Origin of the sequence: Zhongshania aquatica (assembly GCF_027257955.1) — a bacterium.
GTDB classification, from domain to species: Bacteria; Pseudomonadota; Gammaproteobacteria; order Pseudomonadales; family Spongiibacteraceae; genus Spongiibacter; species Spongiibacter aquatica.
In genome coordinates this window covers 57,672-288,357 of sequence record NZ_JANZNQ010000002.1, presented here as the reverse complement: position 1 = coordinate 288,357, position 230,686 = coordinate 57,672, and the positions used below count along the sequence as shown (strand labels likewise).

215 protein-coding genes (2 of these 215 only partly in view) are annotated in these 230,686 nt (G+C 48.4%); 129 read left to right on the top strand and 86 right to left on the bottom strand.

The genetic code is table 11. The annotated features are described in order from the left end of the window. The 3 genes from O9X78_RS03285 to speD all read right to left on the bottom strand — a co-directional run. On the bottom strand, window positions 1-1,532 hold the 5' portion of the coding sequence (locus O9X78_RS03285; RefSeq protein WP_269618185.1) for an Orn/Lys/Arg family decarboxylase. 724 nt of this gene lie to the left of the window's left edge; the window shows 1,532 of its 2,256 coding nt (coding positions 1-1,532); the start codon lies at window positions 1,530-1,532; its stop codon lies off the left edge, out of view. A 284-nt stretch (window positions 1,533-1,816) separates the two neighbouring features. After that, on the bottom strand, window positions 1,817-2,665 hold the full coding sequence (speE, locus tag O9X78_RS03280; RefSeq protein WP_269618184.1) for a polyamine aminopropyltransferase: 849 nt from the start codon (window positions 2,663-2,665) through the stop codon (window positions 1,817-1,819). Continuing rightward, complete coding sequence (speD, locus tag O9X78_RS03275) at window positions 2,658-3,113, bottom strand: adenosylmethionine decarboxylase (RefSeq protein ID WP_269618183.1); 456 nt, start codon at window positions 3,111-3,113, stop codon at window positions 2,658-2,660. The genes speE and speD overlap by 8 nt, the downstream gene beginning before the upstream one ends. A gap of 214 nt (window positions 3,114-3,327) precedes the next feature. On the opposite strand from speD, the gene msrA reads away from it, so the two are divergent. Continuing rightward, window positions 3,328-3,972: a peptide-methionine (S)-S-oxide reductase MsrA gene (gene msrA / locus O9X78_RS03270; RefSeq protein ID WP_269618182.1), complete on the top strand. Its 645-nt coding sequence runs from the start codon at window positions 3,328-3,330 to the stop codon at window positions 3,970-3,972. A 92-nt stretch (window positions 3,973-4,064) separates the two neighbouring features. Here msrA and O9X78_RS03265 read toward each other — a convergent pair whose 3' ends face one another. The 4 genes from O9X78_RS03265 to O9X78_RS03250 form a co-directional block, all read right to left on the bottom strand. Continuing rightward, window positions 4,065-5,651: a carbon-nitrogen hydrolase family protein gene (locus tag O9X78_RS03265; RefSeq protein ID WP_269618181.1), complete on the bottom strand. Its 1,587-nt coding sequence runs from the start codon at window positions 5,649-5,651 to the stop codon at window positions 4,065-4,067. Window positions 5,652-5,684: 33 nt separating this feature from the next. Beyond that, complete coding sequence (locus O9X78_RS03260) at window positions 5,685-6,032, bottom strand: DUF6489 family protein (protein WP_269618180.1); 348 nt, start codon at window positions 6,030-6,032, stop codon at window positions 5,685-5,687. Between the two features lie 152 nt (window positions 6,033-6,184). Further along, on the bottom strand, window positions 6,185-8,824 hold the full coding sequence (gene acnA, locus O9X78_RS03255; RefSeq protein ID WP_269618179.1) for an aconitate hydratase AcnA: 2,640 nt from the start codon (window positions 8,822-8,824) through the stop codon (window positions 6,185-6,187). A gap of 212 nt (window positions 8,825-9,036) precedes the next feature. Next, entirely contained in the window at window positions 9,037-9,903 is an 867-nt protein-coding gene (locus O9X78_RS03250; protein WP_269618178.1) for a TIGR03619 family F420-dependent LLM class oxidoreductase, read from the bottom strand. 257 nt (window positions 9,904-10,160) lie between these two features. Here O9X78_RS03250 and O9X78_RS03245 point away from each other — a divergent pair, with 257 nt between their 5' ends. The 4 genes from O9X78_RS03245 to O9X78_RS03230 all read left to right on the top strand — a co-directional run bounded on the left by O9X78_RS03245 (window position 10,161) and on the right by O9X78_RS03230 (window position 15,375). Beyond that, window positions 10,161-10,907: an SDR family NAD(P)-dependent oxidoreductase gene (locus O9X78_RS03245; RefSeq protein ID WP_332108507.1), complete on the top strand. Its 747-nt coding sequence runs from the start codon at window positions 10,161-10,163 to the stop codon at window positions 10,905-10,907. Between the two features lie 60 nt (window positions 10,908-10,967). Continuing rightward, window positions 10,968-11,729, top strand: a complete 762-nt coding sequence (locus O9X78_RS03240) for an SDR family oxidoreductase (protein WP_269618176.1) — start codon at window positions 10,968-10,970, stop codon at window positions 11,727-11,729. Between the two features lie 9 nt (window positions 11,730-11,738). Further along, window positions 11,739-12,842 (top strand): aromatic ring-hydroxylating dioxygenase subunit alpha, encoded by a 1,104-nt coding sequence (locus O9X78_RS03235; protein ID WP_269618175.1) that lies wholly within the window; start codon window positions 11,739-11,741, stop codon window positions 12,840-12,842. A 175-nt stretch (window positions 12,843-13,017) separates the two neighbouring features. Continuing rightward, on the top strand, window positions 13,018-15,375 hold the full coding sequence (locus O9X78_RS03230) for a TonB-dependent receptor (protein WP_269618174.1): 2,358 nt from the start codon (window positions 13,018-13,020) through the stop codon (window positions 15,373-15,375). A gap of 92 nt (window positions 15,376-15,467) precedes the next feature. On the opposite strand, the gene O9X78_RS03225 is transcribed toward O9X78_RS03230, so the two are convergent. Further along, on the bottom strand, window positions 15,468-16,553 hold the full coding sequence (locus tag O9X78_RS03225) for an AraC family transcriptional regulator (RefSeq protein ID WP_269618173.1): 1,086 nt from the start codon (window positions 16,551-16,553) through the stop codon (window positions 15,468-15,470). A gap of 142 nt (window positions 16,554-16,695) precedes the next feature. Here O9X78_RS03225 and O9X78_RS03220 point away from each other — a divergent pair, with 142 nt between their 5' ends. The 11 genes from O9X78_RS03220 (at window position 16,696) to O9X78_RS03170 (ending at window position 30,333) form a co-directional block, all read left to right on the top strand. Next, window positions 16,696-17,214, top strand: coding sequence for a hypothetical protein (locus tag O9X78_RS03220; protein WP_269618172.1), 519 nt, complete (start codon window positions 16,696-16,698; stop codon window positions 17,212-17,214). Then, window positions 17,211-17,975, top strand: coding sequence for an SDR family NAD(P)-dependent oxidoreductase (locus O9X78_RS03215; protein ID WP_269618171.1), 765 nt, complete (start codon window positions 17,211-17,213; stop codon window positions 17,973-17,975). Before O9X78_RS03220 ends, O9X78_RS03215 begins: the two co-directional genes overlap by 4 nt. Before the next feature lie 2 nt (window positions 17,976-17,977). Further along, window positions 17,978-19,012 (top strand): Rieske 2Fe-2S domain-containing protein, encoded by a 1,035-nt coding sequence (locus O9X78_RS03210; protein WP_269618170.1) that lies wholly within the window; start codon window positions 17,978-17,980, stop codon window positions 19,010-19,012. Next, on the top strand, window positions 19,005-21,143 hold the full coding sequence (locus O9X78_RS03205) for an oxidoreductase (protein WP_269618169.1): 2,139 nt from the start codon (window positions 19,005-19,007) through the stop codon (window positions 21,141-21,143). The genes O9X78_RS03210 and O9X78_RS03205 overlap by 8 nt, the downstream gene beginning before the upstream one ends. A 25-nt stretch (window positions 21,144-21,168) precedes the next feature. After that, the gene (locus O9X78_RS03200) at window positions 21,169-22,920 is read left to right on the top strand and encodes an amidohydrolase (protein ID WP_269618168.1); all 1,752 of its coding nucleotides are present in this window, start codon (window positions 21,169-21,171) and stop codon (window positions 22,918-22,920) included. Between the two features lie 24 nt (window positions 22,921-22,944). After that, a complete protein-coding gene (locus O9X78_RS03195) occupies window positions 22,945-23,724 on the top strand; it encodes an SDR family NAD(P)-dependent oxidoreductase (protein WP_269618167.1) in 780 nt (259 codons plus the stop codon). Window positions 23,725-23,726: 2 nt separating this feature from the next. After that, window positions 23,727-24,347, top strand: coding sequence for a nuclear transport factor 2 family protein (locus O9X78_RS03190; protein WP_269618166.1), 621 nt, complete (start codon window positions 23,727-23,729; stop codon window positions 24,345-24,347). Beyond that, the gene (locus tag O9X78_RS03185) at window positions 24,347-25,405 is read left to right on the top strand and encodes an alkene reductase (RefSeq protein WP_269618165.1); all 1,059 of its coding nucleotides are present in this window, start codon (window positions 24,347-24,349) and stop codon (window positions 25,403-25,405) included. Before O9X78_RS03190 ends, O9X78_RS03185 begins: the two co-directional genes overlap by 1 nt. A gap of 233 nt (window positions 25,406-25,638) precedes the next feature. Next, window positions 25,639-27,420 (top strand): FAD-dependent oxidoreductase, encoded by a 1,782-nt coding sequence (locus O9X78_RS03180; protein WP_269618164.1) that lies wholly within the window; start codon window positions 25,639-25,641, stop codon window positions 27,418-27,420. A gap of 1 nt (window position 27,421) precedes the next feature. Continuing rightward, window positions 27,422-29,281, top strand: coding sequence for a 2-oxoacid:acceptor oxidoreductase subunit alpha (locus O9X78_RS03175; protein ID WP_269618163.1), 1,860 nt, complete (start codon window positions 27,422-27,424; stop codon window positions 29,279-29,281). Next, window positions 29,281-30,333 carry a 2-oxoacid:ferredoxin oxidoreductase subunit beta gene (locus O9X78_RS03170; protein ID WP_269618162.1) on the top strand — a complete coding sequence of 351 codons (1,053 nt, stop codon included), beginning with the start codon at window positions 29,281-29,283 and terminating at the stop codon, window positions 30,331-30,333. Before O9X78_RS03175 ends, O9X78_RS03170 begins: the two co-directional genes overlap by 1 nt. A gap of 26 nt (window positions 30,334-30,359) precedes the next feature. Here the strand turns inward: O9X78_RS03170 and O9X78_RS03165 are convergent, their stop codons facing one another. Together O9X78_RS03165 and O9X78_RS03160 are read right to left on the bottom strand one after the other, a co-directional pair. Beyond that, window positions 30,360-31,241: a lysophospholipid acyltransferase family protein gene (locus O9X78_RS03165; protein ID WP_269618161.1), complete on the bottom strand. Its 882-nt coding sequence runs from the start codon at window positions 31,239-31,241 to the stop codon at window positions 30,360-30,362. 79 nt (window positions 31,242-31,320) lie between these two features. Continuing rightward, the gene (locus O9X78_RS03160; protein ID WP_269618160.1) at window positions 31,321-31,824 is read right to left on the bottom strand and encodes a winged helix-turn-helix transcriptional regulator; all 504 of its coding nucleotides are present in this window, start codon (window positions 31,822-31,824) and stop codon (window positions 31,321-31,323) included. Between the two features lie 98 nt (window positions 31,825-31,922). On the opposite strand from O9X78_RS03160, the gene O9X78_RS03155 reads away from it, so the two are divergent. Both O9X78_RS03155 and O9X78_RS03150 read left to right on the top strand, forming a co-directional pair. Then, window positions 31,923-32,663 (top strand): SDR family oxidoreductase, encoded by a 741-nt coding sequence (locus O9X78_RS03155; protein ID WP_269618159.1) that lies wholly within the window; start codon window positions 31,923-31,925, stop codon window positions 32,661-32,663. A 14-nt stretch (window positions 32,664-32,677) separates the two neighbouring features. Next, window positions 32,678-33,268, top strand: a complete 591-nt coding sequence (locus O9X78_RS03150) for a 2-hydroxychromene-2-carboxylate isomerase (protein WP_269618158.1) — start codon at window positions 32,678-32,680, stop codon at window positions 33,266-33,268. Here O9X78_RS03150 and O9X78_RS03145 read toward each other — a convergent pair. Together O9X78_RS03145 and rimO are read right to left on the bottom strand one after the other, a co-directional pair. Further along, window positions 33,257-33,979 carry a 16S rRNA (uracil(1498)-N(3))-methyltransferase gene (locus tag O9X78_RS03145; RefSeq protein ID WP_269618157.1) on the bottom strand — a complete coding sequence of 241 codons (723 nt, stop codon included), beginning with the start codon at window positions 33,977-33,979 and terminating at the stop codon, window positions 33,257-33,259. The genes O9X78_RS03150 and O9X78_RS03145 overlap by 12 nt on opposite strands. Beyond that, window positions 33,979-35,298, bottom strand: coding sequence for a 30S ribosomal protein S12 methylthiotransferase RimO (gene rimO / locus O9X78_RS03140; protein ID WP_269618217.1), 1,320 nt, complete (start codon window positions 35,296-35,298; stop codon window positions 33,979-33,981). Before rimO ends, O9X78_RS03145 begins: the two co-directional genes overlap by 1 nt. Window positions 35,299-35,621: 323 nt before the next feature. Between rimO and ybaK the strand changes: the two genes are divergently transcribed. The 3 genes from ybaK (at window position 35,622) to O9X78_RS03125 (ending at window position 37,718) form a co-directional block, all read left to right on the top strand. Then, a complete protein-coding gene (ybaK, locus tag O9X78_RS03135) occupies window positions 35,622-36,086 on the top strand; it encodes a Cys-tRNA(Pro) deacylase (protein WP_269618156.1) in 465 nt (154 codons plus the stop codon). A 51-nt stretch (window positions 36,087-36,137) separates the two neighbouring features. Then, window positions 36,138-36,863 (top strand): SIMPL domain-containing protein, encoded by a 726-nt coding sequence (locus O9X78_RS03130; RefSeq protein ID WP_269618155.1) that lies wholly within the window; start codon window positions 36,138-36,140, stop codon window positions 36,861-36,863. A gap of 87 nt (window positions 36,864-36,950) precedes the next feature. Further along, window positions 36,951-37,718: a 2-keto-4-pentenoate hydratase gene (locus O9X78_RS03125; RefSeq protein ID WP_269618154.1), complete on the top strand. Its 768-nt coding sequence runs from the start codon at window positions 36,951-36,953 to the stop codon at window positions 37,716-37,718. Window positions 37,719-37,750: 32 nt separating this feature from the next. On the opposite strand, the gene O9X78_RS03120 is transcribed toward O9X78_RS03125, so the two are convergent. Continuing rightward, window positions 37,751-38,254, bottom strand: a complete 504-nt coding sequence (locus O9X78_RS03120; protein ID WP_269618153.1) for a DUF2244 domain-containing protein — start codon at window positions 38,252-38,254, stop codon at window positions 37,751-37,753. Between the two features lie 69 nt (window positions 38,255-38,323). Next, window positions 38,324-39,334 carry a class I SAM-dependent methyltransferase gene (locus tag O9X78_RS03115; RefSeq protein WP_269618152.1) on the bottom strand — a complete coding sequence of 337 codons (1,011 nt, stop codon included), beginning with the start codon at window positions 39,332-39,334 and terminating at the stop codon, window positions 38,324-38,326. Window positions 39,335-39,394: 60 nt separating this feature from the next. On the opposite strand from O9X78_RS03115, the gene O9X78_RS03110 reads away from it, so the two are divergent. Further along, entirely contained in the window at window positions 39,395-41,881 is a 2,487-nt protein-coding gene (locus O9X78_RS03110; protein ID WP_269618151.1) for an FAD-binding oxidoreductase, read from the top strand. A gap of 330 nt (window positions 41,882-42,211) precedes the next feature. Beyond that, window positions 42,212-42,634: a GreA/GreB family elongation factor gene (locus O9X78_RS03105; protein ID WP_269618150.1), complete on the top strand. Its 423-nt coding sequence runs from the start codon at window positions 42,212-42,214 to the stop codon at window positions 42,632-42,634. A gap of 8 nt (window positions 42,635-42,642) precedes the next feature. Here O9X78_RS03105 and O9X78_RS03100 read toward each other — a convergent pair whose 3' ends face one another. After that, window positions 42,643-43,812 carry an alpha/beta hydrolase gene (locus tag O9X78_RS03100; RefSeq protein ID WP_269618149.1) on the bottom strand — a complete coding sequence of 390 codons (1,170 nt, stop codon included), beginning with the start codon at window positions 43,810-43,812 and terminating at the stop codon, window positions 42,643-42,645. Window positions 43,813-44,034: 222 nt separating this feature from the next. Here O9X78_RS03100 and O9X78_RS03095 point away from each other — a divergent pair, with 222 nt between their 5' ends. Then, the gene (locus O9X78_RS03095; protein WP_269618148.1) at window positions 44,035-44,487 is read left to right on the top strand and encodes a MarR family winged helix-turn-helix transcriptional regulator; all 453 of its coding nucleotides are present in this window, start codon (window positions 44,035-44,037) and stop codon (window positions 44,485-44,487) included. 30 nt (window positions 44,488-44,517) lie between these two features. On the opposite strand, the gene O9X78_RS03090 is transcribed toward O9X78_RS03095, so the two are convergent. Continuing rightward, window positions 44,518-45,081, bottom strand: coding sequence for a VOC family protein (locus O9X78_RS03090; protein WP_269618147.1), 564 nt, complete (start codon window positions 45,079-45,081; stop codon window positions 44,518-44,520). Window positions 45,082-45,235: 154 nt separating this feature from the next. On the opposite strand from O9X78_RS03090, the gene O9X78_RS03085 reads away from it, so the two are divergent. The 3 genes from O9X78_RS03085 to O9X78_RS03075 are packed head-to-tail and all read left to right on the top strand — an operon-like array spanning window position 45,236 to window position 47,872. Continuing rightward, window positions 45,236-46,450, top strand: a complete 1,215-nt coding sequence (locus O9X78_RS03085; RefSeq protein WP_269618146.1) for an acyl-CoA dehydrogenase family protein — start codon at window positions 45,236-45,238, stop codon at window positions 46,448-46,450. Then, complete coding sequence (locus tag O9X78_RS03080) at window positions 46,447-47,466, top strand: phosphotransferase family protein (protein WP_269618145.1); 1,020 nt, start codon at window positions 46,447-46,449, stop codon at window positions 47,464-47,466. The genes O9X78_RS03085 and O9X78_RS03080 overlap by 4 nt, the downstream gene beginning before the upstream one ends. A 1-nt stretch (window position 47,467) precedes the next feature. Beyond that, a complete protein-coding gene (locus O9X78_RS03075) occupies window positions 47,468-47,872 on the top strand; it encodes a DUF6285 domain-containing protein (RefSeq protein WP_269618144.1) in 405 nt (134 codons plus the stop codon). Window positions 47,873-48,471: 599 nt separating this feature from the next. Here the strand turns inward: O9X78_RS03075 and O9X78_RS03070 are convergent. Next, complete coding sequence (locus O9X78_RS03070; protein WP_269618143.1) at window positions 48,472-49,506, bottom strand: AraC family transcriptional regulator; 1,035 nt, start codon at window positions 49,504-49,506, stop codon at window positions 48,472-48,474. 193 nt (window positions 49,507-49,699) lie between these two features. On the opposite strand from O9X78_RS03070, the gene O9X78_RS03065 reads away from it, so the two are divergent. The 7 genes from O9X78_RS03065 to O9X78_RS03035 all read left to right on the top strand — a co-directional run bounded on the left by O9X78_RS03065 (window position 49,700) and on the right by O9X78_RS03035 (window position 59,254). Then, complete coding sequence (locus O9X78_RS03065; RefSeq protein WP_269618142.1) at window positions 49,700-50,908, top strand: acetyl-CoA C-acetyltransferase; 1,209 nt, start codon at window positions 49,700-49,702, stop codon at window positions 50,906-50,908. Between the two features lie 84 nt (window positions 50,909-50,992). After that, on the top strand, window positions 50,993-53,140 hold the full coding sequence (locus O9X78_RS03060) for a 3-hydroxyacyl-CoA dehydrogenase NAD-binding domain-containing protein (protein WP_269618141.1): 2,148 nt from the start codon (window positions 50,993-50,995) through the stop codon (window positions 53,138-53,140). Window positions 53,141-53,271: 131 nt separating this feature from the next. Then, window positions 53,272-54,438 (top strand): acyl-CoA dehydrogenase family protein, encoded by a 1,167-nt coding sequence (locus O9X78_RS03055; RefSeq protein WP_269618140.1) that lies wholly within the window; start codon window positions 53,272-53,274, stop codon window positions 54,436-54,438. Window positions 54,439-54,455: 17 nt separating this feature from the next. Continuing rightward, window positions 54,456-55,229 carry an SDR family NAD(P)-dependent oxidoreductase gene (locus O9X78_RS03050; RefSeq protein ID WP_269618139.1) on the top strand — a complete coding sequence of 258 codons (774 nt, stop codon included), beginning with the start codon at window positions 54,456-54,458 and terminating at the stop codon, window positions 55,227-55,229. A gap of 104 nt (window positions 55,230-55,333) precedes the next feature. Next, window positions 55,334-56,515: an acyl-CoA dehydrogenase family protein gene (locus tag O9X78_RS03045; protein WP_269618138.1), complete on the top strand. Its 1,182-nt coding sequence runs from the start codon at window positions 55,334-55,336 to the stop codon at window positions 56,513-56,515. 11 nt (window positions 56,516-56,526) lie between these two features. Continuing rightward, window positions 56,527-57,660 (top strand): acyl-CoA dehydrogenase family protein, encoded by a 1,134-nt coding sequence (locus O9X78_RS03040; protein WP_269618137.1) that lies wholly within the window; start codon window positions 56,527-56,529, stop codon window positions 57,658-57,660. A 40-nt stretch (window positions 57,661-57,700) separates the two neighbouring features. Next, a complete protein-coding gene (locus O9X78_RS03035) occupies window positions 57,701-59,254 on the top strand; it encodes a long-chain-fatty-acid--CoA ligase (RefSeq protein WP_269618136.1) in 1,554 nt (517 codons plus the stop codon). Window positions 59,255-59,300: 46 nt separating this feature from the next. Here the strand turns inward: O9X78_RS03035 and O9X78_RS03030 are convergent, their stop codons facing one another. Further along, window positions 59,301-60,182: a LysR family transcriptional regulator gene (locus tag O9X78_RS03030; protein WP_269618135.1), complete on the bottom strand. Its 882-nt coding sequence runs from the start codon at window positions 60,180-60,182 to the stop codon at window positions 59,301-59,303. A 234-nt stretch (window positions 60,183-60,416) separates the two neighbouring features. Here O9X78_RS03030 and cysC point away from each other — a divergent pair, with 234 nt between their 5' ends. Beyond that, window positions 60,417-61,028, top strand: coding sequence for an adenylyl-sulfate kinase (cysC, locus tag O9X78_RS03025; protein WP_269618134.1), 612 nt, complete (start codon window positions 60,417-60,419; stop codon window positions 61,026-61,028). Between the two features lie 101 nt (window positions 61,029-61,129). Next, entirely contained in the window at window positions 61,130-62,326 is a 1,197-nt protein-coding gene (gene sat, locus O9X78_RS03020; RefSeq protein ID WP_269618133.1) for a sulfate adenylyltransferase, read from the top strand. A gap of 104 nt (window positions 62,327-62,430) precedes the next feature. Here the strand turns inward: sat and O9X78_RS03015 are convergent, their stop codons facing one another. Continuing rightward, the gene (locus O9X78_RS03015; protein ID WP_269618132.1) at window positions 62,431-63,483 is read right to left on the bottom strand and encodes an AraC family transcriptional regulator ligand-binding domain-containing protein; all 1,053 of its coding nucleotides are present in this window, start codon (window positions 63,481-63,483) and stop codon (window positions 62,431-62,433) included. A 312-nt stretch (window positions 63,484-63,795) separates the two neighbouring features. On the opposite strand from O9X78_RS03015, the gene O9X78_RS03010 reads away from it, so the two are divergent. Further along, complete coding sequence (locus O9X78_RS03010) at window positions 63,796-65,955, top strand: molybdopterin oxidoreductase family protein (RefSeq protein ID WP_269618131.1); 2,160 nt, start codon at window positions 63,796-63,798, stop codon at window positions 65,953-65,955. Between the two features lie 4 nt (window positions 65,956-65,959). Here the strand turns inward: O9X78_RS03010 and O9X78_RS03005 are convergent, their stop codons facing one another. Then, a complete protein-coding gene (locus tag O9X78_RS03005; protein WP_269618130.1) occupies window positions 65,960-66,220 on the bottom strand; it encodes a VF530 family protein in 261 nt (86 codons plus the stop codon). Continuing rightward, a complete protein-coding gene (locus tag O9X78_RS03000) occupies window positions 66,210-66,509 on the bottom strand; it encodes an RNA recognition motif domain-containing protein (protein ID WP_269618129.1) in 300 nt (99 codons plus the stop codon). The genes O9X78_RS03005 and O9X78_RS03000 overlap by 11 nt, the downstream gene beginning before the upstream one ends. A 41-nt stretch (window positions 66,510-66,550) precedes the next feature. Here O9X78_RS03000 and O9X78_RS02995 point away from each other — a divergent pair, with 41 nt between their 5' ends. Beyond that, window positions 66,551-67,420: a class I SAM-dependent methyltransferase gene (locus O9X78_RS02995; RefSeq protein ID WP_269618128.1), complete on the top strand. Its 870-nt coding sequence runs from the start codon at window positions 66,551-66,553 to the stop codon at window positions 67,418-67,420. A gap of 51 nt (window positions 67,421-67,471) precedes the next feature. Here the strand turns inward: O9X78_RS02995 and dapE are convergent, their stop codons facing one another. Further along, window positions 67,472-68,608 carry a succinyl-diaminopimelate desuccinylase gene (dapE, locus tag O9X78_RS02990; protein ID WP_269618127.1) on the bottom strand — a complete coding sequence of 379 codons (1,137 nt, stop codon included), beginning with the start codon at window positions 68,606-68,608 and terminating at the stop codon, window positions 67,472-67,474. 278 nt (window positions 68,609-68,886) lie between these two features. On the opposite strand from dapE, the gene O9X78_RS02985 reads away from it, so the two are divergent. Next, window positions 68,887-70,494: a class I adenylate-forming enzyme family protein gene (locus O9X78_RS02985; RefSeq protein WP_269618126.1), complete on the top strand. Its 1,608-nt coding sequence runs from the start codon at window positions 68,887-68,889 to the stop codon at window positions 70,492-70,494. 55 nt (window positions 70,495-70,549) lie between these two features. On the opposite strand, the gene O9X78_RS02980 is transcribed toward O9X78_RS02985, so the two are convergent. From O9X78_RS02980 to doeB2, 5 genes are all read right to left on the bottom strand, one after another. After that, window positions 70,550-71,128 (bottom strand): outer membrane beta-barrel protein, encoded by a 579-nt coding sequence (locus tag O9X78_RS02980; protein WP_269618125.1) that lies wholly within the window; start codon window positions 71,126-71,128, stop codon window positions 70,550-70,552. Window positions 71,129-71,662: 534 nt separating this feature from the next. Then, window positions 71,663-73,024 carry an NAD-dependent succinate-semialdehyde dehydrogenase gene (locus tag O9X78_RS02975; protein ID WP_269618124.1) on the bottom strand — a complete coding sequence of 454 codons (1,362 nt, stop codon included), beginning with the start codon at window positions 73,022-73,024 and terminating at the stop codon, window positions 71,663-71,665. 79 nt (window positions 73,025-73,103) lie between these two features. After that, window positions 73,104-74,372: an ectoine hydrolase gene (gene doeA, locus O9X78_RS02970; RefSeq protein ID WP_269618123.1), complete on the bottom strand. Its 1,269-nt coding sequence runs from the start codon at window positions 74,370-74,372 to the stop codon at window positions 73,104-73,106. Further along, entirely contained in the window at window positions 74,369-75,607 is a 1,239-nt protein-coding gene (locus O9X78_RS02965) for an aspartate aminotransferase family protein (protein ID WP_269618122.1), read from the bottom strand. Before O9X78_RS02965 ends, doeA begins: the two co-directional genes overlap by 4 nt. Before the next feature lie 51 nt (window positions 75,608-75,658). Next, window positions 75,659-76,852 carry a N(2)-acetyl-L-2,4-diaminobutanoate deacetylase DoeB2 gene (gene doeB2 / locus O9X78_RS02960; protein WP_269618121.1) on the bottom strand — a complete coding sequence of 398 codons (1,194 nt, stop codon included), beginning with the start codon at window positions 76,850-76,852 and terminating at the stop codon, window positions 75,659-75,661. A 398-nt stretch (window positions 76,853-77,250) separates the two neighbouring features. On the opposite strand from doeB2, the gene ggpS reads away from it, so the two are divergent. After that, window positions 77,251-79,527 (top strand): glucosylglycerol-phosphate synthase, encoded by a 2,277-nt coding sequence (gene ggpS, locus O9X78_RS02955; protein ID WP_269618120.1) that lies wholly within the window; start codon window positions 77,251-77,253, stop codon window positions 79,525-79,527. Between the two features lie 605 nt (window positions 79,528-80,132). Here the strand turns inward: ggpS and O9X78_RS02950 are convergent. Then, on the bottom strand, window positions 80,133-80,537 hold the full coding sequence (locus tag O9X78_RS02950; protein ID WP_269618119.1) for a hypothetical protein: 405 nt from the start codon (window positions 80,535-80,537) through the stop codon (window positions 80,133-80,135). 370 nt (window positions 80,538-80,907) lie between these two features. Between O9X78_RS02950 and O9X78_RS02945 the strand changes: the two genes are divergently transcribed. The 5 genes from O9X78_RS02945 to O9X78_RS02925 all read left to right on the top strand — a co-directional run bounded on the left by O9X78_RS02945 (window position 80,908) and on the right by O9X78_RS02925 (window position 86,168). Further along, window positions 80,908-81,897, top strand: a complete 990-nt coding sequence (locus O9X78_RS02945; RefSeq protein WP_269618118.1) for a GlxA family transcriptional regulator — start codon at window positions 80,908-80,910, stop codon at window positions 81,895-81,897. Window positions 81,898-82,092: 195 nt separating this feature from the next. Next, window positions 82,093-83,535 (top strand): sucrose phosphorylase, encoded by a 1,443-nt coding sequence (gene gtfA / locus O9X78_RS02940; protein ID WP_269618117.1) that lies wholly within the window; start codon window positions 82,093-82,095, stop codon window positions 83,533-83,535. A 258-nt stretch (window positions 83,536-83,793) separates the two neighbouring features. Next, a complete protein-coding gene (locus O9X78_RS02935) occupies window positions 83,794-84,000 on the top strand; it encodes a cold-shock protein (protein WP_008251819.1) in 207 nt (68 codons plus the stop codon). A 175-nt stretch (window positions 84,001-84,175) separates the two neighbouring features. Next, complete coding sequence (dbpA, locus tag O9X78_RS02930) at window positions 84,176-85,564, top strand: ATP-dependent RNA helicase DbpA (RefSeq protein ID WP_269618116.1); 1,389 nt, start codon at window positions 84,176-84,178, stop codon at window positions 85,562-85,564. A gap of 85 nt (window positions 85,565-85,649) precedes the next feature. After that, window positions 85,650-86,168 carry a P-loop NTPase family protein gene (locus O9X78_RS02925; protein WP_269618115.1) on the top strand — a complete coding sequence of 173 codons (519 nt, stop codon included), beginning with the start codon at window positions 85,650-85,652 and terminating at the stop codon, window positions 86,166-86,168. Window positions 86,169-86,185: 17 nt separating this feature from the next. On the opposite strand, the gene O9X78_RS02920 is transcribed toward O9X78_RS02925, so the two are convergent. Next, window positions 86,186-86,683, bottom strand: coding sequence for a TIGR00645 family protein (locus tag O9X78_RS02920; RefSeq protein ID WP_269618114.1), 498 nt, complete (start codon window positions 86,681-86,683; stop codon window positions 86,186-86,188). A gap of 188 nt (window positions 86,684-86,871) precedes the next feature. Continuing rightward, entirely contained in the window at window positions 86,872-88,188 is a 1,317-nt protein-coding gene (locus O9X78_RS02915; RefSeq protein WP_269618113.1) for a DEAD/DEAH box helicase, read from the bottom strand. A 298-nt stretch (window positions 88,189-88,486) separates the two neighbouring features. On the opposite strand from O9X78_RS02915, the gene O9X78_RS02910 reads away from it, so the two are divergent. The 4 genes from O9X78_RS02910 to O9X78_RS02895 all read left to right on the top strand — a co-directional run bounded on the left by O9X78_RS02910 (window position 88,487) and on the right by O9X78_RS02895 (window position 92,675). Further along, window positions 88,487-90,073 carry a peptide chain release factor 3 gene (locus tag O9X78_RS02910; RefSeq protein WP_269618112.1) on the top strand — a complete coding sequence of 529 codons (1,587 nt, stop codon included), beginning with the start codon at window positions 88,487-88,489 and terminating at the stop codon, window positions 90,071-90,073. A 157-nt stretch (window positions 90,074-90,230) separates the two neighbouring features. Continuing rightward, on the top strand, window positions 90,231-90,710 hold the full coding sequence (locus O9X78_RS02905) for a hypothetical protein (RefSeq protein WP_269618111.1): 480 nt from the start codon (window positions 90,231-90,233) through the stop codon (window positions 90,708-90,710). A gap of 36 nt (window positions 90,711-90,746) precedes the next feature. Then, window positions 90,747-91,538, top strand: a complete 792-nt coding sequence (locus O9X78_RS02900) for a pseudouridine synthase (protein ID WP_269618110.1) — start codon at window positions 90,747-90,749, stop codon at window positions 91,536-91,538. A 60-nt stretch (window positions 91,539-91,598) separates the two neighbouring features. Further along, complete coding sequence (locus O9X78_RS02895) at window positions 91,599-92,675, top strand: class I SAM-dependent methyltransferase (RefSeq protein WP_269618109.1); 1,077 nt, start codon at window positions 91,599-91,601, stop codon at window positions 92,673-92,675. A 12-nt stretch (window positions 92,676-92,687) separates the two neighbouring features. On the opposite strand, the gene O9X78_RS02890 is transcribed toward O9X78_RS02895, so the two are convergent. Next, window positions 92,688-95,348, bottom strand: coding sequence for an AsmA family protein (locus O9X78_RS02890; protein WP_269618108.1), 2,661 nt, complete (start codon window positions 95,346-95,348; stop codon window positions 92,688-92,690). 242 nt (window positions 95,349-95,590) lie between these two features. Here O9X78_RS02890 and sfsA point away from each other — a divergent pair, with 242 nt between their 5' ends. Next, window positions 95,591-96,316, top strand: coding sequence for a DNA/RNA nuclease SfsA (gene sfsA / locus O9X78_RS02885; protein WP_269618107.1), 726 nt, complete (start codon window positions 95,591-95,593; stop codon window positions 96,314-96,316). A 33-nt stretch (window positions 96,317-96,349) separates the two neighbouring features. On the opposite strand, the gene O9X78_RS02880 is transcribed toward sfsA, so the two are convergent. After that, a complete protein-coding gene (locus tag O9X78_RS02880; RefSeq protein WP_269618106.1) occupies window positions 96,350-96,673 on the bottom strand; it encodes a Rieske (2Fe-2S) protein in 324 nt (107 codons plus the stop codon). A 17-nt stretch (window positions 96,674-96,690) separates the two neighbouring features. Next, window positions 96,691-97,719: a patatin-like phospholipase family protein gene (locus tag O9X78_RS02875; protein ID WP_269618105.1), complete on the bottom strand. Its 1,029-nt coding sequence runs from the start codon at window positions 97,717-97,719 to the stop codon at window positions 96,691-96,693. A 107-nt stretch (window positions 97,720-97,826) separates the two neighbouring features. On the opposite strand from O9X78_RS02875, the gene O9X78_RS02870 reads away from it, so the two are divergent. The 3 genes from O9X78_RS02870 (at window position 97,827) to O9X78_RS02860 (ending at window position 99,930) form a co-directional block, all read left to right on the top strand. Further along, window positions 97,827-98,567, top strand: a complete 741-nt coding sequence (locus O9X78_RS02870) for a M15 family metallopeptidase (RefSeq protein ID WP_269618104.1) — start codon at window positions 97,827-97,829, stop codon at window positions 98,565-98,567. Further along, window positions 98,564-99,355, top strand: a complete 792-nt coding sequence (cysE, locus tag O9X78_RS02865) for a serine O-acetyltransferase (protein WP_269618103.1) — start codon at window positions 98,564-98,566, stop codon at window positions 99,353-99,355. The genes O9X78_RS02870 and cysE overlap by 4 nt, the downstream gene beginning before the upstream one ends. Before the next feature lie 98 nt (window positions 99,356-99,453). Next, window positions 99,454-99,930 carry a hypothetical protein gene (locus O9X78_RS02860; protein ID WP_269618102.1) on the top strand — a complete coding sequence of 159 codons (477 nt, stop codon included), beginning with the start codon at window positions 99,454-99,456 and terminating at the stop codon, window positions 99,928-99,930. 193 nt (window positions 99,931-100,123) lie between these two features. Here O9X78_RS02860 and ppa read toward each other — a convergent pair whose 3' ends face one another. The 7 genes from ppa to O9X78_RS02830 form a co-directional block, all read right to left on the bottom strand. Continuing rightward, window positions 100,124-100,651, bottom strand: a complete 528-nt coding sequence (ppa, locus tag O9X78_RS02855) for an inorganic diphosphatase (RefSeq protein WP_269618101.1) — start codon at window positions 100,649-100,651, stop codon at window positions 100,124-100,126. Window positions 100,652-100,833: 182 nt separating this feature from the next. Beyond that, a complete protein-coding gene (locus O9X78_RS02850) occupies window positions 100,834-101,154 on the bottom strand; it encodes a 2Fe-2S iron-sulfur cluster-binding protein (RefSeq protein ID WP_269618100.1) in 321 nt (106 codons plus the stop codon). 23 nt (window positions 101,155-101,177) lie between these two features. Then, window positions 101,178-102,398, bottom strand: a complete 1,221-nt coding sequence (locus O9X78_RS02845) for an NAD(P)/FAD-dependent oxidoreductase (RefSeq protein WP_269618099.1) — start codon at window positions 102,396-102,398, stop codon at window positions 101,178-101,180. Between the two features lie 89 nt (window positions 102,399-102,487). Beyond that, a complete protein-coding gene (locus O9X78_RS20905; protein ID WP_350339230.1) occupies window positions 102,488-102,895 on the bottom strand; it encodes an enoyl-CoA hydratase-related protein in 408 nt (135 codons plus the stop codon). Beyond that, complete coding sequence (locus O9X78_RS02840; RefSeq protein ID WP_269618098.1) at window positions 102,811-102,999, bottom strand: hypothetical protein; 189 nt, start codon at window positions 102,997-102,999, stop codon at window positions 102,811-102,813. The genes O9X78_RS20905 and O9X78_RS02840 overlap by 85 nt, the downstream gene beginning before the upstream one ends. Before the next feature lies 1 nt (window position 103,000). Beyond that, on the bottom strand, window positions 103,001-103,222 hold the full coding sequence (locus tag O9X78_RS02835) for an enoyl-CoA hydratase-related protein (RefSeq protein ID WP_269618097.1): 222 nt from the start codon (window positions 103,220-103,222) through the stop codon (window positions 103,001-103,003). Window positions 103,223-103,251: 29 nt separating this feature from the next. Then, a complete protein-coding gene (locus tag O9X78_RS02830) occupies window positions 103,252-104,049 on the bottom strand; it encodes an enoyl-CoA hydratase-related protein (protein WP_269618096.1) in 798 nt (265 codons plus the stop codon). 366 nt (window positions 104,050-104,415) lie between these two features. Here O9X78_RS02830 and O9X78_RS02825 point away from each other — a divergent pair, with 366 nt between their 5' ends. Together O9X78_RS02825 and O9X78_RS02820 are read left to right on the top strand one after the other, a co-directional pair. Further along, entirely contained in the window at window positions 104,416-106,839 is a 2,424-nt protein-coding gene (locus tag O9X78_RS02825) for an ATP-dependent helicase (RefSeq protein ID WP_269618095.1), read from the top strand. Window positions 106,840-106,943: 104 nt separating this feature from the next. Beyond that, on the top strand, window positions 106,944-107,336 hold the full coding sequence (locus O9X78_RS02820; RefSeq protein ID WP_269618094.1) for a DUF6491 family protein: 393 nt from the start codon (window positions 106,944-106,946) through the stop codon (window positions 107,334-107,336). A gap of 27 nt (window positions 107,337-107,363) precedes the next feature. Here the strand turns inward: O9X78_RS02820 and mtnC are convergent, their stop codons facing one another. The 4 genes from mtnC to mtnA are packed head-to-tail and all read right to left on the bottom strand — an operon-like array spanning window position 107,364 to window position 110,312. After that, window positions 107,364-108,047, bottom strand: coding sequence for an acireductone synthase (gene mtnC / locus O9X78_RS02815; protein ID WP_269618093.1), 684 nt, complete (start codon window positions 108,045-108,047; stop codon window positions 107,364-107,366). Window positions 108,048-108,068: 21 nt separating this feature from the next. Then, a complete protein-coding gene (locus O9X78_RS02810) occupies window positions 108,069-108,614 on the bottom strand; it encodes a 1,2-dihydroxy-3-keto-5-methylthiopentene dioxygenase (protein WP_269618092.1) in 546 nt (181 codons plus the stop codon). 10 nt (window positions 108,615-108,624) lie between these two features. Further along, window positions 108,625-109,248: a methylthioribulose 1-phosphate dehydratase gene (locus O9X78_RS02805; RefSeq protein ID WP_269618091.1), complete on the bottom strand. Its 624-nt coding sequence runs from the start codon at window positions 109,246-109,248 to the stop codon at window positions 108,625-108,627. A gap of 11 nt (window positions 109,249-109,259) precedes the next feature. Further along, a complete protein-coding gene (mtnA, locus tag O9X78_RS02800) occupies window positions 109,260-110,312 on the bottom strand; it encodes an S-methyl-5-thioribose-1-phosphate isomerase (RefSeq protein WP_269618090.1) in 1,053 nt (350 codons plus the stop codon). 195 nt (window positions 110,313-110,507) lie between these two features. On the opposite strand from mtnA, the gene O9X78_RS02795 reads away from it, so the two are divergent. Next, entirely contained in the window at window positions 110,508-110,960 is a 453-nt protein-coding gene (locus O9X78_RS02795) for a DUF2489 domain-containing protein (RefSeq protein ID WP_269618089.1), read from the top strand. Between the two features lie 80 nt (window positions 110,961-111,040). Here the strand turns inward: O9X78_RS02795 and O9X78_RS02790 are convergent, their stop codons facing one another. The 5 genes from O9X78_RS02790 to O9X78_RS02770 form a co-directional block, all read right to left on the bottom strand. Next, window positions 111,041-111,646 (bottom strand): TetR/AcrR family transcriptional regulator, encoded by a 606-nt coding sequence (locus O9X78_RS02790; RefSeq protein WP_269618088.1) that lies wholly within the window; start codon window positions 111,644-111,646, stop codon window positions 111,041-111,043. 28 nt (window positions 111,647-111,674) lie between these two features. Continuing rightward, window positions 111,675-112,559, bottom strand: coding sequence for a GIDE domain-containing protein (locus O9X78_RS02785; protein ID WP_269618087.1), 885 nt, complete (start codon window positions 112,557-112,559; stop codon window positions 111,675-111,677). Window positions 112,560-112,561: 2 nt separating this feature from the next. Continuing rightward, window positions 112,562-113,134: a LemA family protein gene (locus tag O9X78_RS02780; RefSeq protein WP_269618086.1), complete on the bottom strand. Its 573-nt coding sequence runs from the start codon at window positions 113,132-113,134 to the stop codon at window positions 112,562-112,564. Between the two features lie 74 nt (window positions 113,135-113,208). After that, window positions 113,209-114,447, bottom strand: coding sequence for a cytochrome P450 (locus O9X78_RS02775; RefSeq protein ID WP_269618085.1), 1,239 nt, complete (start codon window positions 114,445-114,447; stop codon window positions 113,209-113,211). 84 nt (window positions 114,448-114,531) lie between these two features. Continuing rightward, a complete protein-coding gene (locus O9X78_RS02770) occupies window positions 114,532-115,542 on the bottom strand; it encodes a cysteine synthase A (protein WP_269618084.1) in 1,011 nt (336 codons plus the stop codon). A gap of 181 nt (window positions 115,543-115,723) precedes the next feature. On the opposite strand from O9X78_RS02770, the gene O9X78_RS02765 reads away from it, so the two are divergent. Genes O9X78_RS02765 through O9X78_RS02755 form a run of 3 tightly spaced genes read left to right on the top strand, consistent with a single transcriptional unit; the run spans window position 115,724 to window position 117,398 of the window. Further along, the gene (locus tag O9X78_RS02765) at window positions 115,724-116,107 is read left to right on the top strand and encodes a DoxX family protein (protein ID WP_269618083.1); all 384 of its coding nucleotides are present in this window, start codon (window positions 115,724-115,726) and stop codon (window positions 116,105-116,107) included. 44 nt (window positions 116,108-116,151) lie between these two features. Next, a complete protein-coding gene (locus tag O9X78_RS02760; protein ID WP_269618082.1) occupies window positions 116,152-116,715 on the top strand; it encodes a sigma-70 family RNA polymerase sigma factor in 564 nt (187 codons plus the stop codon). Then, a complete protein-coding gene (locus O9X78_RS02755; protein ID WP_269618081.1) occupies window positions 116,712-117,398 on the top strand; it encodes a ChrR family anti-sigma-E factor in 687 nt (228 codons plus the stop codon). Before O9X78_RS02760 ends, O9X78_RS02755 begins: the two co-directional genes overlap by 4 nt. 77 nt (window positions 117,399-117,475) lie before the next feature. Here O9X78_RS02755 and O9X78_RS02750 read toward each other — a convergent pair whose 3' ends face one another. From O9X78_RS02750 to O9X78_RS02730, 5 genes are all read right to left on the bottom strand, one after another. Next, window positions 117,476-119,965, bottom strand: a complete 2,490-nt coding sequence (locus tag O9X78_RS02750) for a TonB-dependent receptor (RefSeq protein WP_269618080.1) — start codon at window positions 119,963-119,965, stop codon at window positions 117,476-117,478. A gap of 326 nt (window positions 119,966-120,291) precedes the next feature. Further along, window positions 120,292-121,038, bottom strand: a complete 747-nt coding sequence (locus O9X78_RS02745) for an alpha/beta hydrolase family protein (RefSeq protein WP_269618079.1) — start codon at window positions 121,036-121,038, stop codon at window positions 120,292-120,294. 80 nt (window positions 121,039-121,118) lie between these two features. Next, complete coding sequence (locus O9X78_RS02740; RefSeq protein WP_269618078.1) at window positions 121,119-122,009, bottom strand: diguanylate cyclase; 891 nt, start codon at window positions 122,007-122,009, stop codon at window positions 121,119-121,121. A gap of 7 nt (window positions 122,010-122,016) precedes the next feature. Beyond that, window positions 122,017-122,367: an Hpt domain-containing protein gene (locus tag O9X78_RS02735; RefSeq protein ID WP_269618077.1), complete on the bottom strand. Its 351-nt coding sequence runs from the start codon at window positions 122,365-122,367 to the stop codon at window positions 122,017-122,019. A gap of 230 nt (window positions 122,368-122,597) precedes the next feature. Next, window positions 122,598-122,756, bottom strand: coding sequence for a hypothetical protein (locus tag O9X78_RS02730; RefSeq protein ID WP_269618076.1), 159 nt, complete (start codon window positions 122,754-122,756; stop codon window positions 122,598-122,600). Window positions 122,757-122,964: 208 nt separating this feature from the next. Here O9X78_RS02730 and O9X78_RS02725 point away from each other — a divergent pair, with 208 nt between their 5' ends. From O9X78_RS02725 to cheD, 7 genes are all read left to right on the top strand, one after another. Next, the gene (locus tag O9X78_RS02725) at window positions 122,965-123,747 is read left to right on the top strand and encodes a sulfite exporter TauE/SafE family protein (RefSeq protein ID WP_269618075.1); all 783 of its coding nucleotides are present in this window, start codon (window positions 122,965-122,967) and stop codon (window positions 123,745-123,747) included. A gap of 152 nt (window positions 123,748-123,899) precedes the next feature. Continuing rightward, on the top strand, window positions 123,900-124,274 hold the full coding sequence (locus O9X78_RS02720; RefSeq protein ID WP_269618074.1) for a response regulator: 375 nt from the start codon (window positions 123,900-123,902) through the stop codon (window positions 124,272-124,274). Window position 124,275: 1 nt separating this feature from the next. Next, window positions 124,276-126,324, top strand: a complete 2,049-nt coding sequence (locus O9X78_RS02715) for a chemotaxis protein CheA (RefSeq protein WP_269618073.1) — start codon at window positions 124,276-124,278, stop codon at window positions 126,322-126,324. 21 nt (window positions 126,325-126,345) lie between these two features. Beyond that, entirely contained in the window at window positions 126,346-126,852 is a 507-nt protein-coding gene (locus tag O9X78_RS02710; protein WP_269618072.1) for a chemotaxis protein CheW, read from the top strand. Between the two features lie 36 nt (window positions 126,853-126,888). Further along, entirely contained in the window at window positions 126,889-127,314 is a 426-nt protein-coding gene (locus O9X78_RS02705) for an STAS domain-containing protein (protein WP_269618071.1), read from the top strand. A 10-nt stretch (window positions 127,315-127,324) separates the two neighbouring features. Then, the gene (locus tag O9X78_RS02700; RefSeq protein ID WP_269618070.1) at window positions 127,325-127,762 is read left to right on the top strand and encodes a hypothetical protein; all 438 of its coding nucleotides are present in this window, start codon (window positions 127,325-127,327) and stop codon (window positions 127,760-127,762) included. Window positions 127,763-127,774: 12 nt separating this feature from the next. After that, a complete protein-coding gene (gene cheD, locus O9X78_RS02695; protein WP_269618069.1) occupies window positions 127,775-128,386 on the top strand; it encodes a chemoreceptor glutamine deamidase CheD in 612 nt (203 codons plus the stop codon). Between the two features lie 82 nt (window positions 128,387-128,468). Here the strand turns inward: cheD and O9X78_RS02690 are convergent, their stop codons facing one another. Beyond that, complete coding sequence (locus O9X78_RS02690) at window positions 128,469-129,320, bottom strand: HDOD domain-containing protein (protein ID WP_269618068.1); 852 nt, start codon at window positions 129,318-129,320, stop codon at window positions 128,469-128,471. A 180-nt stretch (window positions 129,321-129,500) separates the two neighbouring features. On the opposite strand from O9X78_RS02690, the gene O9X78_RS02685 reads away from it, so the two are divergent. The 7 genes from O9X78_RS02685 to O9X78_RS02660 all read left to right on the top strand — a co-directional run bounded on the left by O9X78_RS02685 (window position 129,501) and on the right by O9X78_RS02660 (window position 138,238). Then, window positions 129,501-129,860 (top strand): response regulator, encoded by a 360-nt coding sequence (locus O9X78_RS02685; RefSeq protein WP_269618067.1) that lies wholly within the window; start codon window positions 129,501-129,503, stop codon window positions 129,858-129,860. Between the two features lie 15 nt (window positions 129,861-129,875). After that, window positions 129,876-130,343 carry a hypothetical protein gene (locus O9X78_RS02680; RefSeq protein WP_269618066.1) on the top strand — a complete coding sequence of 156 codons (468 nt, stop codon included), beginning with the start codon at window positions 129,876-129,878 and terminating at the stop codon, window positions 130,341-130,343. Between the two features lie 33 nt (window positions 130,344-130,376). Further along, on the top strand, window positions 130,377-130,775 hold the full coding sequence (locus O9X78_RS20900) for a YbaN family protein (protein WP_350339229.1): 399 nt from the start codon (window positions 130,377-130,379) through the stop codon (window positions 130,773-130,775). 64 nt (window positions 130,776-130,839) lie between these two features. After that, the gene (locus O9X78_RS02675; RefSeq protein WP_269618065.1) at window positions 130,840-131,682 is read left to right on the top strand and encodes a CheR family methyltransferase; all 843 of its coding nucleotides are present in this window, start codon (window positions 130,840-130,842) and stop codon (window positions 131,680-131,682) included. Between the two features lie 66 nt (window positions 131,683-131,748). Continuing rightward, window positions 131,749-134,769, top strand: coding sequence for a methyl-accepting chemotaxis protein (locus O9X78_RS02670; RefSeq protein ID WP_269618064.1), 3,021 nt, complete (start codon window positions 131,749-131,751; stop codon window positions 134,767-134,769). Between the two features lie 125 nt (window positions 134,770-134,894). Then, the gene (locus O9X78_RS02665) at window positions 134,895-136,007 is read left to right on the top strand and encodes a protein-glutamate methylesterase/protein-glutamine glutaminase (protein ID WP_269618063.1); all 1,113 of its coding nucleotides are present in this window, start codon (window positions 134,895-134,897) and stop codon (window positions 136,005-136,007) included. A gap of 215 nt (window positions 136,008-136,222) precedes the next feature. Next, entirely contained in the window at window positions 136,223-138,238 is a 2,016-nt protein-coding gene (locus tag O9X78_RS02660; RefSeq protein ID WP_269618062.1) for an ATP-binding protein, read from the top strand. 97 nt (window positions 138,239-138,335) lie between these two features. Here O9X78_RS02660 and O9X78_RS02655 read toward each other — a convergent pair whose 3' ends face one another. Continuing rightward, a complete protein-coding gene (locus O9X78_RS02655) occupies window positions 138,336-138,932 on the bottom strand; it encodes a TetR/AcrR family transcriptional regulator (protein WP_269618061.1) in 597 nt (198 codons plus the stop codon). Window positions 138,933-139,149: 217 nt separating this feature from the next. Between O9X78_RS02655 and O9X78_RS02650 the strand changes: the two genes are divergently transcribed. Together O9X78_RS02650 and O9X78_RS02645 are read left to right on the top strand one after the other, a co-directional pair. Next, window positions 139,150-139,470 carry a 2Fe-2S iron-sulfur cluster-binding protein gene (locus tag O9X78_RS02650; protein ID WP_269618060.1) on the top strand — a complete coding sequence of 107 codons (321 nt, stop codon included), beginning with the start codon at window positions 139,150-139,152 and terminating at the stop codon, window positions 139,468-139,470. A 69-nt stretch (window positions 139,471-139,539) separates the two neighbouring features. After that, a complete protein-coding gene (locus O9X78_RS02645; protein WP_269618059.1) occupies window positions 139,540-140,943 on the top strand; it encodes a cytochrome P450 in 1,404 nt (467 codons plus the stop codon). 535 nt (window positions 140,944-141,478) lie between these two features. On the opposite strand, the gene O9X78_RS02640 is transcribed toward O9X78_RS02645, so the two are convergent. The 7 genes from O9X78_RS02640 to imuA form a co-directional block, all read right to left on the bottom strand. After that, window positions 141,479-143,041: a DHA2 family efflux MFS transporter permease subunit gene (locus O9X78_RS02640; protein WP_269618058.1), complete on the bottom strand. Its 1,563-nt coding sequence runs from the start codon at window positions 143,039-143,041 to the stop codon at window positions 141,479-141,481. A 12-nt stretch (window positions 143,042-143,053) separates the two neighbouring features. Beyond that, window positions 143,054-144,250, bottom strand: coding sequence for an HlyD family secretion protein (locus tag O9X78_RS02635; protein WP_269618057.1), 1,197 nt, complete (start codon window positions 144,248-144,250; stop codon window positions 143,054-143,056). After that, complete coding sequence (locus O9X78_RS02630) at window positions 144,243-145,820, bottom strand: efflux transporter outer membrane subunit (protein WP_269618056.1); 1,578 nt, start codon at window positions 145,818-145,820, stop codon at window positions 144,243-144,245. The genes O9X78_RS02635 and O9X78_RS02630 overlap by 8 nt, the downstream gene beginning before the upstream one ends. Further along, window positions 145,820-146,329, bottom strand: a complete 510-nt coding sequence (locus O9X78_RS02625; RefSeq protein ID WP_269618055.1) for a MarR family winged helix-turn-helix transcriptional regulator — start codon at window positions 146,327-146,329, stop codon at window positions 145,820-145,822. The genes O9X78_RS02630 and O9X78_RS02625 overlap by 1 nt, the downstream gene beginning before the upstream one ends. Window positions 146,330-146,655: 326 nt before the next feature. Continuing rightward, on the bottom strand, window positions 146,656-149,772 hold the full coding sequence (locus O9X78_RS02620) for an error-prone DNA polymerase (protein WP_269618054.1): 3,117 nt from the start codon (window positions 149,770-149,772) through the stop codon (window positions 146,656-146,658). A 4-nt stretch (window positions 149,773-149,776) separates the two neighbouring features. Then, window positions 149,777-151,252: a Y-family DNA polymerase gene (locus O9X78_RS02615; RefSeq protein ID WP_269618053.1), complete on the bottom strand. Its 1,476-nt coding sequence runs from the start codon at window positions 151,250-151,252 to the stop codon at window positions 149,777-149,779. A 26-nt stretch (window positions 151,253-151,278) separates the two neighbouring features. Next, window positions 151,279-152,109 (bottom strand): translesion DNA synthesis-associated protein ImuA, encoded by an 831-nt coding sequence (imuA, locus tag O9X78_RS02610; protein WP_269618052.1) that lies wholly within the window; start codon window positions 152,107-152,109, stop codon window positions 151,279-151,281. A gap of 270 nt (window positions 152,110-152,379) precedes the next feature. Between imuA and O9X78_RS02605 the strand changes: the two genes are divergently transcribed. Then, entirely contained in the window at window positions 152,380-152,568 is a 189-nt protein-coding gene (locus tag O9X78_RS02605; protein WP_269618051.1) for a hypothetical protein, read from the top strand. 58 nt (window positions 152,569-152,626) lie between these two features. On the opposite strand, the gene O9X78_RS02600 is transcribed toward O9X78_RS02605, so the two are convergent. Both O9X78_RS02600 and O9X78_RS02595 read right to left on the bottom strand, forming a co-directional pair. Then, window positions 152,627-153,055, bottom strand: coding sequence for an MAPEG family protein (locus tag O9X78_RS02600; protein WP_269618050.1), 429 nt, complete (start codon window positions 153,053-153,055; stop codon window positions 152,627-152,629). A 104-nt stretch (window positions 153,056-153,159) separates the two neighbouring features. Beyond that, complete coding sequence (locus tag O9X78_RS02595; RefSeq protein ID WP_269618049.1) at window positions 153,160-153,444, bottom strand: hypothetical protein; 285 nt, start codon at window positions 153,442-153,444, stop codon at window positions 153,160-153,162. Between the two features lie 182 nt (window positions 153,445-153,626). Here O9X78_RS02595 and O9X78_RS02590 point away from each other — a divergent pair, with 182 nt between their 5' ends. Then, on the top strand, window positions 153,627-153,926 hold the full coding sequence (locus tag O9X78_RS02590) for a hypothetical protein (RefSeq protein ID WP_269618048.1): 300 nt from the start codon (window positions 153,627-153,629) through the stop codon (window positions 153,924-153,926). Between the two features lie 14 nt (window positions 153,927-153,940). Further along, window positions 153,941-154,303: a VOC family protein gene (locus tag O9X78_RS02585; protein WP_269618047.1), complete on the top strand. Its 363-nt coding sequence runs from the start codon at window positions 153,941-153,943 to the stop codon at window positions 154,301-154,303. A gap of 20 nt (window positions 154,304-154,323) precedes the next feature. On the opposite strand, the gene O9X78_RS02580 is transcribed toward O9X78_RS02585, so the two are convergent. Further along, window positions 154,324-155,220 carry a sterol desaturase family protein gene (locus O9X78_RS02580; RefSeq protein ID WP_269618046.1) on the bottom strand — a complete coding sequence of 299 codons (897 nt, stop codon included), beginning with the start codon at window positions 155,218-155,220 and terminating at the stop codon, window positions 154,324-154,326. 177 nt (window positions 155,221-155,397) lie between these two features. Here O9X78_RS02580 and O9X78_RS02575 point away from each other — a divergent pair, with 177 nt between their 5' ends. Both O9X78_RS02575 and O9X78_RS02570 read left to right on the top strand, forming a co-directional pair. Beyond that, the gene (locus O9X78_RS02575; protein ID WP_269618045.1) at window positions 155,398-156,390 is read left to right on the top strand and encodes an AraC family transcriptional regulator; all 993 of its coding nucleotides are present in this window, start codon (window positions 155,398-155,400) and stop codon (window positions 156,388-156,390) included. Window positions 156,391-156,580: 190 nt separating this feature from the next. Next, window positions 156,581-159,301, top strand: a complete 2,721-nt coding sequence (locus O9X78_RS02570; RefSeq protein ID WP_269618044.1) for a polysaccharide pyruvyl transferase family protein — start codon at window positions 156,581-156,583, stop codon at window positions 159,299-159,301. A 71-nt stretch (window positions 159,302-159,372) separates the two neighbouring features. On the opposite strand, the gene O9X78_RS02565 is transcribed toward O9X78_RS02570, so the two are convergent. From O9X78_RS02565 to O9X78_RS02555, 3 genes are all read right to left on the bottom strand, one after another. Further along, window positions 159,373-159,834: a DUF1499 domain-containing protein gene (locus tag O9X78_RS02565; RefSeq protein WP_269618043.1), complete on the bottom strand. Its 462-nt coding sequence runs from the start codon at window positions 159,832-159,834 to the stop codon at window positions 159,373-159,375. 391 nt (window positions 159,835-160,225) lie between these two features. Continuing rightward, on the bottom strand, window positions 160,226-162,661 hold the full coding sequence (locus O9X78_RS02560) for a glycoside hydrolase family 31 protein (protein ID WP_269618042.1): 2,436 nt from the start codon (window positions 162,659-162,661) through the stop codon (window positions 160,226-160,228). Between the two features lie 23 nt (window positions 162,662-162,684). Then, window positions 162,685-164,145, bottom strand: a complete 1,461-nt coding sequence (locus O9X78_RS02555) for a GDSL-type esterase/lipase family protein (protein ID WP_269618041.1) — start codon at window positions 164,143-164,145, stop codon at window positions 162,685-162,687. 146 nt (window positions 164,146-164,291) lie between these two features. Here O9X78_RS02555 and O9X78_RS02550 point away from each other — a divergent pair, with 146 nt between their 5' ends. The 6 genes from O9X78_RS02550 to O9X78_RS02530 all read left to right on the top strand — a co-directional run bounded on the left by O9X78_RS02550 (window position 164,292) and on the right by O9X78_RS02530 (window position 167,864). Next, entirely contained in the window at window positions 164,292-164,957 is a 666-nt protein-coding gene (locus O9X78_RS02550) for a TetR/AcrR family transcriptional regulator (protein ID WP_269618040.1), read from the top strand. A gap of 44 nt (window positions 164,958-165,001) precedes the next feature. Further along, window positions 165,002-165,841, top strand: coding sequence for a helix-turn-helix domain-containing protein (locus O9X78_RS02545; RefSeq protein WP_269618039.1), 840 nt, complete (start codon window positions 165,002-165,004; stop codon window positions 165,839-165,841). 80 nt (window positions 165,842-165,921) lie between these two features. Next, window positions 165,922-166,368 carry a GNAT family N-acetyltransferase gene (locus O9X78_RS02540; RefSeq protein ID WP_269618038.1) on the top strand — a complete coding sequence of 149 codons (447 nt, stop codon included), beginning with the start codon at window positions 165,922-165,924 and terminating at the stop codon, window positions 166,366-166,368. 106 nt (window positions 166,369-166,474) lie between these two features. Beyond that, on the top strand, window positions 166,475-166,714 hold the full coding sequence (locus O9X78_RS20895; RefSeq protein ID WP_350339232.1) for an SdpI family protein: 240 nt from the start codon (window positions 166,475-166,477) through the stop codon (window positions 166,712-166,714). 108 nt (window positions 166,715-166,822) lie between these two features. Then, complete coding sequence (locus O9X78_RS02535) at window positions 166,823-167,344, top strand: hypothetical protein (RefSeq protein ID WP_269618037.1); 522 nt, start codon at window positions 166,823-166,825, stop codon at window positions 167,342-167,344. A 94-nt stretch (window positions 167,345-167,438) separates the two neighbouring features. Next, the gene (locus O9X78_RS02530; protein WP_269618036.1) at window positions 167,439-167,864 is read left to right on the top strand and encodes a hypothetical protein; all 426 of its coding nucleotides are present in this window, start codon (window positions 167,439-167,441) and stop codon (window positions 167,862-167,864) included. A 21-nt stretch (window positions 167,865-167,885) separates the two neighbouring features. On the opposite strand, the gene O9X78_RS02525 is transcribed toward O9X78_RS02530, so the two are convergent. The 8 genes from O9X78_RS02525 to O9X78_RS02490 all read right to left on the bottom strand — a co-directional run bounded on the left by O9X78_RS02525 (window position 167,886) and on the right by O9X78_RS02490 (window position 173,691). Continuing rightward, complete coding sequence (locus O9X78_RS02525) at window positions 167,886-168,422, bottom strand: YaeQ family protein (protein ID WP_269618035.1); 537 nt, start codon at window positions 168,420-168,422, stop codon at window positions 167,886-167,888. 57 nt (window positions 168,423-168,479) lie between these two features. Beyond that, window positions 168,480-168,905: a YqaA family protein gene (locus O9X78_RS02520; protein ID WP_269618034.1), complete on the bottom strand. Its 426-nt coding sequence runs from the start codon at window positions 168,903-168,905 to the stop codon at window positions 168,480-168,482. Then, window positions 168,902-169,567 carry a gamma-glutamyl-gamma-aminobutyrate hydrolase family protein gene (locus tag O9X78_RS02515; RefSeq protein WP_269618033.1) on the bottom strand — a complete coding sequence of 222 codons (666 nt, stop codon included), beginning with the start codon at window positions 169,565-169,567 and terminating at the stop codon, window positions 168,902-168,904. Before O9X78_RS02515 ends, O9X78_RS02520 begins: the two co-directional genes overlap by 4 nt. Further along, window positions 169,564-170,580: an amidoligase family protein gene (locus O9X78_RS02510; protein WP_269618032.1), complete on the bottom strand. Its 1,017-nt coding sequence runs from the start codon at window positions 170,578-170,580 to the stop codon at window positions 169,564-169,566. Before O9X78_RS02510 ends, O9X78_RS02515 begins: the two co-directional genes overlap by 4 nt. After that, window positions 170,573-171,646 (bottom strand): AI-2E family transporter, encoded by a 1,074-nt coding sequence (locus O9X78_RS02505; protein WP_269618031.1) that lies wholly within the window; start codon window positions 171,644-171,646, stop codon window positions 170,573-170,575. The genes O9X78_RS02510 and O9X78_RS02505 overlap by 8 nt, the downstream gene beginning before the upstream one ends. A 277-nt stretch (window positions 171,647-171,923) precedes the next feature. Then, window positions 171,924-172,109, bottom strand: a complete 186-nt coding sequence (locus O9X78_RS02500; RefSeq protein ID WP_269618030.1) for a PLD nuclease N-terminal domain-containing protein — start codon at window positions 172,107-172,109, stop codon at window positions 171,924-171,926. A 163-nt stretch (window positions 172,110-172,272) separates the two neighbouring features. Next, window positions 172,273-173,310, bottom strand: a complete 1,038-nt coding sequence (gene dapD, locus O9X78_RS02495) for a 2,3,4,5-tetrahydropyridine-2,6-dicarboxylate N-succinyltransferase (protein ID WP_269618029.1) — start codon at window positions 173,308-173,310, stop codon at window positions 172,273-172,275. Between the two features lie 21 nt (window positions 173,311-173,331). Continuing rightward, window positions 173,332-173,691 carry an ArsC family reductase gene (locus tag O9X78_RS02490; RefSeq protein WP_269618028.1) on the bottom strand — a complete coding sequence of 120 codons (360 nt, stop codon included), beginning with the start codon at window positions 173,689-173,691 and terminating at the stop codon, window positions 173,332-173,334. A 180-nt stretch (window positions 173,692-173,871) separates the two neighbouring features. Between O9X78_RS02490 and O9X78_RS02485 the strand changes: the two genes are divergently transcribed. After that, window positions 173,872-175,197: an MFS transporter gene (locus O9X78_RS02485; protein ID WP_269618027.1), complete on the top strand. Its 1,326-nt coding sequence runs from the start codon at window positions 173,872-173,874 to the stop codon at window positions 175,195-175,197. 211 nt (window positions 175,198-175,408) lie between these two features. Here O9X78_RS02485 and nth read toward each other — a convergent pair whose 3' ends face one another. From nth to map, 4 genes are read right to left on the bottom strand one after another with little or no spacing between them, the layout of a single operon-like run. Continuing rightward, window positions 175,409-176,062 carry an endonuclease III gene (gene nth / locus O9X78_RS02480; protein ID WP_269618026.1) on the bottom strand — a complete coding sequence of 218 codons (654 nt, stop codon included), beginning with the start codon at window positions 176,060-176,062 and terminating at the stop codon, window positions 175,409-175,411. Then, window positions 176,056-177,261, bottom strand: coding sequence for a succinyldiaminopimelate transaminase (gene dapC, locus O9X78_RS02475; protein WP_269618025.1), 1,206 nt, complete (start codon window positions 177,259-177,261; stop codon window positions 176,056-176,058). Before dapC ends, nth begins: the two co-directional genes overlap by 7 nt. Beyond that, window positions 177,258-179,912, bottom strand: coding sequence for a [protein-PII] uridylyltransferase (locus O9X78_RS02470; protein ID WP_269618024.1), 2,655 nt, complete (start codon window positions 179,910-179,912; stop codon window positions 177,258-177,260). Before O9X78_RS02470 ends, dapC begins: the two co-directional genes overlap by 4 nt. Continuing rightward, complete coding sequence (gene map, locus O9X78_RS02465; RefSeq protein ID WP_269618023.1) at window positions 179,912-180,706, bottom strand: type I methionyl aminopeptidase; 795 nt, start codon at window positions 180,704-180,706, stop codon at window positions 179,912-179,914. The genes O9X78_RS02470 and map overlap by 1 nt, the downstream gene beginning before the upstream one ends. Before the next feature lie 286 nt (window positions 180,707-180,992). Here map and rpsB point away from each other — a divergent pair, with 286 nt between their 5' ends. The 39 genes from rpsB (at window position 180,993) to O9X78_RS02270 (ending at window position 219,975) form a co-directional block, all read left to right on the top strand. Next, on the top strand, window positions 180,993-181,736 hold the full coding sequence (gene rpsB / locus O9X78_RS02460; protein ID WP_269618022.1) for a 30S ribosomal protein S2: 744 nt from the start codon (window positions 180,993-180,995) through the stop codon (window positions 181,734-181,736). Between the two features lie 132 nt (window positions 181,737-181,868). Beyond that, the gene (tsf, locus tag O9X78_RS02455; RefSeq protein ID WP_269618021.1) at window positions 181,869-182,732 is read left to right on the top strand and encodes a translation elongation factor Ts; all 864 of its coding nucleotides are present in this window, start codon (window positions 181,869-181,871) and stop codon (window positions 182,730-182,732) included. A 92-nt stretch (window positions 182,733-182,824) separates the two neighbouring features. Next, window positions 182,825-183,586: a UMP kinase gene (gene pyrH / locus O9X78_RS02450; protein WP_219044862.1), complete on the top strand. Its 762-nt coding sequence runs from the start codon at window positions 182,825-182,827 to the stop codon at window positions 183,584-183,586. Beyond that, on the top strand, window positions 183,576-184,133 hold the full coding sequence (gene frr, locus O9X78_RS02445; protein ID WP_269618020.1) for a ribosome recycling factor: 558 nt from the start codon (window positions 183,576-183,578) through the stop codon (window positions 184,131-184,133). Before pyrH ends, frr begins: the two co-directional genes overlap by 11 nt. A gap of 21 nt (window positions 184,134-184,154) precedes the next feature. Then, entirely contained in the window at window positions 184,155-184,913 is a 759-nt protein-coding gene (gene uppS / locus O9X78_RS02440; protein WP_269618019.1) for a polyprenyl diphosphate synthase, read from the top strand. 12 nt (window positions 184,914-184,925) lie between these two features. Beyond that, window positions 184,926-185,774, top strand: coding sequence for a phosphatidate cytidylyltransferase (locus O9X78_RS02435; RefSeq protein ID WP_269618018.1), 849 nt, complete (start codon window positions 184,926-184,928; stop codon window positions 185,772-185,774). Next, a complete protein-coding gene (gene ispC, locus O9X78_RS02430) occupies window positions 185,774-186,967 on the top strand; it encodes a 1-deoxy-D-xylulose-5-phosphate reductoisomerase (protein ID WP_269618017.1) in 1,194 nt (397 codons plus the stop codon). The genes O9X78_RS02435 and ispC overlap by 1 nt, the downstream gene beginning before the upstream one ends. 64 nt (window positions 186,968-187,031) lie before the next feature. Further along, window positions 187,032-188,390 (top strand): sigma E protease regulator RseP, encoded by a 1,359-nt coding sequence (gene rseP, locus O9X78_RS02425; protein ID WP_269618016.1) that lies wholly within the window; start codon window positions 187,032-187,034, stop codon window positions 188,388-188,390. 91 nt (window positions 188,391-188,481) lie between these two features. Then, window positions 188,482-191,070, top strand: a complete 2,589-nt coding sequence (gene bamA, locus O9X78_RS02420) for an outer membrane protein assembly factor BamA (RefSeq protein ID WP_269618015.1) — start codon at window positions 188,482-188,484, stop codon at window positions 191,068-191,070. Between the two features lie 54 nt (window positions 191,071-191,124). Further along, window positions 191,125-191,634: an OmpH/Skp family outer membrane protein gene (locus tag O9X78_RS02415; protein ID WP_269618014.1), complete on the top strand. Its 510-nt coding sequence runs from the start codon at window positions 191,125-191,127 to the stop codon at window positions 191,632-191,634. Then, the gene (lpxD, locus tag O9X78_RS02410) at window positions 191,634-192,677 is read left to right on the top strand and encodes a UDP-3-O-(3-hydroxymyristoyl)glucosamine N-acyltransferase (RefSeq protein WP_269618013.1); all 1,044 of its coding nucleotides are present in this window, start codon (window positions 191,634-191,636) and stop codon (window positions 192,675-192,677) included. Before O9X78_RS02415 ends, lpxD begins: the two co-directional genes overlap by 1 nt. Window positions 192,678-192,680: 3 nt before the next feature. After that, the gene (gene fabZ / locus O9X78_RS02405; RefSeq protein WP_269618012.1) at window positions 192,681-193,124 is read left to right on the top strand and encodes a 3-hydroxyacyl-ACP dehydratase FabZ; all 444 of its coding nucleotides are present in this window, start codon (window positions 192,681-192,683) and stop codon (window positions 193,122-193,124) included. Window positions 193,125-193,150: 26 nt separating this feature from the next. Then, window positions 193,151-193,921, top strand: a complete 771-nt coding sequence (gene lpxA, locus O9X78_RS02400) for an acyl-ACP--UDP-N-acetylglucosamine O-acyltransferase (RefSeq protein WP_435056041.1) — start codon at window positions 193,151-193,153, stop codon at window positions 193,919-193,921. A 34-nt stretch (window positions 193,922-193,955) separates the two neighbouring features. Beyond that, window positions 193,956-195,107 carry a lipid-A-disaccharide synthase gene (gene lpxB / locus O9X78_RS02395; RefSeq protein ID WP_269618010.1) on the top strand — a complete coding sequence of 384 codons (1,152 nt, stop codon included), beginning with the start codon at window positions 193,956-193,958 and terminating at the stop codon, window positions 195,105-195,107. Beyond that, entirely contained in the window at window positions 195,100-195,711 is a 612-nt protein-coding gene (gene rnhB, locus O9X78_RS02390) for a ribonuclease HII (protein ID WP_269618009.1), read from the top strand. Before lpxB ends, rnhB begins: the two co-directional genes overlap by 8 nt. Continuing rightward, complete coding sequence (gene dnaE, locus O9X78_RS02385) at window positions 195,708-199,190, top strand: DNA polymerase III subunit alpha (protein WP_269618008.1); 3,483 nt, start codon at window positions 195,708-195,710, stop codon at window positions 199,188-199,190. Before rnhB ends, dnaE begins: the two co-directional genes overlap by 4 nt. Before the next feature lie 87 nt (window positions 199,191-199,277). Beyond that, window positions 199,278-200,228: an acetyl-CoA carboxylase carboxyltransferase subunit alpha gene (locus tag O9X78_RS02380; RefSeq protein WP_269618007.1), complete on the top strand. Its 951-nt coding sequence runs from the start codon at window positions 199,278-199,280 to the stop codon at window positions 200,226-200,228. 37 nt (window positions 200,229-200,265) lie between these two features. Next, a complete protein-coding gene (gene tilS / locus O9X78_RS02375) occupies window positions 200,266-201,603 on the top strand; it encodes a tRNA lysidine(34) synthetase TilS (RefSeq protein ID WP_269618006.1) in 1,338 nt (445 codons plus the stop codon). A gap of 47 nt (window positions 201,604-201,650) precedes the next feature. Beyond that, the gene (gene trmJ, locus O9X78_RS02370) at window positions 201,651-202,448 is read left to right on the top strand and encodes a tRNA (cytosine(32)/uridine(32)-2'-O)-methyltransferase TrmJ (RefSeq protein ID WP_269618005.1); all 798 of its coding nucleotides are present in this window, start codon (window positions 201,651-201,653) and stop codon (window positions 202,446-202,448) included. A 106-nt stretch (window positions 202,449-202,554) separates the two neighbouring features. Further along, window positions 202,555-203,031: an Rrf2 family transcriptional regulator gene (locus O9X78_RS02365; protein ID WP_269618004.1), complete on the top strand. Its 477-nt coding sequence runs from the start codon at window positions 202,555-202,557 to the stop codon at window positions 203,029-203,031. Window positions 203,032-203,072: 41 nt separating this feature from the next. Further along, window positions 203,073-204,287 (top strand): IscS subfamily cysteine desulfurase, encoded by a 1,215-nt coding sequence (locus O9X78_RS02360; RefSeq protein ID WP_269618003.1) that lies wholly within the window; start codon window positions 203,073-203,075, stop codon window positions 204,285-204,287. 26 nt (window positions 204,288-204,313) lie between these two features. After that, window positions 204,314-204,700, top strand: coding sequence for a Fe-S cluster assembly scaffold IscU (gene iscU / locus O9X78_RS02355; RefSeq protein ID WP_269618002.1), 387 nt, complete (start codon window positions 204,314-204,316; stop codon window positions 204,698-204,700). 18 nt (window positions 204,701-204,718) lie between these two features. Beyond that, on the top strand, window positions 204,719-205,042 hold the full coding sequence (gene iscA, locus O9X78_RS02350) for an iron-sulfur cluster assembly protein IscA (protein ID WP_269618001.1): 324 nt from the start codon (window positions 204,719-204,721) through the stop codon (window positions 205,040-205,042). Window positions 205,043-205,068: 26 nt separating this feature from the next. After that, complete coding sequence (gene hscB, locus O9X78_RS02345; RefSeq protein WP_269618000.1) at window positions 205,069-205,608, top strand: Fe-S protein assembly co-chaperone HscB; 540 nt, start codon at window positions 205,069-205,071, stop codon at window positions 205,606-205,608. 44 nt (window positions 205,609-205,652) lie between these two features. Further along, the gene (hscA, locus tag O9X78_RS02340; RefSeq protein WP_332108501.1) at window positions 205,653-207,503 is read left to right on the top strand and encodes a Fe-S protein assembly chaperone HscA; all 1,851 of its coding nucleotides are present in this window, start codon (window positions 205,653-205,655) and stop codon (window positions 207,501-207,503) included. Between the two features lie 10 nt (window positions 207,504-207,513). Further along, window positions 207,514-207,852 carry an ISC system 2Fe-2S type ferredoxin gene (fdx, locus tag O9X78_RS02335; RefSeq protein WP_269617998.1) on the top strand — a complete coding sequence of 113 codons (339 nt, stop codon included), beginning with the start codon at window positions 207,514-207,516 and terminating at the stop codon, window positions 207,850-207,852. Window positions 207,853-207,899: 47 nt separating this feature from the next. Next, window positions 207,900-208,100, top strand: a complete 201-nt coding sequence (gene iscX / locus O9X78_RS02330) for a Fe-S cluster assembly protein IscX (protein ID WP_269617997.1) — start codon at window positions 207,900-207,902, stop codon at window positions 208,098-208,100. Between the two features lie 219 nt (window positions 208,101-208,319). Next, window positions 208,320-208,748, top strand: coding sequence for a nucleoside-diphosphate kinase (gene ndk / locus O9X78_RS02325; protein ID WP_269617996.1), 429 nt, complete (start codon window positions 208,320-208,322; stop codon window positions 208,746-208,748). 30 nt (window positions 208,749-208,778) lie between these two features. Further along, window positions 208,779-209,924 carry a dual-specificity RNA methyltransferase RlmN gene (gene rlmN, locus O9X78_RS02320; RefSeq protein ID WP_269617995.1) on the top strand — a complete coding sequence of 382 codons (1,146 nt, stop codon included), beginning with the start codon at window positions 208,779-208,781 and terminating at the stop codon, window positions 209,922-209,924. Window positions 209,925-209,943: 19 nt separating this feature from the next. Then, a complete protein-coding gene (gene pilW / locus O9X78_RS02315; RefSeq protein WP_269617994.1) occupies window positions 209,944-210,756 on the top strand; it encodes a type IV pilus biogenesis/stability protein PilW in 813 nt (270 codons plus the stop codon). Window positions 210,757-210,765: 9 nt separating this feature from the next. Continuing rightward, window positions 210,766-211,545, top strand: a complete 780-nt coding sequence (locus O9X78_RS02310; protein WP_269617993.1) for a helix-turn-helix domain-containing protein — start codon at window positions 210,766-210,768, stop codon at window positions 211,543-211,545. Next, window positions 211,542-212,654: a flavodoxin-dependent (E)-4-hydroxy-3-methylbut-2-enyl-diphosphate synthase gene (gene ispG / locus O9X78_RS02305; RefSeq protein ID WP_269617992.1), complete on the top strand. Its 1,113-nt coding sequence runs from the start codon at window positions 211,542-211,544 to the stop codon at window positions 212,652-212,654. Before O9X78_RS02310 ends, ispG begins: the two co-directional genes overlap by 4 nt. 49 nt (window positions 212,655-212,703) lie before the next feature. Continuing rightward, on the top strand, window positions 212,704-213,981 hold the full coding sequence (gene hisS, locus O9X78_RS02300) for a histidine--tRNA ligase (RefSeq protein ID WP_269617991.1): 1,278 nt from the start codon (window positions 212,704-212,706) through the stop codon (window positions 213,979-213,981). 31 nt (window positions 213,982-214,012) lie between these two features. Next, window positions 214,013-214,690, top strand: coding sequence for a YfgM family protein (locus tag O9X78_RS02295; RefSeq protein WP_269617990.1), 678 nt, complete (start codon window positions 214,013-214,015; stop codon window positions 214,688-214,690). Continuing rightward, window positions 214,690-215,841, top strand: coding sequence for an outer membrane protein assembly factor BamB (gene bamB / locus O9X78_RS02290; RefSeq protein WP_269617989.1), 1,152 nt, complete (start codon window positions 214,690-214,692; stop codon window positions 215,839-215,841). The genes O9X78_RS02295 and bamB overlap by 1 nt, the downstream gene beginning before the upstream one ends. Before the next feature lie 51 nt (window positions 215,842-215,892). Further along, window positions 215,893-217,302 carry a ribosome biogenesis GTPase Der gene (gene der / locus O9X78_RS02285; RefSeq protein WP_269617988.1) on the top strand — a complete coding sequence of 470 codons (1,410 nt, stop codon included), beginning with the start codon at window positions 215,893-215,895 and terminating at the stop codon, window positions 217,300-217,302. 81 nt (window positions 217,303-217,383) lie between these two features. Further along, window positions 217,384-217,785, top strand: coding sequence for a group III truncated hemoglobin (locus O9X78_RS02280; RefSeq protein ID WP_269617987.1), 402 nt, complete (start codon window positions 217,384-217,386; stop codon window positions 217,783-217,785). Between the two features lie 185 nt (window positions 217,786-217,970). Further along, complete coding sequence (locus tag O9X78_RS02275; RefSeq protein ID WP_269617986.1) at window positions 217,971-218,759, top strand: SDR family oxidoreductase; 789 nt, start codon at window positions 217,971-217,973, stop codon at window positions 218,757-218,759. Window positions 218,760-218,844: 85 nt separating this feature from the next. After that, a complete protein-coding gene (locus tag O9X78_RS02270; RefSeq protein ID WP_269617985.1) occupies window positions 218,845-219,975 on the top strand; it encodes a helix-turn-helix transcriptional regulator in 1,131 nt (376 codons plus the stop codon). Window positions 219,976-220,034: 59 nt separating this feature from the next. On the opposite strand, the gene O9X78_RS02265 is transcribed toward O9X78_RS02270, so the two are convergent. Further along, window positions 220,035-220,592 (bottom strand): hypothetical protein, encoded by a 558-nt coding sequence (locus O9X78_RS02265; RefSeq protein ID WP_269617984.1) that lies wholly within the window; start codon window positions 220,590-220,592, stop codon window positions 220,035-220,037. 124 nt (window positions 220,593-220,716) lie between these two features. Between O9X78_RS02265 and O9X78_RS02260 the strand changes: the two genes are divergently transcribed. After that, complete coding sequence (locus O9X78_RS02260) at window positions 220,717-221,013, top strand: DUF1244 domain-containing protein (protein ID WP_269617983.1); 297 nt, start codon at window positions 220,717-220,719, stop codon at window positions 221,011-221,013. 31 nt (window positions 221,014-221,044) lie between these two features. Here the strand turns inward: O9X78_RS02260 and O9X78_RS02255 are convergent, their stop codons facing one another. Continuing rightward, entirely contained in the window at window positions 221,045-221,446 is a 402-nt protein-coding gene (locus O9X78_RS02255; protein ID WP_269617982.1) for a hypothetical protein, read from the bottom strand. Between the two features lie 130 nt (window positions 221,447-221,576). Between O9X78_RS02255 and dinB the strand changes: the two genes are divergently transcribed. Then, window positions 221,577-222,686, top strand: coding sequence for a DNA polymerase IV (gene dinB, locus O9X78_RS02250; RefSeq protein WP_269617981.1), 1,110 nt, complete (start codon window positions 221,577-221,579; stop codon window positions 222,684-222,686). A gap of 87 nt (window positions 222,687-222,773) precedes the next feature. On the opposite strand, the gene O9X78_RS02245 is transcribed toward dinB, so the two are convergent. The 3 genes from O9X78_RS02245 to gcvP all read right to left on the bottom strand — a co-directional run bounded on the left by O9X78_RS02245 (window position 222,774) and on the right by gcvP (window position 230,036). Next, complete coding sequence (locus tag O9X78_RS02245; protein WP_269617980.1) at window positions 222,774-224,087, bottom strand: OmpA family protein; 1,314 nt, start codon at window positions 224,085-224,087, stop codon at window positions 222,774-222,776. 65 nt (window positions 224,088-224,152) lie between these two features. Beyond that, a complete protein-coding gene (locus tag O9X78_RS02240; protein WP_269617979.1) occupies window positions 224,153-226,921 on the bottom strand; it encodes a hypothetical protein in 2,769 nt (922 codons plus the stop codon). 238 nt (window positions 226,922-227,159) lie between these two features. Next, complete coding sequence (gene gcvP, locus O9X78_RS02235) at window positions 227,160-230,036, bottom strand: aminomethyl-transferring glycine dehydrogenase (protein ID WP_269617978.1); 2,877 nt, start codon at window positions 230,034-230,036, stop codon at window positions 227,160-227,162. Between the two features lie 298 nt (window positions 230,037-230,334). Here gcvP and O9X78_RS02230 point away from each other — a divergent pair, with 298 nt between their 5' ends. Then, a protein-coding gene (locus tag O9X78_RS02230; RefSeq protein WP_269617977.1) for a peptidoglycan-binding domain-containing protein crosses the window boundary here: on the top strand, window positions 230,335-230,686 show its 5' portion. It continues 827 nt past the right edge of the window; 352 of the gene's 1,179 nt are visible here — the first part of the coding sequence; the start codon lies at window positions 230,335-230,337; its stop codon lies beyond the right edge, outside the window.

Here is a 230,686-nt window from a genome sequence, read left to right as displayed (position 1 = left end):
TCGTCTGAGTGAATGACCCAGTCGTCACGATCGCCAATACCTTCTTCTGCCAGTGTTTCTGGTCCCCACACGCGGAACCACCAATCGTCACCATAGTCGGCATCAACTTTGCGCATTGCGCGACGGAAGTCCAAGGCCTCAAGAATAGACTCTTCTACTAGTGCTGTGCCGCCTGGTGGGTCCATCATCGCCGCAGCCACGTCACAGGACGCGATAATCGCGTACTGAGGGCTGGTAGATGAATGCATGAGGTAAGATTCGTTAAACCTGTGGGTATCTAGCTTTCTTTGGGTGCCGTCCTGTACCAGAATTTGCGACGCCTGCGACAACCCAGCTAATAATTTGTGAGTCGATTGCGTTGCGAATACTAGCGTGTCGTCTGAGCGCGGACGACCAGAACCAATTGCGTGCATATTGTGATAGAAGGTATGGAAGGCTGCGTGTGGCAACCACGCTTCATCGAAATGCAGGGTATCGATGGTTGAGTCGAGAATGTCTTTTATCTCTTCGACGTTATACACAATCCCGTCGTAGGTGCTTTGGGTTATGGTTAAAATCCGCGGCTTTTTATCGACTGCATCCCGGGCAAACGGGTGCTCTTCAATCTTTTTGCGAATCGCGGCGGGATCAAATTCGCTCTTTGGAATCGGGCCGATAATGCCGTAGTGGTTACGCGTTGGCATTAAGAACACCGGTATAGCGCCGGTCATAATAATGCTGTGCAGAATCGATTTGTGACAGTTGCGGTCAACGACCACGATATCGCCGGGCGCGACGGTAGAGTGCCACACCACTTTGTTTGATGTTGATGTGCCGTTGGTAACAAAGAACAAATGATCACAGCCAAAGATACGGGCGGCATTGTTTTCGCTGGCACTGACCGGACCTGTGTGATCCAGTAGTTGCCCAAGCTCTTCTACCGCGTTGCACACGTCGGCGCGCAGTAAATTTTCGCCAAAGAACTGATGGAACATCTGCCCAACTGGGCTCTTTAAAAATGCCACGCCGCCGGAGTGGCCGGGGCAGTGCCATGAATAGGAGCTGTCGCTCGCGTAGTTCATCAGAGCTTTGAAAAATGGTGGTGCTAACGACGACAGGTATTTGTTTGCTTCGCGGATGATGTGCCTAGCAACGAACTCCGGGGTGTCTTCAAACATATGAATGAAGCCGTGCAGTTCGCGCAATATTTCATTAGGAATGTGGCGCGAGGTGCGTGTTTCACCATATAGGAATACCGGGATGTCAGTGTTGCGTTGGCGTACCGCGGTCATGAACTCGGCGATGGACTCCAGCGCTTGACCAACGGTTTCGTCACTGCCGTCACCGAACTCTTCATCGTCTATCGACAAAATAAAACAAGATGCTCGGCTAGCCTGTTGGGCGAAAGCAGTTAAATCGCCGTAGCTGGTCAGGCCAACGATTTCCATGCCTTCTTTACTTATGGCATCGGCAAGATCACGAATACCTGAACCTGAAATATTCTCTGAGCGAAAGTCTTCGTCAATGATGACAACGGGGAAACGAAATTTCATTTATACGGCCATTGTTGGTGTTTGGCGATTCCCGATATGTTATCGGGCCCTTAGTTAACGCGTTGGCGATAGTTTACGCTATTTTCGCGAGCGCTGATTTTGAAACCTTTTTATGGTTTAGTCTCGTCATTTTTCTACCCTATCAATAATCTGTGACAGCTGTCAGCCATTGAGGTGCAAAAAGCGCTCTGGGCGACGAATGGATAGTGGGGGATATTGCTGGGTTGCGACACTGTGTTTACAGTTGAATACCAGCAAATTCGGGAGCTTGCTGGTATTCAAGCTTATCCTAAGCTGTCCACAAGGTATTGTGGAAGCGCGAAGGCACCCATGTGAAGGGCTGGATTGTAGTAACGCGTTTTGATGCCACTGGCAAGGTAGCGATTGGTCAGCGTACTTAAATCGAGTTCGCGTGGTGCACTGGTTTCACTGGCCCAAGCAAAGGTCATAATACCACCCACATAGCTTGGCACTGCGGCTGCGTAAAACGCAGTATCGGCAAATAGTGGCGACAGGCGTTTATAGGTAGTACTCACTTCTTCAGGCTGCATAAAGGCAACGCCATTTTGTGCTGCAAATATCCCGCCCGGCTTCAGGCAACGCTGAATACCCTGATAGAACGGCGATGTGAATAAAACTTCACCTGGCCCGATCGGGTCAGTGCTGTCAGACAAAATAACGTCAAACTGGCGATCGCATTGCGAAACAAAATCAATGCCGTCACCGATCACGATTTCCGCACGTGAATTTTCATAAGCACCGGCAGAATGATTGGGCAAATATTGTACGCACATGTCGATCACGGCCTGGTCAATTTCAACCTGTACAACGCTTTCAACTTCGGGGTGTTTCAATACTTCACGCAATAAGCCGCCGTCGCCGCCGCCAATAATAAGGACATTTTTGGCATTGCCGTGGGCAAATAAGGGTGTGTGCGCCAGCATCTCATGGTAGATGAACTCGTCGCGTTCGGTGGTTTGAATAATGCCGTCGAGCGCCATTACTCTGCCGAAGCTGCCGGATTCAAAAATGATTAAATGCTGATGCTCAGTCTTGCTTTCAAACAAGACCTCGCGAACTTTAAAGCCCTGATGGTAGGCGTCGTGGAGTGTTTCGTCGAACCACTCAGACATCGTCCATTCTCCCGCGCAGGTTTTCACCTACCTCGATACGCGAGGGGGAGAAGGCCTTTTGCAGGATTTCCACTGCCAGTTCGGGCTTGGCGTCACCGCACATGAAGACATCAAACGCAGCATAATCGCGTTCTGGCCAGGTGTGGACGCTAATATGAGACTCAGCTAACACCGCAACACCTGAAATACCACCGTTGGGGGTAAAGTGGTGCATATGGATGTGCAGCAACGTTGCACCACATTCTTTGACACAGTCAATGAACGCTTTTTCCATGCGGGGAAGCTCATCGAGATGGGAGGCGCCCCAAAGGTCGATGATAAGGTGTGTGCCTGCGTACGCTACGCCGTCACGAAGAATGAAGTGGTCTAGATTTTCGTCCGATTGTGTAATCGGATTACACGTGGCTGCGCCGGCCTCCAGAGAAGGCATATGATCTAAGCTTTTCATTTAGCATAAATCCCCCGCGTTGGTTAAAGAGCCGGCGATTTAAACGTGTTTCACCCCAAATAGCAATAAAAAATCCCGGAAAAATCCCCCTGCTGGCCGATGCCAAAGTCATTGAGCAATCAGTGTTTTTTCGTGATTAGCGGGGGTGGCGGCATACGGGGTATTCAGGGCATAGTAGCGCTAGGCCACGAACGTTTTCAGAGGAGCCCGAAAAATGAGTATTTTTGATCGCTATCGCAAACCTGCCGTGATTCCGAGTGCTGATCAGGCCTTGCCAGGTCGCGCCGAAAAAATGGCAGTACCCGCCATGCATACGGTGTTAAAAACCTCGCTAACGCCACCCTTCCCAGCGGGTATGGAGCAGGTTGTGTTTGGTTTGGGCTGTTTTTGGGGGGCCGAGCGTAAGTTTTGGCAACAGAAAGGTGTTTACACAACCGCCGTGGGTTACAGCGGCGGGCACACTCCGAATCCGACGTATGAAGAAGTTTGCTCGGGTATGACTGGCCACAACGAAGTGGTGCTGGTGGTATTTGACCCCGGACAAGTCAGTTTTCAAACTCTGCTTAAACTATTTTGGGAAAGCCACAACCCCACCCAGGGAATGCGGCAGGGTAATGATGTCGGCACCCAGTATCGCTCTGGTATTTACTGCTCTACGCCTGAGCAGCAAGAGAAAGCCAAGGCATCTTTAGTCGTGTATCAAGACGCCTTGGCCAAAGGGGGGTTGCCAGAAGTGACAACCGAGATTGTGATGGCCGGTGAGTTCTATTATGCCGAGCCTTACCACCAGCAATATCTCGATAAAAATCCCGGTGGCTACTGCGGTTTGGGCGGCACAGGTGTGAGCTGCGCTTTGTAAAGGAGGGAGATGCTTGACGGGAGACGGAAAATGCAAAGAAACCGGGCTTTCGATTTTGTAGCGTTTCCCGTCTCCCATTCAGCGTTTTGCTATTAATTCCCCCGCCATTTCATTTGATAAAGGTCGTGACGGCGATCACGTAAGTTCTGCACCGTGCCGCTGTTGCGAGCTATCCGTAAAGATTCAGGACGCAAATCAGCAATGGCCACGGTTTCCACATTCGGGGTGGTGTCGGCGGCGATACCATCACGGGCAAAATGGAAGTCACACGGTGTGAGAATGCAACTCTGCGCGTATTGAATATCCATATTGGCCACGTTGGGTAAGTTGCCGACATTGCCAGACATAACCACATAGACCTGATTTTCAACGGCTCTAGCCTGACAGCTATAGCGCACTCGCATATAGCTTTGGCGCTCGTCGGTACAGAAAGGCACAAACAGAATTTCCGCGCCCTGATCTACCAAGTGACGACCAAGCTCTGGGAATTCAGAGTCGTAGCAAATTAACACGCCGATGGGGCCGCAATCGGTATCGATAACTTGTAACTCGTTGCCACCTTCAATATTCCACCAATACACCTCATTTGGCGTGGGGTGAATTTTCGCCTGCTCATCGACGCGTCCGTCGCGATGGAAGACGTAGGAGATATTTTCAACCCTGCCGTTGGCGACGCGAGTAGGGTGCGATCCACCAATGATATTGATGTTGTATCGCACGGCTAAGTCTTGCATCGCTTCAACGTAGCGAGGCGTATATTTGGTCAGTGCTTCGATAGACTGAATCGGTGTTAACTCTTGATCTTCGATAGACAGCAACTGCAGGGTGATGAGCTCCGGGAATACCACAAAGTCGCCTTTGTAGTCGGCAACCACGTCGACAAAGTATTCGATGAAAGACATGAACTCGACGAATGAGGTCACGCGCCGCTGCATATATTGCACCGTGCCCACCCTGACAGTGTCTGGTTGACGACCACCATGACGTTTTGTGTGCGCGACATTCGCGGCAGTTTCAACTTTCGGGTTGTGCCATACCAGATGCACGCCATAACCCATTGAGTCTTTGTCATCGACCAAATAGTTTGGCATGAGGTCGATGACTTCAAAATCATTGCGGAGCTGGAACGACAATACTGGGTCCCGCGTTCTTTGATTTACCACGGCGTCCAGGTAGTTTTCGGCGGTGCCATATTTTTTAATGCGTCGCGCCAAACTTGGTAGGCGACCAACAAAAACAATGCCTTTTAAGCCGAGTTCTTCACACAATTTTTTACGGGCATTGTAGAGCCGCTGACCAATACGGTAGCCGCGAACGCTGCTGTCTACGCACACCTCCATACCGTATAGCCATTCCCCTTCGGGGTCATGTCGGGTGCCGTAGCCATTTGCTGTAATAGACGCCCAGCTGTGTGGTCTTAAGCAGACCTCGCCGCTGACTCGAAAGGTCGCGCAATAGCCGACAATTTCTTCGTCTAGGGTGACTGCGAATTTCCCCTCAGCGAAATTATTAAGTTGGCCGCGTAATTCAGCGCGAGAGTAAGGGTCAATACCAGTGCCGGTGTAGACGCGCTTAGATAGCGCTGCAATTGCCGGTATATCTGCCAGTGTTGCGGTGCGAACCCGCAGGACTTTGCCAGAGGCAGCAATATTTTTGCTGCCCGCGGTTGTATTTGCCATGGTAACGTTCTCTAGTTTGGGCGAGAGTAGCGATTAAGTTTTACTTTTACTGGACGCGCTGCGGCGGGTGGGAGCAGCTTTACTAGCCGCTGGTTTTGGAGCTTTTTCGTCGCTTGTGGTCGATGACTTTGTTTCCGCTGCGGTTTTATCGGCGGCCTTGCGACTAGTTGCAAAGCCACTGAGAGACTTAAGTACCCGCGCCGATAAATCGATGGTTTTCATGCCCTCAGTAAATGCCGTTTTGGCCATTTGCTGAATCATTTCTGAGTCGCCTTCACCGATACGTTTGTATACCGCATCCCAGAGTGGCTGAGCGTCTGGAAGCCCAACCAAACGACGCATTTCTTCTGGGCTTATTTCCACCTCGACATGAATTTTCATACACCATGCTCCGTATTATATTCCGCAGTCAGTATGTCACTGAGTTGCGTATCTTTGCTAGCGAGAATCCAGCGTTGAGCGACTTTCATGGGAATTAATGTAATCACGGCGGCATTTAAAAACTAGAGGAAGCCGCCGTGTTTCCCACAAAACTATTCAGCCAACTCTGCAAGAACATACTGCAAAATGCCACCGTGACGAAAGTAAGACATCTCTTCTCGCGTGTCTATCCGCAGTGTTCCCAATACTTCGTGACGGCTACCGTCGTTTCGTGAGAGCACTATTCTGACCTTTTGCTTTGGCGAAAGTGTAGCTTCACACGCCACAATATCGACGTATTCGTCGCCCTGAAGGTCTAGCATTTCTTGCGGAATTTCTTTGTCGAACTCGACCGGCATTACTCCCATACCGATCAGATTCGAACGATGGATACGCTCAAAGCTTTCTGCAACCACCGCCTTTATACCGAGTAATAATGTGCCTTTTGCCGCCCAGTCACGACTGGAGCCAGTGCCGTATTGCTTACCGGCAACCACCACCAGCGGTGTTTTGCTTTCTAGGTATTTCATTGCGGCTTTATAGATTGGAATCACGCTCTTGCCGTCAGGCGATAGGGTATAGCCGCCCTCGCGATCGACGAGTTTATTGCGAAGCCGCGTATTGGCAAAGGTGCCGCGTACCATCACTTCATGGTTGCCACGGCGCGATCCGTAGGAGTTGAAATCATCCGGTGCGACGCCCAAGCTTTGCAGGTAGTGACTTGCGGGACTGTCTGCCGCAATTTTTCCTGCTGGAGAAATATGATCGGTGGTGATGGTGTCGCCAAATAATCCGAGGATTCTCGCGCCACGCAGGGTAGGGAATTCCTCCCCAGCGAATGAGGGCGATTCAAAAAAGCTAGGTAAGCGAATATAGCTAGAATCTGTCTGCCATTGATAAGTGTCGGTTTTTTCAACTTCTATGGCCTGCCATTCTTCGGTGCCGAGATACACATCATCGTAGGCGTCGCGATACATGCTGCCGCTGACTATTTTGCGAATCTCATGTATTTCTTCATTGCTTGGCCAGAGGTCTTTTAGATACACCGGCATATCGTTGCTGTCGGTACCTAGTGGATCCTCTTGCATATTCAGCAAGGTGCTTCCAGCGAGTGCATAAGCAACAACGAGCGGGGGAGATGCCAACCAGCTCGCCTTAACTTGCGGATGTATGCGTCCGTCGAAATTACGATTGCCAGACAGCAGTGCAGATACCACCATATCTTTGCTGTCGATGGCGGTGGCGACAGGATCCGGCAGCGGACCTGAGTTGCCAATACAGGTAGTGCAACCATAGCCGACAAGATCAAATCCCAGCGAATTTAAATCCTCCTGTAGGCCGCTGTCCGTCAAATATTTGCTGACGACTTTTGAACCTGGTGCTAAAGAAGTCTTCACCCATGGCTTAACACGAAGTCCCCGTTCGCGGGCTTTGCGTGCAAGCAATCCGGCGGCAATCATCACGTCTGGATTAGACGTATTTGTGCAGCTGGTAATGGCTGCTAAAACGACATCGCCGTGATGAAGTTTTAGATTCATATCAGGGATTTTTGCCGTTTCGTTTACATCTCTATCATTTGCTTTTAAGTAGTCACGCATGGCTTGGCCTAAATCACCCAGCGCTACTCGATCTTGTGGCCGACTTGGGCCAGCTAAGCTTGTCTCTACGGTGTTTAAGTCGAGTTTGACGGTGCGGGTAAATGTAGGTTGATCGCCGGCATTTCGCCACATTCCTTGGGCTTTGCAATAGGCTTCGGTGAGCGCGATATTCTCGCTGGCGCGTCCGGTCAGCTTCATATAGGCGAGGGTGGCCTCATCAACAGGGAAGTAGCCGCAGGTTGCGCCGTACTCTGGTGCCATATTGGCGATGGTTGCACGATCAGCAACGCTTAATTCGGCCAAGCCGTCGCCATAAAATTCTACGAATTTTCCGACGACGCCCTCTTGGCGCAGAATTTGTACAACGGTCAATACTAAGTCTGTGGCGGTCACGCCGTCTTTTAATTTACCGTTTAATTCAAAGCCAACTACCTGTGGCAGCATCATTGAATAGGGTTGTCCCAGCAGCGCGGCTTCGGCCTCAATACCGCCGACGCCCCAGCCTAATACACCCAAACCATTTACCATCGGGGTGTGGCTGTCGGTGCCCAGCACCGTATCGGGGTAGACCACGCCTGCGTCATTTTGCCAAACCACCTTAGCCAAGTACTCAAGGTTGACCTGATGGCATATACCGGTGCCTGGCGGCACCACATTGAAATTTTTGAATGCCGACTGGCCCCACTTTAAAAAGCGATAGCGTTCATCGTTGCGCGCCATTTCGTTGGCCACATTTTCGCCAAAGGCTTGGGGTGATCCGAACTGATCAACCGTGACTGAGTGGTCAATGACTAAATGCACAGGAATCTGCGGGTTAATGGCAGATACATCGCCACCGCGCTTGGCCACGGCATCACGCATGGCGGCTAAATCGACAATGGCGGGAACACCGGTAAAATCCTGCATCAGTACCCGTGCTGGTGAAAAGTTTAGGTCTTCTCCGCCATCGGGTTTATCTAACCAGCGTGAGAAAGCGACAATAATATCTGCATTGACTGAGTCGCCGTCAAAATGACGCAGTTGATTTTCCAGCAGTATTTTCAGCGATTTTGGTAGTTGTGATAGGCGGTCATCACCTAATTTGTTGATATCGAAATAGTCGTAGTCTGTGCCGTCAACTGTCAGTGTGGTGCGCAGATGGTCGGTTGATTGCATTGCAAACTCCTTTGGCCAAGGTAGCTAAATACTGTCTACCCTAGCACAGACCATAATAATTGCAGGACTATCCCAAAAATTGTGTGTTTTTTGTACAGGCTGACCTGTCGTTATTCAGAGATGTGCGGGAAAAAACCGCCGACGGAGATCGGCGGAAAGACGTAGCGATAACGCATACTCGCTACGGGACTCAGGGACTCGGTTTGGCTGTTTTAGCGTATAAATTGGTTCGCGAAATCATGTAGTTGGACAATTTTTTGCTCGACGCTTTGTGTGTCTGGTTTGCCAGAGTAGGCATTTCGGAAAGCAATATGACATTCGTCTACGCCTATTTCAGCAAGCGTATCTTGGCCGTTCTGGGTATAGGCATCGATAGAGCTCACGTGGATAGCAAACGGTAGATGATCTCTTTGAGCTTCTTTTCGGTAACTATGGAGTTTATCGATTAAACCGCGGTATTCCTCAGCGCTTGCGCCAGCGCCTATCCAACCGTCGCCCAACATTGCGGCGCGTCGCAGGGCTGCATCAGAATGCCCACCAATCAATATCGGAACCGGTTCTGCTGGGACTGGGCACAATTTTAAGCTCGCGATGGAAAGCTGTTTGCCTTGGTAAGAAAAAAACTCACCGGACAGTAGAGCTCTAATAATATGAATTTGGTCATCAAAGCGCTGCCCGCGCTTTTCCCATGGTATCTGACAGGCCTCGAAATCCTCTGGCCATGGGCTGAGACCGACACCAAAATCGAATCGACCGCCGGTAATGACCGCAAGGGTAGATAGTTGTTTTGCAACAACAACTGGCTGGCGCACGGCCAGTTTATAAACGGCGGTATTAAAACGAATTTTCGACGTGCGTGCGGCAAGATAGGGAATCATCACCAGCGCATCTGCGAAGGGTAAGTCCTTCAAAAATTCACGTGAGCCACTGTCGTTGTAGGGATACTCAGAGGACGAGTGCTCTGGATAGCAAAGGCTGTCAGGAAAGGAAACACTGTGAAAGCCAGCTTCTTCTGCGGCAATGGTTAAAGGCAAATATTGCGAAAATTCGCACATGCTTGGGTTGTAGCTAAATCTCATTATATTCCCCAAAAAATGCCGCTTAGGATGGATTTGCATTCGTACTCGGAGCGATAAGCGGATACAGGCATTCTATTTTCTCTTTGCGGCGGCGCTTAGCACGTTTCAAGTCAATTTCGTAAGCAATATGAGTCAGGCCAACCGCGTTGGCGAAAATGTCTATAAATCCAGTTGGTTTTGTTGTCTTTATCTTTCCGCTGCAGAGCTACCATCATTCTTAAATAAGGATGCTAAAGGTGGTGGTGACATTGCAAAACTTGAAAAATAAAACGGCCATTGTAAGTGGTGCTGGCCAGGGAGTCGGCCGAGGTATCGCGCTTTCGCTGGCAGCCAGCGGGGCGAGTGTCGTCTTATTAGGACGCAGCTTGGAAAAGCTTAACGCGACCTTGGCCGTGATAAGCGAAATGGGGGGTAGCGGATTAGTAATTTCGCTTGATGTTAAGAATAGTGAAGAACTGGCACAGGCGGTAAGCACCGCAGTTGCGGAGTATGGCGGCATCAATATTTTGGTGAATAACGCGCAGGAAGTGCCGCTAGGAAGCTTGCTAGATGTTGACGAAAGTAAGATCGAGGCGGGATGGCAGTCCGGCCCGATGGCAACACTGAGATTAATGAAATTATGTTATCCCCATCTTCGCGGCGACGGCGTGATTATTAATTTGGCGTCCTCTGCAGCAAAGCGCTGGGACATGAGCGGCTATGGCGCGTATGCGGCGGTAAAAGAAGCAACGCGATCATTAAGCCGCGCGGCGGCATGTGAATGGGGCGCCGAGGGGATTCGCTGCAATGTGATTATGCCCCATGCAATGTCTCCGGGCTTAGCGTGCTGGACCGAAAGCAGGCCTGAAGAAGCGGCGGAATTTATCGCAACGATCCCACTGCGCCGCATTGGTGAATGCAAAGAAGACATCGGTGACTTCGTCGCCATGCTGTGCAGTGATGCCTGCCGGTATGTAAATGGCCAGACTATTGGCTTGGATGGCGGACAAGCGTTTTTGGGTTAAATATTCCCTGAATACGGCGTTCAGTTTTGGCGCCGTCATTCAGCGACAGAAGGAAATAGTATGGGGCTGTATATAGTGAGTGGTGCCTCGTCGGGAATAGGCGCAGCAGTCTGCCAACGCTTGATTGACGATGGTGAAACGGTGATTGGTCTGGACAGGATTAGCGCGCAGATAAATGCGGATTTGGTGACCCCATCCGGTCGAGAAAATGCGGTGGCGCAGTGTAGAGCGCTTGCCAAAAGCGGACTTGATGGATTGGTATGTTGTGCTGGCGTGGGAAGTACGTTTAGCGATGTAAGCGCCATTCCACAGGTAAATTACTTTGGTTCAATCGACTTGGTAATAGGGCTTGGCGATTTGTTAGCGATGAAGTCTGGAGCGGTGGTATTGGTGTCGTCTAACTCGGCATCGCAGTCAACTGAAATGGACTACGTCAATGCTTTGCTAGCAGCTGATCGAAATGGCATCGCGGAAAGTCTACTCAAAATCACTGGGCATGGTGCATATAGTGGCGCCAAGCAGGCAATATCAAAATGGATGCGCCGCAATGCGCCGGACTATGCACGCCGCGGTATTCGTTTAAACGCTGTGGCGCCCGGTTATACCCGAACCGCAATGACTGCTGATGCTGAAAATCATCCAGAGTACGGCAAGGCTATTGCGGAGTTTCTATCGACTATTCCGCTTGGGCGTGCTGGTGAGACCCGCGATATAGCGCAGGCTATCGGCTTTTTATTAAGCAATGAGGCGAGCTTTGTAACGGGCTCAATTTTATATGTCGATGGCGGTCATGACGCCATGTTTAGACCCGATAGCTACTAGGAGATCGCAATGGCAACGACACAAGATTACGGTCTGGGACCAGAGCAATTCCCTCGCGGGTGGTTTTTGATTGCAGAAGCAAGTGAGTTGAATCACAAACCGCTAGCCTTGCACTTCTTTGATAAGGATTTAGCTTTATACCGGGGTGAGAGCGGTACCCCGATTTTATTGGATGCACACTGTCCACACATGCAATGCCATATTGCGGCCGGCGATAGCGCTGTGATCGCAAAAGATGGTGCTCAGATCGAAGGTGACTCGATTCGCTGCCCCTATCATGGCTGGCGTTTTGGTGCTGACGGCGTGTGCGACGATATTCCTTATTTCGACGGGCCTAAACCTCGCTCAGCCCGACTTAAGAGCTATCCTGTTCATGAGTCCTTAGGCTGTATATGGATGTGGCATGATCACGCAGGCGCGGGGCCTTCCTATAGAGCGCCACATTTAGCGCAGTGGCAGCAGCCACAATGGATACATTGGGAGCTGGATCATCTCGGTGAATTAGACGTACACCCTCAAGAAATCATCGACAATATGGCTGATGCGCGCCATTTGGGGCCGACACATGGTGCGCCCTGCGAGTACTTTGAGAACGAATTTCGTGATCATATTTATATTCAGCGTCAGGGCGGGTTTCATAAGGAGTATCAAGCTATGTTGCAAACCACTACTTGGTATACCGGGCCGGGAGTGTTGCTGTCTCATCAACGATTTGGTGACATTGAAAGTATCGAGCTAATCGCAAATACGCCCGTTACAGATGGTCGCGTTAAATTGTGGCATGGCTTATTGGTTAATAGTGGGGTTGATCAACCCAGTGATATTGACATTAACGAAGCTCGACAACTCCAAGCTGGCGCCCTTGATTCGTTAGCCGCAGATTTTGGTATTTGGAAAAATAAAAAGCCAGCGCTGCGAGTTTTGCAGTTGAAGAGTGATGGTCCTTTCAATACAGGGAGAATTTGGCACAAGCAGTTTTATCGTGGGAGTGACGATGCTATTGCCATTCAAGAGTCCGTAAATGGAATCCATCACACCGAGGGATTGGCGCTGCCACCCCTTGAGAGTCGTTGCCAAGATAGAGAACTAGGCCTTTTTGGCGGTGGTGGGTGAGTTTCTTAGGGCTATAGCGAGTGAGCAAATTCGATCATATTTATGAATGATTTTGTAGTCTTTATTTATTGCCTAAAGCGTACTCTAGATACTGTAAAAGCATAACAACGCATTATGAATAAACCATGTGGTCTCGGTGTTCTACCTTAAAACACTAATAAGACGGAAGATGAAAATGAATAAAAATACAGTGGCAAGCAGCCTGATATGTATCGGAATGGCGTTACCGGCGGTGCCGGCATTTGCCGCGAACCCCATGATGGAGGAGGTGGTTGTTACTGCGAGGAAGCGCGCTGAAAACTTACAAGAAGTACCGATGGCGGTGAGCGCGTTCAGCAGTGATCAGCTTAAAATTGCACAGGTTAGTGACATTACTGATTTACAAAGAATGACACCCAATGTGGTGTTAAGTGATACCGGCGGCTTGGTTGCCGGTGCGGTACAGGTATTTATTCGTGGTATTGGTAATGATCCAGGCTTTGATCAGGGTGTCGGCATTTATATTGACGATGTCTATTTAAATCGCACCACCGGTTCGCTATTGAAGGCCTATGATATTGAGCGTATTGAGGTATTAAAGGGGCCTCAGGGTAATTTATATGGCCGAAACACCATTGGTGGCGCTATCAAATATGTAACCCGTAAACCCGGTGATGAAGTCATTGGCGATATCGGCGTAACGCTCGGATCGTTTAATGCGCGTGAAGTATCGGGTGGGGTTTCCGGACCGCTCACTGAAAGTGGATTGTATGGCGGTGTAGGTTTTGTAAAAAGCCAGCGCGACGGCATTCAGACAAATGTCAGCAACGGTGATGAATATTGGACGGAAGACGTAGGCGCATTCCGTACTAATCTGCTTTGGCGTATTAGTGATAGTCAGGAGTTGTCGGTCAGTGCGGACATAATGCAAGATCACTCTGATCCGCGAGTTCCTGTGCGTATCGCCATTGATAAAAATGTGTTGTCCGGTATCGATTTTGTCATTACTGGAGCGAATACCTTTCTCGGCGGTACAGGTCTAGAAACAGTGCCAAATGATTCGAGTTTACCTAGCGATAAAGACAATATTAATTCGGAGTTTAAAAGCGGTTTCGATCAGTATCAAATTGAAACATCTACGTTTGCTGTTAACTACGTCGCTGATTTTAACGAGCAGTGGACGATGAAATCTGTTACGTCATTGCGGAAAATGGAAAACAATCAACCCTTCGATTTTGATGGCAGTGATCAGCAGTTTATTACTACAGAACGTCCGGTAGAAAGTAAGGATTTCAGTCAAGAATTGCAGTTTAATTATAGTGCCGAAACCTTGAAAGGCGTAGTGGGTCTCTACTACCTCGACGGTGAGCAAGATTATAAAAACATTACGCGGCAGTATGCACGTTTACGCGCGATTCAAACCCATACTTTGGATACCTTCTATGACAATCAGCAGGTAAAATCTAAGTCAATTTATGGCTCCTTAGACTGGGATTTCATGCCCGAATGGCAGTTGTCGGTAGGTGCGCGCTATACCAAAGACAGCAAGTCGATAGAACAGCATTCAACGTTAACGCAGGGGTTTTACGCGCTGGCTCTATTGCAAGGTTTTCCTGCAAACGCAGTGGTAGCCGTTGCGCCAGGTCAGGAAGCACTGGCAGAAACTCAGCCAATGTTTGCCGGTTGGGCAACGCCGTATACGCGTTACTTTGAAACCACAGGTCCGGTTGATACCGCGGCGTCTGACGATTGGAATGAGCTAACACCCGCGATTAAGCTGTCGCATTTTTATGACGAAGATACACTGTTTTACGGTGGCGTATCGGGTGGTTTCAAAGCTGGAGGATTTCAAACGCAGGGCGGTTTAACAACACCTTTCGATCCAGAAACGGTAATGGCTTACACACTAGGTATGAAATCGACATTGATGTCTGGGCGTCTAAGTTTGAACACCGAATTGTTTTACAACGACTATCAGGATAAACAGTTCACTTATGTATATTTAAGTGGTTCCGATTTACTCCAGTCGGTAGATAATGTGGGTGAAATGACTGGGCAGGGTGGTGAGTTAGAATTACGCTTCTCGGCAACTGATAGTGTGTTACTCGGTTTTAATGTTGGCTATCTAGACAGTACAGTTAAATCCTATAAAACCACTGATTCAACTGGTCAGAGTGTAGATATTGCCCGCTTCACTGAGATAGGGTTTTCACCCAAGTGGACAGCACAGCTGAACGCGCAGTACCAAACGGAGCTAGCTGACTACGGCACTATTACTGCCGCTGGTAATGTGTCGTGGAGAACCTCCTCATATACCAATAGCCCCATCGATACGCGCACCCAGTTTAGTGATGTTCAGCAACAGGAAGAACACTATCTACTAAATGCCTCGATTGCCTTTGAAACCAAAGATCGTCATTGGAACGTGGCTTTGCAGGGTAAGAACTTAGAGGACAAACGAGTGCTTACCAGTAGTTATGTTGTCGGACCTTTTGTGACCGGCGGTTACAATAATCCTAGGACCTTGGCCCTATCTTTAAGTTATAACTTCTGAATTTACGGAGCTCTAGCATTAATGTGGAGAATAAAAATGGCGACTTTGAGTCGCCATTTTTATGTTCGGAATACAGTGTATAAAATCTGAGTTTATTCGTTTTCTTCTAATTGCGTTCGAAACTGCTTGGGCGTTATGCCAGTCCAATTCCGAAAGGAGCGAATAAACGAACTCGCTTCTAGAAAACCAAGCTGTTCGCCGATCTCGTGAATTTTCAGTTTTTCGTTCCTAAGTTGCCGCATTGCAATATCGCAGCGGTATTGATCCTTGAGTTCTTGGTAGCTCGTGCCTTCGCCATGTAATCTGCGGCGCAGGCTTGAGGGTGACATGTGAAGATTTTCAGACATGCTTTCAAAGCTCGGCAGGCTGCCGTAGCCACTCTTTGCGAGTAGCGAACGTATTGCGGCGCCGGTGCTTGCTGGGCGCGAGTCTTGCGCGATGAGCGAATAGACTGCATTTTGCAAAAATGCTTCAAGTGACTCAGGCGTATGGACAGTGCGGTATCGCAGGCATTCCGTGCTAAAAAACAGTGAGGTACTGTCTGCATTAAACTGTGGTTCTACTCCTAAAACCTTACTGAGACTCTCTGTGTAGGCGTCGCTAATACCGGGAGCAGAAATAGTGAGTGAATCGATTTCAATGTCGCGACCGACAAGCCAGCCCATAAATGCGTGCCATACTCGCATACCAGAGGACTTGGCAACTGTGTCGGAATACTCTGTACGGTCCCAGCTATCTGGCGTGAACTGTCTACTTAGTTTGTCGCCATTAAATTCATAGCGCAATTCAGCAAATTCTGGATGCACATGTACGCTGATTTTGTAGCCAGTTATTGGGTATAGCAGTTTTAGGTAGCGCTCTGAGCGCAGTAAGGCTTGCTCCAGATCTTGGCAATTGATGATGCTGTAGCACATGAATCTGAACACATCACTGCCTATGCCTGCGCCCCATGGCACCGACATATCTAATTCTTGTAGCGCCTCTGCTGCATTTTCATATAGTGCTGAATATTTATGCCCGGCAACGACGCTGTCACTTGCTGCAGACATTATTCGATCAAAGTCGATGCCAGAGCGCGTTGCCATTTCGCGGGCATCAATTCCTACTTTTTCAAGGTAATCAAGCAAGCGGCGAAATTTTCCCACTGAAACATTGTGTAGTCTGTTGAACGTAGTCATATATAGACCGTTATATTTATAAAATCTGAATGGTGCGAAATGTCGGCAATTCTGAAAGATTTTGTGCTTTAGAGAATTATTGTGAGGGCTAATATGAAGGCATAGATAATCATAAGTCAATTGTGCAAATGGGGTAGGCGGTATGGGGCTCACCGAACGCTATATTTTGAAAGAGTCTTTAGGGGCAGGTATCAGCAATGGTGCCGCTAACGGTGCGTGTGCGTGGTACTTGAGCGCAGGAAAGTCAAGTATCCCGGTTTGGCAAGTTAATGGCATGATGATTGATTTTCCCGCAACCGGGCTGATTCTTGTCTTTTTATTCAGTGTGATTGCACTGCCCTTACAAGCCAAGAAAACATTGAAGAATGGGATTGTCTTCAGCAGTGTTCCCCAATCAGTGTATCGCGTCCGCCATTTTCTCAAGCCCTACAAAAATAGTCTTAGAGCTACGGTTTTGGCTGTTGTAGCAGCACTTTTGTCAGTGCCAATACTCGCTGCACTCTTCTACCTAACTGGTATATCTGAGCTAGCAAGATTCGATTATACCTTGGCGAAAACGCTTTACACCGCAGCGCTATCAGCCTTGCTTATGCCCCTGTTAATAGTTCTGGCGACATGCCCATATGAACGAAAAGATAATATGAAAGGAGAGTACTTGTGAGCGAAGACCTTGTTAATAAAGTTGCGTTAGTAACCGGCGGTGCGGCCGGAATTGGACGCGCTATTTGCGAACAATTGGCACAACAAGGTGCTTCTGTAGCGGTGGTTGATATAAACACCGAAGCTGGTGAAGAGTGCGTTGCCATATTGCGGGAGCGCGGCACAAAGGCAGAGTTTATCTATTGCGATGTGAGTTCAGAATCCGATGTTGCTGAGATGCTTACTAAAACTATTCGTATTTTTGGGCGTTTAGATATTGCCTGTAACAATGCAGCAGTCAGTCGCGGGAATGGCCCTATTCATGAGTTTACCCGCGATGTTTTTGATCAAACATTGGAGATGTGTTTAACCAATACGTGGCTCTGCATGAAATATGAGATTGAGGCGATGCTCGCTCAGGGCGGCGGTGCGATTGTCAATATATCGTCGAATGCTTCATTGCGCGGTCAAGCGTTTAATACTGCTTATGCCGCAGCGAAAGGTGGCGTCAATATATTAACGAAGAGCTCGGCGGCGGAGTATGCCGCACGTGGCATTCGTATTAACGCGGTATCTCCCGGTGTGATCCGTACTCCGGGGTTAGAAAAATATTTCCAAGAACAGCCTAAAGCTGAAGAGCAAATGAACAAAGTCACACCCATGCGCCGTCTTGGCGAGCCGGCGGAAATTGCTCAGGCTGTTGCATTTCTTTTATCCGAACGTGCGTCATTTATCACCGGTCAGCTATTGTCTGTTGATGGCGGCGGCGCAATAAGGGGTTGATCATGTCTGAATTAAAATCGGTAATTGCATCCACTAAGTCCGGTGCGGTTCGCGTTGATTTGCCAATGCCATTTGGATGGTTTCAAGTTTTGTATTCGGCGGAGTTAGCGGTGGGCGAGTCCCAGCCGCTGTCGTATTTTGGTTCCGATTTAGTGATATTTCGTACTGAATCCGGTCTCGTTAAAGTGCTCGATGCCTACTGCCCACATATGGGTGCGCATCTTGGTTATGGTATCCGCGATCAAGCCGGCGGCGGCTCTCGCGTTGTCGGTGAAAGTATTGTGTGTCCCTTTCATGGATGGGCCTTCAACGGCGACGGTGAATGTACCGATATTCCCTACGCCGACAAAATGCCACCACGGGTTGCACGTTGTGAAAAGGTCACTCTGTCTTGGCCGGTGCGTGAAGCCAATCAATGTGTCTATGTGTGGTATCACCCGCAGGGAGTTCAGCCACTTTACGAGCCACCACTTATTGAAGAAGCATCGCCGGAAAATGATGCCTGGGGCGAACTCAAAATATACGAATGGGATATTGATACTCATCCTCAAGAAATTGGCGAGAACGCGGTTGACGCAGCTCATTTTCGTTTTGTACACGGCACACCTCAGGTACCAGAACCCACGGTAATGCGGTTTGAGGATCACTGTCGTTTTGGTTTGTTAGAATCTGAAATGGATACCCCTAGAGGCAGAGTGAAAGGCCGGATAGAAAATAGCAGTGTGGGCGCCGGTCTTTCTGTAGTGCGCTTTAGCGGTATTTGCGAAACGGTGCTGATGGCGAATTTGACGCCGGTTGAAGACGGATTAACACGCGCGAAATACGCGTTTATTCAGCGCGCCGATGCCGGCGCCAGTGCAAGTCGTGTTGGTCAGGCGATCATTGATGATATTCGTCAGCAAATGGAAGAAGACAGAATTATCTGGGCACGTAAGCGCTATCTGGAAAAACCAATGCTGTGCGATGGCGACGGCCCATTTGCGAAATTTAGACGCTGGTATGGTCAATTCCTGATCTCGGACACTGCTAATGATTAAGTATAAAAATATCGATCCTGCTTATGAACAAATGTTCTCGGCGGGGAGTATTGCTGGTTTATCACTGCGTAATCGTATCGTGATGGCAGCGATGGGATCTGAGTTCGCTGAAGATGACGGTTCATTGAGTGAGCGAGCAATTGCTTACTACGAGGCACGCGCTGCTGGCGGCGTGGGGTTGATTATTTTAGAAACCTCCGCTGTGTCTTGGCCCAAAGGGGCTACTATGCCAAACATGGTTGGTTTTTCGTCGGATCAATATTTGGTCGGATTAAAAGCGCTTACAAGCCGGGTACATGCGCATGGCGCGGCAATTGCCGCGCAATTGAATCACGGCGGTAAAGTGGCGCAAGAAGACACGGCGGAAGGTCGGCCTATGTTAGTGCCGTCTAAACCGGCGAGGCGGCGGGGCGATATGCTAGAAAGTCTGACGGCGTGGGAAATTTCTAACTTTGTGCGCGCTGCCGGGCCAGATGGCAAAGGGCCAAGCTACAAAGAAATGGATCAGCGCGATATCGACTGGGTAATTGCCAGCTTTGTTAGCGCTTCCCGGCGTGCGGTCACCGCTGGTTTTGACGCGATAGAATTACATGCCGGACACGGATATTTAATTGCCTCATTTTTGTCTCCTTATAGTAATCGTCGCGAAGATCGCTATGGTGGTAGCGTAGAAAATCGCGCACGTTTATTAGTAGAAATTATTGCCGCGATTAAGCAAGAAGTTGGAAATGATTTTCCTATTATTTGTCGACTCGATGCCCATGAATACCGTGTTGACGGTGGTGGTCGAATTGAAGACAGTGTCGCTGTTGCACGCCTGCTGCAAGAAGCAGGTTGCCATGCTATTGATGTTAGCGCCTACGCAGATAATTCCAGTGCTATTGGTTTTACAGAGGCGCCACTGGTGCACGAACCCGGTGGTTTTATTCCCTTTGCGAAAGCCATCAAAGCTGTGCTGAGTATTCCTGTTATTGCGGTGGGTCGTATCGAACCAGATGTCGCAGAGCGGCATATTAAAAGTGGTAGTTTTGATTTTTTGGCGATGGGCCGCAAGCTGTTAGCTGACCCCGATCTTCCAAATAAGCTTCGCGATGGTGCCAAAGACAGTATTCGACCCTGTATATATTGCTACGTGTGTGTCAGTCAGATATTTATAAATCAAGCCCTTTGCTGTGCGGTAAATCCTGCAACAGGCCATGAAAGTGACTTGGGACAACTTAGTTTGACGCATCAGCCGCGAGACATTGTCGTCGTCGGCGGTGGACCCGCAGGTATGGAAGCCGCAAGGGTGTTGGCGGCGCGGGGTCACAAGGTTCGTTTGTGGGAGCGCGACGATGTCTTGGGGGGTACGGCAAGAGTTGCAGCACTGGCTTATGAACCTAACGGACGTTTGATTCCCTATTTAAGCAAAGAGCTTGATGCCCTTCCGGTGACGATTGAGTTTGCTAGGAATGCCAGTGCTGATGATTTACTAAGATCAGGCGCTGATACCGTGATACTGGCGACAGGCGCCCGACGTAAGGCACCGGAGATTTTGGGGAAGTCACTTTCTCATGTGTTGGACGGTGAAGAGTTGCGCGACATGTTGTTTGCTGGCGAGGCTAACGGCAAATTGAATTGGCACCAGCGCGTCATGATAAAGCTATCTCATCTATTTGGGTTGAGTCGCAACATCGATACTTTGCGAATGCTGAGTCACTGGTATATGCCTCTTGGTAAGCGAGTTTGTATTCTTGGTGGTGGCTTGGTCGGTCTTGAAGTGGCGGAGTTGTTGGCAGAGCGCGGCCGTAAAGTGACAGTGCTGGAAGAGGGGGCTGACCTCGGTGCGGAACTTAGTATTGTTAGACGTTGGCGTGTTTTGCATCAGTTAAAAAACCACAGCGTTGAACTCCAGCGAAATGTGACGATAAAGAAAATTACTGAGGCAGGGGTCAAATATGTACTTAACGATAATGACGAGTTCGCACCGGCAGATAATGTGATTATTGCGCTGGGTGCAAAACCTGATACTCAGCTAAGTGAATTATTGGCAAGCGGTGGGCTTGAAGTGCATCGTATTGGTGATTGTGCGGAAATAGGCTATATCGAGGGGGCGATGCGAAGTGCACGTGAACTTGCGGTGAGCTTGTGAGAGATCACTTTTGGGGCCTGTTGTTATGAGATCGATCGTTTTACGCCTAATACTTGCCACCTTTTTGTTGATCGTAGGTGTGTTGATTTCGGCTTATTTTTATTTAAAAGGAAACGTGCCTAGCTTGCCTGAAGAGCAGGTTTTTATTCACGGCAATATATTGACGATGAATGGGAATAATTCAATTGTCGAGGCTATGATCTTACGTGGTTCCCAGATTGAATTTCTTGGCAGTACAGAGGAAGTTTTAAAGCTGAAGGGCGCAACAAGTCGCATTTATGATTTACAAGGTAAAACCTTGGTGCCGGGGTTTATTGATGCCCATGGCCATTTTCCGGGCACTGGGTTGCGGGCCGTCGGCATTGATTTAAGTAGTCCGCCGCTTGGCAACGTGACAAGTGTTGCTGATATTCAACAGAAATTGGAAGCCAAGCTTGCCACCCTTGATGATGGCGAGTGGTTATTTGGCTTTGGCTATGACGATAGTTTGTTGAAAGAGCACAGGCATCCGAATCGTCATGATCTAGATGCGGTATCGACAGAGCACCCTATTTTTTTATTGCATAGCTCTGGGCATATGGCATTGGTCAATTCTGCGGGCTTAGTTTTAGCTAATATAAGCCGAGAAACTCCTGATCCAGAAGGGGGAGTTATTGGTCGCAATTCTGACTCGGGTGAGCCTAACGGTTTATTACAGGAACATGCGACCGATTTAGCTGCAAGTTTGGCGATGGATTTTTCGCCATCGGATTTTTTGGCTATGGTTGATGATGCTAGTCAAGCCTATCTCGCAGCCGGTGTCACTACAGTGCAAAGTGGCGGCGTAGATCAGTCCTTATTTTCTGGGCTGAGATGGCTGTCTAAGTTGCAGCGTATTCCGCAGCGCGTTGTGGTGTGGCCGCTGAGTGCAGAAATGTCATCGACTTTATTGAAAGATGATTTCTCTTTGAGTGATATAGAAACTGACAAGTTTTCTGCGACTGCGGTCAAGATTATTGTTGATGGCAGTATTCAGGGATATACAGCATTTCTAAGCGAGCCCTATTTCCGCCAGCCAGAGGAGGAAGCGGCTGATTACCGTGGCTTTGCAAGAGTTAGCCAGCAACAATTGGATGTTGAGGTACAGGGCTATTATTGTCGAGGATATCAAATTGCGCTTCATGGCAATGGTGATGCTGCTATCCAGATGATTTTAGACGCGGTGGAAAAAGCTCGTGGTCAATGCGCTCGCCGTGACACTCGAACGATTTTGGTTCACAGCCAAATGGCGCGAGTTGACCAATTGCGAAGAATGAAGGATTTAGAGATATCCCCAAGTTTTTTTGTTGCTCATACTTACTTTTGGGGTGATCGTCATCGCGATCAGTTCTTGGGGCCGCAGCGCGCTGCGCGAATTAGTCCCCTTCAAGATGCCCTTTCAGATGACTTACGTTTTACCCTGCATTTGGATTCCCCAGTAGTGCCAATGGATGTGGGGCGCCTTATGTGGTCAGCGGTTACCCGGCAAACACGAAGTGGTTCTGCCTTAGGTGGTGATCAACGAATTACGCCACTTCAAGCGCTGCGCGGTGTCACCATTGACGCGGCATGGCAAAGTTTTAAGGAAAAAAACATAGGTTCATTAGAAGTGGGTAAACAGGCAGATTTTGTCTTGTTAGATCGCAATCCACTCGGTAAAAATTCTGATTTATTGAATTTTAAAGTTGAAAAAGTATGGATTGGTGGGCGCTGCTATTTTGAGCTTGGCAGTCGGCATTGTAGCTTCGCTGCAAAGTAATCATAGAATAAGCAGGAGTAAATAATGAGCAAACGATTAAGCGGAAAAGTCGCGATTATAACCGGCGGTGGGCAGGGTATTGGCGCAGCGACTGCAATTCGGTTTGCCGAAGAAGGTGCTGACGTGGTGATCTGTGGTCGTCGTATTGAGCCCTTGCAAAGTGTGGCTAAGCAGATTGAGGAGCTGGGTGGTCGCTGTCTGCCGCTATCGGTAGATGTCAGTAAGGAAGACGCTGTAAAGCAGATGGTTGTCGATTGTATAGCACGTTTTGGCAGACTGGATATTGTGGTGAATAACGCGGTGCTAATGGTGCCAGCCATGTTGGCAAATCATAGTGCAAAACGGTGGCATCAGAATTTTCAGGTTTCTTTAGATGGCGCGATGTATTTAATGCGCGAAGCCTACCCGCAGCTGGAAATGAATAGTGGCACAGTGGTCAATGTATCTTCGGTATGCGGTCTAGCTGGCTCACCGGGCACTGCGGCCTACAGCGCTGCTAAGGCGGCAATGATTGCTTTGAGCCGCAATGCCGCTATCGAGTGGGCACCAAAAATTCGCTGTAATGTCGTGGTTCCCGGTGCATTTTTAACGCCTGCGATGACCTCGGTAAATCCTGATGAGGAAAGCCAAGCTAAGACTGGCCGCACGATTCCCTTAAAGCGTATAGGCGACCCGAGGGAATGCGCCAATGCGATCTTGTTCTTGGCGAGCGAGGAATCATCCTATATCACCGGCGCAGTTCTCCCTGTTGATGGCGGTCGTATGGCGGAACTCAATACTGGCTCGGCGAGCTGGGAGGAGTAATTGTGGCTGAATCATTAGAAGCGAGAATTGATAGGCTTGAGTCCTTGGATGAAATTCGGCAGCTTGTAGCAAAGTATTCGCTGTCTTTGGATATGCGTGATTTAGACGCCCATGTGAATTTGTTCGCTGCGGATATTCGGGTAAGTAAAGAACATAGTGGACGTGCTCATTTAAAAGCGTGGGTCGACGACACCCTGCGTCATCAGTTCACCGGTACCTCCCACCATGTCGGAAATCACATTATCGAGTTTAGTGACCCGGATCATGCAGTGGGTGTGCTGTATTCTAAGAACGAGCACGAATGCGGCGGTGAATGGGTGATTATGCAAATGCTGTATTGGGATGATTACCAGCGCATCGATGGTCGCTGGTACTTTCGTCGTCGTCTGCCATGCTACTGGTATGCCACCGATCTGAATAAGCCACCGATAGGAGATATGAAAATGCGCTGGCCGGGACGAGAACCATATTACGGCGCATTTCATGATCTTTTTCCAAGTTGGCAAGAGTTTTGGCGTGCTGCGCCGTCAGATCTGCCAGAGGTTGCCGCCCCAGCGTCGGTCAATGAATTTTTGAAAACGATGCGGCGGGGCACCGCAGCACCTAAAATTAGGGTGAGATAATGCATTTATTTAGTGAAGTTAAGCTGGGCCAAATTAGCCTAAAAAACCGTTTGGTAATGGCGCCGATGACCCGCTCAAGGGCCGATGCCGATGGCGATATGCCTAATGCCTTAATGACTGAATACTATCGTCAGCGCGCGTCGGCGGGATTGATTATCACCGAGGGCACACATCCCAGTGCAGAGGGTAAAGGCTATTGCCGAACCCCTGGCCTGTATACGGATGCACAGCAGGCTGCGTGGTCTGCAATTTGCGACGCAGTGCATGCCGAGGGCGGCAAAATTGTGTTGCAACTGATGCACTGCGGTCGAGTGGCTCACCCCGATAATAAAGCGACGGGGGCGAGAACTTTGGCGCCATCGGCGATCACCGCCAACGGTAAGATCTATACAGAGCAGGGGATGCAGCAATTTGTTGCGCCCGTCGAAATGACTATTGACGACATTCAGTGCACTATTCTGGATTATGTTGCAGCGACAAAACGCGCCTACTCGGCGGGATTTGACGGTGTTGAATTGCATTGCACCAGTGGCTATTTGCCAGCGCAGTTTTTGTCTACGGGAAGTAATCAGCGCAGCGACGCCTATGGCGGCTCGCTTGTAAACAGATTGCGGTTTGTATTGGAATTATTGTCCGCGCTTGCAGCAGTTGACGGTGCAGATCGGCTTGGAATAAGAATATGCCCCGGCAATCCCTTTAATGACCTGAGCGATGCCGACCACGTTGAGACGTTTTCAGCATTGCTTGCTGAACTCGATAAAATCGGATTGGCGTATTTACATGTCATAAGAATGCCGTCTCTGCAGGATAATCTTGCGCTGGCAAAGGCCCATTTTTCCGGCCCCTTGATCATGAATGACAGCTACCACTGCGAGTCAGCAGAAGCCGCCTTGGCTGACCCACAAATAGCAGCCATATCCTTCGGGCGTGCGTTCATCGCTAATCCTGATTTGCCCCGCCGATTTCAACAGTCGCTACCTTTGGCAAATATCGATCCCTCTACTCTCTACACTGAGGGTGCGCCGGGCTACGTCGATTACGGGCCTTGGGTTGAGTAGCGCGCAAATACCTCATTGGTTTACGTTGTTTTAGCACCGGGAGCTAAAGATAGTCCCATGAAATCCATCGGCACAGGTTCTGTGTAAAAAGATTCAGAACTATGGTGCCATTTTTCTAATGAATTTATGTTTCCGCTGTGGTGTAATCATGGCGTTTTGAGGGGTGTCGGCCCCAGAGAGACCACCGACACCTGCAACCCAACTCGCTGTTAATAATAATTTGAGGGGGCGCATTGAAAGCCACTAACATCCAAGACCCCGAGTATTTTCATAAGGTGGTCGACTGTCAGTATGCCTGCCCGGCACATACGCCGGTGCCAGAATATATTCGTTTAATTGCCGCTCAGCGTTATACCGACGCTTATATGATTAACTGGGAGTCTAATGTATTCCCCGGTGTGCTTGGTCGTACCTGTGATCGGCCCTGTGAGCCAGCTTGCCGACGCGGACGTATCGACGAAGAACCGGTCGCTATTTGTCGGCTTAAACGGGTCGCTGCTGACAATAAGGGCGATATCAGCGATCGTATGCCGATTATCCCCAAGAAGAAAAATGGTAAGCGAATTGCTCTGATTGGTGGTGGTCCAGCGTCATTAACCGTTGCCCGAGATTTGATGCCATTGGGTTATAGCGTTGATCTTTACGATGATCAGCGTGCTGGCGGCGGATTCATGCGCAGCCAGATTCCGGCTTTTCGACTACCGGAAGAGGTCTTGAATGACGAGGTTAACCGCATTCTCGACATGGGCGTGATCACCCATTTCAACCACTATGTAGACAGCCTTAAAACGATTTTAGACAAAAAATACGACGCTGTCTTTATCGGTAGCGGCGCACCCCGTGGTCGCGATTTAGATTTGCCCGGCCGCCAAGCCGCCGACGCCAATGTGCATATCGGTATAGATTGGTTATCGAGTGTGGCCTTTGAACATGTAGAAAGCGTCGGTAGAAAAGTGATTGTGCTCGGCGGTGGTAACACGGCGATGGATTGTTGTCGTACCGCTCGACGTTTGGGTGGCGACGAAGTCAAAGTGATTGTGCGTAGCCCTTTTGCGGAAATGAAGGCCTCGCCTTGGGAAAAAGAAGACGCTGCGCATGAAGGCATTCCCATCATGGATAATCATGTGCCGCAGGAGTTTATTGTTGAGGACGGTCGCTTGGTGGCAATGCGCTTTGACCGCGTTAAGGCTGTTTATGACGAAAGTGGTTCTCGCCGATTAGTCTCTACCGGCGAAGAACCAGTGATTGTGCCCTGTGACGATGTTCTGGTCGCTATTGGTCAGGAGAATTCTTTTCCGTGGATAGAGCGTGACGTTGGTGTTGAATTTGGTAAATGGGATATGCCCATCGTCGATGAAACGACCTTCCAATCAACAAATCCGACAGTGTTTTTTGGTGGCGATTCAGCGTTTGGCCCACAGAATGTCATCACCGCCGTTGCCCATGGACATCAGGCGGCGATCTCTATAGACCTGCACTGCCAGGGCGAGTCGGTTGCCAAGCGACCACCGCCGGGAGTGACCTTGGTTAGTCAGAAAATGGGTATCCACGAGTGGAGCTACGATAGTCAGGTTGAAAATGACGACCGCTATCAGGTTCCCCAAGCAGAGCTGGAGTTCACCCTTAGTAATCGCAAATTAGAAGTGGAACTTGGCTACGACGCTACTACTGCTTTTCAAGAAGCTCAGCGTTGCTTGAATTGCGATGCGCAAACCGTGTTTTCGGAAAAACTCTGTATTGAGTGCGATGCCTGCGTTGATATTTGTCCCACTGATTGTCTGAGTATTGTGGTGAATAGCGCCGACGAGGATCAGGTTCGTCAAACCTTAAAAATGCCTGCCAACAACACCGAGCAAGATATTTATGTGTCGGCAGATTTGCGTACCGGTCGCGCCATGATTAAAGATGAAAACGTCTGTTTACATTGTGGTCTTTGCGCGGAGCGTTGCCCAACAGCGGCGTGGGACATGCAGAAATTTTATTACTCGGTGAGTAAAGCGGGGCAGTGCGGCTGATATGAAACGCATCGAAGCAGTAAACGATTTCGTTATTAAATTTGCCAACGTAAATGGCACCGGCTCGGCCAGTGCTAACAATATGTTTGCAAAGTCCTTATTTCGTATGGGTTTACCGATAAGCCCGAAGAATATTTTCCCGTCAAACATCCAAGGTTTACCAACGTGGTATGAAGTGCGGGTGAATGAAAAGGGCTATCTCGGCCGTCGCGGCGGCGTGGATATGATGGTGTGCATGAACCCACAAAGTATGGCGAAAGACATACAAGAAGTGGAGTCCGGCGGCTATTTCTTTTATGACTCCAGCAAGCCTTTAGACTTGCGAATGATGCGCAGCGATATCCATTTTATTGGCGTGCCATTAAAAGATCTTTGTCAGCGCGAATATACCGATGCACGGCAGCAGCAACTGTTCAAAAATATAATTTATGTCGGCGCGTTGTCGGCATTGCTCGATATCGAATTCGATGTGTTAACAGGCTTGGTGTCGGATCAATTTCGCGGTAAGGAAAAGTTGATAACCCCCAATGTTCGCGCACTGGAAATTGGTTATCACTACGCGATTGAGCATTACAAATGTCCTCTGGGAATTCGGGTTGAGCGTCGTGATGCGGTGGGCGATCAAATTCTTATAGACGGTAATACGGCTGCATCGCTTGGTGCGATATACGGCGGCGCAACAGTTGCGGCCTGGTACCCCATTACGCCATCGACGTCGGTGGTGGACGGCTTTGACAAATACTGTAAACGTCTGCGTATTGACCCCGGCAGTGGCAGTAAAAATTATGCCATTGTGCAGGCTGAAGACGAGTTAGCTGCCATCGGTATGGTGATTGGTGCGAGCTGGAATGGCGCTCGCGCATTTACCGCCACCAGCGGCCCCGGTATTTCCTTGATGAGTGAATTCTTGGGCTTAGCTTATTTTGCAGAAATTCCTACCGTGCTTATCGATGTGCAACGAGCAGGGCCATCAACAGGTATGCCTACTCGCACTCAACAATCTGATGTGCTGGCCTGTGCATACGCTTCCCACGGCGATACTAAACACGTTTTGCTATTTCCCTCGACCCCGCGTGATTGTTTTGAAATGACCGCGCAAGCATTTGATCTGGCGGAAACACTGCAAACTCCCGTGATAATGTTGACGGATCTCGACCTGGGTATGAACGACACTATGTCACCGCCGCTGGTGTGGGATGACACCCGCGAATATGAGCGCGGCAAGGTGTTTAACGAAGCGCAGTTAGAAGCCATGACCGAGCGTTTTGGTCGCTATTTAGACGTTGACGGTGACGGCATTCCCTATCGCACTTATCCGGGTACTCACCCGACCAAGGGTGCATTTTTTACCCGCGGAACCTCGCGGGACGAATATGCGGTGTATACCGAAGATGGTGACGCATACGAAAAAAATATGCAGCGTTTGCTGACCAAGTGGGACACCGCTAAAAACCTCGTTCCCATGCCAGAGCTGATTGAAGCCAGCAAGGGCGGCACGAGCGTTGGTGTCATTCACTTTGGCACCAGTCGCGACGCCACACTGGAAGCGGTAGATAGTTTGGCTGCTGAAGGCATTGCCGTTGACACGCTGCGGATAAAGGGGTTTCCTTTTCATAAATCAGTCGATGCCTTTATCGAACAGCACGATACCGTGTTTGTTGTCGATCAAAACCGCGACGCACAAATGCGAACGCTGTTGGTGAACGAGTGTTTGGTGTCACCGCGGGATTTAATTTCAATCTTAAATTACAACGGCACGCCTATTTCTGCGCGCAAGATTCGCGAGGAAATTATTGCGGTGTTGCGAGGCGACAATGTTCGGCCGCTACATAAAAAGAAAATGGCTAAGGAGTCTGTGTAATGACGTATATTCGTCCCGCATTTCGCCATCCCGATTTACCGCGCAACGATCTTGGCTTTACTCGTAAAGATTACGAAGGCGCTATTTCTACCTTGTGCGCAGGCTGTGGCCACGACTCAATTAGTGCGGCCATAGTCCAAGCTTGTTTTGAACTGTCGATTGCGCCGCATAAAGTCGCCAAACTTTCCGGTATCGGCTGTTCGTCTAAAACCCCAACTTATTTCTTAGGTAACTCCCACGGCTTTAACTCGGTTCACGGGCGCATGCCGTCGGTGGCAACGGGTGCGAATCTTGCCAATCGGGATCTGATTTATGTTGGTGTGTCTGGCGATGGTGATACCGCGTCAATTGGTATGGGGCAGTTTACCCACGCAGTGCGCCGTAATCTGAATATGATGTATGTGGTTGAAAACAACGGCTGCTACGGTTTAACCAAGGGCCAAGATTCAGCGACTGCCGACATAGGGTCTGCTAGTAAAAAAGGCGAACCTAATCATTTTGAGCCGATTGATCTTGCAAGTATTGCCCTACAGCTCGGTGCTACCTTTGTGGCGCGCAGTTTCTCTGGTGATCGCGAGCAATTGGTGCCGCTTATTAAAGCAGCGATTAGTCATCGTGGCTTTGCCTTTATTGACGTGATCTCGCCCTGTGTGACTTTTAACAATAACCCTAAATCAACCAAGGGCTATGAGCACGTTCGTGACCATCTTGCGGCGACGGGCACGGTAGACTTTGTGCCGTTTAAACAAGAAATTTCAACAGAATACGAGGCGGGGCAATCTAAGGAGGTGACACTGCATGACGGTTCAGTGGTCCATCTTCACAAGGCTGACCCAGAACTTGATATACATAGCCGCCGTTCTGCCTTGCGTCTCATAAAGGACTATAAAGCCAAGGATCAAATCCTCACCGGCCTGTTATTTATGGATGAGGACTCACAGGATTTACACGAGATTCTCGGCACCAGCAAAACACCGCTGCGTGACTTGGGTGTTGCAGAGCTTTGTCCAGGGCAGAAGGTTTTGGACAAATTAAACGAAAGTCTGCGTTAGCGTTTCAGATCCTAAACGGCGTCTGCTTAGCGTGTCTTAGTGAGCAGGCGCCGAAGTCGACCACTTCTTGCTTTATCCTTTCCCCGTGCTTTAAGCAGCCCGGTGATCATGCCGTTGATTTCGTCTGCAACCTGCTGGCGCAGCGGAATCATCGTTTTCTGTGCCAGTTGTTTGCCTTTGTATTTACTTAGATCTAGCGGTTCGCCAAACTGGATATAGCATTTTTGTGGTTTTGGAATCAGCGTACCAAATACCCCTATGGGTAGCGGCCCCAAGAGATCACTACGGGTATTCTCATTCAGCACGCCGAATTTGGTTAATGCTCTGCCTACGAGGGTGTTGGGTAAATCTTCACCTTCGAGCAGGTGGTCGTAAAAATCCTCTGGACCAACAATGGCGGTCGGCACAATGGTGTAGCCGTGTTTGGCTGCCAGCTTGATGAATCCGTAACGCTCTTTCCACAGCAGCTGGTATTTTTTGTCGGCGGTTTTGGTGGCTTCATGGGCGCCACCGGGGAACACCATAAGGTCACTGCCGTTTTCCATCAGTGCAGAACAAACATCTGGATGGCCAATAACAACGCCTTGGTTTAACAGCAGATTCTCGTTAATTGGATTCCACAAAAACTTGTCGCTGAGTGCACGTAAAAATCGGCCTTGTTCGACCAGCATGGGAATGCCAAAAATTGGACCATCGATCGCATACATCGCGTGATTCGCGACAAAAAGACAGGGCTTCTCTGGAATCTTGTCGGTATCAATGAGCTGCGTTTGGAAGAAATGCTTGATGAATTTATAACTTATTTTCCGGAACCGTGATTTTGGAGGTGTCACCTTTAGTGCTTTGTCGATATAGCGAACGAGATCGTCCCCGCTATAGGGTACAGCGTCTTTATCGGTAAAAGCCATTGGGTGATCCTAGGTTACAGTCAAGCGGATCGGTATTTTAGCAGAGCAAGAGGGGAATAGAAATTTAGTCGCTCGCCGATTACTTCTTGCCGCTAATGTCAGCCCTGCTCGGCAGAAACTCATCCAGCTTTCCCTGCCATTGCTTACCTACTTCTACCCTTATATCTTTAGCTGTAATCGTTTCGCCACATTCGGAACAATTGGTTGTGGGGTGCATCTGATGGCCGCAGGTTTTGTGGATGTGGATGATCGGCGCGCCGCGGTCGTCGCTCATGTGTTTGTCGCCCCAGCTAACTAAGCTCATTATGACGGGATGTAATTCCAGTCCTTTTTCGCTCAGCCGATATTCCTCTCGCAATGGACGTTCTTGGTAGGGCGATTTATACAGAATGCCATAACTAACCAGTTTCTTAAGCCGATCGGTGAGCACGTGACGAGTAATTCCAAGTCGTCGCTCAAAGGCATCGAATCGCCTCACTCCAAGAAAGCAGTCGCGCAGTATCAATAGTGTCCAGCGGTCACCTACGACGGCAAGTGTGCGTGCGAGTGAGCAGGCTTGTTGATCGAGTTCTTCCCAGCGCATAGAAAAGTCCTGTGGTTAGTGTGCATAGAATAAATTGACAAGTTCTAAAAAGGAACTTACATTTTGTTAGTTCCAAAAAAGAACTTATGGTGTTTTATATGGCTAATATGCAAGACGTACCTCCCGTGGCGGTGGTGATTGGCGCCGGTGATGCGACTGGCAGTGGAGTTGCTCGGCGTTTTGCGCGCGAGGGGTTCACTGTCGTGGCTACACGTCGCAATGCTGATGCTTTGATACCCTTGCGTGAAGCTATTGAGGCCGAAGGCGGTATTGCTCATGCCTTAGCATGTGATGCCCGCAACGAGGACGCCATGGTTGAACTCTTTGAGTTTATAGAGCGAGATATAGGCCCTGTCGAGGTGGTCATTTTCAATATCGGTGCGAACGTAATGTTTTCGATCACTGAGACAAGCGCTAGGGTATATAAAAAGGTGTGGGAAATGGCGGCATTTGCGGGCTTCCTAGCTGGCCGTGAGGCGGCAAAAGTAATGTTGCCGCGCAATAAAGGTACAATTATTTTTACCGGCGCAACCGCTTCGTTGCGAGGTGGGAGCGGGTTTAGCGCCTTTGCCAGTGCTAAATTCGCGCTACGTGCATTGGCGCAAAGTATGGCGCGGGAGCTTGGTTCGCAGGGTATTCATGTTGCGCATTCGATTATTGATGGCGCGATTGATACTGCATTTATCCAAGAAAATTTCCCTGATAAATATGCCACAAAGGCTCAGGCTGGAATTCTTGATCCCGAACACATTGCCGAACAGTATTGGCAAATTCATAGCCAGCCAAAGGATTGTTGGACCCATGAATTTGATCTACGACCTTGGCAGGAAACGTTTTAATAGGAATTAAAATAATGACTAAATCAGTGGAATTCTTTTTTGACGTAGGTAGCCCAGCAAGTTATGTGGCGTGGACACAGTTATCGGCTTTAGCGAATCGCACAGGTGCTGAGCTTGTTTTAAAACCGATGTTATTGGGGGGCGTATTTAAGGCTACTGGGAATCAGTCTCCGGCAATGATCCCGGCTAAGGCAAGTTATATGGTAATGGACTTGCAGCGAGCGGCGGATTTTTACGGGGCGCCGTTCCGGTTTAATCCGTATTTTCCGGTGAACACGTTAATGCTGATGCGTGGCGCTGTCGCTTATTTAGATAGTCCTAAGTTTGACACTTACATAAGTGCCATTTTTACTGCGCTCTGGGTGGATGAAAAGGATATGACAACCGTGGAGGGCGTGAGTGAGGTCTTGTCTACTGCGGGTTTTGATCCCGCTGAGGTACTCGCTCTGTGTGAGAGTGATGAAGTTAAAAGCCGCTTAAAAGACATTACTAATGATGCGATAGAGCGTCGCGTATTTGGCGCGCCGACATTTTTTATTGGTGAAGAAATGTTTTTTGGTCAAGATAGATTGGATTATGTAGAGCGCGCCTTGCTACAAAAATAAACGGCCAATCAAGGTCGACACTGCGGTTTCCGTTTTCAAAATTCGGGGGCCGAGGCTAAAGCTTTGCATGCCCGCTGCTATAAATTTTTCGCATTCGTAGGGAATAAAGCCGCCTTCTGGGCCAATGGCGAGCAGGCATTCTTGCTTTATGGATTGCGGTGGGCCTTGGTCTGCATAGGGGTGAGCTAGCAGCCCTATTTTATTTGCTAATAAGCTTGGCAATTCATCTTCAACAAAGGGCTTAAAACGAATTGCTCGGTGCAGCCTGGGTAATACGGTGTCGCCGGCTTGTTCCAAGCCTTCTAACATGGCTTTGAGTAGTGCTTTGTCATTGAGCAGAGGACTCTGCCAATAGCTTTTTTCTACGCGATAGCTGTTTAGCAAAATGATTTCTGCTGCGCCCAATTCCGTTGCGGCGCGAATAATTCGTTTTGCCATTTTGGGACGTGGAAGCGCGAGCAGGAGTGTCAGCGCTAATTTAGCCGGTGGCGGGGTGTCTAGTGTAAATTCGAGGCTGACATTCGCATCGTTTATCGCAGTGATTTCAGCGCTACCTGTTAGTCCGTTTAATAGACCAACCTTGAGCGTGTCACCGCGGGTGGCGCGTAAAACGTCGCGAATGTGTTTTGCGCGCTCATCATGCAATGTAACGTGATGAGCGTTATCAGGATGTTTGCCTAAGTCATCAGGCTGCAGGAGCAGCAGGTTCATTAGGCAGGTTCTGCCCACAGATCGTAGTCGTCGGAGTCGATAATATTCACGACTAAAGCATCGCCGGGTTTTACGTCGGTGAAGCCATCCAGGTACACCTTGCCGTCGATTTCGGGTGCGTCGGCCACACTGCGGCCAATAGCGCCTTCTTCATCGACGGTGTCGATGAGGATTTCCTGTTGGGTGCCGATTTTGGCGCGTAGGCGCTGTGCTGAGATTTCTTGGGCGACGACCATGAACCGCTGCCAGCGATCATTTTTAACATCCTCTGGCACCTGATCTTCCAGCTCATTGGCAGTGGCACCTTCAACAGGTGAGTACTCAAAGCAACCCACGCGATCAAGCTGCGCCTCTTTCAGCCAGTCTAGCAATATCTGGAAGTCTTCCTCGGTTTCACCGGGGAAGCCGACGATAAAGGTGGAGCGAATGACCAAGTCCGGACAGATCTCGCGCCATTTCTTAATACGTTCCAAGGTTTTTTCTTGGTGTGCTGGGCGCTTCATGGCTTTTAGCACTTTCGGGCTGGCGTGCTGAAACGGAATATCTAGGTAGGGCAGAATTTTACCCTCGGCCATTAACGGGATGACGTTATCGACGTGAGGATAGGGGTAAACGTAATGCAAACGTACCCAAACGCCCATTTCACCTAGTGCCTCGCACAGTTCGAGCATGCGCGTTTTAATGGGGCGGCCGTCCCAAAAATCCAATTTATATTTGGTGTCTAGGCCGTAGGCACTAGTGTCTTGAGAAACGACTAAAATTTCGCGAACGCCTGCGTTAACAAGGCGCTTGGCTTCTTCTAGCACGCTGCCGATGGGGCGGCTGACAAGATCGCCACGCATCGACGGGATAATGCAGAAGCTGCAGCGGTGATTACAGCCTTCGGAAATCTTTAAATACGCGTAGTGACGTGGCGTGAGTTTAACGCCCTGTGGCGGTACTAAATCTATAAAGGGGTCATGTTGTTTATTTGCTGGTGCCCATTCGTGTACCGCACCAACCACTTCTTCGTAGGCGGCGGGGCCACTTACCGCAAGGACATTGGGGTGAACAGCGCGAATTTTTGCGTCATCGCCCATGCAGCCGGTCACAATAACCTTGCCGTTTTCTTTTAAGGCTTCACCGATGGCGTCCAGCGATTCCTGTTTGGCGCTATCGATAAAGCCACAGGTATTCACCACCACCACATCAGCATCGTCGTAATTTGGCACAATATCGTAGCCGTCGATACGCAGTTGGGTGAGAATACGTTCGGAATCGACCAGCGCTTTGGGGCAACCCAAGCTCACAAATCCAACCCGTTTTCTAGCGTCTGTCATACTCATATTGCGTTCTTACCTTGCGGGCTGTAGTGAAAATGGGAAAGGGCGCGATTTTAGCACGACAGATCGCCTAGCCATATACGGAGAGCAAGGGTTTGCTGCTGGGGATAACGTTAATAGTGCTGAATGGGGATGTATTTGAGGTCATAGTGGCGTAATGAGGGCTGGAATTTACGTTCGGCTGGAGTATTTCGGTGCTTAGGAGCATTGGATATTCCCTTGGCCGTACTTAACCGTGTATTTGTAGCTAAGCTCGCCGGGAACTAGAGTGAACTGTGGCGGTCAATTGCAGGGCTCAGCAAGGCCTGTCTGGAGAGGGTATGACGCCAGCGATAAATTTAGTGAAAAAGCAGAAATTAGCTCATGTTGTTCATGAATATGTGCACGATGCTGCCAGTACATCCTATGGTTTAGAGGCGTCAGAGAAACTCGGAGTTGCGCCGCAACAGGTCTTCAAGACCCTAGTTATCAGGCTGGACGCTAAGACCCTAGCCGTCGCGGTATTACCCGTTTCTGAGCAGTTAAGTATGAAGCAGGCCGCAAAGGCGCTGGGCGCAAAAAAAGCGGCCATGGCTTCGCAGGTGGACGTAGAGAGAAGTACTGGCTATGTGCTCGGTGGTGTTAGTCCCTTGGGGCAAAAGAAATTATTAGCGACGGTAATAGATGAGTCGGCACTGCAGTTTTCTACCGTTTATATCAGTGCTGGCCGCCGGGGCTTAGAATTAGAATTAGCGCCCGAGGATTTGCGGTCAATAACACGCGGCGTCTTTTTCAAGGTCGTTTAAATAGGCGGTTTAACGATAGCCGACATAACAGAGTGAATAGGGAGAAGTGATATGACTAGCTCAAAGAACTCAACGGCGAATGCGCTGATTTTGGGTGTGTCTCTGGTGTTAGGGCTTGCTGTACTCGGCCTACTGTTGGGTACCGCGGTGACGCAATATCGGCAGTTTGAACGCAGTGTCACCGTAAAAGGTCTGTCTGAGCGAGAATTTACCGCCGACGTTGCGATTTGGCCTTTACAATTTACGGAAGCGAATAACGACTTACCAAAGCTCTATTTGCTACTGGATGAACGGGTGGCGACGATTAAAACCTTTTTGCGTGACAAGGGCTTTAGCAGCGACGAAATATCAGTTTCTGCGCCTGCAATTACCGATAAATCGGCACAGCAGTACGGAAATAACGGCGGTTCTCCTTTCCGCTATACCGCGGAACAGACCGTGACGGTGTACTCTGAAAATATCGATAAAGTGCGTGAAGTAAGCCGCCAATTGTCTGATCTGGGCAAAAAAGGCATCGCCTTCAACGGTAACAATTATCAGGCCCAGACTGAGTATATTTTTACCAAGCTTAATCAAGTTAAACCGTCGATGATTGAGGAGGCGACTCGCCAAGCGCGCGCCGTTGCCGAAAAGTTCGCTGCCGATTCAGACAGTGTGCTGGGTAAGATTAAACGTGCTTCACAGGGCCAGTTTTCGATTAGTGAGCGGGACAAAAACAATCCTCATATTAAAAAGGTTCGGGTTGTTTCGACGGTGGAATATTACCTTTCTGATTGATGTTAATGCGGTATTGCAACGAGGCGGTGGGTTTTAGTGCGTGTGAATATGCGGTGTGTGAATTTGTCTTCGGGCGTGATGAGGTTCGTGTTAGCACTCAGTTTGCTGGGTGCTACCGCAATAGGTTTTGCGGAAACAGATGAGGTCGAGTCCCCTGAATCGTTGAACGTGTTGCGATGGCAGGGCGCCTACCAATCTCAAAAACTCAATCTGGATAAAAAATTGGCCGGCCGCTTGCCCGACGGGTTCAAGGCGGGACTCACCTCGCTGGCGTCTCAGCAACAATTCCACAGCGATCGGCCGATTATGGGCGTGCTGTTACCCGGTGCGAGTTTAGATTCTACTCAGGCCATCAGTCTGTCTAATTTTAAAAAGGGCATGATTGAAGTGGAGCTTGCCTTCCGCTTGAAGCGAACCATAAAGCATCCTGTGGCGGATGTGGAAAGCCTAAGAGCACTGGTCGATGTTGTTGCGCCCGCAGTTGAATTGCCAGATGTTGGATTTAAAGTTCAGGGCGCGCCTACGGTTTTTGACATCGTCCGCGCTAATGCGGCGGCGCATAGCTTTGTGGTTGGCACGCCAGTGACTGCGGCCAGTATAGATGTCGAGGCCGTCACGGTAGGTTTGCATTTCGATGATATGCCCCTGTTTGCCGCTCAAAGTGATTCATTAATTGGCGGACAGTGGCAAATGTTACTAAATTTGATCAATGAGCGAATTGAGCAAGGCTGGGTTATTTATCCAGACCAATGGCTGTTAACCGGCGCTATTGGGCAAATGCAGCCACTAGCGTCCGGGCGCTATTATGCGTCCTTCGGCGACTTGGGCGAGTTGTCGCTGCTGGTGGAACCGTAAATACCTCGATAACTTTTGATATTTTGCTGGCCTTAAATACTGACAATAACTTCTTCGCTGTAGTGCCGAATAGGTAAATGTTTTCGCAGCGCGTTGAGCAACTGCTGACTGTCATCTTTATTTAAAAAACCGCCAATAATAACCTGCTCGCCACAGTGGCTAAGGCTTATTTTCAGCGGATCCCAAGGATGAGGCAACACTGTGACCAATACGCAACTGGTTTGTCGAGGCCATCGCCAGCGCCGTTCACACTGTTGATGTCCAACATCAATGCTCAGGGTGGTATCGCTAAGACTGACAATTTGTTGAATTTGTAGTGTTTGAAAAACGCGGCTCATAATTAGCCACATCGCCAGTAATTCTAAACCCATAAAGGGTAAAACCATCCATGCACCAACCGCAATAAACCCCGCACTAAAGAGCGCATTAACGCTCATTACTGCAAATATGATGCGACGGTTCTGATCCCAGCTAGCAGAGCAATTTGGACGCAGAATAATTTCTGCATGTTGCTCGTTACCGCGGACATTGATCATGATGCGTAGCTCCTGTCCTAATTTGGGTGTATTGGCATCGGTGTATAGTTGATTTATTGAATGTTCTCTTTACACCTTTTTATACAGCATCAAGGCATTTCGAGTTGGGTCGCCATCTTGATAGAACTTTTCGCCGAAGTTTTGAAAGCCTGAGCTACTTAACCACTCGTCTAAAAAAGCCAAGCTGTAAAAGTGGCGCAGTTCTTTCGCGTTGTACGCCCAGCTTTCGTCGGTGCCCATATTGAACACGTCGTGAGCAAGACCAACCATGGCCTTCATGTCGTCGTTATGGGCGTCGTGATCCCTAACAATCAAGTGAGCGCCTGGCTTCATGGCGTCGCGGATAGAACTAATAAACTGCTCCCGTAGCGGCAATGGGCAATGGTGAAAGCCGATGTACACCGTAACCAAATCTAAAGAGTTTTTTGGAATACTTTGTGACAGTGTTGCTGTGTAATTGGCCAGCGGAATGTAGTTTCCCGCCAGCATTATTTGACCGCGGTCGAGCATGTCGGTCAGCGAATAACTCGGTGGCTGGTCAGCGAGAAAAAAGCGCTCCCCGACTATGTCTAATGATTCTTCGAGGGCGTCTAAGTATCGCCCTGTCGAGCCTATCTCAAGGTAGCCTTCATATCGACGCTGAGTATCTAACAGTTCGCAGGTTTGGCTGAGCATTGTGCGCTTTTGTTTGGCTAATGCCGGTAAGGCAAATGTTAATTCCGATAAAAACGGCTTAATATCGCCAATGTGCATTTGTAGTTGCTTGTAGACATTTTCGTCTGCGCTATAGGATTCGGCAAAACTTTGAATGAGGGCGTGAAATTCGTTTTCAGGATAAAGATGAAAAACGTTAACCAGAAAATTGAAAAACTGGTCTCGCCGCTCATTATTGCGGTAGATGTAAGAAAAATTACCGCCAGCGGTATCATTCACCAATGCGGCGACGGTTGGGAAGGGCGTGACAGCGCTATCAGTATCGGCAATTGAGTCGCCATTTGCGCCAAAAACAGGCGGAGTAAGTAGCGAGATTGGCAGTAATGATAGGTATTTCGCAAACTGTCGTCGTGAAATATTATTCATATATTTGCTCACTGCGTTAACAGGAATTCTGCTGTTATACATTAAAACGGGAGTTTGAGCTTGTCCGATTTTTCTACTTCAAAATGGCGTCGTAGCGTTAGCCTATGTTGGCGATTGATTAAAAGTATAGTCTTGCTCGCGGTGTTTGTCGCAGTGTTGGCTGCGGTGGCGACCACGGTCGTGGTTATCCGATCTGGGGATGACGAGTTTGTGGCACCACGCCTGGTACATGTTGTTAATGATGTGACGCATTTAAACGCGGTGCGGGTAGGTAGGGTGATTGCTCCGCAGAGCGTCGAGGAAATTCAAGATGCGATTCGCAGTACCAGCGGGCGTATTTCAATTGGCGGTGGACGCTATAGTCAGGGCGGCCAGACCGCTTACCCAGACAGTCTTCATATTGATATGCGCCGCTTTAATAAAGTATTGGCGCTAGATACGGTTCAGAAACAAGTCACGGTGCAGTCCGGTATCAGTTGGCGGCAATTGCAGGCTGAAATCGATCCCCATAATTTGTCGATAAAAATCATGCAGACCTACGCCAACTTTACTGTTGGTGGCTCGCTAAGTGTCAATGTTCACGGTCGCTATATTGGCGAGGGGCCATTGGTTGGTTCAGTGTTGAGTCTTAAATTAGTGTTGGCCGACGGATCAATAGTTGATGCCTCTCCCACGGAAAATGCCGATATTTTTTATGGCGCCATCGGTGGGTACGGCGGCCTTGGTGTTATCACTGAGGCGACTTTGCAGCTAGAAGACAATGTCCCAGTAGAGCGCAGAGTTAAGGTAATGCCGATCGAGAAGTACGCGACGTATTTTCGTGATGCTATCCGCGATAATAACGAAGTGGTGTTTCACAACGCCGATATCTATCCCCCCGATTTTACCGAGCTACGGGACGTGAGCTGGTATACCAGCGATAAGGCAGTGACCGAAATTGAGCGGTTGATACCACAAGATAAGGGCTATCGCTTAGAAGTGGCGCTAGAGAAATTTGTGGCCTCGTCCAATTTTGGCAAATGGGCGCGTCAGCATCTGATAGACCCGATAGTGTACTTTCCCACAAAGGTTGTGTGGCGAAATTATGAGGCCAGCTATGACGTTGCTGAGTTAGAGCCGGATGACCGCTCAGAGTTCACCTACGGTCTGCGTGAGTACTTTGTGCCGGTAGAGCGGTTTGACGAATTTGTGCCGCAAATGCGTGACATTTTTCAGCGTAACAAGGCCAATATTATTAACGTTAGTATTCGTCACGCCAAAGCTGATACCAACACGCTCTTGTCCTGGGCGCGGAATGAGGTGTTTGCCTTTGTGGTCTACTATCGTCAAGGAACCGACGCCGCTGCTAAAGAGGCGGTAAGTGTGTGGAGTAGTGAAATGATCGACGCGGTAATCGCGGTGGGCGGCGCCTACTATTTACCGTATCAATTACAGGCCAGTACCGAGCAGTTTAAGGCCGCATACCCAGGCGCAAAGGACTATTTTGGGCTTAAATGGCGACTAGATCCTAATAACCGCTTTGTGAATATGCTTTGGGCCAAGTACTACCCCTTCAATACGGATTTAATGTCTGAAGCTCGTCAAAATGTCACAGATTATTATCGGCCAGTAGAACAAACCTTGTTGACCATTCCTGAGTGGTATTTAGTATTTCAGCCCAAGGAATATGCAGACTACTTGGCTGCAGGTGGTGACCCCAGTCGCTTTCCGTTTATGGCGAGCATTGAGGAATATTGGGCTCTTTACGACCGAGTGGTGGCGATTAGCGCAGAGAACTACCCGGCTAATTCGGAATATCGCACCATGCTGCGGGTTATCGGCATTAGCACAACTCTAGAGTATATGCTGAAGGGTGCGTATGAAGGCAGCGTCGGGCGCTTCAGTCGCTGGCTGGCAGATGGCGAAGACACGCCAGAAGATATATTGGTTCAGCAGGCCCATCGCGCTTACAGTGAATTAATATTTGACGAGCCTTGGTATGAATTTGACTTTGCTAGCTGGCGAGATCGAATTTGGCAGGAAACACCCTGGTGGGGTGAACACGCGTTTCGCAAATGGGAGCGGAAACTGTTTTTTAGTGCGGAGTTTACCGTCAAATCCCTTTATGCCAAATTAATCAAGTACGCTGCGCAATCAAACTACGGAGAGACCGATAAGCGGATTTACCTCACCGCGCAGCGAGTCCAGTCCAATAGCATTCGCCTACCGAAAGAACCTGAGGGCGCAGAAATTATTGCAACAGGTGGTGATGACTACCTGATGTCAGTACCCCGCTGGGGCGGCTTTACCGCGATTATGCCCCAATTTTTGAAAACCGAGTGGACGATCAGTGATATCTCTGGCAATCACCAAATTGCGGTGTCTTTGCTGACAGATACAGGCGCTGATATTTCTAAGTTGCCGGCGCAAGAATTGTTTCGGTCGAGCTTGGTAACTAACACCAGTCAGCAGCGCGTTGTCGCTATGGTCGCGGTATCTGATCTGTCGCAATTTATACTTGATGTGCAAAGCGCGGGGTTCAGTTTAGAACATATATTTGATTATTAGCTGTCGAGGGCGTGTCAGATTTACGCTCCTGACACGCCTTGCATAAAAAACAGTGAATAGCGTCACTTAGCTAGGTCTTGTCTTGTTCATATGCGCTGCTGGGCTCTTGCTAAGTTTTTAAAAGCTGGTAGTCTCACTCCAATGAATTGTTTACTATTTTCTGCAGTTAAAAATTTCAATTTCGGTGCCGTTTGCGCTGGGATTTCTGCCGCCTTCCTCTCCTAAGGCGATTGAGTTTTACTCAGTCGCCCGCAATGCTCTCAATCTAATTTTTTAATTATTAGTAGCCGATATTATTAACTATCGCTGAGTTTTGCTACGGAGAACATCATGCAAGATTTGTCCCATATTCCTATTTTTGTAAAGCAAACCGATTATCAAGTTTTAAGCGAATTTATACGGCGCAATCGCTCAGATGCGGCAAAAGATCTGCAGTCTGAATTGGACCGAGCGGAAATCGTTGAAGATGCTGATTTTTGCAACGATTTTGTCTGTGTAGATTCGCAAGTTACCTTCCTAGACTTGGATTTACTAACTGAAACCAAGGTGACCTTAGTGATGCCTTGGCAGGCAAACGTCACCTTATTAAAAATATCAGTTCTGTCACCGGTGGGTTGTGCGCTTTTGGGCTTGCGTAAGGGTAGTGAAATAGAATGGCCTTTACTCAATGGAAAGGTCCGGCGCATGTCTGTACAGAGTATCGATATTCCGGTCTGTAAAAGCGAGCGCCGTCAAACGGTGAGGGTGGGATAGGGGTTGGTTTATAGCAAATCCTTTCGTGCCAGCCAGTCGCCACAGAGATGAATCGCTTCTTTTAGCTGTGCTTCTTGGCCGAAATAATAATGTGTGGCGCCCTTAATCTCGTGCATTTCCTTGTTGTCGTGGGCGATGGCGTCAAATATCCGCGTGGTGTGGCTCGGCGTGCAGGCGTCATCGGCGCTATTACCAATAACCAAAGCGGGTACGGTAATGGCCTGTGCGCAGCGTAAGCCGTCGGCATTGGAGTCGTCGTAACTCCATTGTGACAGCCAGCTACGCAGCGTGCAAAAGCGAGCAAGTCCGACGGGGCCATTATTGACCACCTCAGGATCGCCTAGGTAACACCAGCGCGGCTTACGGTCATTGGCATCGATGGTGGGGTCCAGCCAGCGAGGATCGGCCATCGTGCCATGTACTACAAAGGCGAATTCATCATTCGGGCGGCAGCTGTCTTTTAAATCTGCAAGCTTGTTTTTAACCCACGCCGTAATTTTGCGATTGCGGGCAATTTGGGCTGCTCGATAGCGTGCTAAAAATGCGGCGGAATAGGGCGGCTGATTGGGGTTTTGCGGATTGTATAGATCGAGTTCAGGATCGCGCTGGCTTGGGTCTTGCTCGTCTAGAACAGAGGCGTCCATCCACTCCGTTAAGGTATGTGTGCGGCTAATGTGGGCGGCCAACATCATAATACCGTCGGCGGGAATTAAACCTTGTATTGTTAGATCCACAGCATCACCAGCGGGTGTTTCGGTGATAGTGGGGTTCTCGGCCTGACTTTGGTAGAACATCGACAGCGAGCCACCGCCACTCCAGCCCGCCAAAATAACCTTGTTGAAGCCGAATTTCTCTTTGGCGTGACGAATGCAGTTGCCAAGGTCAATGACGACCTTCTCCATGATTAAGGCGGTATCGTTGCCGGGGTAGCGGCTCTGGCAGTAAATAACGGGATAGCCAGCTTTAGCCAGCTCGGTAATCATGGGCAGGTATTCGCCGCCGCCCACGGGGTGCATAAACACAATAACATTATTGGTTTTTGGCTCTGCTGGGCGCAGCAGGTGCGACTTAAGTGCGCCAAAGTCCATCGGACCGCCGTAGGTTTCTTTAAACGGGCTTTTGTCCTGATAGAAAATTAAATAGGGTACGCGCTCGTAGGCTTTTTTCTTATTAGTCATGGCGATACTCGCTGTAGATGTTCAATAAAATGATAGTTAGCAGTACACCAATTTCCAGATTAGTTGTCAATTATCTTTACTATTTTGGGTGCGGTTAAGCTAGGTGTTTTGCCCATATACGACATACAATAGAGCCTGCATACAAAACTGTTCATATAAAAAGCTTTTTCTTGGCGAGCGTTTCTAGCATCGTTTTGGCCAAAGTAGAGAATGGAAAATTGAATGAAAAAAATAGCCGAGCATCAGGACTTTTTAATTGGCACCTTAGCCTATGCCCTGTTTTGGATGGATGAGAGTCTGCAGGCGAGTCTTGAGGCCGCGGGCTGGGAGCGGATGAATCGCACCAAGTCGATGATTATGATCAGCGTTACCGTGGGTATTAACCGTCCTGCTTTTTTGGCCCGTAATTTAGGTGTCAGCCGGCAGGCTATTCATCAGCTACTACAGGGCATGAAAGACGACGGATTACTGGAGCTAGTGCCAGACCCCGATGACCGACGGGCTAAAATTGTTCAGTTTAGTAGCGCCGCTGACAGAATTCGTCAAGACGCTGAAAAAGCGATTATTGGTATAGAAGACGAACTCGGTAACCGCATTGGCAAGGCGCAGTTAAAGCAATTGAAGCAGGCGCTCAGTAAAGGCTGGGGACCAATTGTGGTTGTGCCGCCGGTCTAACGTTGTGGGCTTTTCGGTACTGTCCGCTTTTTAGCGGGCGCGTTTATCAATTTTAGCTGCACCAAAGGTTTCTTCTTTGAGTGGACGAGTTTTTTCGGTCCACGCTGCCAAAGAGCTCCTCGCGTCGTCGGTGTGCTGTTGCATTAGTGACGGGTCTTTCGCACGGCAGGTAATTTCGACCTGTATGCCGTTGGGGTCGTACATATAGACCGAGTGAACAAAACCGTGATCCACCGGGCCAAGGCAGGTTTTTCCCGCGTCGTTAATGCGTTTGTGCCAGGCTAACAAGTCGTCCATGCTTTCCGCTTCCAGCGCCAAATGCATATCGAAACTGTCTTTACGGCTAAAATCCGCTTCTTTTGAAATGCCGGGTTCGTCGAAGAAAGCTAAATAGTTGCCGTCTCCCATTTCAAAGAAAATATGCAAAAAATTGCGGTTGCGACCAAGACCTTCGCCAAAGTCGATGTCTTCTTCAAAGGCTGCTGCTAATTTTAGTCCTAGTATGTCTTCGTAAAACCAGCGTGTTTGCTCGGCATCACGACAGCGATAGGCGGCATGATGAATATTGTTTAATGGCTTTAATGATGAAGTCATACTTATCTCGCTACTTTAGGCTAGGCTTTCGTTGTTATTGTTAGTGGGTCTTGGCGATAATATGGTTATCATATATAAAGTCAATTTACTTGACAATAAAAAGGCGTCTTGTTTGTATTGTCGACGGTCATAATCATAAAAATAGGAGTGTGTCGTGAGCGGATCGGCAGCGTGGTTTGGGGTGCGTCAACGAACTAAGGAATTTTTGGAGCAGCGTATATACCCTGCAGAAGCGGTATTGCAGGGAGCAGAGAAAGCTGCCTCCGAGGCAAAGCTGGCGGAATTGATGACCGCCGCCAAAGCCGAGGGACTCTGGGCTTTGGGGCACCCGAAAGACATCGGCGGGCAGGGTATGCCCTTTCTCGATTATGTGTATATCAATGAAGTAATTGGTCGATCTGAGTATGCGCAAAGGGTGTTTGGCACCTATTCACTGCAAGACTCGCTGATGCTCAAACAATACGCATCACCACAGCAGCAAGAGCAGTATTTAAAGCCTTTAGTGGCCGGCGAAATTTGTCCGAGCTTTGCGATGACTGAGCCTGCCCTAGCGAGTTCAGACCCTACTCAATTACAAACCAGCGCGGTGCTTAAAGAGGGCATGTGGCGAATAAATGGCCACAAGTGGTTTACCACGGGGGCGGATATTGCTGCTTACACCACCATTATGTGTCGTACCGAGCCCGATGCGCCGGACCACAAAGCCTTTAGTATGATTCTTGTACCCACCGACAGTGTGGGCTACGAGATAGTGAGAGATACGCCGCTTCTAGGCATGAGTGGCGGTCATTTTGAGGTTAAATATAAGGATATTCGCGTGCCGGAACATCACCTTCTCGGCGGTCGCGGAGAGGGTTTTGTGATTGCCCAACGACGCCTAGGGCCAGGGCGAATTTTTCACTGCATGCGTTGGCTGGGGCAGGCCCAGCGGGCCTTCGATTTAATGTGTGAGCGGCTGCACAACCGCAGTGCCTTTGGTTCTAGTCTCGCGGATAAGCAACTCATGCAGCAGCATGTGTTTGATAGTCTTGCTGAAATTCAAGCGTGTCGGCAGCTCACTTTGCATGCCGCCCGTTGTATAGATAGCGGTGATGCCGCGCGGGTCGAAATTGGCGCTATTAAAGTTGTCGGTGCGCGAATGCTTCATAACGTGGTGGATCGAGCAATTCAGGTATATGGCGCGGCCGGTTTAACCGACGACACGCCATTGAGTCGGATGTATCGTCATGCCCGTGAGGCTCGCATATATGACGGCCCAGATGAAGTGCATATCCAATCGGTGGCAAAGCAGGTGTTAAAACGCTATCGGGATAATGGTCTAGGCTGGGATTTTGGTGAGCGTGACGAAGAGTGGGCGGGTGATTTGTGAGCGCGGCATCAGCAGAGAAGGGGGAAGACCATTCGCCTGAGCATTTAAAAACACCTCTAGAAAGTGTACTCACCAATCTGTGGGATGAGCCCGTTAGTATTCAAGGTTTGCGAAGGTTGACGGGCGGTGCTGCCGCCCAGACTTGGATTTTTACGGCCCTTAGTTCTCGGAGTGAACAGGCGCTCATTCTTCGTCGCGGTCACGACGCCAGCCAGTTCGGTGGTGCACTTAGTAAGTCGGCTGAGGCTAAGGTGATAGGTGCGGCATTTGATGCCGGAGTACCTGCGCCGGAGATAATAACTGAGTTGCAAACTGGGGACGGCTTAGGCGAAGGGTTTTTGATGCGAGCGATTGCAGGGGAGACGTTGCCACAAAAAATAATAAAAGATCCACGCTACGCACAGGCGCGCGAAGAGATGGCGGGGCAGTGCGGTGATATTTTGGCGGCCATTCACGCCGTGCCCTTAGATGCTTTGTCGGGACTACATCACGCCTTGGCAGCAGATCAGATTGAATTCTATCTGAAAGCCTACCGGAGTTATCAGCAAGCCCTACCAGTATTCGAATACGCTTTCCGTTGGCTTGCTGAACATATTCCGTCTTGCACCGAGGAAACCTTGGTACATGGTGACTTTCGCAACGGTAATTTAATGGTGGGCGAAGACGGCATTCGTGCCGTGCTCGACTGGGAGCTGTCTCATATCGGCGACCCGATGGAGGACTTGGGCTGGCTCTGTGTAAATTCATGGCGATTCGGTCGCATCGATAAGCCTGTCGGTGGCTTTGGTGATCGTGCCAGTTTATATAAAGCCTATGAGCGCGCCAGCAGCAGAGAGGTTGATCCTGTGGCGGTTAAATTCTGGGAATTGTTCGGTGTGCTTAAATGGGGAGTCATCTGCCTATACCAATGCGATATGCATTTGAGCGGCCGTGAGCGCTCGCTGGAACGGGTGGCTATCGGCCGCCGTGTTTCAGAATGTGAGCTAGATATTCTCGATCTTTTGAGGGGTGAATAAAATGCCAGTCAATCAGCCCAATGTCAGTCAATTATGCGAAGCACTACAGGAATTTTTAGAGCGCGAAGTCACGCCTGCAGTGGCGAATGACGGATTAAAATACAAATTGAAAATAGCGATGAATGTCTTGGGAATTATCGCGCGTGAGTCTGAGTTGGGCGAGGGTTTTAGGCATTTAGAGCACTTGGTATTAAGTGAGTATCTAGGTTGTGATGTCGAAAGCACTGATCCTAAAAGCTCCGCCTCTGAAAGTACGGATGTAAATCAACGACTGCTAGACCGCATCCGCAGCGATGATATATCGAGAGAAGATGATTTACTTGCGGCTTTAGAACGAATTGCCGTCGCAAAAATGGCGATAGATAATCCGCGTTATGCCAGTTACTTAAAGCACGTTGATGTTTAGATTCTAGGTTTAGGGCGTTCGCTTGCTGCTCGGTTTGAATCCCGCTTTTGAGCTCACCGAGCATCGCAAAAATTCAATGGGATGTTTTTCGCGAGGACTGTCTGAGCCGAAGGCGAGTTCCGCAGCGATCCCATTGAATTGTTGTGAGCGCAGGGTACCCGAAGGGTGAGTGATCGCGGGCGAATTTCTTGCTTACTTCTTTTTTCGTAAAAAGAAGTAAGTCGCCCAGCTAGGGCGAAACGGAAGCTAGCGCAAATCTGTGTAATGATGGACGCTGATAATTTTAAGGTGTGGCAGTTCTGTGGCTGTGGAATCGAAAAGTCGGAGCTGGTAAAAAGCGAGCGGGGAAAACATAGCCGGATGGAAGCTGGTAGGTTTTTCTGCCGGCTCAGCGCGCGTCGCACCCGTTGCTTTGCAGTTTTGGTGAAGCCGTAACTAAGACGCTGTCGTCATGACTGCGTTCGTTAACTACAAAATATATATAACGAGTGCCGGTCAAACGAACGGATATTCCCTATATTCCTGCCTGCATAGCTTTTCTTGATTTTATCGCGTTTTTTATAAATTTTAACGAGTTAAGAAATTCGTTAATGTCTAATTTAAGCTCTAGCACCGCTTTTCGATGAATCAACACCCAGGCTATGATTGTCGCGATATTGGTGCGGGGTCACGCCAGTCCACTTTTTAAATGAGCGGATAAATGCGCTGGGCTCTGAGAAGCCAAGTTGATACGAAATCGTTTTTATCTCCCGATTGTCGTGTAACAAATAGCCAATCGCGGTATCTCTTATTAGTTCATTTTTGATCAATCTGTAATCACAGCCCTCTTGCCGTAGTCGTCGGCGGAGAGTTTGCGGCGTTAGGCCAAGAGATTGGGCCATGTCTTCATAGCTCGGTATTTCCGGTAAAGATTTTCGAATGATACGCCTTATTTGCTCGGTGTAGCTGCTTCCTTGATTTGGAATGTGGAGAAACTCGCTGGGTACTCGAGACAGGTAGTCGTCTAGCTCGGCAGTGGAGCGAATAATGGGCAGGCTGAGGTACTGACGGTGAAACACAATTTCACTGTGGTCTTGTGCAAAGCGGGTATCGCTGAAGAATAGGTAGTGGTATTCGCCGCTGTGACTTGGTGCTGGGTAATTTAAATTCACGCGATGAAGGGGGATTGAGCTACCGGTGAGCCAGCATAAAAAGCGGTGATTTATCATGAGGTGCTGTTCGTAAACCCAGTCCGTCAAGGTCAGGCCAAGATCGGCTTGTAGTCGGTAGCTTATATAATCGCCGCTACGAATTAGTGCCAAGCTAAAGCCAAAATCGAATAAATTATAAAAGCGTACATTGCGCTCTATGGCCTGTTCTAAGTCAGCAGCGGTTTGTTGGTAGTGAGCTAGAGCGTGGAATGTACCGTGTTTTTGGGGCTGCGGATAATGTCCCATGCCCTCATCGCCGGTGGCGTCGGTAATCCACTTGTTCAGTTGAGAAAGTTGGGTTGGGGTGACCCTCGCTCTTTGACTATTGATCGTTTTCGGGTCTATACCGGCGCGTTCCAGTAATTCATCGCAGTAGCGCTTTGCTAGGCCGCAGCCGGATACCATATTGCGTATAAAAGCGATTGAGATGGTTCTGTTTTCCATAAAACACCGAGTGAATTTGGCGAGCTAGTATCCCTGCAGACCAATTATTTGCCGCCGGCGCATACCTTAGAGTATTCGATGTTAACTTGTAACATAATGTCTATCGTATGTCATTGACGGTCATTGCGGAAACGGGCCGAGAGGGCGACTCTCTTGTGCACGTAATAATCATGTCAGTCAGGGACAATTCACTATGGCTAATACAGCTTACATCTACGACGCAGTTCGCACGCCGCGCGGCAAGGGTAAAAAAGACGGTTCGCTACATGAGGTGAAGCCGGTAGATCTTCTTGCCGGTTTACTTAACGGTCTTCGCGACAGGCACAATCTTGATACTAGCAAAGTCGATGACGTCATTATGGGATGTGTTACTCCCATTGGTGAGCAGGGCTCATGTATTGCTAAAACAGCCCTATTGAAAGCGGGCTGGGATGAGCGCGTTGCGGGTTTTCAGTTAGATCGTTTTTGCGCATCGGGATTAGAGGCAGTAAACCTAGCGGCTCAAAAAGTGGCTTCAGGTTGGGAAGATCTGGTTGTTGCTGGTGGTGTTGAGTGTATGTCACGTGTGCCAATGGGTAGCAACGGTGGCGCTTGGGGTGAAGATCCGCAGACTGCTTTTGATAGTGCCTTTGTACCGCAGGGTGTTGGCGCAGACTTGATCGCAACCTTGGCAGATTTTAGCCGCGAAGATGTTGATAAGTTTGCGCTTCGTTCACAGCAGAAGGCGGCTGCAGCAAGAGCAGCAGGTTATTTCGATAAATCGGTAATGCCGGTTAAAGATGGAAATGGCGTGACGATTCTTGAGCGCGATGAGTTCATCAAGCCAGATAGCACGCTAGAAGGCTTGGGTCGTTTAAAGGCGTCGTTTGAGTTTCACGGTTCCTTAGGCTTTGACGATATTGCAATTAGCAAGTATCCCCAAGTTGCCAAAATTCATCATATCCATACCCCAGGTAATTCATCGGGTATTGTTGATGGTGCGTCTGCGGTACTTATTGGTAGCGAGAAAATTGGTAAAGAGCTGGGTTTAACAGCGCGCGGCCGTGTTGTTGCCACAGCAGTTACCAGTACAGAGCCAACGATTATGTTGACTGGGCCTGCTCCCGCTACTTGGAAGGTTCTAGAAAAAGCGGGCATGTCCATTGACGATATCGATTTGTTTGAAGTGAACGAAGCGTTTGCCTCTGTCGTAATGCGTTTCCAAAAAGAAACCGGTGTTCCCGATGAAAAAATTAACGTCAACGGTGGCGCTATTGCGATGGGGCATCCACTTGGTGCGACCGGCGCCATGTTGGTTGGTACTTGCCTAGATGAGCTTGAGCGCCGCAATTTGCGCTTTGGTTTGATCACCTTATGTGTCGGCGGCGGCATGGGTATCGCGACCATTATTGAGCGGGTTTGAGATCAGCTTTTGCTAATACATTTGGCGGCTGATCGCTCGATCTAGCATCAGCATAGACGACAAAATTAAAGAATAGGTAGCGCAATGAGTGGAACATTTAATTACGTAAAAGACAGCAAGAATATCGTTACAGTGACCATGGATATGAGTGGTCCGGTTAACGCCATGAACGATGAATACATCGAGTTAATGAGTTCTACCGTCGAACGTTTAGAGGGCGAGCGTGAGAGCATTGCAGGTGTTATTTTAACCTCTGCGAAAAGCTCGTTTTTTGCTGGTGGTGATATTAAGAATATGCTTAAGGCAGTGCCGGGTGTTGATGAACCCGCCTTGTTTGCGCAAACAGAGTCTATTAAAAGTTTGTTGCGACGCTTAGAAAAATTGGGCAAACCCGTAGTCGCGGCAATTAATGGCGCGGCGTTAGGTGGCGGTTATGAGATTTGTTTAGCCTGTCATTATCGGGTGGCTTTGAACGCGCCTGCGGTTGCAATTGGTTTGCCAGAAGTGAGTTTAGGACTTTTACCTGGTGGCGGGGGTGTTGTCCGTTTAGTTAGCAAAATGGGTGTTGAGAAAGCCATTATGCCTTTACTAGAGGGCACGCGTTTTAATGCAGAGAAGGCTGCCGCGTTCGGTTTGGTTGAAGAGTTGGCCACAGATACAGACGACATGATGGCTAAGGCAACAGCGTGGATTTTAGCAAATCCTGAGGCCGCGAATCCATGGGATATCAAAGGGTTTAAAATTCCTGGCGGTGACTTGCGCAAACCAAACATTGCTCAAATGATTCAGGGCGCAGTGCCAATGCTGGCGCAAAAAACTAAAGGTTTGATGCCCGCGCCGGAAAAAATTCTAGATGTTATCGCGAACACCCTACGGGTCGATTTTGACACTGCGCTGCGGATTGAAAGTCGCGCGTTGACCAGCTTGGTCACCACGCCACAAGCTAAGAATATGATGACGTTCTTTTTGCAGATGAATCAGGTCAATGGCGGTGGCAGTCGCCCGAAAGATATTTCGAAAAGCAAAGTTAAGAAGGTCGGTATTTTGGGTGCCGGTATGATGGGCCAGGGTATTGCCTATGTGTCTGCGCGCGCGGGTATTGATGTGGTGCTTAAGGATATTAGCCAAGATGCCGCAGATAAAGGTAAAGCATACACAGATAAGTTGCTGAGCAAGGCAATCAGTCGCGGCCGTATGAGCGAAGAAAAGAAAGCCGACATTCTTGGCCGCATTACCGCAACCGTGGATGCTAATGACTTGCAGGGCTGCGATTTAATTATTGAAGCGGTGTTTGAAAGTGTTGATCTTAAACACGCGATGACCAAAGAGCTTGAGCCATTGCTGGCCGAGGGTGGCGTTTGGGGGTCAAATACGTCAACGCTTCCCATTACTTTGCTGTCAGAAGCGTCAGCTAAGCCAGAAAATTTCATTGGGATTCATTTCTTCTCTCCGGTAGATAAGATGCCATTGGTTGAAATTATTGTGGGCGATAAAACTTCAGCCGAAACATTGGCTAAGGCCTTTGATTATTCTCAGCAAATTAAGAAAACACCGATTGTTGTAAATGACTCTCGCGGCTTCTTTACTTCGCGGGTATTTGGCACCTTTATCGATGAAGGCGCGATCCTAATTGAAGAGGGTGTTGAGCCAGTACTGATTGAGAATCTAGCTAAATTAGTTGGTATGCCTGTTGGTCCCTTGGCTGTTCACGATGAAGTTAGTCAGCAGTTGACTACAAAAATAGTCGCAACCAACCGAGAGCTTAATGAGCGTCTTGGCGACAATATGAGTGTCGACACCGCAACGGCTCGTATGTCAAAGATATTTGTTGAGGAATACCAGCGTAACGGTAAAGCCTACGAAGGTGGCTACTACGATTACGCGGCTGATGGCAGTAAAACCCTTTGGCCAGCCATTCACGAGCGTTTTGCGAAGACTGATGTTGCTATTCCTAACCAGGACATTAAAGAGCGTATTTTGTTTAGGCAGGTAATTGAATCGGTTCGCTGCTTGGAAGAGGGTGTATTGAAATCAGTTGCCGATGGCAACATCGGTTCAATTATGGGTATTGGCTTTCCTCCCTATACCGGCGGCGTGTTTCAGTACATCAACACCTATGGGCTGCAGAAGTTTGTCGACCGAGCGACAGAATTGAGCGCTAAGTATGGCGAGCGGTTTACACCACCGGCCTTGTTGCTGAAAAAAGCGTCTGATGGCGAATTATTCGCATAAGGTTTAGCAAATAAAAATAGCTGGCGGTGAGTAATTCCACCGCCGAATTAAATGCAAAACAAAGCCTAATTTTTACGACCATATTATGGTGAACTTCGTAAATATAAGTGCTGAACCGGAGTACATTCACTATGTTGCCGCGTAATTTTACTGAAGAACAAAACATGTTTCGCTCCGCCTACCGCAAGTTTTTGGAGCAAGAGATTCAGCCAAATTTAGAGCGTTGGCGCGAACAGGGCATTGTCGATCGCGAGGCATTTACCAAAGCGGGTGAGCAAGGATTTTTGATGATTTGGCCGGAAGAGCAATACGGCGGCATGGGCGAAACGGATTTTCGTTTTGAACAGATAATCATTGAGGAAACCAGCCGGATTCACGGCGGTGATTGGGCGAATACCTTACACAGCCGTTTGGTCGGTCCTTATATTAATCGTTTCGGTAATGACGAGCAGAAGGCGCGTTTTCTCCCCAAGTGCGCAAGCGGTGAAACGATTCTTGCGATTGCTATGACGGAGCCTGATGCTGGCTCGGACTTGGCGGGTATGCGTGCAAATGCCAAAGACATGGGCGATCACTGGTTATTGAATGGCACAAAAACCTATATTACCAATGGTATTAATTCAGACGTGGTGATTGTTGCGGCGAAAACTGATCCTGAAAATAATCCCTATGCAGTGGGTTTGTTTTTGGTTGAGCGTGGCATGGAAGGCTTTGAGCGCGGACGCAATCTTAAGAAAATGGGTATGAAGGCGCAGGATACTGCTGAGCTGTTTTTTAAAGATGTTCGTATTCCAAAAGAGAATGTATTGGGCGATGCCACTAAGGGTTTCATCTATCTGATGGAAGGCTTGGCGGAAGAGCGCTTGATTGGTGCGTGTGGGTTCTTGTCCGGAGCGCATCGCGCTTTTGAAGTGACTCGCGAATTTACTATGGAGCGTAAAGTCTTCGGTAAGCCGCTGTCTAAAATGCAAAACACTGAATTCAAAATGGCAGATTTACGCACCGAAATCGACGTTGCCCAGGCCTATGTTGATCAATGTGTGGTTGCTCATAATGCGGGTTTGCTGACCTCTGAGGACGCTGCCAAGGCCAAACTTTATACCAGTGAGTTACTCTGCAAAATGGTTGATGAAGGTGTTCAGCTTCACGGGGGCGCAGGCTTTATGGATGAATATCCGATTAGCCGTATGTACACCGATGCACGTATTACTCGAATCTTTGCCGGTAGTTCAGAAATCATGAAATTAATTATCGGTCGCGATTTGTACTCGGATAAATTTGTCTCGTTCTTTGAATAATTTATAGGAAATTAGTGATGGATATTAATGGAAAAGTAGCGGTTGTTACTGGTGGCGCGTCAGGCTTAGGTGAAGGCACTGTGCGCGCCTATGTTGCCAAGGGCGGCAAAGTTGCGATTTTTGATATGAATGACGAGCGTGGCAATGCCATCGTTGCGGAGCTGGGTACGGAAAACGTTAGCTTTCACCATGTGAATGTGGCGGACGAAGACTCTGTAGTTAAGGCTATTGCAGAGGTTATGGCGAAGTTCGGCGCCATACATATTTGTAATAACTATGCAGGCATCGGCAATGCGATGAAAACACTGGGCAAGCAAGGTGCTTTCCCATTGGATGCCTACAAAACCGTCATCAATGTTAATTTGATAGGCACATTCAATGTGGCCCGTCTTGTCGCTGAGCAAATGGCCAAAAACGAGCCTTATGATGGTGCTAATGCGCGCGGTGTCATTATTAATACGGCGTCTGTTGCGGCGTATGAAGGTCAAGTTGGTCAGGTTGCTTACAGTGCATCTAAAGGCGGTGTAGTAGGTATGACCTTGCCAATGGCGCGGGATTTAGCGTCTTACGGTATTCGAGTTAATACCATTGTTCCAGGTCTTATCCACACACCGTTATTCGAAACACTGTCTGAAGTGGCTTACAAATCCTTGGAGGCCAGCGTCGTTAATCCTCAGCGCTTAGGTCGTCCGGACGAGATCGCCCACTTGTCAGTAATGATGGCGGAGAATGAGTATTTGAACGGCGAGTGTATTCGGCTTGATGGTGCCATTCGTATGCAGCCTCGTTGATACGCGAGGTATTTTGATTTGGTGTCGGCAGCGAGTTGATTTGACTCGCTGCCGAGTTTTGACGCTTTGATTTGCATTTGATATCACATAAGAAGAGAACCCGTATGCACGCAAAATTCAGCCCTGAGGAATTGGCATTTCAGGAAGAAGTTCGCGGATTTATGCGCGACAACTTCACTCCAGATCTTGCCGCCCGTATTCATCATCCTAAAACTTTTCGCGATGCTAGCGTCGAGTGGCAAAAGCTACTTGATGGCAAAGGTTGGGCTGCCAATGGCTGGCCAGTCGAACATGGTGGTACGGGTTGGAGTGCAACCCAAAAGTATATTTACACCACCGAATTGGCCGCGGCTGGTGCTCCTGATGTGGTGCCGATGGGTATAAAAATGGTGGCGCCAGTTTTGTACAGCTATGGCTCAGAAGAACAAAAGGCGCGTTTTCTTCCTATAACCAAATCTTCAGATATCTGGTGGTGCCAAGGCTATTCCGAACCGGGTGCTGGCTCGGATCTTGCCGCCTTACAAACCCGCGCGGTGCGTGATGGCGATGATTATATTATTGATGGTACAAAAATCTGGACGACGTTTGCGCAATACGCTGATTGGATATTCTGCCTTGTCCGCACTGACAATACCGGCAAGCCGCAGCAGGGAATTTCCTTTTTACTCATCGACATGAAATCGCCGGGTATCACAGTGTCACCGATCATTTCTGTGGATGATGAGCACCATTTAAATGAAGTGAATTTTGAGAATGTGCGGGTGCCTGTGGCAAATCGCATTGGCGATGAAAATGAGGGTTGGACTTACGCCAAAGCCTTACTGACCTACGAGCGCACGGCATTGTCTGGTGTGGGATATTGCAAACGTAAATTGACCCATATTCGCCAATTAGCAAGTCAGGTGTCTGCAAGTGGGTCTCGCTTAATTGATGATAGCGATTTTCGTGGGCGCCTAGCCGACGTGGAAATGGAAGTAATGGCGCTAGAGTTTTTAGAACTTAGAGTATTAAGCGCTATCGATAGCGGCGGTGCGCCGGGTATGGAGTCGTCATTGCTCAAATTAAAGGGCACTGAAATGCAGCAAGCTGTTCAGTCTCTGCAGTGGGATGTTGCCGCAGGATTCGGAGGAATATCGCCTGATGCCGACGATGAATTGTGGGAAAGCGACGGTAATAAAGCGCGACGTGAGTATATGTTTGGCCGGGCCTGCACCATTTTTGGCGGCAGTAACGAAGTACAGCGCAACATCATTGCTAAATTCGCGCTCGGTCTACAAGCGCGCTAGGGGGCTTAAGAATGGATTTTTCATTAACTGAAGAACAAGTCATGCTGAAAGACAGCGTGGCAAAATTTCTGGCAGACAATTATGCGCCGGAGCAAAGAGAAGCCATCGTAAAAAATGAGGCCGGATATAGCGCTGAACACTGGGCGACGTTCTCTGAGTTAGGCTGGTTAACTATTCCTTTTTCCGAGGCTGACGGCGGCTTCGGCGGCAACGTTGCTGATGTATCGGCGGTTATGGAGGAGTTTGGTCAAGTCCTTGTTGTTGAACCCTATTGGTCATCGATTGTGCTGGCGGGCCAACTAATTGCGCGCTCAACAAACGACGACCTTAAAAGCCGCGCAATGCCGACTGTAATATCTGGTGAAGCCCAGTACAGTTTTGCATGGCTAGAGGCGCAAAGCAGTTTTTCATTAAGTCACGTCAGTACTACGGCAAGTAAAAAAGGTGATAGTTATCATCTAAGCGGTGAGAAAAAATTAGTACTCAACGCCAAAGCCAGCCACTTTATTGTGGCGGCACGTAGCTCCGGTGATGTGAATAGTGAGTCTGGTATTAGCTTGTTTGTTGTAGATGCGACTAATCCCGCACTGAAGATAGAAACAGTTCGTTTAATGGATGGACAGCACGCCTGTAATATTCAATTTACCGATCTAGTTATAGACCAAGCTGATATGTTGACCCAAGAGGGAGATGCGTATCCCTTGATCGCCGAAGTAGTTGACGAAGCCCTAGTGGCATTGTGCGCAGAGGCAGTAGGTGCGATGACTTATCTGTATAAAGCAACCGCTGAGTACGCCAATACGCGTAAGCAGTTTGGTGTGACTATTGGTAGCTTTCAAGCGCTACAGCATCGTATGGTCGATATGTTCATGGCCACCGAACAATGTCGTTCTCTGCTCGTTAGAGCACAATGCGCTATATTGGATGGTAGCGAGGAGCGCAGCCAAGACGTCGCCGTACTGAAAGCGATGGTCGGTAAGTACGGCCGAAAAATTGCTGAAGAAGCGGTGCAATTACATGGTGGTATGGGGGTAACGAACGAAATGCCCATCGGTCATTATTTGAAGCGTTTAATGATGATTGATATGTATTTTGGTGGTTCAGATATCCATCGTCGTCGCTTTAGCGACATGCGATATCTTTAACCTTTTCCAGCAAATAATAACGATATAGCAGAGAGAAACGATGAAGCTATTTAATAATTTGAACGATCATACTAAGTTTCATGCGGGTATTCGCGGCCACATAATGATGGCCAGTGACGGTAAAAAATCGCTGACTTATGCTGAGGCTTGGGACTATATCAATGTCATTGCTGCGAACATTCAAAGCAGCGGTATCGCAAAAGGCGATCGAGTGGCGGTATTGGCTAAAAACTCGGTGGATAATTTGTGCCTCTTCCTCGCTTGCGCGCGTATTGGTGCGGTCGTTGTTGGATTGAACTATCGTCTGGTACCTACCGAAGTTGAGTTTATTGCCAGTAATGCGAATGTGCAGATGTTGTTTTTTGACCAAGAGTTTGATGGTCTTCGCGGCGAATATTTGCGTTCAAAAACCTGTGTTTGTATTGATAGCGATAGCAGTGCGCCAAAATTAGATAGCTGGCTGTCTGACACCGCGACCTTGAATGAAGTCGAGATAAGTGGCGACGATACCCTATTTCAGATGTATACCAGCGGTACTACCGGTTTGCCCAAGGGTGTACTTATTAGTCACTACAATGTACTGGCCAATACTTATCAAGCGCCGATGACGACAGGTGTTGGCGCCCGTGTTGGCGAGCGCTCTTTAGTAATAGCGCCCACTTTTCACGCGGTCGGTTTAGTCGGGTCGCTAATGGGCGTCATCTATGGCAGTTCGTTGATTATTCATCGTGATTACGATCCGGTGGGCATGATTGAAACCCTTGCGAAAGAGCACATAAACACCGTGGCGGTTATTCCGGTCATGCTGCAGTTTTCTTTGGCGATGGTTGCCAATATTAAGGACTACGATTTTTCTGAGCTGCATACGATCAACTATGGTGCGTCACCTATCTCAGAATCATTATTACAGCAGTGTATGGACGCGTTTGGCTGTGACTTCGTTCAAGGCTATGGTCAAACAGAGTCGACCATGGGCTTAACCTTTCTCACTGCCGAAGATCATAAAATGGCATTAGCGGGACGTCCTGAGTTATTGCGCTCATGCGGTCGCGCGGTGTTTGGTACTGAGATACGGATTGTTGGTAACGATGGCCATGAGTTGCCCTTGGGGGAAATTGGCGAAATCGTTGCCAAAGGTCCACAGGTGATGCAGGGCTACTGGAAGAATCCAGAAGCGACAGCCAAAACAGTGGTCGATGGTTGGCTGCATACCGGCGATGCTGGGCGTATGGATGAAGAAGGCTACATTTATATTCAAGATCGCGTTAAGGATATGATCATCTCTGGTGGTGAGAATATTTATCCTGCTGAAATTGAGAATTTATTAATGTCTCATGAACAGATTCAAGACGTGTCTGTTATCGGTGTGCCCGATCAAAAGTGGGGAGAGATACCTCTTGCGGTACTTGTGTCTGGTGGTCAGCCAGAGCTTAGCGCGGAAGAGTTGACGAAATTTTGTCGTGGCAAACTTGCGGGTTACAAGATTCCTCGCAAAGTAGAGTACATTGCCGCTCTGCCTCGTAACCCAACTGGCAAGGTTTTGAAGAAGGATATTCGGGTGATGATGGCGGAGAAATATCCGCCTATCGCCTGAGGCATCTCTGCAAACTCTGGTGCATCACTAAGTTGCGCAGAGTTTCTTAAGTCATTTTTCGACAAAGCTCTACCCAAAACTCAACGGCCGCTTTTTTATGTCGTTGCTTGGGTAGGGCAAAGTAGAAGGTTCTTGTCATATCTCGGTTTGCTAGGGTGAGCGGTACTAAATCGCCGTTGCGAAAATCGTTTTGCAGTACAACCTTAGACAAACATCCGATTCCCAGTCCAGATTCCACCGCGCTTTTAATCGCTTCGTTGTGCTTGAATTCTCGGTAAATTTCAATGTCTGGCAATAAGCCCGCAAGTGCCCGGTCGAATGTGAAGCGAGCGCCTGAATCCGGCTCCCTTAAAATCCACCGTGCTTCCTTAATGTCCTTATCCTTGAGGACTCCCTTCTGTGCCAGCGGGTGAGAAGCGCTGCAAAACACCACTAGCTCGTCTTCTTTCCACGGTATCAGCTCTAGCTCGCGGTGCTGGACTTCCCGTTCAATCATGCCAACGTCAACTTCATAATTCAGGACCTTCGCGACGATGTCGGGAGTGTTGGCGGTTTCAAACTGTACGTCGGCGTCGGGGTAGCTTGCTAAATAATCCGCGAGGTAGCGCACCACAAGATGGTTGCCGATGGTAAAGCTTGCACCAACCCGTAAATGGCCGATGTCGGCATGACGTTTTAAGGCGTCGTCGAATTGCTGGCAGTGGGCGAACAAGGTTTCTGCTTCTTTGCGCAGGGTGTGGCCGATCGCATTGAGCTTAATTTTATTGCCTTGGCGGTCAAATAGGTTGACGCCGTAAGCCTTCTCCAGGTTTTGCAATGAGGCGCTGGCCGCAGATTGGGACAGGCATAGTTGGTCTGCCGCCTTGGATACACTTTGGTATTTGGCGACCGCGAGAAAGATTTCCAATTGCCGGATGCTGAAATTCACCGAGTATAACTCCACTTTTTAAGCGCGTACTGAAGTGTAGCTGAATAGGGTGCCAGTATCGATAAAATCGATACTGACTATAATAATATCCCGTTTTACTTGTGATCATAATGCTTTTAGTATGGCCGCCTGAAAAAGCGATGGTCGCCGTTTTTTGTTCGCGATAAATGCAATCAAATTGGTGTGAACGAGCTTTAGCAAGACAATTTAGCACTACTCTGTGGAGATAGAAGAATGACCGAAGTAAAAGCAACGAATGTGTATTGGCATGATGGCGAAGTCAGCCGCGAAGACCGCAATAAGCTACTTAAGCAAAAAGGCGCCACCCTGTGGTTCACCGGTCTGTCTGGCAGTGGCAAGAGCACCGTTGCAGTGGCTTTGGAAAAAGCACTGATGGAAAAAGGCCATCTTTGCTACCGTTTAGACGGTGATAACATCCGTTTGGGCATCAACAAAAACCTTGGTTTTAGCGCTGAAGACCGTACCGAGAATATCCGTCGTATCGGCGAAATCTCTAAACTGTTTGTCGACACTGGCGTTATTGTATTGTCTAGCTTTGTTAGCCCTTACCGCGCTGACCGCGACATCGTTCGTGAATTGCACGATGCCGGTGACATGGATTTCCTCGAAATTTTCGTTGATGTGCCATTAGATGTAGCCGAGCAGCGCGACCCTAAAGGGTTATACAAAAAAGCCCGCGCAGGCGAGATCAAAAACTTTACCGGTATTTCTGATCCATATGAAGCGCCACTGAATGCCGAGCTGGTGTTGAACAGCCATGAGCAGAGCTTGGAAGAAGAAGTGGAAATTCTGCTGGCGATGATGACCGAGCGCGGAATTATTTAAAGCGTGACGGACGTCAGGCGACTGACGCCTGAGTCGCATTTATGTTTTCGTCCGACGTCAGACACTAGACGTCAGACTTTCTAACTAACGGAGTTATAAAAATGATCAAACCACATGGCGCCGACGAGCTTAGCCCATTATTCGTATACGACACTGAAAAACACCACGCATTGAATGCAGAGGCAGAAACCCTGCCTTCGCTATTGGTGAGTTCTGCGGCGGCAGCTAACGCCGTTATGCTGGGTGCGGGTTACTTCACCCCATTAAAAGGCTATATGAACCTAGCCGATTCTTTGGCGGTAGCCAAAGACCTTTGCACGACTGACGGTTTATTCTGGCCCGTGCCTATCGTTAATCTGACTAAAGATGCTCAGGGCATCACTGCTGGTCAGCGTATTGCCCTGCGTGATCCTAATGTCGAAGGCAATCCCGTTCTGGCAATCATGGACGTGGAAGCGGTTGAAAGCGTTAGCGCTGAGCAAATCGATTTTATGGCTGAGAATATTTTCGGCACCTTGGATGACAAGCACCCAGGCGTACAAACTTTTAAAGCGCAGGGCAACACGATGTTGTCTGGCCCAATCCAGGTTCTGAACTTCTCGTACTTCCAAGCCGACTTCCCAGATACTTTCCGCACCGCGGTTGAAATTCGAAACGAAATTGCAGAGCGCGGCTGGGAAAAAGTGGTTGCTTTCCAAACTCGCAACCCAATGCACCGTGCCCACGAAGAACTGTGCCGCATGGCAATGGAAGATCTTGGCACCGACGGTATTTTGATTCACATGCTGTTGGGTCAATTGAAACCAGGCGATATTCCTGCTCACGTACGTGATGCGTCTATTCGTAAAATGGTTGAGGTTTACTTCCCTAAAAACACAGTGATGATCACTGGTTACGGCTTCGACATGCTTTACGCTGGTCCTCGCGAAGCGGTATTGCACGCACTGTTCCGTCAGAACTGTGGCTGTACTCATCTGATTGTTGGTCGTGATCACGCTGGTGTGGGCGATTACTACGGCGGTTTTGATGCGCAAACTATTTTCGACGAAAAAGTTCCAGCAGGCGCAATGGATATCGAAATTTACCGCGCAGACCACACCGCATACTCGAAGAAACTCGACAAAGTTGTGATGATGCGCGACGCGCCAGATCACAGCAAAGAAGACTTCGTATTGCTGTCAGGTACTAAAGTACGTGAAATGTTGGGTGCTGGCATTGCGCCACCGCCGGAGTTTTCACGTCCAGAAGTGGCTAAGATTCTGATGGACTACTACCAGATTGAAGATGCTAAGGCTTAATCGCTAAGGCACTATCGATCGTGTAAATAAAAAAGCCGGAGCTAATTACTCCGGCTTTTTTATTGTCTAAATGGCTGGTTTTAATCGCTTGGCATGGTGGCGGTTTAACCGATAAATGGTTTGCTGATGCCACCTTTTATTATGTCGTCCTGTCTCAAGGTTGGCTCAGTCGGGTCTTTTTCTCGCTCTTTGAGTAAGGCGTATAGCCGTTCTTCATCGTCCGGCATGAGGCAGGACAGAACGATGTCCATTGGGGCATGGCAACGCGTGGCGTAAAACGCGGCCCGAGCGCTGATCTGTTGTTCTATTAAATGTTTAAAACTGGTGTTGGCTTGTTTTAACTCACGCTGTAATTCTGCTGTAGAAATTTTCAGATAGAAGGCCAATTCATCCTCAGAGCAATGGGCAAAACGCAGTCGTTCATCGATGAGCAGGCGACACCTCTCGACAATATCTCTGCCGTGCAGTAATTCCTCTTGTAAGCCCCTTATGTGTACTTCCATGCTTCGCAATAACATCGGGTCACTGCTGCTGATGCTGAATTCCAAATAATCTACAGGGAAAGAGATGCTGTCATTGGGCTGATCGAAAATAAGCTCGCAATCAAAAAAATCGCGGTAGGTTTGTGAAAATTTGGCGCCGGGATCAGAAAAACTAAAGCAGACCTTCTTGGGTTGCCATAAATGACTCGATAGGGTGTTCAACAATAGAAACATCTGCGCGGTGCCAAGTAGGTTCCGCTGTCGGTAATACTTACTGCTAAGGCTGTTGGCAGACTTGACTAAGGTAACTTGCTCGTCGCAGATGTCGTGCCGCCAATATCCGGTGTCTTGGTAGTATGCACTGTAGTGGCTGGCGTGTTCTAAACCGGTTTTGAAATCCGAGCTAAGTGACATTACCGTGGTGGGCAGGCCCAGTTCAGGTGATTGTAGTTTGCTGGCAATATGGAGGGCGAAATCTTGGCAGTGATAGTCTTTGGCAATGGTTTCTAGTAAATAATTGAGTAAATGACTGGGTACAAAATGATTGGGTAATGTCAGTAATTTGGCAGGTAGGCCGGCTTTACTCGCGGCGTCCTTGAGATCGATGCCTAAACTTTTACACGCTTCAAATAATGCATGCAGGACGTCCTCGTCTTCAGTCAGAGTGTGCTTCATATCACCTACTTCTTGTCGTTTTCTTGGTCTTTTCTTCATAGCAAATTTTATGCCGAATATTCTGCAGGGTGTGACATAAATCAGTTTGCCGGAGAGCGTTACGCAATGTGGGGGATTTCTCAGAAAGGCCAAATTGGTATTTACGTCTCAGCTTACCACTTTCTGGTATTTGAAGAGCAGTGTGAAATAGCTGAAATAAGAAGATTTCTTCGAAATTAGCAAATAGGGTGTAATCGCTGATAACATCGAGCTACTTTGTGCGTAGATTCTGCGTACTAAATGATAATAACGATGCGTAAGAGAGGTGGTGCCGTGGGATCTACAAGCAAACATTTCCGTACCTGCAATTTATGTGAAGCGATGTGCGGTATCGAAATCACGGTGGAGAACGACAAGATAACGACCATTAAAGGCGACGAGCAAGACAGCTTTAGCCGTGGTCATATCTGCCCAAAAGCGCTTGCCCTAAAAGACTTATATGAAGATCCAGATCGAATCCGCACACCCATGGAGAAAGTTGATGGTGAGTGGCGGGAGTTGTCTTGGGAAGAAGCATTAGACAAGGTCGCGTCTCGCATCAAAAGCCTGCAGGCTGAACACGGTAATGATTCCCTGGGCGTTTACCTTGGCAACCCCAATGTTCATAACACTGGGTCGCTGTTAATGAGCGGCGGGGTCTTACGAGCCTTAAAGACCAAGAATAAGTTTTCGGCAACCTCGGTAGATCAGCTGCCGCACCATATTGTGTCGTGGAAGCTATTTGGTCATCAATTGCGGATTCCGGTGCCGGATATCGATAATACCGATTACTTTTTAATGTTCGGCGCCAATCCTTTGGCATCGAATGGCAGCATTATGAGCGTTGCTGACGTAAAGCAACGTCTTAAAGATGTTCGCAAGCGCGGCAAAGTTGTTGTGGTTGATCCTCGCCGCACAGCGACGGCGGAGCTGGCCGATGCGCATCACTTTGTACGCCCAGGTACAGACGTACTGGTTTTACTGGCCATGTTAAACGTGCTGTTTGCAGAGGGACTGGTTAATACCGGCAGTTTGGCGAAGCATCTTGATCAGGGGCCCATGAGTTTAGCCGATAAATTCGGCGCCTATAGCCCAGAAATGGTGGCTCCTTTGACGGGCATGTCCGCCGAGGTCATTCGCGGTTTGGTGAGAGAGTTTTGTGCTGCTAAAGCGCCGGTAATGTACGGCCGCTTAGGCGTGTCTGTGCAGGAGTTTGGCACCTTAAGCCAGTATCTCATCATGTTATTTAACATTTTAACCGGGCGTTTGGATAGTGTTGGCGGCTTGATGTTTACTAAACCAGCGGTTGATATTCTTGCCCAAAGTGGCAAGGGAAATATGGGGCGCTTCCATAGCCGCGTGCGGGGCCTGCCAGAATTTAATGGTGAGCTGCCAGTTGCGGTTTTAGCCGAGGAGATTGCGACGCAGGGGGAGGGGCAGATTAAGGGGATGCTGCTAATGGCCGGTAATCCGGTATTGTCGACGCCTAATGGTGAGCAGTTAGATCGCGCATTTAAAGGTTTAGACCTGCTAGTTGCTATCGATTTTTATATTAACGAAAGCAGTCGCCACGCAGATTTTATATTGCCGCCGGTAAGCCCACTTGAGCGTGAGCACTATGACGTTATTTTCAATGTTTTGGCGGTTCGTAATAACGCCCGTTATGCCAAAGCGCTGTTTCCACGACGGGCGGATGCGAGACACGATTGGGAAATTTTACTGAGCTTGCGTGATCGCCTGCAACCAGCACGAGGGCTCAAGGATAAGCTGAGTAGGCAATTACTTCGTCGGGCTGGACCATCTGGCCTGCTCACGTTGCTGTTGCGTCAGGGGCCTTATGGGGGTGGTTTAAACCCCTTCAAAGGATTGTCTATGGCGAAGCTCAAAAAATCACCACACGGTATCGACTTGGGTGCACTCAAGCCCGCTCTGCCGAAGGGTTTGTATCATCGCGACCGAAAAATCCACTTAGAGACAGAATTCTTTCTTAAGGATTTAGCGCGGGTAGACGCTAAATTTTTGAATCCAGACAAGAAGCCAGAACAGTTTTTACTTATTGGTCGCCGGGATGTGCGCAGCAATAATTCGTGGCTTCACAATAGTCACCGCCTGGTGAAGGGCAAGTCGCGCTGTACCGCCTTGATAAATCCGATTGATGCGCAGGCGTTGGCAATTGCAGAAGGGGACATGGTTAGGGTGAGTTCGCGGGTTGGTAGTGTTGAGTTAGCCGCGCAGCTTAGTGATGAAATGATGTCGGGCGTAATTAGTATTCCCCACGGTTGGGGGCATAATCTCGGTGGTACGCAATGGCAAACAGCGGAAGCCCATGCCGGAGTCAGCGTGAACGACCTTACTGATGAAATGCATATTGATGAGCTATCGGGGAATGCCGTGCTGAACGGTGTGCCGGTGACACTGATGGCAGTTCAAGACAGTACTGCCATCAGCGCCTGAGGTTTTATGATTTTCGGCTGGGGCGCTGACTGCGTATATACAGGGCTTCTACTTTTTGTCGCGCCCACGGCGTGCGCCGCAGAAACTTTAGGCTAGATGACACACTAGGGTCGTCGGTAAAGCACTTAATTTTTACCCGGCGTCCCAGTTCTTCCCAACCGAATTGGGCCTCTAGTTTTATAATGACCATCTCTAATGTTAAGCCGTGCAGAGGATCTTTAGAGCCGGGGGACGATGGCCTTGTGTCTTTGTCTTCAGGATTCATCGTGGTTATCGTCGATAGCTTCAATATCATCGCTGTCGGTGTCGACAACACTAGCCTCAGCTTTTTTGACGCGAATTTTAAAACCAGCAATGATTTTGCCATTCAGGTTTTGCATTGCTACTTTGGCTTCGCCAGCCTTGGGCATATTAACAAAACCAAACCCTTTAGATAGTTTAGCCTCTTCGTCTCTGACTAAGTTCAGTGACTGCACGCTACCAAATTCTTCAAACAGATCTAAAAGCTCAGCTTCGGTGGTGGTGCGGTTTAAATTGCGTATCAATAATTTCATTGCTGTACCGTCGTAGTCATATGGCGTGGATTATAGCTGGTATGGATATTATCTTCGCCTGCTATCTTTGCAGGAAAACATTCCTGACGACTGTTCGTGATGCGTTAAATATCCTAACATCGTGGCCCTTATTCATTGCCGACATAATTTTTGTGAGCTTATCTTCATCGCCACTCGTATTAAACACCAGTGCAGCCAGCGCAGAGTTAGCGCTTCGGTTGGGCTTAGCCTTGGTCGACGATTGGAGCGAGCAAGTGAATCAGTTGCACGTATTTTATGAGGCGGATCGCTTAGTTGTTGGTTTGTCGTCGGTGAACCGCGAGCATCCGGTCGCTGTGGATTTTGTATTGGCGCAGCGCAATCGCCATCCGGGTAAGGAGTTATTGATAAAGGCGGTTGGCGGCAGTCGCAATCGCGCTAGTGTGCTGGATGCGACGGCAGGGCTTGGTCGGGATAGCTTTGTGATGGCCAGCAATGGCTGCACCGTCACCATGTGCGAGCGCATGCCGGTGGTAGCGGCACTGCTGGCCGACGGTTTGCGCCGAGCCGAGCGTTCCGAGGAGTGTTATGAGATTGCCAGCCGCATGCGTTTACATGAATTGGCGGCGGCGGATTATTTAACTAGCTTAGCGGCGGAAGACTGTCCTGACGTGGTTTATTTAGATCCGATGTTTCCTGTATCCGGTAAGTCGGCACTGGCGAAAAAAGAAATGCGTTTGTTTCATTCCTTGGTTGGTTTAGATGAGGATAGTGGCGCTTTACTAGATTTAGCCTTGCAGCGTGCAAAGCATCGGGTGGTGGTGAAGCGGCCACCTAAAGCGGCCTATTTGGCAGAGCGAAAACCGCAGTTGTCAGTTGCAGGAAAAGCGGTACGCTTTGATATATATCCCTTAAAGGCCTTTCCGAAGTAAGGCCTCGCCGGACAAAAAGAGCAATTGAAGAACGTGCATTTCAACAGCGCGCTACGGCAGTAGCGCCTTTAACATGCCTTCGTACATCAGCGATAATTTATCTAAATCCTCAGCTTTAACGCATTCGTCTACTTTATGAATGGTGGCATTAACCGGCCCTAGCTCGACAACCTGCGCACCTGTCGGCGCGATAAAACGGCCGTCGGAGGTGCCGCCCGCAGTGGATAAAATTGTGTCGGTGCCTGTTACCGCCTTAATAGCAGTTTGTGCTGCTTCGACCAACGGACCTTCGGCGGTTAAAAAGGGCTGACCGCTTAAATTCCAATCAATGCTGTAATCCAGTTGGAACTGATCGAGTATCCCTTGAGTGCGGGTTTTTAATATATCCGCTGTTAGTTCAGTAGAGAATCGGAAGTTGAAAACAACCTCCAGTTCGCCGGGGATGACATTGGTTGCGCCGGTGCCGCCGTTGATATTCGAAATTTGAAATGAGGTTGCGGGGAAAAAGTCGTTGCCTTCGTCCCATACTTCAGCCGCAAGTGCGGCCAAGGCCGGTGTTGCGAGGTGAATTGGATTTCTTGCCAGATGTGGGTAAGCCACGTGGCCTTGAATGCCGCGCACTTTCATCACCGCGCCCAGCGAGCCGCGGCGGCCATTTTTTATCACGTCGCCGACATTGTCGGTAGAGGATGGCTCGCCCACCAAACACCAGGTGATTTTCTCGTTCTGCTGTTCCAACCACTCAACGACTTTAATGGTGCCGTTAATAGCCGGGCCTTCTTCGTCGCTGGTAATTAAAAATGCGATGCGCCCGCTGTGGTCAGGATTGGTTGCGACAAAATTTTCGCAGGCGGTAATCATTGCTGCCAAGCTGCCCTTCATGTCGGCGGCGCCGCGACCGCGCAACATGCCGTCTTGAATGACTGCCTCAAAGGGCTGGGTTTGCCAATTGGCAGCGGGACCGGTCGGCACTACATCGGTATGGCCAGCAAAGCAAAATATCGGGCCGCTACTGCCGTGTACTGCCCAGAAATTATCGACATCACCAAAACGTAATGACTGACATTCGAAGCCTATTTTTTCTAGGCGCGCCATCATAATGGCCTGGCAGTCGGCGTCAGCTGGTGTTACAGAGGGCCGTTCGATGAGTTCGCAGGCAAGTTGTAAAGTCGGAGAGAGCGATGTCATAGGGCGGTGTCGGCTTCTTTAAAGGGTCAGATATCAAGGCGGCTGCCATTGCGTAAGCGCGGTATTCTAACAGAATCTAACTGTGCATAAAGGCGCTTTAGCCCGAGTGACTAGGACTGACCGAAACACTCATTATCACCTCGAATGAGTGGAAATGTCATAGAGGGTGCTGGGCAGCTTGGCTATTATCAAATGCCTAAATGGTAATGCTGCCCGCAATGCAGATAGCGTAAGGCGGCATGCTTTCAAAAACCATAATGAGAATCAGAGGAAAGGCTATGAGCATGGATTTGGACATCGCGTCGGCTGCCGCCGAATTCGACTTTGCAGATCAGGATATTCCACAGCGACTCCGTCATTGGGCGCGGGTGAAACCCGACCATCCCTTTATGATTTGGGAGCCGCGTTCCGCTGAAGATCAAAGCTGGACCTATAAAGCCTTCGACGAAGAAACCAGCAAAATCGCTGCGGGACTTTACGCTAAAGGTGTTCGCAAGCACGATAAAATCATGATTCACGCGGAAAACTGCCCTGAAATGGTATTGGCATGGTATGCCTGCGCCAAAATCGGCGCCGTGGGTGTGACCACAAATACCCGCAGTGTGGGGGGTGAAATCGAATACTTCGCCCGTCACACCGAAGCGGTGGGTGCCATCACTCAGCCAAAATTCATAGAGGAAGTTCGCAAAAGCGCCACCAGTCTGAAATGGATTGTTAGCACCGATAATAATTCGGGCGAAGTCGCAGAAGAGTCGACTGATGGCGTAGATGCGTTTAGCAGCTTGTATGGCGACGCTGCCGCGCTGCCAGAACGCCCTGCTGAGCCTATGTTACCTGCAGGAATTATGTTTACCTCAGGCACAACCTCATTGCCAAAAGCGGTCGTACACACCCACGCCAACGCCCTGTGGTCTGGCAATATGGGCTCACAGAGCATGGGCATGAATACTGACAGCGTATATTTGGGCTTCTTGCCCTTCTTCCACGTAAACTGCCAAAGCTGGGCGTTTTGGGGCTCTCTCGGTGTCGGCGCGACGGCGGTATTGCTACCTAAGTTTTCAGCCAGCCGATTCTGGGAAATTATCGAGAAGCACCAAGTTAGCCACTGCTCAATGATTCCCTTTGTCTTTAAAGCGATTGGTATGCAAGCGGTGCCCGAAAACCATAGCTTAAAAGTCATGCCGATGGGGATTATTTGGAAAGAAATTGAAGGCTGGCTCAAGGCCAAACCCTTTGCAAGCTGGGGCATGACGGAAACCGTTACCCACGCCACCCGTTCCGATTTCGTGAGTGATTGGCCGCAGGGCTCTATTGGTAAGCCCACACCCGGCTACCACTTGGCGGTGGTGAATCCAGAAACCGGCGCTATGTGCAAAAAAGGTGAAATTGGCGAGTTGTGGGTGCAAGGTACACGCGGTGTAAATATCTTCCTCGAATACTATAAAAACGAAGAAGCCATGGCCAAATCCTTTACCCCCAATGGCTGGTTTAAAACCGGTGATATGGTCAGCGTTGGTGACGAAGGTAACTTCTATTTTACTGACCGAGACAAAGATGCACTTAAAGTTGGCGGCGAGAACGTATCGGCCCGTCAAGTGGAAGAAGTGTGTATGCAAGTGCCGGGCGGCGGCGTAGGTGAAGTGGCGATTGTTGCGAAATCCCACGAGATGTTAGATATGGTGCCGGTGGCCTTTGTGATAAAGGGTTGGGGAGCGCCAGAGGATGAAGCGGCATTTGGTCAGGCAATTATCGATCATTGCAAAGCCAATCTCGCCGACTTTAAAGTGCCTCGTGCCGTGTATTTTGTTGAAGAGTTTCCGCGTGCGACCTTAGAGAAAGTGGCTAAGAACAAGCTGCGTGAAATGGCTGACGAAATGCCGCTATAACTGGTGTGCAGAGATAGCGAGCTACACGAATATGTCGTGTTGCTCGCGCTCGGTTTTAGAATTTTTTGCCTATGGAAATGGCAATATTACTGACTTCGTTGTCGATGTCGTATTTGGTTTCCATATTTGTCATAGTGAACTCAATATTCGAAAAAATAGTTTCATTGATATTGAATTCAATTCCTACACCTGCGTATATATCGTTTCTTTCGTCGGTGGCTGAGAAGATCTCTCCTGAGAAAGCGCTATCTGTTTCGGTGAATTTTATGTCCCACTTTGAGATACCTAGACGGCCTATCAAGTTGAAGTCTTCGCCGATTGGGAGTGACCCTTTTATGCCTACTGACAATGCGTCGGATTCCCATTTATCCTTAATGGTGTCGCCGAAGCTGTCCACGAAGGTGTCTTCTGCTTCACCGTAGTTCTGATACGAAAACTCTATTGCAAAACTAGTATTGAACGCGTAAGTCAGTCTGGCGCCGAAGGAGCGATCATCTCCAGAAATACTTAAATTTGAGTCAGACAACTCTTGTTCTGCAAAGCCGAGCATGAGCTCTCCAGACCATTGTGTATTAGCGTGAGAAAGTGAGGACGTAAGCACTGTTGCTACGAAAAGGGGATGAGCAAGTTTCATTAAAATATTCCTGTGTTTTATTACCACGTGCTCCAAGCATTCGTGGTGCGCATGCAGGCGCAGTGCATTTTTAGCAGAGCTGGAAACTAGAATATATAGGGGTAAGTCGAAATATTAGCGGATGAGTGAGGTTTTCTCCGTCTTATGTGGCATGCTGATTTATCTGTGACAAAGTGGTGGGTATCGGCGGAGCTATGTTGTTAAATTCTTTGGTCTCTTTAATGTGTTAGTAAAATTTTCCAGCATAAATTATTATTTTTGTTGTATGTTGAGTATCTATTCTTTGTTCCAAAATTGCTCACGCAGTGCGGTATTGAACGTAACGATTCGCATATATGTTTTGGTGACTATTGTTTTAATAAGAAATACGGAGCGCTGCCAGTTTTACACAGTCGAATGTGAGAGCTGGAAAGGATGAATTCGTGAAAGAGGGCGGGCTAATTCGTGCTATTTAGTACACTCATAATGTTAACGCCCGCCATCGACGAGTTATACTTGTTGATAGAAATTATTCAAAACTTTGGCTTGGAATTCTTACTTTACCCAAATTTGTTTTGAATTCACAAATTCTCTAATGCCGTGTGGTCCTAGTTCACGGCCGTAGCCCGATCCCTTTATGCCACCGCTTGGTAGACGCGAATCGGTTTTAACGATGCCGTTGATGGCAACTTGTCCCGCTTCTAAACGGTTGGCGATATTGGTGGCTAGTTCTGAATTGCTAGTCCAAACAGCAGCACCTAGGCCGTAGGGTGTTTCATTGGCCAGTTGTACCGCTTCTTCAACGTCTGCGGCACGTATTACCACCATGACCGGCCCGAAGGTTTCCTCTTTAAATGCGCACATACCTTCGGTCACGTCGATAAGCAAGGTCGGCGGGTAGAAGAATCCTGCACCGTCATTTAGCTCGCCACCTAGCAGACATTTGGCGCCGGCCTTAATGGTTTCGGTGACCTGTCTATGTAGATTCTGGCGGAGATCGTCGCGGGCTATCGGGCCTACATCGGTGTCAGCCAGCAGTGGGTCACCGGATTTAAATTTGGCCATACGAGTTTGCAATTTCTCGACGAAGACGTCGTATACCGCGTCTTCGACAATAATGCGTTTTGCGGCGATACAAGATTGGCCTGCGTTGATCATTCTAGACAGGGTGGCAATATCAGCGGCGGTCTCTAGGTCTGCATCGGCGAGAACAATGCATGGGTCGGAGCCACCCAGCTCAAGTACCGTGGGTTTAATTTCCGAACCGGCAACAGCGGCAACAATACGGCCAGCATTCCCTGAGCCGGTAAACGATACAGCCGCGATGCGAGGGTCGCGTATTGCGGTTTCGATAGTGTCATTGCCAATAGGTAGGTTGACGACGATGTTTTCGGGGGCGCCCGCGTCGGCGAATATTTTTGCGATGGCAATAGCGCAGCCGGGTACATTGGGGTCGTGTTTCATTACGCAGGTATTGCCAGCCATCAGCGCCGGAGCCAAGTAGCGAAAAGCCAACCACAGCGGAGCATTCCAAGGCAAAATGCCCAGTAGGGTGCCTAGCGGTTGGTGGCAAACATAGCTATTACTCGCGTCAGAAGGCAATGTTTGAGCTGCTAGGTGTTCAGCAGCGTGGTCGGCGTAATACTCGGCGCAGCCGGCGGCTTTTTCGACTTCAGGGCCACCTTCTTTTATCGGTTTCCCCATTTCAAGGGCCATTAATTCTGCCAGAGTACTTTTTTGCTTACGTAGTTCTGCTGCCACTGCCCTAAGTGTTTGTGCGCGTTCATCAAAGCTCAGGGCCTGCCATTGGTCGGCGGCGCGGTAGGCGTCGCCAATACGCTCGTGGAGTTCGGCATTGTTGAGAGTTGGATATTCGGCAAGAATTTTACCGGTGCATGGGTTTGTCGATGTCAGCATGGCTACCTCGTTGTCATTTTGATCGGGCGTCGAACGCCTGGCGTGGACTCTCTCGGCGTTTTACGCTGGAATAAAATAATTAATCGCCGCTTTTTGCTTTGTTTTTGTCGAGACTACTGGCGTCGGCTTTTTCTCGTTTGTTTTTTCGGGCCTCGTCAAATTCCAGCAGTGCGGGTTCGGGCTGATTGGGTTTTACGGTGAAATCTTTGTCCATGGTAAAAAAGGATTCGCAGCCGTCATCGGTGATGTAAATCGTGTCTGAGATACCGCAGGTTTTGTCACCATCAACGCCCCACATCCATGGAATGATATGGAAGGTCATACCAGGTTGCAGTACGGTGGATTCGCCCTGCTTGAGGCTGACGATATAACCCTCGTCCCAGCTCGGCGGAAACGCGATACCAATAGAGTAACCGGAGCGGGTAATGAGTCGGGCACCGCAATCGTTGTCAGAAATAATATTACGCACCAAATTATCTGCGTCAGACACCGTCATTCCGGGTTGTACTTTTTCGCGCACCGCTTGCAGTGCATGCTTCATTTTCTCCTGCGCGTGATGCATTGAGCTGCTTAGTTCACCGAGTACTACGGTACGCATCATCGCGGTGTGGTAACGGCGATAGCAGCCACCGACTTCTAAAAAGATATGTTCTCCCGGTAGCACGGTTCGGCCTTCCCACGTGGCATGGCCAATCATGGTGCGCGGCCCCGAGGTGACGTAGGGCATAACCGCAGGTGGTTCGCCGCCGGCACAGAACATAGCGGCACTGATGGCGGCGCCTATTTCATTTTCTGTTACACCTGCTTGGCAAGCATCTATACCGGCTCGCATGCCCGCTTCAGTAGCGAACGCGGCTTTGCGCATTAATTGAATTTCTGCCGGAGATTTGCAGATACGGCCCTGCTCCACAATACCAAAGCAGTCGAGTAGCTTTGCTTCTGTGAGCGTGGTGTGAATGCGGTCCTGTTGGTAGGCTGGGAAGAAATAGCTATTTCGTTCGTAGCCGATACGTTTATCAGAAAGTCCAAATTCCCGCAGAGCATCTACCAACATTTGTATTGCATCGCCAGTATCGGGATAGGGGCGTGTCCGCTCTACCCAGGTGCGGGCGATGATGTTTGATTCCTCAAGCGCACGAGTAATCATGAAAGGCTCATCGTCTAACGGTACAACTAAAGCTTGAAAAAACGAGTAACCGGTAGTTTGGTAGTCCGTCAGATACATGATGTTCTCAGGGTCTGAAATCACCACGGCATCTAAGCGTCGGTCAGCAATACGCTGTCGTAAGCCCGATAGTCTGCTCTGATATTCTTCAAACGGAAAAGTCATGTCATCGCGAGCGATCATGCGGTAGCCTCCATAACTTTAGTGGTTTTACGCACCAAAATATCTAAGCCTTGCTCGAGATCATCATCTGGAATAGTCAGCGGTGGAATCAGTTTAACCACACGGCCGCCGGTGCCGCAGCTTGCGATAAGCAGGCCTGCGTCAAAACAGCTGTCTACTATGGCTCTGGCGTTCTCGCCATTACCTACATCTAAGCCGAGTATCATGCCCGTACCGCGAACGGCAACGGCATCGAAATTTTTCTCTAGCGGTGCAAGTGCCCGCGCCATGCGTTCGGCTTTTTCACCGACCTCGGTCATCAGTTGATCATCTTCAAAATAACTTAAGGCTTCTGAACCCGCTATAAAGGACAGAGATTGACCTCTGAACGTGCCTGTGTGTTCGCCGGGAGACCAATGTTTATCAATTTCGGGCTTGACGAGGTTCAGTGCCATCGGAGTGCCCATTCCACCAACGCCCTTGGCGAGGCAGACGATGTCAGGATCGAGATCCATATTGTCGAAACTAAAGTATGAGCCAGTGCGTCCGCAACCGACTTGTATATCATCAATAATTAACAGTGCGCCAACATCTTTCGCGAGTTTCGCTAATGCGTGTAGCCACTCTTTACTAGCTACGTTGACGCCGCCCTCGGCCTGTATAGTCTCGACTAAAAAGGCCGCAGGTGGTGCGATACCACTAGAGGCATCGGCATAAAATGCAGTTAGCTGCTCGAGATATTCAGTGCATCCAAATTTATGATGCGAAACGTGATTGAGTGGTACTCCCGCCGCACCGCGAAAGTAGGCATTGGCAGTACAAGCTAAGGAGCCTAGTGTCATGCCGTGGAAACCATGGGTGAAGGCCGCAATTTCTTGTCTACCTGTTGCACGCCGCGCAATTTTGAGTGCGGCTTCAACCGCATTGGTGCCCGTTGGACCCATAAATTGCATCTTGTGGCTCATGTTGCGGGGTTCAAGGATGGTTTTTACAAACCGTTCCATAAAGGCGCGCTTTGCCGTGGAGTGCATGTCTAGAGTGTGGGTAACACCATCTGATTCTAAGTATTGGATCATGGCTTTTTTCATGCGCGGATTGTTGTGTCCGAAGTTTAAAACGCCGGCACCGGCGAAAAAATCGATATACTGTTTGCCGTCTTCGTCGGTTTGGCGTGCATTGCTGGCTTTGTCAAATACCACAGGATAAACCCGGCAATAGGCGCGGATGTCGGATTCACGTTGTTCAAAAATACTCATAGGAACTCCTTCTTATCAATAAGGTCCGCCACTGACTCGACGGTGCTATTTTCAGATGGTTTGTTGTGCGGGGTTTTCTGGTGTTGTAACGCCACACAGGCGAGAAAATAAATTGCTCACTAAGGGGATTAACTTGTCATTAAAATCGTAGTGCGGACTGTGACAAGGCACTTGATGATGCTCTTCGCCATCGTTCGCACCGATAAGCGCAAATGCGCCGGGAATTTCACGCAAGTAATAACTAAAATCTTCAGATGCCATAATGGGCGTGCGAGTATTGTGTTCAATGGCCTCGGCACCAAAGGATTCTTGCCAAAGCGTGCGAACGTGCTGAGCTTGCGCGGGGTGATTGATGGTTGGATGGTAGCGCGGCGTTATCTCAACATCACATTCAACACCGTAGCTTTGTGCAGTTTGCTGACTTACCTCGGTGATAAGTGTATTGATTTGGTCGCGGGTGGCTTGATCAGGAACTCTAATACTGCCACTTAATACGGCTTGTTGGGGAATAATTGTTGGGCCGCTATCTGCCAGAAACGACGTGACGCTAATTACAGCTGCTTGTTGTGGCGCTATTCTGCGGCTAACAATTTGCTGTAGTGCAAGGGTAATAGCGCTGGCGGCTAACACGGGGTCGCGGCACAGTTCTGGTTGGCTAGCGTGACCGCCTTTGCCATTCACCGTAATGGTGAACGTGCCATTGCCACACATGACAATATCGTTGGGGCAAACAAGTTTCCCGAACGGTATCGATGGCCAATTATGCCATCCGTAAATTTCGTTGATGCCGTCTAATGCGCCTTCATTAATCATTTCACGCGCGCCGTGTCCGCCTTCTTCTGCTGGTTGGAATAATAATGTGACCGGCATCGATAGACTTTGTTCATTATGTTTTAACCACTGCGCGGTAGCTAACAGGGTGGCAGTGTGCCCGTCATGGCCGCATGCGTGCATGCAACCAGGTTTTGTTGATGACCATGTTTTGCCGGTTTGCTCAACAATAGGAAGGGCATCGATATCACCACGCAGGGCAATATGTTTTGCGCCAGGTGAAATTGTCTTCGGCTGCAGAGTGGCTATAGTCCCAGTCCCCGCGCATTTGCGCCAAGGTATGGCTAGCTGAGTGAGGGTATTACGCACCGTTTCAGCAGTGCGAACCTCTTGCCAGCCAGGCTCGGGGTGGGCGTGTAAGTCGCGGCGCAGAGTTTGCGCGGCAGACATTGTGTTCAACCAATAATTAGACATTACGTTTTTACTGTGGCACAGCTTTTGCGTTGTAGCAAATTTACTTTTAATAATTTTTTTAAAAAAATCCTTGAGTGGTAAGATTTGGTGCGATTTACAATTATTCGCTGCATTTGCAGTCAAAAAAATAGGGAAATTATATTTTTTGATAAAATTTCATTTATTTTAAAACTTATTATCGTCCCGTACGGCGGTACTTTTAGCTTTATTTGAAGGTTTTTTTGACCTTTGGACGGCACAATACCTGCATGTTTGACAATATGAAAAGTAAGTGCGGCAAAATATATTCCAATCTTTATGTGATTTTGCTGTGTAGTATGTTGGTGTTATGAATTTTTTATAACAGCACCCGGAGTCTGGTGGGAGCTGGGCTCTGCGTTCAAACGCAGGTATCTATAATGCTTTTAGCAACAGATTTAGACGGTACATTTCTCGCTGGTGACAGTGATCAACGACTAAAGCTCTATCAACTGATAGCGGCGCATCCCGAAATTAAGCTGGCCTTTGTGACCGGTCGCGGTCTTGAGTCCGTGCTGCCACTGCTTTCTGACCCCACTATCCCCGCGCCTGATTACATTATTTGCGATGTCGGTTGCACAGTGGTGGATGGTCATACACAGCAATCTATTCAGCCACTGCAAGGTGAAATAGATCGACGTTGGCCAGGTGAACACGTGGTTGAACAGGCGGTAGCACACATACCCGATTTACAGCGTCAAGATGTTCCACAGGAACGTCGCTGCTCTTTCTTTTGTGGTGCAGAGGCAGTAAGCCTTGATCTGGAGGAGGCTGTACGCGAGCTTGATTGCGACTTGTTGTATTCCGCCGACCTGTATTTAGATATTTTGCCTAAAGGTGTAAATAAGGGCTCGACTCTTCGTGGTCTAGTTGAGCATCTAGCTATTGGCGATGAAAATGTCTTGGTTGCCGGTGATACCTTAAATGATCTGTCGATGTATGAGCATGGTTTTATCGGTGTTTGTGTCGGCGATTCTGAACCCGCTTTGTTGAAAGGGACAGAAAATCGTGCCCGGGTTTATCATGCGGAACATCCGGGCTGCGGTGGTATTTTGCAGGCCTTTGAACATTTTGGTTTTCTTGGTATGGCGGGAATGGAGGCAGAGCAGCGCGATGTAGCGGTGCCGGGAAAGTCTGATCTGGTGATTGTGTATCACCGCCTGCCGTATGAAGAAACTCGTGAGAATGGCGTGACTACCCGTCGTAAGCCGACCTCGCCAAACGGCATTATTCCGACCTTAATGAGCTTTTTTGCCGATGGTCGAGCGGGGTCATGGGTGGCGTGGTCTGTTCATGAGCCTGGTGATGGGAAATTTGAAACCCATACAGAAGTGGACACGGTGCAGTACCCCAATCTTGTCGCGTCCCGTGTGGCGCTCAGTAAAAATGATGTAGATATCTTTTATAAGAAATTCTCTAAAGAGGCGTTTTGGCCTACTTTGCACACGTTTTGGGAGCGGGCTACGTTTAGAGAGGATCATTGGCAAGTGTTTATGGATGTGAATCGACGCTTTGCCGAAGCGGCCGCTGCCGAAGCGGCCGAGGGCGCGACGGTTTGGATACACGATTATAATTTGTGGATGGTGCCCGCGTTTTTACGCGAGATTCGCCCAGACGTGGTCATCGCCTTTTTCCATCACACCTATTTTCCTTCAGCCGACGTGTTTAACGTTATTCCTTGGCGCCGAGATATTATCGGTAGCCTTTTACAGTGTGACTATATTGGCTTTCATATTCCGCGCCAGTCCGAGAATTTTGTTGACGTAGCTAGGGGCGTGACACCGCTGGAAGTCACCGCGAAAATGAATTGTGCGCCGCGCTTTTTCACCTACGGATGCGCTGTCGGGCTTGATGAAATGACCACCGAAATAAAGGTTAATGATCGCCGTATTTGTTTGGGTGCGCATCCTGTTGGCTTGGATTTGAAGCGGGTAGAAAATGCCTTGAGTGATGCAAAAGTTCAGCGACGCATGGAGGAGTTGAGAGAAGAACTACAGGGTACTCGAATGATTTTGTCGGTGGGTAGGCTCGATTACACCAAGGGGATATTAGAGCAGCTTGAGGCCTACGAGCGTCTTTTAAACGAATACCCTGATTTGCACGACAAAGTCACCCTCATGATGGTCTGTGTGCCTGCGGCAAGTGAAATGACCATCTATCGCGATTTACAGCATCAGATCGAGCAGGCGGTGGGTCGCATCAATGGCCGATTTGCTAAAGTAGGCTGGACGCCTTTGCAGTTCTTCTTCCGCAGTCTCCCGTTTGCCGAGTTAGTTGCCTACTACAGCATGGCGGATGTTATGTGGATAACGCCGCTGCGAGACGGACTCAATTTGGTCGCCAAGGAATATATCGCTACTCAAGGTATGACTGACGGATCGGGCGTATTAGTGTTGTCCGAATTCGCTGGTGCGGCTGCCGAATTACGCGGACCAATTTTGGCCAATCCCCATGACCGCAATGAGTTAGTTAAAACTTGTTATTTAGCGCTTACTCTCAACCGTGAAGAGGCGCGCAGTAGAATGCGTGAAGCCTACGAGGTGGTGCGTCACAACGACATAAATGTGTGGGGAGAAGAGTTTATGAGTGCTGTCGACGCTTGCCGCAGCGCCCGAAAAGCATCTCCGTTGAGCGAGGTGCCCTCTAGGGTTGCTTAGCTTGGCTGTTCGCGCCCACTGCGGGCGCTCATTTGCTCGCCAGAGTGTGAGTGGACACTGGCTATGATTCTTGTAATGCAATATACGTTCTAAGTACGCAATCATTGCGACGGCACATTCCCGCTGATACGCAGGGGTGATTTCACCATGCAGAAAATACGATAGGCGAAAGGGGGTCTTGTGCAAGTTGCCATAGTGCTTACTCTCCGGTTGTGTGAATGATGGGGGCTATCTGGATTCGCTATTGTTGGAGGGTATTGCCGCGAATATTACGCCTATCAATATTCCTATCGTGACTGACCAGTAGATTGACGAGTGCAAAATTTATAATTCAACATTTTATAGTCAGGGCAATGGCGGCCATGAGTTCACTCGCGTGCTGACTGAGGTTGAGCGGCGTGCCATTAAAGAGTATTTGAAAGCACTTTAATTGCATTAGAAGTTTTCTTTTGTGGCCAAGAGAGTGGAGCGTTTAGAATTGATTTATCGTTTCGGAAGCTTGTTACGGGCGATATCCGTGATTCAATTTTCAGCGACGCCATGTCTTACCTGCGGCATTTAGAAATGGCATGTTTTAGTTAGGGCTAAATTATGCTCAATAATTATTAACCTAGCGACGCCATCGTTAATGTTAATGTAGCTTCATCGTTAATAATCTCTCGCCATGGATCACCCGCCTCGTAACCGGAGATTCGGAGCCAGCGGTAGTGTGGTAGCAATGTATTTGCTACCACACTGCGTTGGCGCAAGTCTAATATCCAGCCCTGCACTTCAACCACTAGGTGGCCGCTGCGGCCAAGTTCGCAGTAAACTAGTCGGCTTGCTATACCCATATCTCTAAGTAGAACTCTACAAGCTAGACAAAAACCATCGCAGTCGTCGCGTAGCCACTGATGGCCGTTGTATCCTGGTGGTGGCATGTCCCAGCTCTCGCCGATGTCATTTGTTTGTACGAAGTGTTTGCTCACGGTTCTATGGATATATTGCAGCTCACTTTTTAAGTCGCTCATTCTAGCAATCCCCCCGTTTGTCTTTTGCTAACAGCTCCTGGCAACCCTTGGGTGCTTTAACTACCACGCCTATGCTAAATGGTTGCGGTTCTATGCTGCTGCACCCGTTTAGCCCCAAGCTTGCGACGCCAAGTGTTACGCCGAGGCTGATTAAGAAGCGTCTTCTAGTTTGCGTTTTCATGGTGACAATCTCCTGTCGCATTCCTTGGGGCTAGTTTAGGTGGGGATTTATGTCTGCTACAGTGTCTTATATGACATATAAAGTGTTATATACGCCATTTGAGTTTTTCTGCTTGTCGCTAGCTGATTTAAGGGTATATTGGCGTATATGGCACTTATATTGCCAAAATTACAGGTTAGGAGAGGTGTGATGAGTCGGCGAGTGTTCATTCTGGCGGTGGATGGTGCTATGGCTGGTGGCCTAGTTGGTACTCGTGATTTGTTCATGGTCGCGAATATGATTGCTAAAAACACAGCGAAAAGCGCAGCACCATTATTTGATGTGCGTTTTGTGTCTTTAGATGGACGGTCGATAGAGTGCGCTAATGGATGTCGTATGGATGTCGATGGCAGCGTCGAGGAAGTTCGCTCTGGTGACACGCTATTTAGCCCGGGTTTTATGATTCCCAAGGCGGCTAGCGTGTCTGAAAATATATTGCGTTGGGGTGAGCATGTTGATTGGCTGCGAGAGTATGGTCGGGACTTGGAGTTGATTGCCACAAATTGCAGTGGCAGTTTTGCGCTTGCCGAGGCTGGGTTGTTAGAGGGTGGTCGAGCGACGACGGCGTGGTGGTTGCAGAGCGAGATGCAAAGGCGTTATCCCACTATTCAAGTAGATACCGATGCTATATGCGTATACTCCGGCAATGTTTTAAGTGGCGCGGGCTCTAGTTCATTTTTTGATGTTGGTCTTAGTGTAATTGAGAAGTATGCCGGTAAACCTTTTGCGCGATTGCTGGCTAAATATATGATGCTGGATAGCCAGCGTCATACACAGGCGCCCTATGCCATTTTGTCATTATTCGATAGCAGTGATGATCTGGTTAATAAATCTGAGCAATGGATTCGCTCGAATTTGGCGCGCGACTTTAAAATAGAAGATTTAGCGGCGAGTATGGCCGTGAGTCCCCGTACCTTAATACGTCGTTTTCAAAGCGCGATTGGGGAATCTCCGCAGGGTTTAACTCAAAAGCTTAGAATAGAGCGCAGCAAAATTTTATTGGAAACCACACAGTTGCGATTTTCAGAAATAGTGCAACGCTGCGGATATCAAGATGAAAGCGCATTTAGGCGATTGTTCAAACGTTATTGTCAGATGACGCCGCGGGAGTATCGTCAACGCTTTGTTCGTGCCGCCTAAAATTTATATGTTTGGCTGGGTGAGTTTTGACTAAAGCAATATCGGCTTGATTATCATTTAACAGGTTGTTTATACGTCTTATTGTTTGTTAATGACGAGAATATATCGATTTTTGCTCAAGATGTACCGTCCTGATTTGCATGCTTGCCGAGCAATGGTTATGGTTAACTATCACTCACAGACCGGAGCCGTCCTATGGCCTTGCGCAATGCTGTGCAGATGATTTGCTATCCCAATCGTCTTGGTAATAACCTCAAAGATTTACATACCGTCATTGAACGGCACTTTTCAAATGCAATCGGTGGTGTCCATATTCTGCCGTTTTTTCCTTCAAATGCTGACGCGGGATTTTCCCCGCTTACTCATAAAGAAGTCGATCCTGCCTACGGTGACTGGGAAGATATTGAACGTATTTCTTCAAAATACGATCTTTGCTGTGATGTGACTGTTAACCATATTTCTGATGAGTCGGAAGAGTTTAAGGACTTTGTCGCCAAGGGCTACGAATCTGAATACTCAGACTTATTTGTTCACGTCGAAAAGTTCGGTGACATAACCCCAGACGATTTAGCGAAAATTCATATCCGCAAAGAAAAAGAGCCATTCCGTCGGGTAAACTTTGCCGACGGAAGCACTGGTCGAGTGTGGTGTACCTTCACCGAACATCAGATCGACTTAAATTATGAGTCTGAGCTGACCTACCAGCTGATGGAAAACTATATTGGCTTTCTCGCCCAGCGAGGTGTGAAGTTGTTTAGGCTTGATGCCTTTGGGTATACCACCAAGCGTATTGGTACGAGCTGCTTTCTTGTTGAGCCAGATGTTTATCGAAACTTAGATTGGATAAACGGCGTGGCGCAACTACACGGCGCCGAGGTTTTGCCTGAAGTTCATGACCACAGTAGCTATCAGTACGCCATCAGTCGTCGAAATATGCATCCCTATGGCTTTGCGTTGCCGCCGCTTTTATTGTTTTCTTTATTAGACGCCAATAGTGTCTATCTTAAAAATTGGCTGCGCATGTGTCCCCGCAATATGGTCACCGTTTTGGATACCCACGACGGTATTTGTATTCCTGACGTGGAAGGGGTCTTACCCGAGGAAAAAATCCGCGCGCTTATTGATAATATTTCCAGTCGCAGCGCCGACCCGATATTACGGCGCTCGGCTGCCAATATTCACAGTGTTGGCGCAATTTACCAATTAACGTGTACGTTTTATGACGCGTTGATGCGCAATGATGATGCTTATTTAGCCGCGCGCGCTATCCAGTTTTTTACGCCGGGGATTCCGCAGGTGTATTACGTGGGTTTGTTGGCTGGGTGTAACGACAATGAGTTGATGGAGGCCACTGGAGAGTTGCGAGACATCAATCGCCATTTCTACAGTATGGATGAAATCGACGAGGCGGTTGAGCAACCGGTTGTGCAGCGATTGCTGTCATTGATGCGATTTAGAAGCAATTACCCAGCCTTTGATGGTCATTTTGAGCTGGGATATTCCAATGACTCCAGTGTATCAATGGCCTGGCGGCATGGGGAATATTACTGCCATTTGTTTGTTGATCTCAATTTTAATACCGCCACGATCACTTATCTGGACGAGGAGTCTCTAGCTGAATGTCGCCTGCAGTGCTAACGCTCAGGCGCGTTGCTCTGTGTAAGTCCTGCATTTATAAGGGTATTACACAGGGATTTGGTAGCAATAGGGGGTAGACAAGCATGGAAATGTCTATATACTCAGTGCAGCTAGAAAGTTCGACCTATATTTATGTACACCATTTCGAAGTCCTGTCTGTAGTTTTCGTCCTGTACTTCATAAGTAATAGAATCACTTCCAGCCTAACCGATCTTATTTTAGATCAAAATTACCTTTGAATATTTCAGGATTAAAATTATGTCTACTACTACTGGCACAGTAAAATGGTTCAACGAATCTAAAGGCTTTGGCTTCATCGAGCAAGAATCTGGCCCAGACGTTTTCGCTCACTTCAGCGCTATCTCTGGTTCAGGCTTCAAAACTTTGGTTGAAGGCCAGCGCGTACAGTTCACTGTTACTCAAGGACAAAAAGGTCCTCAAGCAGAGAACATCGTAGCACTGTAATTTGCTATGGGCTGGGCCTTCGGGTTCCAGCCAGCTTCAAACCCTTGTGGATTGAATGCTAAAGGGGCAGGACCTACGGGTCTTGCCCTTTTTTCTTTTCAGCAACACTATTTATTTTTGCGTACATTGCGCCACCGCCGCGTATTCATTCTGGCGGTACTACAGGAAAAACACCGTGAGTCAGCTAGAATTCTCCACCCTTCCGTTAAATCCGGCATTATTAGAAAACCTGATCTCCTTAGGTTATACCGAGATGACCCCCATTCAGGCCAAGGCCTTGCCGCACACCTTGCATGGCAAAGATGTGATTGCACAGGGGAAAACCGGCTCAGGTAAAACCGCCGTGTTCGGATTGACCCAATTACAAAAGTTAGACGTTAAACGCTTCTGCGTGCAGTCTTTGGTGCTGTGCCCAACCCGTGAGTTGGCAGACCAAGTGGCCAAGGAGTTACGCAAATTAGCGCGTACCATCCACAACATTAAAATTCTGACCTTATGTGGCGGTATGCCATTTGGGCCGCAAATTGGCTCTTTAGAGCACGGCGCGCATATCGTCGTGGGAACGCCTGGTCGAATAGAAGAACACGTCCGTAAAGGCACCTTAAAACTCGATAATGTGAATACGCTGGTATTAGACGAAGCGGATCGCATGTTAGAAATGGGTTTTCAAGACTCGCTAGATACCATCATTGGGTATATACCCAAAGAACGGCAAAGCCTACTGTTTAGTGCGACTTATCCTGATGAAATTCAGGATGTTGCGATGCGTATCATGCAGCGGCCCTTGCTAGTAAAAGTGGAATCTACCCACGATAACGACAGCATCGCCCAGCATTTTTTTAAAGTGGCTGATAATACCCAACGTATTGTCGCGGTTAAGTTGCTGCTGTTGAGATACCGTCCCGACTCAACGGTCATCTTCTGTAATACTCGCCACGAAACCCAGCAAGTCTGTGACGATTTGCGAGAGGCTGGTTTCAGTGTTCAGGCATTGCACGGCGACCTTGATCAAAAGATGCGTGACCAGACACTAGTGCGCTTTGCTAATAAAAGTGTGTCTGTGTTGGTTGCGACGGATGTCGCTGCGCGGGGCTTGGATATCGACGCCTTAGACGCGGTCATCAATTACCATATCGCTCGCGATGCCGAAGTACATATTCATCGTATTGGTCGTACTGGCCGCGCTGGTGGAAAAGGCATTGCGTGTAGTCTGTATACGGATCGCGAAAGCGCCAAAATTGCTCGTATTGAAGAAATGCGCGGTAATAAAGTGGTTCCTGAAGCCTTACCTGATATCAATCATCTCGATAAGCCGACCTTCAAGCCACCGATGGCTTGTTTGCAAATTGACGGTGGCAAAAAGCAGAAAATTCGCCCTGGCGATATCGTCGGTGCGCTGACCGGAGAAAATGGTATAGCAGGTACCGACGTGGGTAAGATCCATGTTTTTGACAATACCGCCTACGTTGCAGTGCGCAATGATGTTGTAGCCGATGGTCTTCGTAAGCTAAGCGAAGGTAAGTTAAAGGGACGTAATTTCCGCGTGCGCCGTATACGGGGCTAGTCTGTCATTGCGGAATGCCTTCAAACGTCGTGTTGATGGCACTCCGCAGTTTAAAAAGAAAAGCGATACGTTCGAAGGAGGGTGAATGATGTCGTCAAACAAAATCCTTATATTTGGTAACTCCGGTTCAGGAAAGTCAACCTTGGCGTGCGCCTTGGCAGATAGCCGCGGCCTTGCCCATCTCGATTTAGATACGCTCGCTTGGTTACCGACTTCACCACCCCAGCGGGCGCCGCTTGCTGACGCAAATACTCATCTACAGATGTTTATCCGTAGCGACGCGGCGATTGGTGGCTGGGTAATCGAAGGGTGTTACACGGACCTTCTAGGGCTGGTCTCTGAAGACGCCGATCAAATTATATTTATGAATCTGCCGGTGGAAGCGTGTATTGCCAATGCGCAAGCGCGACCCTGGGAGCCGCATAAGTACATTTCAAAAGCGGCCCAGGATGAAAATTTAGATATGCTGCTTGGCTGGATTGCGCAGTATGTTGGCCGCGATGATGAATTTTCGCACGCGGCCCATTTGCGGTTTTATGAGCATTTCGATGGGCCCAAAACTATGTTGACCCAAAATGCCGAACTCGCAGATATTGAGTGGTGAGCGGGTCTAAATTTTGCTCAGTGATTATGTCTAGTTAGTTTGTCTAAGATACCCATTGCAAAGGCGGAAATCACAAAAGTTAAATGAATCAATACATACCACATCAGTTTTTCGTTTTCGATTTTATCTGCATTCATAAATACTTTTAATAAGTGAATAGACGAAATCGCAACGATAGAGGCGGCAACTTTATTTTTAAGGCTGCCGGTATCAAGTTTTCCAAGCCAGTTAAGTTTATGGTCGGTATCGTCTAAATCGATCTGTGAAACGAAGTTTTCGTAGCCCGAAAACATCACCATTACAAGTAGCCCTCCCACTAACGATATATCGATGAGAGAGAGAACTAGCAGCACTAAGTCCATCTCAGATGTTTCGAATATATGGGGGAGAACGTGAAATAGCTCCTGGAAAAATTTGATGGCTAGCGCTAATAACGCAAAGCTTAGACCAAGATAAATGGGCGCGAGTACCCAGCGGGCTGAGTACAAGATACGTTCAAAAACTCTTTCAAGCATGGTGTAAATACCTAAACAGCGAATATGTCGATTTTCCGATAGGCATTTTAGTGGCGTCTGTTGTTGTCTGAAAGGGATTTAATGAAATTTGAATAGAAAGTGCGACAGCTTGCGTGCAGATGTTTCTATAAATAAGGCATGCGTGATTTACCGCTAAGTGATATTTCACGCATGGTATTTTGAAAAGCTTATGACACCTTGGGTGCGCTCCGCGCTCTATTGCCCGCGCTACTGCGGTTACCACTGGGGCGACTATTTCTGTTACTACGATTAGCGGGGTTGCCCGCAGGGCGCTGACCGTCGCGGTGTTCGCTATGGTTCGGTCGAGGCTTGCGTGAAGGACGTTGATTAAGGCGTGACTCCGGTAGCGGGTGGGTCGGTTCGAATCCCGCTACGGTTTCGCGTGGCAACAGCTCTTGAATCAAACGTTCAATATCCGCTAATAATTTGAAGTCGTCTGAGCATACCAGTGATATGGCGCTGCCTGTTGCACCCGCGCGGCCTGTGCGGCCAATACGGTGAACATAGTCCTCTGGCACATTGGGTAGGTCGAAATTGACCACCTGTGGAAGCTGATCGATATCCAAACCGCGTGCGGCAATATCGGTAGCTACCAATGCCCGAACCGCACCGCTTTTAAAATCGGCAAGGGCTTTAGTGCGTGCGCCTTGGCTTTTGTTGCCATGAATCGCAGCAGCGCCGATACCGGCTTTCTCTAAGTGCGCAGCTAATCGGTTAGCGCCATGCTTGGTTTTTGAGAATATAAGCACCTGTTGCCAATCGTTGCTATGTATTAAGTGGGTTAGCAGACCCGGCTTTTGGCTTTTATCTACCGGATAAATACATTGGGTCACGCTTTTCGCGGTCGTGTTTTCAGGACTGACCGAAATCTCTACTGGATTGTTGACTATGCCCTTGGCCAATTCGCGAATATCACCAGAGAAGGTCGCGGAGAACATGAGGTTCTGACGCTGCTTTGGTAATACGGCGAGGATCTTGCGAATGTCATGAATAAAGCCCATGTCCAGCATGCGGTCGGCTTCGTCCAAGACTAAAATTTCTAATTGTTTAAATTTGACGGCGTTTTGATTGTATAAATCCAGTAGGCGGCCGGGGGTGGCAACGAGTACGTCCACGCCACGGCGCAGTTTGATCATTTGCGGGTTAATTTTAACGCCACCAAACACCACAGCTGAACGCAGTGGTAAATGCTTTCCGTAGGTTGCAACACTCTCACCAACCTGCGCCGCTAACTCGCGGGTAGGGGTAAGAATCAATACCCGGGCTTGGTTGGCCTGCGCGCGCTCGCCGCGTGACAATAGTTCCAGAATCGGCAGTGTAAATCCGGCGGTTTTGCCGGTGCCGGTTTGTGCCGCTGCCATAACATCTCGGCCCTCTAAAACGGCGGGAATGGCTTGGGCTTGGATTGGAGATGGTGTGTCGTAACCTTGCTCGGCCACCGCGGCCAAAATCGGGGCAGATAAGCCCAGGGAGGTAAAACTCATAAAATGATCTTCTCAATAGTGTCGCATGTCGCGGCGTGATGGTCGTTGCCATGGTGACAGCGGGCGTGCAGCTTACTGGATAAGGGGCTTTGGCGCCAGACTTGAAGTGTGTGAATAGGGCGCAATACCAGTTACGACGCGGGTTTGGTGTCGATCAATGCGTAGAAAGGATTGGTGGGGTCGTGACTAATTGCAGTGAAAATAAGCGCCAAGTCATTTAAACTCGCGCATCGTGTTTGCTCTGGCAGGAATATCGTCGAGCGTTATTAGAAATCCTCAGGCCAAAAGACCCATACAGATGTTGAATCCACATTTAAAGAAGGAAATCGCTAAGCGCCGAACCTTTGCGATTATCTCCCACCCCGATGCCGGTAAAACGACGATAACTGAAAAGTTGATCCTGCTTGGGCAGTTGATTCAGGTGGCGGGAACGGTTAAAGGAAAGAAAAATGACCGAGCGGCGACTTCTGACTGGATGAGCCTGGAGAAAGAACGGGGTATTTCGGTCACTTCCTCAGTTATGCAGTTTCCGTATAAAGACCGTATTGTTAACTTGTTAGATACACCTGGCCACGAAGACTTCTCGGAAGATACATATCGTACTCTGACGGCGGTTGATTCCGCGTTAATGATTATTGACGGTGCTAAAGGCGTCGAAGATCGTACTATCAAGCTAATGAATGTCTGCCGTTTGCGCGACACGCCGATCCTCAGCTTTATTAATAAAATGGATAGGGATATTCGCGATCCCATTGAATTACTTGACGAGGTCGAGAGTGTTCTAGGTATCGCCGCTGCGCCGATTAACTGGCCGATCGGTATGGGGCGTGATTTTAAAGGTGTATACAATTTGTACACCGATGTTATTCATGTGTTTGAGCCCGGTAAGGGTTCGGTAATCGCGGCGGATATCCAAATCCAGGGTTTGGAAAGTGCTGAGGCTAAAAAGCTGCTCGATGATGAATATGAAAACTATCTTGAAGAAATTGATTTGGTGCGCGGTGCTAGCCACGAATTTAATCTTGAGGATTATTTAATGGGCAAGCTCACGCCGGTCTTTTTTGGTACCGCATTGTCTAATTTTGGTGTTCGGGAAATGTTGGACGGCTTTGTAGATTGGGCGCCAGCGCCCTTGAATCGAGAGACGGATCAGCGCGAAGTTGATGCTAAAGAAGACGCCTTTGCCGGCTTTATCTTTAAAATACAGGCGAATATGGATCCAAAGCACCGTGACCGTATTGCCTTTATGCGGGTTTGCTCTGGTACCTATCGCAAGGGCATGAAAATGCGTCATGTGCGTATTGGTAAGGATATTAAAATTGCCGATGCGGTGAGTTTTCTTGCTGGTGATCGCGAGCTTCTAGACGAGGCGGTTTCTGGCGATATTATTGGTTTACATAATCACGGTACCATCCAGATTGGGGATACGTTTACTGAGGGTGAAGACCTTAAATTTACGGGTATTCCTCACTTTGCACCAGAATTGTTTCGGCGTATTCGTTTGCGTGACCCGTTAAAGTCTAAGCAGTTACAGAAGGGCTTACAGCAGTTATCTGAAGAGGGCTCTACTCAGGTGTTTATGCCCCAGCGCAATAGCGATTTGATTGTGGGGGCCGTGGGTACACTGCAGTTTGATGTTGTCGCCTATCGGTTAAAAGATGAGTACAAGGTTGAAGCCCTGTATGAGCCCATAAATGTGTATACCGCTCGCTGGGTGGATTGTGATGATCCGAAGAAATTCGAAGAATTCAAGCGTAAGTGCGCTGAAAACCTCGCCTTGGATGGCGGGGGACATTTAACTTATTTGGCGCCAACACGGGTTAACTTGGCGCTCACTGAGGAGCGTCATCCGGAAGTGCGCTTTAGAGCAACCCGAGAACACTAGAAGAATAAAAGCTGACTCTAAGCTGAACGTGACCACAATATCTGAAATTAGTTGTGGTGAAAATTACGGGATTCAATACTTGTCACACTGCCGTGCTTCCCTACAATGGGAAGCACATAAAAGCACAACAAAACAAATCAAACGGGGATATAACATCATGAAAATGAAAGACATCGTAATTGCAGCAACATTAGTGGGTTTGAGTAGCAGCGTTATGGCTGCTGAAGGTAGCTTTTTGAGCCGTATTGGTTTCGGTGGCGACAGTTCTAAGTCAGAAGCCAAAGCAGAAGCTAATGTGAGTGTTGATACTAATATCGACGAGAAAGCAGCTGCGGCGAAGGCAAAAGCAGAAGCCAAAGGTGAAGCGATGAAAGCTGACGCTGAACAGAAAAAAGCTGAAGCACAAGCTAAACGCGACGAAATGAAGGCGAAGGCTGAAGCTGAAAAGGCGGAAAGAGAAGCGGCTAAAGCTGAGCGTGACGCCAAGGCCAAAGCCGACGCAGAAGCCCGTGCTCAAGAGCGCGCAGAAGCTAAAGCGAAAGCAGAAGCATCAATGGAAGAGAAGAAAGCAGCTTTGCGTAGCCTGACCAATATCAAAATTAATGCAAATGTTGAAGCGGGTGCCGACGCTCAGTAAAAATGACGTCAACTCGTTTTAGGAAAGGGGCCCATTGTGGCCCTTTTTTATTGCCTGCTTGATGAGATGGAGGAGTTAACTGACAATAGCGCTACTGTTATTGGATATTCCCTATTTGTGAACAACTCAAGCAAAAGTATTCGTCTTGATCGTTATTTGTCGAGCGTGACGGATTACTCCCGCAGTGATGCAAAAAAACTGATTAAGGCCGGTGGTATCTGCGTCGATGAACAAGTAGTCAGGGACGTTAGCTTTCTGGTCTCTACCGAAGCGAATGTCACCTTGCAGGGCGCATCATTACGCCCTGCGTTACCACGTTACATCATGCTGAACAAACCCCAAGGCTATGTGTGCGCTGCCCGTGATCGCCGTCATTCGACGGTTTTAGATCTGCTTGACGAGGATAACCCGGAACGTTTACATGTGGCGGGACGCTTGGATATTGATACGACAGGCCTGGTGTTACTAACCGACGACGGAGCATGGTCTCACGCGGTAACCTCACCCCAACGTCAATGCTGGAAAACCTATTACGTTGAAACAGCAGACCCCATTTTAGAGCGCAGCCAAGTGCATTTTGCCCGTGGTGTATTCTTGAAAGATGACAAGGCGCGAACCCTTCCCGCCGAATTAACATTAGTAGACGAACACACAGCGCGACTTAAAATTTGTGAGGGACGCTATCATCAGGTCAAACGGATGTTCGGCGCCGAAGGTAATTTAGTTACTCGTCTTCACCGGGAGGCTATCGGCGACATCAGTTTGGATTTGGATTTGGCGGAAGGTGAGTACCGTTATTTAACGCCGGAAGAGGTTGCCAGTGTCTAGCTCAAGCTCGAATAAAAAGATTTTATCAGTCATAGCGGGTGTTAAGCGGAAACGGATTATATGAGTAAGCAGTCTAATAGCTCCGGTCAAAAAGGTGCTGCCACCGCGGATACGGCACTAGTTGCGCTTTACCGCCAGTTTGCCAATATGGTCGCGCCTGTGTGGTGGTTTGCCGACGAGCATATCGCTGATCTGCCAATGCCGGCATCCCTGAATGACTGGCAGTGTTTTACCAATCGCTGTGATATTGCCGGTCAATTGCGTGTGGCGGGTTTCATTACTGAGCTTAGTGATTTCGATACTTCAGCGGCGTTGAGTGCGCCGAAAACAGTGTGTTATCGCGTGTCGAAGGAAAAGGCGCTGGTTCACTATCTGATAAATCAAGCGCTGTCTGCTCTGCCGCTCGGGGGGCAATTGGTGTTGGCCGGTCATAAAAATGATGGTCTCCATAATTACGCGAAAAAAGCCGCGGCCTTGGTCGGGGCGAGCGCAGAGATCAAAAAACACGACGGTAGCGCCTATATTGCGACCTTGACGAAGGCCAGCCAGCCGACGGAGAAATTGCCTGATAGTGATTACACCCAGATTCAAGAGATTGCTCAGGCACCGAGTTTGTTTTCCAAGCCGGGTGTTTTTGGCTGGCAGAAACAGGATCGCGGCAGTGCTTTATTAATAGGACAATTGCCGAGATTCTTAGGGGCCTCTAGCAATACGCCGCTTACCGTCGCTGACCTAGGCTGTGGCTATGGTTACATTACGGTCATGGCGGCCCAGCAGCTGCCCAGTGCGACTTGGTTGCTGACAGATAACAATGCAACCGCTTTGTTAGCTGCTCGAAAAAACTGCGATACATACGGTTTAAATGCAGAAGTGGTATTGGCAGACTGCGCTGCGGGTTTAATTGGGCCGGTGGACGTGGTGTTGTGTAATCCGCCATTTCACCAAGGTTTTGCGGTTTCTGGTTCGCTGACGGATCGGTTTCTTGCTGCTGCCCACCGCTTGCTAGCCAATCAGGGCAGGGCATTGTTTGTGGTGAATCAGTTCATTCCTCTTGAGCGCAAAGCCCTCGGCCTATTTAGCACTAGCGAGGTGTTAGTCGAATACGATGGTTTTAAGGTCGTACAACTGCAAAAGTAGTTGTCTTACTATTTATTGAATAGCTGCGGTGGTTGCGGGTTCCGCGCCGTCTATCGGTGGTGCTACCGGATTTAAAATCTCGTCTGGCAACTCTTCTACCGTTGGAATCTCATCGATATCTCCGTCACAGGCGCTGCCAGAGTAGATGGCGCGTTTGATCAAGCCCTGCGCTAGTAATGATAAACCGCCAGTGTATATCGCTGCACCGGTAGATAAACCCGAGGTAAACATACCTGACGGGTCAGCCACAATTTTCGGTTTGCTAAATGTGCCGCCTAGGCGCACGAGCCCGGCAGCTGCGCCAACATTTATTCCTACGCCGGTGCGTGCAATCGGCGAGACACCAAGTAGTAGTTCCTCTTTGCCAATATCAATATTGCCCGTGCCTATTATCTTGGTTTGTTCTGTTTCTAGCGCGATACCGTCGTCGCTGAAAAACTTACCGTTAGTGCCTTTAAAATGCACCGCGATGCACTCGATGTCGGTTCTTGTTTTCTTTTCTGAAAACGGATTGAGTTTGTCGATCGTTTCGCTTAGTACGTCTGAGCCAATTAGATTCAGCGCATTGCCCTGTGCTACGAGGTTGGTGATTTTCATATCTAGGTTGGCATTCATGTTCGAAGCGAGCTGATGGGGTGTGCCGCCTTTGCTGTCGGCATCAAGGCGGATGCGCCCCGCGCCGTTATCGATCCCCGCTGCTTTATTTAGCCCTAGTTTGCCATAATCTTCGGCATCGACACTGAATCTAAGGTCTAGCGTCGGTGTGGTTTGACTGGTGTCTAGCTTGAGCGCAATCTTGGCTTCGCCACCGTCGAAGTTAATCGTTGTGTCTTTTAGTTTGAGTAGACCGTTCTTCAAGGTGGGCTTGAGCTTGGCTTTGCGGATGAGATTGTAGCCAGTGTCTATGTCCTCTAGCTGGATTTGCAGTTCTGCGTTTACGGTTTTGAGTACATCGAGCGCGATGGGATCATTGCTAATCAGTTTTTGCTTAGATGACTTTGGGGTCGGTTTATCTTCTACCGGCTTTTCATCGCTGGCTACTGGGTTAAGAAAAGCAAGGTCAATTTTTCTAAGTGAAATGCTGCCCTTCAGACTGGCGATTTCTGTGGCGCTGGCAGCAGGGTTAAAGTGTAGGTCTACGTCAGTGCTTTGTTCGCCGAGCGCGCTATTTCCTTTAATGGAGTAGCTGTTCGCGGTGGTTTTTATCGCCGCATCTATGGAGAAAGCGCCGGCCTCCTGCCAAGGAAGCTGGGCGACAGTCCAAATGGCTTGGCTGCTTTCTGCTTGAGCATTTAATTGCAGCTCTGTTCCTGCTACACCATTAAGATTGACCTTGCCGGTGGTTTCCGCGGTAATGCCATGCTGGGTGGTTTTCAGTGAAACCTTAACGTCGCTGCCGGTGGTCTTTACTGCTAGTGGCGTTAGGGACAGGTCGGCGGTGAAGTCCTTGATATCTCGCTTCGTTGCTAATTCTGAAATTTGTGTCGCGCTCAACTTAAGCGCAATGGCTTTCTTTATCGCGATAGTTGATTTAATCCCACTTAGTTGCCAGCCCTGAGCACTCAGTTCATCCACGGTGAGTTTGAGTTGCACATCGGTGTCATCTAGCCAGGCCCAATCCATCTCGGCTTCTTTATTGTCCACTGTGACTGCGGGTGGCGTATTGCTTGGCGCGCTTTCCGATGCCTCTGACGATGGAGGTAATAAACTGTCGATATCCACAGCAGCTGAACGCAAATTGCCATTTACCGCCGAGCTTTCAGCATTTATGTTTAGATCACCCTGAATCTTACTGTCGTTGAGCTGTAGGACGATATCGCTGAGTTCATAGTTTGGGGTAATAGCAATCTTCGCCGACAGTTTGGTGATGGGTAGCTTGGGGATGTCGGTATTTGCCAACTTGGCCAGCGCGTCTGCACTGCGAAGGTCGATGTCAACGGAGAGGGTGCTGCCATCCAAATTGGGGCTGAGAACTAATTGCCCTTTGCTTTTTATGTCCAAGTCTTCGTGATGGAATGAAAGGTCGTAGCCCAATATGCCTTTTTGAGGATCAAAAAGCGTAATGGCGCTGCTGAGCTCGACATGCTGTTCTAGGTAGTCGAGACCGATATAGAAATCACCATTGCCTGCTTCGATGCGCTCCGCCCGCACCTCGGGAAGAAATATTCGGGTCTCTTCGCCTTTCTTGTTGCGCCATTGTAGGGCGACTTCTTTTATCTCGATATGATCAAAATTAAAGTCGCCCGGTAGGAGCGGCCCATCACTTATTTCGTCGGGGACATCGTTATTTGGATCAGTCTTCAACTTGCCACTTATCCAATTAAGCTCGCCGTCCTCGTTTTGTTCTACGTTGATACTTAATTTTTTTGCGCTTAATTGCCAAAAGGGTTTGTCGCCAAATGGGCTTTGGATTAATGCAATGGTGATATCGCCAAGCGAGAGTAATTCGGGGCGTGGCCACTCTGGGTTACTTACCTGCAAACCGCTAATTTCGAAGCGTAGCGGATTCATATGCGACTGAATGTCGATAATGTCGACATCGAGACCGGCAAAGCGTTGCGCGCCGCTGCCGATTAGTCCGCGTAGTAAATGGGGTTGTATCACGCTAATACTTAGGGTCACAAGGACTAGCAGTATGAGTAGGCTTAAGCCTAGAAGAATTTTTTTAATCACGTTGAATACTCTTTTACGGTATTAGGCTTCACGATGCTGTCTGGTGTAAATGTCGCCCAATAGTCTTACGATCATCGGCGTGTTGCAGATGGTGTAATGCGGATGATGCTTGTGCTTACATTAACATCGCGGTGACATAGATGGTACCTTTGCCCTAGTGCTTGACAAGTAACTAGGGCTGCCATGTGATCTGTTTAGCGCTGTGTGTAGGGTATTCTTGCGGCGAGAATACCAACAAATTTATGAGAGATATTTACGTGGAATGGCCTGATAAATTAGTTAGTGGCCGTTTGCTAAAACGCTATAAGCGTTTTTTAGCTGATGTGGTGTTGGACAATGGCGAGGAAATAACCGTTCATTGCCCAAATACCGGCGCAATGACGGGCTGCGCGGTTCCCGACAGGAGGGTGTATTTGCTCAATAGTCATAACCCCAAACGCAAGTATGCCTTCACCTGGGAGTTGGTGGAGAGCGAATCAGGCAAATTGATTTGCATACACTCTGCTCGAGCGAATGGTCTGGTTGCCGAGGCTTTGACGAAAGATATCATCGCGCCGCTGTCTGACTATAAGCACATCCAGCGTGAGAAAGCCGTGGCGTCTGGCAGTCGTATCGACTTTCTACTATCGAGTGACTCTCCTGATATTGCCGATTGCTATGTCGAGGTGAAATCGGTCACCTTGCATTGCGGTGATGGTGAAGGTGCGTTTCCCGATACGGTGAGTACTCGCGCGGCGCGCCATATTGAGGAGTTGGTGAGCTTAAAAGGGCAGGGTTTTCGTGTTGTTTTGCTGTTCGCCGTACTGCACGAAGATATTGATAGTGTTAGACCTGCGATCGAGATTGATCCGCACTATGCTCAGTCCTTAAAGTCGGCGGTTGATAAGGGGCTCGAGGTGTTAGCCTACAAGGCGAGTATCAGTGAACGTGGCATCTCGCTGGTCGAATCGCTGCCGGTCAATTTATAGGTGACGTAATATTATGCGCTTGTTAGCAGCCATTTAGAATTCACCGGTTAGAATGATATTGCCGTCTTCGAGTTTGCTGCTGATTTGTTCTAATGCCTTGCCGTGGCATGGGCCTGCGATACATTCTCCAGACTCAATGATAAATAATGCCCCGTGGGTCGAGCATTGAATGAGTGAGTCGTCGAAGTCTAGAAATTGATCTTCTTGCCAATTGAGTTCGATGCCGATATGTGGGCAACGATTGCGATATACATACACTTCGCCGCGCTGGCGCACCGCAAAAATAGATTTTTCCTGAAACTTAAAGCCCTTGGAGCCGGGGTCGGCAATGTCGTCAATACGGCAAAGTGTAAGCATAGATTCGGGATTCTTAACTAAGAGGTTGGTTCAATTATGCGATCGTCACTTTCGCTTTTAAAGGCATGACGGATTGCCGGCAACATGCGGTCGACCGCATCGCGACCTTCTACAATCGCTTCAGCGGCATAGCTAAATTCCAGCAGCCCAATATGACCAAGTCGTGGCCAGAGCATAATGTCGGCGGGTTCACCTGCAAGTCGGCTGCGGGTGATGCGATCTTGCATAATGTTTATGGCGCTCATCATTACGCCCATTGTGCTTGGGGGCTCTGATTTCTTCGGCGTGTCGGTGTTTCGGAAGTTACTGGCCGCTTCTTTAATTGAGGTGGCAAAGCGACCAAAGGCGGCGCCGAAGAAGGGGTCCTCCTCTTCGCCCTCTTGAGGAAGTAATTCTTCCTCTTCCGATTCCTCTTCTTCAATTGTTTCTTCATTTGCCGGTGCTTTGGTGTCCGTCATCACCCGTTGACGGCCAATTAAATCGCTGTTTAGGTCTACACCGATGATGATGTCGGCGCCTAAGGCACGGCACAGCGAAACGGGAACTGGGTTGACTAAGCCGCCATCGACGAGCCATGAATTACCGAAGGCGACGGGGGTTAGCACGCCGGGGATGGCCATCGATGCTCTTACCGCATCCCAGAGTGGGCCGCGCTGCAACCACACTTCTCTACCGCGTAGTAAATCTGTGGCAACCGCAGCAAAGGGCATATTTAGATTTTCAATATCTGGATTGCCGTATTCGCTTTTAAAGAACTCTATCAGTCGGGTGGCTTGGGCAACCCCGCCGGTGGCGGTTAAGCTGACGCTCATGTAATGGAGTACTTGGGTTGTGCTAAGTGACTGTATCCAGTTGGTGAAGTGCTCAAGTTTACCTGTTAAATAGCAGCCGGCTATCACGGAACCTATGGATGTTCCGCAGATGATATCCGGCTGAATTCCCAGCTCACCTAAGCGCTGAATAACACCAATATGGGCCATGCCTCTCGCCGAGCCACTACCCAGAGCAAGGGCAACTTTTTTATTACCAAGGGAGGTATCATCCACGTTCTACGTACTCCGGAATTTCAACACACATCAATTGTCGGTAGTATGATGCTAGGTTTAGGCACAACTCAACCAAACCGATAATTTGTACCTAAAATAGGGTAGTTATGAGTCGCGATAATATCAGCACCGATTTGCTGTTAGGGCAAGATGAGTCTGCAATGTCTTTGCTGGACGGCGTGTATGTTCATCGGGATATTGTTGCTTCGTTAAGCGCGCTTAAATCAGACGCGGCGGCAGCGGGTTTTGACCTGCGTGTGATAAGTGGTTTTCGGGGCTTTGAGCGGCAGCTGGCGATTTGGAACGCCAAGGCGATTGGCGATCGGCCTTTGTTAGATGATAGTGGATGCGTTTTGGATTGGGCCACTTTGTCGCAGCCTGACGTTATGGCTGCCATATTACGTTGGTCTGCATTGCCGGGGGCGTCGCGACATCATTGGGGCAGTGATGTCGACGTGTATGATGCGGCGGCGGTACCAAGTGATTACAACGTGCAATTAACGCCGGAGGAGGTGGCGGATAATGGCGTGTTTGGCTCCATGCATAAATGGTTAGATAGCGAGTTTGCAGCGGGACGTGGCCATGGGTTTTTTAGGCCTTATAATATCGATCGAGGTGGTGTGGCGCCGGAGCGCTGGCATTTAAGTTATGCTCCTTTGGCATCTCAGTGTGATATTGCGATGAGCGCAGAACTACTTCAGAAAGCACTGGTTAAGCGCCCAGATTTGCAGCTTCGGGATCTGGTATTAAGTGAGTTACCGAATATATACCAACGTTATATCGCGGTGCCGGCCAGTTGTTATCCGCCAGTATACGCAGAGATATTACGATCAACGGAGTCGTTATGAGTATTACCGTCAGCGAACTATGGACTGCCATGACTAAGGAGGGACGAGAGTACGGTCGTAACGAGCCAGTCTTGGCAAGTTTTTATCACGCAAGCATCTTAAATCACGCAAATTTCGCCGATGCCCTGAGTTTTCATATCGCGGCTAAGCTAGATTGTGATTCAGTACCGGCAATGTTGATCAGAGACGTGTTTAATGAGGCATTTGCCAATGATGAACGTATTGTAAATTCTGCGGCCATGGATATTTGCGCGCATTTTGAACGCGATCCAGCGTGCGATCATTATGGAATGCCATTTTTATACTTTAAGGGCTTCCAGGCCATACAGGCGTATCGTATTGCGCATTGGTTGTGGGGGCAGGGGCGAGAGTCCCTTGCTTTATTTTTGCAAAATCGCATTGCCAGCGTATTTGATGTGGATATTCATCCCGCAGCTGTGATTGGTAGCGGAGTGATGGTGGATCACGCCACAGGAGTGGTGATAGGTGAAACCGCCGTGATTGGTAATAATGTATCGATGCTGCATTCGGTCACCTTAGGGGGCTGTGGTAGTGGGCCCGGCACGCGCCATCCTCGTATTTGCGACGGGGTGTTGATCAGTGCGGGCGCAAAGGTTCTCGGCAACATCGTGGTTGGTGAAGGCGCGAAAATAGCGGCGGGAAGCGTCGTGTTACATGACGTTGCGCCGCATTCAACCGTGGCAGGAGTGCCAGCTAAACAGGTTGGCAGCTTATCTGCGGAACTACCTGCGCTGAATATGGATCAATACGTAAACGAAGATAGTTGAAAAATTATTTAGCGCAGCTAGGTAGTTGTGTCAGGCTTATTAGATTACATGTGTTATATTTTGAGCAATAGTGGCTTTATAGAAAAAGCGAGGTTCATGTGAGCGTTAAACTACTGGATAACAAAGCATTCTATGGTTATAGAGTGCGCCGTACGGTGGCGGGTAAGTTGTATCAGGAGTATTTCTCGCTGAAGACTGGAGGCGCACGCCTCGAAGGTAAATCGAAAAGCGATGTTGAACAAGAAGCTCTGTCCCGTGATGCGGTGTTAGAGGCTCAGCAACAGCGTTATTTAGAGGAGACCAAAGAGGATCGTTGCTTTAAAAGCGATGGTACGGTGCGTGGTATTAGCTACTTACTCAAAACTGAAAAGAGCGGAAATTTAACGCCTATATTTCAGGTGGGTGTGGCGTCAAAGGTGGAAAATAAAACAGTATGTACCAGCTTTTCACTTAATGCCCACGGCAGCGATGATGCTTGGCAGCGTGCTGTAGAAGCTTACGCGAAGCATAAGTCGATTCGCAAGAATACTAAGTTATATCAACGTTTGATAAAAGCGATGCCAAACGTCTCTTGATATAGCAATTACTTGCCGTAGGGCATGGCTTGCAAACTTTAAACTCGGGGTCTATGTAAATAGGCTCCGTTTTTTTATGTCGGGCTTTTTTACTTCTCAGAGTGGAGTTTAAATTCTGTGGGGTATTAAGCGTCTAAGGCGGCAGTTCTTACGGGGAGTGTGACGGAGCCGGCGGGCGGCTCCGTGCAGGTGCTTAGCCTTTGTAGGCCGCCGCCGCTTTCATGATTTCTGCTTTGGCTTCTTCGCTGCCAGCCCAGCCATCAACTTTAACCCATTTGCCTTTTTCTAGATCTTTGTAGTTTTCAAAGAAATGCTCAATTTGCTTGATCAGCAATTCAGGCAGGTCAGAAGGTTCTTTTACGTCTTTGTATAGCACGGTCAATTTGTCGTGTGGTACCGCCAGCAATTTAGCGTCTTTACCTGCTTCGTCGCTCATGTTCAAAATGCCGATTGGGCGCGCGCGAATTACTGAGCCTGGTACTACTGGGTAAGGCGTTACTACTAAAACGTCCAGTGCATCGCCGTCTTCAGATAGCGTGTTCGGGATGTAACCGTAGTTCGCTGGGTAGAACATCGGGGTTGCCATGAAACGATCGACCATCAGAGCGTCGAATTCTTTTTCGATCTCGTACTTGATCGGGCTGCTATTGGCAGGGATTTCGATAGCGACGTAGATGTCATTTGGTAGGTCTTTACCAGCGGGAATTTGGTTGTAGCTCATTGTGGGCTTCCATTTCAGATTGCGTTGGGGTTGATAAATCTGCGCAGATTATAAACTGTGTGCGGGTGGATTACCAAAGGCGTGGCGGCGGTATATCTGTTAGAGGGACGAAACAGGGGTAGTTTGGCGAGGGTGTGGAGAGCGGAATAGGGCGATTAACACCCTATTCCGAGTACAGTAAATTAGTACTGGGACTCAGGCATGGCAATGACCATGCCGTCCATTTCATCTGTAATAATAATTTGGCAGCTTAGGCGGCTGGTTTCTTGGGGATCTAGCACGCAGTCAAGCATGTCTTTTTCGGTGCTGTCAGGTTCGCCAGCCTTAGCTACCCAGGCCGGGTCAACATAGCAATGGCAGGTCGCGCAGCTGCAACAACCGCCGCATTCACCCAAAATACCGTCGATACCGTTATCAACCGCAGCTTGCATGATACTGGTGCCGACTTCCGCATGAACTTCCTGGGTCGCACCGTCGTGAGATTTGTAAATAATTAATGGCATGGTATGTTTTCTCGTGCTTTTGATTAGTTGAATACGTCTTTGATTTCAATAGACTCGTCGGCAAGTTTTAGCGGATCTGCATTTTGTCCTGCTGCAAGAGCGCGCTTAGTCATCATGAATTCTTTGGGGCGGTTAATTGCATCGACCGCGATAAGTCGGCCTTCGCAGAAATAAAATGCGGCAAAGCTTCTGCCTTGCTCACTGTCTCCACGGATGACAACTTGATCGAATCCCTGAGACAGACCCGCAATTTGCAGCTTTAGATCGTACTGATCTGACCAAAACCAAGGCAGTGCATTATACGCTTCTGGTTTACCACAAATGCTCTTCGCCGCTATCTTCGCTTGATCGGTGGCGTTCTGTACCGACTCTAAGCGCAGTTTGCGATCGTAGATGGGGTTGTAGTGATTAGTACAATCCCCAGCCGCAACGATGTCTGCGTCATTGGTGGTGGCAAATTCATTAACAGCGATGCCATTGTCTATGGTGAGCCCAGCGGCTTCTGCTAGCTCAATGTTGGGAATAACACCGACACCAATAATCACAAGGTCAGCGTTCACTGTTGTGCCGTCTGCAAGACGCACGCCTTCAACGTGTTTGTCACCGACAATGGCATCTACGCCCGCTTCAGTGCGAATATTCACACCTTCCTCGGTGTGAATACGGGTATAAAAAGCTGAAACTTCGGGGGCGGTAACACGCTGTAATACGCGTTCCATGGCTTCTATTACGGTGACGTTCATGCCAATTTTACGCAGTGACGCCGCTGTTTCTAAGCCGATATAGCCGCCGCCAATAATGACGGCAGACTTACCGGGGCCGGTAAATTTATGGGTTTGCTTAACGTCGTTAAGGTCGCGCATATAGAAAACACCAGCAAGTTCACAGCCGGTGAAGGGGATCTTACGTACACGAGCACCGGTGGTGAGGGCCAGCTTGGTGTAAGAAATCTCAGCGCCGTCTTCAAGGGTGATCTTCTTTGCATCGCGGTTGATGTTGGTCACCCGCGAACCTAATAGCAGGTCGACGTTGTTTTTTTCGTAAAAATCTGCGGCGCGAATCAGTAATTCGTCTTCGGTCTTTTCGCCAACAAAAAACGCTTTGGATAAAGGCGGGCGATGGTAGGGCAGATTAGGCTCATCGCCAATTAGCGATATTTTGCCTTCCCAGCCTTCTTGTCGCAGGCTGGAGACTAACTGTGCTGCCGCGTGGCTGGCGCCGATAATAATGCAATGATCAGTCATAATAATTTCCAGGAGGCTCTTGTTCTGTTTCATGTTGTCTTGCGGTCTGCCGTAAGACTCATGGATTATGTGTTTTATAGGTACTTACTTTAAAGATACCTACTTTTATGGTACTTCGGTTCGTCCCACCACGGATAGAAATCTGGCATGTGCGTTGACACCTGATTTGTAAACTCCGAGGGCCGTTTCTCTATGAATGATACAACAACTTCAGTGGCATCGCTGCTTCGTCCTCGGCTGAGTATTACCCTGCTGTCCAAACTATGGGCATCCATTGGGTTATTCATATCCAGTCCGCGCCACAACATTTGCCTGATCAGGGCTACGGAAACTGGAGGAGTATTGTCCGCGATTTCACGTGCAATTGCATAGGCTTCAGGAAGTAATTCTTGCTTAGAACACACTTTTCTGATCAATCCGCCGTCTTTGATCTCGAAAATTGGATAAACACAGCCGCTGCAGCACCGTTTATCGCCACAATAATCGGTTTGATGCATTGATAAAGTCGCAGGGTGACTAGGCCGCCGATGTCTCTTACAGATTCGTCGTTGTAATCGAGAGCGTAGTCCGCACGTACTGCAGATTCACCGTCGCCTTGCACGTTAGGTATCTTTGCCAGACGAGAGGTCGGCGCCGGCACAAAATGGGCGGACCGCGCCAGTAATCACCACGGCTTTAACTTTGTCGTCGGCGTCTATATGGTCTAACACCGCAATAAGGTCGTCGGCCATACCGGGTGTGAACGCATTGAGTTTATCGGGACGGTTGACGGTAATCGTTGTAATGCCGTCTTTAAGCTTATAAAGCAGATATTGGAAGTTCATCAACGTTCTCGTCCCGATAGGCAGTTGATTTATTGGCCAGTGAACTTGGCGGCTCGCTTTTCAACAAAGGACGCAACGCCCTCATCGAAATCCGCGGTTTGACCGGCAATTTTCTGGAGTTCACGCTCGGTTTGTAAGCTTGTTTCCCAGTTTGAATCTACTGCTGTCCATACCGCTTTACGGATTAGGCTCAGCGCTATTGTTGGGCCATGTGCGAGTGCAAGGCCGGTCTTAAACGCCTCGGTTTCTAATTGATCGTCAGCCACTACGCGGTTGATTAGTGCCCAATCGAGTGCTTTTTCAGCGCTTAGGCGGTCGCCTGTCAGCATCAGCTCCATGGTGCGTGCTCGGCCGATAGTTCGGCTTAGCAAATGCGTCGAACCACCATCGGGTACCAAGCCTATCTTTGAAAATATCTGTATAAATGTGGCATTTTCGCTGGCGATGATCATGTCGCCAGCAAGGGCGAGTGAGGCGCCGAAACCCGCCGCGCTGCCCCTTACCGCTGAAATCCAGGGAATTGGCAGATTTTTCAGCTTGATCATGATGGGGTTTAGGTATTTTTCCAAAATTAACCCAATATCGCGTTCGCTGCGATCAGCCGACATCGGCGTTAGCGGGTTATTTGGGTTAAGCGAAGCGCCTGAACAAAATCCTCGTCCAGCGCCAGCGAAGATCATGGCGCGTGCATTTTCAGATAGGTAATCAATGGCATCAGAGAGCTCTTTGACCATGGTTGGTGTAAGCGCGTTTAAGGTTTCTGGTGCATTCAGGGTGAGAATACCGACGGATTCGCGAATCTCAACGGTGATTTCTTGGAATTTCATTTTATATCATCCTATTGTATCGGCATCTAATACGACTGTGCGCATACACAGTATGAGTTTTGTCTTGATACCGAGGAGCTGAGTCGCCCGGTATTTTGCATGTCTTGGCCGCAATGCGCCATGCTCAATGGTCTAAAAGTCGGTTTTGCACTTACCGATACAGCGAATTTATAAGCTGAGACGGGTCCAAAGCTCTTCGATTAACGGGTTTTAATACATGGATTAGTCATACCGAAATGTAAAGGTGTTCGCCCTTTAACTTATCTGCGATACAGAAAATTTCGCCGAACCTTGTTATTCTTTGTCGCCGCCCGTTACAGGAAATAGTACAAAAATGCCTCCTATGTCACCGCTACCTTCTTCTTTATGCTGACCGATGAGCAGCGACTGGTAGCGCACCACAGTAGTGGTCACGCGAGAGTAACGGCGGTTGCGGGTGCTGGAAAAACAAGCACAATGGTGCGCTTTGTACTTGAACAGCTTAAGTCAGGTGTTGATCCGCGCCTAATTCGGGTGGTGATGTTTAATAAAGCTGCACAGGAAGATTTTAGTAGCAAATTACAGCTTTCTGCCGGGCCCAGTGTCACATTGCCGCCGGTGCGAACGTTTCACGCAATGGGGCGCAATTTAGCAATTTCGCTGGCGAGGGAGGGCTACCTTCCGACTTTTGATCCGACGCCACTCAGCGATGCTCAAATTGCGATTGAAATGTTGCGCGCGTTACAGGCCTCGGCAGGGACGTCGGCACAGCGCTCAGCCATCCGTGAAGAGCAGCAGCAATGGCTAGATGCTTTTACCGGTTTTGTTGATTTGGCAAAGTCTAGCTTGCATACCCCGGAAACCTGCTTTTTTACGGCGGGCTATGCTGATCAATATCAACTTTTTATTGAAGCCTTTGCTCGTTTCGAAAAATGGCGCAAGGCTGAGGCGAGAGTTACATTTTCTGACTACCTATACGATCCCTGTTTGGCAATCGCCGCTAAGCCAGAGTTGGCAAATTTTCTCGCCAACCGTGTCGAATTGTTTGTTGTAGATGAGTTTCAAGATATCAACGACATCCAGTTTTTTTTGCTGAAAACCCTTGCCGGTGATCGCGCGCGCATGCAGGTGGTGGGTGACGCTGATCAGTGTATTTATGAATTTCGCGGGGCGCGTCCAGAATATATGCTCAAACATTTTGGTGAGAGCTACCCTCATCGCAGCTATCAAATGTCACGTACCTTTCGCTATGGCCATTGCCTTGCTTTAGCCGCGGCACATCTTATCGCCCACAATCAGCGTCGGGAGCCGGTTTTATGTATCAGTGCAGAGACTGCGCCTGAGACTAAAATTGAATTGTGTTTGCAAACGATGGATGGCTTCTCGCTTGCAGAAGTGTGCTTGGCAGAATACAAAAGTGGCCGGCCGTTTCGAGATATGGTGTTTTTGTGCCGGACTTGGGCGCAGGCGGCACCGGTCGAACTAGTGTTGTTACAGCGTGGCATACCAAATCGCATTGCCGGCGGCAGCCGTGTGCTCGAGCGGCAAGAAACCAAGGTCTTGATGTTTTTGTTGCGGGTGATGGCGGGGCAGTTTTTTGAGCAGGATGCCAGCGATTGTGAACAACAAATATATGATTTTTTGCGTTTTTGTGAGTTAAAAATTAAGCACGAGATTTTGCGCGGCTATGCCCTGAGATCATTGCAGAACGGGGCGGGTTTTAATGCGCTGCGGATGTCCGAAGATAGTCTGTCGGTCTATCAAGAACAGCGTCTGCAGCGTGTTGCAGATGCACTTACACGGATTGAAAAATCAGCGTCGGCTGGCGCGGGCGTGGCGGCATTTTTAACCGAGTTAGATCTACTTAAGTCTATTCGCGACAATGCATTGAATAGGGAGGATGGCGAAAACAGAGCGGCGACGGTGAGTGCCTTTGTTAGCTTTATCGCGATGCAGAAAGATCAAACGCCGTCTGCCATGGTCAGCCTCATTGAGGGTTTAAGGGATACAGGCAGTAAACCAAATGACAGCGCCTTGCTCACCGATGCGGTTACGATTACCACAATGCATCGGAGCAAGGGCTTGGAGTGGCCGGTGGTAATTTTACCTGGTTTGAGTGCGCACTATATGCCGTATCAAGCGGGTAATCGGCGGCGACCGGATGATGAACAAGAGGAGTCTGAGCGACGTCTGATGTATGTGGCGATGACCCGCGCCATCAATGCGCTGTATTTGTTTGCGCCTGGTGTAGATTGCCGCAATGGCTGGGATGGCGGCTTACGGCCAGAGTTAAATCTACTTCCCAGCCCCTTTTTGGGTGAAATGAATATTCCATTGGCAACGGAGCTAGGCGCTAGTATTAGTAAAGGCGATTTTGAAAACAAACTTACAATCCCGCAGACCCCAATTTCCTCGCGATATCTCGAGGCTTTGGCGTTAGCTGATGACTTCTCATCTGATAATCGAGGAGAAGCAAGGCTTGATTTAGGTGATGTGGTTCGTCACCGTCATCATGGCGAGGGACGTGTCGTCGCCATTGATGAACATGGCATGGCAGTGCAGTTCGATACCGGCAAAGTGTATTTCTCGTCAATATTAGTTAACCACGTCTTAGACATCATCGATGGGCCAACTGAGGGAGCCGTGTTAAGTGACAATAGTGGCGCTTTCGCCAGTGGCGATGTTTTAGCGCACAGTAAGTTTGGCCGGGGAGTGGTGTCCTCCGTTGACGAACGTTTCATTTATATTCGTTTTCGCGATGGCGACAGAACATTTCGGCGGGACTTATTTCACGCAACCCGTATTGCCTAGTGCGGCTTTGGTTTTTCTCAATGGCTATCGACGAACCATATCGTGGCGAAAAGGTCTGAGAACTATGCGGCGTATTCGCTGCACTCATTTCCTCGGAGGTGGATATGAACAAGATAATGATAAAATGTAATGTGGTGATTGTATTGAGTTTGGCCCTGCTTGCCTGCGGCGTCGTTAAAGACGATGAGATGGGGCTAGATGAACGATTAGCTGAATACGGTTATCGGCCTGGTGAAAATGTTGATCAAATTCAGTCGTATCGAATCAGTGATTGGACCTACTTAGATAGCCAGCACATCATGTTTAGCAACGGCCTAAGTGAACAATACCTCGTGAGTTTAAAAACCAATTGTCGTGAACTACAAAGCTCTCAAACTCTGTTATTCAAAACGCGTAATAGCGCGCTGTCAAAGTTTGACGAGGTTGTTGTGCCGGAGACTGGCGTTTCTAAACACTGCAGTATTGAGTCTATTTCTAAACTGCATCGCACCGAATAGTTCAGCTTTCGATGCTCGCGTGTTTAGCTAGGATACGTCTATGTCGCTAAAATTATTAACGCACTGGTGTTGAGGGTGCGTTAATAATTTTGCAGGCTCTCGCTGAATCCACACTGTCTGCATGCCGCTAGTTGCCGCGGCATCAACCTCTTCAACGATATCTGACACGAACAAAATATCCTCTGCGGGAAGTCCGATGGCTTCTTGTATTGAACGGTAAGAATTTGCATCGCGTTTGGGGCCGGTGGTCGTGTCGAAATAGTCCTTGAACAAATACCGCAAATCGCCCCCGTCATTAAACCCGAAGAACAATTTTTGCGCGTGTACTGAGCCAGAAGAATACACATAGAGTGTCGTCCCATTTTGGTACCACTCGGCGAGTTTTTTCAGTGCGTCTGGATAAATATGCGCTGTGTAGTCGCCATTGCGGTAGCCGCGACCCCATATAAGACCTTGGATCGTTTTTAGCGCAGTTACTTTTTTATCGTCAGCTATCCACCGTAGCAGCTGGGCGACTAACTTCTCGGTGTCGTCGATATCGATATTTGCGTTTTTGGCCACACTCTCTAAAGCAGACTCTACTTCGCTGACGCCGCGCTGTGTGCGGATAAACTCTGGCAAATTCTTTGCGGCGTAGGGAAATAAGACTTTATGCACAAACTCGATGGAGCTGGTAGTACCTTCAATATCAGTGACTATCGCTTTGATCACGGCGTATTCCTTTTATACAGTTCAGGAGTCGAGTCGCGAATAACGCGTGGCGATATCGTTACCAGTGTAATTGGCTATCCAGCCATCGGGATTGTTGAAGAAACGAATCGCGACCAGATCGGGCTGGGGGCCGAGATCGAACCAGTGTGTTGTGTTCGCGGGTACGCTGAGGAGGTCGCCTTTTTCGCAGGTTACTTCAAAAACCTTATCGCCAATATGCAATGCAAATAAGCCTTGGCCCTGAACAAAGAAGCGTACTTCGTCTTCGCTATGGCTGTGTTCGTCTAAAAACTTTAGTCGCAATGCATCTTTCTGCGGATTGTCCTTGGCAATGCTGATGACGTCCACGCTTTGGTAGCCCTGTTCGGTAATTAGCCTTTTGACGTCACTTTCGTATGCGCTTAACACCGCCTCTTGACTGTCTCCCGCGGCAATATCGTTTCGTGTTTGCCACTGTTCAAAGCGGACGCCGACGTTACTTAATAGCTTGCTAATCTGATCTGCGTCACGTGTGCTGGTCAACGGGTGCTTGTTATCGGTATCTGAGAAAATACTCAATTGGCTCATGATGGGCTTCCTATCGCGCTAGACGCGTCAATGCTAATTCGCAATCTAAAAGAAAATCTAAGGCTTCAAGGTTGCGCATGCAGCTGTTTAAATCCTCGGCCCAGCAATACACACCGTGACCGCGAATAATATAACCGGGGCACTTAGGCTGCGTTGCCAGATAGACGTCAACCTCCGAGGCCAGCGAGCTAATGTCTTGGGTGTTGTCAAAAATTGGGATATCGACGCTGGTATTGTGAGTGTTTATGCCATCAAAGGCTTTTAGTAATTCATAATCGCTGAGAGTAATTGATCGCTGTGCTGCCAGTGCTTTCGACAGAACGGTAGCCTTGGGTGAGTGGCAGTGTAAAACCGCACCGACGTTTGGAAAACGCGCATACAGCTGGGTGTGTAACTCAGTTTCTGCAGAGGGCTTGCCGTCACTAATGGCGTTACCCTTTAGATCTACGGCAATAAAGTCTGTGGGGCTGAGTCGGCCCTTATGTTTGCCTGATGCCGTGACGATGGCAGCGTCGAGACTTAGACGTGCGGAAAAATTACCACTGGTCGCGGGTACCCAGCCGCGCTGATAAAGATCTTCGCCTGCGGCTGCCAAGGCAATTGCTTGTTGATAAAAGTATTTACTATCAATCATTGTTCCACCTATTACTTTATTTTCGCTTCAGCAAGGTGCGCAAGTACTTTACTGCGATCAGGCTGATAGATAATGCCGTGTTCAGTGACAATAGCATCTATCAGTTGCGCGGGTGTGACATCGAAGGCAGGGTTGCTGGTGATCACGTCTTCAGGGGCTATTCGCTTACCGAAACTGTGGGTTATTTCATGGGCGGGGCGCTGCTCTATTGGAATTTGCGCGCCGTCAATGTCGGCGTCGAAGGTGCTTGTTGGAGCGGCAACCATGACCTTGACCCCGTGATGTTTAGCAATAATGGCCAGGTTATAGGTACCAATTTTATTAGCGGCATCACCGTTGGCGGCGACGCGGTCTGCGCCGACGATAATCCAGCTAGGTTTGTGTTCGCGCATTAAATGGGCGGCGGCGCCTTCTATAGCCAATGTCACCGGAATACCGTCTTGCATGAGTTCCCAGCTTGTTAGTCTTGCGCCTTGTAACCAGGGACGGGTTTCTCCGGCAAACACCCCACGTATTTTCCCATCTCGGTGGGCTGAGCGTATGACACCTAAGGCAGTGCCATAGCCGCCTGTGGCAAGTGCGCCGGCATTGCAGTGAGTGTAAACAATGCTGTCGGAGGGAATTAAGCTGGCGCCAAAATCACCAATGCGTTGATTAATCTCTAGGTCTTCTGCATGAATTTGTACTGCAAGTGCGGTGAGGGCTTGCAAAAGCTGGCCACCATTGCCGTATTCTTCAATAACGCGGTCGCAGCGCTCTAAGGCCCAGAATAGATTAACCGCGGTAGGGCGGGAATTTGCCAGAGATTCTCTCGCTGGGCCTAAGGCCAAGCACCATGCAGCAACGCTGGCTGGTGACGTGTTGATTTGTTGCGCAGCGAGCACCATACCGTAGGCTGCGGTAATGCCGATTGCCGGCGCGCCGCGTACCACCATGTCGCGAATGGCATCGGCGACAGCAAAGGGATCTTGGTAGTGGAGGTATTCGCATTGGACAGGCAAAATACGCTGGTCTAGCAGTTGCAGTTGATTGTTGGACCAGATGATAGCGCTTGGAGTAGCCACTGATTGCCTCCACTTTTTTGGGGACGTAATTATAAAGCAGTGTGACGATTGCTCCTAGGATTGTTAAAAAGCAATTGTTGTGTGCGGATGTTGCAACGTTTTTTTGTGCTCACGCATCCTAAAGACAGATTTTAACGTCGTAGAAAGTTAACTGCTGGCTATTACATATTAATGGCATACATAAAGGGGTTTTGAATGTCGAATTACTTGGTGTGGTTAATATTGGCCGCACTTATTATTGTGGTTTTAACAGTTGTCGCCGCGCGGCTGCTTTGGCGACTTCGTCAGCAAACCCAGAAAGAGAAAGCGGCCTTGGAAGTGGCTGAGCGAGAGTCTCTTGTGGAGCAACTTGATGCCCAGAATGGCATCGGTATTTTGGCCCGCTGCTATTTAGGTGGACAATTAGGAGCTAGCGAGTTCGCACTGCGTGTGGCGGTGTTAACGGAAACAGCGGCATTAGATCCAGCCTATTCTAAAGATACCACGGTGTTTACTGAAATGGCCGCGGCGTTGGCACATATTCCGACCCATCAGGCTTGGAAAGGCTTAACAGCCGAACAACGCGCCCATTTTGGCGCGGAAATGGCCTTGTTGGAGGGGAAGTATAGTGACCGGGTGCGCGCCGCAGCGGAGGCTTTGGTGGACTAAGTGGCTTAGGCCGAGCTAAGTGATGTTGAGTACCTAGGTGACTTAGACTTCGTAGTTACATAGGCCACGCTAAGCCAAGCTCACTTTTTGTTGACGGGTTTTTGTACCAAGCCACTTAAGCCGTCAACCATGTCTTGCTGGAATTGCAGCTGAGCTTCGAGTTGTTCGGGTAAAAGTGGATCTACACCAAAGATAGATTTGTGCAACGGCGCGAGCGTCACATAGCCCAAAATCATGCAGTGGAAAGCCATAGCCGTGGGTACGTTGATCCACTCTTTGTCTGGGTTGCTTGCCGGGTCACTAATGGTGGAAAAAAATTTCCGGTACCAGCGATCACTCAGAAGATCCAGCGTTTCGTCTCTGGCGAGGGTGGCGTGTTGAACAATTCTAGCGGTATTTGGTTTGTTGGCCAGTAATGACATAACTTGATGAATTTGCTGACGTGTTTCGGTGAAATCAGCGTCGGCCGTCAAACCGCGGGTTGCGTCGGCGAGGGGTGCGAACAGCCTTTGGCAAACTTGTTCGTAGATATCGAACTTATTGTTAAAGTGCTTATAAATACCGGGGCTGCTGATGCCTACCTGAACGGCGATCTCGCTTACTGATGTGGCGCCAAAACCTTGTTGCGCGAAGAGGTCTTCAGCAATGTCGAGAATACGTTCTTTGGTATTGCGGCGGGTAGCCATGTTCTTGTCCTTGTCTTTCGATCTTTTTTTAATAAGTGTTCTGCGGTTGCAATATTATCCACACCAATGCTGCGGCAGAGCCGATACTGGCGAGGAGGAGTCCGAATGCTTGCCATCGATAGCGCCGACTCAGCGATTCAGGTTCTGAGCTTGCAATAATATAGGGTTGGCGGCGATTGGGCGAATAACTGATAGTGTGCACTGGTTCAAGTGCCACGCCATTACGTTGATTGCGCTCGGCTTTACGCATTGCTTCAGCGCGGACCAGCTCCCATTCCTGAAGATCGATGTTGCCGTCGCTATTGCGATCAAAACGGGCGACTAGTTTATCGTAATCTTGCTTCCAATCGGCAAGTATCTTTGCCATTTCGGCTTCTACGACGGCCGCTGGGCTGGGTGGATGGCTGGTTTCAAAAAGTCCAATAACATATAAAAGGTCATCGGCGCAGAGCATTTCCTCGGTGTAGCGATAGCGCTTACCGAAAAGACTGCTTCCCTTTGTCTCACTAGGGTGGCGTGAATTCCCGTGCCATGTTTTTTTACGGATGGCGCTTACCTCAGCGCGGTTTGGCATTACATAGCAATCACCGCTGCCGTCATTCAATATAAAAGCTTGTGTGCTGGTTTTTTTCTCGATGCTGCGCCAGCTGCTGTTTTTACCTGAGGATTCGTAGCGCTCGATATTATAGCGAAACCAAATGCAGGGGGTGTTGGTTAGTCCGCTAAACAGCGTTTGTTCTAGGCCTGTTTTAGCAAAGCCGATGAGCTCTACATAACCTTGGTGGGCGGAGCGAATTTTGGATGTGGGTGTATCTTCAATGACTCTGGCGGCGAGCAGGCTGCTGATACTGCCGTAGGCAGTAACAAGGGATATGACGCTGAAGATCGCCAGCGTAAGTAAGTCTACTTCCATCGCTAGCTAAACAGTGATTTTACGTTGATGTCGGTGATTTCTTCTTTTTTGAATTGCAGTAATTCAAAGGCTTTGAAATTAAACCAACGGGCAATGATGACGTCGGGGAATTGCTCGATACGGACATTGTTGTTATTTACCGCCTCGTTATACACCTCGCGTCGGTCAGCAATAGCATTTTCGAGGGCGGATATACGGCCTTGTAAATTGGTGAAAGTACTGTCTGCTTTTAGATCTGGGTAGTTTTCGGCTAGGGCAAATAGTTGACCCATTGATGCGCGTAGACCTGTTTCCGCTTGGCCCAGCGCTTTCATGTCTTGGTTCGACTGAGCGTCAGCGACGTTTTGTCTTGCTGCGATAACCTTGGTCAGTGTTTCCTGTTCATGACGCATGTACTGCTTGCAGGTTTCAATAAGCTTGGGTAGTTCATCGTGTCGCTGCTTTAATAGAACGTCGATGTTGGCCAAATGTTTGGCAACATTGTGTTTTAGGTTTACCAAACCGTTATAAAGCATGGCCACATAGGCAATGGCAAAAACCAGAAGACAAAGGCTGATAATAAAACCAATTTCCATGTCGCTATTCCTTTTGTTCACTCATTAGACACTTAAGGTTTTCAGTAGATGAGTATAAGGTGAAATTGATAAAATTAGCGGCTGACATCGAAGCTAATATGCATGTTTTTGATGCCATTCACGAAATATGAGCGAGTATAAGCTATGTCGCTACGTAATTTAGGGTTTCGAAGACGTGGAATTATTTCTTCAAACATCACCTGTAGCTCAAGCCTTGCCAGATGTGAACCAATGCAAAAGTGCTGACCTATGCCAAAGGAGCGTATTTGTTGGCTGAGTTTCGGCATTCGCTCGCTGCGTCGTACATCAAAACTCATGGCGTCATCGCCAAAAACCGCTTCGGAGTGATTGACGGCATGATAGTGCAGTATGATTTTGTCGCCAGCGCTAATCTGCTGGCCGCCGAGCTCGATGTCTTCGGTCGCGGTTCTACGCATTTGAATAAACGCGGTATTAAAACGGAGTATTTCGTCGATGGCGTGGGTGATTTTATCGGGGTTCTGAACGAGATACTCAAGTTGGTCTGGGTGTTCCATTAGTAGCCGCATGCCTTGGGAGATAACTGTGCGCGTCGACTCATTACCACCAACCAAAATAAGGATGAACATCCACGCAAAATCTTCTTCAGAGATTGGTTCGTCGTCTACCGTGCCATTCAGTAATGCCCCAGTAATATTTCTCATGGGGTGCTCACGATGTTGGGCGGCGAGTTTGAGTGAGTAATTAATGCACTCGCCCGCAGCAATTTGACCATCTTCAACGCTAACGGCCATGTCGGGGTCGTCGGCAAACATCATGGTATTCGTCCAGTCAAAAAATTGTTTGCGATCTTCAATGGGTACGCCGAGTAGCTCTAGAATCGCCACAAGGGGGAGCTCCGCAGCTATTTCTTCCACGAATTCGCACTCGCCGCGTGCGACAACCCGATCTAGGATGCGTTTAGCGTGATCTCTAAATGCGGGTTCGTAGGTGTTTACGCGTTTAGGTGTAAAGGCCTCGCGAACAATGCGTCGCACTTTTTGGTGTCTGGGTGGATCCATATTGATGATGGTGTGACAATGGATAAAATCGACCTCGTCCTGAGGGATTTCCATCGGAAAGGCTGTTCGCTTAGCCGACGAAAACAGCGCGGGATTTTTACTGACAAAATCTAACTCTTGCTGGCCAACTACTGCCCAATAGGGTACGCCGGTTAGTGGATCGTCAAGTTTGACTACAGAACCCTGTTGGCGTATCGCTTTAAGCGCCTCGTAGGGCATTCCTTGTGCGTAGGTGTCTGGGCTTAACAGGTTGGCAAAGGGGCATTGCGACATAGTTAGATAAACTCAGTTTGCTAGAATATTCTTGTTGGGCCCAAGTAGGCATTGGCGGCGGAGTGCCGCCTCGGCGCGCCTGTATTAGTTTCGCATCCAGTCGGGCGCGGGTAGCCCCATATTCTCTAGGAACACCGGATTAAATAATTTGCTCTTATAGCGGTCACCGTAGTCGCACAAAATAGTGACAATGGTATGACCGGGGCCAAGTTTGCGAGCAAGTTTGACCGCGCCGGCAATGTTGATGGCAGATGAGCCACCAAGGCACAAACCTTCGTGACGAAGAATATTAAAGATGTACGGCAGAGCTTCGGCGTCGCTGATTTCAAATGCTTCATCGACCATCGCCTGACGTAAATTATCGGTGACTAGACTGATGCCTATACCCTCGGCGATGGATCGACCCTCGCCCCGCAGTTCTCCAGTGGTGAAATAATTATAAAGTGAGGAACCCATTGGGTCGGCAATGCCGATGGTCACGTCGGGCTTGTGGGATTTTAACGCACGACTGACGCCGGCGAGGGTGCCGCCCGTTCCAACAGCGCAAATGAAGCCATCTATATTTCCCCCGGTTTGTTCCCAAATCTCTTGACCGGTGGTCGTCTCGTGAATATCGCAGTTGGCAGTATTATCAAATTGCCGAGCCCACACGGCGCCGTGGGGCTCAGTTTCATTTAAGCTTTCCGCAAGGCGGCGAGCAGTATGAATATAATGATTGGGATCGCTGTAACTTGTTGCCGCGACAAGGCGAAGATCTGCACCGTATAAATCGAGTAGTTCTATTTTTTCGCGACTTTGACTGTGTGGCATAACGACGACACTGCGGTAGCCAAGGGCATTGGCAATTAATGTGAGCCCTATGCCGGTGTTGCCAGCGGTGCCTTCAACAATGGTGCCACCGGGGCGCAAGGTTCCTTTGCTCTCCGCATCGCGGATAATCCCCAGCGCAGTGCGATCTTTTACCGACCCGCCTGGGTTTAAAAATTCTGCTTTCCCGAGGATGGTGCAGCCGGTGAGTTCTGATACCTGCTTAAGGTGAAGCAATGGTGTGTTGCCAATAAGGTCTGGCATCGATTTAGCACTAGGCAAACGCATGTTTTTCTCCGTTTTTTGCAGTCTCAATGGTATAGCTGTGAGACGACAGCGGCAATGCTAATTATTAGGTTGGTATGTGCTAATCTTGTTGTTTTATTACACGGCGTTGCTAGACCGAATATCTGTGTATTTGAAAATAATAGTCTTTAAAAGAAGGGTTAGCAGTTGAATAGGTCTGTGTATGCTTAAAATTGTCATTCGAGTTTTGGTTTGCGCCGTGTTTTTTTTCGGTGGTATTGCCCACTTTGTACTTACCGACGACTTTGCTGGTATTGTGCCACCGTTTTTACCGTGGCCAACGGCGATTGTGCTACTAACCGGCGTAGTGGAGTTCGCGCTGGTTGTAGGTATGTTGCTGCCTAGCACGCGTTCATTTACCGGCCGAGCGGCGGCGGCTTATTGTTTGTTAGTCTTACCCGCGAATATTTACCAAGCAATAAGCGATGTGCCAATATTTGGCGGTTCGATTGCGCCAGAGTTACTTTGGTTGCGTATTCCACTGCAATTTGTACTAATAGCTGGCATTTTATGGTCAACAGGTAATAGTGATCGAAAGCTGATCTAAAAGTCTACAGGCAGCGTAAGAGGCCTGAACTAAGGGGTTTATCTATGGCAGATAATGCCGCCGAACCGGAACGCAATGGGGAATTTTGGGCTGATTGTATGGCCCGCGTTGCTGAAAGTCGCGATAAAAGTAGTTTTATGTTGTTGTTTGATCATTTTTCGCCTCGAGTAAATGCTTATTTACTGGGGCAAGGCGCTGCCTCGTCGATGGCAGAGGATCTTGCGCAAGAGGCTTTGTTGGCATTGTGGAATAAAGCCCATCTTTATCATCGAGACAAGGCTGCGGTAAGCACTTGGTTGTTCCGAGTGGCGAGGAATTTGTGGATAGATAAGCTGCGAAAACAGCGTGGTATTGCCTACGAGTCTGACGAAAACTTAGAGGAGACGACGGATTCTGAGGTTCGATTAAATGCAGATGGAGAACGGCTTAAGGCGGTATTAGACACCTTGCCATTGAATCAGGCCCAAGTTGTGTACAAATCCTATTATGAGGGCAAAAGTCACAGTGAGATTGCCGAAGAAACGGGTATGCCCCTAGGTAGTGTGAAGTCGAGTTTACGACTGGCGATCAAAGCGTTTCGTCAGCATTTTGGAGAAAGTGGCGTATGAGCCGTATAGAACATCATCCCCATGAAGATACATTGCTTAGCTACTCAGCGGGTTCTCTGCCCGCCGCGTTAGCCCTTGTGGTGGGATGTCATTTACAGTCTTGCTCGCGGTGCCGCTCGCAGGTTCGTGCGGGGGAGGAGTTGGGTGGCGAATTGATGTCGGCGTTAACGCCGAAATCCTTGTCTGAGCGAGCAAGAGATAATGTGCTGAAAATGCTCGAGCAGCAGGTACAAGGTAGAAATTCTGCTGATAGTGTAGATTTTATGGCTAGTGGTTCAGTGGAAAAGACACCTCGGGCCACTGCCATGCCGTCCTTGCTCGTAAATTTACTGAATGCCGATGATTTTGACGCTTTGCCATGGAAGAAAACCATTGCGCCGGGATTGAAACAAATTGTTCTAGACTGCGACGAAGGTCAGGCGCGTTTGTTGCGGATTGCGGCCGGTCAAAAAATGCCAGTGCATAGTCACCGTGGTAACGAGCTAACCCTAATCTTGAGAGGGGGGTACAGTGACGCGGTGGGCGAGTTCCACGCAGGGGATGTGGCTGATTTAGATGGCAGTACCGAACACCAACCCGTCGCGTTTGACGACATGGATTGCATTTGCTTAGCGGGAATGGACGCGCCGCTTGCCTTTAAAGGGTGGTTGGCTAAGTTGATTCAACCGTTTGTAGGTATGTAGTGTTATCTTGTTGCAGTGAGCAATATGAAAAGAATTAAAAAAGGCAGCCTAGGCTGCCTTTTTTAATACATGTGATTTTAGTATTGGTATATTAAGTCGATACCGTAGCTTCTCGGGTCACCCCAGATGACGGTGCGGTCACTATGCGGCAGGTTATCTACTGCGGTGATCTCAAACTCCTCGTCGCTCAAGTTTTTACCCCAAAGCCCAACATAGAGCGTGCCGTATTTGCTCACCGGGATTTCGCTGAAGCTAATACGGCCGTTAATTAGACCATACTCGCCAATATAAACGTTTTTAGCATTGTCGGTTCTAACACCGCCGCGACGGTTGTCCATATAGTTGTAGCTTAGGTTTACGGCTAATTGTCCCCAATCGTATTGACCAACAGTGTAGTCGGCTGATGCTGTGTAGGACTGTCCCGGTGCCGAATAGAAACCGAAGCTATCGGTGAGGTCATTGCCAAACTCATCTATCGCCTTGGTTACTTCTGCATCTAAGAAGGCATAGTTCAGCATGAGCATGAGGTTTTCTGTAGCAAGGAAGGTGATGTCAGTTTCTACACCACGCATTTCTGCTTCACCGGCATTGGTCACTTTAGTATCAGCAACGGTGCCGCCAAGAATAAAGTTAAGCTGAATGTCGGTGTATTCGCTGTAGAAAATATTGGCGTTGATACGCAAGCGACGATCCATTAGCTCGCTTTTTATACCGGCTTCTAGAGATGCAACCCGCTCTTCGTCAAAGCCGTCAGCAAAACCGAATCCATATACATTGCCGTCTCCCGCTGCGGTTGCGGTGTCGTCTCCCTTGCCGGGCGTACCACTAGCAACGCCAGTACTGCCGCGCTGCGGGTCGCGTGTGTTAAAGCCGCCGGACTTGTAGGCTTGCACGAACTTACCGTAGATATTGACATCGTCAGTTAAGTCAAATTCACCGATAAAGCTAAAGGAGGCATCGTTGAAATCTTTTTGACCCTTTACGTTGTCGAAGCTGCGGTCGCCGGGTAATAAAAATCCAGCTTGCTCAAGCACGGGTGAGAGCGCGCTAAGATTTTCTGTATCGATGGCGAGATCAAGGCTCCGCACTTCAATATATGTTTTGTCTGTTTGATTTTTAAGTGCTTCGCGTGAATCGTCCGAATAACGAGCGCCAAACGTTAGGTGCATGCGCTTATCGAATAAATCTGGTGTCCAAGTGAACTGACCAAAGATCGCTTTGGCTTCGTTCTTAATGTCGTATCGTTGTGACAGCATATTGACCAGATGCACGTCACCCGCGCCGATCAGCACTCCGCCTAGGATTTCGCCCAGCACGGGAATGGGGATAATGCCGTCGCTTATTTTCGCGCTGAATTGGTGATGCAGCGGTGAGTTGTTCTCAGTGGCTTCTTCTTCAAAATAATAGGCGCCCACTATGTAGTCTACGCTGTCATCAAAAAGAGAGCCGCTAAGCTGGAATTCATGGGAAAACTGTTCTTGGGATATAACCGGAATGACTAGCGGCAAGCAGTCTTCGCCTGTTTGTGCGGTTACCGAAGGGCCGCAATATTCATGGGAATCAACACGGTACTCCTCTGAACCTAGACCGCCGCCCAAGTCGGCGTAGGACGCATCTCTAAGTTCTCGGTAGGCACCGATATACTTAAACTGGAAATTGTCAAAATCCTTGGTCAAAATAAATGAGTGACCTTCGATGTCAGTGGTTGAAGCCTCGAATGGTCTTGCTGTCGCCATACTGCTGAATCGTTTATCACTGTGTTTAGATTCGCTTACTGCAAACTCTCGAATCGGTTCCGCTTGACCTTTGTTCTGTATCGCAGGATTTATCGACTGATACATGTAGTTGTAATATTCAAAGCCAGAATTGTCGTAGGCGTAGTCCAGAGACATGGTGCTACTAATATCCCAGCGCAGATCTATTCGGTAACCGTTGACGTCTTTGTCGCCAAAATCCCCGCCTGGGCCAGTATTTTCTATAAAGCCGTCCGACTGCGTGGTGAGGTAGGCCACTTTGGCTGCTATGGTGTCACTCAGTGGGATATTGGCTGAGGTTTTAGAGGTAAACAGGCCGCGATTACCAACAGTGAACTTTTGTTTAAACTCAAAAGCGTCGGTTGTTGGGCGCTTGGTCACTAAGTTAATAGCACCGCCGGTCGTATTGCGACCGTATAGGGTTCCCTGAGGCCCGCGTAGAACTTCTATACGCTGTAACTCAGCAACGTCTAGGGCAGTACCGGTGGAGCGGGCAATATAAACTCCGTCAACATAGATGCCTACCGGTGGGTCTTGAGTCACCTGTACATCGGCAATACCAATACCGCGTATAAATATCCTTAGTGTGGCGTTGTTGATCGGGAAAGGCTCGATGGTCAAACTAGGCACTTTTGAGCCGATATCACCGAGATTACTGATACCGTCGATTTCTAGACGCTCTTCACCGAACGCAGTCAGTGAAATGGGGGTGTCCTGAAGTGATTCCGCTTTCTTTTGGGCCGTGACAATCACTTCTTCGAGGGCAAAACCGCTCTTTTTAGCCTCGGTTTGAGAGAAAGCTGGATTGCTCATTGAGACTGTGAATGCACACAGTCCAGATACTATAGGCGTTAATCTCTTCACTTAAGCGCTCCCGATCAAATTGTTATTGTTTTAATGCCATGCATTAGTTAAAACATAGTAACCATTAAAATACAGCGTAGGCATAATCCGCTTGAAGTAGTTTCGACCGTCTTATTTGATGCTTGCTTGTTCTATAGGCAGAATGTCATCGTGCGGCTCAGTTAATTATTGTTAATGTATTACTTTGCGTGAAGTGGTATCTATGAACTCCTGCATAGCACCTGTTTTTATTGATATTAGTCGGTTTATGCATAAATGCTTGTAATTTTATTACTTTATCGCTCCCGTGGGTGGCTTGCTAATACTTCAGCGATAATTCGAAATGCCTGATGGTTAACTGCAAAGCCAATATGGCTAGAGGTAACGGCAATATTAGTTGTATTTTCAGCCTTCAGCTTTGCAATTTGAGGAGAGACAATACCATCTACTGGGCTGTAAATAGCAGTTGTTGGGACTATGCGTTCGCCATTACTCGCCTGTGACCATGCATCCGTGTCTTGTGATTCGTCTGTGGTGGTGCCTCGATTAAGGCGTTTTAAGATATTCCACGCTGCGGTGCCCTTTGGATCGCCGTAGGGTGTTCCTAAGGTGATAACCTGTCTAATAAGGTCTGGATGGGTTTGGGCAAGTAAGTTGGCATAGTTACCGCCAAGGCTCCAGCCAACCAAGCTTACCTTCCGACCGCTTTTATCTTTGATTTGTTTAATGCGGTCGATTAAGCGCAATAGGATGCTGGCCTGAAACTCATTCATCTCTTCTAAGCTTGTAATTCTCCTCGGGGGTATATTTCTGCCGAGTCGCCAGCGATGAGAACGGTAGCCACGACTTCTTAGGAAATACCTTAGTGGTGCCATGCAACCGTCTGCGCCAGCATATCCTGGAAGGGTAATAACGGAATGCCCGTCGCCCCGTGGCGTGTTTTGCAAAGCGCTAATGTTGCAGGCGAGTTGACTGGCTTCCAAGCTGGCACGCCAAACTTCATTTATTGAATGCAGTAGCGGGGGAGGAGTAACAGTATCCACTTATAATGGCTTCCGTTTAGGTTTTTATTATTATACGCAGTCGGCTCAATACGGATTATTCGTCGACATTGATGTTTTAATCATTCGGAGCAGATTATACGATTTCTACCCGATTGTTTTGCGGTGTACAGCGCTTTGTCGGCGCGTTCAAAAAAGGCGCTTTGATTTGCGTCACGGCTGCGGTCAAATTGTGCGATCCCGATACTTACCGTTAAATCAATGTGTACATCTTCACTGACAATGGTTGGTTGGAACTGGATGGCCGAGCGAATGCGCTCGGCGACGCCCCATGCCTCATTTCTATCGGTTGCAGGTAGCAGAATGACAAACTCTTCGCCACCGTAACGCCCAACTTGATCATATTCACGCAGATTTGTATTTAATAGGTTTACAACATGTTTCAGTGCGACATCTCCTGCCGCGTGTCCAAAGGTGTCGTTGACTATCTTAAAATGGTCTATATCTAAGACCATGATTGAAAAGTTTGAGCGTTTGCGAGTCGATTCGGCAATGCTATTGGCGAAAAGCTCGTCGATCATGCGTCGATTCCAGCATTGAGTGAGAGCGTCTCGCGAGGCGAGCTGGTTCAATGTTTGTTCTAGCCGAACTATGCGACTGCCAGCGGCAATACGCACTTTAAGCACGCGGTGATCAAAGGGCTTGCTCAGAAAGTCGTCGGCGCCAGCTTCCATCGCCTCGATAATGGCTTCATTACCCTCTTTGCCGGTAAGCATAAGAATGTAGAAAAATTGGCCATCTTCGCGCTTGCGTATTGTTTTACATAAGTCTGGACCGCTCATGCCTGGCATGGACCAATCTATTACGAGCAAATGAGGGGTAGTGTCAGTGGCGAGTTTTTGTAGAGCTTGGTCTGCATTTTCAGCTACGACAGGAATAAAGCCCCACTGCTCCAGCGCGGCGCATAGCGCGAAACGAGTGATCGCGTCATCGTCGACGATTAACACATCCATATAGCGTTTATATTCCTGCCATGTCTTTTAATTCAATCACCATTGTATTGAGCTGTGCTTTAGTGGTGTCCCACTCATTCAGCCAGTCGCTAAGCGGCATAACGGGTGCGTTGTTGCCGAGTGCGAGTAATTCTAGTCTTGAGAATTGCTCATAGAAACTTTTAACCGCAAAATTACCGACCGCACTTTTTAGTCTATGTATGGCGATAGATAGACTTTTACGGTCACTTTGTTCGTAGGCTTTCTCGACGCTTCTGATCATATCAGGAAGTTCTGCTAGAAACAGTTGTGATATAGATGCTATCAGCTTGGTATTGTTCCGAGTTAAATCCTGTACTCGGTCATGGTCAAGTATCATTTCACCCCTGTCTTTCTTGTGCCGTCGTTCGCAAAGAGATTGTTTGGTAGGCGAGGGCTGTTAGCTGCCGCACAATAATACACGGTTTATACATTATGGAAACTAATCAGACCTCAAATCGGAAATAGTCTTCTTTGTAACCTCTGTGTATTGAGCAGCTTGATGCATGGCCAATGCCTACTTATTGTGTCGCTGTGATTGTCGACATTAAGATGGGCTGAAGTTATCGTTTAGGCGCTCAATGCGGTAGCGCTAAGTATTAGTGCAATTAATAGGGCTGCTGCGGGCAATACGCCAATACTCATTTGTGCGGCCGCTCCCGACAGACCGAGCAATACGATGTTGGCGGCGACCGGGATACCAATTGTAACGGCTTTAGAGCTAGTCATAGTGCTCTCCTTTATTTTTTCTGTGTACGTTAAATTCAAGTACGTTAGATCGTGAGTAATAGTATAGTTGGCGGGTGCCTATATTCGATTCGAAGTTATACCTATACATCGGTCAATACTGCTTATAATAGAAACCGGTTGTGCTGTGTTGTTGCGCTTGATGAGCGTATTTGGCTTAAACAGGTCTGTATGTATTTGTGGGGTGTAAATGGTTGATTCAGGAGCGCTATTCCAGCTAAGCCCTTTGTTTGCGATAACACTGGTCGTTGTCGGCATTGTTGCAGGGGTAATTAATACATTAGCGGGTGGTGGCTCAAACCTTACACTTCCGGCGTTAATGATTATGGGATTGCCTGCTGATGTTGCCAATGCTACTAATCGTCTAGGCGTATTGATGCAATCGGTGACAGCGGCGAAGGATTTTGATCGCAATGGACAGTTGGCGCGTCATGACCTTTTTGGAATTTTAAAGCCCACCCTGCTTGGGTCACTGGTTGGCGCAGTTGTGGCGGCATTTGCACCATCTGAGTGGCTGAAACCGGCATTGCTGATTGCGATGACGTCGATGGCGTTAATAATTTTAATACGTCCGAGTGTTGTTGCGCCGCCTTTGGGAACAAAAGCAATGTCTATGGATGAGGCGCCGCATGCGCGACTGACATTGTTCTTGGCGGGCATCTACGGTGGTTTCGTTCAGGCGGGAGTAGGGTTCATATTAATTGCCGCACTTGCTGGTAGTTTGCGCTACGATCTCGTTAAAACGAATGCTATCAAAATGGTGTGTACGGCGGCGTTAACTGTCGCCGCCCTAGCAGTATTTATCTGGCAGGGTTTGGTTGCCTGGGTGCCGGGTTTGATATTAGCTGTAGGTACAGTTATCGGTGCAAAAATAGGCGTCAGAATCGCAATTAAGGCAAGCACTAAAGGTTTGAAATGGTTTTTATTTTTGATGACCGTCTTTGCGAGTTTTGCAGCATTGTTAAAAGGTTAGATATTTCGGTCAGTACAATTACGAATATCTAGTCTCCCTCCGAATTAGTCTACTGCAATCATAATCTTTTCCAGCACTCGATCATTTCTGAATTCGTTTGATCTTGGCGATTGCATTTTAACCCCAAAAGAATAAGAGGGCGAGACTAAGTTATGGCCAGCATACTAGCCGTTGATGATTCACCTTCCATGCGCCAATTGGTGTCTATGACTTTGCGTAAAGCAGGGCATGAAGTCCATTCTGTAGAAGATGGTACGGATGCTTTGTCTTTTGCGAAAGAGAATGGGGTAGACGTTGTTCTTACTGATGTCCATATGCCAAATATGGATGGCATTACTCTAACCTCAGAGTTAAGGCGTTTGCCTTCCTATCGATTTACACCGATTCTAATGTTGACCACCGAGTCAGCTTCTGACATGAAAATGCGCGGCAAAGAGGCTGGTGCGACGGGATGGATAGTCAAGCCATTCGACGCTGAGGCACTGTTGCGGATCCTTGATCGTGTGTTAGAGCCAAAAGGGGAGTGATATGTCGCTTGATCTAGACATGGCAGAAATTCACGCAATTTTCTTTGAGGAAAGCGCGGAAGGTGTTGATGTGATGGAGTCGGGTCTATTAAATCTGACCCCAGAAACCACCGATATTGAAACCATTAACAATATATTCCGGGCCGCGCACTCCATGAAAGGAGGTGCTGCGACATTTGGCTTTTTAGACATTTCTGGTTTTACCCATGGTGTGGAAACTATTCTAGACCAGATGCGCTCTAGCCAGCGAGATGCGACGGAAGAAGTCATTGAAGTTTTGTTGGCTTCTGTCGATTGTATTCGAGATATGCTCAATGCAGCCCAGCAACAAAGTGAGGCTGATAAGGCGAATATAGATTCGGTGCAGCGCAGAATAGATGCGCTTCTCAATAACGAAACTGCGGCCGTTAAAGCGCCCGTTGACGTAAAGAAAGTGACGCAATCTTCATCTGGGGCATTGAAGGCGTGGAAGATTCACTACGCGCCCGACGGTAATATTTTCAAGACCGGGAATGAGCCCAAGCGTCTTCTGCGTGAATTGGCGTCAATGGGTGAAATATCAGTCATTTCGACCTTGTCTAAAGACGCTGACTTCGAAAGCATGGATCCCGAGTCGTGTTATACCTGTTGGGATATAGAGTTGCGAGGTGAGGTAGAAAAAGATGCAATCCTAGAAGTATTCGAGTGGGTCAGTAATCAAAGCGAAGTTAGAATCGAGGCGCTGGAAGTTATGGCGGAGCACATTGTGGTGCCTATTTCTGAATCCGCCAGCGTATCGGAAACTAAGGTAGCTGCGCCGAAGCAGCTTGCAACCCAGTCAGCACCTAAAGATAGCGGATCTATTAGAGTTAGTATTGATAAAATAGATATGCTTTTAAATCTAGTCGGTGAGCTAGTCATTACTCAATCGATGCTTGCGCGCTTTGGTGATCGTGACACCGGAGGTAATGATACACAGGGTTTACGCGACGGACTGCTTGTTCTTGAGAGGCATACGCGAGAGTTGCAAGAAAGCGCGATGCAAATTCGTATGTTGCCTATAGGGGCAAGCTTTAGCCGGTTTAAACGGTTGGTGCGTGACATGAGTACTAAGCTCGGCAAAAAAGTCGAGTTGCAATTGTCGGGTGAGAACACAGAACTAGATAAAACTGTTCTTGAGAAAATGAGTGATCCGCTTGTGCATTTGGTTAGAAATTCGTTGGATCACGGTATAGAAATGCCCGCCGACCGTATTGCGGCTGGGAAGCCGGAAACGGGAATATTGCATCTAAGCGCGTATCACGAAGGTGGAAATATAGTTATCAAGGTTAGCGATGATGGCGCTGGTCTTAATCAGAAGAAGATACTGGAAAAAGCGATAGAGCGAGGTATTGTCGCACCTGGTGAAGTGCTCTCAGATGATCAAATTAATAATCTTATATTTCAACCAGGATTCTCTACCGCAGATAAGGTTAGTGATCTTTCCGGTCGCGGTGTAGGTATGGATGTGGTGCGCCGAAATATCATGGATTTGGGGGGTAGAGTTGATCTCCAGTCAACACTGGGCAAAGGTTCGACGTTAAAAATTCGCCTTCCGCTTACGTTGGCGATACTCGATGGACAGTTGGTTCGCGTTGGCGATCAAGTCTATATCTTCTCGTTGCTATCTATAGTTGAGACCGTGCTTGTATCAAAAGGACAAATTAGTAAGGTCGTTGGCACGGGTAATGTCTATCGCTTACGTGAAGACTATATTCCGGTGATTCGTCTTCGTGAAGCATTTGATATGGCGTCTGAGTCACTGTTTAGTGAGTCAGAGGAGAAAAAAGGCGAGCTTCTAGTTGTGGTTGAAAGTGACGGTAAGAAAATGGGCTTGTTCGTCGATGAGTTGTTGGAGCAACAACAGGTCGTTATAAAAAGTCTTGAGGAAAATTACTTGCCAGTTAAGGGACTTGCGGGAGCAACCATTCTTGGTGATGGGAATGTCGCCTTGATAATCGACGTACCTGGGTTAGTACATAGTATGGATATGCGCCAGTTGGAAAAGACACCGCAGTCAAGTGCGGCTTGATGAATAGAGAGGATAAATCAAATGAGCAATGAGGCCCTACAGTTGTCGCCTTCAGACATGTTGCACGCAGATACAAATCAGTATCTTACGTTTATGCTCAATGGTGAAGAATACGGCGTTGAAATTTTAAGGGTGCAGGGCATCCAAGGTTGGGACACCGTCACGCCGATTCCAAGTTCACCGCGCTATGTCTTGGGTGTAATGAATTTACGTGGCGCGATTGTGCCTATTATAGATTTGCGAAAACGCTTTGATATGGACTCGATCGAATTTGGACCGACAACCGTCATTATCGTTGTTCGGGTTGAAAGCACTGACAAGGGACGTACCATTGGCATGGTCGTAGATGCTGTGTCAGAGGTCTATCGCGTGGACGAACAAACGGTGCAGGCAATGCCAGACTTTGGTGGTTCGGTACGTGCAGACTTCATCAAAGGTTTGTCCACTGTGGACGATAAAATGCTAATTTTACTCGATATAGACAAACTACTGACGATTAAAGAAGTCGCCGCCGTCGCAGCTGCGTGATCGTATTGCATCCTGAAACGTATTTAAAGGGGATATATGGCTGACTCCAGTGAATTTGTGATTTTACTTGATGAACCGACCTCGGCGAATGTGAGTCCGAAAGCGGATGAGTTTGTCTATCTGCTCGATGGTAGCCAAGACGATAGTGGTGGCTCAGATGCTCAAGCCGACAGTATCAGTTTAAAACTTTCGGAGGCATCTACGATTGATACAGTAATGGCCTTGTACCAAGATCTTGCCGAATTAGACGCCAGTGCAGGTAGTCGCATTATACTGGATGCGTCCGCTGTTTCAGATTCCGACACGGCCGTTCTGCAGTTATTGTCATCCTTTGTCCAACATTCAGAGCGTAATGGGCGTGATGTAGATTGGTATCAGCCTTCGTTGTATTTTTGCGACCTAGCAAAGCATTTAGATTATACGAAGTATTTAAAATTAGACTCATTGGTTGAGTCCCTTTAGGGGGAAGACTATGGGCGTGGTTAAAATTAAGAATAATGGACAGTTAGAAAAACCGCTGCTAGGTGTTATTTCGAAGCAAGTTGAGGCTGCGGTTGCTGAAGCTGCCGTGGATATAAGCGGAATGATGTCTTATTTCGTCAAACTTGATGACCAACTGGTCTACCTAACTAAAGCTGGCCTTATTGATGCGTCATCTGCCGAAAAAATGGAGCATGCATTGAATGAAATCGTTGTGCATATGCAATGCTTTGATCTTCTCTCGCAGAAATTAACCCACGTTCAAAGCGCACTTGAGCTCATTGAGAATGAAATTCCTACAGAGCTGAATAATGAGTTGAGCGTGAAGTTATCTGCAAAAATTGCAGATTTATACTCCTCTTCCCAAGAGCTAAACGTTCATCTTGGTTTTGATGACGATACGTCGTGCTCTACATCTGAGCTATTCTAAGGAAATAAATTAGTGCCGCATACTCAGACACAAGTGAATGCGAAGTATCCCGAAATACAGAAACACTGGGATGGTGCGCATGCGGTCTATGCGGCCCGAGTATTGCCTGGGCAATACTATGTCTCTGATCGTGAAGATGAAATGATTACCACGGTACTTGGCTCATGTATCTCCGCGTGCATTCGAGAGCGGGTGCTTAAGTTAGGTGGGATGAATCACTTTATGCTGCCAGAGGGGGATACCAAAATGGATGGTATGGCCGCGCGGTATGGGGCTTATGCGATGGAACATCTCATCAACGACATACTTAAGGTCGGCGGACGGAGGGAAAACTTGGAGGTTAAAATCTTCGGTGGCGGCAGGATGATGAGGGGGCTTAGTGATGTAGGCGGTAAGAATATTTCTTTTGTTCGCAGCTTTCTTGAATTAGAGCGAATAGCAATCGTTGCCGAAGATGTCGGGCTTGAGTTCTCTAGAAAAATAAATTACTTCCCAACGACTGGGCGTGTTCTTGTTAAGAGACTTAGGTCCCTGCACGCGAATATGGTTATTCATGAAGAAGAAGTTTACGAGCGTAAACTACACGACAAGCCAGTAAGCAGCGATATAGAGCTATTTGATTAATTGGCTTTAAAGCTTGAGCTTGCTAAGGGAGAGTTTTTAATTGCAGATGGTTGCGGGTAGGATCGTATCGACGAAACGTTGATTATTTGCTGATAAATATTTTGAGCAAGTCGCCAACCTCGTCTTGCGCGCCGTCTAGAATATCGAAAATTCGACTTTTATCCAATTTTAATTGATCCCATGCACTATCCATTATTGCCGGGCCGTCTTCTAATTTATCGCTTTCAAGCTCAGCGAGTACAGCTAGACTATTTGCTATATGAATGAGCATAACTAAGTCCGGGGTTGGGACTATTTTGTTAGGTTCATGGTGCGCATACAAGCACTCCTGTAGTGACCGAGGTAGCTTCCATTTCATAGCTAGTTCAAGGCCTACGTTGGTGTGGTCGTAGCCGAGAACTTCTTTTTCGCAAAGATACGTCGTGAGACCGTCGAATTCTGAAATGGATTTAGAAAGAAACTCTTCAGATTCTTCCTCAAGACGGCTAAATATAATTAGCTGTCCGATATCATGTAACAGTCCTGCAGTGAAGGCGGCGCCGGCGTCTATGCCTTTACATTGCTTTGCAATCCGTTTAGCGATCGTTGCACAAAGTAGGCTGTGCTTCCAAAAATCCTCAATGCTAATCAGATCATTTGTTAGCGCGTTAAATGAGCGAGCTACCTCAATTCCCATAACGAGTTCGTTGATTTGACGATATCCAAGGCGCGAAACAGCTCGTGAGACAGTGTTTATCTCTACGCCGGTATTTAGGGCGGCACTGTTTGAGATTCGCAATACAGCGGCAGTAAGCGCTGGGTCGCGTTCAATTATGTCGGTAACTTCTTTAGCGGAATTGTCACCCTTGCTCAGCGCATTATTTAAAGCGATGGCTACGTCGGGAAAAGATATTAATGAGGTGGTATCCGCTACCAGTTGCTGCGCATTAGGCATAGTAAAAACACTCGATATTCATATACCTAAGTAGAGGTATATTGACACTTCGGAATATTCGTACAGATTCGGCTTAGTTTAGTCGTTACTCAATAAGTATCATCACTAATAGGGAGATTGCAATTCTTGTGATGAACTGCTCACTAATTATATTACTTCGAATAAAAGGAATAGGAAAATATGAATATTATGGTTGTTGATGACAGCACTGCTATGCGTAACATGATAATACGTACATTACGGCAAGCTGGGTTCGGCGGCAACGATATTTCCCAGGCAGAAGACGGCGTTGTGGCGCTTGAATCGATAAAGAATAAAGTTCCAGATTTAATCTTGGCAGATTGGAATATGCCTAATATGACTGGAATCGAATTGCTTGAAGCGATGAACGAGGAAGGTATTAAAACAAAGTTTGGATTTATTACCACTGAGGCAACAGCAGAAATGCGCGCAAAAGCATCAGCAGGCGGTGCCAAGTTTTTAATATCCAAGCCATTTTCAGTTGAATCCTTCGAAAAAGTTCTAACAGCAATAATGTAATTGGGGCGCCCAAAAATGACGAATCGGCTGATTGTACCAAACGGCGAAAGTGTTTCTGACATGTTATCGATGCTATACGGTAGCGACATCGATACTTCGGAGATACCAGATAAGAAAATTGATGGTGCTTTTGTTGCTAATTTTATAAACGATGATGGCGAACTTGTTGCCTTATGTGCATGTGATCCTGCCTTTGTTGCCTATTCAGGCGCGGCGCTTTCAATGATGCCGGCTGGTGGCGCAGAAGACATGATAAAAAGTGGGGACTTCACTAAGACCTCGGTTGATAACTTTTATGAAGTTATCAATGTGTGTTCGCGGCTGCTCATGTCCGACTCATCTACACACATAAAACTGGATAAGGTCTTTAGGCCAGCTGAAGCGTCAGCAGTATCAGATGGTTTTACTCCTAGAACGACTGTCGGGTTCAAACTAAAAATACCTCGGTACGGCTTCGGAAAAATGCTATTTAGCATTATTTAGAGTTTTCTAACTCAAAACTGTGGGTTGTAATTAATGCGATTTTACACAGCTTTAGGATTCATGTTTATTGCATTAGGTTTAATTGGTGCAGTTCTGCCTCTGTTGCCGACAACGCCATTTATTTTGCTTGCCGCCGGATGTTTTTCTAAGTCATCAGCGCGTTGGCACCGCTGGTTGCTAAGCAATAGATTTTTTGGCCCCTGTATTGAGCGCTGGGAGAGCCAGCGATGTGTTAACTGTAAAACGAAGATAGTTTCCTTGCTTTCGATGGCGATTATGGGATCAGCTTCGCTTGGATTCGCCAGCCACGGTGTGTACTTCAAGGTTGTGGGTGGCGGACTGATGTTAATTGGCGCGCTATGTATTTTGAGGATCAATACGTGTAGATCGAACTCGCTTCTTTCTGGCGCTGTTAAGAGTCCAATAGCCTAATCATGCTTATAGGTGGAAGTGATGTGTTTACTTCGTAAATACGAAAAATCAGGTGGGCTATAAATTGAATACTAGCGCAGACCTAGCAGATCAAAGATTCGAATTTCCTTTTCAAAATGAGCACTTTGAAAAGTTGAAGGGCTTAGTCTTCGAGCACACTGGCATTACTTTAGGTGATGAAAAAAAGCAGCTGACGTACAGTCGCTACTCTAAGCGATTACGCGCTTTAGGTATAACTGACTTTAATGACTACATTGATATTATCAGCTCCGGCGACGAATCGGAGCTGCCATTTTTTATCAGTGCAATAACAACTAATTTCACGAGCTTTTTTAGAGAAAATCACCATTTCGAGTTTTTGGTGAATGAAGTGTCGCGGTTGATAAAGATTAAAAAATCAGTTCGCATCTGGTCGGCTGGTTGTTCTAGCGGCGAAGAGCCTTATTCTATGGCGATGTCTCTACTTCACGGCGTACAGGGTATAGAAACTGCAGATGTCAAGATATTGGCAACCGACTTAGATACTGCAATTTTGGCTACCGCATCTCGAGGTATATATTCTGATGAGCGTTTTGATAACGCCAACGATTCGATTGTTAATCCTTGGATTAAGCGGGGTAAGGGCGAAAATTCAGGCTTTGTCATGATTCATCCAAAAGTGAGAGAAATGATCACCTATCGTCAGCTAAATCTTTTGGGTCAATGGCCGATAAAGACATCATTCGACATTATATTTTGTCGTAATGTTGTTATTTACTTTAGTAAGGATGTGCAGAGAACACTGTTTGATCGATTTTCAAAAAATCAGAGTAAGGGGGGGAAGTTGATGATTGGTCATTCGGAAAACCTCGCAGGGGTTTGCGAGTCCTATCGCTTAATTGGCAGAACCATATACGAAAAAATTTAGTAACAAATTAATAGATGACCAGAGAGTTGACCGAAATGGTTAAAATCTCGGTTTAGGAGATACGAAATGGAAGCGAAAATAAAGACAAATACAAAGGGGCGCGTAGTTTCTAGAGCGGCGACTCCAAAAGCGAAAGCACCAAGCGCGACAAAAGCATCGACCAAGGCGAGAGCTCCTGCTAAAGCGAAGGTGGCACCGCGATCGTCATCTTCTAAGTTAGAGCTTGACGCATTGAAAAAAGAGTTAAGTCAATTGCGGTTGACTGTCGCAGGGGTTATGACTCCGATTATGATGGTGGATAAAAATCGCATTGTAACTTACGCGAATAACGCTGCTATTACTCTGTTAGAGAAGCATTCTAAGGTTTTCTCATCTATTTACTCGCGGTTTGACGCAGGTAACTTAAACGGATTATGTGTTGATCACGTTTTTTCTGCCGATCCGTCATACAAACCGCAGCAGTTGAGTGATCCTACGGTGTCTGCTCGGTCTCTAGAAATCTCTGTTGGCGAATTGGTACTCAATATTAATGTTACCGCCAATATTGATGAGGCCGGTGTACACGTCGGCAGCATACTGGAGTGGCATGACGTAACCGAACAGCACGCAAAGGAAGAGCGAGTTGTGCGGCTTCAGACTGCAGTCGATAGAGCAATGACAGCGATCATGATGATCGATCGCGATTTGGTAGTAACCTACGTTAACGATGCAACCCGCAAATTATTGGCAGGTTACAGCGATGAGCTTCGTGAAGTATATCCGGGTTTTGATGTTGAAAACATTGTCGGCACCTGTATAGATATTTTCCATAAAAACCCGGCTCATCAACGCGGTATGCTAAGCGACCCAGCGAACCTTCCACATTCAGCAGATATCCATGTGGGAAACCTTATTTTTAATATTAATGTTACCTCTCAGATAGGTGCAGATGGCTCTTACATTGGCAATACACTTGAATGGCTTGATGTAACCGAGGTTCGCGCTAAAGAGACCGAAGTGGCGAGATTGCAAACCGCCGTAGGCAGCGCTATGACGGCGATTATGATGGTCGATCGTGATCTAATTGTTACCTATGTTAATGAGTCAACTAGCACTCTATTAGGCCGCCATCGTGATGCAATGGCCGCAGTCTATCCAGGCTTCGACGTCGATAATATTGTTGGCACTTGCATTGATATTTTCCACAAGAATCCAGCTCACCAGCGCGGCATGTTAAGTGATCCGTCTAATCTACCGCACTCGGTTGATATCAATGTTGGTCATCTTATATTCAATATAAATGTTACCGCTCAAGTCGACAAAGTCGGTAACTATATCGGCAACACACTTGAATGGCTTGATGTAACAGAGCAGCGTGCTAAGGAAATCGAAATCGCCTGCTTACAGTCAGCCGTGAATGGCGCTGAAGCCAACTTAATGATGTGCGACGCGGATTTGAATATTACCTATGCAAATCCTGCTGTTATTGAAATGCTTCGAAATCGTGAAGACGTATTGCGCGCTCGATTCCCCTCGTTCTCTGTCGAGAATTTAGTAGGGCAGTCCATCGATCAATTCCACAAGCACCCCGGCCATCAGCGTGGTTTGTTGGCCAATGTTAGCGACCTACCCGCTAGAGCCGAAATAAAAATTGCCGACCTTGAGTTCGAGGTAAATGCGACCGCGATACTCGGAGCAAACGGCGAATATATGGGTAATATGGTTGAGTGGAAGGATATTACTGAACAAAAGGATGCTGAACGTCAGATTGCGTCCTTGATAGAGTCCGCGTCCAAGGGAGAGTTAGGTCAGCGCTTGAATGCAGAGCGTTACCAAGGCTTTATGCGCCGTTTGAGTGTTTCGGTAAATGGGCTTATGGACGCTATTGTTAGTGAGCAAAGCAATGCTGAAAATCAAATTAGCGGTTTGTTGGACAGTGCGATAGCTGGCAAATTGGATAGTCGAATAAACGACAAAGATACAGTCGGTTTCTTAAGCCGCTTAGCTGCAGGTTTAAACCGATTGATGGATGCTATTTCTGCACCTCTAACTGAAAGTTCACGTGTAATGGCTGCATTGTCTGAAGGTGATTTGATTCAGGTTATGAATGGTGAATATCACGGTGAATTTGCCACAATGCAAGATGCTTTAAATCTTTCTGTAAACAATCTGAGAGATATGGTTACGCAGATTCGAGAAGCGGCAACAGGTATTCAAAGTTCCGCATCAGAAATCGCGCAGGGTAACTTAGACCTTTCAAATCGGACTGAGGCGCAAGCAGCGTCATTAGAAGAAACCGCATCGAGCGTAGAGGAATTCACCGCAACCGTTAAGCAAAATGCCGAAAATGCATCCCAAGCTAATACTCTTGCAGCGAGCGCAAGAGGCCAAGCTGAAAAAGGTGGCGAGGTCGTGGGCCGAGCAGTAGGTGCGATGAGAGAGATAAACTCTTCGTCTAAACGCATTTCAGACATTATTGGCGTTATAGACGAAATAGCATTCCAGACTAACTTGCTCGCGCTAAATGCGGCTGTTGAAGCTGCGCGCGCAGGCGAGCAGGGCCGAGGTTTCGCGGTAGTAGCCTCTGAGGTGCGTAATCTGGCGCAACGCAGCGCTCAGGCTGCTAAAGAAATAAAAACACTAATCAAAGATAGTGTAGAAAAAGTGGACGAGGGAACTAAGCTCATTGATGAATCTGGGGCTACACTTGGTGAAATCGTGAGTAGCGTGAAGAAGGTGTCGGACATCATTGCTGAAATAGCCTTGGCTAGCCAAGAACAGGCGTCAGGTATTGAACAGGTTAATAAAGCTATTGCTGAAATGGACAAGGTAACCCAGGAGAATGCCGCTTTGGTTGAGCAGGCGGCAGCGGCCAGTCAATCCATGGATTCCTTGTCGCGTGGGCTGAGTGATCAGATGACTTATTTCCGTACATCGGCTAACGATGTTGCCTCAGTCTCTACCAAGGCTACGCTAACGCCGAAGCCTACTGAGTCTCGTGGTGGTGATGTTCATCGAATCGTTCCTCGCTCGAAACCAACACCAACCAAGCTGCCAGTCCGGAAGATGGCAAGTAATGATCATAGCGATGACTGGGAAGAGTTCTAATTGTAGAGGTATTGCAGCGTGAATATCACACAGAAATTTCGCGCTGCTTCTTCCCTTTCTGAATACGCATAAATTATAAATAATCTGACAGTCCTTATGTGTGTTCTGGGTATTCTGGAGGCTTTATGCTGAATCCCGTTACGCTTGCTGATGGTGCTAAACCGCGAATTAAGGTCTTGGTCATTGATGACTCGGCGCTCATGCGCCATGTTTTGTCAGAAATTTTGAGTTCTGACCCCGATATTGAAGTTGTTGGCGTCGCGTCAGACCCATTCATAGCGCGCGAAAAAATCAAGCTGCTTAACCCAGATGTTCTCACTCTGGATGTTGAGATGCCTAAGATGGATGGCTTGCAATTTCTGCGTAATTTAATGCGCTTGCGACCAATGCCAGTAGTAATGGTGTCGTCGCTTACACAGAAAAATGCCTCGGTTACACTAGAGGCATTAGAATTAGGTGCGGTAGATTTTGTTAGCAAACCAGAAATAGATATCGCCAGCAAACTAAAAGAATATGCTAGCGAGATAATCGAGAAAGTAAAGATCGCTAGGTACGCAACAGTCTCAAAGTTAGTTGAAAGCAATAGTCGACACTCTCGTGAATCCTATATCTCACCAGGGGGGATTGTGACTACGAACAGTAATTTGAACTTTAAAACCACAGATCAGATTATTGCCATTGGCGCATCAACGGGGGGAACAGAAGCTATTCGAGAAGTGCTCGAACGTTTGCCTATTGATACACCGGGAACGGTTATTGTTCAGCACATTCCAGGGATGTTTAGTGGTCCATTTGCTGAGCGGATGAATAAGTGCAGTGCGATGACCGTGTGTGAGGCGGTCGACGGCCAGCGAGTTTTGCATGGGCATGCATATATAGCACCAGGTGATTTTCATTTGAGTTTACGGCGTGATGGTGCCCGTTATTACTGCGTGCTGAGTGACCACGATCCGGTGAATCGGCATCGTCCTTCGGTGGATGTATTGTTCCATTCGGTGGCAAAGTATGTGGGCAAAAATGCTGTCGGCGTTATTTTGACCGGTATGGGAAAAGATGGTGCCGAGGGATTGAAAGCGATGCATGAAGCGGGGGCGAGAACCCTTGTGCAGGACGAAGCATCGTCGATAGTCTGGGGTATGCCTGGCGCTGCTGTTGCGGTCGGCGCTGTTGATGAAATTCTGAGCTTAGGAAAAATATCATCTAAAATTGTAAGTCTTTATGAGGAAATGCGACCGTAAAGTCGCAGTCGCTCGGCAGTGATTTGGTCGAATATTTTTGTTTGTCGATTTCCGAATCATAAGAGTTGTAAATTTTCTTAGACAAACTTCCTCATTGAGTACTGTTGGTTTTCAGGTTTATCAGTTGTTATTTTGGTTATACCTAGTAACGGTTTTAGATATATCTTTGGCTTGATCTTATTGTTAAGCCTTATATCCTATTTAAAAGGTAGTTTATGCATACTCAGAAAGCGTCTGACCTTGCTCGTCGTTTGAGTGCTGCTTACGCTATTTTAATTGTTATCGCGCTAAGTTTGATCCCAATATTTGCCACCGCCTATCTGTATATTTATCAAGACTCGCATTTATTTTTTCACAGTCATAGCGATCATGAAATTGCGATTGTCATAGCGATCGTTCAAAGTAGCTTCATCGCTATAATAGCTTGGCTTTGTTTTCAATATTCCGGCGAGCAATTTTCCCGTTGGTTGGCGCTTGGCTTCTTTGCATTCACTCTTATTTACGCATGTCACGGCATCTTTACCAGAATTTCGTCAATAAATATTTGGCAGTTTGTACTTTATGGTCCTGTTAGTCGCTTGGCTATGATGTCTTGCTTTTTTGCGGGTTTACTTACTTATGGTAAACCTTCTCTGGATGAGGAAAGTGGGCAGCGACGTGGGCGTTGGTTTGTTTGGGTTTCGATACTTCTGTTGATTAATGTTGCCGTTTTTGTATTGGCGTCAACGCCTTGGGCGCCGGATGCGCAGAAGATATTTGAGATTATTGCGCTACTTATTGCCGTGGTGTGCATAGTGATAGTGTGGCGACGGAAGTTAGACTCGCCCTTAATGACAATTTTTTCGGTATCACTATTATTTTTTGCTCAATCTTCTATAGCGTTTCTATTAAGCTCGCCGTGGAATCATCTCTGGTGGTTCGCTCATATTATTTTTGCTACGGGTTTTATACTACTGAGCTATGGCGTTATTAGAGCATTTTTGACGACTCAGTCTTTCGCACTTGTGTTTAGCCAAGATGATTTGATGGGGCAGGTGCAGGCCGAGAAGGATCGTGCGGAAAAAGCCTTAGTTGATTTGCAGTTAGCCTACAATGAGCTGGGAAGTACTAATGACTTATTGCAGTCGGTACTGGAGTCTGCCTCAGAGTTCTCAATTATTGCTACCGATATCCATGGGGTGATAACTATATTTAATAAAGGCGCAGAGCAGATGTTGGGGTACAAATCAGAGGAGGTGGTGGGATTGCGAAAACCCGTTATTCTGCACTCATCTGATGAAATAGAAAGACGTAGTAAAGAGCTTAGTGAAGAATTTGGGCGAGTAATTTCCGGCTTTCGGGTTTTCGTCGCCAAATCGGAAATTGATGGTCATGAGACGAGAGAGTGGACATATATTCACAAAGATGGTCATCAGTTGTTAGTCTCATTGGTGATAATGACGATTCGTTCTGCTAAGGGTGAGATAACCGGCTATTTAGGCATTGCTGAAAATATTACTGAACGTAAGCGTCTAGCTAATTTGAAGGCAGAGTTTATTTCAACGGTAAGCCATGAATTGCGCACACCGCTCACCTCGATAATAGGGAGTCTAGATATAATTCAAAGTGGTGTGTTGGGGCCTGTCTCAGATTCCATTTCGCAAATAATTACTGTTGCATATACAAATAGTCAGCGCTTAAAACTATTGATAGACGATCTGTTGGATTTGGAAAAAATTAGCGCCGGTAAGCTCAATTTTGAGTTTGAATACCAACAGCTCATGCCAATTGTTGCTCAGGCAATCGAGAATATGCGTCCTTATGGCATTAGTCGGCGGATTGATTTGATATTACATCCCGCGGTAGAGAGTAATCTTCTTGTTCGGGTAGACACCATACGATTTCAGCAAATCTTGGCAAATCTAATATCAAACGCCGTAAAATTTTCACCTGTGGATGAAGTGGTAGATATATTTGTCAAAAAACGAAACGATGGCGTGCGTATAGAAGTGTCCGACCACGGCAGTGGTATTCCATGGTCTTTTAGGGCGAATATTTTCCAGCGGTTTTCTCAGGCAGATGGTTCAGATTCTCGTCAACAAGGCGGTTCAGGCTTAGGTTTGGCGATCACAAGTCAACTTGTCGAACATATGGGAGGCTCAATAGGTTTTGAGTCTGAGCCTGGTCACGGGGCTCTGTTCTGGGTTGAATTACCATTGCAGCAACACGTTGAATTAGAGCCGGGGTATTGAATCGGGCCACGTGCTCAGCGGGATAGCTACATAGCACGGTGGCTTAGACTGTCTAACCGCGCTTACTAGTAGACCTAATCGAGTTCACTCAAGTCCCCTATTTTCCGTCGTTGTCTGTTAAAAAATAGGCGCTGAACAGCGAAGTTAAACCGTCTCCGTTGCCCCAGAGTGAGATAGCGCGATTTCCTAACGCCATGCGTGTCAATTCCCCCATTACTAAGTGGGCTATCGCAGCTCTAAGCTCCTCAGGTTCCTGCGTTTTTTGGCTTCCGATCAACGCAGATGAGTCGTAAATGATATCAATGAACTCTGCCAGTTTTGTTGTTACGGGGCCGTTATTTTCTTCTGCTAGCATGGCGTGAACGAGTACACCGCCGACGCCATTCTCTTCGCGCTCTACATCTCTTAGCACGCCGAATATCTTCTGCATCACCGTGGTGTAGTCGCCATCTGTGTCGGAAATGACGCAGAGCAGGCGTTCTCTGGTTATACGCAGAATATCGTCAGTGACCGCCGCGATGAGAGCTTGCTTGGACGGAAAATGATGGAGCAGAGAGGGGCGTTTGATTCCACTTCGAGTTGCTATCGCCTCGAGTGGTGCCGCAATGCCTTGTGCCGCAAATTCAATACGGGCAGCTTGCAGTATCTTTTCGCGAGTTTCCGGGGCATCAATTTGACGTTTGGGTCTTGCCATTACGTGTTCTTCAACTCCTGATAATTAGCGTGGCTTTAAGCGTGGTAGGTGTTCTCATTCTGTATCTTCTCACATATCTACTTTTCAGCGCGCGAGCTTCTTGACATTTAATCTACTCATGAGTAGATTAATCTGAAAAATAACGGCTAACCGCCTCTTAATCTCGCAGCATGTCTTGAGGTAGCGGTTTTTATTCACCTTTATAGTCGAGGGTTTTATGGGCAATATTACTTTTATAGAGCACGACGGCACCGAACATATTGTTGATATTGCCGAGGGGAAAACCCTAATGCAAATTGCTATGGATAACCTCGTACCGGGAATAGATGCTGATTGCGGCGGTTCATGCGCCTGTGGAACTTGCCATGTTATCGTTGACTCCGCGTGGGTAAGTGCCACTGGAATCGCGAGTGATGAAGAGTTGATGATGCTGGATATGACCCCGGAAAAAACTGACACGTCACGCTTGTCTTGCCAAATCAAAGCCTCGCAATCATTGGATGGCGTGGTCGTACGCTTACCTGAGTTTCAAATGTAGGTTTTGTATTGTCTGGTTAAAAACGTGTTCTGAAGTAACTAATAAAAATTATTATACGGCTGAAATCATATGAGTATTAAATCTGAGTTAAAAGAAAAAGGCCGATCTATTATTGAAAAAAGTTCTGCTGCGGTTCCTATACATATGCAAATTAAAGGGGCGCATTTATTTCAAAAAGCTAAGAATACGGTGTTTAAGCGCGAGGGGTTTCCTGCTTTTGTTGAATATGACATTCCAGATGTGATGAGCTTAGAGCTTAAAGATATAGACGTTAGCAATCCCTTTCTGTTCAAGCAAAATTGTTGGGAGCCGTATTTTAAACGCTTGCGTGACGAGCGCCCAGTGCACTATCAAAAAAACAGTCCTTTCGGTGCATTCTGGTCGATAACTCGCTACGAAGACATCCTATTTGTGGATAAACATCATGAGCTGTTTTCTGCTGAGCCAATTATTATGATTGGCGATCGGCCCGACGGCCTGCATGCAGATACCTTTATTGCTATGGACCCGCCAAAGCACGATGTTCAGCGCCAGGCGGTGCAAGGCGTGGTTTCCCCGCAAAACCTTAAGGAGATGGAGGCTCTAATCCGCAGTCGCGCAGAAGATGTCTTAGACAACCTCCCTATCAACGAGCCCTTTGACTGGGTCGAGAGGGTGTCCATTGAGCTCACGGCTAGAATGCTCGCTACCCTATTTGATTTTCCTTATGAGCGGCGCCGTGATTTGGCAAAGTGGTCGGATATTATTGGTGGTGCCGCGCAGTTAACTGGGGGAGCGGGATCTGTTGATGAGAACTTTACGGCTGCGGCAGAAATAGCAAAGGCCTTCTCTGAGCTATGGCGGGCAAAAGAAGCCAAAAAGGCAGCCGGGGAAGAGATGGGCTTTGATCTGATTAGTATGTTGCTCGCGAATGAAGAGACTAAGAGCATGGTTAATAGACCGATGGAGTTTATTGGTAATTTGTCTCTATTGATTGTCGGCGGTAACGACACCACGCGAAACTCAATGACGGGTGGTGTACTTGCCTTGAATCAGTTCCCTGATGAATTTATTAAGCTCAAAAACAATCCGAGTCTGATTCCTAATATGGTGTCTGAGATAATTCGTTGGCAAACGCCGTTAGCCTATATGCGCCGCGTTGCTAAAGAGGATGTTGAATTAAATGGCCAAACTATTCGAAAAGGCGACAAGGTTGTTATGTGGTATGTCTCTGGTAACAGAGATGAACGAGCTATAGATCAGCCGGATCAATTCCTAATTGATCGCAAAAATGCGCGGAATCATCTCTCCTTTGGTTTTGGTGTGCACCGTTGCATGGGTAACCGCTTGGCTGAAATGCAGCTGCGTATATTGTGGGAAGAGATATTAAAGCGCTTTGACAATATTGAAGTGATAGGTGAACCAGACTATGTGCAATCGAATTTTGTGAAAGGTTACTCAAAAATGATGGTAAGGCTTACGGCTAAGTCGTAGATAAAGTTTAGTTTACGTCGTCTTAGGCCTGGTGCTAAACGACGATTTTTGAGTGTAAATGGCTTAATTCTGTGTCAGTTTACATTTTTCTTAGGTTCGTGCTCGGATTTCTATTTTCCGCTTTTCTGTGTGATTAGTATGACTTTTTTGATGGGCGTACCGTCGTAGTTTTATGCGCTGCGTCCATCATGTTTCAGTTAATAATTTCGGAGTTAGAATTTTAAAATAAATACTAATGTGTTTGCATCGCATTTTATTGTTCAAAATATTGCCGTTGGTATTGCGGTATTAACAGATAAGAGTGCTGACCCAGTTTCCCCTCGTTGGTTTGCTTAAGGCAATTACGAAGCAAGAATTGCAAAGTACAGAATAATTTCGATTTGTTCCGTCTTTAGTCTGTATCTGCGCGTTTCGCGTGTGGATGTGGATTATGATCTAAAAGCAAACTTACCTAGTAGTGCTGACGTTTCTAAAACTCTAAAATTTCATATTTAGTTGATTTGAAAGCTGCGAGCCACTCTATCATTTTCTGTTTTCAGTGAGCGCCGCCGCTGTCTACCGGTGCATGTTTACCGTGTATGGGTTTGGTGCCCCAGATGGCGAAAATAAGTACAAGAAACATCATCGATGAAAAAAAGAAAATATCATTCGCTCCTAGTGTGCTGGCCTGCACAGACAGTGTTCGCTCGAACATGGCATTGGCTTGATCACTACTTAAGCCTAGTTGCTGCAAGTTGCGCATGTTATCGGTGTAGATGGGATTGTAGGCGTTGGCGTGCTCCATTAATTGGCTGTGATGAAGAGCCGAGCGACTGTCCCATGCGGTGGTAGCTATCGATGAACCGAAGCCCCCGCAAAGAACGCGCACAAAGTTACTTAGACCACTGGCAGCCGGTATTTGCTCTGGCTTCAAGCCGGACATAATGAGTAGGGTAAGTGGTGTGAAGAAGACCGCCATTGCGAAACCCTGAATATAGGCGGGTAGCACGACGTTCCAGTTATCTACGCCGGAGGTGAATAGCGAACGCATATATAAAACTAGGGAAAATATAAGAAAGCCACAAGTAGCGAGTAGGCGCGCGTCCATGCGATGAATATTACGCCCGACAATAGGGGATAACATTATGGCGAATAAACCCACTGGCGCCATGGCTAAGCCAGCTTGCGTGGCAGTGTAGGCAATTTGAGTTTGCAGCCATAGTGGCAATATCACTATGTTACCGAAAAACGCGCCATAGCCGAGTGAAAGTGCAATTACCCCGCCGGTGAAATTGCGATTACGGAATAATGATAAATCTACAATGGGGTGTTTTTCGTGTCTTTCCCAAATTAGGAAAAAAACAAAACCAATGACTGCAATGATAGACAAGGTAATAATTTGTCCCGAGTTAAACCAATCCAGTTCGCGACCTTTATCTAGCATGATTTGCAGCGAGGCAATCCACAGGACTAAAAGTGACAGGCCAACAGTGTCTACGGGCAACTTTTTAGTCGCGGTTTCGCGTTTTTTATATATCGTCCATGTCGAATAAGTCGCCAATAACCCCAGTGGTACGTTGATATAAAAAATCCAGGGCCACGAATAGTTGTCTGAAATCCAGCCCCCAAGTATAGGGCCAATGACCGGCGCAACGAGGGTTGTCACGCTCCATAGCGCCATTGCTGTTCCTGCCTTAGCTTGAGGAAAACTCGCCAATAAGAGTGACTGGGACATCGGTATCATAGGGCCGGCCACAGCGCCTTGCAGTATCCGAAAGACGATTAGCATTTCAATACTTAGCGCAGTTCCGCAAAGAAAGGAGGCGAGTACAAATAGCAGCGTAGATGTAATAAATAGCCGAACTTGACCAAAGCGTTGCGAGAGCCAGCCAGTAAGCGGTATGGCAATGGCGTTGGATACCGCAAACGAGGTGATCACCCATGTGCCCTGGTTTGCTGATACACCAAGATCACCCGCAATAGTGGGGATGGCCACATTGGCAATAGATGAGTCGAGTACGTTCATGAACGTGGCAAGTGATACCGAGACAGCGCCAATCGCTAATACTGCACCTTGTAATGGTGGCAATGTGGCACCGGCATTTACAGCATTCGCCATATCAACAATTCCTTAGTACGCGGTCAGCGTGGCTAAATTAGAAGGAGCACCGAGATTGTCGCTAATGATTTTGTCTACTAAGGCTTCTGCGGCGTGACCGGCGACATCGTAAACACTCGTTGCATATGTTGCTGTTAGGTTGTCTGACGCTTGAGTTAGTTGCGCGCCGGTGTCATCGCTGATGTCAATATTTGCAATCATCGATAGACCAATGCGTAGTGGATTTGCCTCCAGCTGCTTAGGGTCTAGGGCAATACGCACAGGTAGGCGTTGAACAACCTTAATCCAGTTGCCGGTCGCATTTTGTGGCGGCAGTAAGCTGAACGCGCTGCCAGTACCTGCTTCTAGGCCAACGACGTAACCTTGATACTCAACGTCGCTGCCATACATGTCTGCCGTTAATGTGACAGATTGGCCGATGCGAATATGATGGAGTTGGCTTTCTTTAAAATTGGCGTCAACCCACACTTGATCTAATGGAATTACCGCCATAAGGGGTTTCCCGGGTGCAACGCGCTGACCTAGCTGGACGCCGCGCTTAGAGACATAGCCATCAATAGGAGACAGGATACGCATACGCTGGAGGTTTAAGTAGGCGGAGCGAACCTTAGCTGCGGCAGCTACAACTTCTGGATGGGATTCGATGGAGGTGTTTTCGGTTAGCGCTTGATTGCCAGAAAGCGCTTCGCGAGCGGCAAGTAGGTCTGACTTCGCAGATTTCACGGCGACTTCACTATGGTGCAGTTCTTCGTAAGAGATCGCGCCTGTTTGACCTAGGCCACTGCGGCGCTTTAGATCTGCTTTGGCGCTGTTAAGTGCGGTCTCTCGCAAATCGATTTGGGCGTTAAGCGCATCGTTACCGGTAAACAATGCGCGTACTTTACGCACTGTTTGCGCCAACTCAGCTTGGGCTTGATCCAGCGCTATCTGTGCGTCAGTGTCGTCAAGTTTAATGAGCATTTGCCCGGCCTTTACGCGCTTCGTGTCGTCGGCGTATATGGCGACAACTGTGCCATTGGTTTGCGGCATAACCTGAATAATATTACCAGCTACATAGGCGTCGTCGGTATCTTCATGGTGTCGGCCTATTAAGAACCAATGCGCGAATGCCATAGCGCCAAGGACGATGAAAATAAATCCTGCGGTAAGCATTTGGCGACGGCGACTGCCATTGTTCGCGGACGTGTCGAGAGTAGTTGAATTAGTCATTTGGGCTGCCTACAGAGTCAATCCTTGCGGTAATTATGTTTGCGCCATTCGCTTCTGGACTCGCGCTTTCTGAGCTGACGTCGGTCTCGAAATGAGTGGCTACGGTAGATTCATTAGTTTCAATATTTGGGTAGCCCCCGCCCAAGGCGCGGGCCAACTCAACACGGTTTGTAAGTTCGCGCGCCCGCAGTTGGGATTGAAATAACTGCTGTTGAATGACCATGCTTTGTGCATTTAGCACGCTTAGGTAGTTACCCAGCCCAGCCTGGTAGCGCTGTATAGCAAGATCATAAGCGCTGCTGGCAGCGAGTAAGGCGAGTTGCTGTTGTTCTATTTGCGTCTGTAAAAAACGATAGCTATTCAGTTGATCTGCCACATCGCGAAGGGCGTCAATCAGAGTTAGGTTGTAATTTGCCACGGCGGCGTCGTACTCCGCGTAACTTGTTTTTAAGTTCGCGCGCAGGCGACCACCCTCAAAAATAGGCAGTGATAGTGCTGGTCCGGCGCCGTAATTTTGGCTACTTGAACGTAGTAAACGATCCAGTCCGATACTGGATACACCGGCAAACGCGACCAAATTGATGTTTGGATAAAAGGCCGCTTTGCTTGCGCTAGTGTCTTGCTGGGTAGCTTCTACTTGCCAGCGAGCGGCGACTACATCCGGGCGATGCCCAATTAGCGAAATTCGCAAATCTTTCGGTGCAAGAGCGAGGTCATTGGCATCGCTTGCAGGAAATGTTGCTTTCATGTGGAGCGCGCGATCAGGTCCTGCGCCTAACAACGCGGCCAATGCATTTTGTGTATTGACGATATTTTCTTTTACCATCTCAATATTTGTGCGCGTTATCGGTATTTGAGTTTCTGCTTGCTTGAGCTCAACCTGGGTATCTAGACCTGCATCAAATCGCTGTTTAGTAAGATCGTAGATGTGTTGGCGCTGCTTAAGCGCGCCCTCGCCAATACTTAAAAAATGTTGTAATTGCGCGAGTTGGAAATAGGTTTTAGACACGGCACTCGCGATCATTAATCGTGCGCTGGCTGACTCAGCTTGCGCTGCCGCCAGACGAGAACGGCTTGCGGCAGTGGCAGCGCGGTTGCGTCCCCAAAAGTCTAATTCGTATGTTGCCTGTAGGGTGATATTGCCACTGCTTTGTGCCGTTCCCGCTAGCGACGTTGGATACATACCGTTTTCGGTGTAGTGCTGGCGGGTGGCATCCGCAGAAAGCGCGGCGTTCGGCAGGCTAGCCGCTCGAAAGTAGTGAAGTGAGGCGTTAGCACGGTCAAGCTTTGCGGCCGCTATGGCCAGCGTGGGGCTGTTTTCCAGTGCCTCTTCGATCAAGCCATCGAGTTGCGGATCCTTAAAGCTAGTCCACCATGCCTGGCTTGGCCATGCGTCAACGGTAGGTGCTAGAGTTTGCGCGTTATTTAGGCTTTGCTCAGCGCTGAGGCTCGCCGCGTCGAGCATCGATTTACCGCTGCTGATACCCGCGTAATTTGCGCATCCACCGATACTAGTGATGAGTGTTAGCGTCAATATACTGAGGCAGAGTGAGTTACGTTGGCTAGTCACTATTTTTCCTCTGGGTTGGCTATGGCGTCGGCGTCGTTGATGAGCTTTTTGAGTAAGCGCTTCAATGTCGAAATTTCATCGGCGTCAAAGTTTTGTAAGTGCTGATTTAGTGCATTTATCGCAATGATGGGCATTTTCTCAACGACGAGTTTTCCGTAATCGCTCAGCACAATTTTGATGACACGACGATCCTCAAGGCTGCGCTTTCGGATGATGATTTCCTTCGCTTCAAGGCGATCAAGCATTCGGGTTGTGGCGCCGGTGTCCAGATTAGTCTCTCGTGCCAGTTCCGCCGCTGTTGAGCAGTTCTTTTGCTTTAGTGTCATAAGAAACGCGAACTGTGGATGGGTTAAATCGTAGGGCGCCAGTTGCTTGTCTATGGCGGCGGTTAAGAATCCATAGCAGCGCTTCAAAAGATACCCAATGCTTTCGTTCTGTTGGTAGTCGGCCAAATTGTAAGGGCCGTCTGGATTTTCAACAGCAAGGTCGAGAATATCCATAGGAATCATAATCACAGTCTGTAAATAGGTGTTATGGCAGTATCTGCAGTAACAATAGTTGCCTAGGCAGGCAATATGCCAAGACAATAAAGAAAATGCAAGTCTTGGCGGTATTGCTGGATGGCTGATGGTGTGCTGAGCTGATTATATGACTACGTTGGCGTCCTACTTAGCTAGCGTGATTGCAATGAGGGGGCGAACGTCAAACCCCTGCGTCCCGAACGCAGAGGTCTGCCAAGCTGAGCTACATTCCGTCGCATTAGTGTTTTCCGCTATTAATATAAAAGTAGGGTTGGTGGGGAAGTCCACTGTCAGCACAGGAGGAAGTCCAGTAATTAATGAAAATCATGGGAGCTAGTGTCGACGCTCATGAGGTGGTCGTGGCTTTCAATACTGAAGGCCACGACATGAATCACCGGTGCCGCGTGACCACTTTCTGCTTTTTGTACGCAGCCTTTTATGATCAGTATACGACCTTGTAAGATAGCTTTTTGATAGCGTTCTTGCACGGCGGGCCACACAATAATATTACTGTTGCCGGTTTCATCTTCTATAGTCACAAATAATACGCCCGAGGCGGTGCCTGGCCGTTGCCGGCAGCTGACTAAGCCGCCAATCCGAATAAATCGTCCGTTATGAACTTCACTTAGCTTGTCCGCACGAACACAGTTGGCGAACAGTTTGTGGCTGCGGAGCAGGGCGAGAGGGTGGCGCCGCAGGGTGACACCGGTATGGCGATAATCACTGAGTACCTCTTCGGTTTCGACGGGGGGAGAGAGTTGAATGGTCTCGTCTTGTTTGGCTTGTAAATTACCGAGAGGAGCTGGTGCTTGCCATGCACTGATTTCCCATAAGCTTTGGTAACGGTGCAAATTAAAGCAATGAAACGCATCGGCCTGCACTAGTTGCTGCCAATATTGTTTAGCAATATTGAGCCGGGTGCAAAAATCATCAATGCTGTGGAATAGCGCATCCTGCCGCACTTGGCAAAGTTGTGTAGCGCTGCTTTTGGGCAGCCCCTTAATGAGCCTTAAACCCAAGCGCAGGGCTGGTGCTTGTGGATCACCTTCTAAGTGATGGTCCCAGTGGCTGTGATTAATGCAGATGGCACGTACTTCTATATTGTGACGGCGGGCATCTTGGATGAGTTGCGAGGGTGAATAGAAGCCCATGGGTTGGCTGTTTAATAAGCCGCAATAGAAGGCGGCCGGATAATGGCGCTTAAGCCATGCAGAGGCGTAGGCGAGTAGGGCAAAGCTGGCGGAGTGGGATTCAGGGAAACCGTAGGCGCCAAAACCTTTCATTTGACTGAATAGTCGCTCGGCAAAGGCTTCGCTATAACCCCGTTCGCGCATACCATCGACCAACTTGGCGCGGAATTTTTCTAAATCACCATTCTTACCCCAGCTTGCCATAGCGCGTCGTAACTGATCGGCTTCACCACCACTGAAACCGGCGGCGACCATCGCGAGCTGTATAACCTGCTCTTGAAATACCGGTACGCCGAGGGTGCGTTTTAATACCCGTTCTATGGCCTCGTTTTCATATTTGGCTACGTCCAAACCCTGCCGCCGCTGTAAAAAAGGATGCACCATACCGCCTTGAATCGGGCCGGGCCTGACGATGGCAATTTGAATAACTAAATCGTAAAACGTGCGGGGTTGCAGGCGGGGTAGCATGGTCATTTGGGCGCGGGATTCTATTTGAAACACGCCAACACTGTCGGCTTTGCACAGCATTTGATAGGTGGATGCGTCTTCGGCAGGAATGTCACTGAGCTGCTGAACACTGCCGCCTGCAGCGCTGATATAGCCAAGGCTTTTACGCAGAGCGCTAAGCATGCCGAGGGCCAGTACATCGATTTTCATCATCCCCAGTGATTCTAAGTCTTCTTTGTCCCACTGGATAATAGTGCGCTCGGGCATCGCGGCATTTTCTATCGGCACCAAACTAGCGATAGGGTCGCGGGTAATGACAAAGCCACCGACGTGCTGGGATAAATGACGAGGGAATCCCAAAATCTCATTGAGTAGCGTCATAAACTGCTGAATGGGAATGCTACTGGTGTCGAACTGGGTTTCCTGTAGGCGTTGTATAAAGGTGCTTTTGTCATCCCACCACGCCATATTGCGCGATAGTTTTTGCAGTAAATAATCGTCTAAGCCTAGTGCTTTGCCCACATCTCTCACCGCGCTCCTGCGCCGGTAGCTAATAATAGTGGCGGCGAGGGCGGCGTGCTGACGACCGTATTTTTTATAAATATATTGAATAACTTCTTCGCGGCGCTCGTGTTCAAAATCGACATCGATATCGGGCGGCTCGTCGCGCTCTCTGGAAATAAAACGCTCGAATAATAATTGCCCCCGTGACGGATCGACCTCGGTAATGAATAGGCAATAGCATACGGCGGAGTTCGCTGCTGAGCCTCGTCCCTGACAGAGAATACCTTGGTTGCGGGCAAACTGGACAATATCGTAAACAGTTAAAAAATAGTGCTCGTAGCGCAGCTCGGCGATTAAGGACAGTTCTTTATCGATGAGACTGTTCACCAGTTCTGGTACCCCTTTAGGCCAGCGTCGCTGGGCGCCGTGCATGGTGATTTCGCGGAGAAATTCACAGGCGTTTTTATTGTTAGGTACTACTTCGTTGGGATACTGATAGCACAACTCGGACAAGCTAAATGTGCAGCGTGCGGCAACGCTAGCAGCTTCCTTTAGCAAGTCTTCGGGATAGTCGCGTTGTAGCAAATCTAATGTTTTAAGATAGTGCTCGCTGTTGGCTTGTAACTGTCTGCCAAGGTTTTGCACGGGGGTATTAAGGCGAATAGCGCTGAGCACATCTTGCAGAGGTTTACGCTGCCTATAGTGCATATGAATATTACCGCAGGCAACCATTGTGATTTTGTGCCGCGCGGCGAGTTGATAGCGGGCTAGGTAATAAGGTTCAGCTTGCTGCTGACCGTGTAAGTTAATACCTAGCCACAAGCGATCAGCAAAGTATTGTTTTAGCTCAATAGCGTAGCGCTCTATCGCGGCTTGTTCTGTGGCATCGGACAGAATCCAAATAGCAAAACAGTGCTGACTGTAGCGATGTACATCACTCAAGTTTAACTGGTAGTTTCCTTTGCTACTGTGCAAGCGTGCACGACTGATGAGCGAGCAAAGTTCGGTGTAGGCTTGCCGTATAGGTGCGAGTAAGACGAGATGAATTCCTTCGTCTAGGAAAAATTCGGCACCACAAATTAGTTTTATCCCATGTTCTTTACTGGCGCGGTAGGCGCGTACAATCCCGGAGAGTGAGCATTCGTCGGTAATGGCAATGGCATCGTAGCCAAGTTCGGCAGCCTTGCTGACGAGTTCCTGGGGATGGGATGCGCCGCGTAAAAAACTAAAGTTACTTAGGCAGTGAAGCTCGGCATAAGACGCCTCTGTAATTGGCTTTTCAGACAGCATGGGATTAACCGAAAAAACCGTGTAAATACCAGCGTCGGTTCAGGCAGTCTTTAAATACCCAGCACAGGGCGCCGTGTTGATGACGGGCAATATAATAGTCGCGGGTTTGACGCTGCTGCCACCACTGACCATCAAAGCGTTCGGGACCTTGTAGTAATTGTAGTTTGCCCTGCCAGAATAAACCCTCGCTGGTCTCGGCAATGACTTCCGGTGGATGACAAAGCCAATTTGGTCGAAGTAAATTGTCGGGTTGCGATGTTGCAGGCTCTTCTTTTGCGACTAAAGATCTTGGTTTGCTATGGCTAGTGCTCGTGCTGGCATAGCTATGAGCGTCATGGAGTACCCAGTTTAGCTCTGGGAGGTGGGCGTCCTGCAGGCTAAATTGATGGCAGCGATGCGCGCCGAGTCTGAGCCGCAGCTTATCTAATACCTGCGCTACCTTTTCCTGTTGTTTACCGTTGTTGATAGTGTTGAATAATTGCTCATTGTGCTGCTCATTATGGATAAATTGCGCGCAGTGTAGGCATAGGGTTTCTACTGCACCCTGCAAACTTATACGGTCTAATCGCAACATGACTAATTCTATGAGACGGCGACGATCAAAGTGACGATGGCTTAGTGCTAAAGACCACGCTTCTCGGCTGCCGTCGAGGTAGTGAAACTCCCATTCCAAGTCACGATTCAAACACTGCCGTAGGCGCAAGTAGTGCTCAAGCTCGCTGAGTATCGCGGAGATGGGGAAGCGTAATTGCTGCTTGCTGTGTAGGCCGCCATCAAAATGGCGCAGCGCATTAAAAGTCTCTGGCGGTATAAACTTCGATCGTATATCGCTTTGCTCACCCTGTAGTTTAGCAAGGACGGTAGCAATGTCTTTTCCGAAGCGGCGTTCAAGGGCGGCACGGGGTAGAGCTTGGATATTACCGAGGGTGTGCATCCCCATTTCCTGCAATGTATCCAGCGTTTTTTCGGGTAGCGGTAGCAGGCGAATAGACAGGGCGTGTAGGGCATTCTGTAACGCGTTTTGTTGCAGTTCGCCAGCGGCATTCGCTAGGCTGGTTGGATTTACATTTTTATAGCTTAGCAACTCCGCTGCCAGAGGAGTGCTAGCTATGCCGAGGTGTACGGTAAGTCCACGGCGGCGAAAGGCGCTTATAAACTTACGATACAAACGGGCCAAATTTTTAAATAAGCGCAGTGATGCGCCCAGTTCGAGTAATACCGCATTAGGTGGCGAGAGGCTGACATCGCCACTGAAACGATAGGCCCAGAGAGCGATATTTTCTAAATACTGTTGTTCGCGCTGGCTGTCGCGGGGACGAAGTTCAAGCTCAGCGCACAAGCTCATGGCGGTCGCTACCGACATTCCCGTGGCGATCCCCGCCTGCTGCGCCGCGCTATTCGCCATCACGATAATATTGCCGCTAGTTAGTGCCAGCATACCGCTTGAGTGGCCTTCATTGATGGCATCTAGGGGCAGCATGGGCAGCCTGAGGCATAACCATAGCATCAGTGCGATGACTCTTTGTTGCCAGTCGTCAGCTTGGCGGCCTTATCCGTTAGGTTTGCGCCAGAAAATATCGCGGAGCTGTGGGTGCTGGGTAACAGGCTAACTTTTCGTAATACTTGACGTTGAGTTTGCCGACTAGCGACGGCGGCCGCCGCGTTATATACCGGCCATGTTGTGGCGGCGCGTTGTTGTAAATACAGGGCGGCGGGGCGTGGCAATTGTACTTGCTGCCCAGCATGACCACCTTGTTGCTTAATAATATTAATCTGGAGGGCTTGGTTTGCTGCACATAAATTTAGTCGCAGCGGTGCTGGGGATATTTGTTGGGCAAAGTCGCCGGGACGAAAATGCACATGCCAGCACTGGCCTTCCAGTGCGGCAATATGCAGGCGACGCAGCTGTCGATCATTGAGATTGGGGCTGCTAAACCACGTGAGTACGGAGGCATAAGCGCCACTGCGCAGTAATTCCTCGGCGGCCCATAACTCATCAGCCGTGGCTTTGGGTCTTATCAATAACTGCCGATCTACCGCTAGACCCTGATTTGATAATGCTGGGGTATAGGGTAGATAGGGCGGATTTAACCACGCGATAGGGCGGTCTGCGAGGTGTTCCCGCAGTGCCGGAATCAGCAGCCATAACTCGCCAATTCCATGTTTTCCTAGTAGCTCGGTTGAGCCGCTGCGCGGCCATCCTCCGGTGTGTAGCGCTGTATTCAAGTCCTCAAACCCGGTGCTAAGGCGATCGTTGGCCGCCGCCGTAGGGCGGAGTTGCTGGCCTCGCCAGAGCTTGCGCTCATCGAGTAATTGATCGAGAGGGGTATTTTTCATATTGCCGTACAAAATGGGTCAGCGGATAATTGCTGTATGTATATACAGTATATTAAGTGGCGTAAATGTCAATGCCGATCTAAGGTCGGTGTCTTGTTTTGGTATGGAGCGTCGTTAGTGGGAACGCAGCGGAGGGTGTTTATGTGCTTGTTGCAGGCTTGTCATAAAACCATCCTAATTTTGTCATCTGCTCGGTATAGCATTCGTCGTGCTGAAAAGCGCAGCGCGCATCAGCTTCTCCGAATATAGATGAGCGAAAAGGGTTGTGATATGGATCGTTATATTAAGCAGCACGGCACTTACTCTAACTTGCATCAGCAGCATGCTAGAGCAGAAATATCTCGGCAAATAGACGAATTTTTAAATAACGGCGGCAAAATAGAGAAATTGAACGGACCGCAGTTTCAACCTCATCGCGTTGTACGTATTACGAACGCGATGATTACTGAAGCAATATAGCGGTATTGCGAGTGACATCGTCTTCATTTAGAAAACGATGTCACTTGTTGATTGAAACTTATTTTAGAATAATCATTGCGGCGTTTATTGCCATGATGAGTAGAGCAATAGACGTTAATAAAAATAGCGTAAACCGCACCATCACCTTGTTAATTGTTGACTGTACGATACTGTGAATAATACGGCCACCCACATAGAACCACGCAAGACTTAAGTTTATTCCATCTCCGCCGCCAACTAGGGCGAGTAAAAATGCTGTGGCATAGAAAATGGTGGGTTGTTCTAATAAATGATTGTAGTTATCGGCTTTCCACTGGGTTTTTGCGGGCAGTTTTTTTGCAAGCTCGCTAGTGCGCTCAGCATCTTCTAAGCTAATTTTTAGCTTTGGCATTGTTGATAAACGAGCGACTGCCATCCAAAATAACATGATGAAGGTCCATAAAATAAGTACGATCACCGGCGCGAAAATGGGGGAGTGTTGTAACATGTTGATACCTCATTATTGTTAGGGTTTATATTATGTGTGTAGGTTTAAATTTTTACCATTCTCTACTACTCGCTATTTACGTCAGCTAAGCTGATTTAGATGCCTCAGTGAATCACTTCAGCCGTATAGCGAATTTGCCTGTTTTGAATATCAATACTGGCGCATTTTAGTTTTTGCTTGATGAGTTCATTGAGAGGGGTATTTTCAACGGCAGTTTGTAGGCAATCTTCGGCGAAAACACAGCGAACCTCTAGGCTGTTGGGGAAGCGCTTGAAGTCCGCAGTATGAGTCAACCACAGAAAACCTTGGGTATTCTCTAAGGCAAATTCGCACACCTCGGTGAGCTGTAATCGAATAGCATTCTCTAGTTTTTTATCACTCTTGCGCATGCCGAGACGTATCTGCTGTGTATGGCTGGACGTAAATAGTACGTGTGCCTAGAGGATGGGGCAATGATTAGACGAATCAGAGATGGCTGGGGTTTAAAGGAGATATCAATTGCACTTTCATCAGGTGTCAGGGTCATAATGAACAGCAAACTGTGTTCGTGAATTGAAACTAGGTGATGATAATGAAAATGACAATAGTGATGTTAGCGGCCATTTTACTATTTGGTACCGTAGGTGTATTTGCTAAACCGCCCAGTGGCGAGCTACCGCGTGGCTTACAAAAGCAGGTTGATGAAGGTCGTCAATTACCGCCAGGTTGGCAGAAAAAACTTCAGGTCGGGCATCGTTTAGAGCCTGATATTTATGCCCACAGCCGTGTTGTTGTGCCAGTGGATGATCGCGGTCATATCATTGTCATGGTGGAAGATCGTCGTTTGCGCTTGGTGCAAGCCACCTTAGAGATTGTTGAGTTACTGAATTAGTCTGGGGTTATTGCATGAACATTCATGGAAAAATAAATTATATAGAATTACCCGCTGCTGATATTGAGTCAGTGAAAAGCTTTTTTACTAAAGCCTTTGGCTGGTCATTTACAGATTATGGTCCAGATTACACGGCATTTTCTAATGAAGGTGTAGATGGTGGCTTTTACCGGGCAGATCTTTCTTCCCGCACCGTTAGTGGTAGTGCTCTGGTTGTTTTTTATAGCGAAACGCTTGAGGAAACTCGAAATACGGTCGTACTGTCTGGCGGCACCATTCTAAAAGAAATATATGATTTTCCCGGCGGTCGTCGCTTTCACTTCGCCGACCCTAACGGCAATGAATTTGCGGTGTGGTCAGAACCTGCAGAAAAATAGATTCTGCAGGTTTTTCAACTTTAAATTTTTTCTGCAGCCGGTGATTCAGCGAGGGAGCGATTGCGATCACCGTACTGTTCATCTACCCATTCAGGGTGTTTATAAAGAATACGTAAATCTTTGAAGCGCCAAACGTCTTGCGCCATTTCTACCCAGCCATGAACTTGCAAGTAAAACGGATCATAGGGTTTTGCGGGCATATGGGTGACGCCATATTTAATCTCGCCGGCATGATCTTCATCTCTGAATGTGCCAAATAACTTATCCCAAAAGATAAAAATGCCGCCAAAATTACGGTCAATTTGCGCAGCATTGCTACCGTGATGAACACGGTGATGTGAGGGCGTGTTCATGATTTTTTCTAGGGGACCTAACTTGCGTATTTGTTCGGTGTGTAGGAAGAATTGATAAACCAGATTGCCTTCTATGGCGAATAGTACCCAGTTTTTGTCGAAACCGACGAGCGCCGCAGGTATCCACCACAGCACCCAGCTCCCAGAAAAGGCAAAGGTAAAGTTCTGCCGCAGTGCCGTTGAAAAGTTCATGTGCTCAGATGAATGATGCGTGATGTGCCCGCTCCAGAACCAGCGTACTTTGTGCATCATGTAGTGATTGATATAAAAGCAAAAATCAATGAAGACAATTAAGGCCAATATACTGAGTACCGACGCAGCAGGGTTCCATTGCAGGCCGTATTGGTAAACCCACAGGTAAAAGGCCTGGATAAATAGGGCTACGGCGACGCCATCGACTATTTTGTAGGAAAAACCCGCAGCCAAATTCGCCAGGGTTTCTCGGGGATGGTAGACCCCAGTTTTGCCTTTATGACGAATATACAGGTATTCCGCGCCGATAACCCCAAGGAACAGCGCGCCAAAGGCGGTGACAAAAAATAGAGCATGGAGAACGTCTTGCACGCGCAGACCTCATTAAGTATTTAGTAACAAAACCATCCTAAACAGTACGAAGACAATGATATTGACTATTTAAGACAAGTTTTTGACATTTACCGCCATGATCACGATGATGTGCCAAGCATAATTAGAAAAATAGAGTGGTTAGCCTTGTTGCTAGCCAGCGTTAGGAGCAAATAGATGCTTGCGCAATTACAGCTTAGCGGTGATTTGGCGAGTCTGCTTAGGGATTTTTTAGAGCAGCAAGGCGATGTTCACTGCGAGCTATATACCAGTCTGCAGTCTTATAGCCTCAGTAGCCGTATGAGTTTTGCCCAGTGGTGGGTGTTACTGGACAAAATGCAGGCCCGCTTCCCAGACCGTTGTATTGGCTTGGCGCTAGGGCAGTGCGTGCGCTCCAAGCATTTAGGTGTGTTGGGTTATTTGACGTTGGCCAGCGATACTTTGGCCGATGCGCTCACCGCATTTCAGCGTTATCAGCGGTTACTCCACGATGGCGATAAAGCGACGATTAGCATACAAAAGAATGTGATGGTGATAAGTTGGACCAGTGATTTTGGGCCATCGACACAGCTTTCTGACCAAGTACTGCTGGCGGGTTTACTGTCGTTTATTCGGCAGATGACAGCCAAACCACATTTAGCGCCGTTGCGGGTTGATTTTACCTTTGCAGCCCCCGCAGTAAGTGACGAGTACGCTGGCGCATTTAATGCGGAGGTGGCTTTTTCTCAACCCGCTACCGCTATTTATTTTCCGCTCGAATATCTAAGTTTGCCGGTAAGCAATAGCGACGCTGGCTTACGTAAAGTGCTAGAGCGGCAAGCGCAGGCGTGCTTAGCGGTACTGCCAGACAACGAAGATTTTTCTCGGGTGCTGCGCAATGTTCTGCTACGAGCACTGCAAAGCGGCCGAGCAAGTTCCGCCGACGTGGCTGGGATGATGAATATGTCTGAGCGAACCCTATTTAGGCGTTTAAATGAGCAGGGCTTGAGTTTTAAAAAGCTACTTTCACAATTGCGTATGCAGTTAGCGCGTGAGTATCTTGCTGATCCGAGACTTAGCCAAAGTGAAATTGCATTACTACTTGGGTATTCGGAGCAAAGCTCTTTTCACCGCGCTTTCAAGCGGGAAACAGGCCTAACACCTCGTCAATGTCAGTATCGAGCGTCTTAAGTGATTAGTTTTGTTAATGCGCGTGCTATGGAGCGACATTGATATGATCTGCGTTGATAGGAATTGCATCGATAGAAACTGCAAAAATAGGGGTTATTCGTAATAGTGAACAAGGTACAGTCACTTTACTATTTAGCGGGTATTGACGCTGTTGGGCGTTTTATCCCGAATTGTAATATGGGAAGATCGAGTGGCAAAAAAGAAAGATAAAAGCGGTGCATCTCGCTCTCACACGTCATTGTCTAAGCGCAGTGAGGCCGTACCTAGCCTGCTGTCAGCCGCAGCCAAATCTAAATTTCAACAGGCCTTAGCCCATCATAAAAATGGGCAGTGGCATCTCGCTGCACCGCTCTACGAACAGGTTTTGACAGAGTTTCCCCAACACGCAGACTCACTGCACTTACTTGGTCTTGTTGCCCAGGCTTTACAGAATACCGAGCAAGCCTGCACCCTGATTGCAAAAGCAATTAAATTAAATCCAAAAGTAGCGCAGTATCATTTTAACTATGGTGTGGTATTGCAAGGCATGGGTAATGATGTCGGGGCCATAGACGCATATCGTCACGCGATTCGATTAAAGCCCGACTATTACCAAGCCTATGAGAATCTCGGCGTTGCTTTGCAAGATACCGTTAACGACGACGCAGCATTGAAAGCCTATCAGCAGGCATTGGCGTATCAACCCAAGTCCGTGCTGGCATTAAAAAATCTTGGCACTTTATATTTTAAGTCGGGCCATACCACCCTATCTCTGCAATGCTTTGACGAGGCCTTGTGCATCGCACCCGCCGATGCGGAGCTACGCCTAAAACGCTCCGGCAGCTTGTTGCGGTCTGGTCGCTGGAAAGAGGGTTGGCAGGAGTACCGCTGGCGATTCAGTGCTAGCTCATTTCTTGAAAGCAATCCACCGCGCTCAAGGGGCTTGCCACACACCGAGCATTTACATATTGCCGGACGGCGCTTACTTATTTCCTGTGAGCAAGGTTTGGGCGACGAAATTATGTTCGCCTCCTGCTTCGATGATGTGATGGCCCTAGCAGAGCATTGCGTATTGGAGTGTGATCCGCGTTTGGTGTCGTTGTTTACACGCTCCTTCCCTTCGGCAGAAGTCGTGCCTAAGAGTCATGCAAACCCCGTCGGCTTAGATAGTTTTATACCCGCTGGCGATTTGCCAATGCATTTTCGTCGCGGTGATGAGGACTTTTCTGGCCGAGCCTATTTGCACGCGGACACAAGTAAGCAGTCCTTTTGGCAGACAAAGCTACAAGCACTGGGTAAAACCTTAAAAGTCGGTATCTGTTGGCGGGGTGGTACTGAAGTGCGTGCCATGAAAGAGCGTAGTATCGCCTTGAAATATTGGCAGACACTATTCGCTAATACAGATGTGAGCTATATCAATCTGCAGTATCGTTGCGAGGCAGATGAACTGGCTCAGCTTGGCGAGAATGTTCACAGCTTTGCGGACTTAGATGCTTTCAATGATATTGAAAACTTAGCAGCATTGATGGCAAACCTTGATCTTGTGATCTCCGTCGATAATACCACGGTGCATTTAGCCGGCGCGTTGGGCGTACCTGTGTGGATATTACTTCCGCGTGGGGCCGAACGACGATGGACCGACGATAGCGAAAGCAGCCTTTGGTACTCCTCTGCACAGTTATTTCGAAATAGCAGTGGCGTAAATGATAGCTGGGCTGACGTTATGGCTGCAGTCGCTGAGCGCTTAACCAAGCTGAAAATAAAAAAACGCAGTGAATTAGTAATAAGTAACACTGCAGAAGCTCAAGAAGTTACTGCCGTAACATCGGTAACGGCTAAAACCAGTCTATTTTTAAATGACACCTCAGATTGGTATCACTGGGGCTGCAGCGGTACGAGTTTAAGTATTCATCGTGCCCTGCGTGCAAAGGGCTATGACGTAAATGCCGTCCCGATTGCATGGACTCAGAATTTATTAGGCCTACCTAAAAGCCCAGAGGGTTTTGATAGCGACGAGGTGTACGCCGATTTTTGCGCTCAAAATACAGCGTTAATTGAGAGTATAGCCGCCGCGGATATTGTGCTTATCAATGGCGAGGGAACTCTCCACGGAGGCGGAATAGTGCCGGTTGGGCTTTTGTATCTCGCCTTTATTGCAAAAAACCGGTTGGCAAAATCGGTTCAAATAATTAATCACTCCTGCTATCCGCAAGACGCCGATATGACCAGTGATGGCCCCCTAAATCAGCTCTATAAACGGGTGTATCAACAGCTCGATTATATTGCTGTACGAGAACCAGTGAGTTTGCGGCTACTGCAATCTTTAGACATTAAATGCGTACAGAGCTTTGACTGTTTACCCCTTTTTATAAACACGCTGCCCGCATTGCGCAGCGCAGTTGTGACTGATAAACCCTATATCGTGTTAACGGGATCCGTGGTGTGGGGGCAAGCCATAGCGGCGCCCTTAACTCAATTTTTACGAGAGCAACATGCCAAAGGCTATAAGGTTAAATTACTGATTGGTGCCAGTGCGTTCTTGGCGGCTGATGATGTTGCGTTTGTACAATGGATGCAAACAGCCGCAGCCGGGCAGTTTGAATTGTATGTCGCTGACACTGAGCGGGAGTGGCTAGAATGTATCGCCAATGCCGTCTTGTTAGTGTCAGGTCGTTTTCATCACAGTATTGCAGCGGCCTGTTTAGAAACACCGTTTATTGTTACCGCGAGTAATACGCCGAAGGTGGCAGGCTTGTTAGAGTTGCTTGATATGCCAGATGCACTTTTGCAAGCCGACCAATATTTTTACGAACATTTAAATGTCATGGCAGAGCAGCGCCTTCGTGACCCCTTAGCATTTTTGGTCTCTGCCGAACGGCGCCAAGCGCTCCTTAACTTGGCAAAGGCTAATTTTTCTTTTTTAGACACATAGGGCAAGGGGCAACGTTTTCTGGAGCTAGGGTAGTGACAAAGCCCTATCACGTACTAGCTATGCCCCAGTATTTACTGACCTTGTCCCGCATTGTCGCCATTCAATTGGCTGCGTAATTTTTCTACGCGGTCGCGGTTAACTTCAAAGTCATAGTATCCGATACGTGATGAGCTGCGTACATCTGCGGTTTTCGCCGAGGGTGAATACAGTAATTCCACATCATCTTTGTAACGCATTATCGCTGTACTAGTTACGGCATGAACATAGTTGGTATCTTGAGCAACTAGCTTGGTGCGTGGCATTGCCAAAAGTAACTGCTGCAAGCGCTGCCAGTCTTGTGCTGAATTAACTTTGATTGGCGCGATATATTTGCCAGTGTTTTTCTCAGTGCTTGATACGCAATGAGGCGCTGAGGAGCAGGCTTGGAACTTGCCATTATTGACACCAAGCTGCGGCGTGCTGCATGCAGCCAGCTGACCGCCAAGAATCAATACCGTGGCGGTGTAAACGAAATGACGAATTATTTTAGACATGCGGACCTCTGTATTAGGGCTGTAATTCAGCTTCTACGCCGAAAAGTCACTATTGGAGTTTTAGAGCTAACATTTTTTGGTACGTATCTGGTGTGTAGCACTATATTGTTAATGTCGAAAGGCACGTATAAGGCTCAACTAATTTATATTCTAAGCAGTTCGATCTAGCAAAATATCTACACAATATATTTATATAAAAGATTAACTTTGTAGATGCTGAATCCCCTATTTGTGTTGAACAGTTAGGATATTGCTATGTCGTTGTCTTCTTTACACTAGGGGGTGGCGGGGTCAAAAGTTGATCAATGGCATTCTGAACCCGAGCCGCAACAACCCTCAAGGGCAGCGCGGCCAACAGGCAGGCGACAAGGGATCTTGTTCCAAGCACGGGCTAGTTACAGCTTCCGGTATCCAGATTCACGGTTACAGGGTTGCCTGTGCTTAGGTTGTTAGCATCAATGGTCACAGTTTGGCTGGCGGCGCGGTAGCTCCAAGTGGGCGTGCTGCCGTTTACTGTGACTGTCTGTGGTTCTTCAATACCCTTAAAGCGCAGTTCCCAGCTGCGTGAATTCAACGCTCCGTTAAAGTTTTGTCCCTGAGCCGCTCCGATAGTGAGTGTGTGACAGGCACCGTTTGCTGACGACGATAAGGTGATCGGTGTCCAGCGATAAGCACCTTGTTTATAGGCAAAGCCGCGCCCTTCATCTTCATAGAGCTCGAAGTTGCCGTCGGCACCTGGCCAGACATTGATAATTAGATTGTCTTGCGGGCCATGGGCGCTAGTGGGCAGCTGCGGCTGCATGGGCTGAATAGCGCCCTTGCGCATGAATACGCCGTATTCTTCAAGCGGTACGCTGCGGCTGATTTTTCGCGGGCCGGTAAATTCTTCCCCGGTGAAGAAATCGACCCATTCGCCGGGTGGTATCCACACATCGATCATTGCTGGGTCGCCGGGCGCTGCCACCGTGGCGATGAGCATGTCGTTGCCGAGAGTGAACTGGCTGTTGTACTGATAGGCTTCTTCGCTTTCAGGCCATTGCAGGTATAGGGGGCGGGTCATTGGCAGGCCTGTGTCATGTGCTTTGCGACTGAGAGTGTAGAGCATTGGCACGAGTTGGCCGCGCAGACGCAGGAAGTCGCTGGCTACGGTTTCGGCCTTACCGGGATATTCCCAGGGTAGGCGGTCGCCATGGTGAGAGTGCAGGCGAAGGATGGGCTGGAAGGTACCAAGCTGTATCCAGCGCACGTACATGTCGTCGGGTAGATGCTGTCCGGTGTTGAGCCTGTTGGTGCAGTCGCTGCCAGGAAGGGGTTCACCCAGGAAGCTACCAATGTCATGTGAGACATAGGGCAGGCCGATATTGCCTTCGGCAGCCGTCATTGCAGCCTGGGCGGCCATAAGCTCCCACGTGGAGCACGTGTCACCGGTGAAGTGGATGCTGTAACGATGCTCTGCAAACGCGCCTAGGCCATTGTTATCGACGCCGTCGAAACCATTCTGGAATGAGCCGCCTATGCGGGAAAAGGCCGGCCAGCGGGAACCCATGTCTTCATGTTGTTTGGCATAGCCGGCGTTAATCCAAGTGTCGGCAGAAAGACCGGGGGCCTGGGCACGCGAACCTTCGCAGCACCAGTCCAGCCACCAGAAATCGATGCCGGTGGTTTCAATCGGCTCGTGCAGATCAAAGTAGGCGTCGAGTTGCTCGGCTTGGGTCCAGTCGAATATATAGCAGGGTGTTGAGGGATCGGCCTGAATGATACTGCAGGGTAACTCGGCATCATCGGTCATCAGCTTGCCGGTTTGCGCGATTGTGTCCGGGTAGGCGGGGTCAGAGCCAGCAATAGATGGATGAACATTTAAGCCGACATCAATGCCGCGTTCATGCAGCCAGCTGATAAAACCATCTGGGTCGGGGAAGATGTTGCGGTTCCAATCCCAGCCATTCCAAGAGCAGGCATCGTCAAGCGGCGCCTGGATTACAACGTTCCAAACTAGACAGCCCAGTGGCTGGTGTACCCGTTTCCAGTCGGTATCGATTGAAATGGTATCCAGAGGTACACCGTGTGCGGAAAAGGATTCAACTTCGGTACGCCATTCGGCATCGGTGTAGGCCCACCATTTTGAAAACCAAACGCCCAGCGCTTTCTTAGGCAGGAGTGGAGCGGCGCCGGTAAGGGTGCGCAAGTCGCTAAGACCCTGCACGTAATCTAGACCGTAGCCGAACAGGTAGCCATCCTGATAAGTGCCGCCATCATTAGGGCGAACTTCAAAGCCGGCAGGTGTATCTGTGAGTAATACGGTGTTGCTGTCGTTGAGTAGGTACCAGCCTTCACGGCTCAGTACGCCTTCGTGCAATTCCTGCGGGTCTTTTTCGTTGTCGAGGCCTCGACGCCAGCCTCCGAGGTTGCCGGGCTGAGGCGCGAATGACCAGTCGGGGTGGACTTCGATGACTTCACTGCCGCGTAGCACTTCAATTGCTAAATTGTTCTGTTTGAAGGAGCCAGTACCGAGGTTGTAGCGAAGGGTCAGGGCGCTAGTTTTGACGATGCGCACGCCGTCTTCTACACGAGTTGTATAGTCAGCAGAGGCTGGTGGGCGTGTGCCGAGAGTTTGTGTGGGGCGGTCTTCAAACTGACCGTTCTCGGCATATTCCATGCGGACTAGGGTAGGTGAAATAACCGTGAAGCGTGCATTGCCTTCCTGAATGCTGCCGCTATTGGCGGTGTCTTGCTTGGCACTCGAGGCAGAGCTGCCGCCACAGGAAGTGGTCAGCATGATCAGCAGGAATGCGGCGTATTTGATGATGTGCGTAGCTATGGTTTTCATCAGTTATGGGCTCGTTGCAGTATTTAATATGCGTTGTCGGGGGTGCGGAATAAGTCGAGGTTCACGCACTCCGCCATGGCGGCGTAGCCTTCAGGGCTGGGGTGTAGGTTATCGCCGCTGTTGTATTCAGCGGCGAGATAGCCGGGATTCTCAGGGTCTTCGAGGCAGGCGTCGAAATCGACGATGCCATCGCTGAGTTCTTGTGTGCGTATCCATAAATTGACGGTATCGCGACTGTCGCGGGCCTCAGCGGTGCCGTGCATCACATCAATGTCGAAAGGCAGGTCGCCAATCAGGGGCAGGCCATCTATCACCGCGCCTTCGGCTGGTGGGATGGTGCCGAGGGTGATCTTCATGCCAGCCGCATGGATGTCTTCAATCAGTTCGATGTAACCGGCAATCATGTCTTCCGGGCTGGGCGCCGCGCCGGGTTTTGGGTTGCCGAAGTCATTGGTGCCGATCATAGCAAGCACATGGGTCGCGCCGGTAATGGCGAGGACGTCATAGTCCAGTCGGTCAAGCATGGCTACACCAAATTGCGGCAACCAGCCGTCGCTCAATAATTCATTGCCACCTATGCCGGCATTGGCCACCGTTATTGGCAAGCCAGCTTCGTGAATACGGCGCTGTAAGTGGTTGGGGTAGCGTTGGTCGGTCGAGGTCATGCGGGCAGGTTCGCCACTCAGAAACTCGGTCGTGGAGCCGGAGCCATCGGTAATGGAGTCGCCCACCGCAACTAGGGTGGTAACCTTTTGCGCCGCGGCTACTTCAAGGGCCTCGATGGCCAGAAAATTACTGGCGTAGCCGTCGGGGACTGCTTGAAACAGAGTGCCACTCGGGTCGGCGCTGTGATCACCGGGGAGGCTCATATAAAGGATTTCGTCTGCACCCAAGTGGCGTGTGATCTGCAGTGTGATTGCAGGTGCGTAAAAGCTGATGCCGACACGCTCAAAGGCGCGAATCGGATAAGCAATGGCGTCGGTGACAACTGATCCTCCTGCCGGAATGGTAATACGGTTTTCGCCACCCACCGTCAGCAGACATTCGCTGTCAGGTATCAGCTCGGGGGCGCCTGGTGTGACTTCCTTGGCGATGTGAATATTCTCCAGCGTGACAGGTAGGTTGGAGTAGCGATTCGAGAGTTGCAGCCGCATGACTTCGCCATCCCAGTGTGGGGCAAAGAACTGACGAACTGTTAGTGCGGTAATAGGGTGGGTAATAAGAGCGTCGGTGGGTGCAGTGCGCCAGCTGGTGACCATGTGCTGGCCCGCAGGTATTGAATCTACCGTCGAGCAACGCGCTAGAGAATCAAATGATGTGTCGTTGGGGAGTGCGTTGTTAATGCTTGTGTTGCTTTGCTTATTGTCACCGCCGCAGGATGCTATGGCCAGACAGGTGCAAAGTGCCAAGCAGGCTCTGCTAAGTCCATGTAAGGGAGCATATAAACGACAAGCCACAGTGTGGCTTGCTAATAGATATGTCACGGACAGTGCTCCTGCAGGAATATGTATTGGGTCTATATAGGTGTCTGTTTTTTTTATAATCGAGCAGTCATTAACTGACACTGGTCAGTGTCAAATATATATGTGATACTTCATCGTGTCAAATATGTAGCTTTGAGCAAGTAGCCATGAGTTCTATGTCAACAAAATCAGCACCGACACTACAGCGTAGCGGTAAGTACGCTGGCAAGGCCGCGAGTACTCGTCAGGCAGAACGCCGAAAAAAACTACTAGCCGCCGGTATCAAGCTCATTGGTCGCGAAGGCTATGCCGCAACCAGTATCGATGCTGTTTGCCATGAAGCAGGGCTGACCAAGCGTTACTTTTATGAGTCCTTCACCAACAGCGATCAGTTGCTTGTTGAGGCCTATCGGACAGTGACGCAGGAATATCTGAGTACGATAATGCGGGCGACAAGACCGCATCTCAAAGATTCACGCAAACTGGTGCGGGCCGGATTACAGCAATCGTTCGGGTTTGTGAAAGACAATCCGGACAAGGCTCGTCTCATCATGATTGAAGCCATGTCTGTTCGGAGTCAGCTGGGGGAGATGTACGGGAAAAGCTACAACGAGTTTGTGGAGTTACTGGTAGGTTTCACCAAGCCATTTTTGCCTGATAGCGGACCGGGTGACGCCCTGCTCGCTGTCATGGCGAAGGGTGCCGTTGGGGCAATAACGCATTTGTGCCAAGGCTGGATTGCGACTGGCTTCAGACAACCCGTAGATGAGTTGGTGGCGGGAACAGAGCTTATCTTTAGCGGTATGGGGCGGGAGCTGGGGATACTGGCCTGAGCATGTTGAAAAGAAAGTAATTGGTGGAGAAGTGGGGCTTAGGAATGAAAAGCTGGAAAATTTCACCGAAAATCGAGAGTGTATCCAAGTATGTTGAGTGCTATTGGTTTTTGGAAAAGGAGTCGCATGACCACAGCAATATCTATCCTAAGCTTAATCCAGATCCATCTTCCCATTTAATTATTGCTAACTTTAATGGTGTGCACCAGTATACTCATGACCCTATATCCCAAAAAGTTAACGGGAATCACTGGATCTTTCCGCACCTAAAAACATTTACGATGGATCATTCTGATCCATTTCAGATTATTGGAATTAAATTTAAAATAGGGGCGCTTTATTCCTTAGGCCTGCCTTATCTTAGCTCCAGTCTAGATAAGGTTGAGCCTGTTGATATTAATCAACTAATTGGTTTGGAAGAGGTATTTAATTCAGACCAACTATTGACTGACGCTGTAGATCAGAAAATACAAGTATGCAATATACTTGATGAGATTCTATCTCCTTGGTTATTGAGGAGTCTCGAAGATAAACATAGTGATTTAGTTCGTCAAATCTTACTATTACTTAGCGACATCGCAATAACTGAAATTGGAGAAAAGTTGCATCGCTCACAGCGTACTATTGAGCGTAGTTTTATGAGGGTGACCGGCCTAACCATGAAACAAGTCCAATCCATGATTCGTTTGGAGGAGATGCTTAACTATTTGTATCAGCTTAGTGAGGGAGATATTAATTGGGTAGATGTTGCTAGCAAATATGATTTTAGTGATCAGCCCCATTTAATTCGTTACCTTAAGAATTCCATTGGTAGAACACCTGCCGAGTATGCACAAAACCGAGATCTAACGATAGATATCTACGGGAATTTTGAATTCAACTAAAAACTGCCGTTTTTCTTCAATCAATATTGATAGAGGCTCATTAGAATAGCCGCCATCAGTTAACGAAAGCAGGAAAAACGATGAAAATAAACATTCGCCAGTATGTGGCTTCTGATTTAGATGCCGTTCTCGACTCATGGGAAGTTGCAACGCGGTTGGCCCACAAATTTATGACCGATGAATTCATTGCACAAGAGCGCAAGAATGTCGCGGACATTTATATACCAAACACCGATACGTGGGTCGCAGAAATAGACGGCGAAGTACAAGGCTTTATAGCACTCATGGGTGATGAGGTTGGCGCAATATTTCTTCAGCCAGATTGTCACGGTCAAGGTGTCGGTAAAGCGCTAATGGATAAGGCTCAAGAACTACATGGTGACCTTGAGGTGGAGGTATTCAAGGAAAACTCAATTGGACGTAAATTTTATTCAAGATACGGCTTTGAGAATCTAGAAGTGAAATTCCACGAGCCGACTGCGCAGCAAGTATTGCGTCTGAAATTTACTGCTGAAAAGCGCATCTGAAGCCTAGGAGGAATACGTGGATAGTTCGTTGCTTGCGTTAATCAACCTAATAGTCGCGCTACTCGTCGGATCTCTCTGTATACCGCTGCTGCTGGGGAACATTCGGATGAACCACTGGTACGGTATGCGGGTGTCCGAAGCTTATAGATCGAACGAGAATTGGTATCGCATTAACTTTTGGGGCGCGCGATGCTTTATCGCATGGAGCATTGTATTGGCGCTGCTCTCAATCTGCATTCTTCTTAGCGCGAATCTAAATCAAATTATCGGTAAGGCTACTGCTTGGTTTGCTCTCATCTACTTCATACCGGTGTACCAGACATGGCATTTTTCCAAGAAACTGTAAGCTCTCATAAGAGGGAAAAACGCCTACAGACTCCCATGGCAACTGCGGTGCCGTCCTAAATGTGGCAAACAGTTTGAGAGTGATATTAAGAACACTGGAAATTCATAAATGAAAAAAACTACATGGCTGTTTGCCATTATTTTATTGAGTGGTGTGGCAAACGCATATGAAGATAGAGCATCTTCACAAGTAAAAAAGCATATGCTGGTGGAGCTGTATGAGAAGATGGATATTGGTGAAATTATTCGCAGTACAGAGAGGCATGCTTTGATGCCCGCTATAAGAGGTGTAGAAGAGTGGGGTGAATCTGAGCGCCAATGTATAATGCGAGATGTTCACGCCGTCTTAAAAGATCCTATTTTTGAAGCTTTATTAAAGCAGGTGCCAAGCGAGTTGATTGCCGAAAACGTGAGGTTTTATCAAACTGAGTTTGGGCAAAGGGTGAACGTGATAGTAATACACGGCAGAGGCTTATCGGCATTAGATATAGATGAGCAGACGGAATTAAAGCGGAATACCGCAGTTTTGGCATTTCTAAGTCAACTGCAAAAAATAAGTCAGCAAACAATTTTGGATAATATGAAGCCAGCTTTGGGACCTGCTATCTTGGCCTGTACTCCAGAACCCTAAAAATTCAATAAGCAGCGGTGCGCTTATTGCTAACCATGCGTTTAAACGGTTGGTTACGCTCTGCGATTTTTTCCTTAGTTTGCTAGGAGATAGTATGAGCACAAATGTGTTGCTAAGCATTGCCGCAGCTCTCAACGCACTAGTTGCTTTTTTACATATTGGCTGTATCTATTATGGCGCAACATGGTACCGATTTATGGGTGCTGGTGAGGGAATGGCAACTCTTGCAGAAAGAGGCAGCATTCAGCCTACTATCATCACGTCTTTTATTGTATTGGTATTTTCAATATGGACGGTTTACACACTTTCTGGTGCTGGCATAATTTGTCAGTTGCCTTTTCTTCGTTGGATATTATTGGCAATTACAGCAATTTATATATTGCGAGGTGTTACTGGTTTTTTCTTCTACAGTAATCCGTTAGGTAGAAAGCCTAAATTTTGGTTGTGGAGTTCTGCTATATGTTTAATTTTAGGACTTGTTCATTTGTTCGGGCTTAAGGAAGTTTGGGCGCTCATATGATAGTTCGAATTCTACCCAACCTTAGCAATGCTCAATAAGTTTGATTTCAAGATTGTTTTCGGTATCTGATATCCATACAGAATCTTCATCAATAGTGCATTGCAGCCGCATAGTACGTTGAGCGATATCTTTTAGCGCCGTAGAATCGTCGCTATTAATTTCAAAAACTTTAACATTGCCGTGTTGGATAATTTTATTTCGGTTTTCTTCCCACCACATCTGAGCAGTACGGCCACCGTAGATTAAAACAACTACCTGCTTTGCTATGCCTCGGGCTTTGCGAACGCGTTTTTCACTAGGTAGTCCCATTTCAATCCACAGATCGATTTCGCCGGTTAGTGATTTTTGCCATAGATCCGGTTCGTCGTCGGTACTTAAGCCTTTGGTAAATTCAAGGTGTTCGTCGGCGTAAAGTGCAAAGGCGAGAATACGTAACATCATCCGCTCATCTGTTTCGGATGGGTGACGGGCGACGGTAAATTGATGGCGCTGGTAGTAGTGGCGGCGTAGATCGCTAATGTCGAGGGTGGTTTTGAAGAGCGTTGCGTTCAATGCCATGTTTAATTTCACTTATCTTTTGGGAGTGGCTATTGTACGCGTATATTGGGCTGGAGTTTACAGCGCATTGATACCGGCGATGACGGCGGCATAGCGAGCACCTTTACCGATGGCGACAAGGATAAAAAATGGTGTGGCGGGGATGCGCATAATACCGCCAACAACGGTGAGTGCGTCGCCGCCGATGGGCATCCATGACATTAGCAGCGTCCACTTGCCGTAGCGCGTAAACCATTTCTGAGCGCGGATTAGATCGACTTTTCTAGCGGGAAACCAGCGGCGATCTGAGTATTGGCTTAGCTTCATGCCCATCCACCAGTTGATGCCCGCGCCGAGGGTGTTGCCTGCGGTGGCGGCTAGCCATAGCCAAGCGGGGCTTAAGCCGTCGCGAAGTTGTGCGACGAGTAAAATTTCAGAATAGAAGGGCAGTAAGGTCGCGGCGCCGAAGGCGACGGCAAACATCAGCAGATACTGGCTGATCATTGTACTGCACTCGCCACTAGGTGTTTAAAAATATGCAGTTGGCGACCTTGGAAAGGAAGATATTCTGGGTGCCATTGCACGCCGAGTCTGCAGCGATGATCCGGCGCCTCGACCGCTTGAATGATATTGTCGGCGTCGCGGCCGGAAATCTGCAAGCCCTCTCCTAATTTATGAATGGCTTGGTGATGAAGGCTATTAATATGGCAGTGTTCACTGCCGAGGATTTTAAATAGTGAACTTTTGGTATCTACGTTTAATGTTTTACGGGGAATAAGCATACGTTTGTTAGATGTTATATGACGATGCTCCCGCAGATCGGTATAGAGGGTGCCACCAAGAACAATATTAAATAATTGCGCGCCTCGGCATATACCAAGAATCGGTAGATCTTTGGCGAGGCTGTGTTCCAGTGCCATCATTTCAAACCGATCCCGCTCGCGATTGATGGGGGCGGTGTCTGGTGCATCAGGCATATAAAGACGTTGATCGATGTCGTCACCGCCACTAATGATGATGCCATCGAGTCCGTCAGGGATTGCGCAGCGGGTCGGTGTTAGTCGATAGGCGACGGCACCGCAGCGCCATAATGCCCAGCGAATAAACCACCAAGCAAGGGGGAGCTTGGTGTCGTCTCCAGTCACGCCAATAAGTGGTTTGTTCACAGTAGCTCCGGAATTAACCATCTGCTTACGCTGTTTGCCCAATTGGTGAAAAGATTGGCTGTCGCATTGTCGAGGTATTTTCGGTAGCCGCGACACACCATATCTAAGCGGTGTTTATCCATGGCTAAATTATCTACCTGCAACCAGTCGCGGTAGGGGTGGATTAGCCCCCATTGCGGGTCGTCGATCAGGCTATTTGGAAGTCGATAGTGCAGTGTTGGGCGCGCTTTTACCCTGTCGTCCTTCACTGAGCGACGCAGTCTTTCGTCATCGATGTGCGAGAAAAGCGGCAACATATCCAGCGCGCGATTGCGGGTGGGATTATATTCCAGATAATCATCGATTAGCTGGTTGATGTCGGGCGCGTAGTCGGCCTTTAGCAACAGCCTTACATAGTCTTTACCAAAGGGGTCTACATAAGAGGTGAGGCGGCGACTGAAATCTACGTCGCAGCGCATTTTTAACCAGTCGTATAGACACAAGAATGCGCGCAGATAATCGCGAATGGTCTCGGCACTGCAGTCTGGCATTTCTGGATTTAGTTGTAGACCAAAGGCGTTTTTTGCTGAGGCATGAGTGCCCTGCGCATCTGAATCTCGCAGTTTTTGGAATAGTGTTTCGAGTTGCCATAACTCGTCCATGGCAATGGGGGGGGCGACGACTTCAAATGGCACGAGCTGTTTAGCTATGGCGCCAACAATGGCTTCGGCGAGTTCTTCTAAGTCGTTATTGTCTGCAGACTCGTGACGTTCGCGGCTGATACGTTTGATGTATGAAAAATCTAATTCAACACCAAATTTTCCTAAGGAGGTATCGACAACATTGATTTCGTAATCCGATACCGTCTCGGCCTTGCCGCCGTAGAGCGAGATAATCGTGTCGACAATGTCGCTAATTTCCATGCCGGTAAATTCAATTTCTACACCGAGCCGTCTCATCTTGCCGTCGGACGTTTTGGTATGCTGTGGCAGCGGCCACAATGATTTGCGATAGGTATCCAGCGAGTTATTCATTGGCATCTCCAATAATATGAGCGACGGGCAATAAGCGTTCGGTATGTTGGCAGATTACCTGGAAAAGCGTGAGTAGGGGAACAGCGAGTAAAACGCCGGGTGCCCCCCACAACCAACCCCAGAAAAATATCCATAAAAACACGACAATGGGATTTAGACTAAATCGCAGGCCGTGGACAAAGGGGTCGATAAATTGGCCGGTGAACGCGGTGAACAGGCCGTAAGAAAGCGGTGCAGCAATAATGGCCATAGGGTTGTTATAACTGACAGCGCTCACAATAGTAAATAGTATGATTGTCATGCTGACGCCGAGATAGGGGATATAGCGCAATAAGGTGGCAACCGCTCCCCACAGGGCGGGATCTGGGAAACCAGCGAGCCACAGTCCACATGCTGTTAATCCGCCAACCGCAACATTGACAGCGGTGATGGTCATTAAGTAGCGTGACATTTGCGTTTGCGCGAGTTGCGCAATGCGTGTCACCACAGCTTTGTCTTTCTGGGTTGGGAGGCTGTGAATGAAACGCCTCATTAATGCGTCTCCTGACGTTAGCAGGAAGAACAAAAAAATAATACTTAGCGTGCCATAAACGCCGAAATTCTTCGCGATTTCGCCTAACTCTGAGCGCCAGCCAGCGTCTGCAATAACCACTTGCGTTAATTGAGGGTCTTTTGAGCTTGTGCTGAACTCTTTTGCTAGTGAGTCGATACTGCGACTGGCGGCGTCGACATTCGTGTTGTCGCTATTCACGTTACCTAGCTGATCGCGTAATACGGAAACTGCCTCGGGTACGCGTTGAAACCACTCATTGGCTGGGGATGCCAATGCGTAGAGAACACCGCCAATCATACCGAGACCAATCGTCATAATGATGATGGCGGCTAAGCTGCGTGGTAGGCCGATGGATTGTAGTCGACTTACGGCAGGGGCGAGCAGAAGTGTAAAAATAAGTGCGAGTGTAATGGGTAGGATGACATCTCTTGCCACTTGTAATGTATAAAGTACAGCGAGGATCGCGATGAGTTTAATCGCCCAATCTGATTTGTCTTTACTATTTGCATCCATATTTTTCTTTGTGTGTCGTTAATGAGTGAGCGTTCGTCTTCCCTGGTTAAGCCGCGACATAAACGGATGTTTGTATTTGCTACGTCAATGCCGGTGTTTTGGTTTTATCGCCAGGGTCGTTGTCTCTATGTCGACTTTTTCGTTGGAGCCTAAATTGATTCCGAAATCCTAGCGTAAGAATTTTAAACCTTGATGATGAGCAATACTTGCAGCATTGGAATATGGTGTTTTAAATCTATTGTGTGACAGCGATTTTTTGCCAGTGATGCCGGTGACGCTAAGTTCGTTCGCGCGGACCGGCAAACCACCAAATTAGCAGGCCTAGGAAGGGAAGGAAGAGTATTAATACAATCCAAAGTAATTTGGTTGTCGATGTTTCGCGACTTTGCACAATATTAAGAATCGCCCAAATATCGGCGATAAAAATAAGAAATCCTAATACCCCTGTAACGTGAAATTCCATATCACTCTCCTGAATATTTTTTGTTTTTGCGCGAACTCAAAAACGTGATGGCAAGTAAGTTTGAGTTAAGCGATTCTAGTTAATAGAGTAGTTCAGCGGCGAGGAGTTCACCAGAAAATCAGATTCGTCCCACAGTTGCGGGACGAAATGGCGCCAAAAGCGGCTAGTTATGGGCGTGTAACATCTCGTTAAGCGCGATAGCAGACTTATTCGTTAATACTTCAATTGCGCCGTTTTTAGAGTTGCGACGGAAGAGAAGATCGGATTGACCAGACAGTTCACGGGCCTTAGTGGTGCCGGCTACTGCGCCGTCGGCATCGATCATTGTTAACACTGAGCCTGCGGTGATATATAGACCGGCTTCGATGGTGCAGCGATCACCCAGTGGAATACCGACACCGGCGTTGGCGCCGATAAGACATTCTTTACCGACGGAAATAATAATATTGTTGCCACCTGACAGCGTACCCATGGTAGAGCATCCACCACCTAGATCAGAGCCGGAGCCGACCATGACGCCCGCAGAAATACGCCCTTCAATCATACCCGGGCCTTCGGTGCCCGCGTTAAAGTTGACGAAGCCTTCGTGCATGATTGTGGTGCCTTCGCCCAAATATGCACCTAGACGGACCCTTGCCGTGTGGGCAATTCGAACCCCCGTAGGCACAACGTAATTTGTCATTTTAGGGAACTTGTCCACTGACATGACTTCTAGCATCTCGCCTTTTAGGCGGGCTTGTAGCTGGCGATCTTGCAGTTCACTAATGTCGACAGCGCCTTGGCTTGTCCATGCGACGTTCGGCAATACGCCAAATAAGCCCGTTAAATTAATACCGTGTGGCTTAACAAGACGGTGCGAGAGTAGGTGAAGTTTTAAATATCCCTCGGGTACTGATCCCGGTGCGTCGTCAGTGGTGAGTAGTGTAAGGACTAGGGCTTGGCTGCTGCTAGCAAGTTGTGCCGCAATAGTGGCTTGTGCTGCGTTGTCTGTTGCCGCAATAGCGTCTGCAATTTCCGCCATTTGCTCGGCAGTAACTGCGACTGAGGTATTGCCTTGCAGTGGCGCAATGACAGTTTGTAGGGCGGCAATTAGCGTGGCATCTGGGTTTAGTAATGGGCTTGGGTAATACGTGTCTAGCCACTCGCCTTTGCTATTTTGAGTACCTAGGCCTAAACCGAATGCGAAAGATGCTTGTGTCATTGTTGTGTCTCTTATAAAGGTTTAAAGGGTGTGATGAGTGAACAGCGATTGATAGTCGGCAGCTTTGAAGCCGAGGTGTAAGGCGCTACCGGTGTCTAGTAGGGGGCGCTTCATCAATGTTGGGTGTTCAATAAGTAAGTTGACAGCATTGTCTGCGTTCAAGGTTTTGCGTTGTTCCTCTGACAGCTGCTTCCATGTGGTGCTGCGTTTGTTGACCAGCGCATCGACACCTAACTGTTGCAGCCACGCTCCCAGCTGATCTGCGTTGAGCGGGCTGTCACGCACATCCTGAAAGTCGAAATCAACGTCATGGGATTCCAGCCAGCGTCTGGCTGCGCGCACGGTATCGCAATTTTTGATGCCGTAGAGTGTTGTACTCATATGTTTTCTCTATATTACTGAGAGCGGACAGAAATTTAGCCGTTAAGGATAGCAAATTCTGCGGCTTGGTTCACGGCACTTATGGTTGAGCATTTGCTGCAGACGCGCAGTTATTGGCGTTATTTAGACCATTGGTGGTGTGGGACGTGGGGAATAGCTCTTTAGCAAAGCCACTGCTTGATGCTAATCACGATTTTGCTTTGGTATGTACATTGCTTATTTTTAGCTATGTTACTTCTTATTGTTCCTATTACTACGTTACTACTTAGTGTTTCACTTCTGCTACTTGGCAGCGGATTACTGAATACCTTGCTGGCAATCCGTGGCGGTCTTGAGGGTTTCCCGGACGACACCATGGGTTTGGTAATGTCTGGGTATTTTTTAGGCTTCTTTGTCGGTACGTTTCTCGCGCTTCCGCTTATTCAACGTGTGGGCCATATTCGCACTTTTACCTGTTGTGCCGCATTGGCCTCATGCTCAGTATTGCTGCATGTTTTGTTTGTAAGCCCGCTCAGCTGGTTACTGCTGCGTGTTCTGACCGGCGCTGCCTTGGTTATTTTGTACACGGTGCTAGAGAGTTGGCTGAACACGCAGTCTACGGGTACTCAGCGCGGTCGGGTTTTTGCGGTCTACATGGTTGTAAACCTTGGTTCGCTTGCCATCGCCCAGCAGCTTATTCGCATCGGCGCGCCCAGTGGATTTATGTTGTTCTCCATAGCTGCCATGTTAATCACGATCAGTTTGGTGCCGATAGCGCTCACCCGCATGAAGCAGCCGGAAATAACGGTCATACCCCGTCTGAAAATAGGGACTATTGCAAAATTATCGCCAGTTGCGGTTGCTGGTGCATTGCTGTCGGGCTTGGCGATGGGTGGATTTTGGGGGTTGTCGGCGATCTATGCCGGTGATGTAGGTCTTGATAGCCGCGGCGTCGCCACATTTATGAGCTGCGCCATACTGGGCGGTGCGCTATTTCAATATCCCCTAGGACGTTATTCGGATACCCACGACCGTCGCAGAGTGATTATTGTAGTGACCGCATTAGCTGCGGTATCAGCGTGTTTACTGTCGGTGTTTTCGTATTTTGGAAACTGGGTATTTCTAATGGCCGCCTTATACGGTGGTTTTGCATTTTGTGTTTACCCAGTGTCTGTTGCCATCCTGATGGATAAGTTGGATCACGATCATATCTTGTCGGGCGCTAGTAGTTTGTTATTTATACACGGTATTGGTGCGGCGCTTGGGCCCGCGCTTGCAGGGCGGGGGATGGCAGTGTTTGGTCATCATGCATTGACTGGATACTTCGTGATTATGCAGCTCGCTTTATGTTTGTTTACTGCGCGTCATTTGATGGCTAACAAACTTCAGTTTGAAGATAATAGCGCGCATTTTGTTGCCATGGTGCGTACCACGCCCACGGTCTTGGAAATGTTGCCAGAAGAAGAGTTACCCAATGAGGCGCCGCCAAATGTTGCGGCTTCTGAGGATTCAAGCATAGCTAGCTAGTTTGAATTGTTGTTGGTTTCGACATATTGCTGCGCTCAGAAAGTCCTCGATTTCCGATCTTTTATATTTAAATTAAAAAATATTAAAGTCTGCGAATTTCTATTTTTAAAACTGATAGAAATAAGGTTGATTCGACATTCATTTTATTGAACTTGAGTTAATTAAAGCCGATGTTGAGAACTCTTCGTGAGAATGCCCTTAATAAAGTGGGCTAGGGTTTGCGCACGATTTTTGGGTTTTTACGAAGTGGGTAGCAGGTGCGGCATATTTCGCAAACCGTGCCGTTGCAGCCGCGTGCGCTGCAGTATTCACGGCCGTAATAAATAATTTGTAAGTGCAGCGCGTTCCATTGTTCCTTTGGGAATAAGCGCTTTAAATCCCTTTCAGTTTGAACGACATTTTTACCCTCGGTTAGTCCCCAGCGTTGGGCAAGCCGATGAATGTGGGTGTCGACGGGGAAGGCGGGTACGCCAAAGGCTTGCGACATGACCACGCTGGCGGTTTTGTGGCCGACGCCTGGTAGGGTTTCTAATGCCTCCATGTCTTGGGGTACGACGCCGTTATAGTCTTCTACTAACATTTCTGACAGCCGTTTTATGGCTTTCGATTTTTGCGGCGAAAGGCCACAGGGATGAATAATTTGACGAATATCGTCAACATCCTGTTTTGCCATGTCAGCGGGATTGTCCGCCAGTTCAAACAGCGCGGGCGTGACTTGGTTTACCCTTACATCGGTGCACTGGGCTGATAGCAGCACGGCGACTAAAAGTGTGTACGGATCTTTGTGATCCAGCGGAATGGGTTGTTCTGGGTACAGTTCTTGTAGTCTTTGGCTGATAAATGCGACACGATCTTTCTTTAGCATTGGCCGCTCGCTTTGAGACTTTCTACATACGCTTTTATTCGATGCGCCGCGTCTGCGCATTGGCGTGGTTCTGCTACAAGGGCCATACGAACGTAGTTTGCGCCGGGATTGAAGCCCTCGACTTCACGTGACAAATAGCTGCCAGGCAATACGGTGACGTGTTGTTGCTCAAACAAGCCACGGGCGAATTCGGTGTCGTCGATTGGTGTTTTGGCCCAGAGATAAAAAGACGCCGCAGGCCGTTGGACATCTAGGCAACCGTCTAAAATACCTAATACCTCATCAAATTTTTGTCGATACAGTTCGCGGTTGGCTTTGACATGTTCTTCGTCTTGCCATGCGGCGACACTGGCCAACTGATGTTGCACGGGCATCGCGCAGCCGTGATAGGTGCGGTATAGCAAGAAACTTTCAAGGATCTTCGCGTCGCCTGCGACAAAGCCTGAACGCAGGCCCGGCAGGTTTGATCGTTTTGATAAGCTATGAAAAACCACGCAGCGCTGGTAATCGTCGCGGCCGATATCAGCACAGGCTTGTAGTAAGCCTGTTGGTGGGTTGCTCTCATCAAAATAAAGTTCGGAGTAGCATTCGTCGCTGGCGATTACAAAATCGTATTTATCGGCGAGGGCAATGAGCTTTTGTAACTGCTCACTGCTCATGACCGCGCCACTCGGATTCCCCGGTGTGCAAATAAAAAGCAGCTGGCAGCGTTGCCACACATCCGCACTGACGGCGTCGAAATCTGGAATAAATCCACGCTCAGATCTACACGCTAAAAATTCGGGTTGGGCGCCTGCCAGTAGTGCTGCACCTTCATATATTTGGTAGAAGGGGTTGGGGCTGCATACCAAGGCGTCTGGGCCGGCGTTCACGACGGTTTGCGCGAAGGCAAATAGGGCTTCGCGGGTGCCGTTTACAGGTAGTATTTGAGTTTCTGGATTTAGTGATCTTAGGCCAAAGCGTTGACAAGCCCAGTTCGAGATCGCCTGCCGTAGCTCAGGAATGCCCTTGGTGGTGGGGTAGTTGCTTAATTTATCTAAGTTTTGGCTAATTGCAGCGCTGACAAACTCCGGCGATTTATGTTTTGGCTCACCAATGGACAGTGGGATATGTGCTATTGGCGGCGTGCTTACGCCGTCGAACAAGACTCGTAACTTTTCAAATGGATACGCTTGCAGTGCATTCAAATGTTGATTCATATGATTTTGCTATTTGCCTTTTCATCGAGTTCGCGGCAGATCGCCTGCTGAATTTCTTCACACAGTCTTGGATCGTCGATAGGGCGCTGGTTTTCGTCAGTAATGAAGAAGACGTCTTCTACCCTTTCGCCAAGGGTGGCGATTTTCGCGTTCTGGAGTTGTATATGATAGGTATTGAAAATACGCCCCAGACGCGCCAGTAGACCGGGACGATCTGGGGTAACTACTTCGAGAACCGTTTGCCCTTTGTTCAGATCGGTTGTCATGCTAGTTCTGGTGGGTGTGGAAAATAAGCGCATTTGCCGCGGCGTGCGACGGCTAACGGCAGAGAAACGCTCTGGGTGCTCAAGGTGTTCACGCAAATATTCAATGATCTGCGCAATGCGGCTTGGGTTGTCGCCAATGGATTCGCCGTCTGCGCCCAGAACGTAAAACGTATCTAGTGTGTAGCCAGTGCCGCTATTGTAAATACGGGCGTCTTGAATACTTAGGTCAAGTTGCTCCATCGCCTCAGCGAGCAGGGCGAAAAGTCCGACCCGTGCATGGGTGTGTACGAATATCTGACTGACCCCCGCGTGATCGAGCAGACCGCCTTCCTTTATTAATACGACAGTCGCATTTGCCTTCACCCGACTAGCAATGGCGCGGGTGTGCCAAACAATGTCGTCGATCTGTTCGCGAATAAAATAATCTTCGCCGGTATCTGCCCACAGTTCACGGATTTCTGCCTCAGTGAAGCCGTAGTCTTCGAGTTTTTCGATGGCACCGAATTGGGTTTCGGCAATCCACTCTTGTTTGTCGATAGGGTTTTCTAAACCGCGGCGCAGGGCGCGGCGGGTTTCCGCATAAAGTTGGCGCATCAAGGAGGCGCGCCACGATGTCCATAGCGTCGGGTTGGTGGCGTTGATGTCGGCTACTGTAAGGCAGAAGAGGTAGTCGAGATGCTGGATGTCGCCCATGGTGAGTGCAAAGTCACGAATAACCTCGGGGTCTTGGATGTCTTTGCGCTGGGAAACAGAGGACATCTCAAGGTGTTTTTCCACCAACCACGTGACTAAGTTGCCGTCGCGTTTATTGAGACCAACATGCTCGCAAAATTCACGCGCATCAACTGCGCCAAGGCTGGAGTGGTCACCGCCACGACCCTTGGCAATATCATGGAATAAGCCGGCTAAATACAATAGCTCTGGCTTGGGTAGACGTTGCATGATCCTGCAGGCCATAGGATAGGTTTCCACCATATTTGGGTAGCGGAAACGGCTGATGTTTTTAATGAGTTCCATCGTATGTGCATCGACGGAGTAAATATGAAACAGGTCGTGCTGCATTTGGCCGACAATGCCCGCGAACGCAGGAATAAATTTGTCAAGTACGCCAAAGCGGTTCATGCGGCGCAGATTGAGTGCCACGCGCTGCGGCGAGCGCAGTAACTCTAAAAAGTAGCGCTTATTTTTGGGGTCGGCCCGAAAACGATTGTCGATGAGGTGGTGAGATTTACGAATCAGGCGAATGGTGCTGGCGCGCACCCCATCAATGGCGTTATTGCTGGCCATTAGAACGAAAATTTCCATCAGCGCCGACGGGGTTTTGTTAAATACCTTGGCATTGCAGACTTCGATATGGCCATTGCGCACGCGGAAACGAGCATTTATTTCGAATACTGTTTCTGCTTCGCAGGCACGCAAAATTGTTTCGTCAAAATGCTGCATTAGCACGTCGTTGAGTTCACCTAGGTGCATCACCCAGCGATAGTACTGCTGCATAAACTGTTCGACCGCGAGTTTGCCGTCGCCGTCGGTAAAGCCAAATTGTTCAGCTAGGGTGCGTTGATGGTCGAAGAGCAGGCGGTCTTCTTCGCGTCCGGCAAGCAGGTGCAGCGCAAAACGCACCTTCCATAAGTAGTCTTGACCTTCTTTTAATGTCTTTAACTCTTCTTCGCTAAGAAACTGGCGTTCAACTAGCTCGTCTATGGACTGGGCGCCAAAGTGACGTTTGACTACCCAGCCAATCATTTGAATGTCGCGTAAGCCACCGGGCGAGCTTTTAACGTTGGGCTCTAGGTTGTACTCGGAGTTTGCGAATTTGCGGTGACGGAGTATTTGCTCGTCCCATTTGGCACGGAAAAAATCGCTGCTTGGCCAAATGTTTTCGGGCCCTACCCGTTTCATCAGTTCAGTGTGTAAGTCGTTGTTGCCCGCTAAGGTGCGCGATTCCATTAAATTGGTGGCAACGGTGATATCGTCTTCGGCGGTTTGACAGCACTCGTCGAGGGTGCGAACGCTGTGGCCAATTTCTAGGTTGATATCCCACAGTAGGGTGATTAGTTTTTCAATGTTGTCGCGGTAGTCATGGCTGTCGTTGCTAGTCAGAATCAAGAGGTCGATGTCTGAATAGGGTTGTAATTCACCTCGGCCATAGCCGCCTACGGCTATTAGGGCAATATCGTCGCCCCATTGATAGCTTTGCCAAATACCCTGCAATAACTCGTCGATTTGCTGGGATCGCATCGATACCAGCGTGCGAATGTCTTCCTTGGCCTCAAAGCGTTCTTTAAGGTTGCCAGCTAGGGTTTTAAGGTAGTTTTTGTAGGTCTTTATCGACTGACCGGGCTGCGCCAGCGCATGGATGTCCGGTAGTGCAGATTGACTCATTATAGCTCTCTATAGAAAGGTTCGTCGGGGCGTGCAGTCAGGACTTCGACACCGTCTGCGGTGACCGCCATAGTGTGTTCCCATTGTGCTGAAAGTCGGCGATCTTTGGTGGTAACAGTCCAGCCATCTTTAGTATTGAGTTTGGTTTGTTTCTTTCCCGCATTGATCATCGGTTCAATGGTGAATGTCATGCCTTCCTTTAAGACGAGATCGTTGCGGCGGTTATAGCCTTCGCCATAGTGAAGCACCTGCGGATCTTCGTGGAAGACAAGGCCAATGCCGTGTCCGCAGTACTCTTCGACAACACTGTAGTGTTTGCTGCGGGCGTGTTTGGCGATGATCGTACCGATATCGCTAAGTGTGCAACCAGGTTTAACTAGGGCGATTGCTTGGTACAGGCACTCTTGGGTAACTTCACACAAACGCTTGGCGTGATCTGGCACATTACCGATGTAATACATGCGGTTGGTGTCACCGTGCCAGCCATCTTTTATTACGGTGACATCAATATTTAGGATGTCGCCATCTTTGAGTATTTTTTTGTCAGAGGGAATGCCGTGACAAATCACCTCGTTCACCGAGGTGCAAATAGACTTGGGAAAGCCGTTGTAATTCAGCGGCGCGGGGATGGCGTTTTGCACGTTTACGATGTAGTCATGGCAAATCTGGTCTAACTCACCAGTACTGATCCCCGCTTTAACATGCGGAGTAATCATTTCTAGGACGTCGGCAGCGAGTCGGCCTGCGATACGCATCGCGGCAATCTGTTCAGGTGTTTTGATGCTTACATTCATAGGGTAGTACCGGAATCCGGCTTCGTCTCACGTTTCAAAGCCGTCTATTGTAAACCATCGCTTTATAGGTAGCGAAGACATGGCTGAATTTTAGCGTCAAAAGCTGTTTCTACTTTATGTGATTGAGGCACTGTGGTATAAATACGCGCCCCAATAATGGCTCGAGCTGTTATTGGATTAATGACGCGCAGGAATCGGCACGTAATCCCGGGTGCTTCAACGTGAGTTGGGGTTGGGTTATGGGATCTCTGCAAGTTTGTAACCCGATGTTTATTAAGGAAAAATCATGTCTCATGTAAGTATGCGTGAAATGCTGCAAGCCGGCGTTCACTTTGGTCACCAGACTCGTTACTGGAACCCCAAAATGGCTCCTTTCATTTTTGGTGCTCGTAACAAGATCCACATTATTAACCTCGAGCACACTGTTCCAGCAATGAACAATGCGCTGGATGCTATCGCCAAAATGGCAGCAAATAAGAATAAAATCCTATTTGTTGGTACTAAGCGTGCAGCAAGCAAGATTATTGGTGAGCAAGCAGCCCGTGCCGGTATGCCTTTTGTAAGCCACCGTTGGTTGGGCGGCATGCTCACTAACTACAAAACTATTCGTCAATCAGTACGTCGCCTGCGTGAGCTTGAAGCACAAAGCCTAGATGGTACTTTTGACAAGCTAACCAAGAAAGAGGCGCTGATGCGTCGCCGTGATATGGAGAAGCTTGAGCGCTCCATTGGCGGTATTAAAGATATGTCTGGTCTGCCAGATGCGTTGTTTGTCATCGACGTTGATCATGAGCGGATTGCTATTCAAGAAGCCAATAAGCTGGGTATTCCAGTGTTTGGTATTGTTGATACCAACAGCAACCCAGATGGCGTTGATTTTGTTATTCCAGGTAATGACGATGCAATTCGTGCGATTAAATTGTACGTCACTGCAGTTGCCGACGTTGCTATTAACGCGGCTGCTAACGACGTTGTTGCTAAAGACGAGTTTGTTGAAGTTGCACCAGAAGGCGAAAGCGCTGCCGAGTAATCTCGCCCGCTAAGCAGTCTGCGAAAGGGGGCACGGCCCCCTTTTTTTGGATATTGACCGAGCAGATAATCAATTTAGTATCTGATCTCACACTTGAGTTAATACACTTAAGTTAATCTAGAGGATTTTAGGATGGCTGTAACAGCATCAATGGTTAAAGAATTACGTGATCGTACCGGTCTTGGCATGATGGAGTGTAAAAAAGCACTCAACGATGCAAATGGCGATATCGATTTAGCGATTGAAGAAATGCGCAAGTCTAGCGGTATGAAGGCGGCTAAAAAAGCGGGCCGTACTGCAGCTGATGGCGTAGTTAGTACGAAAGTTGCTGATGATGGCAGCTACGGTGTTGTTGTTGAAGTTAACAGCGAAACTGATTTCGTGGCGCGTGATGCAGGTTTCCTCGCATTCGTAGCACAGGTTGTCGATAAAGCATTCGCCACCAAAGCAACTGACGTTGCTGAGCTGATGAACGGCGAACTAGAGTCTGCACGTGAAGCACTGGTTCAAAAAATTGGCGAGAATATCTCTGTACGTCGCTCTTTGGTTGTTAGTGCTGAGGATGGCGTAGTTGATAGCTATGTGCATTCTAATAACCGTATAGCGGTATTGGTTGCGCTAAAAGGCGGCGACGCAGAATTGGCTCGCGATGTTGCTATGCACGTTGCTGCGGTTAACCCCCGCGTAGCGAAATCTGCCGACATGCCTGACGAAGAAATCGTTAAAGAGCGTGAGATCTTCACTGCGCAAGCCGCTGAAAGCGGTAAGCCTGCAGAAATCATCGAAAAAATGATTGAAGGTCGTATTCGTAAGTTCCTGTCTGAGAACTCACTGGTTGATCAAGCGTTTGTTAAAGAGCCAGAACTTACTGTTGGCAAATTACTGAAAAACAGCAATGCTGACATTCAGTCTTTCATTCGTTTTGAAGTGGGTGAAGGTATTGAGAAAGAAGAAGTGGATTTTGCCGCCGAGGTGGCTGCTCAGCTGAAAGGCTAAGCCACTAAGTTAGCGGGGCCTGCGGGCCCCGCTTTACTATAGGCGATATGCAGGTGTCTTTAAAATATCGTGTAATGTGGTGAGGTAGGGTAATGTCTAGCCAAAGTCGGGATAAGAAATACAAGCGCATACTGCTTAAATTAAGTGGTGAAGCTTTGATGGGAGGCCTGGGGTTTGGTATCGATCCCAAAGTGCTAGACCGGATGGCGCTTGAAGTTGGTCAATTGGTTGGCATCGGTGTACAGGTTGGTTTAGTCGTGGGTGGCGGAAACTTATTCCGTGGCGCTGCTTTGCAAACGGCAGGTTTAGATCGTGTTACTGGCGACCATATGGGTATGTTGGCGACGGTGATGAATGCCTTGGCGCTTCGCGATGCACTTGAGCGCAGTAATATTAAATCTTCGGTGATGTCTGCTATTCCCATGAGTGGGGTGGTTGATCACTATGATCGTCGCAAGGCAATCCGTCTGTTATCACGTGGTGAAGTGGTTATTTTTGCTGCGGGCACAGGCAATCCGTTTTTTACAACCGACTCTGCAGCGTGTCTACGCGGTATTGAGGTTGATGCGGACCTGGTTTTGAAAGCCACTAAGGTAGACGGTGTTTACAGCGCAGATCCGATGCGCGACCCCGATGCTGTCAAATATGATTACCTTAGTTATGATGAAGTGCTAGATAAGAAGCTCGAGGTTATGGATTTGACTGCGATCTGTTTATGTCGCGACCATAATATGCCGTTGCGTGTGTTTGCAATGGAGCAGCAGGGAGCTTTGTTAAATATAGTGGTGGGTGGCGAAGAGGGAACTCTGGTTGGCGCCGCTGCAACACGAGAGGAGAAACGTCGTGATAAATGAGTTAAAGGAAGACGCTAAACAGCGTATGGCCAAGGCTATAGAGGCTTTAGGTAGTCATTTTAATAAGATTCGCACCGGTCGTGCACATCCCAGTTTACTGGATGGCTTGCGCGTGTCGTATTACGGTACTGATACGCCATTGTCTCAAGTGGCAAATATTGGTGTGGAAGATGCGCGTACATTGATTGTGACGCCGTGGGAAAAGAATATTGTTCCCGATGTCGAGAAAGCCATCATGAAGTCGGATCTAGGTCTAAACCCCAGCACCGCTGGCACGGTTATTCGTATTCCGATGCCGATGCTGACCGAAGAAACGCGGAAGGGTTATATAAAACAAGCTCGTCAAGAAGCGGAAAGCGCCCGGGTGTCTATCCGCAGTGCCCGTCGCGAAGTGTTGTCTGACGTGAAAGATTTATTAAAAGAGAAGGCAATCAGCGAAGACGAAGAGCGTCGCGCGCAGGATGATGTGCAAAAAATCACCGATCAGTTTATTGCTGAGGTTGATAAGGCACTGGTGGCGAAAGAAGCCGACCTGATGGAAATTTGAGCGGCGAGCTGAATTGTTTCAATGGCAGTAACAACGCGGGAATCCGCGCCTAAAAGTATTCCCCGTCATGTTGCCATCATTATGGATGGCAACAACCGTTGGGCGAAGCAGAATGGTTTAAAATCCTCCGCTGGTCATCGTGCCGGTGTAGAAGTTATACGTCCATTACTTAAGAAAACCCGCGAGCGGGGTGTCGAAATTGTCACCTTGTTTGCGTTTTCTAGTGAAAATTGGCAGCGCCCATCTCTCGAAGTCCAAGCCCTAATGCGGCTGTTTTCAAGCTATCTCGACAGCGAAACCAAGCAGTTACATGCCGATGGTGTGCGGATGCGTTTTATTGGTGAGCGCAGTCAGTTTTCGTCTGCCTTGCGTAAGCAAATGGATTATAGCGAGCAGTTAACTCGGTTTAATCGAGACACTCAGCTAGTTATCGCAGTCGATTACGGTGGTCAGTGGGATATCGTTAATGCGGCTAAGGTTATGGCTGAGAGAGTTAAAGCGGGCGAATTAACAACGGATGAGTTTAGTATTGAACTGTTTGACAGTCATGTCGCGCTCGCGGACGTTCCCAAGCCTGATCTGTGTATCCGCACAGCCGGTGAGCAGCGAATAAGTAATTTTTTACTTTGGCAATTAGCCTACAGCGAGTTGTATTTTACAGATTGTTTCTGGCCTGATTTTAACGATGAGCAACTCGATAAGGCTTTAGAAGCATACGCCAATCGAGACCGCCGGTTTGGTGGTCGCGAAGACAATAATAATTTAGAAACGCCGGAGTAGAGGTATCAGTTTATGCTAAAGCAGCGGGTCATCACCGCGGTGTTGATCGTAGGAGCACTGTTGGCCGCCCTGGCGTATTTGTCTATGCCGCTATTGTCCCTAGTGTTTGCCATTGTTGTTTTGTTGGCGGCTTGGGAATGGTCTGATTTAAGCGGCCTGTCAAGCAAGATTTCCCGGGTTGCCTACGTACTAGGTAGCGCCGTATTGATGGCCGCAGTGGCATGGAAAACAGCACTGTTTGATGCGGTGGTCCAAGCCGAGGTACAGGATGTTGTCATCGCCGCCGGACTTTGGTGGGCAATTGCATTGCTTTGGGTTAAGTCTTATCCCCTCAGTGCTGGCTTGTGGGGTTCGTGCTGGATGCGGGCCTTTATGGGCTTAATTGTATTGATTCCCGCTTGGTTGGCACTGTGCTATTTACGAAGTTTAGAGAGCGGCGTATGGCTCATATTACTAGTTATTGCGCTCGTTGCCTTCGCTGATATAGGTGCGTATTTTGTCGGGCGTGCTTTTGGTAACGCCAAGCTTGCGCCAGCGGTGAGTCCGGGTAAATCGTGGGCCGGATTTTGGGGCGGTTTAGGCACAAGCACTTTGTTGGCAGTGTGTTTGTGGTTTGGACTAAATAAAGTGTTGCCGGGCGCGATTCCTATAGGTTTATTGCCGCTGCTTTGCTTAGTAACGGTTACGGTGTTGGCCTCTGTATTGGGCGATTTGTTGGAAAGTATGGTTAAGCGCCATCGCGGTATTAAAGATAGTGGTCATTTATTGCCTGGCCATGGCGGCATTATGGATCGCATAGACAGTATCACCGCTGCGGCGCCGGTGTTTGCCTTAGGAATGATGGCTACGGGATGGGTGTAATGCAGACAGTCACTGTATTAGGGTCTACCGGCTCTATTGGTGTCAGTACCCTAGATGTTCTCGCTCGTCATCCAGAACGCTATGCTGTTTATGCCTTAACAGCAAATCGCAGCTTAGACGCACTTTTTGAGCAAGTTAAAGTATTTTCCCCGCGCTATGCCGTGCTCGCTGATGAATCATTGGCCGTGGAGTTTGCTGGCAAACTTGCGAAAGAAGGTATTGGTACGCAAGTGCTCAGTGGCGAAGCCGGATTGTGTGCAGTGGCGCGCGAGGCCGATGTCACCATGGCGGCTATTGTGGGCGCTGCAGGTTTACTGCCAACGATGTCCGCTGTCGAGGCGGGTAAGAAAGTGCTGCTAGCCAATAAAGAAGCCTTAGTTATGGCTGGGCCGTTATTTATGGATGCGGTTGCACGTTATGGTGCGACATTGCTTCCGATAGATAGCGAACACAATGCGATCTTCCAGTGCCTTCCAATTCAAAATTCTTCTAGCGCCGAGCAAGAGCGTCCGTTTTCTAAGGGTGTTCAGCGTATTTTATTGACGGGGTCTGGTGGGCCATTTCGAACGACGCCGTTGGCTGATTTAGTTGGCGTCACTCCAGATCAAGCCTGCGCGCATCCTAATTGGTCAATGGGACGAAAAATATCCGTCGATTCGGCGACTATGATGAATAAGGGGCTGGAGCTAATCGAGGCGTGTTGGTTATTTCACACAGATGCCTCAAATATCGATATTATTGTTCATCCTCAGAGTGTTATTCATTCTATGGTTGAGTATATTGACGGCTCTATTTTGGCGCAGCTTGGAAATCCCGATATGCGCACACCCATAGCTCATGCTTTGGCGTGGCCGGAGCGCATTGTGTCTGGCGTGGGAAGTTTAGATATTATTGCGCAGGCGCGGTTAGATTTTGAAGCCCCTGATGAGCAGCGCTTTCCGTGTTTAAGGCTGGCCAGAGAGGCTGCAGCACGCGGCGGTACAGCGCCCGCGGTATTAAATGCGGCAAATGAAGTTGCCGTTGAAGCTTTTCTCAGTGGTCGGTTGAATTTTGTTAGTATTGCGACGGTCATAGAGCAAGTTATGGCAAAGGTAAAAATTGTTGAACCGCTGACACTCGCGGATGTCCAACAAGCGGACAGTGATTCTCGGGTTTGCGCGATAGAGATAATTACAGCGAAAACATCGGCTTAGCCGAAAATAGACACTTCTAGGTGATAACAATAAATGTGATCACTTAGCGTATAGGGCGAAAAACGTGCTAGATATTTTGCAAACTATTTTAGTGACATTGCTAACCCTGGCCATTTTAGTTGCGGTGCATGAATTCGGCCATTTCTGGGTTGCACGACGCTGTGGCGTAAAGGTTTTGCGCTTCTCTATTGGTTTTGGCAAGCCATTACTGTCTTGGTCTGATCGGAGCGGCACAGAATATGTTGTGGCGGGAATTCCTCTCGGCGGCTACGTAAAAATGTTAGATGAGCGCGAAGGGCCGGTGCCAGATGAATTGCTGGATCAGACATTCAATCGCGCTTCACCACGTTCTCGAATTGCTATTGCTGCCGCTGGGCCGATGGCAAATTTTATTCTGGCGATATTTGTATATTGGCTAGTGTTTCTTAACGGCGTTAGCGGCGTCGCACCAATTGTGGCAAAGGTTGATGCAGGTTCTCTAGCGGAGCGAGCAGGAATCATTGCGGGGCAAGAGTTTTTGTCAGTTGATGGCGAAAGCACGCCGACATGGGAAGCGTTGCAGCTACAGCTACTGAATCGTATTGGCGAAGACGGCGAAGTCCATTTTACTATGCGCTCAGCGGACTCTGACGTAGTGACTGAACGTTCGGTGATATTGACGGATTGGATGCACGACATAGAAGAGCCCAATCCCGTTCGAGAACTAGGTGTTACGTTATTTGTACCCGAAGTGGTCCCGAAAATTGAAAGTGTTATGCCTGAAAGCCCCGCCGAGCGTTCCGGAATGCTAGCGGGAGATCTGGTGGTCGAGGCCGATGGCCAATCAGTAGCGTCGTGGCAGGAGTGGGTTGAACTGGTTAGAAATAAGCCTGAGTCGCCGGTTTCTGTTGTTGTTGAGCGCGATGGGCAGCCAGTGGCATTAACGATTACACCCGAGCGTAAGCTTGATGAAGAATCCCATGCCTACGGTTATGTAGGGGTTGGCGTTGCGATGCCATCGTGGCCAGAGGAGATGCAGCGAACTATGCAGTATGGTGTTGCTTCTGCGGCGGTCGCAGCGGTTGACAAAACATGGAAAATGAGTGCGTTTACCTTATCTTCAATAAAAAAGATGTTGATGGGGCTGTTGTCGCCGAAAAACTTGAGTGGGCCGATAACCATTGCTAAAGTGGCGAGCTCTTCAGTGCAGTACGGATTTTTTTCTTGGCTGACCTTTTTAGCATTGCTGAGTATCAGTCTTGCGGTATTGAACTTATTGCCGGTTCCCGTGTTAGATGGCGGACACATTGCCTACGCTCTAATTGAGTGGTTGACAGGCAAGCCGGTGGGAGAGCAGGTGCAGGTCTGGGCTAATCAGCTGGGCTTGGTGCTAGTAGTATTTGTGATGGTTTTTGCTTTATATAACGATGTGTTGCGCCTTTAGTCTCTAAGATAATGCAATGCTTTTAATCTTACACAGTGGCAACGTCTTTTTTTATCAGGCGTCGGCCCAGAGCCTTGGTTTTTAGCTGTTGATGAAACGCTTTTTAGCTCTTAGTTTTTTCCTGTGGTCAGCGAGCACAATCGCTGTTGCCCAAAATTCACTGCCGATCTCAGATATCCGCGTAGAGGGCTTACAGCGTATATCGTCTGAAACAGTGTTTTCCGCACTGCCGATCAGTATAGGGGATCGAATCTCTAGCCGTTCGGCGGCGAATGCCTCGAGAGCCTTGTTTGGAACCGGGAATTTTGACGACATTCAAGTAGGTATGGATGGCGATGTATTGGTGGTACGCGTAGTTGAGCGTCCAGCAATTAGCGCAATTAATCTTGAAGGTAATAAGGCCTTAGCGACAGAAGCCTTGCTTGACGGATTGAAAAATGCGGGCCTTGCGGAAGGCCAGGTATTTAAGCGCTCGACGCTAGATGGAATGAAAATGGAGTTGACTCGGCAGTATGTGTCGCAGGGTCGCTACGACGCGAGCATTGAGACCGATGTTGTCGCTGAGCCGCGTAACCGTGTGTCGATCAGCATCAATATTGATGAGGGCAGTAATGCCACTATTGAGCACATTAATATCGTCGGCAATACAGTTTACGACGACGAGACCCTCCTTGATTTGTTTGAACTAAAATCCGGTGGCTTGTTTTCCTTCTTTAGTAGCAGTAATAAGTACTCTAGAGAAAAGCTGAAGGGTGATCTTGAAAAGTTAAATTCTTATTATTTAGATCGTGGTTACTTATTATTTAACGCCGATTCTGTGCAAGTCGCTATCAGTCCAAATCGTCAATCTGTTTATATCACTGTGAACGTGATTGAGGGCGATAAATACACCGTGAGTGGTGCTGAACTGTCCGGCGACCTCGTATTGCCAGAAGACGATTTAAAACGCTTTGTACTTGTGCAAAAAGGCCAAGTATTCTCGCAAGCTTTGGTTACCAGCACCGAAGAATTTATTACTAAACGTCTCGGCAATGAAGGTTACAACTTTGCCAAAGTTCGCGGTATTCCAGATCGTAATGAAGAAGATAAAACGGTAGATATAAAATTCTTTATTGATCCGGGTAAGCGAACCTATGTTCGGCGTATTGATTTTGAAGGGAATGCGAGAACGGCTGACGAAGTATTGCGTCGTGAAATGCGCCAAATTGAAAGCGCGCCTGCATCGGCCGATAAAATAGAGTTGTCTCGAATTCGTTTGGAGCGCCTTGGATATTTCAAAGAAGCGAAGGTGGATACGCTAGAAGTACCCGGCACCGACGATTTAATTGATCTACGTTATAAAGTAGAAGAGCAAAGCTCCGGTAGTTTGGGCGCCAGTGTCGGTTTCTCGCAAGATAGTGGTCTGTTGTTAAGCGCCAATATTCAGCAAAACAACTTCTTTGGTAGCGGTAAACAGGTCGGCTTTGGTGTGTCTCGCAGTGATTTTGCGACTAGTGCTAATTTCAGTTACCTAGACCCCTATTTTACTGAAGACGGTGTGAGTCGTGGTTTTTCTTTGTTCTATCGCACCACCGATTTTGAAGAAATTAACGTGGCTAGCTATACCTCTGACACCTATGGCACCAGCGTTAATTTTGGCTACCCGATTTCGGAAACTGAGCGCCTTGGTTTTGATCTTGGCTTTAACCGCACCTCTATTGATGCTGGTATAAGTGCAGTAAAAGAGATTAAGAGTAGCCCGCGGATTTTAGACGCTATCGATAATTATTTTGTAAGCCAACTTGACCCAACGACAGGTACTTATAATGTCGCGGAAGTATTGGAAAATATTAGCAATCTTCCTGCGGGCGCCTTGGTAGATAGTGGAGAACCCGGTTTCCTAGACAAGTACGGTGAAGAGTTTGATAACTTTACTGCTGGTATTTCTTGGCGTCAATCGACGTTGAATCGCGGCCTATTGGCAACCCGTGGTGCCTCTCAATCGTTATCTTTTGAAGTTGCCGTGCCTGGATCAGACCTTGAGTACTTTAAATTAGGTTACGAAGGGCAGATTTACGTTCCCGTTACGAATAGCTTTACGCTAAGATTTAGGACTCAATTAGGCTATGGCGATGGTTATGGTGAGCTTGATAACCTGCCTTTCTACGAGAACTTTTATGCAGGTGGTTTCGGTTCTGTTCGAGGCTATAAAAGTAATACTCTAGGTCCCCGCAGTTCTCGAGCAGATATATACCGGATAAGTCAGGCCGCTACCGCAATTGATTCATCGGGTAACGCACTGGCGCTATCAGCGCAGGGTGCATATGTAATTGACCCTGCGACTGGTTTGTTATTGGTAGATCGCGCTAATACTTTTAGTCGTGATCCCGATCCTTTCGGCGGCAATGTATTGGTGGAAGGTAGTATGGAGCTTTTATTCCCGCTACCTTTTGTTAAAGATCAGCGCTCCGTGCGCAGCGGCTTCTTTGTCGATGCAGGTAATGTGTTTAGTACCCAGTGTGGCGCTACCCAGGTTAACTGTTCGACCCCTGACTTATCCGGTTTGCGTTTGTCTGCAGGGGTTGGCGTCACGTGGATTACCGGCTTTGGTCCGCTCACGTTTAGTTTGGGCCGAGCACTGAATCCGGAAAAAGTTGATGAAACTGAGATATTCCAGTTCTCATTGGGACGCAGTTTTTAAGTTGTAGTTTAAAAATTTATTGAGTAACACAATAATCATCATCAGGAGTTGAATATGAAGTTTTCTAAATTGATCGCGGCGGCAGTAATGGTGTTGTGGGCATGTGGCGCTGTGGCTGAAGGCCGCATTGCCGTGTTTGACGTCGAGGCAGCAGTACTGAATACCGACGTGGCCAAAAAGCGCTTAACTGCCATGCGTAATCAATCGGAATACAAGAAAAACGTTTCTGAACTAGAAACCTTGAAGAAAAACTATGACAAGCAGGTTGAGCAATTCCAGCGTGATTTTGACATCCTTAGCGCTGAGCAACGTCAAGCGACTAAAAATAAAATTGATACGGCGCGGACAGACGGCGAGCATCTTGCGCGTAAAATAGAAGCAGCTAATCAACAAGAAGCCCAATCTATACTTCAAGAACTTGGTCCTAAACTACAGAAAATTTTGCCAGACCTGATCAAGGCAGAAAACATTGGTTTACTGTTACCACGTAAGCAGGTTCTTCATGCCGACGCTAGTTTTGATATCACCGCTAAAGTCGCCGACAAGTTGAATCAAGCGAAATAATGTCCGGGCAAAAAACCTTCAGCCTTGCTGATGTTGCGGCTGCCTTGGAACTTGAATTCCGCGGGCAGCCCGATACCATTCTTAGAGGAATCGCCCCGCTGGGGACGGCAGGGCCAGAGTATTTAAGCTTTTTGTCGAATTCCAAATTTAAATCTCAGCTTGAAAGCACCTTAGCCGGCGCTGTAATTCTTCACCCTAAGTTTGCGACAGATTTTGCCGGCAATTGCTTATTGTCGGTGGATCCTTATTTAATGTACGCCCGCGCGAGTGCCTTATTTGATCCGTTTATCAAGCCACGCTCAGGGGTGCATCCAAGCGCAGTTGTCGTTGCTGAAGATATCCATGACTCGGTGTCGATTGCAGCGAATTGCGTTATTGATGAGGATGTACACATAGGGGAAGGGACGGTTATTGCTCCGGGTGTGGTTATTGGTCGCGGTAGTCGCATTGGTAAGTATTGTTATATCCATGCCAACGTTACGATTTACCACGGGGTTAGTATTGGCGATGAGAGCGTGGTTCATTCCGGTGTTGTCATTGGCGGTGACGGCTTTGGATTCGCCCCAGGGCCGCATGGATGGGAGAAAATTCATCAATTGGGCGGTGTGCAAATAGGCTCCCGAGTCGAGATTGGGGCCAACTCCTGTATCGATCGCGGTGCGCTCGAAAACACTGTGATTGGTGACAATGTTATTTTAGACGACCAAACAATGATTGCTCACAATGTTGTGGTTGGTGATGGCACCGCAATGGCAGGTTGTTGCCAAGTGGCGGGAAGCGCTGTTATTGGTAAAAATTGTACTCTGGCGGGTAACGTTGGAGTAGTGGGGCATATTACAATTGCGGACAATGTGCATATCACTGCACGCTGTATGGTGAGTAAGTCAATTTTACAGTCGGGTTCATACTCTGGCACTTTCGGTGTCACTGAATCTGCTGAGTGGCGCAAAAATGCGGCGCGCTTTAGTAAGCTCGATGAGCTATATCGACGAGTGGCGTTTCTAGAAAAGCAATTTAAGATGAAAGATGAGGGTGAAGGCTGAGTTATGCTAATGGACATTAACGAAATTAAGGAATATTTGCCCCAACGCTACCCGTTTTTATTGGTTGATCGCGTGTTGGAATTAACCCTAGGTGAGTCCATCGTTGCCGTTAAAAACGTAACAGGAAACGAAAATCATTTTAACGGGCACTTCCCCGATCTTCCGATCATGCCGGGTGTGTTGATTATCGAAGCAATGGCGCAAGCGGCGGGTATATTGGGTTTTAAAACCTTGGGCAAAAAACCCTCTGAAGGGTCGATTTATATGTTTGCCGGGGTGGATCGCGCGCGGTTCAAGCGTCAAGTTGTACCCGGTGACCAACTAATATTAAAAGCTCAGTATGTCTCAGACAAAAAGGGATTGTGGAAATTTGAGTGCCAAGCCTATGTTGACGACAAGTTGGCAGCCTCTGCAACAATTCTGTGTATTGATCGGCAGCGGCCATAGTGACTGATAATATCCATCCCTCGGCAATTATTGATCCCCGTGCGATTATAGATCCCAGTGCGAAGATAGGTGCCGATGTAAAAATTGGTCCTTGGACTATGGTTGGCGCGGATGTTGAAATCGGAGAAGGTTCTGATATTCGCTCCCATGTTGTTCTGATGGGACCAACAAAAATAGGTAAAAATAATCGTATCTACCAGTTTTCGACGGTGGGTGACGATACCCCTGATTTAAAGTATAAAGGCGAGCCGACCGAGCTAATTATTGGTGACGATAATGTGATTCGTGAAGGCGTGACTATTCATCGCGGCACGATTCAAGATCGCGGAAAAACTATCATCGGCAATAAAAATTTGCTGATGGCATACGTTCATGTCGGTCATGATTCCGTTATCGGTAGCAACTGCATACTAGTGAATAATGCGGCCTTGGCTGGCCACGTCGTGGTAGGCGACTGGGCAATTCTCAGTGGTTTTACGCTGGTACACCAGTTTTGCCACATTGGCGCGCATAGTTTTGCAGGTTTCGGTTGCGGGATTAGTAAAGATGTACCTGCTTATGTCACGGTGAGTGGGACGCCCGCTGAGGCAAAAACCATTAATAGCGAAGGTTTAAAGCGTCGTGGTTTTTCTGCCGAGAGCATCGCGGCTATTCGTCGTGCCTATAAAATTATATATCGCCAGAACAATACGGTTGATGAGGCCTTAGCTGTCTTAGTACCTATTGCGGCGGAGTTTCCCGAAGTTCAATTATTAATTGATTCACTGACACAATCTCAACGCGGTATTGTGCGTTAATTCGCGCCAGTCGGCCGCGACAAATGGCAATTTTATGACTGCAATGCGAATCGGTATTATTGCCGGGGAAGCCTCCGGTGATATTTTAGGCGCTGATTTAATTCGCGCTATTAAGCAACGTTATCCCAATGCCATATTTGAGGGTGTTGGTGGACCTTTGATGATTGAGCAAGGCTGTAGAAGTCTTTTCGATATGGATCGCTTATCGGTCATGGGGGTCGTTGAACCTCTTAAGCGTCTACCAGAATTACTGCGTTTACGGCGCTTACTAAAATCCCATTTCCTGAATTGGAAACCGATGATTGTTATCGGTATCGATTCGCCAGATTTCAACTTAAATATTGAGCTTTATCTCCGTGAGCGAGGTATTAAAACCCTGCATTATGTTAGCCCATCAGTTTGGGCTTGGCGGCAGGGCAGAGTGAAAAAAATTGCTAAAGCGGTTGATCACATGCTTACTTTGTTCCCTTTCGAGGAACATTTTTATCAAGAGCACGGTGTTCCGGTCACGTGTGTTGGTCATCCCTTGGCAGATCAAATTCCGATGGATGATCAGCGCGTACAAGCCCGTTTAGATTTAGACGTGGAGGACGGTCATCCGGTGCTAGCGATTTTACCCGGCAGTCGCGGTGGTGAAGTGGCCTTGCTAATTGAGCCGTTTCTTAATACCGCCCAGTGGTTGCGGCGAGCACAGCCAAATATTGAATTTTTAATTCCAGCTGCCAATGCTGAGCGGAAACAGCAGATACTGCAGGCAGTCGCGACTCTGTCTAAAGATCTTCCTGTTCGGGTGATACTGGGCCGGTCTCGTACTGTGATGGCGGCTGCGGATGTTGTCTTAATGGCCTCGGGTACAACTAGCCTCGAAGCGCTGCTATTACAACGGCCAATGGTTGTGGCGTATCGGTTTGGAAAGTGGTCATATAAGTTATTTTCTCGTTTGGTTAAAACCCCCTTTTTCTCCTTACCCAATCTCTTAGCTCAGCGGGCATTGGTGCCAGAATTGTTGCAAGACGAAGTCTGCGCTGAGGTCATTGGGCCACTGCTATTAGAGCAACTGAACAATGCGAATCACCGTGATGCCTTAATTGCTGAATTTCAGACCATTCACCGTCAGTTAGCTCGCGGGGCGAGTGAGCGTGCGGCGGATGTTGTCCTGCAATGCGCCGGAGTAAGCAATGTCTAAAATTGATGACCTCTTTGCTGAGTTCGATGTTCCAGACTTAACGGCAGGCGTTGATGAAGTGGGGCGCGGACCGCTATGCGGAGACGTAGTGACTGCTGCGGTTATTCTTGACCCGAGCAAGCCTATTGTCGGGTTAAACGATTCAAAGAAACTCACCGAGAAGCGACGTGAAGCCCTATTCATTGAAATAAAAGAAAAAGCGTTAAGCTATTTTATTGCTAGGGCCTCGGTAGAGGAAATTGATGAGATAAATATTTTACAGGCGAGCCTATTGGCCATGCATCGTGCCGTCGCCGGTTTAGCTGTGCAGCCAGAGTTTGTGTTGGTGGACGGCAACCGAGTACCGAATTGGCCTTATCGTGCGCAAGCTGTGGTAAAAGGCGATAGCCGAGTGCCTGCGATTGCTGCTGCGTCAATTTTGGCCAAGGTCACCCGTGACCGAGAAATGGCAGAATTGGATGCGGTCTACCCCGGCTATGGTTTGGCTGGGCATAAAGGCTACCCCACAAAAGTGCATTTAGAGGCTCTTGAATTACTAGGTGTGACGCCAATTCACCGACGCAGCTATGCGCCTGTTCGCGCTATTTTGGAGGCCAAGCAATGATCTCTGATCAATTTGTTCATTTGCGTGTGCATTCGGAATATTCAATTGTCGACGGCTTGGTGCGAGTTAAAGCATTAGCGAAGCGGGTCGCAGAGTTAAATATGCCTGCGGTGGCATTGACAGATCTGAATAATTTTTACGCCTTAATTAAGTTTCAGAAAGCGGCAACAGCGGCGGGTATAAAGCCAATTTTTGGCAGTGATTTACTGGTTCGAGATGACGAGGATCCAGATCTAACGAGTGTGCTTTGTCTGCTGGCGCAAAATCAGACTGGATACCGGAATCTTACTGAACTGATATCTCGTGCTTATTTAGAGGGGCAGTATCAGGGACGGGCTTACGTTAATCGCAGTTGGGTAGAACAGGCTAGTGAAGGGCTTATTGCTCTGTCAGGTGGACGGGAAGGCGATATTGGCCAGCTGTTGATGGGCGGTAAACCCGATGCGGCGGCCGCAAGCCTAGCACGTTGGTTATCGATTTTTCCTGATCGCTTCTATATTGAATTGCAGCGTACCGGCCGACAATACGAAGACGAATATTTGCACGCTGCGGTCGCGTTGGCGGAACATGCTGATTGCCCGGTAGTGGCGACTAATGACGTGCGCTTTTTAGATTCGAAGGAATTTGACGCTCACGAAGCGCGGGTGTGTATTCGCGATGGTCGTGTACTGGACGATCCGCGTAGACCGCGTAATTACAGTGAGCAGCAGTGTTTGCGCAGCGCGGAAGAAATGCAGGCATTGTTCGCTGACATTCCAGAGGCACTGCAAAACAGCGTTGAAATTGCCAAACGCTGTAACTTAACTATTCAGCTTGGTACCTATTATTTACCTGAGTACCCTATTCCCGAGGGATTAACTCAAGAGCAATTTTTCCGGGATCTTTGTCACAAGGGTTTGGATGAGCGTTTAGATTTTCTTTTTGATAGCAGTGCGCCTGAATTTGCTCATCATCAAAAGGAATATCGAGATCGTTTAGATTTTGAACTAAACGTTATTTTGCAGATGGGTTTCCCCGGATATTTCCTAATCGTTATGGATTTCATTCAGTGGGCGAAGGATCATGATATTCCCGTTGGCCCTGGCCGTGGTTCGGGTGCCGGTTCGCTCGTTGCTTACGCTTTAAAAATTACCGATCTTGATCCCATTCAATACGATTTGCTGTTCGAACGGTTTTTGAATCCCGAGCGGGTATCGATGCCTGATTTCGACGTCGATTTTTGTATGGACGGTCGTGATCGAGTTATTAACTACGTGGCCGACAACTACGGTCGCGACGCGGTAAGCCAAATCATTACCTTCGGCACCATGGCCGCCAAAGCGGTAGTGCGCGACGTTGCTCGGGTTCAAGGCAAGGCTTATGGCTTGGCTGATAAACTGTCAAAAATGATTCCCTTTGAAGTTGGGATGACCCTTGCTAAAGCCCACGAGCAAGAGGAAGTGCTGCGGGAATTTTTGGTAAATGATGAAGCCGCCCAAGAAATTTGGGATATGGCGGTGCAATTAGAAGGCGTCGTGCGTGGCGTTGGCAAGCACGCCGGCGGTGTAGTTATCGCACCCTCTAAATTGACAGATTTTGCACCGCTTTATTGTGATGATGCCGGCGGTGGCTTGGTCACCCAATTTGATAAGAGCGATGTTGAAGACGCTGGCTTAGTTAAGTTCGACTTTTTGGGTCTGCGTACCCTAACGATCATTGATTGGGCACTTAAAATTGTAAATGCCCAGCGCGCCAAAGTGGGCGAAGGCCCGTTAGATATCATGGCCATTCCTTTGCAGGATCGGCCCACCTTTGATTTACTTAAGCGGGCAGAAACAACGGCTGTATTCCAGCTTGAATCCCGCGGTATGAAAGATCTTATAAAGCGCCTTCTGCCTGATTGCTTTGAAGATATCATCGCACTAGTAGCCTTGTTCCGGCCCGGCCCTTTGCAATCGGGCATGGTTGATGACTTCATTAACCGGAAACACGGTCGCGCAGAGCTGGCTTATCCCCATCCCCAGTATCAGCATGACTGCCTTAAACCTGTCTTGGGGCCGACCTACGGCATTATCTTGTACCAAGAGCAGGTTATGCAGATCGCGCAGGAAATGGGCGGTTACACCCTCGGTGGCGCTGACTTGTTACGCCGTGCAATGGGTAAGAAAAAACCCGAAGAAATGGAAAAGCAACGGGTGCTGTTTCAGGCCGGTGCGGTCGAGAAGGGTTTTGCTGAAGACCTCGCGTCTAATATTTTTGACTTGATGGAAAAGTTTGCAGGTTACGGCTTTAACAAGTCCCACTCTGCAGCTTACGCATTAGTTTCCTACCAGACTGCATGGCTAAAGACCCATTATCCGGCACCCTTTATGGCAGCGGTAATGAGTTCGGAATTGGACAATACCGACAAGATCGTTATCTTCATCGAAGAATGTCGGGAAATGAAACTGGACTATAAACTGCCTTCGGTAAACGAAGGAGAGTATATGTTCACCGTGAATGATCGCGGTCAGATTGTCTATGGTCTTGGGGCGATTAAAGGTTTAGGCGAAGGTCCGGTTGAAAATATTATTGCCGCTCGTAATGCTGGTGGACCGTTCATAAATTTGTTTGAATTTTGTGAGCGAACCGATCCACGTAAGGTAAATAAGCGGGCGATTGAAGCGCTTATTCGTTCCGGAGCCTTTGACGATTGGGGCGAAGATCGCGCGGTATTAATGGCCGCGATGTCTGAGGCGGTACAGGCGGCTGAGCAGTCGGCGAAGAACACCGAAAGTGGTATGACTGATTTGTTTGGCGATACCTTGGCGGTTGTTAGTCGCGATGTCTACGCGTCTTTTCAAAATGTTCGGCCTTGGACGAGTAAAGAGCGCCTGCTTGGCGAGAAAGAAACGTTGGGCCTCTATGTGACTGGGCATCCTATCGATGACTATGAAACTGAACTACGGCGTTTTGTCCCCAAGAAGATTGTCGATCTAAACCCCGAAAAACACCCCCAAACCATTGCGGGTTTGGTGATGAGCATGCGGACAATGAAGAATAAGCGTGGCGATACCATGGCTTTTGTACTTTTAGATGATCGCAGTGCGCGAATTGAAGTTGCCTTGTTTAGCGACGCCTACGATGAGTGTCGTGAAAAACTGATAAAAGACACCGTGATCGTTGTTGAGGGTATTTGTAGCAATGACGAGTATAGCGGTGGTAAAAAGATGCGCGTCAAAGCGGTAAGAAGTATTGCTGAGGCGCGGGATCAGAGCGCCAAAGAATTGCAGATATCGGTATCCCCCAATACCCTTGCAAATGAAGGGATTGAGCGACTAAAAGGCGCGTTGAATGTTGCCAGAGGTGGTCGTTGTCCAGTAGTGATTAACTATCAGCGAGCAGAGGGTGCTGGCCGTATTCGGCTGGGTGATAATTGGCGAATCCTGCCAAACGATGAGTTATTACTGCGATTACGTGACGAGTGTGGCGCAAATAACGTGGTGATCAATTACGATTAACGTATAATCATTATGATAAATGGGCCCATTTCTGTTTATTGAATGGTGGGCGTGTCCAAGAATTCAACGAGTGAATAATACAGCGCAATGAATCCGAATTATCTTGATTTTGAACAACCTATTGCCGAACTAGAAGCTAAAATTGAAGAGCTGCAGCTGGTCGGGAGCGATAACGATCTCAATATCAATGAAGAAATCACCAAGCTGCGTGAGAAAAGTAGTAAGTTGACCGAGAAGATTTTCTCGAATCTCACGCCTTGGAATGTGGTCAAGATAGCTCGGCACCCGATGCGGCCTTACACATTGGATTATATTCGTCGTATTTTCACTGATTTTGATGAGCTTCATGGCGACCGCCATTTCGGCGACGATTCGGCTATTGTAGCCGGTATTGGCAAGCTGAATGGCATGCCAGTTATGGTGATTGGCCAGGAAAAGGGGCGCGGTGTAACCGAAAAAGTGAAGCGCAATTTCGGTATGCCCAAGCCAGAGGGTTACCGTAAGGCCTTGCGCCTAATGGAGATGGCGGAACGTTACCATCTACCTATCGTTACGCTCATTGATACACCGGGTGCCTACCCGGGCATTGACAGTGAAGAGCGTGGTATCAGTGAAGCCATTGCGCAAAATCTTGCGGTCATGTCTCGCTTAAAGACTCCAATTATCTGTGTTGTTATTGGCGAAGGCAGTTCTGGCGGCGCGCTGGGAATAGGCGTGGGTGACCACATTGCAATGCTTCAGTATTCAACTTACTTCGTTATCTCGCCGGAAGGTTGTGCGAATATTATTTGGAAAAGCTCTGAGTTTGCCCCAGACGCGGCTGAGGCGATGGGCTTGACCTCAACGATCCTTGAAGAGCTGGGTATTGTTGATGCAACCATTCCTGAGCCGCAGGGCGGAGCTCATCGAGATATTGACTTGAGCGCTGCGCGAGTACGCGATCATGTTGCCGCCCAAATCAAGCGCTTGCAGGGCTTGTCAGAAAAAGAATTATTGGACACGCGCTATGAGCGTTTAATGTCTTATGGCGTAAGCTGAGTCCTTTAATGTAATTCCCCTGGGGCACGGAGCTTATATGACCGAACTGCTGTCCCTGTTTTCGACCACGCTGTCGCCCTATGTGGGCCGTCAGCGTTGGTATATCGCCTTTAGTGGCGGTCTCGACTCTCATGTATTACTTCATCTTGCCTGGTGCTTGCAGCAGATTGCATTAAGTCGCGGCGACGATTTTCCCGAATTGTGTGCGATCCATATTGATCATCAATTGCAGGTCGACTCTGCTTCATGGTCTGAGAAGTGTCGGCAGCTTTGTGATAAGTATGCGATCCAAATTCATGTTCACAAAATAGATGTTCAAGGTCGTCGGCAGGGAACAGAGAGTCTTGCTCGTGAGGCACGCTATCGCGTATTTGAAGGGTACCTTGCTGACGAGGATTTATTGCTTCTTGGTCATCATCAAGACGATCAGGCAGAAACATTTTTACTACGCTTACTGCGCGGCGCCGGTGTTGTTGGCTTAGCGGCAATACCAGCTGTCCGATCATTGGGGCGGGGTAGCTTGTTTCGACCATTGTTAAAAATTCCCCGTTCTACCCTTGAGACCTACGCGGCTTGTCATAATCTGGATTGGGTTGACGATCCCAGTAATAAGGATTCTCACTATAGCCGCAATTTTCTTCGTCATCGTGTGATGTCTGCGCTTAGCGAACGCTGGCCTGAGTACCGAGAAAGTATTAGCAAGGCGGCAGAGTTACAGGCTGAAACGGCGGTTTTATTAAATACTTATCTGGATGCTGATGTTGAGAATTGTAGTGATGAAAAAGGTCGGCTTGATCTAAATAAGGTCGCAAAATTAGATCCAGTTAGGCGGCAGGCGGTATTGCGCCATTTTGTGTTTTTGCGACTGGGAATTCGTTTAGATAGGACGCAAAGCCGTGAAGTTGCAAGTCAGTTTTTAGATGCTGCCCAAGACAGTCAGGCGGTGTTTCGACTTCGTGGTGGCGGGGTGTTACGAGCATTTCGCCGCCGATTGTACTGTGATAAGCACGGTGATCTCCGTCATGTTTCGTCCGATCTTGTTTGGGATTGGGACGGCGAAAGTGATCTTCATGTCGATGGACTGGGTATACTGAGTGTCACGGGTAATGGCGATTTCCTGCCACGTGGAAAGCTGACAGTGCGCTTTCGCCAAGGTGGCGAGCGATGTCGGCTAAGTGGTCATAAACATAGTAAATCCCTAAAAAAGCTTTTGCAGGAGTGTGATATCCCGCCATGGGAGCGAGATTGTCTGCCATTGATATATTGTGATGATGAGATTGCTGCCGTCGCAAATATCGCCATTTGCGACGGTTTTCAGGCAAATCAGAACGAAAAAGGTTTACAGCTGCACTGGGAGTTTCAGGCGCTGACCTAACCGGTCGCTTCTGTTAGAATGCCCGGCTCGCAAAAAGAGCCGTGACTATGAGTTCGCAGAATCCCTCAGCCAACCCCCTCGATAATATCCGTATCGTGCTCGTTAACACTTCGCATCCCGGTAATATCGGCGCGGTGGCGCGGGCGATGAAGAATATGTGTCTTTCGCAGCTGTATTTAGTGGAGCCACGTAAATACCCTCATGATGAAGCGACATGGCGTGCCGCCAGTGCGGGCGACCTCTTGGACTCAGCAATTGTCTGCGAAACCTTGGCCGATGCGATAGCGGGATGCCAACTTGTTATTGGTACCAGTGCTCGCGAGCGCACCGTGCCCTGGCCTTTGTTAGACCCACGTCACTGCATGGAGCGAGCCTACAAAGAAGCCGAGGCTAGCCATAAGGTAGCGGTGGTGTTTGGCCGCGAAGATCGGGGTTTAACCAATGAGGAACTCCAGCGCTGTAATTTGCACGTACATATCCCCGCTAATCCAGATTACAGCTCTTTAAATATTGCCATGGCTGTGCAAGTTTTAAGTTATGAGTTGCGTATGGCCCACCTCAGCGAGGACTTAACAAGTAATGAAATGGCGGAATGGGATGTGCCGGTAGCGGGGGCGGATGACCTAGAGCGCTATTTGGTTCATTTAGAGGAAACCCTGCGCGATATTAATTTTTTGCGTCCAGAAGCCCCCAAGAAGCTGATGACTCGACTGCGCCGTCTCTACCAGCGCACCCGACTGGATGAAATGGAAGTGAATATTCTCAGAGGTATTCTAACGTCCACTCAGTACTGGGTTCGTAAAGCGAAAGTGAAGGATGGAGATAGTGGCGACGAGTCTTTATAATCCGTCACCGGCGTCTCGCCATCTCCTACTAAAGTCCTTGGTTATAAAGTTGACTATTTTGCTGGGTTATTGCATAATTCAGCCGTAGAAAAACGTAGGTGAGCTTATGCGACTGACGACAAAAGGGCGCTACGCCGTAACAGCAATGTTGGATTTGGCATTGTATGGTGACCGCGGCCCCATCAGCTTAGCCGATGTGTCGGGGCGACAAGATATATCGCTGTCGTATCTGGAGCAATTATTTGCCAAGTTACGGCGCAAAGATTTGGTTTGCAGTATTCGTGGTCCTGGTGGTGGATATCGGCTTAGCCGCCCCAGTGAATTAATTTACGTCGCGGAAATCATTGATGCCGTTGATGAGCGTGTTGATGCTACTGGTTGCGCCGGTAGCAGTGATTGTCAGGATGGCCAGACCTGCTTGACCCATAATTTATGGACTGATCTTAGTGAGCAGATCCATCATTTTTTAAGTGACATCAGCTTGGCGAGTTTGGTTGAGCGTCGGGATGTTCAAAATGTATCAGCGCGCCAATTACAGCGGGCACGCAATGCGCAGTCGATTATTTTAACTGCGGTAGATTAGTGTATTTCTCAGCTGCGGCTGAGAGTTTGGGAGAAGAATTTATGCAATTACCGATTTACTTGGATTATTCCGCAACCACGCCGGTTGATCCGCGGGTTGCAGAGAAAATGATGGCTTGCCTGACCACTGATGGTGTGTTCGGGAATCCGGCATCGCGTTCTCATTTATTTGGCTGGAAAGCGGAAGAAGCGGTTGAAAATGCTCGCCGCCAAGTTGCCGATCTATTGAATGCTGATCCGCGCGAAATTGTGTGGACATCTGGTGCTACTGAATCGAATAACCTTGCTATTAAAGGTGCCGCGCACTTTTACAGCAAAAAAGGTAAGCACGTTATTACCTCAAAAATTGAACATAAGGCGGTGTTGGATACCTGTCGTCAGCTAGAGCGTGAAGGCTTTGAGGTGACTTATCTAGATCCAACAGATAAGGGGCTGATTACCCCAGAAATGATTGCCGACGCGATACGTGAGGACACCGTCGTCGTTAGTATCATGCATGCTAATAACGAAATTGGCACAATCAGTGATATCGCTGGTATTGGTGAAGTGTGTCGCGCAAATGGCGTGGTATTCCACGTCGATGCGGCGCAAACGGCGGGCAAGGTAACCATTGATCTAGAGGCAATGAAAGTTGATTTGTTGTCTATGTCAGCTCACAAAATGTATGGCCCGAAAGGTATCGGTGCGTTATACGTGCGTCGTAAACCGCGTATTCGCTTAGAGGCGCAAATGCACGGCGGTGGTCACGAGCGCGGTATGCGTTCTGGAACCTTACCGACCCATCAAATTGTTGGTATGGGTGCGGCCTGCGAAATTGCTCGTCAAGAAATGATTAAAGATGCGGAACATGCTCTTGCCTTGCGTAATCGCTTTTGGGATGGTCTGAAAGACATTGAGCAAGTCCATATAAATGGGGATTTTGAGCAGCGTTTGCCGGGTAACTTGAATGTCAGCTTGGCCTTTGTTGAAGGCGAATCTCTGATTATGTCGCTAAAAGATTTGGCTGTGTCGTCTGGGTCTGCGTGTACATCAGCAAGCTTGGAGCCATCCTATGTATTACGTGCTCTAGGTCTTAACGACGAATTAGCACATAGTTCGCTGCGGTTTTCATTTGGACGTTTCACTACATCTGAAGAAGTGGATTACGCGATCAAGCAAGTTCGCGGCGCAGTAGACAAATTACGAGAGTTGTCACCTTTGTGGGATATGTACAAAGATGGCGTGGATTTAGACAGTATTGAATGGGCAGCTCATTAAGCTGCTCAGCGTGAGAGGACGGAATCATGGCATATAGCGAAAAAGTACTCGATCACTACGAGAATCCGCGCAACGTCGGTAAATTTGACGACAGCGCTGATGAAATTGGTACAGGCATGGTTGGCGCGCCAGCGTGTGGCGATGTCATGCGCCTGCAAATCAAGGTGAATGAGCAGGGCATTATTGAAGATGCCAAGTTCAAAACCTATGGCTGCGGCTCTGCTATTGCTTCTAGCTCACTTCTTACAGAGTGGGTAAAGGGTAAAACCTTGGAAGAGGCTGAGCACATTAAAAATACTGAGATTGCCCAAGAGTTAGCGCTGCCACCAGTGAAAATTCACTGTTCGGTACTAGCTGAAGACGCAATCAAAGCAGCGGTATCTGATTACCGCAAGAAAAAGGCGGCTCTCTGAGTCGCGGTAGGAGGATAGATGCCAATTTCAGTTAGCAGTGCAGCGGCAGGCCATATAAAACGTCAGATTGATGGTCGTGGCCGAGGCTTAGGTATTCGTGTTGGAGTGCGCACCTCAGGCTGCTCTGGTATGGCCTACGTACTGGAGTTTGTTGACGAAGCTCAGGCTGAAGATCAGGTTTTTGAACGTGATGGTGCGGCAGTCTATATTGACCCCAAAAGCATGGTGTATTTAGACGGTACTGAATTGGACTTCGTTAAAGAAGGTCTCAATGAAGGTCTGAAATTTAATAACCCCAACGTGTCGGCTGAATGTGGCTGCGGTGAGAGCTTCACCGTTTAGCGGCCCTGCCGGCCGGCCATAATGCTATGTCAGAATTTAATCCTCGGGAAAACTACTTCGTACTGTTGGCAGTGCCGCAAAGCTACGAAGTCAGTCAATCTGATTTAACCCGTCGTTATCGAGAATTGCAGCGCGACGCGCATCCAGATCGCTTTGCTGGTGGCAGCGAGCGTGAGCGATTGCGCGCTGTTCAGTCTTCCTCACAGATTAACGAAGCCTACGAAACATTGGTGTCACCGACGCGGCGCGCGGCCTACTTACTTAAGCTGGCGGGTGTGGATAGCGACATGTCATCTACGACATTTAAAGATCCCGAATTCCTAATGCAGCAAATGGAGCTTCGTGAGGAGCTCTCAGAATTGCAGAGTGCGAAAGATCCTGAGGCGGCATTAGATGTTTTTTATCGCGACCTCGATAATGCGGCAGATAAGCAAAAGACGGCATTTTCCAAACATTATGACCAACTGCAATATGATGATGCCTTGGCAAGTTACGCCAAGCTACAATTTTTAGAGAAGTTGCGTAGCGAAGCCGAATTGAAAGAGCGTGAGTTGCTCGATTATTGAAAAGGCGAGTTTCATCGCCGGGAGTTCAAACAACAAATATGTTGATGCAAATTTCAGAACCAGGGCAAACACCAGAGCCGCATCAGCGCAAGCTGGCGGTTGGGATTGACTTGGGTACCACTAACTCGTTGGTTGCGACCGTGCGTAATGGCAGTGCGCAAACACTTGCAGATCTGGACGGTGAGCATTTGCTGCCATCTGCCGTTCGTTATGGCGAAGAAGCGCGGGTAGAAGTGGGTGAAACCGCAATGGCAGGGGCGAGTCTTGATCCGCGCAATACCCTAATGTCGATAAAGCGCCTTATGGGCCGGTCTTTCGCTGATGTGTCTGAATCGGCTGGAATCAAAATGTCGCCCTACGAGTTGCTTGATTTAGGGCAGGATATGGTCAAAATTCGCACTCGCGCTGGCGATGTTTCGCCAGTGCAGGTGTCTGCTGAGATTTTAAAGTCCCTTGGCCGGCGTGCAGAAGAAACCCTTGGCGGCGAATTGACCGGGGTGGTAATTACGGTGCCTGCGTATTTTGACGATGCTCAGCGGCAGGCAACAAAAGATGCGGCGACTATTGCGGGTCTAAATGTGTTGCGCTTATTAAATGAGCCTACCGCCGCCGCCGTTGCTTATGGTCTCGATCAAAATGATGAGGTTGCGATTGCGGTTTTTGATTTGGGTGGTGGCACCTTTGACGTATCGGTACTCCAGCTAACTAAGGGTGTGTTTGAGGTGCTTTCCACCGGCGGCGATTCTGCGCTAGGTGGCGACGATTTCGATAACGCGCTTGCTCAATGGTTTCTCGCTGAAAATAAGCTGACAAGTTTAGATATGTTCCAGCAGCGAAGCTTACTTACCGCTGCAAGGCAGGCTAAAGAAGCGCTATCTAATCAAAATGAAGTCGAGTTGGCGCTAGGCGAGGTGAGTTCTACGCTCACGCGGCAGCAGTTTAACGAGCTGGTCGATCCCTTAATTGATAAGGCGATTCGGGCATGTAAGCGCGCCTTGCGTGACGCGAAGCTACGCACTGACGATATTCATAATGTTGTGATGGTGGGCGGCTCAACCCGAGTTCCACGGGTTCGCGAGCGGGTAGCGGAATGGTTTGGTCGTGAGCCCTTGGTAGATCTTGATCCGGATAAGGTAGTAGCACTCGGGGCGGCGTTACAGGCAGACCAATTGGTGGGTAATCGCAGCGGCGACGAAATGCTGTTGTTGGATGTTATTCCCTTGTCCTTGGGAATTGAAACCATGGGTGGCCTTACCGAAAAGATCATTCATCGAAATACCACGATACCGGTCGCGATGGGGCAGGAGTTCACCACCTTTAAAGATGGCCAAACTGGTATGGCTGTTCACGTGGTGCAGGGCGAGCGTGAGCTTGTTGAAGATTGCCGCTCTTTGGCGCGATTTGAATTAAACGGCATTCCTCCTATGGTGGCGGGTGCTGCGCGAATTAAAGTCACCTTCCAGGTGGATGCAGATGGGCTTTTGCGCGTGACTGCCCGCGAGGAAAGTACCGGTTCTGAAAGTCGTATTGAAGTAAAACCTGCTTACGGTTTAAGCGATACTGATATTGCCGATATGCTGCAGCAATCATGGGCGTCGGCGGTAGATGATAAAGAGGCTAGGGCGCTTCGTGAGCAGCAAGTAGAAGCTGAGGCCCTATTGCAGGCGGTATCCGCGGCATTGCTTCAGGATGGCGAAGCAATGTTGAGCGAAAGTGAGCAGCGCGAATTGCTTGCCAAAATGGAAGCCTTACATCATGAGCGCGAGAGTGGCACCGCAGCCAGTATCGCCAAGCACATTGAAATTGTAGGCAAGGGTAGTGAGGTCTTTGCGGAGCGTCGTATGGACGCAAGTATTAATCAAGCGCTCGCCGGTCGGCGAGTCGACGAAATTTAAGGAAGTCGGAATGCCACGCATTGTAGTATTACCCCATGAAGCGCTTTGCCCAGAGGGCGAGGTCTTGGAAGCGGCGTCAGGCGAAACCGTCTGTGACGTTATGTTGGCAAATGGCATCGCTATTGAGCACGCCTGTGAAAAGTCCTGTGCTTGCACCACCTGTCATATCATTGTTCGTGAAGGTTTTCAGACTCTGAGCGAGGCTGACGAGCTTGAGGAAGATATGCTTGATAAAGCATGGGGGTTAGAGCCTGAGTCGCGCCTGAGCTGCCAAGCGGTGGTGGGTGATGCGGATCTGGTCGTAGAGGTGCCACGCTACACCATTAATATGGTGTCTGAGAGCCACTAGATTTTAGACTTAAAAACGCTAAACGTTGATCAATAAGGTGTGTGGAAATGAGCATGAAATGGACGGATGTACTGGATATTGGTATCGAACTTGCCGACAAATACCCAGATACAGACCCTGTACATATTAATTTTGTCGATTTGCGTGACAAGGTAATGTCGCTGGACGATTTTGACGATGATCCAAAGCGCTGTGGTGAAAAAATTCTAGAAGCGATTCAGGCTGCATGGATGGAAGAGCGGGATTAATTCGGCTATCTTCCGGCTTTTAATCACTGAGAATGCGCGGGGTGTTTGGTATACAGCCATTATTTGTCGAAACTTTCTAGAAACACCGGCGGGAACTCGCTGTCATACCCTCTCTCGCGTACCTATTTGCTGCTAATACGCGTATAATTCGACGATTTTTCGTGACGGGCAATTTAATTGCTCGAAATTGTTCTTGTTTTACTTTTTGGAGAAAGACCGATGGGCGTTCAACGCACCCTTTCAATAGCCAAGCCAGATGCGGTTAGCAAAAATGTCATTGGCGAAATTTACAGCCGTTTTGAAAAAGCGGGCCTGCGTATTGTTGCAGCAAAAATGCTGCGTTTAAGCCGTGAACAGGCTGAAGGCTTTTATGCGGAGCATAAAGGTCGTCCGTTTTTTCCTGCACTGATTGATTTCATGACTTCTGGCCCTGTGACTGTGCAAGTGCTGGAAGGCGAAGGCGCGGTTCTGCAGAATCGCGAGCTGATGGGCGCGACTAACCCAAAAGATGCCGCTGCTGGCACTATTCGTGCGGATTTTGCAGAGTCTATTGACGCTAATGCGGTACACGGCTCGGATTCAGAAGCGTCTGCTGCGCGTGAAATCGCGTTCTTTTTCTCTACCAGTGAGTTGTGTGATCGCGTTTAATCGCGCTTTCGCTCATTTCAGGGCACGATAATGGAAACATCAACTGTGGCAGTTCAGCAGACCAAAGTTAATTTGCTTGGCATGTCGCGCAAGAAGATGGAAGCCTACCTCACCTCTATCGGTGAAAAGCCTTTTCGTGCCCAACAGATCCTCAAGTGGATACACCACTCGGGGATCGACAATTTTGATGACATGACGAATCTCGGCAAGCCCTTGCGTGCAAAGTTGCAGGAGCTTGCCGAAATTCGTCCCCCCAATGTGGTTAAACAACTGGATTCCACCGACGGTACCCGTAAGTGGGCGGTAGAAGTCGGTGGCAATAATCTAGTCGAAACTGTACTGATTCCCGATGGTCAGCGCGGCACACTGTGCGTTTCTTCGCAGGTAGGCTGCAGTTTAGATTGCAGTTTTTGCGCAACAGGTAAGCAAGGTTTTATGCGCGATTTAACTGCGTCTGAAATTATTGGCCAGGTTTGGTTAGCCATTAAGTCCTTCGACGGTTTTAATTCTGGCAATAAGCGTATTGTGACGAATGTGGTCATGATGGGTATGGGAGAGCCGCTGCTTAATTTCGACAACGTTGTAGAAGCCATGAGCTTAATGTTAGATGATTTTGGCTATGGTTTGTCTAAGCGTCGAGTCACCTTGAGCACCTCCGGTGTCGTTCCAATGCTGGATAAACTAGGTGATGTCTCTACGGTTTCTTTGGCGATCTCGCTACACGCACCGAACGACGCGCTACGAAGCGAATTAGTGCCAATTAACAAGAAATACCCCATTGCAGAATTGCTTGCTGCTTGTCAGCGTTATTTAGACAAGCAAGAAGACACTCATCGGGTAGTTACTATTGAATATACTTTGATTGCGGGTGTGAACGACGGCGTAGAGCATGCTAAAGAATTGGCTGAAGTGCTGCGCAATTTACCCTGCAAGATTAATTTAATACCTTTCAATCCGTTCTCGCTGTCAAATTACAGGCGACCAAGCAAGAATGCGATTAATCGATTTTGGTTGGTTTTAACAGAGGCTGGGTATGTCACCACGGTGCGTACGCCGCGTGGCGATGACATTGACGCTGCCTGTGGACAGTTGGCCGGACAAGTACAAGATCGCACCAAACGTAGTGAGCGTCATCGCCAACGGGCAGAGCTAGAACAGCCTATTCGTTTGGTATAAGTTTTCGGGAGCATACTGTATGTCGTGGTTAAGAATAAAAGGCATCAATGTATTACCCCTTATTTTGGTAATGCTTTTTTCGACGTTGCTGTTGTCTGGGTGTGTGACGACAAGAAGCGGTGGTTTTGCGTCTAAAGCTGACGATAAGAAAGCATTTGAAACGTCGCTGCAGTTAGCGCGAAGTTACATTGCGCAGGGTAATTGGGATCAGGCGAAACGGCACTTACAGTACGTTGAGGCGGAAGACAAAAACAATCCAGAAACCTTAGAAGCTTTAGCACTGGTTTTTCAGAACACTGGCGAGCTTGAATTGGCTGAGCAATATTATTTGCGGTCCATTTCCCTTGCTCCGAAAGCGTCCAGAGTACGGAATAATTACGCGGCGTTTCTTTATGCCCGAGAGCGTTATCAAGAAGCGGCAACCCAGTTGGAAGTGGTTGTACAAGAATTATTGTATGAGCGCCGCGTAGAAGCGTTTGTTAATCTTGGGCGTTGCTATATGCAGCTCGAAGCTTATTCAAAAGCTGAAGATGCGTTTAAGCGCGCCTTCCTTATGCAGGGGGACGACGCTGCGGTGTTGATGTCCTTGGCTGAAGTGTATTTTCGAATGGGCCGGTATGCCGAGTCGCAGCGTTTTTATGACGCTTATCGTAGTAAAAATACCGCGCAAAGCGCCGCTGCGTTATGGCTGGGGATACGGTTAGCGGATAAGTTTGACGACAAAAACTCTAGGGCGAGCTTTGCCTTGGCCCTGAAGAATTTGTATTCGAAATCTGAAGAATACCTGCTTTATAAAGCCTATATGGAAGACAATAAGCAGGTTGAACCCTAGGAAACTATCATGCCGGGAACGAAACAGCTTTACCCCGGGCCCCCGGGATCAGTGCTTTACGACGCGCGAATCAGTGCCGGAAAGTCAGTGCTTGAAACAGCCGAAGCACTGAATTTACTGAATAGCTATGTAGAAGCGTTAGAGCAGAATGATTATTCACGTTTCAACTCACCGTTGTTTGCTCGTGGTTATATAAAAAGCTACGCACGGTATATGGGGCTAGATGAAGTTCCCTTGCTGAATGATTGCGACAGAATTTGTCGTCGCGATGAGCAGGGAAGTACACGTCGCCATAGCCACGTTCAAAGCAAGGTTAAAGCGCCGGGACATGCAGGTTTTTTTCTGGCTTTAATTACGGCATTGATTGTTTGGGCGTTGTCTTGTTGGGTATTTGGTGAGAGTCGGACTAAAGAGCTCTCTGTTGTAGTCTTAGATGAACGTATTGCGCCGCTTCTGTCGCTGCGGACAGTTCCCTCACTCGGCGAAACATTATTATCGGGTGGGCAGATAAAAGAAGACCCTGTGACGTTGCCTGAGAATATTGCCCCCGCGGAACTTAGCTTTATGTTCGGCGAGGATGTATGGCTAGAGTTGCGAGACGCGCACAACAACGTCGCGGTAAGCGGAGTACAGCGTAAGGGCGATGCCTTAGAGCTCAAAGTGCTGGGGCCGGTTACGGTCACTGCAGCGTACTGGCCTGTTGTCAGTATGTATTACAATGAACAGTTGGTTGAATTGAAAGATTCAGCAAGTAGCAATGCGGTGCGTGTACAAGTAGGTGAATTATGAAAATGGCATCCCCGATAAAACGTCGAGTGTCTCGGCAGATTCATATCGGTCATGTTGCAGTTGGTGGTGATGCGCCGATATCCGTGCAAAGTATGACGAATACCGAAACCTGCGACGTAGCAGCAACGGTTGCTCAAATACGGCGTTTGGAAGCCGCGTGTGCTGACATTGTTAGGGTTTCTGTACCTAGTATGGAAGCTGCGGAAGCTTTCCGGGAAATTCGTAAACAAGTGTCAGTTCCCCTTGTTGCAGATATTCATTTTGATCACAAAATTGCGTTGAAGGTGCTGGAATATGGCGTCGATTGTTTACGGATAAATCCAGGTAATATCGGTCGTGAAATAAAAGTGCGTGAGGTCATTGATGCCGCCAAATTTCACAATGTTCCGATTCGAATTGGCGTAAATGCCGGTTCTTTAGAGAAAGAATTACAGCGCAAATACGGCGAGCCAACTCCAGAAGCGTTGGTTGAGTCAGCGATGCGCCATATTGATATTCTCGATAAACTCGATTTCCAAGATTTTAAATTAAGCGTGAAGGCTTCCGATGTTTTTATGGCGGTGGCGGCTTATCGTCAAATTGCGAGCCAAATCGAACAACCTTTACATTTAGGTATTACAGAAGCGGGTGGTTTGCGCGGTGGTACGGTGAAATCGGCGGTGGGTCTAGGCTTGCTGTTGATGGATGGCATTGGTGACACTATTCGAGTATCGCTGGCGGCTGATCCGGTAGAAGAAGTGAAGGTTGGCTACGAGATCTTAAAAAGTCTCAAGCTGCGTACCAAGGGTATTAATTTTATTGCTTGCCCAAGTTGCTCTCGGCAGAACTTTGACGTGATAAGCACAATGAATGAATTGGAGTCACGTCTAGACGACGTGACAACGCCATTGGATGTCGCTGTCATTGGCTGCATCGTAAATGGGCCCGGTGAGGCGAAAGAGGCTGAAATTGGTTTAACCGGTGGTACGCCCAATAATTTAGTGTATGTGGGCGGCAAGCCTGATCATAAAGTGAAAAACGATGTGCTGATCGACCATCTTGAAAAATTAATTCGTGAAAAGGTCGCTCTTAAACAAGAACAGGAAAAAGACCTTATTGCGCGTAGTTGAGCTGTTGTTGGTGTTCTTCTTAATATAATTTGGTCGATAGGAATTAGTTTTGGCACGTATTCAATCTATCCGCGGCATGAATGATATTCTGCCCACAGAAACGCCCTTATGGCAGTACCTAGAAAGTCGCGTCCGCGATGTACTCGGTCGCTATGGTTACAGCGAAATTCGGTTTCCAATTGTTGAACACACCGAGCTTTTTAAACGCTCTATTGGTGAAGTGACCGATATCGTAGAAAAAGAAATGTACACCTTCGAGGATCGGAATGGCGATAGCCTGACACTACGCCCCGAAGGTACGGCAAGCTGTGTTCGCGCCTGTGATCAGAATGGTCTTCTACACAATCAAATCCAGCGTCTGTGGTATACCGGCCCGATGTTTCGTCATGAACGTCCTCAAAAAGGTCGTTTGCGTCAATTTCATCAAATTGGTGTTGAAACCTTCGGTATGGTCGGCCCTGATATTGATGCCGAGTTGATTCTACTTACCGCGCGATTATGGCGGGAGCTGGGTATTAGCGATGCGCTTACCCTCGAGCTAAACAGTATTGGCAATTCAGAGTCGCGCTCGAACTATCGGCAGGCCCTAGTGGAATATTTGTCAGCTTTTAAAGAGGAGCTCGATGAAGACAGCCAGCGCCGATTAGATACCAACCCATTGCGAGTATTAGACAGTAAAGATCCGAAAACTCGGGAACTGTTGGTTGCTGCGCCGGTACTAAGTGACTACCTTGACGATATCTCGCGCAGCCACTTTAACGGTTTGTGCGCTAGATTAGACGCCGCAGGGGTAAGTTACACGCTGAATCCAAAGTTGGTGCGAGGTCTAGATTACTACGGCTTAACAGTGTTTGAATGGACAACCGATAAGCTTGGCGCGCAGGGAACGGTATGCGCCGGTGGACGTTACGATGGCTTAGTAGAGCAATTGGGCGGCAAAGCAACGCCTGCGATTGGTTTTGCGATGGGTATAGAGCGCCTTGTTTTGATGCTCGAAACACTCGATGTTGCGCCGGATAATCAGCCACAAGCCGACGTATTTATTGTGTCGGTTGGTGAAAAAGCAGACATTGAAGCCCTTAAAATTGCCGAACAATTACGAGATGCCATGCCGACGTTGCGGGTGCTTATTAATTGCGGGGGCGGTAGTTTTAAAAGTCAGTTTAAAAAGGCGGACAAGTCTGGCGCGTCATTGGCAATTGTACTCGGTGAAGACGAATTGCAAGTGGGCCAAGCTGCTGTTAAACCGCTACGTGAGGGCCAAGGCGAACAACAGTTAGTGGCTTTGACCGAATTGGTAAATACTATTTCTAACAATCATTTTTAAGAGCGACCGGATAAGTCGGAGAGGAAGTTTAGTGGAAACGTATCGCACAGAAGAAGAACAAATCGAAGCCATCAAAAGATGGTGGCAAGAAAATGGCAAGTCGACCGTGTTTGGTATCGCGCTAGCGTTAGCGATCGTATTCGGTTGGAAAGGCTGGCAGGGCCATCAGCAAGATCAAGCTGGCGAGGCATCCGCTATTTTCGATAATTTATTAATTGCTGACGCAGCGGTCGAACGAGACGGCAGCAGTGTGGGCACTGCGCAACATTTAGCCGATACGCTTAAAGACAAGTTTGCTGGACTCAGCTATGGCCAGTTTGCTGCATTGTACAAAGCAAAATATGCGGTTAAAGCAGACGATTACGCCGCCGCGATCACTGAGTTAGAGTGGGTTTTGGCGCAGCGTCCGAGTGAACAAATTAAAGCGCAGGCAGAGATGCGTTTGGCGCAGGTTTACTATTCACAGCAAGATTATGATAAAGCCATGAAATATTTGACTGGCTTGGCAAAAACCGGATACGCGGCTGAAGCCTCAGAGTTAGAAGGCGACGTTGCATTTGCACAAGGCGATAGATCTGCTGCTTTAGTTGCGTATCAGCGGGCAAGATCATTAGCTCGTGAGCAGGAAGCGCCGGTGAATAATGCGATGCTAGATATGAAAATTAATGACTTGTCTGCAGCCGCGGTTGCCGTAGAAGGGGCTAAGTAATGAGGTTTATTTCTGCAGTTGGTGTCGTGTTAGTGAGTGCGATGATGGTAGCGTGCGCGTCTGATCCGACCAGTCGAGAGCCGGCTAAGTTAACGGACTTTCAGGCAGAGAAGAAGCTAAAAGAGGTTTGGTCCTACTCTTTGGGTGACGGTCAAGCAGAGGCTTATCATCGTATTACGCCGGCTATTGATGGTGACGAAATCTTTATCGCATCATCAAACGGTAAAGTCGCCGTGCTGAATAAGAGTAACGGTAAAAAGGTTTGGAAAAAGTCCTACGATTTGCGTATCGCGGGTGGCGTGGGTGTGTCTGGCACTTTGCTTTTCGTCGGCACGTCGGATGGCGAAGTGATTGCGATAGATCGTATATCTGGTGACATCGTGTGGCGCGTACCCGTTAGTAGTGAAGTCTTGGCGGCGCCACAGAGCAATGGTTCTGTTGTTGTCGTGCAAACCTACAGCGGTGAAGTGCAGGGCTTGAATTTTGACGATGGCAAATTACTGTGGAGTTATTCCTCGCAAGTACCTCGCTTGACACTGCGTGGCACGAGTACACCTAAGATAGTCAGCGATATTGCGATGGTCGGATTTGCCAACGGTCGTGTTGTTGCCTTTGACGTAGATAATGGCGCTGAAATCTGGGAGCAACGTATTTCTGTGTCTGAGGGCAGTACGGAAATCGAGCGCTTAGTCGATGTTGATGGTCGCTTGCTGGTGATGGGTGATGGTCAGACTGTTGTTGCTACTGGCTATCAAGGGCAGGTAATGGCTATTGATATTCGCAGTGGTCGGCCCATTTGGGTAAAAAATATGTCAAGTTACGTTGGCGCAACAGAAAACTTGGGTAATGTGTATGTTGTCACTGCAGATGGCAGCGTGAACGCCATCGATGACAACGGCCAGGGTGCGCTTTGGACGCAAACCGTGTTAGCTCGAAGAGAGTTGACAGAGCCGGTAGCATTCGACGGTGCTATCGGGGTTGGCGACTTTGAAGGTTATCTGCATATGCTGTCTATGGAAGATGGACGCTTGATTGCACGTAAGCGTGTAGATAGCGATGGACTGCGCGCGCCGATGATTGTCGATGGTAAATTACTCTACGTCTACGGAAATAGCGGTGAATTAGTTGCTTACAAACTCCAAGAACGTTAAGTCAAAAAATATTGTTATACGGCCCAGTGCTGATCAGAGTTAAGTAGAATTATGGTTCCTGTTATCGCCTTGGTAGGCCGACCGAATGTCGGTAAATCAACTCTGTTCAACCGGCTTACTAAAAGTCGTGATGCCTTGGTCGCTAACTTTCCGGGGCTAACTCGTGATCGTAAATACGGAGAAGCCAATCACGGTAAACGCCGTTATATCGTCATCGACACGGGCGGTGTAAACGGCGACGAAGTGGGAATCGACGGTCCAATGGCACAGCAGTCTATGCAGGCAATTGATGAAGCCGATGCTGTGCTACTAATGCTTGATGCTCGTGCGGGCTTAATGCCAGCCGACGAGGGCTTGATAAAACATCTTCGCAGCTGTTCTAAGCCGGTATTTTTTGTTGCCAATAAAGTAGACGGTACAGATGTGGAAGTCGCAAAAGCGGAGTTTTACAAAACCGGCGCGGCGATGATTTATCCACTTACCGCCACCCAGGGAAAAGGCGTGCGGTCTTTAATGGACGACGTGCTGGCGCAATTTCCACCTGAAGAAGATGACAAACAAGCGTCTTTGGCTACCGGTAAAAAAATCGCCATTGTTGGCCGTCCTAACGTGGGTAAGTCGACCTTGGTAAACCGAATGCTCGGTGAAGAGCGTGTTGTTGTTTTCGATCAGCCCGGCACCACCCGCGACAGTGTTTATATAAATTATGAACGCGAAGGCGAAGCCTATACCTTGATTGACACCGCGGGTATTCGCAAGCGTAAGCATATTTCAGAAGCCGTCGAAAAATTCTCTATTGTTAAAACTTTAAAAGCGATTGAAGACGCCAACGTTGTGATCTTGGTGATGGACGGACGCGAAAGTATTGTCGATCAAGATCTGCATTTATTGGGTCAAGTCGTGGATTCTGGCCGAGCTGTCGTAGTCGCCATTAATAAATGGGATGGGCTTACAGCCGAGCAAAAAGACCATATCAAAAAAGAATTGGACCGGCGCCTACAGTTTATCGATTTTGCTGAAATTCACTTTATTTCGGCACTGCATGGAACCGGCGTAGGGCATCTTTACGAGTCTGTTGAAAAGGCCTACGAATCGGCGACTCGTCAGCTACAGACCCGTATGCTGACTACGATTTTAGAAGGCGCAATACATGACCATTCACCGCCAATGATCAACGGGCGTCGCATTAAATTGCGTTACGCGCATCCTGGTGGTCAAAACCCACCAATCATCGTTATTCATGGTAACCAGACTGAGAAAGTACCGGGTAGTTATACGCGCTATTTAGAAAAGGTATTTCGTCGCGAGTTAAATATGATGGGTACGCCCATTAAAATTGAGTTCAAAACCTCTGAAAATCCCTTCGAAGGTAAAAAGAACGAACTCACAAAGCGGCAGGTTGAGCGCAAACAGCGTGTCATGCGGTTCGCAAAAGCAAAGACTGCTAGGAAGAAAAAGTAGTATCACTAATGTCATCGGTATGAACAATGTCCGCGACCCGGATGTTGTTCGTATACTCTAATAATATGTTTTATCCCAGTTATGTCTTTTAATTTACCGGTTACGCAAAAGCCAGATCTAGATAGCCCGGAACATATAGCGGCTTTCGTAGAAACCTTTTACGGCTATTTGTTAAATGACGAACAATTAGCCCCTATTTTTACCGATGTTGCCGGTATCGATATTCGAGAACACTTCCCCCGAATTCAGTCCTATTGGGAAAAACTACTGTTAGGCCAAAATAACTACCACCGCCATACCATGAACATCCATCGCCAGCTAAATAATAAACAGAACCTCTCGATCAGCGATTTTGATCGATGGCTAGCGCATTTTGTTAACGCGGTGAATACTGGCTTTTCTGGTCCAAAAGCCGAGCAGGCAAAACGTATTGCCGCCACCATTGCGTCGAATATGCGTAAATCATTGAATGCGGGAAGTTAGATTTCGTCACGTCTAGGTCGTCTTAAATTTATAACCATCCGACATTGCAAGGTCTTGTCCCATGATTGCTTCTCTCGTAAATAGAACAGACCACACACCCCGTCCGTATGGGTGGTGCCGAAACAACGCAGCTCAGCTAAGCTAATCTCTACTCTTCCTATAATATTTAATAACAGGATCTGATTATGCTTTTAGATGGTAAGGTTGTAATTGTTTCAGGTATTGGGCCAGGGCTGGGCCAGGAGTTGGCGGTCGAGGCGGCAAAGCAGGGCGCGTCAGTTGCAATGTGCGCTCGTACCGTCAGTAAGCTAGATGATGCTGAAGCGGCAATTTTAGCTTTAGGTTTAGGTACCCAAGTGTTGAAAGTAGCAACTGATATTAGCGATCGTGCTCAATGTGCTGCACTGGTCGAACAATCCGTCGCTCGTTTTGGTCGTATCGATGTCTTATTTAACAGTGCATATAATCCTGGCGAGTTCGGCCCGATAGAAACCGCAAATTTGGATAGCTGGCGCGCGGCCATGGACGTAAATCTATTCGGCACCATGGCGCTGACCTTGGAAACGATCCCTCAAATGAAAAAGCAGGGTGGTGGCGCAATTGTCATGATCAACACGATGGTGACGCGCAAGCCATTGCATACCCAAGGTGGCTATGGAGCATCTAAAGCGGCTCTGGCTAGCGCGACTTCGCACTTAGCCTTGGAGCTTGGCGCATACAATATTCGTGTAAACTCCGCGTATATGGGCTGGATGTGGGGGCCGGCAGTAGAAGGCTATTTGCAAATGAACGCGGACGCTGGTGGCCCGACTGTTGAGCAGCAGGTTGCAGCGGTGTCGAAAAATATCCCTCTTGGCCACATTCCAGATGACGGAGATTGTGCTAAGGCAGCAATATTTCTAGGCTCCGATTACGCCTGTGCAGTAACGGGAGCGGCGCTGGACGTAAACGGTGGCGAGTATTTGCCCCATTAACGACCGAACGCACTATTGAATAGTGAATTTGGTGCAGTCAGGCGTTAGAATCGGGTCACGTTTTTCTCAGTGGCCCAGGTTACTCATGGCAGATTTACATGTTTCACCGCAGATGGATGCGGTGATCCATTCCATATATCACGGAATGCTAGAGTCACCTCCATGGCAGCAATTTTTGGGTGCGCTAAGCGAGCTACTTGATGGTAATTTTGCGACCTTATTGTTACGGCCTCCAAATATTCATGAAAAAGGTGTGGTGTTAAATTCGGTCTTTTATTCCACCGATATTTATCACGCCTATAACGACACCTATTTTGCTTTAGACCCCTTCGTAAATTTACCTGACGGCGACGTTGTGACAATTGCGGAATTCTTGTCTAAGGACGAGTTTGAGCAATCTGAGTACTTTCGCAGCTATTTGCAGCCAAGTAACGTGATGCATATTTTAGGGGCCGATTTGTGGGGTAAAGATGGATTACTTGCTCGGCTTCGCGTAACGAGACCGGCTGGTGTTAGTGATTTCGGCGAAGCGGAAAAATCCCTGTGCAAGCAGTTGCTGCCGCATTTGCGGCAAGCCATAGAAATACATTCTCGCCTGCAAGAATCTGAGTTAGAGCGTGGTTTGTACGCAGATACCTTTGGTCAATTAGCGGTTGGCGTTGTAACTCTAGACACTCATGGGCATGTATTAAGTAGTAATCCGGTGGCGGCACGTTTGATAGAGTCGTCTCGGGGTGTATTCATGCGCAAACGTTGTTTTCAACTTGCGGATGTTCGCGAGCAGAAGGCGTTTAGCGCACTTTTTTCTGAGGTTGTTACTGCTCATCATCAACAAATGGCTGGTTGTGTTCGGGCATTTAGACTCGCAGATATTGCGCAGTTTCAGGGCATAAATTTACTGCTGCGACCACTGCCATTAAGTGATCGCAGCGGCGAGCATTCACCGGCTGTAGCGATATTTATTACTGATCCAATGGCACCACGACAGGCACCTAGCGATGTGTTGATTGCGTTGTTTGGTTTAACACCTGCTGAGGCGAGGCTGGCGATTAGATTGGTCAATGGCTTGAGTTTAGATGAAGCTGCGGTAAGTTTGGGGGTGTCTCGCAATACCGCTAAATCCCATTTAAGTGCGGTGTTTTCTAAAACCGGAGTCACGCGGCAGACGCAGCTTATTCAATTGATTTTGAATAGCGTTGTAACCTTGGCGGGCTAGGGAAGAGTTGTAAAGCAGACGCGCTGCTTTACAACCCAAACGCAGAGTTACTTTAAGAGTTAACTGCTTTTAGGCGCTGCTGCTTTTGCGGCGGCTTTCTTCACGGGTGTTTTTTTAGCAGGCGCCGCTTTTGCTGGCGCTTTTTTTACGGCCGCTTTCTTCGCGGGCGCTTTTTTGGCCACTGCTTTTTTCGCAGCAGCTTTTGGTGTGGCCTTCGCTTTGGCGTCGAAGCTCTTCGCAGCCTCTTGTGCTGCTTTGGCGAGTGCTTTTGCTTTTTGGTAGTCGCCTTTGAGTTCAGCAAGTTGATTTTTAGCCATAATCATGACGGCCTTGGCATCTAGCTCTAATTCTTTGGCGGCATCGACAGCAGAATGGGCGCGATCCATTTGCTTTTGCACGCGGCTGTCCATGTTTGCTTTCGCTTTTTTCTGTAATTCACCGAGTTTTGCTTGTTCGGCTTTTAGTTTATCTCGTGCGCGTTCTGCTTGTGCTTTTGCTTTTTCTATTGCTTTATGTGCATCTGCCATTAAGCGATCACGTAATTTTTCTACCTTGGATTCAAGGGATTCTATTTCTTTACGTATCAGTGCGACAGGATCTATTTTTTTGCTTGTCATATCAGCGAGCCTCGGTAATCGTGTTTTTTGTCATTAATCGACGAACTTCACTACGTGCAACAGTCTTAACATAGCAAACTTTGCGATAATGGACAGTGAAACTTTAATAAGTTAGGAGAAAATTATGGATAAAGTGCAAACAGATGCAATTGAGGCAGCCGTTTTTCGCCGATTACTCGCTCATTTGGATGAACGCAAGGATGTTCAAAATATCGACTTGATGAATCTCGCTGGATTTTGTCGTAACTGTTTATCTAAATGGTATGTTTCTGCGGCGGAGCAGGAAGGTGTCGGTGTTGATTATGAAGCGGCGCGAGAGCGGGTTTATGGTATGCCGTATTCACAGTGGAAAGCGAAGTTTCAAGTCGAAGCCAGCCCAGAACAATTAGCCAGCTTCACGAAGGATAAAGAGAATAAATAATTACATTATAGCGTTGAGGTTTGATCGCTGATTATAGTCCGCCGTTTGGAATGAAGCGGTTGTCGGTATTATTGCGAATCCACAGCAACATGTCGCGATCAAGCTTTTCACCACGACTTCTTAATACTTTGTTAAGCCAAATCGCGGGGGATTCTTTACCTGCATCCCAGCCGCTGATGAGTTTTTCTGCTCGGGTGAAAAAACGAATTAAATGCACAATATCGTCATTACTTAGATCTGTAGCAACGGCCTGCCACTGGTCTTGTGATACACGCATAAAAACACCATAGGTTCGCTGTTCATCCTCTGTAAACGGTGCAGGTAACTCTTCGAGGCGATCTTCGTCGCTAATAACAATGCAACGTTGTAACCATTTATCATCTATTGTGAGCGCGCTTTTTTCGTTTTCGGGTGTCCAGCTACCAATTGCCATTTTTAACGATCCACGTTGCCGATAATGTCGCACAGTATAACGCACAATCGGCAGTGACTTCCGTAGCGGGGTTTGGTATTTTACTGTCTGTTTATACAGTAATTTAATTTGCTTCCTTGGGTGGTGGTATTTGCGCAAGATTATTCATTGCGACTGCGATTGTTTTTATGCCTCTGTGGAGTTGCGTGACGACCCGAGTTTGCAGAATCGCCCTGTTGCTGTGGGAGGTTCAGCAGATCGACGGGGCGTCGTTGCGACATGTAACTATGAAGCACGGGCTTTTGGTATACATTCTGCCATGCCGACCGCTAGCGCCTTGCGTCGCTGCCCGGATCTTATTGTTCTTCCTCCCAGGATGGATAAGTACCGAGAAGTGGCACTGCAAATTCGCGCCATTTTTAGGCGTTACACCGAGAGTATTGAGCCTTTATCTTTAGATGAGGCTTACCTTGATGTTAGCGATTGCGATGCTTATCAAGGTAGTGCAACGCGTATCGCTCAGGCGATACGAGAACAGGTTCGCGAAGAATTAGGTATTACTATATCGGCGGGTGTCGCACCTAATAAATTTTTAGCCAAAGTCGCAAGCGATTGGGACAAACCTGATGGTTTAACGGTCATCACGCCCGAACAAGTGGATGAGTTCGTTTTAAGCCTTCCTGTGAGCAAAATTCACGGGGTGGGAAAGGTGATGGCTGCGCGGATGGCCGAGCACAATATCTTTAGTTGCGCGGATTTACGAAGTCAGTCATTGGATCAGCTGCTGATACTTTTTGGTAAGTTTGGCCATCAGTTGTATGAATATGCGCGTGGTATTGATAAGCGCGAAGTAAAGTCTAACCGAGAACGTAAATCTCTTAGTGTTGAAACAACATTTGCTAAAGATATCGTTGGCGTAGATGGCGCAATTAGCATGTTGACGGATTTATTGGCGGAGCTTGAGAAAAGAATCCTGCGTGTTGGCGACAAGACAATCTGCGGCGTTTTTGTGAAACTGAAATCTGCTGATTTTCGCCAGACGACGATCGATCGACGTTACGAGGGAATGCGAGAGGCACCAGTTTTTGCGCAATTATTAGAAGAGGCGTGGCCGCGCTTAGAGTCGCCTCTGCGTTTGATTGGTGTCGGCGTGAGATTTGCGGCTGGAGAAAATAAGGTGAATGATGAGCTTAGTCAAGTTAATGAGTCAGCTGAGTATTATCGCAAAAATCAGTTAGATTTATTTACAGATATAGGCTGATTCCATGGCGCGTGCTTCGCCTTTTGATACAAGTTTAGGCAATAAAAAAGGGCGGTAAAAACCGCCCTTGTTCAGAGAATACTAGACCTACTTATTCGGGCTAATAACCTGGAGCTCTACACGACGATTGCGCTCACGGCCTTCATCAGTATTGTTGTCGGCAACGGGCTTGCTTTCGCCGTAACCTTTGGCTTTTTGACGTCCAGACGCGATGCCTTTGGTCGTCAGGTAGTTAACCACCGATTGCGCACGTTCTTGTGACAGTGTCTGATTATAGGAGTCACTGCCGACCGAGTCGGTGTGGCCCATAATTATGATGCTGACGTCAGGCTCGTTTGCTAGTGATTCTGCTACCTTATTGAGAATAGTTTGAGAATCCAGCATTAAGCGCGATTTATTGAACTCGAAATGCACACCAGTTAATTCAACGGTTTGCGAAATAACGCAGCCACGTGAATTCACTTTCAGGCCGGGAAGGGTGCCAGGACATTGGTCGATCTTGTCTGGTACGCCATCGCCATCGCTATCCAGTGGGCAACCTTGAGCATTTACGGGCACACCACGTGGTGTATTTGGACATTGGTCAATGTCGTTAGGAACGCCATCGCCGTCGTCATCAATTGAGCAGCCATTCACGTTAACCCGTGCGCCCGGAGGTGTATTGGGGCATTGGTCACGGAAGTTAGGTATGCCATCGCCATCGCTATCGAGAGGGCAACCGGTAGAATCAACGGGGGTGCCACGGGGCGTATTCGGGCATTTGTCCAGTCGATCAGGTACGCCGTCACCGTCTGAGTCATAGTTATACGGTAATGGTTTGTCCCCAAACGGTACTGAAATACCAATTAAGAATGCATAGGTATAAAAGTTGTCGTCGTCTGGAAATAAGGGGGCTTGACGCTTAATAGAATCTAATTGGTAGCGAGCTTCACCACGAATTGCGACAGTATCTAACTCATAGGTGAAACCGATGATGGCGTCACTGCCATAGTCGGATTGGCTCGCTGTGATTCCGGGAGCTTCATACTCGACTTCATGGTAAGTCAAGCCGATACCTAAATAAGGTTGAACCGGATCGGCATCAAGCATGAATGCGCCGCGTGGGAAGTATAAAAAGTCTAGACCACCGGCGGTACGACTATAGGTGTCATTTTTGGAGTTTTTAAACTCGCCGTAATTAATGTGAGTGTCGAGCATGACATAGGAACTGATGGGCTTACCGATACCGAACTTGCCTTCATTGCCGGAATCGAAGTCGCTTTGATCGGCGACGGTAGTACCAATCATACCGTGTATGCGCCAGCGGCTATCAATAACCGTTTCCTCGTCATCTGCTGCGAAAGCAGAAAAAACGCTGCACCCGACAGCGAGAGCAAGCGTTATATTACGCATTTGACTCATTAATATAATCTCCATATTTCAAGCACATATTAAAACGCGACCTTACGGTCGCGTTTACTTCTTTGTTAGGGCGTTGGCAGGCCAGGTAAACCGCCAGCACCCGGTAAGTCTGGTAATCCACCGCCACCTGGGAGCTCGGGAATAGAGAAGTTCCCGAATACATCTTGGCAGTCGTCAAAGTTAATGCCGGCTAACTCGCTGAATGCGTCAGGATTGAGACCTAGTAAAGCGTCTAGCAAAGTGCCGACTACGGTAGTGAGCGGATCCACTGCGCAGGCATCAAGCACTTGAATAACAGGGCTTAATGGAGCGCCGTCTCCAACTAACGCATTGGTTACTTGCCCTAAGCCACCAATTGGGCTGTCAGGGAAGTTCTCATTGATTGCCGAGAAATTACCTGTGATTAGTGCATCAACGAGTCCTTCAACAGGAATTACGCCGCCGTCATCGTTGGTGGCTAAGGCTGTGAGAATTGGGTCAGCAATTGTACTTAAGGTGTACACCAGAGGAAGTACGATACCGGGCCCTTCTAGTCCTGGGAAGTTTCCGCCTAAGGTCAATACTGGTTCAAGTGTTTCACATAGCTCGTTAGAGAAGGTCAACAGGTCATCGTTAGCGGCTGGTAAAATCAGAACAGTAGAGCCTTCTTCAGTAACAATGTCGCCGTCGGTAAAGCCGTCGTTATCGGTGTCTATAAAGGCCTGTACGCATACAGTGCTTAGACGCAGTAGGCCACGAGATTTGAGGTAGCCTTTTTCGTCAGGGTTGCCACTGAAGCTAGCAGCAGGTGTGCTCGATGTCTCAGGTAGGCCCGGAATTTGATCAAAACCAGGTAGTTGATCGAAGCCCGGTAGTTGATCTAGGCCAGGTAATTCATCTGCGCCCGGCAGGCCAGGGACTGCGCTTGATACGCAGCTAGGTGAAGCATTGGCGTTACCAGACCAGTAGCCCGGAAGTGCTGAGAAGATGAGCCGCTCACGATCGGTTACGTCTACTAGTGGAGAGCCCTCTTTCTTAGGGTTGGCCAAAAATTCGGGGCTCATGTCGTTTTCGCCACTTTCAAATAGTGCGAAAACATAGAAGCGCTGGTCTCCAGGGATATAGTTTTCGCCATCAGCAACTGTGCCGACTAAATCAGTACGCCCTACACAAGAGAACTCGTCAATGGTGACGTCATCCGGGGAGTTAGCATTTGAGGCTTGGTAAAGATGCAATTCGACAACGTCGTCATCAACGGCATTGATGGTGCGGGTAGCGAATTTATTACCAAGGCTGCCGACGTATTTTGCGGTTAAAACAACGTTGCCAGTTCCTGTGGTGTCTTTTACTGGGCTCGCTGTGGTGGTGTTTGACGCATTCGCTGGGTTTACAGACAGGACACTTGGTCTATCTACTGACCAACTAACTTGGCCAGCGGGGCAGCGAATAGTATTCGACGAATCTAAATCGACAAAGGTGCACATAGCAATGTAGTCGATACCATCGTTGAACGCGTTTAAGAAAATTGTATCAGTGTTGTTTGGCGGCATGAGGCCATCAGCGCGCACAATTGTCACCGCACTAACTTCGGCATCGACTAACTGCAGGTCTAAGGTATCGGTGAGAGTTGTTTCACCCACTGTGTAGCTTGCCTTCGCGGCACTCTTACGGTTTGCCTCTGAAAGAGTGGCGAATTGTGCTTGACTGACTAGTGATGCATCGCCGTCTGTCTCGTCTGGGCCTTCAGAGAAAATTGCGGTCGGTGTCGCAGACCAAGCCAAGATGTCTTCTTCAGAACATTGATACGTGGTGAATGCAGTTTGGTTCGGAACCGATGGGTTGGTGTAGGTAAGTCTAGCGACCAATTGTATGCGTTGTGCTGCAGGTAACTTGACGGTGGTATTGTCTAAGCCTTTGCAGCTGCTTAGGTATTTGGTGGCGTTAAAGAATTTCTGGTTAGTTGTGTTGCCGCTGCATACGTCCGCCGCGGGGTTGGCTACGACGCAAGCAGTGACTGTGCTGACAGTCGCGGGTATAAGATTGACGATTAATGATGCGATTTCAGTAACGGTATTATCGTTGCAATCGCCACCTTTTGAGATTGCCCGAATGGTAATGGGAATCTGAGATTGACTGTCGGCGGTAAATGGATTGGTAATAGTGGCGGGTGCAACGGCATTGCCGTTGTTTGTTTGGGTTATACCAAATTCGAAAATACTGTTATTACTCGAGCAGAATGTCGCATTAAGAGTCGAGTTTTCGGTTACCCCAGGTAGTCCTTGTAAATTCTGCAAAAGTTGGTAGTTGGCAGTTTGAGTTGCGCCAGCTGCAGCCGGGTTGAAGGTGATAACCGTCTGCCCACTGATGTATTTTGGTCCACTAACAACGGGTGGAACAATGGTGAAAGGCTCGATGATTGTGTATGGCGTACCTTCGAAATTATATCTGCCAGTTAGCGTAAGGTTTTTCAGAGTATCGGTACTTGCAAGTCTTACTTTGCTTAGTATGTCTAGAACGTCGCGTAGTTGCCCTGCGTCTCTTACTTCGTCTGCAAGACCAACAATGGCGGGGTTACCAACGCTCCCACCTAAAGACCATTGTGTGTTTCTAGTCACGTTTAACTCAGGCCCGAGATTAGACTCCACACCGTCAGTCTGAAGAGCTAGCATTCTTGCGGGAATGCTATTGGTACCTGTGCCTGCTAATTGATTTCCAAGTGGGAAGTCAATTCGAAGTGAACTAGGATCTAATCCGGGGTTTGGGCGGTCTGGGCTGCGTGCGTCACCACCACCGCCGCAAGCAACGAGTAAGCTCGTTGTTAGTGCCAACGATAAGGCTAAGATATTCGTTTTCATTTATTCCCCTCCCGGAGAGACAAGCCGAAATACAGTCAAGCGAAAAATGGAATTTTTAGTGTACGTAGTTTCACGGATGTTATACGTAAAAACAACACTATCTGCGTCTAAGCATCCATGTTAGAGCGAAAATTGTTTAGAATTCTGTGAAGTGGGTATGAAAAAAGGGTATTGCCTCGAAAAAATTATTTGAAATCAGCGTATAAGACAAGTTTTGCCCCCTTTCGGGGGCTATGTTTTAGCCTTGCTCGTAGCTCTCGATAGGAGGGCAGGAGCATATTAAATTGCGATCTCCAAAGACATTGTCAATACGATTGACGGTGGGCCAGTATTTATTGTCGCGTAAACTTGCGACCGGAAATCCCGCTTCCTCTTTGGAGTAGGGGCGGTCCCAGTCGGCAATTATGTCAGCGAGGGTGTGGGGCGCGTTGACTAGTGGGTTGTCGTCCGCAGGTAGTTGCCCGCTTTCAACTCGGCCAGCCTCTCTGCGTATGTGAATCATGGCCTCGCAGAAACGATCGATCTCCATTTTCGATTCGCTCTCAGTCGGCTCAATCATCAGGGTGCCCGGAACCGGGAAGGACATCGTGGGTGCATGGAATCCGTAGTCCATGAGTCGCTTGGCGATATCTTCCTCGCTGATGCCAGTGCTTTCTTTGAGCGGTCGTAAATCGATGATGCACTCGTGCGCTACCCGGCCGTTCCGCCCGGTATACAACACCGGGTAGTGCTCGTTCAGACGTGTGGCGATGTAGTTGGCATTGAGTATTGCAACTTGGGTGGCTTTCTTTAAACCCGAAGCGCCCATAAGCGCAATGTAGGTCCATGAGATGGGCAATATCCCAGCGCTGCCATATGTGGCGCCAGAAACTGTGTCGTTGCTTACATCTAAACCTTCCACAGGAAATACTGGGTGGTTAGGTAAGAATGGGGCCAAATGTGCTTTCACCCCGATTGGGCCCATGCCGGGGCCACCGCCGCCGTGGGGAATACAGAAGGTTTTGTGCAAATTAAGATGTGAGACGTCTGCGCCGAATTCACCGGGTGCTGCGAGACCAACCAAGGCATTCATGTTGGCGCCGTCAACGTAAACTTGGCCGCCGTATTGATGGGTGATATCACAAATTTCGCGAATGCCTTCCTCGAAAACCCCGTGTGTGGACGGATAAGTCACCATCAACGCAGACAATTGATCTGCGTGGCGCGCAGCCTTTTGGCGGAGATCTTCGATATCAACATTGCCCAATTCATCGCAACCAACGATGACAACGCGCATTCCCGCCATGGCGGCAGACGCAGGGTTGGTGCCGTGGGCCGAACTTGGAATTAAGCAGATGTCGCGGGCAGTGTCACCTCGGCTTTCATGGTAGCGCTTGATGGCAAGCAGCCCAGCGTATTCACCCTGCGAGCCCGCATTCGGCTGCATTGAAAATTTGTCGTAACCAGTACAGGCCATTAACTGCTGTTCTAGTTCGTCAACGAGTTGTAAATAACCCGTCACTTGGTTGCGCGGTGCAAAGGGGTGGATGTTGCCGAATTCAGGCCACGTGATTGGTATCATCTCGGCGGTAGCATTTAGCTTCATCGTGCAGGAGCCGAGGGCAATCATGGAATGATTCAAAGCAATATCTTTGCGCTCAAGTCTATTCATGTAACGCAGCATTTCCGTTTCTGAGCGGTGCTGGTGAAAAACGGGGTGGCGAAGATAACTACTTTTGCGACGTAGATCTTCTGGAATGCCGGGCATGTCAGCTAGTTCTTCATCGAGCTTGCTGACAGATGGCAGCGGTTTATCAGCGGCAAAGACTGCCCAAAGTTTTTCAAGATCGTCAACGGTAGTTGTTTCGTCGAAGCTCACACTGAGCTGTTCGCTGCCGCGGCGCAAATTCAGGAGTGCGTTTTCAGCAGTGTCTGCAATGCGGGTAGTATTGTCACCGGTTTTTATCGACACCGTATCGAAAAATTCAGTATTGGTGGTGTACCCCAGTTGCGCTAGGCCTGCGGCAAAAATGCCGGTCATACGGTTAATGCGCTGAGCGATGGTTTTTAGACCGTCGGGGCCGTGATAGATGGCGTAGAACACCGCCATAATGGCGAGCAGTGCTTGCGAGGTGCATATATTTGACGTCGCTTTTTCGCGGCGGATGTGTTGCTCGCGGGTTTGCATTGCCATTCGCAGTGCGCGGTTGCCACGGCTGTCGATAGATACGCCAATAATACGGCCCGGTATTGATCGCTTAAAGCTGTCGCGGGTTGCAAAGAATGCGGCGTGGGGACCGCCGAAGCCCATGGGTACGCCAAAGCGTTGGGCGCTACCGACCACGATATCTGCACCTTGTTCACCGGGTGGCGTGAGTAGTAGTAGGCTCATAATATCCGCCGCTACGACGGTCATGGTGTCTTGGCTTTTTGCTTGGCTAGCAATGGCAGACAGGTTTTTTACGTTGCCGTCAGTAGCCGGGTATTGGAGCAAAACACCGAAGCAAGGCGTGCTGGCTAGCTCCGTTTCGGCATCGCCGATGATAATTTCTAGGCCCAATGGAAGCGCCCGCGTTTTAAGAACAGCCATGGTTTGCGGGTGGCAGCTATGATCAATAAAAAACACATTACTTTTGTTTTTACGCGCGGACCGTTTACACATTGCCATCGCTTCGGCAGCGGCGGTTGCCTCGTCAAGCAGCGATGCATTCGCCAGCTCTAGGCCAGTCAGGTCAATTACCATTTGCTGGAAATTAAGAAGGGCCTCTAGGCGTCCCTGTGCAATCTCTGGCTGGTAAGGCGTGTAAGCCGTGTACCAACCGGGATTTTCTAAAACGTTGCGTAGAATAACCGGCGGCGTGATGGTGCCGTAGTAGCCAGCACCAATAAACGAGCGCGCAACTTGGTTCTTTTCTGCCATGGCGCGCAGGCGCGCGAGGGCAGCGGTTTCACTTTGTGGTGGTGGTAGTGGCATATCGCCGCGCAGAATGGAGGCAGGCACAGTTTGCCGGATAAGATCGTCAAGAGAGCTCGCGCCAACAGTATGTAACATAGCCGCAGTTTGGCTTTCATTCGGACCAATATGGCGGATTAAGAAGTCGTCACTTTGCGATAGCGCGGTAAGATTTTTGGTCATGCTTTGATTTGCCTACGTCGACGGGGATGCGGCCGCCATTAAATCATATTGGGGCTTTTTTTTCCTTGGCAATTTTCCGCGATCAATCCAGAAATTGTCGTCATATACCCTCATATTCATGACGCAAATTTGTGTATTCATCAGCGTAATTAGGCAAAATAATTTCTAATATTTTATTGATCGTTGACAGTTGGTCTAGTTCAGTAACACACAAAGTATTTCTGTGTACCTTAGTCCTTGAAAATAATGGAATTAAGGGCGTTTACCCTCTCGATAAGCTTAGTCTCACCGGTATAAGATGATGTCCTCTAACATCATGATTAAGAGGTTGGCGGTGGTATTTGGTAGGCAGATGACTGGGCGTCGAGGCTTGTTTTTGGTAATGACTCGCTTTTCCGTCGGTATAGCAGCAATGTTTGGGATGCTGAGCGTTACCGCCTGTATGTCTACGCCGCCGGCGAGCGGCCAACTTGCTCCGGAACCCAGTCCTAAAGAGGAGCGTATTTCCTCTTTGGAGGTCGCGCTGGCTGACGCGTTGATCGAAATTGAGAAAATGAAGGCACGCTCGCCGAGTCTAGATAGCAGCGATGTCTTACCCTCCATGCCCCCAGATGCGGAAACAGGCCGATGCTATGCCAAGCTTCTGGTGC

Bases quoted from the DNA above. Each gene is read 5' to 3' on its own strand.
- speE (WP_269618184.1), bottom strand. From the start codon at position 2,665: ATGTCTGAGTGGTTCGACGAAACACTCCACGACGCCTACCATCAGGGC.
- speD (WP_269618183.1), bottom strand. From the start codon at position 3,113: ATGAAAAGCTTAGATCATATGCCTTCTCTGGAGGCCGGCGCAGCCACG.
- msrA (WP_269618182.1), top strand. From the start codon at position 3,328: ATGAGTATTTTTGATCGCTATCGCAAACCTGCCGTGATTCCGAGTGCT.
- O9X78_RS03265 (WP_269618181.1), bottom strand. From the start codon at position 5,651: ATGGCAAATACAACCGCGGGCAGCAAAAATATTGCTGCCTCTGGCAAA.
- O9X78_RS03260 (WP_269618180.1), bottom strand. From the start codon at position 6,032: ATGAAAATTCATGTCGAGGTGGAAATAAGCCCAGAAGAAATGCGTCGT.
- acnA (WP_269618179.1), bottom strand. From the start codon at position 8,824: ATGCAATCAACCGACCATCTGCGCACCACACTGACAGTTGACGGCACA.
- O9X78_RS03250 (WP_269618178.1), bottom strand. From the start codon at position 9,903: ATGAGATTTAGCTACAACCCAAGCATGTGCGAATTTTCGCAATATTTG.
- O9X78_RS03240 (WP_269618176.1), top strand. From the start codon at position 10,968: ATGGGGCTGTATATAGTGAGTGGTGCCTCGTCGGGAATAGGCGCAGCA.
- O9X78_RS03235 (WP_269618175.1), top strand. From the start codon at position 11,739: ATGGCAACGACACAAGATTACGGTCTGGGACCAGAGCAATTCCCTCGC.
- O9X78_RS03230 (WP_269618174.1), top strand. From the start codon at position 13,018: ATGAATAAAAATACAGTGGCAAGCAGCCTGATATGTATCGGAATGGCG.
- O9X78_RS03225 (WP_269618173.1), bottom strand. From the start codon at position 16,553: ATGACTACGTTCAACAGACTACACAATGTTTCAGTGGGAAAATTTCGC.
- O9X78_RS03220 (WP_269618172.1), top strand. From the start codon at position 16,696: ATGGGGCTCACCGAACGCTATATTTTGAAAGAGTCTTTAGGGGCAGGT.
- O9X78_RS03210 (WP_269618170.1), top strand. From the start codon at position 17,978: ATGTCTGAATTAAAATCGGTAATTGCATCCACTAAGTCCGGTGCGGTT.
- O9X78_RS03205 (WP_269618169.1), top strand. From the start codon at position 19,005: ATGATTAAGTATAAAAATATCGATCCTGCTTATGAACAAATGTTCTCG.
- O9X78_RS03200 (WP_269618168.1), top strand. From the start codon at position 21,169: ATGAGATCGATCGTTTTACGCCTAATACTTGCCACCTTTTTGTTGATC.
- O9X78_RS03195 (WP_269618167.1), top strand. From the start codon at position 22,945: ATGAGCAAACGATTAAGCGGAAAAGTCGCGATTATAACCGGCGGTGGG.
- O9X78_RS03185 (WP_269618165.1), top strand. From the start codon at position 24,347: ATGCATTTATTTAGTGAAGTTAAGCTGGGCCAAATTAGCCTAAAAAAC.
- O9X78_RS03175 (WP_269618163.1), top strand. From the start codon at position 27,422: ATGAAACGCATCGAAGCAGTAAACGATTTCGTTATTAAATTTGCCAAC.
- O9X78_RS03170 (WP_269618162.1), top strand. From the start codon at position 29,281: ATGACGTATATTCGTCCCGCATTTCGCCATCCCGATTTACCGCGCAAC.
- O9X78_RS03165 (WP_269618161.1), bottom strand. From the start codon at position 31,241: ATGGCTTTTACCGATAAAGACGCTGTACCCTATAGCGGGGACGATCTC.
- O9X78_RS03160 (WP_269618160.1), bottom strand. From the start codon at position 31,824: ATGCGCTGGGAAGAACTCGATCAACAAGCCTGCTCACTCGCACGCACA.
- O9X78_RS03155 (WP_269618159.1), top strand. From the start codon at position 31,923: ATGGCTAATATGCAAGACGTACCTCCCGTGGCGGTGGTGATTGGCGCC.
- O9X78_RS03150 (WP_269618158.1), top strand. From the start codon at position 32,678: ATGACTAAATCAGTGGAATTCTTTTTTGACGTAGGTAGCCCAGCAAGT.
- O9X78_RS03145 (WP_269618157.1), bottom strand. From the start codon at position 33,979: ATGAACCTGCTGCTCCTGCAGCCTGATGACTTAGGCAAACATCCTGAT.
- rimO (WP_269618217.1), bottom strand. From the start codon at position 35,298: ATGACAGACGCTAGAAAACGGGTTGGATTTGTGAGCTTGGGTTGCCCC.
- ybaK (WP_269618156.1), top strand. From the start codon at position 35,622: ATGACGCCAGCGATAAATTTAGTGAAAAAGCAGAAATTAGCTCATGTT.
- O9X78_RS03130 (WP_269618155.1), top strand. From the start codon at position 36,138: ATGACTAGCTCAAAGAACTCAACGGCGAATGCGCTGATTTTGGGTGTG.
- O9X78_RS03120 (WP_269618153.1), bottom strand. From the start codon at position 38,254: ATGATCAATGTCCGCGGTAACGAGCAACATGCAGAAATTATTCTGCGT.
- O9X78_RS03115 (WP_269618152.1), bottom strand. From the start codon at position 39,334: ATGAATAATATTTCACGACGACAGTTTGCGAAATACCTATCATTACTG.
- O9X78_RS03105 (WP_269618150.1), top strand. From the start codon at position 42,212: ATGCAAGATTTGTCCCATATTCCTATTTTTGTAAAGCAAACCGATTAT.
- O9X78_RS03100 (WP_269618149.1), bottom strand. From the start codon at position 43,812: ATGACTAATAAGAAAAAAGCCTACGAGCGCGTACCCTATTTAATTTTC.
- O9X78_RS03095 (WP_269618148.1), top strand. From the start codon at position 44,035: ATGAAAAAAATAGCCGAGCATCAGGACTTTTTAATTGGCACCTTAGCC.
- O9X78_RS03090 (WP_269618147.1), bottom strand. From the start codon at position 45,081: ATGACTTCATCATTAAAGCCATTAAACAATATTCATCATGCCGCCTAT.
- O9X78_RS03075 (WP_269618144.1), top strand. From the start codon at position 47,468: ATGCCAGTCAATCAGCCCAATGTCAGTCAATTATGCGAAGCACTACAG.
- O9X78_RS03070 (WP_269618143.1), bottom strand. From the start codon at position 49,506: ATGGAAAACAGAACCATCTCAATCGCTTTTATACGCAATATGGTATCC.
- O9X78_RS03065 (WP_269618142.1), top strand. From the start codon at position 49,700: ATGGCTAATACAGCTTACATCTACGACGCAGTTCGCACGCCGCGCGGC.
- O9X78_RS03060 (WP_269618141.1), top strand. From the start codon at position 50,993: ATGAGTGGAACATTTAATTACGTAAAAGACAGCAAGAATATCGTTACA.
- O9X78_RS03055 (WP_269618140.1), top strand. From the start codon at position 53,272: ATGTTGCCGCGTAATTTTACTGAAGAACAAAACATGTTTCGCTCCGCC.
- O9X78_RS03050 (WP_269618139.1), top strand. From the start codon at position 54,456: ATGGATATTAATGGAAAAGTAGCGGTTGTTACTGGTGGCGCGTCAGGC.
- O9X78_RS03045 (WP_269618138.1), top strand. From the start codon at position 55,334: ATGCACGCAAAATTCAGCCCTGAGGAATTGGCATTTCAGGAAGAAGTT.
- O9X78_RS03040 (WP_269618137.1), top strand. From the start codon at position 56,527: ATGGATTTTTCATTAACTGAAGAACAAGTCATGCTGAAAGACAGCGTG.
- O9X78_RS03035 (WP_269618136.1), top strand. From the start codon at position 57,701: ATGAAGCTATTTAATAATTTGAACGATCATACTAAGTTTCATGCGGGT.
- cysC (WP_269618134.1), top strand. From the start codon at position 60,417: ATGACCGAAGTAAAAGCAACGAATGTGTATTGGCATGATGGCGAAGTC.
- sat (WP_269618133.1), top strand. From the start codon at position 61,130: ATGATCAAACCACATGGCGCCGACGAGCTTAGCCCATTATTCGTATAC.
- O9X78_RS03015 (WP_269618132.1), bottom strand. From the start codon at position 63,483: ATGAAGCACACTCTGACTGAAGACGAGGACGTCCTGCATGCATTATTT.
- O9X78_RS03005 (WP_269618130.1), bottom strand. From the start codon at position 66,220: ATGAATCCTGAAGACAAAGACACAAGGCCATCGTCCCCCGGCTCTAAA.
- O9X78_RS03000 (WP_269618129.1), bottom strand. From the start codon at position 66,509: ATGAAATTATTGATACGCAATTTAAACCGCACCACCACCGAAGCTGAG.
- O9X78_RS02995 (WP_269618128.1), top strand. From the start codon at position 66,551: ATGGATATTATCTTCGCCTGCTATCTTTGCAGGAAAACATTCCTGACG.
- dapE (WP_269618127.1), bottom strand. From the start codon at position 68,608: ATGACATCGCTCTCTCCGACTTTACAACTTGCCTGCGAACTCATCGAA.
- O9X78_RS02985 (WP_269618126.1), top strand. From the start codon at position 68,887: ATGAGCATGGATTTGGACATCGCGTCGGCTGCCGCCGAATTCGACTTT.
- O9X78_RS02980 (WP_269618125.1), bottom strand. From the start codon at position 71,128: ATGAAACTTGCTCATCCCCTTTTCGTAGCAACAGTGCTTACGTCCTCA.
- O9X78_RS02975 (WP_269618124.1), bottom strand. From the start codon at position 73,024: ATGCTGACATCGACAAACCCATGCACCGGTAAAATTCTTGCCGAATAT.
- doeA (WP_269618123.1), bottom strand. From the start codon at position 74,372: ATGATCGCTCGCGATGACATGACTTTTCCGTTTGAAGAATATCAGAGC.
- O9X78_RS02965 (WP_269618122.1), bottom strand. From the start codon at position 75,607: ATGAGTATTTTTGAACAACGTGAATCCGACATCCGCGCCTATTGCCGG.
- doeB2 (WP_269618121.1), bottom strand. From the start codon at position 76,852: ATGTCTAATTATTGGTTGAACACAATGTCTGCCGCGCAAACTCTGCGC.
- ggpS (WP_269618120.1), top strand. From the start codon at position 77,251: ATGCTTTTAGCAACAGATTTAGACGGTACATTTCTCGCTGGTGACAGT.
- O9X78_RS02950 (WP_269618119.1), bottom strand. From the start codon at position 80,537: ATGAGCGACTTAAAAAGTGAGCTGCAATATATCCATAGAACCGTGAGC.
- O9X78_RS02945 (WP_269618118.1), top strand. From the start codon at position 80,908: ATGAGTCGGCGAGTGTTCATTCTGGCGGTGGATGGTGCTATGGCTGGT.
- gtfA (WP_269618117.1), top strand. From the start codon at position 82,093: ATGGCCTTGCGCAATGCTGTGCAGATGATTTGCTATCCCAATCGTCTT.
- O9X78_RS02935 (WP_008251819.1), top strand. From the start codon at position 83,794: ATGTCTACTACTACTGGCACAGTAAAATGGTTCAACGAATCTAAAGGC.
- O9X78_RS02925 (WP_269618115.1), top strand. From the start codon at position 85,650: ATGATGTCGTCAAACAAAATCCTTATATTTGGTAACTCCGGTTCAGGA.
- O9X78_RS02920 (WP_269618114.1), bottom strand. From the start codon at position 86,683: ATGCTTGAAAGAGTTTTTGAACGTATCTTGTACTCAGCCCGCTGGGTA.
- O9X78_RS02915 (WP_269618113.1), bottom strand. From the start codon at position 88,188: ATGAGTTTTACCTCCCTGGGCTTATCTGCCCCGATTTTGGCCGCGGTG.
- O9X78_RS02910 (WP_269618112.1), top strand. From the start codon at position 88,487: ATGTTGAATCCACATTTAAAGAAGGAAATCGCTAAGCGCCGAACCTTT.
- O9X78_RS02905 (WP_269618111.1), top strand. From the start codon at position 90,231: ATGAAAATGAAAGACATCGTAATTGCAGCAACATTAGTGGGTTTGAGT.
- O9X78_RS02895 (WP_269618109.1), top strand. From the start codon at position 91,599: ATGAGTAAGCAGTCTAATAGCTCCGGTCAAAAAGGTGCTGCCACCGCG.
- sfsA (WP_269618107.1), top strand. From the start codon at position 95,591: ATGAGAGATATTTACGTGGAATGGCCTGATAAATTAGTTAGTGGCCGT.
- O9X78_RS02880 (WP_269618106.1), bottom strand. From the start codon at position 96,673: ATGCTTACACTTTGCCGTATTGACGACATTGCCGACCCCGGCTCCAAG.
- O9X78_RS02870 (WP_269618104.1), top strand. From the start codon at position 97,827: ATGAGTCGCGATAATATCAGCACCGATTTGCTGTTAGGGCAAGATGAG.
- cysE (WP_269618103.1), top strand. From the start codon at position 98,564: ATGAGTATTACCGTCAGCGAACTATGGACTGCCATGACTAAGGAGGGA.
- ppa (WP_269618101.1), bottom strand. From the start codon at position 100,651: ATGAGCTACAACCAAATTCCCGCTGGTAAAGACCTACCAAATGACATC.
- O9X78_RS02850 (WP_269618100.1), bottom strand. From the start codon at position 101,154: ATGCCATTAATTATTTACAAATCTCACGACGGTGCGACCCAGGAAGTT.
- O9X78_RS02845 (WP_269618099.1), bottom strand. From the start codon at position 102,398: ATGACTGATCATTGCATTATTATCGGCGCCAGCCACGCGGCAGCACAG.
- O9X78_RS20905 (WP_350339230.1), bottom strand. From the start codon at position 102,895: ATGCATCAAACCGATTATTGTGGCGATAAACGGTGCTGCAGCGGCTGT.
- O9X78_RS02835 (WP_269618097.1), bottom strand. From the start codon at position 103,222: ATGAACTTCCAATATCTGCTTTATAAGCTTAAAGACGGCATTACAACG.
- O9X78_RS02830 (WP_269618096.1), bottom strand. From the start codon at position 104,049: ATGAAATTCCAAGAAATCACCGTTGAGATTCGCGAATCCGTCGGTATT.
- O9X78_RS02825 (WP_269618095.1), top strand. From the start codon at position 104,416: ATGCTGACCGATGAGCAGCGACTGGTAGCGCACCACAGTAGTGGTCAC.
- O9X78_RS02820 (WP_269618094.1), top strand. From the start codon at position 106,944: ATGAACAAGATAATGATAAAATGTAATGTGGTGATTGTATTGAGTTTG.
- O9X78_RS02810 (WP_269618092.1), bottom strand. From the start codon at position 108,614: ATGAGCCAATTGAGTATTTTCTCAGATACCGATAACAAGCACCCGTTG.
- O9X78_RS02805 (WP_269618091.1), bottom strand. From the start codon at position 109,248: ATGATTGATAGTAAATACTTTTATCAACAAGCAATTGCCTTGGCAGCC.
- O9X78_RS02795 (WP_269618089.1), top strand. From the start codon at position 110,508: ATGTCGAATTACTTGGTGTGGTTAATATTGGCCGCACTTATTATTGTG.
- O9X78_RS02790 (WP_269618088.1), bottom strand. From the start codon at position 111,646: ATGGCTACCCGCCGCAATACCAAAGAACGTATTCTCGACATTGCTGAA.
- O9X78_RS02785 (WP_269618087.1), bottom strand. From the start codon at position 112,559: ATGGAAGTAGACTTACTTACGCTGGCGATCTTCAGCGTCATATCCCTT.
- O9X78_RS02780 (WP_269618086.1), bottom strand. From the start codon at position 113,134: ATGGAAATTGGTTTTATTATCAGCCTTTGTCTTCTGGTTTTTGCCATT.
- O9X78_RS02775 (WP_269618085.1), bottom strand. From the start codon at position 114,447: ATGTCGCAATGCCCCTTTGCCAACCTGTTAAGCCCAGACACCTACGCA.
- O9X78_RS02770 (WP_269618084.1), bottom strand. From the start codon at position 115,542: ATGCGTTTGCCTAGTGCTAAATCGATGCCAGACCTTATTGGCAACACA.
- O9X78_RS02765 (WP_269618083.1), top strand. From the start codon at position 115,724: ATGCTTAAAATTGTCATTCGAGTTTTGGTTTGCGCCGTGTTTTTTTTC.
- O9X78_RS02760 (WP_269618082.1), top strand. From the start codon at position 116,152: ATGGCAGATAATGCCGCCGAACCGGAACGCAATGGGGAATTTTGGGCT.
- O9X78_RS02755 (WP_269618081.1), top strand. From the start codon at position 116,712: ATGAGCCGTATAGAACATCATCCCCATGAAGATACATTGCTTAGCTAC.
- O9X78_RS02750 (WP_269618080.1), bottom strand. From the start codon at position 119,965: ATGAGCAATCCAGCTTTCTCTCAAACCGAGGCTAAAAAGAGCGGTTTT.
- O9X78_RS02740 (WP_269618078.1), bottom strand. From the start codon at position 122,009: ATGGATGTGTTAATCGTCGACGATGACGCGATCACTCGTTTCGCGCTA.
- O9X78_RS02735 (WP_269618077.1), bottom strand. From the start codon at position 122,367: ATGATACTTGACCATGACCGAGTACAGGATTTAACTCGGAACAATACC.
- O9X78_RS02730 (WP_269618076.1), bottom strand. From the start codon at position 122,756: ATGACTAGCTCTAAAGCCGTTACAATTGGTATCCCGGTCGCCGCCAAC.
- O9X78_RS02725 (WP_269618075.1), top strand. From the start codon at position 122,965: ATGGTTGATTCAGGAGCGCTATTCCAGCTAAGCCCTTTGTTTGCGATA.
- O9X78_RS02720 (WP_269618074.1), top strand. From the start codon at position 123,900: ATGGCCAGCATACTAGCCGTTGATGATTCACCTTCCATGCGCCAATTG.
- O9X78_RS02715 (WP_269618073.1), top strand. From the start codon at position 124,276: ATGTCGCTTGATCTAGACATGGCAGAAATTCACGCAATTTTCTTTGAG.
- O9X78_RS02710 (WP_269618072.1), top strand. From the start codon at position 126,346: ATGAGCAATGAGGCCCTACAGTTGTCGCCTTCAGACATGTTGCACGCA.
- O9X78_RS02705 (WP_269618071.1), top strand. From the start codon at position 126,889: ATGGCTGACTCCAGTGAATTTGTGATTTTACTTGATGAACCGACCTCG.
- O9X78_RS02700 (WP_269618070.1), top strand. From the start codon at position 127,325: ATGGGCGTGGTTAAAATTAAGAATAATGGACAGTTAGAAAAACCGCTG.
- O9X78_RS02690 (WP_269618068.1), bottom strand. From the start codon at position 129,320: ATGCCTAATGCGCAGCAACTGGTAGCGGATACCACCTCATTAATATCT.
- O9X78_RS02685 (WP_269618067.1), top strand. From the start codon at position 129,501: ATGAATATTATGGTTGTTGATGACAGCACTGCTATGCGTAACATGATA.
- O9X78_RS02680 (WP_269618066.1), top strand. From the start codon at position 129,876: ATGACGAATCGGCTGATTGTACCAAACGGCGAAAGTGTTTCTGACATG.
- O9X78_RS20900 (WP_350339229.1), top strand. From the start codon at position 130,377: ATGCGATTTTACACAGCTTTAGGATTCATGTTTATTGCATTAGGTTTA.
- O9X78_RS02670 (WP_269618064.1), top strand. From the start codon at position 131,749: ATGGAAGCGAAAATAAAGACAAATACAAAGGGGCGCGTAGTTTCTAGA.
- O9X78_RS02665 (WP_269618063.1), top strand. From the start codon at position 134,895: ATGCTGAATCCCGTTACGCTTGCTGATGGTGCTAAACCGCGAATTAAG.
- O9X78_RS02660 (WP_269618062.1), top strand. From the start codon at position 136,223: ATGCATACTCAGAAAGCGTCTGACCTTGCTCGTCGTTTGAGTGCTGCT.
- O9X78_RS02655 (WP_269618061.1), bottom strand. From the start codon at position 138,932: ATGGCAAGACCCAAACGTCAAATTGATGCCCCGGAAACTCGCGAAAAG.
- O9X78_RS02650 (WP_269618060.1), top strand. From the start codon at position 139,150: ATGGGCAATATTACTTTTATAGAGCACGACGGCACCGAACATATTGTT.
- O9X78_RS02645 (WP_269618059.1), top strand. From the start codon at position 139,540: ATGAGTATTAAATCTGAGTTAAAAGAAAAAGGCCGATCTATTATTGAA.
- O9X78_RS02640 (WP_269618058.1), bottom strand. From the start codon at position 143,041: ATGGCGAATGCTGTAAATGCCGGTGCCACATTGCCACCATTACAAGGT.
- O9X78_RS02635 (WP_269618057.1), bottom strand. From the start codon at position 144,250: ATGACTAATTCAACTACTCTCGACACGTCCGCGAACAATGGCAGTCGC.
- O9X78_RS02625 (WP_269618055.1), bottom strand. From the start codon at position 146,329: ATGATTCCTATGGATATTCTCGACCTTGCTGTTGAAAATCCAGACGGC.
- O9X78_RS02620 (WP_269618054.1), bottom strand. From the start codon at position 149,772: ATGCTGTCTGAAAAGCCAATTACAGAGGCGTCTTATGCCGAGCTTCAC.
- O9X78_RS02615 (WP_269618053.1), bottom strand. From the start codon at position 151,252: ATGCTGCCCCTAGATGCCATCAATGAAGGCCACTCAAGCGGTATGCTG.
- imuA (WP_269618052.1), bottom strand. From the start codon at position 152,109: ATGAAAAATACCCCTCTCGATCAATTACTCGATGAGCGCAAGCTCTGG.
- O9X78_RS02605 (WP_269618051.1), top strand. From the start codon at position 152,380: ATGGATCGTTATATTAAGCAGCACGGCACTTACTCTAACTTGCATCAG.
- O9X78_RS02600 (WP_269618050.1), bottom strand. From the start codon at position 153,055: ATGTTACAACACTCCCCCATTTTCGCGCCGGTGATCGTACTTATTTTA.
- O9X78_RS02595 (WP_269618049.1), bottom strand. From the start codon at position 153,444: ATGCGCAAGAGTGATAAAAAACTAGAGAATGCTATTCGATTACAGCTC.
- O9X78_RS02590 (WP_269618048.1), top strand. From the start codon at position 153,627: ATGAAAATGACAATAGTGATGTTAGCGGCCATTTTACTATTTGGTACC.
- O9X78_RS02585 (WP_269618047.1), top strand. From the start codon at position 153,941: ATGAACATTCATGGAAAAATAAATTATATAGAATTACCCGCTGCTGAT.
- O9X78_RS02575 (WP_269618045.1), top strand. From the start codon at position 155,398: ATGCTTGCGCAATTACAGCTTAGCGGTGATTTGGCGAGTCTGCTTAGG.
- O9X78_RS02565 (WP_269618043.1), bottom strand. From the start codon at position 159,834: ATGTCTAAAATAATTCGTCATTTCGTTTACACCGCCACGGTATTGATT.
- O9X78_RS02560 (WP_269618042.1), bottom strand. From the start codon at position 162,661: ATGAAAACCATAGCTACGCACATCATCAAATACGCCGCATTCCTGCTG.
- O9X78_RS02550 (WP_269618040.1), top strand. From the start codon at position 164,292: ATGAGTTCTATGTCAACAAAATCAGCACCGACACTACAGCGTAGCGGT.
- O9X78_RS02545 (WP_269618039.1), top strand. From the start codon at position 165,002: ATGAAAAGCTGGAAAATTTCACCGAAAATCGAGAGTGTATCCAAGTAT.
- O9X78_RS02540 (WP_269618038.1), top strand. From the start codon at position 165,922: ATGAAAATAAACATTCGCCAGTATGTGGCTTCTGATTTAGATGCCGTT.
- O9X78_RS20895 (WP_350339232.1), top strand. From the start codon at position 166,475: ATGAACCACTGGTACGGTATGCGGGTGTCCGAAGCTTATAGATCGAAC.
- O9X78_RS02535 (WP_269618037.1), top strand. From the start codon at position 166,823: ATGAAAAAAACTACATGGCTGTTTGCCATTATTTTATTGAGTGGTGTG.
- O9X78_RS02530 (WP_269618036.1), top strand. From the start codon at position 167,439: ATGAGCACAAATGTGTTGCTAAGCATTGCCGCAGCTCTCAACGCACTA.
- O9X78_RS02525 (WP_269618035.1), bottom strand. From the start codon at position 168,422: ATGGCATTGAACGCAACGCTCTTCAAAACCACCCTCGACATTAGCGAT.
- O9X78_RS02520 (WP_269618034.1), bottom strand. From the start codon at position 168,905: ATGATCAGCCAGTATCTGCTGATGTTTGCCGTCGCCTTCGGCGCCGCG.
- O9X78_RS02510 (WP_269618032.1), bottom strand. From the start codon at position 170,580: ATGAATAACTCGCTGGATACCTATCGCAAATCATTGTGGCCGCTGCCA.
- O9X78_RS02505 (WP_269618031.1), bottom strand. From the start codon at position 171,646: ATGGATGCAAATAGTAAAGACAAATCAGATTGGGCGATTAAACTCATC.
- O9X78_RS02500 (WP_269618030.1), bottom strand. From the start codon at position 172,109: ATGGAATTTCACGTTACAGGGGTATTAGGATTTCTTATTTTTATCGCC.
- dapD (WP_269618029.1), bottom strand. From the start codon at position 173,310: ATGACACAAGCATCTTTCGCATTCGGTTTAGGCCTAGGTACTCAAAAT.
- O9X78_RS02490 (WP_269618028.1), bottom strand. From the start codon at position 173,691: ATGAGTACAACACTCTACGGCATCAAAAATTGCGATACCGTGCGCGCA.
- O9X78_RS02485 (WP_269618027.1), top strand. From the start codon at position 173,872: ATGCTAATCACGATTTTGCTTTGGTATGTACATTGCTTATTTTTAGCT.
- nth (WP_269618026.1), bottom strand. From the start codon at position 176,062: ATGCTAAAGAAAGATCGTGTCGCATTTATCAGCCAAAGACTACAAGAA.
- dapC (WP_269618025.1), bottom strand. From the start codon at position 177,261: ATGAATCAACATTTGAATGCACTGCAAGCGTATCCATTTGAAAAGTTA.
- O9X78_RS02470 (WP_269618024.1), bottom strand. From the start codon at position 179,912: ATGAGTCAATCTGCACTACCGGACATCCATGCGCTGGCGCAGCCCGGT.
- map (WP_269618023.1), bottom strand. From the start codon at position 180,706: ATGAATGTAAGCATCAAAACACCTGAACAGATTGCCGCGATGCGTATC.
- rpsB (WP_269618022.1), top strand. From the start codon at position 180,993: ATGTCTCATGTAAGTATGCGTGAAATGCTGCAAGCCGGCGTTCACTTT.
- tsf (WP_269618021.1), top strand. From the start codon at position 181,869: ATGGCTGTAACAGCATCAATGGTTAAAGAATTACGTGATCGTACCGGT.
- pyrH (WP_219044862.1), top strand. From the start codon at position 182,825: ATGTCTAGCCAAAGTCGGGATAAGAAATACAAGCGCATACTGCTTAAA.
- uppS (WP_269618019.1), top strand. From the start codon at position 184,155: ATGGCAGTAACAACGCGGGAATCCGCGCCTAAAAGTATTCCCCGTCAT.
- O9X78_RS02435 (WP_269618018.1), top strand. From the start codon at position 184,926: ATGCTAAAGCAGCGGGTCATCACCGCGGTGTTGATCGTAGGAGCACTG.
- ispC (WP_269618017.1), top strand. From the start codon at position 185,774: ATGCAGACAGTCACTGTATTAGGGTCTACCGGCTCTATTGGTGTCAGT.
- bamA (WP_269618015.1), top strand. From the start codon at position 188,482: ATGAAACGCTTTTTAGCTCTTAGTTTTTTCCTGTGGTCAGCGAGCACA.
- O9X78_RS02415 (WP_269618014.1), top strand. From the start codon at position 191,125: ATGAAGTTTTCTAAATTGATCGCGGCGGCAGTAATGGTGTTGTGGGCA.
- lpxD (WP_269618013.1), top strand. From the start codon at position 191,634: ATGTCCGGGCAAAAAACCTTCAGCCTTGCTGATGTTGCGGCTGCCTTG.
- fabZ (WP_269618012.1), top strand. From the start codon at position 192,681: ATGCTAATGGACATTAACGAAATTAAGGAATATTTGCCCCAACGCTAC.
- lpxB (WP_269618010.1), top strand. From the start codon at position 193,956: ATGACTGCAATGCGAATCGGTATTATTGCCGGGGAAGCCTCCGGTGAT.
- rnhB (WP_269618009.1), top strand. From the start codon at position 195,100: ATGTCTAAAATTGATGACCTCTTTGCTGAGTTCGATGTTCCAGACTTA.
- dnaE (WP_269618008.1), top strand. From the start codon at position 195,708: ATGATCTCTGATCAATTTGTTCATTTGCGTGTGCATTCGGAATATTCA.
- O9X78_RS02380 (WP_269618007.1), top strand. From the start codon at position 199,278: ATGAATCCGAATTATCTTGATTTTGAACAACCTATTGCCGAACTAGAA.
- tilS (WP_269618006.1), top strand. From the start codon at position 200,266: ATGACCGAACTGCTGTCCCTGTTTTCGACCACGCTGTCGCCCTATGTG.
- trmJ (WP_269618005.1), top strand. From the start codon at position 201,651: ATGAGTTCGCAGAATCCCTCAGCCAACCCCCTCGATAATATCCGTATC.
- O9X78_RS02365 (WP_269618004.1), top strand. From the start codon at position 202,555: ATGCGACTGACGACAAAAGGGCGCTACGCCGTAACAGCAATGTTGGAT.
- O9X78_RS02360 (WP_269618003.1), top strand. From the start codon at position 203,073: ATGCAATTACCGATTTACTTGGATTATTCCGCAACCACGCCGGTTGAT.
- iscU (WP_269618002.1), top strand. From the start codon at position 204,314: ATGGCATATAGCGAAAAAGTACTCGATCACTACGAGAATCCGCGCAAC.
- iscA (WP_269618001.1), top strand. From the start codon at position 204,719: ATGCCAATTTCAGTTAGCAGTGCAGCGGCAGGCCATATAAAACGTCAG.
- hscB (WP_269618000.1), top strand. From the start codon at position 205,069: ATGTCAGAATTTAATCCTCGGGAAAACTACTTCGTACTGTTGGCAGTG.
- hscA (WP_332108501.1), top strand. From the start codon at position 205,653: ATGCAAATTTCAGAACCAGGGCAAACACCAGAGCCGCATCAGCGCAAG.
- fdx (WP_269617998.1), top strand. From the start codon at position 207,514: ATGCCACGCATTGTAGTATTACCCCATGAAGCGCTTTGCCCAGAGGGC.
- iscX (WP_269617997.1), top strand. From the start codon at position 207,900: ATGAGCATGAAATGGACGGATGTACTGGATATTGGTATCGAACTTGCC.
- ndk (WP_269617996.1), top strand. From the start codon at position 208,320: ATGGGCGTTCAACGCACCCTTTCAATAGCCAAGCCAGATGCGGTTAGC.
- rlmN (WP_269617995.1), top strand. From the start codon at position 208,779: ATGGAAACATCAACTGTGGCAGTTCAGCAGACCAAAGTTAATTTGCTT.
- pilW (WP_269617994.1), top strand. From the start codon at position 209,944: ATGTCGTGGTTAAGAATAAAAGGCATCAATGTATTACCCCTTATTTTG.
- O9X78_RS02310 (WP_269617993.1), top strand. From the start codon at position 210,766: ATGCCGGGAACGAAACAGCTTTACCCCGGGCCCCCGGGATCAGTGCTT.
- ispG (WP_269617992.1), top strand. From the start codon at position 211,542: ATGAAAATGGCATCCCCGATAAAACGTCGAGTGTCTCGGCAGATTCAT.
- bamB (WP_269617989.1), top strand. From the start codon at position 214,690: ATGAGGTTTATTTCTGCAGTTGGTGTCGTGTTAGTGAGTGCGATGATG.
- der (WP_269617988.1), top strand. From the start codon at position 215,893: ATGGTTCCTGTTATCGCCTTGGTAGGCCGACCGAATGTCGGTAAATCA.
- O9X78_RS02280 (WP_269617987.1), top strand. From the start codon at position 217,384: ATGTCTTTTAATTTACCGGTTACGCAAAAGCCAGATCTAGATAGCCCG.
- O9X78_RS02275 (WP_269617986.1), top strand. From the start codon at position 217,971: ATGCTTTTAGATGGTAAGGTTGTAATTGTTTCAGGTATTGGGCCAGGG.
- O9X78_RS02270 (WP_269617985.1), top strand. From the start codon at position 218,845: ATGGCAGATTTACATGTTTCACCGCAGATGGATGCGGTGATCCATTCC.
- O9X78_RS02265 (WP_269617984.1), bottom strand. From the start codon at position 220,592: ATGACAAGCAAAAAAATAGATCCTGTCGCACTGATACGTAAAGAAATA.
- O9X78_RS02260 (WP_269617983.1), top strand. From the start codon at position 220,717: ATGGATAAAGTGCAAACAGATGCAATTGAGGCAGCCGTTTTTCGCCGA.
- O9X78_RS02255 (WP_269617982.1), bottom strand. From the start codon at position 221,446: ATGGCAATTGGTAGCTGGACACCCGAAAACGAAAAAAGCGCGCTCACA.
- O9X78_RS02245 (WP_269617980.1), bottom strand. From the start codon at position 224,087: ATGAGTCAAATGCGTAATATAACGCTTGCTCTCGCTGTCGGGTGCAGC.
- O9X78_RS02240 (WP_269617979.1), bottom strand. From the start codon at position 226,921: ATGAAAACGAATATCTTAGCCTTATCGTTGGCACTAACAACGAGCTTA.
- gcvP (WP_269617978.1), bottom strand. From the start codon at position 230,036: ATGACCAAAAATCTTACCGCGCTATCGCAAAGTGACGACTTCTTAATC.